This window comes from Paenibacillus faecis, assembly GCF_008084145.1.
GTDB classification, from domain to species: domain Bacteria; phylum Bacillota; class Bacilli; order Paenibacillales; family Paenibacillaceae; genus Fontibacillus; species Fontibacillus faecis.
In genome coordinates this window covers 1,374,635-1,605,320 of record NZ_VSDO01000001.1, presented here as the reverse complement: position 1 = coordinate 1,605,320, position 230,686 = coordinate 1,374,635, and the positions used below count along the sequence as shown (strand labels likewise).

Genomic DNA, 230,686 nt, shown 5'->3' with positions numbered 1-230,686 from the left:
GGAGCCGAAATGGGACGTATTGGGCAGATTCTCGGTTAGAAGAGCGATGTTTCTCGAATTGCTGCTCTTGGTTAAGAGGCTTTCGCTTTCCATGAACGCAAACTGTTTATATTTCAATTCGATCGCTTTTCTGATGACTTTGTTCCGGGTTTCATCCGGAATGCTCCCGCTTCCGTTCAGCGCTTTGGAGGCGGTGTTTCGGGAAATTCCCAGTGCGTCGGCGATATGCTGGATCGTAACTTTCTCCTTCGCCATTCTTTCACCTCGGTATCTTTACTTGATCTATTTATAGAAGTGAGAACACGATGACTTCGACTCTTCCAATGTATAACAGTTTATTGGAAATAGCAATATATTTTTTACAAATGCACACCTAAGTTTGCAAATGTAAATTTGCATAATTTACTTTATACATGTTGTTTATGCTCTAATAACAGCCGATAAGAAGCCTGTTAGCTTGAATTCGCTAAAGTTTTTAGTTTTATCACATTTATTGCACACATTTGTAAATATAAATCCCATAAATATCGAATTGACTTTTACATATGCACAAAAATATTTTAACAAAATGTATTGACCTACGTCTCTCTGTTTGTTAAATTGTAAGTGCATTCGATACATGAAGGCGGCCGAAAATGTTAATATGAAAGCCTTTACTGTTGACATATGCAAAGTTAGGAAGAACGGAGGCCATGAATTTGCAAAATCTGATGAACACCACCCAAGGGAAATCGGCGCTTGTTCACTCCGGCAAGCCAAATTGGATGAAATATTTGCGGAAGCATTCCTTTCTCTATTTGCTGCTAGCGCCGGCTCTGATCCTTACCCTTATTTTTAAGTACGGTCCCATGTACGGAGCGATTATCGCATTCAAAGATTTTAGTCCGATCAAAGGGATTCTCGGAAGCGAATGGGTAGGCTTTAAACATTTCGACAAGTTTCTGTCTTCTCCCAATTTTGAAGTTATCTTTATGAATACGCTTAAATTAAGCTTATTTGGTTTGATTTTGAGTTTTCCGGTACCGATTTTGCTCGCGCTGATGCTCAATCAAGTAAGGCGGGCAGGGGTCAAAAAGAACATTCAACTTTTTCTGTACGCCCCTAACTTTATCTCCGTAGTGGTTATTGTCGGGATGCTCTTCATCTTTCTGTCGCCGACCGGGCCGATCAACCAAATGTTCAGTTGGATGACCGGGGAGCCCATCATGTTTATGTCCAGGCCGGAGTATTTCCGGTGGATCTATATTCTGTCCGACATTTGGACGGGAGCCGGCTGGTCCTCCATTATATATGTGGCCGCTTTGGCGAATGTGGACCCTGAACTGCACGATGCGGCCAACCTTGACGGGGCTAACCTGCTGCAGCGGATTCGAAACATCGATCTGCCGACGATCCGGCCGATTATGGCCATCGTCTTTATCCTGGCGGCGGGCGGGATCATGTCCATCGGTTTTGAAAAAGCCTATCTCATGCAGACGGCGATGAATTTGCCGACCTCGGAAATCATTCCGACCTATGTTTACAAAATCGGTTTGCAATCGGGCGATTACGCCTATTCGGCGGCCGTCGGTTTATTTAACTCCGTGATCAACGTGGTTCTGCTGGTTACGGTAAACTTTATCGTCAAAAAGCTAAATGAGGGCGATGGTCTTTATTGAGAAAGGAGCAAACAACAATGCCCATTAAACATTCTAGCTTCGACCGGTTTCTGCTGAAATTGAACGGTTTTTTCCTGGCCCTGGCCGTGCTGGTCGTAGTGATTCCGCTGCTGTATATCGTGGTCGCTTCCTTCATGGATCCCTCCGTGTTATTGAGCCGGGGCTTATCCTTCCGGGTATCGGACTGGACGCTGGACGGTTATCAGAAAATTCTGTCCAATCCGGCGATGATCCGCGGCTTCGGCAATGCGGTGCTGTATTCCAGCTCATTTGCGCTCATTACGGTAACGGTGTCCATCTTTGCCGGTTACGCGTTATCGGATGACCGCCTGAAGGGCCGGGGGTGGTTCATGACCCTGTTCCTGATCACTTTGTTTTTCGGCGGGGGGCTCGTTCCCACATACCTGCTTGTCAAAAATTTGGGGCTGCTCGACACGATTTGGGCGGTGATTATTCCGGGGGCCGTCAACGTGTGGAACATCATTTTATCCCGGACCTTTTTCAAAGGGATTCCCCGTGAATTGCGCGAGGCCGCCGATGTCGACGGCGCTTCGGAAGCGAGCATTTTTTTCCGGATCGTGCTGCCGCTTTCCAAACCGATTATATTCGTACTTATCCTGTACGCCTTCGTCGGACAATGGAATTCCTATTTTGACGCGATGATCTATCTGGACAACCCGAACCTGCATCCGCTTCAGCTCGTTCTCCGTTCGATTCTGATCCAGAACCAGGTGGACCCGGGGATGATCAGCGACCAGCTGGCCATGGCGGAAATGAAGCGCCTGTCCGAGATTATCAAATATGCGGCGATCGTCATCTCCAGCCTTCCGCTGGTCATTATGTATCCGTTCTTTCAAAAGTATTTTGAGAAAGGTGTCATGGTCGGTTCCCTGAAATAGGGGGCGGCAGCACATATATGTACTTTTAATAAAACTGGGAGGTCATCCACAATGAAAAAAACGAGTACATCGAAAAGCGCCATGAAGTCGATATCCGCAACGCTCTTGGCTTCCGCTATTTTGCTCTCGGCCTGCGGCGGCGGGGGCGGCGGGGCCGCCAGCGAGAAGCAGGACCCGAACGGAAAGGTGACGCTGAACTTTATAACCCAGAGCTCGCCGCTCGCGCCGGCCGATCCCAACGAGAAGCTGATCAACAAACGGCTCGAGGAAAAGACGAACGTCCATATTAATTGGAAGAATTTCACCAAGGATGTGTTCGTCGAAAAAAGAAATCTTGCCATGGCGAGCGGGGATCTTCCCGACGCGATTTTCGACGCGGGGTACAGCGATTACGAGCTGTTGAAGCTGGCGAAGGACGGGGCGATTATCCCCTTGAACGACCTGATTGAGCAGTACATGCCGAACTTCAAAAAAGTGCTGGAGGAAGCTCCGGAATACAAAACGATGATTACCGCTCCGGACGGCAATATCTATGCTTTTCCATGGATCGAAGAGCTGGGCAGCGGCAAGGAACGGATTCAGGCGGTGGACGCCGTTCCGTGGATTAATGTGGAATGGCTGAAGAAGTTGGGGCTCGAAATGCCGAAGACGACGGAGGAGCTTAAGAAGGTGCTGATCGCCTTTAAAACGCAGGATCCGAACGGGAACGGCCAAGCGGACGAAATACCGTTATCCTTCATTAATAAACCGGGGGCCGAGGACCTGGTGTTCCTTTTCGCTTCCTTCGGGCTTGGGGAGAACGCCGACCACGCTGTCGTCACGAATGACGGCAAAGTGGTGTTCGCGCCGGCCGAGGAAGGATATAAGGAAGCGGTCAAGTTTATCCACGAGCTTTATAAAGAAGGGCTTATCGACGTCGAGGCCTATACGCAGGATTGGAGCACTTATCTGGCCAAAGGCAAGGATCACAAATACGGCCTGTATTTCTCCTGGGACAAGAGCAATATTTCCGGGGCCGATGACAGCTATGACGTGATGCCTCCGCTCGCCGGTCCCGACGGCGAAATCAATGTTACCCAAATCAATGCCCTCGGCTTCCATCGCGGCCGGATGGTGATTACGAGCGCCAACAAAAACCTGGAAGCGACGGCGAAATGGGTGGACCAGATGTACGATCCGATTCAATCGGTGCAAAACAACTGGGGAACCTATGGGGATGAAACCCAGCAGAACATTTTCGAATACGACGCGGAGAAAAATACGCTGAAGCACTTGCCTCTGAACGGAACCGCGCCGGTGGAGCTCAGAGAAAAGACGAGTGTCGGCGGGCCGCTGGCCATTTTGGACAGCTACTATGGCAAGTATACGACGCTGCCGGACGACGCCAAGGAACGACTGCGGATCGTCAAGGAAATCATGGCGCCTCATATGAAGGCGGAACATTCGATGCCGAGCGTGTTCAATTCGATTGAAGAGCTGGAGCGTCTGACGACGATTGAGACGGATCTGTTCGCATACGTATTGAGAATGCGCACCGAATGGTACCAGAACGGCAAGATCGACGAGCAGTGGAACGAATATTTGAAGGAATTGGATCGGCTTGGGCTTAAGGAATGGATGGAAATCAAACAGTCCGGTTATGACAGAGCCACGAAAAAGTAAGATCAGATAGAGAACTGCCGGATAAAAGCCGGGGAGAAGGAGAGAAACCATGTCAACTTTTATCAAGCAAAATTACCGAGGTGTCTATCATTTTTCGCCCCGGGCGATGTGGATGAATGATCCCAACGGGATGGTTTACTTTGAAGGGGAATATCACTTGTTCTTTCAGCATCACCCTCATGGTATGACCTGGGGACCGATGCACTGGGGACACGCCGTAAGTAAAGATCTGGTGACCTGGGAGGAGCTCGACATCGCCCTGGCACCGGACGAAATCGGGATGATTTTTTCGGGAAGCATCGTGGTCGACTGGCATAATACGACCGGATTTTTCGGTGAAAATCCCGGACTGGTCGCTATATTTACCCACAGCCGGGAAGCGGAGGGGGCTCAACCGGTTCAAACCCAGAGCTTGGCTTACAGTGTCGACAAAGGCAGAACCTGGACCAAGTTCGAAGGAAATCCGGTGCTTCAGGACGAGAGCCTGATCGATTTTCGCGATCCCAAAGTGTTTTGGCATCAGGGCACCAGACGGTGGATCATGATCTTGGCCTGCGGTCAAACGGTTCGCCTGTATCACTCCCCGGATCTGAAGAACTGGACCTTCGCCAGCGAGTTCGGCGACGGTATCGGGTTCCACGACGGCGTGTGGGAATGCCCGGACCTGTTTCCGCTCTCCATCGGCGGGGATCCTTCCCGACAGAAATGGGTGATGCTGGTCAGCATCGGAGATAACCCGGATTATCCGGAGGGCTCGCGCACGCAGTATTTCACCGGCGATTTCGACGGTTTGACGTTTACGCCCGACGCGGAATCCAGCGAGATCCGCTGGCTGGATCACGGACGGGACAATTATGCCGGAGTCAGTTGGTCCGATGTGCCCGAGGAGGACGGCAGACGTCTGTTCATCGGCTGGATGAGCAATTGGAAATACGCCAATCTGACGCCGACGGAGAACTTCCGCGGAGCGATGACCGTACCGAGAGAATTGTCGCTGGAGGAGAGGGACGGCGCGGTTTATTTGCTGCAAAAGCCGGCCAGAGAGCTGGAGGGCGCCCGTGTACCCGCGCTGCGTCTTCAAAGCGTATCCGCGGCCGAGGCCGAGAAGGCGCTCCGTTCCCTGCGGCTGGAAAGTTTTGAATTAAGAGCCGTAGCTTTCGCGGACCGTTCCTTTGCCTTCAAAGTAAGATCGGGAGACGCCGGCGAAACCGTGGTCGGGATGAACGCCGCGGATCGTGAAGTTTTCGTCGATCGCAACAAATCGGGCAAACATGATTTTCATCCGCACTTCCCGGGCGCTCATCACGCCAAGTTGAACGCGGCCGGCGACAAGGTGGAGCTGCGGATTCTGGTGGACCGCTCCTCGATCGAGTTGTTCGCGGACGGCGGGCAGGCCGTGATTACCGATTTGATTTATCCGGAAGGCGAAGCGGGCGGCATCGCTTTCGTTGCGGAGGATGACTCCGTGGTGCTGGATGTTCTTGAGGTGTATACCCTGGAACCATCCGCCCTAACCCGGAAGTGAAGCAAGGGAAAGGAAGGGTAACTGACGATGCGAATAGGAGCGATTGAGGCCGGCGGCACCAAATTTGTATGCGGGATCGGGAATGACCGGGGGGAGATTGCGGAAAGCATCAGCTTTCCGACCGGGGACCCGCAAACTACGCTCGGCCGTGTTATAGCCTACTTTAAAGAAAAGCAAGCGGATGCGATCGGGATCGGTTCCTTTGGACCGATCGATATCCGCAAAGACAGCCCGACTTACGGTTACGTGACAACCACGCCGAAACCGGGCTGGGGAAACTTCGATTTCCTCGGCACGCTGCGGCGGGAATTTCCGGTACCGTTCGGATGGGACACGGACGTCAACGCCGCCGCGTTCGGGGAGGCGACCTGGGGTGCGGCCCGTGGGTTAGGCAGTTGCCTGTATTACACCGTGGGCACGGGGGTCGGCATCGGCGTCTACTCGGAAGGCAAGCTCGTCCATGGTTTGATTCATCCGGAAGGGGGGCATGTGCTGACCCGGCGGCATCCGGACGATGACTTTGCGGGGGCCTGCCCTTTCCATGGGGATTGCCTGGAGGGAATGGCCTCCGGTCCGGCCCTGGAGAAGCGCTGGCAGGTGAAGGGGCATGAACTGCCGGCCGATCATCCCGCTTGGGAGATCGAGGCGTTCTATCTCGCCCAGTCGATTGCGGGGGCGATCCTCCTGCTGTCCCCCGAGAAAGTGATTCTCGGCGGGGGAGTCATGCAGCAAGCGCAGCTCTATCCCTTGATCCGGGAGGCGGTGAAGCGGAATCTGAACGGATACTTGAACGCCGGCGCTATCCTGGAGCAGATCGACGATTACATTGTGCCCCCCGGGCTTGGGCAGCAAGCGGGTCTTTGCGGCGCGTTGGCTTTGGGCCTATCGGCATTGAGAAATCAGGCTTGATTCGGCGGCAAAGGGTGGGGATAGGAAGGGAGGGCTTCGTTTCTCTTCCTGTTCCGCCGCGGGCCGCGAATAATCCATTTGGGAAGGAAAGAGGGCGACATGTTGAGAAAATTTCACTCCTTTTTGTCTGTATGGATGTCGGCGCTGCTTGTTTTCGGCGCATTACTGGCTCTGATCGGGCAACCGGGCACTGGACGGGCGGAAGGCAGTCGTTCTATGAGCTTTGCAAAAAAGGAGGATACGGCGATTTTTGAAAGCGCAACCAATTTTGTGACTAATTTGTCGGGGTGGCGTGTGGAGGGCCAAGGTAAGATGGAGAACACGGATCAGGGCGCCTTGCTGAGCGCGAAGCCTGATCATGGGGTTATGGCGATCGCCGCGACGAAGGCGGATGATTTTGTGCTGGAGGCCGATGTGATGATCACGGACCGGGAGGCGGAGCCATCCCTGATTTTCCGCTCCGATGCGGAAGGCCGGTCCTTCTATAAGCTCTCCCTGATACCGAAAACGGAGTCGCTCCGTTTGAGCGAAACCCTCGATCAGGGGAACGAGAAGCAGTTGGGAGAGCGGCGGGTTACGTTGACCCGGGGGGAAATCTACCATTTAAAGGTCAAAGCGGAGGGGAGCCGGATTCAGGTGTATTGGGGGGACTCCTATGCGCCGGCCCTTGAGGCGGGAGACGCCGACACGACCTCGGGATATCTGGGACTGCATGTCCGGGGCGGAGCGGTGCTTTTCCAAAATGTAAAAATCAGTGAATTCAAGAGCGATCTGGGCTCTCCCGTGATGGAAACGGGGAACTGGCAGCCGGACCTTAAAGGGATTCGCGGGGCGGGTGGACGTGATCGAACCGGTTCATACCGCGCGCTGCGAATTTACAGGGAACAGGGGGATGACCTTGTCCTCGAAGGGAACCTTGCATTTGGACCGCAGGGTACGGAGCGGAGCGACGGTGGGCTGCTGTTTCGGACGAACGCCAAAGGGACCGAAGGATACGAGGCGGCATTGGTGAAAGAAAAGGGCGAGGTCCGCGTTCAATTGCGGAAAATGGACGGAACCGTGATTCGGACGTCGGACCGGGCCTATCCGTCTCCGCCAACGGCCAGGCATCATCTGGAGATCTCGGCGGTCGGGCCCCGAGTTGAAGTGCATCTCGACGGATATGCCGAACCGGCGATCAAAGTGACCGATCACAGCTTTAGCCGGGGGCACGCCGGCTTGTCCGTATCGGACGGCACGGGGTATTTTCAGGACGTCTATCTAACGGCGGCAGTTGATTATTACTCGGAAAAATACCGACCGGATTATCACTACTCCCCGGCCAGGGGATCGGCGAGCGATCCCAACGGGCTCGTTTATTTCGAAGGGGAATACCACCTGTTTCATCAGGACGGGGGCACTTGGGCTCATGCGGTAAGCGCGGATCTGGTCCATTGGAAACGCCTCCCCGTCGCGCTTCCCTGGAACGAATACGGCCATGTCTGGTCGGGTTCGGCCGTGGCTGACCTGCGCAATGCCTCGGGGCTATTTGACGATGCCGGGGGCAAGGGGCTGATCGCTTATTATACCTCCTATAATCCGGATGCCCCGAACGGAAATCAGCGCATCGGTTTGGCGTACAGCAAAGACGCCGGCCGGACTTGGGAGTATTCCAAGGAGCGTCCCATCGTGATCGAAAACCCGGGCAAACAGGGCGAAGACCCGGGCGGCTGGGATTTCCGGGATCCCAAGGTCGTCAGGGACGAAGCGAATAACCGTTGGGTTATGGTGGTCTCCGGCGGCGATCATATCCGTTTTTTCACTTCGACGAATTTATTGGATTGGACCCTTACGGACCTCTTCGGATACGGGGATTATGTCCGGGGCGGCGTATGGGAGTGTCCCGACCTCTTTCCGCTGAAAGTGGAGGGGACGGACGAGGTGAAATGGGTGCTGATGATCAGCACGGGGGCCAATCCCAAAACACAGGGCTCGGCGGCCGAATACTTTATCGGGGAGCTCACCCCGGACGGAAAATTCGTCAACGACCATCCGGCCGGGAAGGTGCTGACGACGGATTACGGCAAAGAATATTATGCGTCCATGTCCTTTTCCGATCTGCCGGACTCGCGCAGAATTATGCTGGCCTGGATGACCAACTGGGACTACCCTTTCGCCTTCCCGACGCAAGGGTGGAAGGGAACCCTCTCCATTCCGAGGGAGGTTACATTGCGGCAAACGGAGGAAGGGACGCGCTTGTTTCAGGCCCCGATCCGGGAGCTCGCGTCGTTGGAACGGGAATGGTTCTCCGTTAAAGACAGGCTGGTGACACCGAAGGAAGCGAATCTTCTTCAGGGTTTGTCCTCCGGCGCCTATGAAATGGAAGCGCTTATCGAGATTCCCGAGGGCAGCACGGTCAAGGAATTTGGCTTCCGGCTGCGTGAGAGAGGGGAACAAAAAACGGTGGCCGGCTACAAGGTGGCGGAAAAGCAGATGTTTGTGGACCGCTCAAAATCCGGCAACACGGACTTTTCGCCGTTATTTTCCACCTTCCATACCGCACCGCTTATGCCGGAGAACGGAAAGATCAAGCTAAGGATCTTCGTCGACGACGCCTCGGTTGAAGTATTCGGCAATGACGGGCGGGCGGTGATATCCGATGTCGTCTTTCCCGATCCGGCAAGCCGGGAGATGGGTTTTTACACGGACGGCGGCAAGGTTCGGATCGTCTCCCTGAAGGTAAACGCGCTGAATAACGTATGGAATCCGAGTGACGCATCGACGCCTAACGTGGTCATGGATACGGGCGACCGGGAAATCTCCGTAGGTGATGCGTTAACGTTGAATGCGGCGGTGGCGGGCACAAAAAAACGAGGAAACGCGCCGATCCGCTGGACGACCAGCGATGCCGGTGTCGCGGAGGTGGAGTCTTCCGGTAAAGGGCGGGCCATCGTTCGCGGGAAAGGAAAAGGCGAAGCCATCCTCACCGCCTCCACCGCCGACGGCAGAGCGTCCGCCGTGGTGCGGGTCAAGGTGTTCGCCGGGGAATTTCACACGAATTTGACCGGCTGGACGTCGAGCGTTTCCGGCGCGGCGTGGGTTGCCACGGAACAGGGAATTCGCGGCAGATATGACGGAGACGCGGCTTACATGGCCCGGGAAAAAGCGGGGGACTTTACGCTGGAAGCCGAGATGAAGCTGGCCCAAACGGGCGGCGCGGGCTCCATTCTGTTCCGGGCCAGTCCGGACGGACGGAGCGGATACTTTTTTAACATCGATCCCAATATGAAGGCCTTCCGCTTGTTTTACAAATTGGACGGAGCCTTTGCGGAGCGACAGGTGCTCGCCAAAGTGCCCGCTTTTTTGCAGCCGGGAAAAACCTACCGTATTCGCATCGAAACAAGCGGCCCGCAGATCCGCGTGTTCGTCGATGGGCGGAAGATGATGGAGGTAACCGACGGAACGTTCGCCGAGGGACATTTGGGCGTCCATGTGTTCGGCGGGGAAGCCTACTTTCAACATGTGAACGCGAGCCACATGGAACCCGCGAAATTACAAAGAGCGAAGTTTGTTCCCAGCGGGGGAACGCAAACGCTATTTGTCGAGAAATCGCAGAACGGAGAGCCTGTGATCCTGGCCGATCCTGCCCGGGAAGGCGGCAGCCGCGTTTGGGTTCTGGTGCCTACCGGAGACGAGGCGGGGTCTTATTCGATCCGCACCGAGGAAGGAAAGGCGCTGGATCTTGACACCGGTCAGAACAAGCTTCAATTGTACGATTATCTGGGCTACCCCAATCAGCGCTGGCTCATATCCAAGCATGAAGACGGAACGGTCTCCTTGATCTCGGCCCACCAAGATCAGGCCATAGAGGTCACGGAGGACGGGAGCGGACTGAGCGTGAAGACCGCGGACCCGTCCCGGAGTCGGCAGAGGTGGAAGTTTCAGGAACCGTAAATGACAGGGCGGCCATGTCGATCCGGGCGAATGGACACGATTGGACAGAGTATGAACTTTGTCTAATCGTGTTTTTTTTACAGTTTTTCTGTATACGATTTTCAAAAAAAGAAATATGATGAGAATAGTAGCGAATTAAACCAGTAACCTGTGAAGGGTGACACTATGGATGACCGTAGTTAAGGAAATTATACTTCAGTTGTTTTTTGCCCTGATCCCTTTTTTGGCGTTTAACGTATACTACCGGGACAAGCCCCGGAACTTTTCGACCCGCTTCGTTATCGTGACCAGCATGATCTGCCTGTTTTTTTCCATGACCTTCGGGGCAAGCGCGGTGAGCGGGTATTTTTACGACATCCGGTATATCATTTTGTTTTTCGGGCTGCTCTTCGGCGGCTTGAAAGCCGGCCTCCTTCTTCTGCCGGAATTTGTGCTGTATCGGTTATATCTCGGCGGAGACGGAACCTGGATCGCCATGCTAATTCTGCTGGTTACGTTCCCGATTTCGCTGCTGCTGTACAAATGGTATCGGAGCATCGACAAAAAGTGGATGGTTACCTTATCGGCGGGGGCCGTCTTCTCCATCGTCCCGATTGGATTCGTTTATTGGCACAACCCGGAATCGATCGAAAATCATATATGGTTTCATGTTTTGGCCATTCCGGTTCAAAACTTTGTCGGCAGTTGGCTGTTGATCTGGCTATTCCAGAAAGCCGCCGCGGACAAGGACATGTTTATCCGTTACGTGCAGACTGAAAAGGTCGAGGTGATCAGCCAGGTCGCGGCCTCGCTCGTCCACGAAGTCCGAAACCCCTTGACCGCGGTCAAAGGGTTCCTGACCCTGATCCGGGAATCCCGGCTGGATCAGGAGAAAGTGAACCGTTACATCGATATTTGTATCAGCGAAATGGAGCGTACGGAGTACATTCTCTCCGAATATCTCGCGATATCCAAGCCGCTCACGGATCTGCAGGAGGCGACCGATCTGGCGCACCAACTGCGGATTACCGTGGAGGTGATGCGTCCCTACGCCAATATGAACAATGTGGCTCTGGAACTGGAGGCGCCGCCTGAAGCCGTGCCGATTCTGGCCAACCCGGAAAAAATCAAGCAGATTCTCGTCAATTTGATCAAAAATGCGATCGAAGCCTGCTACGCCGTCTCCGACGGAAAGGTGACCCTGGACCTTCGGACCGAGGGAGCCAAAGCCATTTTGACGATTGAGGATAATGGCATCGGAATGACGGAGGATCAGGTGGAACGGTTGGGGTCCGTATTCTTCTCGACCAAGTCCCGGGGGACCGGGTTGGGCTTGAGTTTTTCTTATCAGGCCATCCAGGGAATGGGAGGGACCATTACGCTGAAAAGCGTCCATCGCGCAGGGACCCGCTTTACCATCACGCTCCCTTTGTACGAACCGGAGCCGTTCGGGAACGGGAGCGGCGTTCCGGCAGACGGGCTGTCCTAAAACTTCCGCTTACGGCATATCCATGGGATATAAAGGAGCTGAAGCCTATGGATAGGATCGTTGCGCGCTATTATGAAGTCAAACAACGGATGAAAGAGTTGGAGCAGGAGCTGGCGGAGCTTCGGGACAGTATTCTGAGTCATTGCGAAGAACGGCAAATTACAGTTCTGGAGCTCGAACGCCATAAGGTCAAGGTCATTCACCAGGCCCGCCGGGAGTACGACGAGAATAAACTCTATGAGGCGCTCCCGGATCTGGAACTGTGGCGCCTGCTCTCCAAGCCGGACACCGCCAAAATCACCGGCCTCCTGAAACTGAACGTGATCGCGGAAGACAAAATCAAGCATACCTACCGCCTGAAGGAAATCGCGCTGCTGCAAGTGGATAAAAGGTAGGATTGGCCGAGATAGCCGAGGATGGCGGAGCACAGTGGATCAAGTACCGCTGTGCTGTTCTGTTTGAGTGCCGCCAAGCGAAAAAGATGCAAATATGCAGGCTTTTCGGAGGTATTTGTGGACCCAAAACGAAAAAGATGCAAATGTGCAGGTATTTTCGCGTGTCAGCCATAAAAAATGGATTTGGTGAGGAAAAAGTTGCAGATTTGCAGGAATTCCTTTGAATGTGGAAATTACGCCGGAAATTCCTGCAGATTTGCAGGAATTTAATGGTCCGGAACGCGATGGGGGGAGCGAGTCAGCCCACTGATCCCCATATCGCCGAGGACAACCTATCCGAAGCCCATGATTTGACGGCGCTTTCATTCAAATTTAAGATGAAATTGTACCAAGTCATAAGCGGAGGAGCCAATTGCGATGAACATGGACAAAAGCTGGCTGGGAACGCGCGTCGTGACGCAAATCGGAATCTTAGTCAACGATATTGAGGCCGTATCACAGGCCTATGCCGATTTTTTGGGCGTGGAAAAGCCGGCCTGGTCCTGGACCGACCCCGCGGAGGTCGCGCGGACCGAATACAACGGGCAACCGGCGGCCGGTCGTGCCAAGCTGGCTTTTTTTGATTGCGGCCAGCTGCAGATCGAATTGATCGAGCCGGACGAGCAGCCCAGCACCTGGCGCGACTATTTGAACGAGCATGGCGAAGGGCCGCATCATATCGCGTTTGTCATCGACGGCATGAAGGAGAAGATCACGCTGCTGGAGAAGCGCGGGATGCCGCTCGCGCAAAAGGGCGAGTACACCGGAGGCCGCTACGCCTATATGGACGCCACCCGCGATTTGAAGCTGTGGATCGAGCTGCTGGAGAACGACAAGTAAGCGACTAGGGCAGCAGTAATAAACCGCGAACGGGAGGCTATACAGCGTGCGTGTACGCGACCATCTCAAGCTACTCAAATACCCAAGCATGCATAGGTTCATGCTCACGCCTACGCATGCACGTGCTCATGCTGCAAAGCTTACCCGGCAACGCTTACCCGGCAACGCTTACCCGGCAACGCTTACCCGGCAACGCTTACCCGGCAACGCTTACCCGGCAACGCTTACCCGGCAATGCTTACCCGGTAATGCTCACCTGCACGCTCACGCCGGGCCATTCCAGGGATACCGGACGCCCGCCAAATAGCAGCCCAAAAGGCTGCTATCGGTCAGATTCTGCCTCGGGGGAGAAATAGCGCACTGGCGTTGCATTAAACCCGACATGGTGCTGCCTATCCGCAATCTTCCTTGCCGCCCCGTCATATTAGCGGCATTTTGGGCCGTTATTTCGGCCCGATTCGCTTTCGCGGGTAAATAGCGGTCAAAAACGGCCTTATTTCTCTGGCGTGAGCTCAAAAATCCGGTTTTAGCCCGACTTTCTCTAAAATAAGGCCCCAAATGATCTCTATTTCACACCGAAGAGCCAAATTCGACAAAATAGCGCCTCAAATGGCCCTTATTTACCCGTCCGGCTCAAAGGGAGGCTGTTACAGCCGCTAGTCCCTTATTCAGTTGAAATAACGTCGAAAAGGTCCGCTAATGCAGGCATGAGAGCTTATCGCAAGGAATTATGGCGGATAGGCAACCTTTCTAAGGGTTTGACAGATTTGGCAAACCTAGGTACAGTAGAAAGCAAATGAATAGGAAGTCCACTAGGGGAGCCGTCAGCGGCTGAGACAAGAGGATATCTTGGACCCTTTGAACCTGATCTAGTTCGTACTAGCGTAGGAAAGTGGAGTCGGTCATATGAAAGGCGATCACGCACCGTTATACATGGTTTTGTGTAGGGTGTACGCTTTTTAGAATGAAGCCGCTCCGTTTCCGGGGCGGCTTTTTTGGTGTCCCGGAAACAAGTGGACGGGCGAAGCTCTCCCGGGACTTCCGTCTTCATTTCAACATTATCGGGAGGTGGAAAGGAATGCGGTTTACCGAGGAGCTTCGCCGGGAGGCGGACCATTTGTTCGAAGCGATATTTGCGCATCCCTTTGTCAGAGGAATCGCGGAAGGAAAGCTCGGCAGAGAACAGCTGATTCATTACGTGAAGCAGGATTATGAATATTTGAACGCCTACATGCGGGTGTACGGCATGGCGATTTCCAAGTGTGCCGACAGAGAGGAGATCGCGATGTTTCATGAGCAGATTTCTTTTATTCTGCACAGCGAAGTCCATCCGCATCGTAATTTTTGCGCGGTGGCCGGCGTCAAGTTCGAGGATGTTCAAGGGTTCCCTCTGGCCCCGTCGGCGGACCATTATGTCAAGCACATGCTGGCGGTTGCCCATCAAGGCAGCCTGGGCGAAATCATGGCGGCGCTGCTGCCTTGCCCGTGGACCTATCTGGAAATCGGACGGCGGCTGATGGAGGAAGTGATGCCCGATCCATCCCATCCGTTCGGGGAATGGATTCGTTTCTACGGCGGCATGGCCGGCGAGGCGACGGAGCTGATGCGCTCGCGGGTCGATGCCTGGGGGGAGACGTCCAATCAGGCGGAGCGCGCGCGGATGAAGGAGCATTTTATCTACAGCTGCCAGTTGGAGTATTTGTTCTGGGATATGGCCTTCAAAGTGGAGGAGTGGCCGGTGCCGCCGAAGGCCGCGGTCGTGTAGGCGATAGCCAAACCCGGCGTGCGGTTCGATACGACGAAACATGAGATTCGAGGAACAGAAAGGTGGATGACGATGCGTTTGCTGGAAAAAGAATTGTCGGATGTTCTGACCCGTTTGCAAAAAAGAAAGCCGCTCGTGCACAACATGACCAACGAAGTCGTGACCAACTTTACGGCGAACGGACTATACGCGATCGGCGCGTCGCCCGTGATGTCCAGCGCCGCTGAAGAAGTGGCGGAGATGGCCAAAATCGCCGACGCGCTGGTGCTGAATATCGGCACGCTGAACGCGGGGCTGGTCGACGCCATGATCCTGGCGGGACAGTCCGCGAACGAGCATGGCGTGCCGGTGATGTTCGACCCTGTCGCCGTAGGGGCGACGAAGTTCCGGACGGAAACGGCACGGCGCATTTTGAGCGAGGTGAACGTCTCGCTGGTGCGGGGGAACGCGTCGGAAATCGCCAACCTGATCGGCGAGGCCCGCGAGATCAAGGGAGTGGACGCCGTGGAGAGCGAGAGCCAGGACAATGTGCCCCTGGCGGTGCGGGCGGCCAACGCCCTGGGGACCGTGGTGGCCATCACGGGCCGGGTGGATGTGATCACCGACGGAAGCGCGTGCCGGATCATCAGCGGCGGGGACGCGCTGATGACGCAGGTGACCGGCACGGGCTGCCTGCTGACGTCGGTGCTGGGCGCGTTTGCGGCGGTCGAGAAGGACTTGATGCTGGCCGGTACGGCGGGGCTGGCCTTCTACGGCACGGCGGCCGCCCGGGCCGCCGAACGGACGGCCTCCCTCGGACCGGGCAGCTTCCAGACCGCCTTCCTGGATGAGCTGGCGAAGCTGCATCCGCATTCGCTCAAAGGCTATGCCGCCGTCCGCGAGATCGAGACGGCGTCCGCCGGAGGCCGGCCATGAAAAGGGAGGGCCTCCCCCGCATTCCCAAGGCGCTGACGATCGCCGGCTCGGACAGCGGCGGGGGCGCCGGCATCCAGGCTGACCTGAAAACGTTCCAGGAGTTGGACGTTTACGGGATGTCGGCCATTACGGCGATCACGGTGCAGAACACGCTCGGCGTCAGCGGGGTCTACCCGCTGCCCCCGGCGGCGGCGGCCGAGCAAATCCGGGCGGTCGGCTCGGATCTCGGCGTGGACGCGCTGAAGACGGGGATGCTGTTCGATGCGGAAATCATCCGGGCGGTCGCCGCGGAGATCCGCCGGTTCGGCTGGAAGCGCGTCGTCGTGGATCCCGTGATGATCGCCAAGGGCGGGGAAACGCTGCTGCGGCGGGAAGCGGTCGCCGCCCTGCGCGAAGAACTGCTTCCGCTCGCCCAGGTCGTGACCCCGAATCTTCCGGAAGCGGAGGTGTTGTCCGGGCTGCCGATCCGGACGATGCAGGAGCGGCGGGAAGCGGCCAAGCGGATTCGCGCCATGGGACCGGAGCTCGTCGTGATCAAAGGAGGGCACGACGAGGGGAACACCCGCGTAAGCGAAAGCGAAAACGTAAGCGTAAGCGGCAAGTCATGGCCTTCCTCCCAGGCGGGCGTAGAGGTGGTCGATCTGGTGTATGACGGGAGCCATTTTACCGAATTGGCCGGCCTCCGGGTTCAGACGGTGCATACCCATGGCACGGGATGCACGTTTTCCGCGGCACTGACGGCCGCCCTGGCGAAGGGGGCCGCGCTGCAGGAAGCCGTGCGTACGGCCCGGGCGTTTATTCAGGCGGCGATCGAGGACAGCCTGGAGCTCGGGCGGGGTCACGGCCCGACCAACCACTGGGCATACCGCCGGCGCCAGGAGGTGCCGCTATGACCGGCGCGGCGGCCGGACTGCGGATACAGCCGGAGCGTGTGCGCGAACTGCTGCGCATGTACCTGGTCGTCGGCAGTCCGAACTGCCGCGGGGCGGATCCCCTGCACATCGTGGAGGAAGCGTTGGCCGGAGGGGTCACGCTTGTACAGTTTCGGGAAAAGGGCCCCGGCGCGCTCACCGGCGAGGCCCGGTTCGCCCTGGCCCTCCGGCTGCAGGACGCCTGCCGCCGGAAAGGCGTGCCTTTCATCGTCAATGACGATGTGGACCTGGCTCTGCGGATCGGAGCCGACGGGGTGCACATCGGGCAGGAGGATGAAAGCGCCGGGGAGGTCCGCGCGCGGATCGGCGGCCGCCGGCTGCTGGGCGTATCCGCCCATACGCCGGAGGAAGCGCGGCGCGCGGTGGAGCAGGGCGCGGATTATCTGGGCATCGGCCCGATTTATCCGACCGCGTCCAAGGCCGATGCCCGGCCGGTGCAGGGGACCCGGCTGCTGTCGGAGCTGCGCTCCCTCGGCATCGGCGTCCCCATGGTCGGGATCGGCGGTATCACCGCCGCCCGCGCCGGGGACGTGGTCCGGGCCGGCGCGGACGGCGTCGCCGTCATTTCGGCCGTCACCGGGGTTCCGGCCGGTGAAGTCCGCACGGGGGTGAAGGGATTTTTGACCAAGATCAGGGAGGCGTTATAATTCTTCCTTATATAAAGCGGATTGCAGCGATGAAGCAGCGGCCTTGGACAAAGGCCGCTTTTTTCTCTTTTCCGAGAGGGTGAGACTTGCGTCCGGGGACAAGGACTTTTTCCACATAACGCCTAGGCCAAAAGGAATATTTTGCATGAAACAGTCCGGTTGGCAGTGGAGATTTCAAGGGGTATAAGGTAGTATGTTTGGTAAATCATGCAAGTGATTTATTCCAAAATGAACCTTTTTGCAATGGAGGAATCAGGGTGTATTCATCAAGTGAAATACGCGCGGTCGCGAGAAAAATGTCACAGGGAAACGCGGACCTCAAACGAATGGAGAAGCAATTCGTTTCCACCGTGCACGAGACCTCTTCCTGGTGGAAAGGGAAAGCGGGCCAAGCGTTCAAGGAGGATTACCTCGGCAAAACGCGCAGCGAGATCGAGCTGCTGTACGCGGAAATCCGCGATCTGGAAACCGGTTTGGACCGGCTCGCCCGGGAAGTGCAGGCCGCGGATGACCGCCGCCGCGCGGAGGCGGAGAGAAAAGCCAAAGAAGAGCTGCTGAAACAGCAGAAAAACAAAAAATAGACGATTTTATCTTTATATTGGGGAGAGACAATGGGATGTTGAGCGTAAAAGACTATATATTGCTGTGTGAGTTGGCCCAAACCGGGCTCCTGCCCGCGCAGCAATCCGGAGGCGTCCTGGAATTGGCCGCCGGGCTGGAGGCGAAGCTTGCGGGGATCGGCCAGGGGGATTTGGCGCAGCAGATCGGAAGGTCGGCGAACCTGGTCGACTGGGAATGGGACCGGCGGGAGGGGGATGGAGAGCGCCCGGACCGTTATTTTTTTGTGCACAGGGAACATAACCATGGGGTTGTGGTTATGCAGGAACCCGCGGAAACGCCTTTCTCCCATACATATACCATGGATGAATTTATGGCGGCGCTGCGGCCCATCGCCGAGACCAAAGGAACCTTGAGCTTTACGGGACTCGGGCAAGGGGGCTGGCGCGCCGCGGAACTGGCCGCGCTGCTCGGTGCGGGAGCGGTTGTATTTGGAGCGCCCGGCGAGGAAGAGCTGCCCGGAAGGGCGGTCAATTATGTCGGGGAAGACGACCCGGTCGGAGCTTATACGGAAAAGGTCGTGTTTGTGAAGCAGCAAGGGGAGTTGAAGGAAGAGGACGAGGCGTTTTATTACCGGAAGCTGGAGTTCGACCCCGCGGGAAACCCGGTAATCGCCGAACAGAGCGAATTTTCCAGGTTCGTCAGTTGGTTCTATCAGCGGGCCGACACGGTGGAACCGGAAATTTGGGGTCTCTTTTTTCCCGGGCCTGAGGAAGAAGAGGCTTTGCTGGCCGACCTGGGCGTATATTCCGTTTATTTGCAAATCGGTTCATTGAACCGGGAAGGGATTCTCCGTTCGGTCGACGAGACGATACGGTATGCCGGCAAAGTGTTGACGGCCAACCGCGAAGCGATGGTCCGGGAACTCGCCAAGGTCGGCGACGAAGACTATCATGCCCGAGTGCCGGAAATTGCCGGGGAGCATGCGGCCCGTGCGAGCGCGTTCGTGGAGCGGACGTATGACAGCGTGCAGACGATTTTTATGGGCATCGCCCTCTTTTCGCTGGATCGGGAACCGTTTGATGTGGAGCCTTGGATGGCCGGATTCTATGACCGGATCCATGAACTGCTGGACGGGGAGCAGACCAAACTGGAAGCTTGTCTGGACCAGGCGATCGCAAGCCATTTGGAGCGTCTGCTCCAGATGCCTGATTTTACGCTGGAATGGTAAACGAGAAATCGTTCCGGAATGAACCCGGGGTTCACCGGAATTACATAGGAGGTCTGTCTATTGAATCGCCTGGCGATGCGAACCGTACTGCTTTTGTTGACCATCATATTTTCTTTGGGAGTGAGCGGGTGTATGAAAAGTGAAGCGCAGACCAACCGGAACAGGGATCCGGAAGCGATCAAGGAGCGGATGCTGTCTCATTTGCAGCAAAAATACGGGGAGGAGTTCGTCCCTGTAAACCTTACGCTGAGCGGATTTGCTTACAGTTACGACAATTTGACGGCCTATCCCAAAAAGGGAAGCCAGAGCGACGCATTCGAAGTTTGGGGCACGCAGATGAAAGACGGTTCCTATCAAATTAGCGACGGCTATTTTGGCAAATATATCAAGCCCGAATATGAAGCGGTCATGTCCGGCCTGGTTGGGGAGTCCTACAGCACCTTCAAGCTGTATACCGACTTCGGCGAGGGCGTATTGCCGGATCGGCTGAACAAGGACACGAACATCGAAGAAATCTATGCGCCGGGTGAGACCGTTTCCTCGGACACCGTCGTTTTTGTGAAAGAGGATGCCGTGAAAGAGGCCGATGTCGAGGGGAGCCTGATCAAGCTGGCCCAAAAGATGCGCGAGAAGAAGCTGGTCGGCTTCGTCCAGCTCTTCGTGGTACGAAACGACAAATACGAGAACATCGATTTGCAGGCCCTCAACGCCGCGGATGAGAGCGAGTATTTCGTAGGCGACTACAAGTCCGTCATGGTTACGCCCGAGCTGAAGATCAGACAGAACGGAAAGGAGGTCGAGATCGATGGCTGAATTGTCCGAAAGCCAGCTGATTTTGCTGGATAATCTGATTTACTTAAACGATGTGGCCAACAAGAACAACCGAAGCGTCGGGGATATCGTGGACTCGCTTCTGCACGGCGGTGGTCTGGACAAGAGCAGAACGATCAAGGACGGCAAAGAAGCCTATCCCGGACAGATGAGCCGGGGCGAATGGGAAACGATTCTGAAGGCGATCGAAAAAGACAAGGAATTAACGTCGTTGAAGCTCAAGCACGGCGTCGTCGGCACGACGTACGATACAAAAGGCAACCCCGTCCGCGGCAGTGACGGAAGAATTCTGGAGACGGGCAACCGTTCCGCCACGTTTGTCGATCCCCAAGGCAATGCGACCGTCGTGTTCCGGGGGACGTCCGGCGACTACGAATGGCATGACAACGGAACGGGCGGTTATTTGTCCGACACGGAGATGCAAAAAGCCGCCCTGGACTACATCAACAGCCTGCCTTACAACAACATTACCGTGACGGGCCACTCCAAAGGCGGAAACAAGACGCAGTATGTGGCGATTCTGTCCGATAAGGTGGACCGGGCCGTATCGTTAGACGGGCAGGGATTCTCGAAGGAGTTCCTGGAGAAGTACAAGGATGAGATCGCGGCGAACCGGCACAAAATCACGTCCATTTCCGCGGAGGCGGACTATGTCAATGTCCTGCTCAATCCGATTGCGGAATCCGACAAGATCTTCTACATCGATACGGAAGAGCAGCGCGATTTCCTGAATAATCACAAGCCGAATATCGTGCTGGACGAAAACGGCCAACTGCGCGGCCCGGCGGAACGCGGCGCGATCTCTACCCTGATCAACGACCTGACCATTTACCTGAACGCCAATATGAAGGAGCCCGACCGCAGCTACGCGGTTGACGGGCTGCTTGCCTTGCTCGAGAGCGGGGAGGAAGGGTTCCCCAAGGAGAGCGCCGAACATACCAAGGAAAGCATCAAAAAAGTGCTTCCTTATGTGGGAAATTATCTGATCGAGAATGCCGCGGACGGTGCAAAGGATTTTATGGGACTCGTGGTCACCTCCTTCGCTGCCCAAGTGTTTCCGCAATACTACATGGATGACTTCATGAAATATGCGGCGATCAATGCGCAAAATTTCAGCTATCTGCATGATTTGGCGACCGAGATCGGCGGGATATTGAAAAATATCGTCGTTGATAAACTTACGGAATTCTTGTCCAACATCGCGGTGAAAATTTCGACGACCGCCCGGCAAATCAGCGCGGCCATCTCCGGGTTTGTGGATAAGATCAAAGACGGATGGGACCGCTTGGTTACCGGGATTAAGGAGATGGGCGAAAAGGTCAAGAACACGGTCATCGGGGCCGGCGAAGCCATTATGCAATTCAAGGATAAAGTGGTGCAGAGCGTAACCAGCTTTTGCAACAGCCTGGTGGAAGGCACGAAGCACGCCATCAACGCGGTCCGGGACGCCTGGAACAGCGCGGTGGATAAAGTCTCGACCTTTATCGGGGATACCCGGGATAAGCTGGCCAAGAAGTGGGATGAGTTCAAATCCGGCGTGAAGTCGGCCATCACGGCTACGAAGGAAGGCGTGAGCCGCTTCATCGATGCCTCGGTCCGCAAGGTTCGGGAGACCGGGGAGTTCCTGGTCAACAAAATCAAGGACGGCATCGAGAAAGGCAAGGAAATCGCGGCCCGCATCGCGGCCACCTTTACCGCCTTCGCCGAAAAGGTGAAGGAGGGCTGGGAACGGCTGAAGGCCGGAATCCGCAGCATGGCCGAGACGATCAAAAATACGGCGGTTCAAGCCGGAGAGGCCATATCCCGGTTCGCCCAGCATATTACCCTTGTCGTTAAGCGGTTCGCGGAGAAGCTGGTCGCGGCTTTCAAACAGGCCCTTCAGCAGGTGAAGAAGGCCTGGGACAGCCTGTGCGACAAAGTGAAAACCGCCTTCAATTACGTGAAGGATGCGGTGAAGGTCAAAGTCTCCGAATTCAAGGACGGGGTCAAGCGGCTGGGTAAACTGACGAAGGACGGCATCCGGCAGATCGGCAAGGTGTCGGCCGACTCCTTCAAGAAGTTCGCCGGCAAGGTCGTCAAGGGGCTGGCCAAAGTCTCCCATGGACTTCTGCTGGTCAATCTTGCCCGGTTAAGCGACCTTAAGTCCAAGCTGAAAGCGCTGGATTCCGACATTGAAGCCAAAACGGCGCGGATGGTCGGCGAAGCGGAGCGGGTCAGTTCCAGCGTCGGCCGCGCTTACAGCGAATCCAACGTGCAAAGCCAGGTGCGGCAGGTCCAGAAGGCCTGCGATGATGTCAAGAACCGGAGCCGGCGGGTCTCGGCGGAGCTTGAGCGGAAGTCCAAATCGCTCGCTCATGCCGAAGAACAATACGGGAAAATAGAAAGTATGCTTAAAAAGGGCATTTCCAGCCGAAGTCTATAGAATTGAACGCCCTGATATTGACATCAAAAAAAGGGAAAATTAATATAGAAGTAGATCGTTAGCACTCTGATTCTTAGAGTGCTAATATATTGTTCACTGGAAGGAAGGAGCCCAATCATGGCAAAGAAGCAATTTAAGGCTGAATCGAAACGATTGCTGGAAATGATGATCAACTCCATTTATACGCAGCGGGAAATCTTTTTAAGAGAATTGATTTCCAACAGCAGCGACGCCATCGATAAGATCTACTACAAAGCGCTCACGGACGAGAATTTAACGTTCAATAAAGACGATTATTACATCAAGCTGACGGTGGATAAGGACAACCGCACGTTGACCATCTCCGATACCGGGATCGGGATGACGAAGGAAGAACTGGAGAATAACCTGGGGATCATCGCCAAGAGCGGATCGCTGGCTTTTAAGAACGAGAATGAAGCGAAGGACGGCCACAACATTATCGGGCAATTCGGTGTCGGCTTCTATTCCGCCTTTATGGTGGCGGACAAGGTTACCGTTCTCAGCCGCGCTTTGGGCGGCGAGGAAGCTTATAAGTGGGAATCGACCGGTGCGGACGGTTACACCATTGACGAGGCGGAGAAGGCGTCCGTCGGAACCGAGATTATTTTGCACATCAAACCGAACACCGAGGACGACCAATACGATGAGTTTTTGGAAGAGTATCGCCTGAAATCGATCATTAAGAAATATTCGGACTTCATCCGCTATCCGATCAAAATGGATGTAACCACCCATCGGCCGAAAGAGGGCAGCGAGGGCGAGTTTGAAGAAGTCAAGGAAGAGCAAACCCTCAACAGCATGGTGCCGATCTGGCGAAAAAACAAAAGCGAGCTGACGGACGAGGATTACGAGAACTTCTACATGGAGAAACGGTACGGCTTTGACAAGCCGATTTCGCATATCCATATCAAGGCGGACGGGGCGGTCGTTTACAACGCGATTCTGTTCATCCCGGAGAAGACGCCGTTCGACTATTACACCAAGGAATACGAAAAAGGGCTGGAGCTGTACTCCAACGGCGTCCTGATTATGGAGAAATGCGGCGACCTGCTGCCGGATTACTTCAGCTTCGTGAAAGGGATGGTCGATTCCGAGGACCTTTCCCTGAATATTTCCCGCGAGCTTCTGCAGCATGACCGGCAATTGAAGCTGATCGCCAAGAACATCCAGAGCAAAATCAAAAGCCAACTGCAAAGCGTGCTGAAAGACGACCGGGAAAAGTACGAAAAATTTTATGCTTCGTTCGGCCGTCAGCTCAAGTTCGGCGTCTACAACGATTACGGCATGAACAAGGAAGTGCTCCAGGACCTGCTGCTGTTCACTTCCTCCAAGGAGAAAAAGCTGGTTACCCTGGACGAATACGTCTCCCGGATGCCCGAGGATCAGAAGTACATTTACTACGCCGCCGGCGAATCCGTGGACCGTTTGGAAAAACTGCCGCAAACCGAGCTGGTGCTGGATAAAGGGTACGAAATCCTTTATTTCACGGACGATATCGACGAGTTTGCCATTAAAATGATCCTCAATTATAAGGGCAAAGATTTCAAATCCGTATCGAGCGGCGATCTCGGCATCGAGCCGGAAGAAGGCGACAAGGACAGCAAAGAGGCCGAAACCGCGAACAAAGAGCTCTTCGAAGAAATGAGCCGGCTGCTCGCGGGCAAAGTCAAAGCGGTCAAGGCTTCCAAACGCCTGAAGACCCATCCGGTCTGCCTGTCCGCCGAGGGCGAAGTCTCCATCGAGATGGAGAAAGTGCTGAACGCCATGCCTAGCGGGCAAGACGTCAAGGCGGACAAAGTACTGGAAATCAACGTCGGCCACGAGGTGTTCCACTCTTTGAAGGATGCCTTTGAACAGGATAAAGAGAAGCTGGGACTGTACACCAACCTGCTCTACAATCAGGCTCGCCTGATCGAAGGGCTGCCGGTGGAGGATCCGGTGGAGTTCACGAACAACATTTGCAAAGTGATGGTTTAAAATAGGGCAGAGCCCCTCGCTTGAGTTTATCCAGGCGGGGGGTTTTGTTGTTTTTGCTAAGCGCCAAATAACCCCAAGCGGGCCTAGCTATGCTATGCACGCCTGAGAGAATTCGACGCTTAATTTAATGAGGTCATTAGTACTGTAGTAGAGATTCAGTTATTAATCGGAATTACTTTATCAAAAAAAACGATTGATGCGATTTCTTTATCATTTATAACATTTTCAAAAGTTTTGATCGTAAGCATTTGAACCCCAAATTCCGTTAAAGTCCATCCGGTAAAAATACTTGTCGTTTCTGCGGTGCCATCTTTATAGTTTATCGTGATCGGGTAGTTATCCAAATATTCAAATCCATTTACATTGGACTTCCTTAATCTTCCGGCTACCTCATCAATCTCTTTCAATGATTGACCTTCAATTTTTAAAGAAATCGAAATGGGTGAGACGGAGATCGTTTTTAATACTGCCCTATAACCAAACATGGTAATGTTTTGATCGATCTGATAAAGGGTAGAGTACTCTTTGAAATCCAGCTTAAAGGAAGTTTCCCAAGAACCCGGTATGACCGTTTCAAAAACCCCGGGAAGCGGATCTGCTGCTTGTAAATCTTTTAATTTGAAATGAACGGTTTGGCCTGCTATTGAATTTTTGGTCATAATACTCATAACCAGGCTAATTTTATTGTCAATCGGATTTCCGTCGTCGACCATCTCAAACCCGTAACTTTGAGTGTCCTGATCTGTCGTCATCGTGTCAACCATAAAACGGTATCGCGCTGCATTTAAAACGGTGCCTTTCGGAGCCGTGAAGTCCATTAAGATATAGGTCAGATTGCTGTCACCAATAACTTGCTTAATGGTAAGCGTTCCATTCTCGTTTGCGACTTGTTTGTCAACCACGTAAGCACCATTTGACAAATATTCTACCTGCTCGTGATTGACTGGATTAAGAAATTTTAAAAATGTTTCATCTAATCCCAGGTATGCCACTGCAAAAGCTGTTGTAGTTAAACAAACCATCAGCACAGCAGCCAATACTGCAGATCTTACGTGTTTCATAGGAGGAAGTCCTCTGCGCCTTGTGCTTTCGTTCTGGCTTTGCACCAAAATATTCTGAAACATTTTTTCTTTTTGTTCAGTAGTTGGCGTAAGGGCTTCAACCAGCCGATTGATATTTTTGTTACTCATGGTAGTTCCCTCCCAAGTCAATTTTAAGGCGTTCGCGGCCTCTGGATAGTTGGGTTTGGATCGTACTTTCTTTGTGTCCTAACATCTCCGATATTTCTTTTACCGAGTATTCCTCAATATAGTAGAGATATAAAACGATTTTGTATTTTTCGGGAAGAGAAAGTAGTTTAGCAAGAGCCTTCCCCGATGGCTCTTCGCTATTCCAAGAAGAAATTTCTGGTATTGCGTCTATCCCCACGCGACGGGTTTTCCACCAGTTTTTAAGTATGTCTTTGCAGTAATTTCTAGTGGTTACCATCAGCCACGCTTTTTCATGCTCGGGGTCATTAAAAACCATTTGAGATTTGATCAGTTTTAGAAATACAGATTGAACAGCGTCTTCTGCATCAACGGGATTTTTCAAATAGATATAGCTTAGCCTGTATACATGATCGACATGCCGTTGATAGAGTTCAGCCAATTCTTTATCCGTACGCAATAAAGAATTGTTTTCCATTTATTCGCCTCCTGATTACAACACGATTGATGACTTGAAAATATCTCATAATTTAAGAAACGAATTTTTCAATTCCTCGAGCTGTAGTAGTTGCTCTAACAAATAGTTTAGATACTTGTTCGGAATTAGCTAGTTTTCTTTTGTCGACTTACCTTTATTGTTGGGAATTGTGCCGATGGCCCCTCTTCGCATTCACCTCAACCTCCTCGGGGTGAAATTTTAACGGAAACAGGAGACGCTATTCTGTCCAAAACGCGCTTCTCGCGATCCTAACGGAAATGGTAGCGCCTATTTTCTGCATTCACCACGAAAACAGGCTGATTTCGGCCGAATAGCAGCTATTATTTCCGTTAAAGTTTGAAATGGGCCGCTTTTGCAAAAATAGCCGCTCCTATTTCCGTTATATTAGGTTGAACTATTGGTTTGCATACTAGACAGCGGTGTAAAGTGTTCTTTGGCACACTCTTGACTTTCAACTAATGGTTTGGTTCGAATTAGAGGGAATTCTTCCCGTTAATTTAGTGCTTATGCGGCTGCAGAGGCGAATTAGCTGGAAAACCTCCCGCTAATTGGCTTGAAATCGTGTATATCAGCAGTAGGGCCGCAAAATAGATGGAACTTTTCCAGCTAAATCTGATCGAAGAGCCAAGAGCGGTAAATTAACAGGAATTTTTCCCGTTAATGTGGTGTAGATTCCGACGTGGGACCTGATATCTACAATTGTGGATGTTGGCAACGTGTATCCAAAACCCTATCATATCCTTGCCGAACGCCAATTCTTTAGTTCAACCTATATAGCAGTTTTTTCGCCTTAAGGGGTTAATCGCCATCACCATCACCATCACCATCGCATCGCCATCACCTTCGCTCCCCCCCTGTTCGTTCTTTAGCATTCCAGAGGTCGTCGACCGCCGCTGTTCTGTGATAAACTGGGTACAGAATCCAAGAACAAGAATAAGGAGAAGTGAAGCATGGCTCTTGAAATCGAACGGAAATTTCTGCTTCCGGAGTATCCGAAAACGCTTCTTGAAGAAGGCGTGATAGAGGTCCTGAAAGAACAGGTGATCGATCAAACGTATCTTGCCCTCGACGGTGATCAGGAGCTTAGAGTGAGAAAAATCAAAGATCTCGCTACCGGAGACGTTACGTACACGCATACTTTCAAACGGGGATTCGGTCTGGCCCGCGAGGAAATCGAATATGATATCTCCGCCGGGCTATACGAGCAGATGATCCATATCCGCCGTGCGGTTCCTTTGGTCAAAAAGCGGCTGACGGCCCGCTGGAACGGTATCCAGATCGAGATCGACAGCTACCATCAGATCCAGATGGCGGTCTTGGAGGTCGAGTTCGGTTCCGAGGAAGAAGCGACCGGTTTTGTCCCTCCCGATTGGTTCGGTCCGGACATCAGCACGGACAAACAATACAGCAACAAACGGATCTGGCGTGAATTGCAGGGCAGGAAGCAGATTTAATGTGGTTTAATGCATCACAGGTCCGCGGAAAGAGACGTTCCGACGGACTAATCCAATACATAATCCGAGAGGTGAGGGTATGTCGAACGAACTGCTGCAGGCCCTGAAGTTGATTAAGGAAAAAGAATGGATCGATCTGACCCATACGTTCGGTCCGGATTCACCGCATTTTGCGGCATTTGCGGCCGCGGAATTCAAGACGCTGTTCACGCACGATGACGGCTTTTTCGCCCAAAGTTTTACTTTCCCCGGCCAATACGGCACGCATCTGGACGCCCCGATTCATTTCGTACGGGATGCCCGTTACCTCGACGAGCTCGGGCTCAAGGAACTCGTGCTGCCGCTCATCGTCATCGACAAGTCCGAGGAAGCCGCGGCCGATGCCGATTATTCCTTGTCCGTCGCGGATATCCTGGCGTTTGAAGCCGAGCACGGCGAGATCGAGGCGGGAAGCTTCGTCGCCCTGCGTACGGACTGGAGCAAACGCTGGCCGAGCCAGGAGCGCTTCGAGAACAAAGACGCGGACGGGAACAATCACGCGCCCGGCTGGTCGATGGAGGCTCTGGAATTTCTGTTCCGGCAGCGCGGGGTTAAAGCGATCGGTCATGAGACCTTTGACACCGATTCGGCTGCGGACTACACGAAGAACGGCGCGCTGCTCGGCGAATATTACGTGCTGGAGCGGGATACGTATCAAGTCGAGCTGCTGAAAAACCTCGATCTTGTTCCCCCGAAGGGTGCGGTTATTTTCAATATCGTGCCCAAAGCGGAACGAGCGTCGGGCTTCCCGGTACGCTCTTTCGCGATTCTGCCCTGAGTAGCCTTATAAATCACTTTTTTATTTTTTATTACCGGGAGAACCTCTCGTTCCTCGTTAATCGAAACTACCGGTTTATAGCCCGGTTAGCAGCAAAAGGCCCATCCGTTGAGGATGGGGCTTTTGCTATTGTCCGAACTTCGCCGGATAAAATTGATGCGGCAAAAGGATAAAATCAGTCATGTACATTAAGCCGGTCCGATAGTATATTGATATCGATAATCATTATCAATAGAATTGTTACTACGGGAGGCCATACGATGAAAAGCTTCAAAATGATCATTGCCCTCATATTAACCTTGGCGGTTGCCGGATGCGGAGGGAACTCCAACAGTGCCGGCAACGCCGGCGGCAATGAGACGAAGGGCAAGGGCAATACAGCCCAAACCGCCCAAGCGGCGGAAGAAGCCGGAACCGGAACGAATACCGGGGGCGAAGACGGGCCAAGAACGATAAAGCATGCCATGGGAGAGATCACGCTCGAGAAGAAGCCGGAGCGGGTCGTTGTACTGTTTAACGGCATGGTTGACATTACGGCGGCGCTGGGCGTGAAACCGGTCGGGGCCGTCGAGTCCTGGGAGGAGAAGCCTTGGTATCTCTATCTCCGGGACAAAATGGAGGGGGTCAAGGATCTGGGAGAGGAGAATCAGCCGAATCTGGAGGCCATCGTAGCGCTTAAGCCGGATCTAATTATCGGTACGGAAGCGCGCCATGAAAAAATCTACCCTCAGCTGTCCGAAATCGCCCCTACGCTGATTACCAAGGAAATTTTCGATTGGAAAGACAACCTCCAGCTTAGCGCCCAGGCGCTCTATAAGGATAAGGAGGCGCAGCAGCTCATTGCGGATTGGGATGCCCGTGTAGCGGACTTCAAACAAAAAGCCGGAGATCGGCTGAAAGATACCAAAGTTTCGATTATCCGGTTTGAGGATGACGGCAGCGCCCGTTTTTATGCTACGGGGTTTGCCGGAACCATCTTCAAGGAGCTGGGGATCGGGCGTCCGGAAGCCCAGATGGTGGAAGGCAAAGCGGTCGTAAATCTGACCTCCAAGGAGCAAATGGGGCAACTGGACGGGGATTATATTTTCGATATCACCCGCATCAGTCCCGGAGATAACGACACGCAGACAACCAGGAACGAATGGACGTCCCACCCGCTTTGGAAAACCTTGAAGGGCGTCAAGAACGGCAAATATATCGAGGTGGACGTGATCACCTGGAATCTCAGCGGCGGGGTACTGGCGGCGAATTCCATGCTGGACGATGTTTATGAAATTTTCGGGATCAAGTAAAAATTTCGGCATAGGGAGAAGGCAAAAATGAGCGCAGGGGCGATACGCGGGCGAAGAGCCGCGGGATTCATATTAGGAGGGCTGGCGCTGTTGCTGGGACTGGCCGGAAGCATCCTGCTGGGGGCCATGAATTACAGTCCGGAGACGGCTTGGGACGCCTTGTTTCGTTACGACCCCAATGTGACCGACCAGATCGTGATCCGGACGACGCGCCTGCCGCGGGCCTTGATCGCGGCGGCGGTCGGAGCGAGCTTGGCCATCGCGGGCGCCATCATGCAGACGCTGACGCGAAATCCGCTCGCTTCTCCGAGCGTGCTGGGGATCAACGCAGGGGCGGGGTTCTTCGTCGTCTCGGCCTCGGTGCTCCTGTCCGTATCCCATTTACAGGCGTTGATGTGGATTTCCTTCGTCGGCGCGGCGGCGGCGGCGGGCGTGGTTTATATCCTGGGTTCGGCGGGGAGAGAAGGGTTGACGCCGATCAAAATCGTGCTTGCCGGTTCGGCCATGACCGCGCTGTTCGCTTCTTTTACCCAGGGGGTCCTGGCGTTGGACCGGCAGAGCCTCGGATCGGTACTGTTTTGGCTGACCGGAACCATCGCCGGACGCTCCCCCGAGATGCTCGCCACCGTGTTTCCCTATATGGCTGGCTGTTGGGTCGCCGCCTGGCTGCTGGCCCGGGGGATGAACATCCTTCTGATGGGCGAGGACACGTCCAAAGGCCTGGGTCAGCGAACGGGCGCCTTAAAAATCGGAATCGGCGTGATCGTCGTCATTTTGGCCGGAGGCTCGGTGTCCATCGCGGGGCCGATCGGCTTTATCGGCATCGTCGTACCGCACATGGCCCGTTACCTGGTCGGTACGGATCACCGCTGGGTGATCCCTTTTTGCGGCGTATTCGGGGCCGCGCTGCTGCTCTTGGCCGATATCGCCGCCAGGTTCATCATGATACCGGAGGAGCTTCCGGTCGGCGTGATGACTGCGGCTCTCGGCGCCCCGTTCTTTATGTATATCGCCCGGAGAGGAATTGGCAAATCATGAACCGAGGAAGTAGATGGATTCCATATGGCCTGCTGTTCGGCTGCCTGCTGGCGGCTCTGCTCAGCGCGAGTCTGGGCGAAACGTTTATATCGCCCGTCCGGGTGTTCGGCAGCCTGACGGGCGCCGGCTCGGAGGCCGAGGCCATGATCGTGGAGAAGCTGCGCCTTCCCCGGATCGTCACGTCGCTGCTGGCGGGCGCTTCCCTGGCCGCCGCCGGGGCCATCCTGCAGGGCGTGGCCCGCAACCCGATGGCCTCCCCGGACATTCTGGGCGTCACCGGGGGAGCTTCCGCGGCGGCTGTAGCGTTCATGACGTACGGACTCGGTGTCTTGAGCATTCGCTGGCTGCCGGTAGCGGCCATGGCGGGAGCCGCCGTCGCCGCGCTGCTGTTGTACGCGTTCGCCTGGAAGAAGGGCGTGACCCCGCTTCGCCTCGTCCTGGTGGGCGTCGGGATGTCTTCGCTCATGTCGGCGGCCACGACGATGATGATTGTGTTTAATCCGCGCAACGATGCCGGCCAGGCCTATACCTGGCTGACCGGTTCCGTGTACGGCGCGAATTGGGAGCAGGTGCTGCTTCTGCTGCCCTGGACCGCCGTGCTGCTGCCGGCGGCGATGCTCATGAAGCGGCACGTGAACATTTCGCAGCTGGGCGATGAGGTGGCCACCAGCGGCGGAAGCCGCGTCCAGCGGGTCCGCTTCCTGCAGCTCATGCTCAGCGTGGCCTTGGCCGGATCGGCGGTCGCGGTGGCGGGCGCGATCGGGTTCGTCGGCCTGCTCGCTCCGCATATGGCCCGCAAGCTGGTGGGGGCCGACTTCGGCCGCCTGCTGCCGGTATCCGCGCTGCTTGGCGCCTGGATCGTCCTGCTGGCCGATCTGGCCGGACGCACGCTGTTTCTTCCGCTGGATGTGCCAGCCGGGGTGTTTACGGCGGCGATCGGCGCTCCGTTTTTCATTTATCTGCTGTATGTGAATCGAAATCAATAGGAGGCGAAACGATTGGCTGATACAAAACCCCTGCAAGATGACGAGCAAATGGAGGCGGTGAGGGCGGCCGGCTCAAGCTATCCCTTGGCCGACCTGATCCAGAGCCGCAGAACGATCCGTGCGTTTAAACCGGACCCGGTCAGCAAGGAGCAAATCATCGCTTTGCTGAATACGGCGGTGTGGGCGCCGAATCACGGGAATCGGCAGCCTTGGCGTTTTATTCTCGTGATGGACGAGGCGCGGGAGGCTTTCGCCGAGGCGGTGCTGCGAACGCATTCCGCCGAGGAGCGGGCCAAAATCGGGGCGCAGCGACACGAGTATTTAACGACGCTGCCGGCCCAGCTTATCGTTCTGCAGACGGAGGACTCCCGTCATAAACAGCGGGAGGAAGACTTCGGCGCCGTCTGCTGCCTGATTCAGAATTTTCAGCTGGCCGCCTGGGAACAGGGCATCGGCGTCGTTTGGAAGACGAATCATTATATTTACGAGCCTCGCTTCCGGTCGGCATTCGGCATCCAGCCGGGGGAAAAAGTCGTGGGCGTACTGTACATCGGCTATGCCGAAACGGTTCCCGCCGCCCAGCCCAGAGCGAGGGCGGAAACGAAGCTGACCGTACTGGATCGACTGCCGCTGATCGATTAGTGCTCCTTCCAACTCCAAAAAGCTGCAAATCTGCAGGCATTTTTGGCCGGTCACAGGGGGGATTCGAAAAAGCTGCAAATCTGCAGTCATTTCTGGCGATTTTAGAGAACCGAGCCGATTTCGTCGAAAGTTCCTGCAGATTTGCAGGAATTTTGAAATTGTTGCTCCATACCGAACAAAAACATGCATATTTGCAGGAATTTTATGTTATCAAGGATGTCTGATCGGATGGGACACTAGTCCAAGAGAAAGGGGGATCCGCCGATGGCGTTGAATATGGCGGGGCTGGGGCCTGTAGTGCTGTTCTCCTCCATCCATCACCGTACTTTCCGGGGCCCCGATCATGGCCGTGACATGACGATTCCGGCCTACCTGCTTTGCATGGTGAAAGAGGGGAAAGGGTGGATTGCGTTGGGCGATGTTTCGGAAAAGGCGGAGGCCGTCGGCCCGGGGGATTGCTTTGTGCTGACTCCGGGAACCGCCTTACAGTTCATGCTTGAATCCGGGGCGCTCGAATGCTTTCTGCTGCTGTTTAGGCCGCTGGCGGTGCAGCGGCGGAGAGGGAATTGGCAAGCGGGACCGCTGCATCCCGGAGGCGGCGGATGGCCGGGATTCGCCGGTGGCCTTAAGCCGGTAAAAGCCCCCGAGCTTTTACAGGATGCGGCCGCATTATTTGCGGACACCCGTTTGCCCGGAGCCGATAAGGGGCGGCTGCAGTTGAGATGCCAAAGCCTGCTCTGCATCGTGCTCGATCAGCTTAAAGAGCGAGCTTCGACCGCCAAGCCCAGCGGGCTGGAGCTTAGTATCGGATATATGCACCGGCACTTCCGTTCCAAAATCCAGTTGGAAACGCTGGCCGAGATCGCCGGACTGACGCCGAGCTCCTACTCCAGGCGCTTCAAACGGGAGAAGGGGACGACCCCCGTGGAATACTTGAGCCGTCTTCGCCTCCATCACGCGAAGAAGCTGCTCTCCCGTCCCGACATTACGGTGAAGGAGGCGGCGGCGGAATCCGGATTCGGCAATGAATTTTATTTCAGCCGCGTATTCAAGCGGGAGGTCGGCATGGCGCCGACGGCGTACATCAAGCAGAATCGCCTGCAGTCGCTAGCCGGCGGTCCGTCCGAAATAGGATAAAACGACACGGGCACCGATCGTCATATTCAACGATCGGTGCCCGTCGTGTCCATGCTTATTTCGCCGTCAGTCCGCCATGATCGCGAAGCAGGTGACCATAGTGCTGGCGGATAAACTCCAGCACTTTGTCGGAGATGATCTTGTGGCCGGCCTGGTTCGGGTGAATCCCGTCCGAGCAGAGGAATTGGGTGAAATCGGGATGCTCCAGGAAGGCTCCGCGAACATCGATGAACTTGGTTTTGGTCAATTCCGATACTTTGAGGATGGTGGAATTATACCTTTCCTGCCACCAATAAATTTTGGTCACGCTGCCGAGCCATTGAAGGATGTTCTTCTCGGCGTCGGGGTTGTTCCTGCTGACCCATTTGAAGTAGCTGTCCGCATTCAGCGGGGGCAGGCTCATCAGCACGGGAGTGATCTGCTGGCTTTTCAAAAATTGAACAGCCTCGGTGAGCATCTTCTCAAACAAATTGAAATCCGTTTTCGGACGGTGCTCGCCATTGGGGTTGTCCGCAATCTCGTTCCAGTTAAAATCGCAGTCGTTGCCGCCGTATTCAATGAGCACGATATTCGGTTTGTCCTTCATCACATCCTTGCGCAGGTTGGCCATACCCTTGATCAGCGTATTGCCGAACCGGGCGGTGTTCCGCACAGCGCCCTTCAACTTGTTCTGCAGCAGGGAAACATAATTGTCCTCCAGCAGAACGTATTTGTTTTTGACCTCGTCATAAATGACGCCTTTGGAGATGGAATCTCCAGTGACCAGGTATTTGGCCGCCGCATCCAGGTTTTCCTGATTTTCCATACTCTTCGGATCACCTCATTCCTTTGCTGTTTCTTTCTTCAATTGTAGTTGAGTTTCACGCCGGAAATCAAGCGGATTCCTCATGCCGAGACCGGAATAGACGGTCAGGGACCGGCGGGATTTGGATGCGATGACAGGGTGTCGGAAGGATCGGCCGGAATGTCCTCCATCCGGTTTGCGGGCGGGACATAAGGTCGTACAACCAGTACGGTGGCCGAATCCGTAAAGCCCGCATATTCGGCGATGACACGGGTGAGTCCCGGCGAGAGTCCCGTAAGGTTGCCGCTCGCGTCGATCGAAGCGATGCCCGGATCCTCGATCGTGAAATAAGCGGCCTCCGTAACCGATTTAACACCGCCGTCCGGGGCTTGAAACAGCGCGACGATATCCAACTGCGTATCCACAGAAAGGGAGTAATCGTCGGAATCCAGGTAGAATCGGCTTTCCCCGGGAATCTCGTCGACCGTCTTGTATTTGACCAGCTTTAGCCGTTCCGAACCGAAAGTCGAAGTGATCCATACAAGCCCTCCGTCCTGGGGAATATCGGTGCGGGCGGCGTCGTAGAATCGTGGAGCGAGGTTTTGAAGCAGGGACCAGAGGATCGTTCCTTCTTCATCGATTTTTAATGTGAGATGCCGTTGGTCCGATCTGCCGCTGATCAGATAGCCGCCCGAGCCGTCCGGCGCTGGCTTCATGTAAGAGAGAAGCTCGGGGAACTCCGCGTCTACCAAGCCTTTTCGCCAAACCGCTTCGCCGTCCTCCGTCAGCTTCCACAGTCCGGAGCCGTCGAGCATGAGATACCCGTCCCCGCCGGGAGCGTGCATCAACTGCCGAACGTAGCCCCAACCGGCCTCGTAAGGCAGCGTTTTGCTCCAAGAAATTTCACCTGTCGGACCGTATTTCACCAGCAAGGGAAGCCAGGAGACGCTGTTCTCCTTCACGGCGTACCCCGCGGCTAAGAATCCTTCGTCCTGCGTCTCCACAACGTCAAGGAGCACCTGTTCTTGGTATCCGCGGTAATAATGATCCCACAACGGATTTCCTTCCGCATCGACTCTCAAAATATAAGCGGGCTGGGTACCCGATACGTTGGAAGTCCAGGAAACGGCGATAAAACCGCCATTCCGGGTTTCCTTAACCCGCTGAATGGGGGCGTATCCGCGGTATTCGCCGTAGGACCCGCTCCATTCAGGATCTCCGTCTGCCGACAGCTTGAGCAGGTAGGCCCGGTAAAAAGGCTTTCCATCGCTCCAGTCCAGCATTCCTCCGCCGATCAAAAACCCGCCGTCCCGGGTTTGAATCATCGATTGAACAGTGTACCTCTCGGTCGGTGAGGTTTTATCCAGATATTCGCGTTCCCATTCCGTATTTCCGCTCGAATCGGTTTTGATGGCAACGATTTTGGCTTGGGAAGAAATTTCATCCCGCGGAGTTGCGGTGCCCACGGCGATGTAGCCTTGACCGGGCAGGGACAATACTTGGGATGGCTCGTTGTAATTGTCCGGCGATCCGAACTCCCGGGACCATTCCTCCGCGTAGCCTGCCGGACCTCCGGCGGCAAACCCTTGCGCCGGGGGGACATACCAAAGGCCGACGGCCATCAGGATGGTTACGATCCACAACTCGGTTTGCCTGCGCAACGGTGTTTTCATTTGCATCACTCCTCCTCATTTTGGAAATCATATCAGTTTCAGTGTGACGGAATGTGAAGTCCCGGGAACAGGTACGAAAGAGAGAATTCTTCTGTGAGCTAGGTCTCAATTGTTGACAGCAAGTGGACATAAAGGGGTAGCTAATGAGAGAATACAGATAACGATATTAGAAAAAGGGGGATGCATTCAGTGCTTCGATTCGGAATCATCGGAACGAACTGGATCACGGAACGCTTTATCCAAGCGGCGGAGGAGACGGAGCAATTCGCTCTGACGGCCGTTTACTCGCGCACGGAAGAGAAAGGGAAGGCTTTTGCGGCCAAGTATAACAGCCACCCTGAAGTATTCACGGATTTGGAAAAAATGGTGTCGAGCGACCTGGTTGACGCGGTGTATATCGCCAGTCCCAATTCGTATCACGCCGAGCAGGCCATTTTGTGTATGAGCCATGGGAAGCATGTGCTGTGCGAAAAGCCGTTTGCATCAAATGTGGAAGAGACGCAGCGGATGATCCGGGCGGCGAAGGAGAATGACGTGCTTCTCATGGAAGCGATGAAGTCCACCTTGATGCCGAACTTCCGGGTAATCACAAACAATTTGTATAAAATCGGGCGGGTGCGCCGCTATTTTGCCAGCTACTGCCAATATTCTTCCAGGTATGACGCGTTCAAGCAAGGTACGGTTCTAAACGCCTTTAATCCGGTCTATTCGAACGGGGCGTTGATGGACCTCGGGATCTACTGCCTTTACCCGATGGTGACTTTATTCGGCAAGCCGGAGTCCCTTCAAGCGACCGGGATCATGCTGTCGTCGGGCGTGGACGGAGAGGGGAGCATCCTGATGCGTTATGAAGACATGGATGCCGTAGTGATGTACTCCAAAATCGCCGATTCCTATGCTCCGGCGGAAATCCAGGGCGAGAACGGTACGCTGATCATCGATAAAATCAACCAGCCTTACGATGTCAAAATCATGTACCGGGACGGCACCGTTGAGGACTTGCGGCAGCCGCAGATGCAGGAGTCGATGTTCTACGAGGCGCGGGAGTTTATCGAGCTCGCGCAAAGCGGCCGACGGGAAAGCGGTGTGAACACGCTGGCCAATTCCCTGATCGTCGCCGAAATCATGGAGGAAGCCCGGCGGCAAATCGGGCTGAAATATCCGGCGGACCGGTTTTAACGGACGTCTAAAAAAGCCCGCTTCATAAGAAGCGGGCTTTTCATATGCGCCAAAAACGGTCGTTCTTTTTGAAATCGTGTCCCCTGGCAAACGGTGGTTAATTCAAATCATAAATATCTTTGGATTGTGGGCCGCCGATTATTGGTATTTCACCACGAGCGCATTGCTGATTAGCCGGCCGGGCTTCGTCAAATACTTCCCGTTATAATAAAGGCCGCTCGAAGCGCCGCCGTCCAGATTCATCGCCTGATACGCGCCGGCCTGCTTCATGATTTGAGCCAACTGCGGAATCGTCGCTTTGCTGGTGGTTAAAAGGATAAGCTTGTTGTCGCGCGTAAGCCCCAAGGCGCTGCGGGTGCCGCCGCCCTTTAAAATTTTCGGGTCGCGGAAGCCTTCGCCCTTGAGGTTGAGGGCTATTTTGCCGTCGGTGACAAGGCGAGGTCCGGCCTGCAGGGCGCCTTCCAGTTCGCCCCCCGCAAAGAGCTCGTTGAATTTGGTGCCCGGAATCATCCCGGCAAGCATATTCGGGTTATAGGTAAAAACGGTGCGTCGGTCGCCGGATGCTTCCATTTGCAGCTTGCCACCGCTGACGATATAGCCGTAAGGCGTTTTATAGCTGTTCTTCGTGTAGGCGTCGAAATAGGACCCGTTAATAGCGACAATGGCTTTACTGCGCTTGGCGATGCTGCCGAGGCTCTCAACCCGCCCCTTCCGGTTGCCGGCCATCACGACGTCCAGGTGTATATTCGGATGCGCCAGCGAAACCGTGATCATCTTCACGGGGAAATATTTGTTCCCGACCTTGAAGGTTTTGCGGGCGCTGACGACCGGAGACGTCTTGCCGGAAAGGTTGTTCCGGTTCACTGCAGGGAGCGTATATTTGAAGTCGCCGCGGCTAAGGGTAAGCGCGGTTGGATTCTTTTCCCATTCTAACGTATAACCCAGGTTTTGGCTCAAAAACTGCAAGGGCACATAGGTAGTCCCGTTTTGGCGGAAAGGAGCGTCCGTTAAAGTAACCGCCGCATCATTGACCACTGCGGAGGTTTGTCCGACAAACACTTTCACGCTGTTCCAGGTGTTGGTGATGACGAAGCTTTTTTCGCTCTCGTTCCACAGCAGGGAGGCTTCCGAGTCCCCTTTTAATGCGGTGACCGGCAGGAAGGAACGGCCGGTATTGCCGTCGATCAGCACCGTTGCTTTAGGTGCGGCGGCCGAAGCGGCGGTAAGCCGGGCCGGAACCAGGAAGGTCAGGGCCAGGAAGAGGAGGAGAAGCGGGATGAATCTTGGTCTTTTCATGCGGGTAAAAAACTCCTTTAATCAATGATGTAGGTATAAGTCCCCTTATGTAATATCGGATGTGCGCCGCATTTTCGTTACAAAAATTTAGACCGCCGGTTTCCTCTTTAAGGAGACCGGACGGTCCGAATGTCCAAGGCTGAACGAAGGGGCTATTCGCTTTTTTTGATGTACATGAGCCTATAATAATCATCCAGCATTCGTTTCGTGGCGAAGGCTTCCCGGGTCGTTTCGATGCTTCTTTCCATCATCCGCGCCCATTGGGGCCGGTTCTCGTAGTAGGTCGGAAAAACGCTTCCAAGCAGGGTTTCATACAGGGCTTCGCTGTCGTGACGATCCTGCGCCGCGAAGTCGGACGTCTCGAATCCGCCTCCGATCTGCCAGCCGTTCTCCCCGTGCAGACATGCTTCCGGCCACCAGCCGTCCAGAATGGAGCAGTTGAGCACGCCGTTCATCGCCGCTTTCATGCCGGAGGTTCCACTGGCTTCCAACGGTCTGCGCGGGTTGTTGAGCCAGACGTCCGAACCGCGGGTGAGCCGGGCGCCAATCGTCATGTCGTAGTTCTCCAGAAAGACGACGCTTTCCGGATATTTTCGCATCATGGCGACCAAATGGCTGATGATCCGCTTGCCGTTGTCATCCTGCGGGTGAGCTTTGCCGGAGAAAACGATCTGTACGGTTCCCGCCTCCAGATACGGAGCGATGACCTCCGGCTTGGAGAAGAGCAGATCGCTGCGCTTGTAGGAAGCCGCCCGGCGCGAGAAGCCGATCAGTAGGCGGTCGGGGTTCAGCGCGATGCCGGTGCGCTCCCGGATGAAATCAAGCAGTTCGCCTTTGACTTCCATATGGGCGCCCCACAAATCGCCGCCCTCCTCATAAGCGCGGGTGATCCGCTCGTCGACCCACGTGGGGGGATGAACGGCATTGGTAATCCCTATAATAGGGGAGCGCCCTGTGACGTCCTGCCACATCCTGTTCGCGGTTTCCGCATGCAGCCGGGCAACCCCGTTGGAGATCCGGGACAGGCGTAGGCCGGCCACCGTCATATTGAAGGGATTGCCCCCGATTTGCTCCATTTGCCCCCGGGTCAGTCCGTTATAGGCGGACATATACTCGAGCCGCTCCAGCGGATGCGCCTCATTGCCCTCGCGTATCGGCGTATGGGTCGTAAAAACGACCTCTTCCCGGGTGGCGTTCCAGGCTTCTTCAAACGTGCTGCCGGCGCTCATCTTCTCTCGGATCAGCTCCGTGGCGGCCAAGGCGGCATGGCCTTCATTGAAGTGGTACACCTCCACGGGAATTTGCAGAGCCCGCAGGGCTCTCACCCCGCCGATCCCCAGTACGATTTCCTGGGCGATCCGCTCCTCGCCGAACCATCCGTACAGCTGGCCGGTGATCCAGGTGTCGGCGTTTTCGGGAATATCCGTATCCAGCAAGTACAGCGGGTTATTGCCGAACTTTTCCGTTTTCCATACCTTGCATATGACATCGACATCCCGAATTTTCACGCCGACTTTAATGCCCGTGTCTTCCAGAAAGTCATAATCATAGTTATGGTAGCTGTCATAGGGCTTGCCGTCTTCATCAATTCGCTGATCCGTATAGCCTTGCTTCCATTTGATGCCGATCCCGACGACGGGCGCGCCGATATCCTTGGCCCCTTTAAGGTAGTCCCCGGCCAGGATGCCGAGCCCTCCGGCGTATATTTTAAAATCGGAATGAAGCCCGTACTCCATGCAGAAGTAAGCGACGGTAGGCAATTTCATTTCGTTCATGAGCAGCCTCCTTCGGATTTATAGCACATCATATGCGAAGGGGCGGAGAGGGGGGAATTGCGGAGAAAAAAATTAACTTGACCTTCACGATGAAAGCGGTTATATTGAGGTTGTAAATAATACGTTATATAACGTTATATAAAGGAGAGACTACAGATGAGCGTAGCGAAAGTCATTAGCACGATTCATGAACAGACCGAAAACGGAATCTCGGAGGTTTATCTGGTCGCCTGTGGCGGATCCCTGGTAGATATGTATCCGTCCAAATATTTTCTGGAGAGCGAAGCCCAAAAGGTGGTAACGGGCCTTTATACGGCCAATGAATTCGTCCATGCCTTGCCGAAGCGCTTGAACAAGGACTCCGTGGTTATCGTTTGCTCCCATGGCGGCAATACGCCCGAGTCGGTGGAAGCGGCCAAAGTGGCCAAACAACGCGGAGCTCACACCATCGGTTTGACGCATAATAAGGAAGCGGGGCTGCTGAAATACACCGACCATCCTTTCTTATACGAATGGGGCGCGGACAGCGATGTGAAGAACAACCCGATGGCGATCATTCTGGAATTGGTCGTAGAAATCCTGAACGTTACGGAAGGGTATGCCCATTACGAAGCGTTTAAAAACGGCATTCAGAAAATCAACGGTATTATTGTGGAAGGCAAGAAGTTGGTGGGACCCCGCGCCAAGGCATTCGCGGAAAAATACCGGAGTGAAGAGTTGTTCTACATTCTCTCCAGCGGAGCTTCTTTCGGACATGCTTACGGGTTTGCCATCTGTTCTTTGATGGAAATGCAGTGGCTTAACGCGGCTCCGATCCATTCCGGCGAATACTTCCACGGTCCGTTTGAGGTGACCGATAAAGAAACGCCGTTTATCCTAATGATGAATGAGGGGCGTACCCGCGCACTGGATGAGCGCGCTCTGACTTTCCTAAATAAATACGCGGCAAAAGTGGAAGTCGTGGACGCCAAGGAATTGGGACTGAACACCATCGCCGATGAAGTTGTGGAATTCTTTAACCCCGTCTTGTTCTACAGCATCTTGTGCGTATACCGCGAAGAGCTGGCGGACATTCGCAATCATCCGTTGGAGACCCGCCGTTACATGGGGAAAGTGGCATACTGAACTGAAACAGGGGGGATATAGCATGAAAGTATTGGGCATTGGCGATAACGTTGTGGACAAGTATGTTCACTTGGGCGTGATGTATCCGGGAGGCAACGCGTTGAATTTCAGCGTGTTTGCCAAGAAGCTGGGCGCGGACGCGGCATTTGTCGGCGTGTTCGGAGATGACCGGGAAGCCCGCCATGTCGAGCGGGCTTTAAATGAACTGGAAATCGATATCAGCCGGTGCCGCCATCACCGGGGGGAAAACGGCTGTGCGCGTGTTACGCTGGAAAACGGGGACCGCGTCTTCCTCGGAAGCAATGAAGGCGGCGTCACCCGATTGAATCCGCTTTCACTTAGCGAGGAAGACCGGTCGTACATCCGGGAGTTCGCCGTAATGCATACCGGCCTGTACAGCCATACGGGACATTTGCTGCCTGAACTGCAAAGCCTTGGCGTACCCGTTTCTTTCGATTTCTCCGACGACTTTGAAGAAGCGGAGGTCGAACGGCATATTCCTTACGTTGATTTCGCCTTCTTCTCGTGCAGTCATATGAGCGAGGAGGAAACGATCCGTTATATTCAAACCAAACGAGCCCGGGAAGGCCAGATTATTGTGGCTACCCGGGGCAGCGACCGGGCTGTGGCTTTTGACGGGGCGCGCCTATATTATCAGGCCCCTGAGTTGGTGGAAGCCGTAGATACGATGGGGGCGGGAGATTCATTCATCGCGGCGTTCCTGCTCCGTTACCTCAAGGACCGCAATATCCAGGCGGCGATGGAAGAGGGTTCCCGGTTCGCCGCGGCCAGTTGCCTGGTGGAAGGGTCTTTCGGTTTCGGCGTGTCCTACGAATGACGGTTATGGCGACTAACCATCTTCTTGTATTATCCAGTAACGTTTGATACGCTTTAAGCAAAGAGTTTATAACGTTATAGTACAAGAGAGGGTCCTATGTTAAATTCTGATCATCCCGAACCATTATATATCCAACTTAAGAAAGCGATTCAGGCGGCGATTCATAACGGAACTTTTCAGCAAGGTGAGAAGATTCCCACGGAAACGGAATTGAGCGATCGCTATCAGGTCAGCCGGATTACCGTCCGGAAGGCCGTTGAAGAATTGGCGCAGGAAGGATATTTGACCAAGCGGCAGGGAAAAGGCACTTTTGTAAGCCATCCCAAAATCGGTCGCAAAATCGAGCATGTGATCGGATTCACGGCGGCATGCAAGGCGAACGGTTTGACCTCGCACAGCCGGGTGACCCGGAAGGAAATCATCGTTCCCGATTCCGATTTAGCGGTTGCCCTGCAGTTGGCTGAAGGGGAGAAGGCGATCTATATTCAGCGAACAAGATACGCCGGCGACAGCCCGCTCATGCTGGAGAACAATTACTATCCGGCATCGCGCTTCTCGTTTCTTATGGATGAAACGCTGGAAGGTTCGCTCTATGATCTGTTGCGGGATAAATACGGGATTGATCCGAACCAGCCCGGGGAAACGACGCTGGAAATCGTTCTGGCGGACGAGGACAAGGCGCGTCTATTGGAAACGTCCATCGGAAAACCGCTTTTTTACATGAAAACGATGATCTATGACCAGCACGGATTACCGGTACATGCCGGTAGACAGTTCATGATCGGAGACAGATATCAGTTCACCTTATAGAGGTTCCGTCCTTTTGCCGAAAACCTCATACCCTTCTTTCCTTGAACAAAGGGGAAAGGTAAACATCACGATATAACGTTATAATACGTATGGTAAAAGGACGGAGAAAACTGTCGCGGAAAATTAGGAGGGGTAAATATGCAAGCTTCCCATGCCACAATGAACGCATTTGCCGATCTCGTTCTCGTATCGGATGCGATCTTTACCGGTAAGAAATCTGGAGCCGGCCCCGGTTTTGTTGCGGTAAAAGGCGATGTTATCACCGCCGTCGGGCCAAAATCGGCGTTTCGGGAATGGATTGGGCCGGAAACGAAAATATATGATTTTAAAGATGAATTGATTATGCCGGGAATTCATGACAACCATGTGTTTTTTACCGGTTATATGTCGATGCACCGTGGCCTGGATTTATCCGAAACCGCCTCCGTTCAGGAGGCGCTGCGTTTGCTGGTGAAATACGCGGACAAACTTCCGAAAGGCAAAAATGTATACGCTTTCGGTTGGGACCGGGAAACCTGGGGCGAACTGCCGGACCAGACATTGCTGGACGGTGCCATTCCCGATCGGGCGGTGGTGGCGATCAACCGTTCGAAGAATTATTGCTGGATGAACGGAGCCGCCATAGATAAGTATGGATTTAAACCGGATGAATGCAGCGCGGAAGCAAGGGCCGAACTGCTGAAAGAAATGCTCCGGGACAAGGAACTGGTCACATCGGAGTTTCTTGATTTTGCCCAGATGCTTGCTGGGCGTGGGGTGACGTCGATCAAGGACATCGGCTTTGACGATTACAGCGGTTTACTGCCGGTCTTGACGGAATTGGAAGCGAGCGGGCGTCTGCCGTTACGCGTACATTTCGCCCTGGAACCTGTTCTGGAACCGCTTAACATTCCGTTTGGTCTGGAGTGTCAGGGCAAGTACCGTAGCGATCAGCTTCGTTTTCAGGGGTTCAAGATTATGCTGGATGGCGTGGTGGCCAATCACACGGGAGACATGCTGGAGCCTTATGCCGATCTGCCGGGAGTGACCAATCTGAGGCCGGTGGATTACGAGGCGATTAAGGCTGCGGTGCTGGAGGCGGACCGTAACGGACTGAAATGTACATTGACGGCCGAAGGCGACGCGGCGATCCGAAGGGCGGTATCCATCCTGGAAACGTGCCGAGAACAAAACGGGGAGCGGGATGCAAGACATTCCATCAGCGATCTGGAATACCCTCACCCGGATGATCTGAAGCGGATGGCCGCGGCGGGAATTTTTGCGGAGGTGTACGCCCAGGTCATGCTGCTGAATCCGTCCTACAAAGAGGCCTACATGGCCGAAGTGGTGGGGAAGGATAGAGAAAGCCGGTTTTACGATTATAAGAGCATGTTGGATGCCGGCGTTACGATCACCATCGGGACGGATCTCCCTCTGTTTATCTCGAGCGTTCCGGATTCCATTTACGCCGCCAGCGCCCGGTTATTTCCGGATGCGAGCCCGCCCGGAGGATGGTACCCTGAAAAAGGAATGCCGGTGGAAGAAGTGCTTAAAGCGTGGACAATCAACGGAGCGAAACACTGTTTTATGGAGGACCGGACAGGCACGCTTGAGGCGGGAAAACTGGCGGATATCGCCGTTTTTGACCGGAATCTGCTGCAAACTCCCGCGAATGAGCTGAGGGACGCGCGAGCGGTACTGACCATTGCCGGCGGAAAGATCGTTCATGATCAGCGGAGTTAACACCCCCTGGATAAGACATCTCATAATGTTATATTTTGTGAATAATCCAATTCCGGAATGAGGGATTAAGATGGAAACGGGAAAAAAGAGACTCAAATGGTCGCTGCCTCACAGCTATACTCTGATATTCTTTATCATGATCTTAATGGCGGCGTTGACTTGGATTGTGCCGAGCGGGCAATTTGAACGCCAGGAGGTCACGGTGGACGGTGTGACCAAATCGGCTATCGTCCCCGGCACATATCATGAGGTAAGCAAACATGGCGAGGGAACCGATTTACGCCAAGGGATACCGCAAATTTTAAGCGCTCCCATGGAGGGGATCATCAACGCCGTCGATGTCGTCGCTTTTGTACTCGTTGTAGGCGGCGCCTTCGGTATCATTCTCCAGACCGGAGCGATCGACCGAGGGTTGCTCGCGTTGGCCCGACGGCTTAAAAGCAAAGGAATTCTGGTCATACCGATCGCCATGGTGATCTGTAGTCTCGGCGGGTCGACCTTCGGAATGAGCGAAGAAATCATCCCGCTGTACGCGATCTTTATTTCGTTGATGTTTGCGCTGGGCTTCGATTCGATGACCGCCATCCTGATTCTTTTCCTGGGGACCCAAATCGGTTATGTCGGATCGACGACCAATCCGTTTTCCGTGCTGATTGCGCAAGGGATCGCGGGAGTTCAAGGCAATCCGCAGTTGTGGCTTCGATTTATCGAATGGATCGTATTTACCGGCATCTCCATCGCCTTTACGATGTGGTATGCGCACCGGGTGAAGAAACATCCGGAAAAGTCCGTTGTTTTCAAAAATGACCTGATAAACAGGCCGCTGTTCCTTAAAGAAGATACCGGGGAAGAAATCGACTTTTCCCTGCGGGACAAATTGATTATTTCCGGGTTCGTGGTCACTTTGGGGCTGATTGTTTGGGGAATTCTGACAAAGGGCTGGTATATGACGGAGATCGGGGCGCTCTTCTTTGCGCTTGGGCTCTTTGCGGGTTTGGTATCCAGGATGAATCAACGCGAAATGGCGGAAAACTTTGTGAAAGGCTGCGGAGAGTTCGTCTATGCGGCTGTCATTATCGGCTTGGCCCGGGGCATTCTGGTGCTTGCCGAAAACGGGATGATCATCGATACGATCCTGAATTATCTCTCCGATTTGCTGAAAGGTCTGCCGAATTACGCGTTTACCACCATCATGCTGCTGGTTCATAATATCATTACATTCTTCGTGCCGTCCTCTTCCGGCGAAGCGGCGTTGACCATGCCTGTCCTCGCTCCGCTCGGCGACTTGGTTGGAATCAACCGTGAAGCGATCGTAACGACTTATCAATTCGGCAACGGTCTGACCAATCTGATTTCTCCGACGGGCGGAGTATTGCTCGCGGGGCTCGCTATCGCCCGTATCAATTTCGGCCAATGGCTTAAAGTGATTATGAAGCTCTTCGTCGTGCTTTGGATCATTGCGGCCGTCTTCTCGGCGGTTTCGGCTATCGTAGGCATGTAAAGGTAAAGCGGTACTTTTGTTGTTGCCCTAGCCGTCGTAGAACTCTTCCCGCAGCTGTTCTTCTTCCGCGACGGCCTGAATTTCATCGGGGCCGATCTGAAAATACAGGTATCCGTCCTGTGCCTGTTTTTTCAGGGCCCGTTCTTTCATATATTTAGGGCTGGCCTCCCCGGCTTCTTCATCGTAAACCAGGAGAATGCCGTCCGTTTTTCGCAGCAGCAGCTCGTCGCGGGCCGTAAATTGCCATCTTCCCTGGTACCCTTCTTTGCTGACCGAGCCGTAATAATCCAGTTGACGCACCAAATCGCGGTAATACGCCTGTTTTTCCTCGTTCCACTGTTCTTCGGGGTGGCTGAAGGCGGTTATGATGGAGCATTTCAAATGCGGATACTCCTCCTTCAACTGAAGGGCGGCTTCGCAAGCCCACAGATCGACGCCGTACTGCCCGGGGGTGATTACCCATTCCAATCCTTCATCCAGGAGAGGCAGGAGCCGGTTGATGATGGCTTGTCTGATGAAAGGAATGCCGTGATGTTTATTGTTGTATATGCCAAGCTCGTGGGCTCGGTAACCGGTGACCAGCAAGTTTTTCAACACGCTTCTTCCTTCCGTTGGCGGGATTCTGTCCATTAACATTATAAACCATACATGGCAGTAAATCATGAAAAAACAAGAGGAGGTAGGACAAAAATACCATAAATTTAAAGGGATTATATGTCGAAATGAGCCTTTTTGCCCTGTCATCCCTTCCATACTTTAGGTAATATCGTTAAGAATACATATTCTAGGAGGACAAAGATTTGAAGAAATTAACAGCAGTATTACTGGGGGCAGCACTGGTACTTAGCATTACGGCATGCGGCAAAGAGAAAGCGGCTGAAGGCGGCGCTAACCAAGCGGCGAACGGCGGCGCAAATAAAGCTGCAGAAACAACAACCAATACGCCGGCGGAAACAAAGGTTCCTACTGTAGATGAATTGATGGCGAAATCCACGGAAGCCAGTGAAAAGCTGAAAAGCATGGCTATGGACTCCAAAATCAGCCAAAACATCGTCGTGAAGCAAGGCGAGCAGTCGCAAGAGCAAAAGATCGACATGACGCTGAAAATGGATATCGTTAAAGAACCGATGGAAATTCATCAAGTGATGGATATGTCCATGGGGGCGCAAGGAAGCCAAAACATTGAGCAGTACATTACGCAAAACGGCGTTTACTCCAAAGTAGGCGAAGCTTGGACGAAGATGCCTGAAGCGGAAAGCAAGCAAATCTTGGACAGCATGAAGCAATCGGCGAGCCCGGAGGCTCAACTGCAGCAATTCAAATCGATCGCCAGCGAAGCGAAAGTGGTTGAAGAAGGCGACGAATATGTATTGAGCGCGGATTTGTCCGGCGACGGCGTGAAGGACTTGGCAAAGAACTTGATGAACCAATCGGGCGGCCAAAATGAGCAAACTGCGGCAATGCTGGATCAAATGAACATCAAGAACATCAAGATTTCCTATGCCGTAAACAAAGACACATTCCTGCCGACGAAGTCCAATGTTAAAATGTCCATGGAAATGAGCGTGGAAGGACAAAGCGTAACGCTTGACATGGATATGGACAGCACGATTTCCAAGTATGACGAACTCACGAAAATCGAAATTCCTCAAGAAGTATTGGATAGCGCGAAGTAAGTTCCAATGATGAGGAGAAGCCGGCCCCAAACGGGGCCGGTTTTTTTGGCCTGTTGAGCTGGCGAAGCGTGCGAAACAAAAAAACACCTGCTATGCGGGTGGTGAAGTGATGTGATGCGCCTAGTGTGCTTCCAAACGTTCAACTCCAAAAAGATGCAAATCTGCAGGTATTTCAAGCGATTTTAGAGAAACGAGCCGGTTTCGTCGAAAATTCCTGCAGATTTGCAGGAATTTTAAAATTTTTGACCCCAAACAAGAAAAAACATGCACATATGCAGGAATTCTATATTATCAAGGTTGTCTGACGGGAGGAGGGGGATGATTCATAGGATCAAGCAAAAAAGCCCTGCGGCCGAAGCCTCGGGCTTATCCATCCGATTAGACAAATTGACAACGGTTACAATTATCCGTGGATCGACATTAGCGTGAACGCGATATAGAAGACGGCGTAGAAAACGCCCAAACCGATAATCCAACCGAAGATCCCGCTTTTAGTTTTACTGCTTCCAGGTTCCCACATCGAAAGTCAGCTCCTTTTTCGCAGTGCCGTTTATTTTGTGAACATTCTGTGTCTTATCTATATTATTGAACATTTTGTGACTAAAATCAAACATTTTTTTGAACATTATTTAATTTTTTTATAAAAAAGCAGCCCACGGATGTTTCTCCATAGGCTGCGCTAACGCCGGATTTACTTTTTTTGCGGAGAAAACCCTTCTTCGGTCAGGTATTCCCCGGCTTCCTCCCGTGTCTCAAACACCATTTCCAGGTTTTGCCCGGCAAAGATATACCATAGGTCGTCTTCATATTTCAGGGTCAACACCGCACCGTCCGCGTTCCGCCAAAGGCCTCCCGGCGTCTCTTTGTGGAAAGCGCCATGCATAGGATCCGGCCGTCCGGCCTCCGAATCTTCGCGAACCGACAGGGAGCGAATCGACCGGTCCAAAAGATCCCGCAGCTCTTGTTCGTTATATTCCCGAATATTTACATAGCCTTTATCGTCCGTTTCATAACCCTCCAGCAAGCCGGCATATACGTACCCGTTCCCGTTGGGATGAAGATGATAAGCTACCGTTTTTTTATCGTGGACGCTTTGCTCATACTGGTAATTTACGCGTCCCAGCGATACATTTCTTCGCTCCAGTTCCGGATAGGAATCCAGAATTTGCAGCTTCTGTTCAAAAGTAAGCATGATTCGCCTCCGCCGTCATTCGTCTTTTCGCAAACAGCTTCAGTATAACGGATGGGCCCGGGGAGAATCAAAGGGATTTCTCATGAGGGCGCCATCGTAGTTCATAAACCTGGTAAAAGGGTACATGTTATTAGATGACTGTGAAGGAGGAGGAAGCATGAGAGGGCCTGAGACCAAAAAAGTGAAATGGGGCATCATGGGGACGGGTACCATCGCTGAGCAGTTTGTGGCGGACCTGGCCCATACGACCAATGGGGTCGCCTATGCCGTCGGATCGCGCCAGCCCGGGCACGCCGCGGTCTTTGCCTCGCAATTCGGAATACCGCGGGCATACGGAAGTTACATGGAACTTGTCAATGATCCTGAGGTTGATGTGATCTACGTCGCGACACCGCACCGTTACCATTTGGAAAATACGCTCAATAGTCTGCGGGCGGGCAAAGCCGTCCTGTGCGAAAAGCCGATTACCGTGAACAGCCGCGAACTGGAGCTGCTGATTTCAGCCGCGAGGGAACGCGGGCTGTTTGTCATGGAGGCGATGTGGATGCGGTTTCTGCCTCCCATGCGCAAAGCGATGGAGTGGATCGAATCCGGCCGCATCGGCGAGGTCCGGCTGGTTCAAGCGGAATTCGGCATTATGGCGGACTGGGAGCCGGAGGGGCGGCTGCTGAACCCCGAGCTGGCGGGCGGGGCTCTGCTGGACGTGGGCATTTATCCGGTCGCTTTTGCCTCCATGGTGTTCGGTACGCTCCCCCGGGAAATCTGGAGCACGGCCCGGATCGGCGAAACCGGAGTGGATGAGCAGTTTTCGGCGCTGCTCACCTATCCGTCGGGAGGCGTGGCGTCCCTGCACGGGGCGATCCGGCTGGGGCTCGGAAACGAGGCGGTCATTCACGGGACGAAGGGATGCATCGTGCTCCCCTCGATCAATAAGGCGCCCTCGGTCACGCTGTACATCGGCGGGGAAGCTGTGGAGACTTTTGCGGACGAGCGGAAAGGAAAAGGGTACGAATACGAGGCGGAAGAGGTGGGCCGCTGTCTATTGGAGGGCCGGACCGAAAGCGCGATCATGCCGCTTGCCGCTTCGCTGCAGGTGATGGAACAGCTGAGCACGATCCGGACGCAATGGGGTTTGCGCTATCCTTTTGAATAGTCGGAGAAGAATAAAGTTGGTGTTTCGCTTATCCTGCTGATAGAATTAATATAGTCACTATGAAATTATTGTCGGGAGGGAAACTCTATCATGGGAGAAGCAGGCGGAACAATCAAATGGGGCATCATGGGTACCGGATGGATCGCCGAGAGATTTGCCGAGGATTTGGCGTACGTCGGTAACGGGGAAGGATTGGCGGTCGGATCGCGGACTTTTGAAAGCGCTAAAAAGTTCGCGGATCAATTTGGGTTGCCCCGCGCTTACGGCAGCTATGCGGATTTGGTGGCCGACCCGGACATCGATGCGATTTACGTGGCCACGCCGCATCCTTATCACCGCGAGAACGTGCTGACCGCTCTGAATGCGGGCAAAGCCGTTTTGTGCGAAAAGCCGTTCACCGTAAACAGCGCCGAGTTGGAGCCCTTGGTACATACGGCCAAGCAGAACAAGCTTTTTTTGATGGAAGCGATGTGGACCCGGTTTTTGCCGCCGATCGTTCAGGTCAGAACGTGGCTGGAGGAAGGGCGGATCGGGGAAGTGAAGCTGCTTAAAGCGGAATTCGGTTTCCGCAGCGACTGGAATCCCGAAGGCCGCTTGCTGAATCCGCGGCTTGGAGGCGGCGCGTTGCTGGATGCGGGAATTTATCCGGTTTCCTTCGCTTCCATGATCTTTGGAACGAAGCCGGAGCGTATCTCGAGTACCGTCCACATCGGGGAGACGGGCGTGGATGAACATTTTTCCCTTCTGCTGGATTACGGCCAGGGGAAATCGGCCTCTCTGCACGGGGCCGTCCGACTGGCCTTGACGAATGACGCCTATATACACGGAACGGAAGGTTCGATCTATATTCCGTCGTTCCTCAACGCGAAGGAAGCCTACCTGCGGGTAGCCGGGCAAGAGGAAGTGAAGTTCACGGACGACCGGCCGTCTACGGGATACGCGTTTGAAGCGGAAGAGGTGGGGCGCTGCCTGCTGAATGGCCTGACGGAGAGCCCGTCCATCACGCTGGAAGAGTCGCTCGGCATCATGAAGCTTCTCGACGAAATCCGGGGACAATGGAATTTGAAATATCCGTTCGAGTAAAAGAGAAACGGCAGCCGCGGCTGCCGTTTTGTTTTATTCTTTGGTGTGATGTATCAGCGATTCGACAAAAAGCTTCATCTGCTGGCTGGCCTCGTTCAGTTGATCGATGACCGTCATGAACTCCGTCACCAGAACGGCTTGCTCCTGCGAGGAGTGGACGATTTGCGAGAAATCGGTTTCTAGCCGGCGGATGGAGTCTTGGACGCTGGTCAACGTCGAAGAGATATTGGCGGTGGCTTCTTTCGTGCTGACCGACAATTTGTGGACTTCTTTGGCCACCACTTCGAAGCCGGCTCCGAGTTCACCGACTCGGGCCGCTTCGATCGCCGCGTTCAGTCCCAGCAGATTGGTCTGCTCGGAAATTTCTTTGATAAACCCGATCGTATGGTTCATCTCGGAGGAGTTCTCCACGGTTTGCTTGGTGTTGGCCAGCATATTTTCGCTGGTTGCCGTTAGTTCTTCGGAATGGGCGGCTACGGTCTGTACCATATCGACCAGACGGCCGGCGATAGAATCCATCATCAGCATGTTCTCTTCCAGCTTCAATTGGTTCTCCATGGACTGGGCGGTTGCCAAGGCTCCGATAATGGTGCCTTGCTCATCCCTGACCGGGATGGCGGACGCGAGAATCGGAAATCCATAGATTTCCGCGGGAAGTTGGGTGGAAGAGATTTGACCGGCCAGCGCGGTCCTCAGGTTTCGGTCCTCCGCCGGAATGGGATCGCCGGGCTTGATTTGAAAATCGATAGCCTGAGAGGGTTCGTAGAGCAGAAATTTTTCCAGATCGGTGATTCCAATCATGATGTCGCCTTTGATCATTTTTTGCATGTAAGGGACCGATTCGATTAGGCTATCCAAAATACTCATCCGTTGATCAACCGCCTATTCATTATTTTTACATAGATTATATAGTACATCCCGAAACGGTGACAATATTTGATATTTTCTGCGCGTTCCCGGTTTGGCGGTTTGGGCGGTATGGGCATAGGACGGGTTTGAAGGGAATACAATGATGCGGAAGGCGGTTTGCGGCGGGCCATGAAAAACAGGAAGCAGCCTCAAGGCTAGGAACTTGTGCTCGAATGGCGCCGGGCTGCTTCCTTGCGCACTGTGACGACACGCTATAAGGGACTCAAAACGGGATAAGCTTACAGTCATTTGGCTTTTGCACCGGTCTGACCTGCCGGGCCGGCGCCATCGATGCTTTCTTCGAGATTTCTGACTTGCTCGGATAACTCCTGGATCGTGGAGCTCATCGTATCCAGTTTTTTACCGACGGTTTCCAGTACATACTTGATGAGGATAAAGCACAGCGTAACGGGGAATCCAACATTCGCCACCATCGAGACAATGTCCGTGACCTGCATGTTCAGGGCCTCCTTTCTCTGAAAATTCCCTTTCACTTATATAGAGAAAAAAATTGTCCACGGTAACAACCAATAATTAGAAAAAATGTTATAATTAAAATTAACTCGCATATTAATGGTTGTAGGTTCAACCTTCACATTTCCCTATACATAGAAGATGAAGATGGAAGGGGGAGGTTAATTTGAAGGAACAAACAACCGCGTATGAGCAATATCGCAGAGAAGTTTATCGGATCGCCTGGAGGGTACAGTACAAAGCCAAAGTTGTGAAAAGACGGGAATGTTCATTCAACGGATTCGAACCGGCCGTATCCAGTTTTACCTCATCTTCTGATAACAAAATGTTGATTCGTCAGCTGATCGATGCCTTGCCTTCAACTACGGGGCGTATGATCATTTATAAGATTTATTTGCAAGACAAGACCGAGCGTGAGGTAGCCCTTGAATTGAATATGACTCAGCAAGGGGTGAACAAATGGAAGCGCAAAATGATCCAAGAGTTGTCCCGGATGATGAGTTCCTGACTTTGCTTCATCGGGCGAAACAGAACGACCCGGAGGCCGTACTGCAGTTGATTGAACTTTATAAAGGGGATATCTTGCGGGTCAGCAAGTACATTCATTCGCCGGCCGAGGATGCGGTATCCGACATCATTCTGGAGTTTCTGGAATTGATCAAGGAGCAGGAAGATCAGGACAAGTGAAGGTTTTTTTGCCGCCGCGACAAGTACGGCGGCTTTTTTTGCGCCTTCGGCGCTGTCCGGCGGGGCGCGTGCGTATGGCATATGGCGGCGCCATTGCGTTCTCGCGCAGGCAAGCTAAATTCCTGCAAAAGCGCAGGCTTTCCCGCCGCGATTTCGAATAAATCAAAAATTCCTGCAAAGATGCAGGTATTTTCGGAGAAATGGGCCCGACGGGCCGTTTATCCCGAAAAAGGATGCGGATTTGCAGGAATTTCGCTGCCGAGCCCTGACTCGGCCGGAAAAGCCTGCATTATTGCAGGCTTTTGTGAGTCAGGGGGCAAACAGGGAACAAGCCCGGATAAAAGTCCGGGCTTGTTGTCCAGCGGGGCGGCTTAGCGTGGGGTTAGCTCAAGCCGCCCTGTGTTTCCGGGGCCGCGGGCACAGCCGGAGCCCCCTCGGCGGCCGGCGCGGCCGGCGTATCGGGCTGCCGCTCGCCGCCGCTCGGGGCCGGGGCCGGAGACTCGCTGCTAAGCGGCTCCTCCGCACCGGCGCCCGGTTCAGGGGCGGTCGGCCCCGCCGGAGCCTCCGCCGCAGGGACTTGCGGTCCCTCCGGCCCTTCGTTCACTTCCGGCGCTTCCGGAGCCGGCGGCGCGGTCACCGGCACATAGGGCTTCACGACCAGCACGCTCGCCGTGAAAGTGTGGCCCCGGTAAACGGCCGTTAAGGAAGTGAGCCCCGGCTTGAGGCCGTAGAGGAAGCCGCGCTCATCCACCCGGGCGATTTCGGGGTCGGCGACCGTAAACCGGGTTTCCCCGTTCACGATCGAGGTATGCCCGGACTCGTCGGTAAATAGAGCCTGGGTATCCAGCTCACCGCCGATCATCAGCGAATAATCCTCCGAGTCCAGGGAGAACCGCCCGGGCGTTTCGCCAGGGATGTCCGTCACCGTTACCGGCAGTCTAGCGGAGAATCCGGCATATTCGGCGACGATTTCCGTCGTCCCGAGGGACACGCCCGTAACGAAGCCGTCGCGATCCACGGCGGCGATTTCCGGATTTCGCGAGGTGAATACGGTCTGGTTCGTGATGATCGACGCGGTTCCATCCGCATAAACCGCCTCAACGACGCTAGGCTTGCGTTCGCCGACGCCAAGCTCCAGCGCCGGATCCGTAAACCGGAGTTCCTTCAGATTCGCCGAAGGCTGCCCGCTTTCGCCGGACACCTTGATCAGCTGCATCAGGTACCTCTCGTTTAATTTAACTTGACTCGTCATAAGAAAAGCGCCGTCCGGGCTGTACGTACCTTTCTCGATATATCCCAATCCCGGGCCTCCAAACCGGAGATGTCCGGTCACATTCCCGTCGTGGTCTATCCGCAAAATTTGATACTGCGACGACGAAGTATACACATCCTCGCGGATGGTGTGGCGCCCAAGCAGCGCATAACCATCCGGAGTCGAAACCAGTTGTTGGAAGAAATGCTCACCCTCATCAAGCGGGTAGGTTTTCTCCCACAGGATCTCTCCGTTTTCATCCATTTTGAACACGAACGGCACCTGCTTACCGTCCTGACGCGTCATTCCGGAGACCATATAGCTTCCGTCCGACGTCATCTGTATGGACCAAGCGGAGCGGCCGCTGCCGGGAAAAACCTGCTGTTTTTCCCATTGCACCTTACCATTCGCGTCGACTTTCACGACCAGGGAGGCGTCGGAATCCGAGTGCATCACGCTGTCGATTTTACCGACCGCCAGAACGCCGCCATCCGGAGTCGCCCTGACGTCATTAAAGGTCTGGTTATCGCCAAGAGAGAAAGTTTTGTGCCACAGTTCGTTCCCCTCCCGGTCCACCTTCATCAGATAAGCCGGAGCTTCGCCCCAGGAATTGGCGCCATAGCCCGTAAAGACAAATCCGCCATCCACAGTCTCCGTAGCGGATTCCGCATAAAAATGAGTGTAGTCCGAAAGGTGGTAATAGCGGGACCATTCGACACTTCCTTGGTTGTCCAACTTAGCCAAATAGGGAATGTTTAAAGGTCTGGCGGTCCGGTCCGTCGCGGCTCCGCTCACCAAATAACCGCCTTCCCGTACGGGGATGATCCCTTGGGCCGTGACGCCATCCGTATAGGGGTCTCCGGTAACATTCAAGGTTTGCTCCCATAGGGTGCGGCCGCTCTCATCCGTTTTTACGACGTATCCAAAAGAAGTTGAGCTGTTGCTTACGTCACCGACGGCAAGGTACCCTCCATCGGTAGCGGAGATAACCGAGTTTCCTTTGGAAGATCTAAAAGCTTGTCCAAACTCGAAGCTCCACTCGATTTTCGGCGTGCCCGGTTTTTCCGGAGACGCGGCGGCCTTACCGGTTCCCGGCCAAACGGTCCAGGCCAGCAGGCAGCTAAGGGATATGGCAGTGAGTCTTTTCAATAATTGAGACATCAGCAGTTCTCCTCTCAAAATGGTTATCAAGGAACATTACCCCATTCCATTATCAAGGAAGACAGAAAAACGGGAAATCCAACAAAACTCTTAAATTCCAGGATTCTGGAAAATAGTCGTAAAGGAGGGGAGGGGCCGATTGGCCGGAAAGTGCGAATTAATAAAGTAGCTAATTACTGGTACATTGTATTCGCACTTCCAAGAAATTTATGGTAACCTTTTATATACCTACAACTGGTTTTATGGGTACTATGGGGGAAATCGGTTGGGGAATTATGTAAAAGGGGAATATGTACCAAATGAAGATGAAGAAACAAACGGCAGCGGCAATAGCCCTAGCTGCGACTCTTGTATCGGGTACCGTGCTGGCAAACACTACTTTTGCGGCAGAGGCTACAAAAACATTGAAAGCGGTATATAGTAACATTAAACTTGTTTACAACGGTCAAACTATCAGTTCTACTTCCGGTCAGGAGCCTTTTGTGGTTGACGGATCTACGTATGTGCCTATCAGAATGGCGGGAGAAGCACTTGGGAAATCACTATATTGGGATGGCGCGGCAAAGCAAATTCAGATTTCGGACCTAACGGCTCCGATTGACCAGGCCACGATCGATAGTTTGAATAAACAGATCAAAGACTTGGAAAGTCAAGTAACCAGTTTGAAAAAAGAGCTTAGCGACGCGAATTCCACCCTTGCCACAAAGAATCAGACCATCGCTTCACTGGAAACGCAACTTAATGCGCAAAAAAATTCAACCAGCAAGGGGAGTCTGGATAAATTAGAAGATAAGTTAAACAAAGACTATGAGGATTATTATAGCAGGTTAGATGCTGAAATATCGCTATCCGGAGACAAAAACGATATCACTGTAAAAGTGGAAGTTGACCAAGACGCTTGGGATGACTTGACCAGCAATAGGAAGAAAACATTTATTCAAGCTATTGTGGATGACATCCTTAAAGAGTTTAATAGAGCTGATGTTAGTGGGACTGTGCGAAACGAAAGCTCCAAGAAATTAACATCGTTCTCCGTCAGCAGCTCCGGTAATGTCACCCTGTCTAGCAGCGGTGTGGCTGATAAGGATGACATGCTTGACAAGTTGAAGAGAAATTTTGGCACTTATCGCGGAATACCGCTGTCCATAAGACTAACTGTGGATGAAGATGATGAAGAAGCTGTTGTGAAGGTCTATGTCGAGAAAGATGATTGGGATAGACTATCAAGCACCGATCAAAACGCTTTGCTGAGAAGGATGATTGATGAATTGGCTAGTGAGTACAGAAATTATGATATCGATGGGTATGTATACGACGACGATAACAATGGAGTTCTGGACAAAAGAGTATAATAAATCATGGTAAGCTTTTACGGCGATCGCAATGACTTTGAAGCGATCGCCGTTTTATTTTTGTGAACTTCTAAACCTTTGCAGAGCACAATTTCGTATGAAAATAGTCCGAGGAATCAAGGGTTCTGGGATGGAGGGACTAATAAATAAATACGACTTAAGATACAGGTTATTTTACTTGTGTTTGAATCTTAAGTCATGCGTTTTTTTCGGATTCGTGTAGTCCGTTAAACCGAAAAATTGCGCTGCATGTTCTTTTTCATTCCGAGTTTCTTCCTATTAAAATAGAGACGGATTTGGCGATGACTACTCTGGACTCGACGTTTGACATCAACACGAGTTTTCTCTTAGGCAGTCCGGGTATTTTTTACATCCTCTGCATTTCTCACTAATTCTTGGCGACTGTTTGGAAGAATCCTACTTTTTCCCCAGTTCCGCAAAAGATATGTCAAAGGGCCTTCCTATACTTGGAAATCGTCCTTCTAAGGGATTATTTATCGTTTTTTGGATTGTCTGTGATATAGGTTACTTGTATAATAGCAAAAGCCAGGGAGGTAAAAATTACTAATTCCTGTGAAAAACCATCTACTAGCAGGTGAACATATGAAATGGCTTATCGTATCCGGTGGATTTCATAGAATAGTGACAAGCTGCTTAGGCCGAAAAATGGAGTCGGTCCATCCGAACGGACTGGAATTGCCGGAGCTCGGGGAGTTCCTGTCCCGCGAAAATCCGGCTCTGGACGGCGTGCTCATTACGGATCAAGCTTTCTCCGGGCGTCCCGGACAGGATCGGGAGGATTTGACGGCCCTGCTCCGATGGATCGAGAACGGGAGAAAACCCGGGATTCCGGTCCTGATCGTGACGCGGGATTATTTGAAACCTCAGGAACTGGCGCCGCTGACTAAAGAATATACGAACATAACGCTGATCGTTTCCGACCAGGTGCGGATTCCATCCGAGGTTTTTGCGGAGGCGATGGATCAGCAGAGCCATAAAAAACTTACCGATATACATAGATCTGCTAAATCAGAACCCAAGCGCGTTACCGAGGAACCTGAGGAGAATAAGCTGCCGGAGAAAAAAAGATCGTTCTTCGACCGTTTCCGCTCCAAACCGGAACCGAAAGCCGAACCGGAGGCGACGGACCGCCTGACCCGGGATTTGCTCAACGTCAGCCGGGGAATCAGCCGCGTTGCCGCCATTACGGGCCATCGGGGAAGCGGATTGACCAGCACGGTCGTCAATTTGGCCCATGAAGCCAGCAAGCGGGGGCTCAGTACGATCATCATCGATATGGATGCGGAGTACCGCAGCACGAACATGTATTTCAGCCGCTTCCATGAGCGGACGAACAAAGACGAGCAGATGAGCGCTTCGCTGATCCGCACGCTGGCCAGGCCGCAGGACTATATGACCACCGCTTTTAATATCAAGGACAACTTTTGGCTTACCGGATTGGGCTATTCTTTTCATGACCGCAAGTTAATGGAACAGTTCTATACGACGGAGAAGCTGATCGGCTTAATTTCCGTCCTGCGAACCAAGTTTAATCTCGTTCTGCTCGATATGCCGCTCGATCTGTTCCGGGTGTTCCGCGAATCGATGATTCATATGGATCTGTTCGGTCTTTGTGTGCCGAACAATCTCCACGCCGTGCTGAGCACCATCCGGAACGTGGAGGTCGTCATGGACCAGGAACGCGCGTCTTACCTGAACGCCAAATCCAAGGTCATCGTGACCAAATACAATGACCGTTCCCGCTTCCAGGACAGCTTGTTCGCTCCGGATAAGGTGAGCGAGCTGCTGACCTCCGGGCTTAGCGACTATTTTCGTTACGAGATGAAAACAGCGGGCTCCGTCCCTTACAGCGACGGGTTCGACAGCCAGATCGAAACGGATATCCCCGCGATCCAGGCGGGCGCCGAGTATGAGAAGGCTTTTGGTCAAATGCTTCTAAGATTGATGGAGGGTGCGTAACTCATATGGATTTAAGTACAGTAAAAAGCGTCTCCCCGAACAAAAAGCTGTTCAAAAAAATACTCGCTTTGCTGTTCAGCATCGCGGTCATCGTAATCTCTTTTATCGTGTTGAACAATGCGAACGAGGCGGCCAAGGACACCGTTGAGGTACTCCGGATCAAGCAGAGTGGCGGAGTCGCGGCTTACGTGCCGCTGTCGGAGAAGATGATCGAGAAGTATTCGCTCATCCGCAAGGAATATACCGAGGACATGATCCTGGCGGAGGATCTTGAGGAAGTAAAGGATAAGTTTACGAAGTATTACATGCGGGACAAAAGCATTCTGTACAAGGACCAGCTGATGGCGGAGAAGCCGCAGCAGAACGAATGGCTGTACCAGCTGGATGACAAGCACGAAGTGCTGACCTTGCCCTACAACTTTCTCGAAGCCGGCGGCGATATTCTGATGCCGGGGGACCGGGTCAGAATCCGCGTATCGTATGAGGCCGAAAAAACCGGCACGGGATCGGGAAATCCGAATGCCGGGTTCCTGGCGTCCGGGACGGAGGTGCGCACCGAGGTCTTGTTCGACAGTATTGAGGTCCGGGATATGCTCAATTCGCGCAGCCACTCGATCTATGAGGTTTACAAGGAAGTGCTCAAGCTCAGTGAAGACAAGCGGCAGGAAGTGATGAAGAGCGAAGATTTCCTGCGGAGTATCCAGCCGAAATCCTTGCTGCTGGAAGGATCGCGGGAGCAAATCGACAAATTTGCCAAGTATAACGGCTTTGAAGGGAAGAAGTATCTGATCACGATCCTGAGCCGGAAGAACAGCCAGGTCATTCTGGACCAGCTGCCTACTTTGCAAAATGAGGTGGAATCATGGCTCGAAACCAAGGATTGAACCTGGATGAGGTGCTGAATAAAATATCGGCCAAGGATCGGGTCGGCTCGGAAATGCAGGAGAGCAAGCTCATCTACAGCGTGGTCGGCTTCCTTCCGGCCTGCGATATGGTCGACAACGCGCTGCTCATCAGCAATCTCGGCTATCTGTTGGGACAAAAAGGGCTGAATACCTGCATCGTCGATTTAAAAGTGTTTAACCCGAATCTGCATCACTTTCTGGACGCGCAGCCGAGCAAGAAAGGCAGCGGCCTGATCCGGGTACTGAAGAGCGACAAGGTCGACTTCCGGGAAGAGATACAGGCGACGAAGTATGAGCGGTTGTACCTGCTGTCGCCGAGCCCGCATGATTTGATCGAGGAGTACCTCGACTTTGAGTTCGAGCATCTGGAACGGGTCATCGATACGCTGAAGAGCATGTTCGATATCATTTTGCTGGACATTCCGAATAATCCTCCGCTGGAGTTTTGCCTCGGGGCGATGAAATATTCGCATATCGGCTTCTTTACGGCGACCGAGCGGATCGAGGCTTCGAGCAATATGGTGCGGATGCTGGATTTTGCCGCATCGGTCGGCATCAGCACCGCGAAATTCACCAGCGTGATTCTGATGAACATGCAGGATATCCATTACGATTACAAAGGGCTGAAGGAATTCGGCTTCAATATTGTGGCGGCGCTGCCGCTGGTCAAAGCGGCCTATGCCAGCGCGCTGGAAGGCAAGCTGTACATCAGGGATAACCCGCTGGTCAACCGGTATTTTCTCAAGGATATGCGGCGTCTTGCGGATATCCTGGGCAACCAGTAAGGGAGGGACACGAATTTATGCTCACCCGTGCGAAAATCAGCGACATGCAGCAGAAGGTAAGCCATCAGATCGTCAAAAAAGAAGAAATGGAAGATCTGAAAAACAAATATACGACCATCCAATTTGAAGAAGCGCTGGAGCTCTGTCAGAAATATATCACCAAAGTGGCGACGCACGCTTTCCGCCGGGAACACGATCCCGGGCGAAAGCGGGAAATGACGAAGGCCTACATCAATGAATTCGTCGATTCACAAAAGCCGGTTGTCGAAGGCTACTACGAGCTGGTGGAGTTGAAAAGAGCGCTGATCGACGAGATCACCCACTACGGTCCGATTACGAAGGCGATGGAAGACCCGTCGATCGACGAAATTCGGATCAACGGCACGGATCAGATCTTTGTGGAGACCGGCGGGAAGACGGTTCCTTGGGAGCAGCACTTTATCGACCGGGAGCATCTGGAGCGGATCATCTCCAAGCTGCTCGGCGTCTCCAAAGTGCGGCTGACCCCGAAGATCCCGATGGTCAACGCGCGGACGATCGAAGGATACCGGGTCAACGCGACGCACGCGGACATCTCGCCGTACGATATGCCGGCCGTCGTGATCCGGAAATTCAGCAAGAAGAGTATTACCCCGGAAATGATGATCAAGAACGAATCGTTCTCCGTCAATATGTTCAAGCTGCTGTCTCTGCTGCCGAAGGCGGATCTGTCCTGGATTACGGTCGGGCCTACCGGGAGCGGCAAGACGACGCTGAACGAAATCATGGTCCGGGAGATCAATCCGCTGTCGCGGATCATTACGATCGAGAATCCGTCGGAAATGCGGCTGCAGCGGCGGGAAGGGAACAGCGAGCACGGACGAATCATCAACGACGTGCTGCAGTATGAATCGGTTCCCGACGATGACGACGCCAGTCCGGCGACGATGGAAAATCTGTTGATCAACGCGATGCGGCAGTCGCCGCACTGGATCGGTCCGGGCGAACTGCGGACGCCGGGGGAATTCGCCACGGCGCTTCGGGCCGCGCAAACCGGCCACTTCTTCTTCACGACGCTGCATGCCGAGGGAGACCGCGAAGCGATCTACCGCTTCCTGACCGCGTACCTGATGGCCTCCAACGAGCCGGCCGAGCTGGCTTTGCGGAACATTTGCAGCGCCGTCAAATTTATCGTTTTCCAGGAAAAGCTGGCGGACGGTACCCGCAAAGTCACGTCGATCTCGGAAGTGCTCGGCTCCGAAGGGCTTGAACCGATCGTCAATCCGATCTACAAGTTCATCTCGGAGGACGTGCTGGAGGAAGAAGGCACCCACCGGGTGCTGAAGATCATCGGCAAGCACAAGCGTGTCGGCATGCTGTCCGAGAAGGTCCAGCAGACGATGATCAAAGCGGGGATCAAGCGCAGCCGCTTCGAGTTCCTGACTTCGCCGCCCGGGGAAGATGAGATAGAGGAGTACGGATTCCATGGATACAACTTCAATCATTAGTCTGTTCTTCGGCATCACCGCCTTTATTGTGTTCAACGCGGTGTTCGAAGTGCGGTTCTTTGAAGGGACCGGCCGTTTCTTTTTGGGCTTGCTGGATACGCTGGCGGAGCACCTGGGCAGATACAATACGAAGCGCTATGTGGAGCGGATCAAAAAAGAACGGATCGTGAAGCGGAAGGAAAACGTGTACGCCAAGTACAACCGGCTCGTCGAAGGGTTGATTCTCGATTTCAATCTGCCGCTGACGCTGGAAAGTTTCACTTCCCTGCTCTGTATCTGTTTTGCCATCGTCGTGCTCGTCGTGGTCATTTTTATGCAAAACGTCACCTTGGCGGTTGTCGTTACGGTCGCCATTTTCATCGGGCTGCTTACCTTCTTCGTCATGCAGTCGAAGGCGATCAAGGCGGAGAAGCTGGAGAGCATCATGGACGCCGAGGACATCATATGTCCCTTGGCCCGCGAGGGCGTACTGGTCGCGATCAAAAAAGTGATGGAGAGCGAGGAGTACATCAAGCCCAGCATCCGGCCCTATTTTCAGCAATTCATCGATAACTGCGAAAATAACGGCTACTCGTTCAAACAGGCGATCACGCTGCTAAATCGGCAGCTCGGCCCGAAATTCGATAATTTCACCAAAAAAGCCATCGTGTTCGAGTACAACGAGCGCAAAGGGATGGCGGACATTTTTCTCGATATTGTCGATGAGAATGCGGTGCTTCGGGAAATCAACGCCCGCAAAGACCGGATTTTCCGTAAGATGAACCGGGATTTCCTGATCAAAACGGTCATTATTGTCTTGTTCTTTTTGTACGCTTTAACGGTGGAGGATTTTCGCGATTTCATGCTCTACAGCACCTGGGGCAAGCTCATCAACACCGCGATGATCAGCACCATCTGTCTCAGCTTCGCCCGTACGCAGGCGCTGCAGGGCAACCTGGGTCCGGGAAGTGATGGCAAATGAGTTTATTGGCTAAGTTTTGCGCTCTCGTGGCGGTGCTTTACCTGGTCAAGGCGTTCATTTACCCGTTCTTTCGGCCCGTAAATGCCCGGCAGAAGAAGCGCAACCGTAAATATTTGAAGGAGCGGAAGAACGCGCAGCTGAATGACAGGTTTAAGGTGTTTAAGCGCCGGTTCTCCGAGAAATACATCGGCCGGCTGCTCAGCACCGCGGAGCGCACCCGCTTCCAGAAGATGATCGACCGTCTGGATTTGAACATGAAGCCCGAGGAGCTGCGGGCGGAGCAGTTGTTCTATGCCGTGGGCGGCGGGCTGGTGACGATCGTGATGATGAGCGCCAATCAGCTGCTCGGTTACGTCTCGGCGATCTTTATTTTCCTCGGCTGGATGTACCCGGTCTCGGAAATGGAGAAGAAGATCGAGAAGAAGAACAAAAATATCGCGTATGACTTTCCGGGGTTCTACAGTATGGTGTACTACCAGTACTCCAAATCGGTCAACATCTACCTGGCCGACGTCATCCGCGACTATCTGCCGAACGCCAACAAGGATATGGCCGAGGAGCTCGGGGTGATGCTCGACAATATCGAGTACGGCGAGGAATACGCGCTGAAACAGTTGAAGAAACGCGTGCCGATCCACTATATCATCAAGTTCTGCGATCTGATGGAAACCCGGCTCAAAGGGTACGACAACATCTCGCAGATGGTTTACCTGAAGAATGAGGTGGACAGCTACCGCATCCTCGCCCTGGAGGAAGACCTGGAGCGCAGGCAGCGGACGAACTCGCGGATTCAACTCATCTTGATCGTCGTGCTGGGGATTTATATCGCCATCTACTATTTATTCACCGTTTTGGATTCCATAAAAATGTTCCAATAAATTGTCCGAGGACGAGGAGGATGGAGTTTATGAAAAATAAGGAGCTTGAAAAGATCGAGAAGCGAAATTTCTGGAAGGATGAGACCGGGGATATCGGGGTGAAGCAGATCGCGATTACGGTCGCGGTGATTGTTGTTGTGGCGTTTATTGTGACGACACTGAAGAACGGCTTATTGGAGAAATGGATCGAGGAAGTGTGGAAGTTCCTCTTTGATGATTTGATTAAAGGAAAGATGGGCGGAACCAGCTAATCTCCTACGTCTTAACACACAGGTGAATTGATATGCGTGCATTTGCAAAATCCATCCTGATCTCTATCCTGGTCACAGTGGCGATCATCGTGTTTACGAACTTTATATATTTCTTTCCCTGGTATACGACGCTGATCGTGGAAACCTTTCATGTCTCGCAAAAGGTGGCCAGCGACAACTACCTGAAGAAGGATTATCGTGACGAGGTGCTGGAGGAGCTGCAGAAGCGGCCGATCTTCAACCAGCGGCCGGACGATATTCAAATTTCCGTGCGGAAAGTAAAGGATGACGACGATGAACACTCGGCGGAAGGGGATACCGATGCCAAGGTTTACGAGAATCTGGATGACGATTCCAAGCCCTACCGTCAGCGGGGAAAACCGGTTACGATCACATTAAGCGCCGTTTACCCGTTCAAGATGAAGCTCTGGGGGAAGGAAATCGAACAGGAGTTTCCGGTTTCGTTCACGATGAAGACGATCGGGCTGAAACATTACAAGGATTTGCCGTATGACGAGTACCAGAGAGAATACACGACCGGTGATGAATGATGAAAAATGTGGCGATAGGCATTCTGGTGGTGTTTCTGGCCGTCGTTCTTTTGCAGCCGATCGCGGAGATCGCGAACTTGACCAAGGAGAAAGTCCTGCTCGGCACGGCGCTGACGAATGCGGCCCGTTCGGCCAGGGACCGGAGCTTGGAATATGAGTTAATGCGGAATCTGGACGCGAAGGTCGACCGGGAGAAATTCGTGGGGTATTTTACCGAATCGTTCGAGGATGCGATGAATTTTACCTGCACGAACAAGGGACAGAGTGAAGATACGCTAAGGTTCGTCTCCAATGACGGAAGATACAATGAATTTATTGTGGAACTCGATTTTACGGAAGAGGACGATTTGGAGACGGAACAGCTGGTTTCCAAGGTGGAAATGACGGCGACGACCGAGTACAAGTTCAAGACGAAGTATTTGCAGCTTGCGGAGGAGGCCGGGAAAGATACGGCTACCAAGCTGACCTCCAAACGTAGCCTGATTTTGGATGTGAAAAACTGACTTGTTCGATGTGAAGGAGCCGGATTGGCCGAAATAGCTTAGTTAGCACGACGATTAGCTTAATTAGCGGGAATTCTTCCCGTTAATTGGGTGGCTATCCAGTAGTATAGATGAATTAGCTGGAAAATCTCCCGTTAAATAACCAGAAATAGGGGGATCGGCGGCTGGAGTCATGAAATAGATGGAGTTTTTCCAGCTAATTCCGATCCAAGGGCTCGTAGCGGTAAATTTATACGAAAATGAATTTGTTGCTTCACAGCGCGAAATTAAAATTGACTTTAAAGCATCCCTTAAATGATTTTTGCCTTTTTTTAAAAACTAATATTTAAGCAGTCTCGGTTAGTTCGACGTGGTAACCTAGCTTTTGTAGCTTCTTCACAAGGGACTCTGCTACTTTTTTGTCGGAAACTAAATACTCGCGCCCTAATTCTTCATAAGGCACTTTATCACGAAGCATTACATAAATGATTCGTATCATCAAATGGGCGATCGCCATGTTAGCCTTCTGTGTGCCTGCCCTCTTTGCAATTCGGGAGTACACTGCTGTAAACCGGCTATCCTTCTTTTTTATCGCTGCCCATGCCGCTTGGCATAACACGGACTTTATATGCTTGTTTCCGCGGTTGTTCTTTTTTCTTTTTTTTTACCGGCACTCTCATGGTTGGCTGGACAAACGCCTGCCCAAGAGGCTAAGTGAGCTTCACTTGGGAAATGCGCCATATCGGTACCTATTTCCGCTACGATGCTCGCCGCAGCATCGAAGTCAATTCCCGGAATCGTATCGAGCAACTGTATTTCCCTCATGTGAGGCTCTACTGCCGATTCAATCTCAGCCTCGAGTTCCTGAATCTGCTTTTCTAAATAATGTATATGTTCCAAGTGCCGCTTGATCATGTTTCGGTGATGCAAGCGCAGGCGACCATTCAGTGCTTCAACCAGCAACGGGACCTTCATCTTCAGCCGGGTGTGTACCATTTTGCGTACCTCATGTACGTCAAGGACTTCCCCGTTGACGATGGATCCCAGTAAGGCACGTCCAGAAACACCGAACAGGTCCGAGATGAACGTGGTTAGTTTGATATTTGCATCCTGAAGAATTTTGTGGATTCGGTTTTTTTCCTGAGTAAGGTTTTGAATGAGTTTTCGACGGTAGCGAGTAAGATCCCGCAAATCTCGTATGGATTCATCCGGGACGAAGCTACCATCGATGAGCCCACAACGGTGTAATCCCGCAATCCATTCCGCATCGTTTACATCCGTCTTCTTGCCAGGAACGTTTTTGATATGTTGCGAATTTGCCAAGGTTAAAGTACAGGTGCCCTCAAGTATGTTCCACACCGGCTTCCAATAAACTCCTGTGCTTTCCATGGCAACCTCTGTGCATTCGTGCTTTACGAGCCAGTCTTGTAACCGCAAGAGCTCTCGTGTAGTGGTACCGAATGTTTCAATAACAGACTTGGGCTTCTTATGAAGCGGCCCGCTCAGCAGGCAAGCTACTACAGTTTCCTGGTGGACATCCAGTCCAGCACAACATTCGCGTATGGCGTCCATATTATCCCTCCAGTTGCAGTATGGGTGTGAATCATGCAACCTTTTGAGGAGAAAATTTATACACGTGCTCAAGGCAACACTCGGCGATCCTCATGGCTGCAGTTGGTCCGATTAACGGACGGGGTAGATCCCCAATATTTGGCCGACCTATGACTCACACTTTAAATGTAACAGAAAAGTAGGTGAATGACCGTACCATTTTCATTACTGGCGGTGGCCGCTAGGCCATGTTTGATTAACGGGAGATTTTCCCGTTAATAAGCGCAGTAAAAAGTGGAATATCAAAAGGAAGTGACGGCATGGACTATATCCTGGTAACGTTCCAGGCCGGCCCGCATTTGACGAAGGAATTGAAAGTTCCGGGGTTCGTCACCTCGCAAGAGCTGCTGGCGATGCTGTCCGAAGCGCTGCATCTCCCCGTCGTACCGGAGCATCGCCTCCAGGCTGAACCGCTGGGCCGGATTTTGGACCCCTCCCTGACGCTGGAGGAAGAAGGCGTTGTGGACGGGGCGCTGCTTACTCTCGTATAGAAGGGATGAATACCGTGAACAGCAATATCCATAATGGCGGAGTCGCCTTTGAGAGCGGGAACGGCCTGTTTCTCGCCGATCTCCGGGGCTATTCCGGTACCTTTCGGCGCGACGAAGCGGCCGGCGTGACGGAGCTGCTGGACGGGGTGTTCTGGTTTATGAACGAGGCGGAGGACGCGATCTATTGCAGCGACCAGACGCGGGGAAACCGGCTGTGCCGCCTGGACCGCGGCTCGCAGGCTCCCGAGCCGCTGCTGGACCGCCCGGTTTACGGTCTGACCCGGCAGGGCGAGTGGCTGTACTATATCGGGGAAAACGACCGGAAGCTGTACCGCTGCCTGCTTAACGGCAGAAGCGAAGCCCGGGTGGCGGACGATGCGGTGGAAGCTTTCGTGGTGGAAGCGAACCGGATCTATTATGCGACAGAGCAGGGGATCCGCTCCTGCGGGCTTGACGGCGGCGACCGGGAACTGGTTTCGGAACACGCTGCGGTGCAATTGATTACATTGGGCGAGCGCCTGGTTTTTGCCGATAAGAAGAATCAACACCTGCTCACCGTCCTGCATCCGCCGACCGGACAATCGAGCGTATATGACGACATCGCGCCAAACAGTCTGAACAGCGACGGGCGCTATCTGTACTGTGCCAACCGGCTCAATGAAAGCTCCATCTACCGGATCGATCCCGATACGGGAAGCCGGATCCGGATTTGCGGCGAGCGGGCCGATCACCTGCATGTTCTGCGGGATATGCTGTATTTTTGCAGCCGGCAGGAGTGGTACCGGATGTCGCTGTCCGGCGGGCAGGCGGTCAAAGTCATAACTTTATCGTGAGGTACGTATGATCAACGAAAAATATGAATTTAGCCGGCAGCCCCGGTTTCTTCCGGAAATGCCGGGGGGCGAGCTGGAGATCCCGAATCCTCCTCACGCCTATGAGAAGCCGGAAATCTCCTGGTTCGCCCTGCTGGCGCCGCCGGCGGTGATGCTGGTCATTACGCTGCTGCTGGCGCTGACGTCCCAGTCCATGTACATGATGCTTTCGATCGCCATGACGGTGATGACCCTGATCGTGTCCCTGACCGGCGCAGCTTCGCAAATCCGTAAGTATAAGAAGAAGAAAAAGGAACGCGAGCAGAAGTATTTGCAGTTCATCACGGACAGCCGGAGCGAGCTTCAACTGGCGCGGGAACAGCAAATCAAGGCGATGAACGAGATGAGTCCCGATCCGGCGGCCTGTCTGCAGCGGATTCAAGAGATCGACAACCGGCTGTGGGAAAGAACGCCATCTTCGCCCGATTTCTTGTCGCTTCGCCTGGGCGTAGGGAGTGTTCCGGCCGAGCTGAAAATCAAGTATACCAAGCAGGCGATCATTCTGGAGAGCGACCCGCTGATGATGGAACCGCAGCGGCTGGCGCTGGAATTCGAGCGCGTGCAGGGCGTGCCGGTCTCGGTCAACCTGATTCAGGCGGAAATCGTCGGGATCGCCGGCGAGGATGAGAAGACGTTTGACATGGTGACGCAAATGCTGCTGCAGCTCGTGACCCACCACGGCTACGACGACGTGCGGTTGGTCGTGCTGGCCGCGGAGGACGGGCTGGAGAAGTGGAACTGGCTGCGCCATCTCCCGCATCTGTGGAGCGACGGCTTCGATTTCCGTTTCCTGCTCTGCGGCAAAGCGATCGCCCACGCCGTGCTCGGCGAGCTGAACAACGTGTTCAAGGAACGCGAGCGGCGCAAGATCGGCGGTATTCCGCTGCCGCACTACGTGTTCATCGTCGAGGACGCTTCGCTGCTTGATGAGGAGCCGATCACGAAATACTTGTACAACAAGAGCGCCGCGCTGGGGCTGTCGACGGTGTACTTGGCCAAACACCAGGCTTACCTGCCGATGAACTGCAAGCAGGTGATTCTGGCCCAGGGCAAGACCGGGGAGCTGGCGGACCGGGAAACCGGGGAGAAGAACACGTTCAACCCCGACACCGTAAGCCTTAAGCAGTTGGAGCAGGCGGCCCGGAAAATGGCGCCGCTGCGCATCAAAAACTCGGGCGGCAACTTCACGCTGCCGAACTCGTTGGCCCTGCTCGACATGCTGCAGGCCAAGACGACGAAGGAAGTGGATCTGTTATCCCGATGGACGATCAATAAGCCGTTCAAAGGGATGAGCGTGCCGATCGGCATCAAGGCGGGAGGCAATCTTTTTAACCTCGATATGCACGAGACGGGGCACGGTCCGCACGGTTTGGTCGCTGGGACGACGGGCTCGGGGAAAAGTGAGCTGCTGCAGAGCATCATCATTTCGCTGGCGATGAACTATCATCCGCATGATCTGGTGTTTGTTCTGATCGACTATAAAGGCGGCGGCATGGCCGATGTGTTCCAAGGGATGCCGCATCTGGTGGGGACGATTACGAACCTGGGCGGCAACCAGACAACGCGGGCGCTGTTGTCCATCAAAAGCGAGCTGATGAGCCGGCAGCGGATTTTCTCGGAATTCGGGGTCAACAACATCGATAAATATCAGAAGCTTTACTATAGCAACAACAAGGACGGCCGGATGCCGGCCATTCCTCACCTGATCATGATCGCGGACGAGTTCGCGGAGCTGAAGCAGGATCAGCCGGAATTTATGAAAGAGCTCGTCAGCGCGGCCCGCGTAGGCCGAAGCTTGGGCGTGCATCTCATTCTGGCGACGCAAAAGCCGGCCGGGGTGGTCGACGACCAGATCTGGAGTAACTCCAAGTTCAAGATCTGTCTCAAGGTTCAGGACGAACGGGACAGCAAGGACGTCATCAAACGCCCGGACGCGGCGATGATCAAGGAGCCGGGGCGCGCCTACATTCAGGTCGGGAACGACGAGATTTTCGAGCTGTTCCAATCGACTTACTCGGGAGCGGATTACGATCCCGAAGGAGCGATGCAGAAGAGCGAGAACAAGGCGAAGCGGATTTACGAGGTCTCGCTGAACGGCCGGATGGAGCAAATCTATCCGCTGTCGGAAGAGAAGATCGTCAAGCACGAGCTGCCGACCCAACTGGAAGCCATGGTCGAGCGGATTACGGAGACGGCGGAGGCGTCGGGCATTTCGCCTTTGAAGGGGCCTTGGCTGCCGCCGCTTCCGGAAGTCCTCCACTTCGACAACATTTTGGGGGACGGCTTTGTCCCCGGGCATTGGCCGAAGCGGGAGAAGCTGCTCTCGGTGCCGGTCGGGCGGATGGACGATCCGCGGAATCAAAGCCAGAACGTGCTGGAGGTCGATTTTGCGGGGGAAGGCAATCTGTTCGTCTACGGCGCGCCGGGAACGGGAAAAACCGTGTTTCTCAAAACGTTGTGCATGTCGATCGCCCAAACTTACTCGCCGGATGAGGCGAACCTCTACCTGATGGATTTCGGCGGCAACTCGCTGCGGGTATTCGAGAAACTGCCGCATGTCGGCGGGGTGATGACGCTCGAGGAAAAAGGGAAGATCGATCAGTTCATGCTGTTCCTGTTCCGGGAGATCGAGCAGCGCAAGGCGCGGTTTGAGGAAATGGGCAGCGAAGGCTTCAACGCTTATCGCGCTTCCGGCCATACGCTGCCGGCGATTGTGCTGATCATCGACAACTATTTTGCGCTGTCGGAATCCTATGAGGATCTGGACGCCCAAATGATGCTGCTGGCGCGGGAAGGTTCCAAATACGGCATTTATCTCGTCGCCACGGCCACCAACGCCACCTTTGTACGATACAAATTGTCGGTCAACTTCAAGCTGGCGGTAGCCCTCCAGATGACGGAAAAAGGCGACTACGACAGCGTGGTCGGCCGGACGGAAGGCTTGGAACCGATGAAGGTGGCCGGACGGGGACTCGTCCGGGGCAAGCCGCCGCTGGAATTCCAGACTTCGCTTCCGGAGTATGAAGATGTCGGCACCGAGCAGATGCTGGAACGCTTTGCCGGACTGTCCTGCACGAAGGCCAGACCGATCCCGATGATGCCTTCGAGCATCGATATCCGGGAGATTCAGCCGGGCGGTGGAAAGCTCGCGATCGGCCTCGGGAATACCGATCTCCAGCCGGTGCATATCGACCTGTACGCGACGCCGGTGCTGATGATCGCCGGGGAGTCCATGTCCGGCAAGAGTACGCTGCTCCGCTCCTGGATCAACATGCTCGGCGACGCCGAGGTGTATGCCCTCGACTCCAACGGCATGGGCCTGTTCGATATTATGGGCCGGGAGCATGTCACCGATTTGGCCGAAGCGGAAGACGACTTTATCGAGCGGATACAGGAGCTGCTGGACGAGCGCCGCAGACAGATGGCGGAGTGCCGCCGCAGCAGCGGAGATGTGCAGGAACTGGTGCGTTCGTGGAAACAGATTATTTTTGCCTTCGATAAGCTCAGCGAGTTTACGGACGGCGATAAATATTCCCTGAAAGAGCTGATCGAACGCATCGTGAAGCAGGAGCGCGGCATGAAGGTCGCCGTGATCGCGGCGGACAACATCTCCGATTTCACCGGCAACTGGGACAGCCTCGGCAAGGCGATCAAGGAAGAGCAGACCGGCCTGCTGATCGGCAGCATCAAGGAACAGACGCTCTTCTCCGCGAGACTGCCGTATGGGGCGACGGAAAAGGAACTTGAGGCGATGGACGGATATTTTATCGTCAAGAACAAGTTCACCGGTCTGAGATGTGCCGCCGAGCCGGTAAAAGAAGCTGTGGCCGCGGCCGGTTATTAAGGGCTATTTTCCGAAAGGGGGAGTGACCGATGTCAACCGTCTCTGAGATCAAAGCGAAGGCTAAGCTGGTGTATGACGTCAAGTCGGATTTAAAAAGCGACAGCACGAAGTGCCAGGCCGCGGTAAACCAATCGAAAGACTGGTGGCAAGGGGAGGCCGGGAACGGGTTCCGTACCGGCTACAAGGAGATCCAGAGGGAAGTGACCGGTCTCCTGGGCAAGTTGGATAAACTGTCCAGCGGCCTGAACCGGCTGGCGGACAGGGTGGACCAAGCCGATGAAGCCCGAAAGGCCAAGGCCGCGGCGGAGAAGAGCAAGGGGGCTGCCGTTTCCGGGAGATAGGGAGCGGCGGCGATTAGAGCTTGACTCCTCTGCTGGATGAAGAGGGGAGGAAAATCCTTGAAAGGAGGTGAATTTATAATGGCAAACCAACAAAAGTTTGATTTCGACCAAGCGGAAGGGCTGAAAAACAAATTGCAGTCCGAAATCGCGAAAATCGAATCCGATTTGAAGCGGATGGCCACGATGGTCGAAGGCGTGAAATCCTGGTGGTCCGGCGGTTCGGAAGAAGCGTTCATCGCGAACTTCCAAACGACCAAAGGCCAAGTCGTAACAAGCTTGAACAAATGGATTGAGGACTACAAACAACTTATCGGTCAAATCGCTGAAGTCAAGAGACAAAGCGATGCGGATCTCGCAAGCAAGCTGAAAATCTAATTCTTGTCCGTAGACGTGGTGGCGTAGGTCGCCACGTCTACATTTAGTCACGAAAGCAATGAACTCGAACTTCGGGAATTGAGATACATATGACATCTAACATTTATATAAAAGGAGATGACTAATCATGAAATTGAAAAAGACGGGTTTTATTCTGTTGTCGCTGATCCTGCTGTTGGCTGCGCTTCCCGCTGTCTCTTCCGCGGCGAAGTTGTCTTTGCGCGTGGAATTGAACGGGGAGAAAATGAGTTTTCCGGATGCACAGCCTTTGGTAGATAAAAGCAACCGGGTGCAAGTGCCGGTACGTTTTGTAAGTGAGGCGCTCGGAGCAAAAGTGGACTGGAACAGCAAAACCAAAAAAGTGACCGTAAACTTGAATTCCAATCAGATCGTTCTGACGCTCGGCAAGAAAGCTTATACCGTGAACGGCAAAACCAAGCAAATGGACACAGTGGCCTTGCGGAAATCGGACAGAACTTATGTACCTCTTCGTTTTGTAAGTGAGGCTCTTGGTGCGCAAGTGAACTGGGACTCTCTGAATTATATGGTGTCGATTCATACGGGTGCGGGCGCTAGCGGAGCGAAGGGTAACGATGCGAATACAGAAAAACCGTTTGATTGGGAGGCTTGGGAAGCTTCGAGAAATGTGGAGGGGAAGAGCGAGAAAATAAAGTTAGAGGGATTTAGTTTTAACGGTTTTTATAATTCAGGGTTAAGTGTTTTAGATAGTGGTTATGATCCGAAAACAAAGAAGGGACCGATTCTTCAACTACTGGTGAGCTTTGGCCATGTTGGGGATGACCTGAGCCAACAACAAAAGGATGCTGAGGAAATTCTGAGCCAAAGAATTGATAAAAAGACGGTTGATTCTGTTATGAATTACGTAAAACAAAAGAAGCTAGAGGAAGATGAATTGGCCAAGAAGACCTTTACAGATGAAACCTTCAAAGTGATTGTTCAATCTCAGACATATGGTGACATAAACATCAACGTTTGGTATAAGTAGGTGAGGTTATGATAAGTAAGCGATTGGCTGCATTTTTGTTAATCGTTCTATTTTGCGGATTTATTCCTCAAACTAAAGTGGGGTCTGAGCCATTAGATTATAAGGATGATTTGGTTGGCTATTTAAAGACTCTTACCCCCGAATTAGTGTTAAAGCAAGCGAATGAGGACATGAAAGTATTGTATGGGGAAGATAATTATTATCCTGCCAAAACTAAAAATGGTGCGTTTAACGCTGCTCTCATACAAAAGCAGATAGATGAAGGGATTAGAAATCCTCAGAAATTTACGGGATTTGATATAGTCTACGGGAGCAGCCATGATACAGAGATAGTCCATAAAGGCCAAAAAATGCGTAGGTATTCTGGATATAACAAGTTTGGAGATTCAGTTTCCACTGATGGGTTTCCTTGGGATGCTGGGTGGAGCGGCGTGCCAATTCATAAACTTAGACTGATACCCACCCCGTGGGAAGATAAAGGGAATGCGAATGATTTTGATGATTTCCCGAATAATTACAGAAGAGAGATTCCTGAGAAGCTGTATGAATACTTACCTCATGGTAATTTCGAAAAGCAGATTCTAAAAGCACTTAACACCAAGTATGCCGGAGTTGCTTATGGTGAGGATCTTATGTATAACAATAAAGATTCCGAGTACGCGACGAGAAAAGTGTACTACACGAACGGAGCTCCGGAAGGCGGCTGGATTAAATATGTTCATATCATTCAGCCTCCGACATACCTGTCTCAGGGATTTGGACGCGTCTATATGAGATCCACGTACTTGGATATTCCTATTGCCGCATTTGCTGCTACTCAGGGAAGTGATTTATCTGTCTCGTTTGATGAGTTGCCTTCCCAGGCGGTAGCCGGTGAAACGGTTAAGGTTACAGTGATGGTGGAGTCGACATTTGCCAATGGGGTAACTCCGGCTTTTTCCTGGTCCATAACACGGGCGGGAGGCGGAGCTTTAACGAAAGAAACGGATCAGTTGTCTTTTAGCGATAATGCTCATTATGCGCAACCGTCGGGCACGATTCCTATAGGTGCCAATAAGGAGCGTCGGCTTACGGCATCCTTCACGATGCCGGATAGTGATGTTCGCATTCAGTTTAAAGTCAACGAGAACGGAACCTCCCCGAAGGAGACGGTTCTGAACAACAACATTGTGGAATCTACTATAAAGGTCGTCAAGCCGATTCCGTTGCCTTATGATATGTTGACCAAAAAAGAAAAGATCATTTTACCGGCAAATACCGTGACCTTGAAATTACCGGATCTACCTGACGCAAGATGGACTGGAAATGCAACGGGGATTTTGAATGCTCATAATAGGACCGATGATTTATTAAGAGAGTATAAGGTGTTTAACAATAAAGTCAATGAAGCCAGTGAAAATATAACCCGGGCTCCTATAGTGACTTATACCATCATGCGGAAAGATTTTGGAATTAATGGTAAAAAGGATGATCCGGAAAACAAACAATATGTCAATCTCAGCAATCCGGATAATCCATTGCTCCGCATCGGGGAGATCTACTACGAGGGTTCCGTGAGCCGGCCTTATCAATATACTGAGTACTATCAGGATTGTTCAGGTCCAGGGGAATGCGAAACTAAATCACAAACAAAAAGTGGGTTTGTAACCGCTGAGTTTGACAGCGGCAACATAAAAAAACCATACGCCATGTATGTCTACAACGGCAAGAAGGAACTCGAAAAATATACTTACCGGGACGAGATCGAAAACAATACTGGCAGTGCACTCGAGAAAAAATTGTTTTGGACGAATGAGCCCTATTGTTATTCCGTAATTCGTTGGATGCATCATCAAGACGAAAACGGACAGCCCTACAATTGGACCAGAGTCCCGGGTCAGTATAAACGGGAGTTTATCCAACAGGCAAGCGGGGGCTTGACCTTGAATAAAACCAGTTCTCTCGAAACCGAATATAGCCAATCCAGAAAAGCGGCGGCGGGAAGAACGAATAAAAAATCGCTTTATGACAAGGCCGTTTTCGCGACGGATAAGCAGCTTCAGAAATACGCCTATCCGGTCAAATCGGGCTATTATTTCAATCCGGCCGGCAGCTATACGTTTACTTTGAATACGGTCGTTTTTAAAGACAAAAAACCGCAGAACGGCGAAATGACCCAGGATCACAAGGACTTGGTGAACAGTCTAATCGGGGCTTTCCGCTATGAGTCTGATCTGATTTATATCAACAACAAGAAAGAAGCCGTAAATATTTTGAACGAAGGCTTGGCCCCTAAAGGGGGAGGCTTTGTGCGTAAAAAAGGCGTCTTAACGGTTGAACAAAGCAAAGGCGTGAACGGCGAAAAACTGATCGATGTATTGGATCGAAGCGATGATCCTTCACGGTACACGCAGGACATCTACGAAGTTTTTCATTCCGAGGACACGGCCGAAGATAGTACTCATGAGTTCTGGAAGAGAGTACTGGAAGGGTACAGCGAATCCAAGACAGCGAAAAGCCATTCGAAGTATAAATATAGAGAATACGTGAAAGACGGCCAGCATATGTACAAAATCACGGAAACCTCCAAAATTACGATCGTCGTCAATCCGGAAAACAAATATTTGTATACTCATGCGAATATGCCGAATGGGAACTACAACATCAAGGTTTGGTTCGATGATATTAATCTAAAGGGATTCAAGCATGCCTATAAAGTTTTGGGCACCTTGAAAGGTGTCGAAGAACTGGACAGCATGAAGATCACCGTCATCGGCTCCATGTTCGATGATTTGAACAGCTAAGCGAAATTTCCATGAAGCAACCCCTCCATCCTCCCTGTTAAAGCATACATTTTCGGGGCGGTGGGGGGGCTTTTTTAAATTTAAGGAAAGGAACCGGCCAAAATCGATGAGCTCTCCCTAAAGCTCATGGGCTTGGTGGATGTAAATAGTCGCCACGTCACGTTGTTTCTGTGATGGGGTGCTAATCGAAGCAAAAAAACGAGAGAGGGTTTATTTAATGAAACTTAAGAGAATAGGATTTTTTCTTCTGTCCCTACTTTTCATATTTACCACAATGCCAATGGTCTCTTCCGCGGCGAAGTTGTCTTTGCGCGTGGAATTAAACGGGGAGAAAATGAGTTTTCCGGATGCTCAGCCTTTGGTGGATAAAAGCAATCGGGTCCAGGTACCGGTACGCTTTGTAAGTGAAGCTCTTGGCGCCAAAGTGGCCTGGAACAGCAAAACAAAGAAAGTGACCGTAGACTTGAATTCCAATCAGATCGTCCTGACGCTCGGCAAAAAGGCTTATACGGTGAACGGCAAAACCGAGCCAATGGACACGGCGGCCTTGCGGAAATCGGACAGAACCTATGTACCGCTTCGTTTTGTAAGCGAGGCTCTTGGCGCACAAGTGAACTGGGACTCTTTGAATTATATGGTATCGATTCATACAGGTGCGGGAGCTAGCGGGGGCAGTGGTAACAATGCTAATACAGAAAAACCGTTTGACTGGGATGCCTGGGAAGCTTCAAGAAATGTGGAGGGGAAGAGCAAGAAGAAAGAGAGTGAAGGGTTTAGCTACTACAATTTTTATAAGTCCGGTTTAACTGTAGGTGACCGTTATAAAAAGGAGGACGGGAATACAACTACTATATTAAATTTAATGCTCTCTATCGACGACTCGGATGACAATCCGGAACAAGGGTTTAAAGATGTCGAGGAGTTGTTATCTCAAAATGTGGATGAAGATACGGTGAAATCAGTCATTAACTATGCCAAGCAAAAGAAAAAAGGTGAGGATGAGCTGGTGGAAAAAGTGTTTAAGGATAAAAAGTACAAGATTGTTGTGGCATCGCAGCCTTACACCAGTATAAACATAGAAATTTGGTATAAGTAAGTTGGTCTATCAACAAGCATGGCTTTAAATAGATGTGCAGGTAAATAGACAGGTAAGTTCAATGGGGGATTGAAGTGAGACGAAAACAAGTTATATTGACCTTGGTTTTTTTTCTGGGTGTGCTGATGGCAGTAACCGCATGCGGAACAAGGGCGGGACAGCCTGAAGCAACTCAGGTGCAGCCAGAGCCAACTGCGACGGTCAATACCGAGACCGGCCAATTTGACCCGAAATATGATTTGAAAAATCCGGACTTCTTTAGCAAATTTGTCGCGTATTTTGATCTGGACAAAGCCGCATTGATCCAAAAACTGCAGCAGGATTACATGGAAGCCCCTATAGAAGGAACTGATTCAGCGACAGGGATGCCGTGGGTCAAGTTGGAAAAAGCGGGGCTAACCTTTTACTTGACGGAGGAAGACGAAGTGCCGGTTAGTCATGTGGAGATAGCGGAAACCAACCCGATTCACTATGGCGGGGCGAGAGGACAAATGACATTTTCGGATGTTATGAAAAAAGCGGGCGAGACAATGGTCATGGAGGACCCCGATTTGGAGAAACGCTACAGTATCACCTATCCCATGAAAGAGGTTAGCGTTGTATTTTACACCAAGAACGTATATGAGCCTTCCTCCACAATGGAGGTGAGTTCTTGGGGATATTACGACCAGGAGCCCACTTTACGTAGCGCTACTGAAATTCAAACGAACCGTGGTTCGTTCCAACTCCCGAGGAACTGGGTAGGAAAGATATCGCTTCGCGAAATGGTGAATACATATACCCTTTCATATCTAGGCAAGAAGGAAGCTTATCCTTTGGTTGAAATCGTAGCTATGAATGTAAGAGAGTGGAATGAAATGGATCAAGCCGAATATAAGATCATTCTTGAAAATGAGGATGGGGTTGTAGCAGCAAGGAGACTGGAAACTAACCAGCCAAGCGATCAAGAGGAAGGCCAGGTTTACCACAGTATGGAGTCGCAAGTTGATGAAATGTTAGCGACTTTTCAACCGGCGGTTCAGATGGAAGAGGACTACAGGGACCCCAATATATTTACCATTAAAAAAAATGACACTACGGTCAAATTCTCTCTCCAATTTCCGGAATCGTGGAAAGGGAAATATGTTATCAAGCAATACGAGGATCAAATCGACATTTTTCATAATACAGCACTGGAAAATCCTGCTTGGATTATGAATATTTCCGGCGCTACGCCGGAAGAGTGGGCAGCCTCGCCGCCGGACGAATACCCCTGGAACAAACTGGGGGAGATCAACGGTGTTGTGATCGTTTATACCCAACTTGCTGATCAGGCTTATGAGTCTACGTATGTGGAAGAAGAGGAAGAAGTAACGAAAATGCTCATGGATATCGAAGACGTCCAGCTCATTGAGGCTGATGAGTCGGAGGATTGATGGCCGATGAGTTTCATCCGAACGAATAAGTAGGAATCGTTTAGCTGGCCAAACATTAAATCGTAAAGTAGCATAGCGCCAACCTCCCTGTTAAAGCATTACATTTTGGGGTGGTGAGGAGCTTTAAAATTTTTAGGAAAGGAACAAAGCCATGAGTATCAAGGTAGATCCGACCAAAATAGATGAGCTCTCCCTAAAGCTGAAAGGTTTGGGGGACGGCACCGAAGACGGGGAACGTAGGGTGCATCAGAGTTTATACCGATTTCTCCAGGACCTTCGAGGTCGGTATGATGAAGAGAGGGAAGTGCAGCGCGCCCTGGACGCTGTGGAGGACAGCTTACGCGAGGTGACAGACTCCGCGAGAATATTAACTTCATCGTTGCACCAGAAAGCCAAAGGACTGACGCAAGTCTCCCAGACCTATCTGGACAGTGAAGAATCGGTCAAAAAAACGATACAGCAGCACTTCGCTTTCCCTTCTTCTTATTATGGAAAAACCGGGGCGTTTACCGGAGACGGTGCCGCAAAATATCTGAAGGATCCGTTGTTTGACGATCCGGTTGTACAAAAACTCCATCAGCAAGCCCTTCATGGGACGGAGGAGGAAAAGCAAGAGGCCAAGCAAAAGCTGGACACGATTTTTAAGGCGAGATATGACATTGGCCGGGCCCAAATGGCTTATTCCGTCTACAAAGCGTTCAACAACAAGCTGTTGATGGAGGGGGCCCACAAAGAAGCGGAGAGACTACGAAAAGTCTTAAAGGGTTTGGGGATTGACGAGAAATATTATGGAAAAGAGGTCAAGTTAAGCCACCTGTTTTCCGGAGCGCCGATTCAGGCCTGTTCTTACGATCCTTCTTTTTCCATTACTAAAGACGGTAAATTTATACCGATGGAGATGCCGAAGGACAACCAATACATATATTTGCTGGGATTGATGATGAAAGGCGGGAAGGAAGGGGCGTGGGCCAAATCCCAATTGGGCGAAATTCACAAGCTTTTGACCGAAATTGGCCGTTCCCAAACCGCTTGGCATGAATACAAAGCTAAAAACATGCAAAAAGAAATGGACGGCGCCCACGCCTATGCCGAAAAACTCAGGACGGCTCTGAAAACCAAGTATTCTCTCTCCTCGGAGATGGTCGATGATGTGGACTATCGGGAGCTGTGGATGGGAGCAGGGCCGGCGGGAACTTATCTGAAAACAAAAGAGAAAGAGAATAAGACTCCCTCTCCAAATTCAAAACCATCTAAACCGCTTGATCTTGCCGATTTAAAAAGTACAAACACAAGGATTAAAGGGATAGAGGATAAAAATAAGAAGATTCAAGCTATATATGCACGTAATACATGGCTTTTACCCTACATTACACAAGATCAGACCAACAAAGCTGTGATGAATTCTTTAAAGAAATTTCAACAGCACTATGCCAAGTACAAACACAAGTATGAAGCTGTATCTAAAAAAACGGGGATTCCTCCCGAATTAATTGCCGCAATTCATTGGAGAGAAGGTTCCGGTAACTTTGATACGTACTTGCATAATGGAGATCCACTCGGTAAGAAAACTGTCCATGTTCCGAAAGGAATCTTTTTTACAGATTGGGAAGAAGCGGCGATTCATGCTATTAATATGAAAAAATCTGTTCGTGACAAAGTGGGGATAAATCATTCAACTAAGGATATCGCCAAGATGATGACCTACGCCGAGTGTTACAACGGCCTTGGTTATATTAATCATAAGGTGAACAGCGTTTATGTATTTAGCGGTACGAACATTCCACTGGAAGGAAAATACTATAAAGATAATGTCTTTACTTACGGTCCTGTCAAAGATGACAATCCAGGGGTTGCCGTAATGTTATTGTCATTAACTGAGGCTCCTAACCAAGTAAGCCCTAATAAAGAAAACACTCAACCTAAGCCGCAGCAGAGCGTTCCGTCCAAATCTGCCCAGGGAGTTGATGAAGTCCGGGAAAAGGTACTCGATTTAGCTAAAAAGTTTCAAGGTAAAGTTCCATATTACATGGACAGTAACCGTCCTAAGTATATGGATCCTGATTCACCGCCAAAAGCTATGGATTGTTCGGATTTTACCTCTGCTATTTATAGAACCATACTGCGTGACTTGGATGTAGGGTCAAATATCGATATCGGTGCCAATACCCGGACCCAGATTGGATCAGGTCTGGAAGTGTGGACAAAAGACAAAAAAGGGGCTGGAAACTTTAATATTTCCAAATTAAAAAAGGGTGATCTGATTTTATTTACTTCTCCTAATTCATCCACGGTAGGTCATGTTGGTTTCTATCTGGGCGATGGAAAGTTTATACATGAGAGCGGTTCAAATAAAAAAGGAGGAAACGTAAAAGTCTCTGAGCTTAAGGGGTACTGGTTGACAACGCAAAAACCCATTTCGGTACGCCGTATTATTGGTGATGACGGCAACGTCTACGGTCAAAAAGGTAAAAAGGTGGGAATGATCAAGTGAAGACAAAAGGAGTAATACTGACAATAATTATATTAAGTTTACTAGCATTTACAGCATGTGGGGCAAAAACAGGACCGTCCAAAGGGACGCAGGCGGATACAAAAAATTCAGCAACAGCAACGAATACCGAAACTGGCCGATTTGCCTCGGAGTATGATTTGAAAAACTCGGAGTTCTTTAACAAATTTATCGCGTATTTTGATCTGGACAAAAAAGCTTTAGTTCAGAAATTACAGCAGGATTATAAGGAAGCCCCAATAGAAGGAACTGATTCAGCGACAGGGATGTCGTGGGTCAAATTGGACAAAGCCGGTCTGGTCTTTTATTTGACAGGAGAAGACGAAATCCCGGTTAGCCATGTAGAAGTTGCGGAAACCAATTCGATCCACTTTGGCGAGACGAGAGGAGGGATGACGTTTTCGGACATTATGAAAAACGTTGGCGAAACCATGATCATAGAAGACCCCGAAGCAGAGGATCGCTTCAGTATTATCTATCCCTTAAAAGAGGCTAGTGTTATTTTTTCTACCAAGAACGTGTATGATGCTTCCTCCAAAATGAAGTTGAGTTCCTGGGGATATTACGATCAGGAGCCAACCTTGCGAAGCGCTAGTGAAATTCAAACATCCCGTGGTTCATTCCAGCTCCCGAGGAACTGGGTAGGAAAGATATCGCTTCGTGAAACAGTGGATACGTATACCATTTCATATCTAGGTAAAAAGGAAGCTTATCCCCTGGTAGAAATCGTATCTATGAATGTAAGCGAATGGGAAGATGCGGATCAAGCCAAGTATAAGATCATATCTAAAAATGAGGATGGGGTTGTAGCAGCTAAGACACTGGCGACTAACAAGCCGAGCGATCAAGAGGAAGCCAAGTTTTTTTTGACTATGGAAACGGAGGTTGAAAAGATGTTGGATACTTTCAAGTCGAATGATGAGCTGGGGAACACGAATACTTCCGGATCTTCCTCCGTTTGTACTGATTCTCTCCCCAAAGTCGCAGAACTGAAGGACATTTTCAAAGCATTTGAACAATACTATCAAAATCATTCGGAAGATCCCTCTGAGGCGGGAATGGATGAGGCTTATTCGGAATTTGGAAAATGTTTTACGGAAAAAGTTAACGATATGGTATCCGACAACTCTATCAAAGGGAAAGAAGTGTCTGACTTGCGAGCGAGTATTTCAGACCTCAACAGTAGTTGGTATGACTGGCACTATTATTCCGAAGGTGGAGGGACGATGTGGTCGCATATGTCTATTCGACAAGGCAGCATGATCGATGCTGTGCTCTATGGATATTTGCAACAGCTGGATTCCAATATGGGCTCGAAATCAATCGAAGCGAAGTTTAACGAGCTGATACAGCAACTGATGGATTCGAGGGATTACTACAAACAAGGTAACTTTGAAGCGATGAATGAAGAGGACCAGGCTTCTTTAGATGAGGCTACCAAGAAATTGGTAAGTTCTTACGATGATTTGTTATCGTTCATTAAGAAGATGCCGCTCACTGAGGCTTCAATCCTTGTATTGGAGTTTTTAAGTAGCTACAACCCGGGAGAATAACGGGAAATGGGCGAAACGCATGCCCTATCAAATCCAGCTAAGTGGTGAGCATATGAAAAATAAAGCTTTTAAAATGATATTAGTAGCAATCATTATTACAGTTCTAGGTGGTTGTAAAAATGAAGCTAGTAGTGCAGGGAATATCAAAAATTCTGTAGCAATGGAGAACACCTCAAGCCCTTCAGGTAAAACAGAAGGAAGCATATTGGTCGTGGAAAGGGAAATATGTTATCAAGCAATACGAGGATCAAATCGATATTTTTCATAATCTAAGTATGTGGAAGAAGAGGAAGAAGTAACGAAGATGCTTATGGATATCGAAGACGTCCAGCACATAGAGGCTAATAAGTCGGAGGATTGATGGCCGATGAGCTTCATCCCTACAAATAAGGGGAATGGAAACAGGGAGATGAATGAGAAACCATGAGAAGCGCGCTTCTAGTTTTAATATGTGTCGGGGTGGCTCTGCTGACGGGCTGTTCCAACAGCCCGTCAGGCAATCAACCGTTAGATAGCAGCAACCCTTCCAATGTAAGACAAAACAATCCGAAAAATTCGCCCGTACAGGTGCCAAATCAGGACAAAGCCGGGGATCTGGCCGAAAAAGCTTCCGCATGTTTCCGGGCCCTGGACGCGGAAGTTGGCGAGGAGCCGGTTCCTTATTTTCCTTACATTTCTTTAGCGGCTGACAAAGTACAGATGCAGGAAAACACGGTCGTTGCCCCTTATGAATATACACTTTACAGGTATTGGACCAACGAACGGCTCGACTCCGATTTCAGCCGGTTTGCCGCGTTTAGGACGAACCCGGTCTGGACCTCGGATACCGTCAATTTGGCGGCCATTATCCCGGTGTTTTCGGAAGAGAGCAAGAGACTTTTCTATGCGGACTCGGGGCAAATAAGCGAACCGGTTAAGCTGACCATTTCGGATGAGGATAGCTACTACTCCAGCCGTGGGGAATTTCTCGAGAAATTGGCCCCGGAACCCGAAGGCGGAGGGGGAGGTCCGGCTGCGTCGGAGACGTTTAGCCGTGCGTGTGAGCCTATGCGAACCGCCAACAAGGATGAACTGTACCCCGCTTCCGTTCAATCGGGCGGCGAGGCGGATATGGAGTGGGCGGAAGATATTTACCCGTTTCGGAATCTGATCAGTTTGTTTAGCGGGAATCCGGATGAATACGCCAAGCTCTATGATACGTATGTCCTTGCCTACAATACGAATCATTCCGAGCAAATGAATCTTGCAGTTCATCTCTACAGTAAGGACTTCACGGTGAAACGGGTATGGATGAAAGCGGACGGGAAGGAAGTCGAGTTGAAAAAATCGGAGTACATCAATATCGATGAAATGAATACGGATAATTGGACATTGTACGATGCCGTGGTTCCTATCGACTGGTTCGGTCAAAAAGAAGAGACGGCCCAGGTGTTCATTGAGCTGGATAGCGGGGAAGTTAAGGAACTGCATAATAGGTAAAAGAAGACTGGAGTGCTTAAATTGAAACAAGCTCGATTTTGGTTACAGATTGTAGCGGTAATGATTTTACTCTTGGCCGCCGTGGGCTGCAGCTCCAAAAGTGCCGTTCCAAACGCGGGCCCAAGCAACGGACAAAAAGGTGAAACGCAGGAAAACACCGCCGACCAGAAAGATCCCTCCGAACTTCTGGTAACCCCCGAGGACGAGATGGGCTGGGGGACGGACGATGAGGGAGATGACGTGATTCCCCCGCTCGATGGAGAAGCGGCGCTAAAATTACGGGATGAAGGGGTTACCCGTTTCTTCACGGTTTTCTATGATGGCGGTAAGAAGTGCAAGCCGCTGGAAGAGCGCCAGATTGGGGACGATCCGCTGGGGTACTATTTTTTCTGCGATGACATGAACACCAAGGACAAGATAAAGGAATATCTCGAGCCTTCATATGCCGATGCCCTGATTACGGAATGGGTCGATTCGGATACAGTGGTGGAGAAAGACGGGAAGCTCGCATATATGCCTTATGATGTCAGCGCTCTGACCGATTGAGAGAAAGCGAAGCTGTCCCGGGTGGTCGAGGACAAAGGCAGCACCAAAGTTTTCGAATACGATGTGCCGGAAGCCGAAGGGGAGTCGCGGTTGATTCAGGTGCCGTTTATCTATGAAAATCAAAAGTGGAAGCTTAACGCGCATCCGGTCGATTTTTTGTAATTTCATTTTCTCAAAGTCAGTCCAAGCAGCCGCCAATCGTGTGAAATGGGGATGCAAGGGGCTGGCTTTTTGTTTGGCTGTGCGCAATACCGCCTGCCTTACCCATCCATTCACGCATTCCACCTCATGAGCGTACAATAGCCCAAGGGAATAAATGCAGTGAAATTTGCCGGAGCGAAGAAAGCTCGGTGTCCGGCGATAAACGAGGTGACAGACATGATTCTTCTTCCCCCCGGGGAAATGGAACAGGTGGACGGATTGGAGCTTAGCGGTACGGAGCGTGAAATTCTCCGCCTTAAACAGGCCAGCCCGGTGACGTATCCGTATCGTTCCGTCCAGGTGCTGGAATTTGAACTCAGGACGCGGAGCCGGATCGTGGAGGCGGCCGTAGGTCTCTACCGTAGCGGCGCGCGATTCTCCACGTTCGCGAATTCCCGGTGCAACGAGAGGTATTGGACCCGGTTGGATAACGGCGGTTTCCGCCTGCGTAACGATGTAACCCCTGCGGAGGGGATCCGCGACATTTATCGCAACGGGTGGGCGTATGCGTTCGAATGCGCTACCGCTATGGTCATTGCTCTGTACAAGGGGGTGCTGGAGGCCATCGGGGAACCGGCGTTTAATGCTTATTTTGGCGGATTGCTGTTGTACGATTGGAAATATGACAGCGACCTGCGCATTATTTCCGTTCCCGGCGGAGAGGCGTTTCCGGGCGATGTCGTCTATTTCAAAAACCCCGATTTCGATCCGAACACGCCCGAGTGGCGCGGGGAGAACGGGATTTTGCTGCCGGACGGAAATTATTTCGCCCACGGCATGGGACTCCGCTCCGGGGCGGAGATCATCGCCGAGCTCAATACCAAAAGAAGACCGGGAAGCACGGTTTCCGCCTATCGATTGGACCAGGTGGAGACGCTGGACTATGCCTATACTTTAGGGCTGAGCAACGTGTCGGCCCGCATCGGCAGCAGGCTGTACTCCCTTTAGATCCAGGGCAAACCGCGATGCCAGAAATCATGTAAACGGTCGATCCCCGAACGGATTTCCTCGGGCTCCAGATGGCCATAGCCGAGCAGGAGTTTGTCCATATGTTGGTCGCGGCGGGCAATCGAATATTGGTTGACCGAAGAGAGGCGAATCCCTTCCTTCCGAGCCTTCCTGGAAAAATCCTTGCCGTATCTCCCCTCGGCGAACTGCAGCGCCAGATGCAGGCCGGCGTTGTCGCCCCACACCCGGAGGACGGCCCGGCCAAAACGGCGCTTCACCGCCTCCAACAGGGCCTCGCGCCGCCGTCCGTAGATTTTGCGCAGACGGCTGACGTGGCGGTCCATTTTTCGCGTGCGCAAAAATTCGGCCAAAGCGGCCTGCTCCACGATCGGGCATTGGACATCCGCGTACATGCGCAAGAACCTCCACCGCTGGTGCAGGGGCTCGGGCAGGATGGCGAAACCGAGGCGGAGCGACGGGAACACCGTCTTGCTGAAGGTTCCGACATAGATGACCCGCTCGGCATCCAATGCGTACAGCGGCGTGATCGGGGCTCCCCCATACCGGAACTCGCAATCATAATCGTCCTCGATGACGTAAAAAGAGTTCTCCCGGGCCAGCCGGAGCAGCGCAATCCGCCGGTTGGCCGGCAGGATGCCGCCCAGCGGGAATTGGTGGGAGGGCGTAACGTATACCGCGGAAATGCCGCCGCCATCGCCGTTTCCGCTTTCGTGCCGGAAGAGCGCCTCAGCGCCCTCCACGACCAGGCCGTGCTCATCCACCGGAGCCGGGCGGTACTTGAATCCCCGGTTGCGGAGCAGATTCAAAATCCCGGGATGGCAGGGGTCCTCAATCACGAATTCTTTGCCCTCGCGGTGAAGCAAATCCGCCAGAAGATTCAGGGCCTGGGTAGCCCCCGCCGTCACAAAAATATGCCCGGCCGGCACCCGGATGCCCCGGCTCCGAAACAGCCAGGCCGCGATCTCTTTCCGCAGCGGCTCATAGCCGTCCGGACTGCCGTAGCCGAGCCCCTCCAACGCAAGCTGCGAAAACGCCTCCGATTGCAGCCGGGTCCATACATACTTGGGAAATCGCCGAAGATCGGGCTGTCCCGTCTTGAAATCCGCCGCGTAGCCGCCAACGGCCGTCTCCGCCCCGACGCCTGCCTGCGTATAGGTCCCGTCCTCATCCCGGGCGGGGCCGCCGGCAGCACGCTCCAGACGCAGGCCGTCCACTACGCGGGTCGGCGCCCCTTGGCGGCTGCAGACATAGCCCTCCGCCAGCAGCATGTCGTAGGCCTCGCTAACCGTGTGCCGGGACACGCCGAGCGTTCGGGCTAGCTCGCGGGTCGACGGCAGCGCTTCATAGGGCGGGATAACGCCGTCAAGAATGGAACGGCTGATCTGCTGATAAATTTGCCGCGACAGCGGTATCCCGCTGCCGGATTCGCGCTGAAGCTCAATGCCCCACATGGTAACCCTCCTCTTTTTTTACGGCCAACTGGTCTGGTCAAATTCATACTGAAATGGACCTTGGAACGGTCCAGTAATTGGCTATGATTATATCATGCCGTTTTCGCAAGTGACAAAACAGGAGGGTTCGCATGAAACAAAAACAAGGAGAAATCTACCTGCTTCTCGCCTTTACTCTTGCCGGAACATCCGTGGTCTCGGCCCGTTTCGCCGCGGGGTTGGGGGCTTTTACCATCACGTCGGTCAGTTTGCTGTTGGGGCTGGGCGTGCTGGTTCCGGTGTATGGAAAACGTTTGGGACAGGCCATCCGGCAGATGGGGTGGAGCGAGTGGGGCATGGTTGCGCTGCAGGCCTGCTTCGGGATCTTTCTGTTCCGCGCGCTGCTGTTGACCGGCCTCGACTATACGAGCGCCGGGGAGGCCGGGCTGTTAACCGGAACGGCGCCGGCGATCACCGCCTTGTTGGCCTGGGTGCTGCTTAGAGAATCCCTGAATGCCAAAGTCGCGGTCGGGATCGGCAGTACGGTCGGGGGGATTTTGCTGATTCAGGGAGAACCGGGGGTAGGGAATCCGCTGGCCGCCAGCCATCTGGCCGGAAACCTGCTCGTACTCGGGGCGGCGGCAAGCGAGTCCTTATTCAATATATTTTCTCGCGCCGCCAGCCGCGAGGGGAAGAAGCCGAAAGCAGCCGTGGACCCCGTCGCCCAGACGACGCTCGTTACGGCAGCAGCCTTTATGGTTTCCCTGGTCCCGGCTCTGGGAGAACGGCCGTTTGCCGCCTTGTCGACCCTCGATTTAACCGGCTGGCTCGCGCTGTTGTGGTACGGATGGGTCGTGACGGCGCTGGCTTTTATTTGCTGGTATGCGGGGATCCGGCGCTCTTCCGCCTTTACCGCCGCCGCTTATTCCGGCATGATGCCCTTGACCTCGATGGTATTGGCGCTCGTTTTGCTGGGGGAACGTATCGATCTGTGGCAGGCTGCCGGCGGGGGAATGGTCGTTTGTGGAATGGTGCTGATCGGGCTGCCCAAGCGGTCCCGCAATAAGACCATGCAGGTCCAGTAAGTTGGAACCGGGGCGAGTAGGGAAGGCCTGCGGAGCGTAGAACTTTTTTCCATGATATGCGTCTAAAATGGTATAGACAGGAAAAAAGGGGGATACCCGAAGTGGCAAAACCAAAGCAACCCCCGGCGGGAAAGCGGCCGGGCTTTTCTTTAATCCATGGAATCAAGGGAAGTTTGGCCCTGATTTGTCTGGTCGGCGGGACAGTTCCCGCATTAACGGCTTCAGCTTCGGCCCCGGTTGCGGCAGCCGCGCTGAACGAAGCGGTGAGCGGCCTTCCGGATTTCTTGGCGGGACAGCCGACGAAGAACGGGGAAGGCTTGGCCGTATCCAAGCCGCCAACAAGTGGAGAATCCGCCTCTTCCGAATGGCTGTGGCTTAAAACTCTTCCCAAACCTGGGGATATGATGGAAATACGTTTTCAGAGTCCGCTTTTTTCCAGGGCGGTCCATAGCGGTACCGATCTTCGGCAAATGAACGCCACTTATATAGGCGAGCCGGGAGAAAAGTTTATGATTTCGTCCGTTTCCGGCGAAATGCTGTCGTTCCATACTTATGAACGGGGAACCCTTTGGATCCCGCAATGGTATATTTCCGAAGCCGCCGGGAGCACCGAATCGATCGAACCGATGTATGTAACGCTGCGCAAAGAAGGCGAGCTTTCGCTGACACCGCGCAGCAAGGCCCGATGGAAAACCGGAAGCGGAACCGGAGACGACACCTTTGTGGCTGTCGCGCGGTGGAAGGATTGGTACGGCGTTATCGTTCCCCCCGCGGTTTGGTATGCGGAAGATGCGTATGAGGCCTATCGTCCGGCTATGCTTTGGGTTCGCGATAAGGACGTGGCCCAGACGACAGCCGTTCCGCTGCCTCTCTTGAAGGAGGAAGGCCCGGGTACAGTCCCGGACCTTGACACGCTGCAAAGCTTGATCTTGCAGGTGCTGAAACCGGGAGACGATGCCGCCAAGGTGAAAAAATGGCTGGGAGATCCGAAGCTGACGGAAGTTTCCGGAAATCTGCAAAAAGAAGGCGGAAAGCCGATCACTTTGGGCTCCAGTTGGCGGTATGAACGGGAAGACGCCCATTTACTGGTCACGTTTACTCCGGCCGGCAAACTGGCGGCCGCCCGCTGGGTATTTCCCGGCTCGGATCGGTATACAAGCCGCCCGTTCGCGGGGGATGATTATCTTTTTACCCAGGATTATACCGTAACTTCGCTCCCTCAAACGCGGGAAGTGCAGCCGGAGTGGAGAAATTCAGGCACGTTGGCCTATACCTATCTCCTTGGAGCGGGAAAAGAAGTCCTGCTGCTCAACGGGGACGACGGCGGATTCAGCGGTGATCACTATGACGCTTCCCTGTATGCCGTTGATAAGGAAAACGGGAAGACGCGCTGGCAGATTAACGCCGGATATGGCCGGTTACAAGCGTACCTGGATCCTTCCGGGGAGGAGGCCACTGTATTCACCTCTTACACTCCCGAGGAGAAGCAGTACGACAACCGGATTCGCCGGGTAAGGTTGTCCGACGGCGAAGTGCTGTGGGAACAGCGGTTCGGGGAGGATAACCAGATGGACATGTGGGCGGCACGGGATGCCGTCATCCTGGTTACAACCCGGAACGATTCCAGAGACGTTCAGCGGAAGACGAGCACGAAGCTGAGCGTGCTGGACGCTCGAAACGGACGAACCCGGTGGGAGTCCACGTTTGGCGAAGGGGTGCGAGTGCTGAACTGCGGCGCAGCGGACCCTTACGTGCTGATCGGGGAGGGAGCAAAGCTGCGGGCGCTGGATCCGGAAAGCGGCGCAACGGCCTGGTCGATCGAGTCGGAAGGAGGACAGGCGCACGATTACTCCGCAGATCCTTATTTTGCGGGAGGCCCCAGAATCGATCCGTTCACCGGACCGGACCCGGACAGACGCTGGATTTTGATCGGCGACAGCTGGAAGAGGCTGGACCTTTCGACGGGCAAAGTGCAGGCCGAATATCCGGTGGTGCCCGGAGAACGTTTTGAAGAGCTGGCGGGCGGCCGCTATTTGCTGGTCCAACACCCGTTGGACAGCGCCGATTATTGGGGAGCGACCTCGTTCGAAACGAAGTGGTACGATGCCGACGCGGGGAAGGAGCTATGGCGAATCTCCGGCAAAGGCAGCAAGGGCGAACTGGAGGGAGATATCCTCTACCTGACGATCAATGGATTACCGGCGGCTGTGGAGGCAAAAACCGGTAAAATGCTGTGGATTATGCCGAACAGCGCTTCTGAGGCGGCGGATTTGTCCGCTTTGGCGGCGGGCAGCTTCATGGTGTTGGAGCAGACGCTTCTGTACCCGTTCGGCCAGGATCTGCTGATACTCGACAAGAAGACCGGGAAACTGTTGGGCCGCGTGGCCGACGTAAAAACCGGTTACGCGGAGTTGCGCGATCACGAAACCCGGAACGGAACGCTGAACCGGTCGGGCGACGACATTTACGTCGGCACGGCCAACGGTGGCTTCCTCCGTTTCGATGCCAAGGCGCTGGAGAAGGTCGGGGAGCGATAGCCGTCCCGTGGCGATTGCGCACAATGTGGCCGACTAGGATGATGACTAGGCAAACTTGGCCTTGGCCGTCGAGGGTGCTGATGATCCCTGGTCACCGCGGCTGTGTTGGGGCGACTGGGCACCTTCGACCGCAGTTGTTGAAGGTGCTGATGATATCGGGCACCCTGGCCGTTTTGGGCCGACCTTGGCACTAGCCGTCGGAGTTGCTGATGCGACCGGGCCACCGCGGCCGTTTAAGGCCAATTGGCCAACAGCGGCCGTAGCTGCCGAAGGTGCTGGCGCTGCTAGGGGCAACTTGGTCTCTTGGCCGGTGCCGCCGCGAGTGTGGCCGCCCCGACCACTCAGCAGAGGATTCTAACGGAAACTATAGCCGCTATTTCGTCCAAAACGGCGGATTAGAAATTCTAACGGAAGCCATAGCTGCTATTTCGGCAAAAAGAGGTCATTACGGCGGGAATGAGGCCAAATAGGCGCTATTATTTCCGTTAAAAATCCGAAAGTGTGATTTTGCGCGAAATAGCGGCTATTAGTTCCGTTAGAAACGGTGATGGCCGATTGTGGCCACGGCGGCCGTTAAAAACCGAAAAGCCGAAAAACCGGGTTCGGCCCTCTGCCGGAGTTGCTAATGCGACCGGTCCACCGTGGCCGTTTAAGGCCAATTGGCCAACAGCGGCCGTAGCTGCCGAAGGTGCTGGCGCTGCTAGGGGCAACTTGGTCTCTTGGCCGGTGCCGCCGCGAGTATGGCCGCCCCGACCACTCAGCAGAGAATTCTAACGGAAGCCATAGCTGCTATTTTGGCAAAAAGAGGTCATTACGGAGGGAATGAGGCCAAATAGGCGCTATTATTTCCGTTAGAAATCTAAAAGTGTGATTTTGCGCGAAATAGCAGCTATTAGTTCCGTTAGAAACGGTGATGGCCGATTGTGGCCACGGTGGCCGTTAAAAACCGAAAAGCCAAAAAAATGGGTTCGGCTCCTCTGCCGGAGTTGCTGATGCGACCGGGCCGACGTGGCCGTTTAAGGCCAATTGGCCAGCAGCGGCTGTAGCTGCCGAAGATGCTGGCGCTCATAGGGGGCAACTTGGTCTCTTGGCCGGTGTTGCCGCGAGTGTGGCCGCCCCGTCCTCTCATCAGAGGATTCTAACGGAAACTATAGCCGCTATTTCGTCCAAAACGGCGGATTAGAAATTCTAACGGAAGCCATAGCTGCTATTTCGGCAAAAAGAGGTCATTACGGAGGGAATGAGGCCAAATAGGCGCTATTATTTCCGTTAGAAATCTAAAAGTGTGATTTTGCGCGAAATAGCGGCTATTATTTCCGTTAGAAACGGCGATGGCCGAATCGTGGTGTTTCTGGTTCTCTTCACATCGCATCGCACTATCGCATTGCACTATCGCATCGTACTATCGCATTGCACTATCGCATTGCACTATCGCATTGCACTATCGCATTGCACTATCGCATCGTACTATCGCATTGCACTATCGCATTGCACTATCGCATTGCACTATCGCATTGCACTATCGCATTGCACTATCGCATTGCACTATCGCATCGCACTATCGCATTGCACTATCGCATTGCACTATCGCATTGCACTATCGCATTGCACTATCGCATCACCCTACCGCATTGGCCCGCCGAATCACACCTGTTACCTGTTATATAGCTTTATTAGGTATTAATTTGTAAGCGCTTCAAAAATCTATTGCCATCCGCCTTGCCTGTTTGCTATAATGCCCTTGAAAAGCTTTTCAAAAAAGGAAGAAGACCTGATTATGAAACCAACGATAAGGGATGTAGCAAAACGGGCGGGCGTATCCATCAGCACCGTCTCCCGTGTGATGAACGCGCCGGATACGGTCACCGAGGACAAACGCCTGCGGGTGCTGGAGGCGATCGAGGAGCTGAAGTATCAGCCGAATTCTTTTGCCAGAGGTTTGATTTACCGGAAGTCCTACACGCTGGGGCTGCTGATCCCGGACATCGAGAATTTGTACTACGCCGGGATTATCCGCGGCATGCAGGACGCCTGCATCAAGCTGGGCTACAGTCTGATGATCTGCAATACGGACCGGGACGAAGGGCGCCTGCTGGCTTACATCGACGCGTTTCATGAGAAGCAGGTGGACGGGGTGATTTTTGCCAGCGACAAGCTGATTCCGGAATATTACGAGAAATTGGCGGGATACCGAATTCCGTTTGTCCTGGTGTCCTCCCACTCCTACGAGTACGAGGTGCCCAGCGTCGAGGTGGATGACGAAGCGGGAGCTTACGACGCCGTTAAATTCCTGATTGAGCTCGGACATCGGAAAATCGCGATGATCGGCTTCAACGATCCGAATTCGGTCGCCGGGCCGCCGCGGTGCCGCGGATTTGCCAGGGCTTTGGCTGAAGCGGGGCTGGAGCATAACAGCGGCAACATCGTATTCGCGAGCCATCGCTTCGAGCATGCGTATGACGCGGCCCGGGAGCTGTTCGCCAAATACCCCGACACGACGGCCGTGTTCTGCGTGGCTGACGAATTTGCGATGGGCGTCATTTCCTACCTGAAGGACCGCAGCATTCTGGTGCCCGGCCAGGTGTCCGTGGTCGGCTTCGACAATGTCCGGATGGCCGGCATGTTCATCCCGAAGCTGACGACGATAGCCCAGCCCATGTACGAGATGGGATACCGTTCGGTGGAGAAGCTTCACGAATTGCTGGCGACCGGCCGGGTACAAGTCACCCGGGAGAGATTGCAGCATAGATTGATTGTAAGAGAATCCACCCGGGAAAAATAAGCTTTTTGGCCGTGTTCTCCACGGAATATCGGCGATTCTGAAAAGCTTTTCAAAAAAACCATTACTCTCCTTACGTCTTTTCGCAAACTTTGAAGTCTTTCGCAAGCTTTGCAATCTTTCGCAAATTCAGGCTAGCTTTCACAACTCTAGGCTAAGCTTCAAAGTACAGCACGACACGCAGCCGGGAAGAGAAGTAAGCGAGGGTAAATCAACATTATGAAAGCGTATACAAAACACAAACGGGATTTGAAACTAGATCAGAGCTCCGCTTTCGGAACCGTTTTTTACTTCTTTAAGGAGGTGATTCGCCTTTAGCCTGCCGACACCGCAAGACCCTCAGATCTGACCGTTAAACTCGAAATAATCAAAAGGGGATGTTGAAGGATGAAGAAAACGAAAACGATGGGACGCAAGTTCGCATTACTGCTCGTACTCTGTCTTTCATTCACGATGATGTTAAGCGCCTGCGGCGGCGGTAACAAGGCCGCGAAGAACGACCCGGCTCCCACACCTGCGGAGAATGGGGCGACCGGAAACAATCAAGGCGCGGCGAACGGCGGCGGGGAAGGTACGGGATCACCGCTTGATCTGGCGCTGAAGGGCGAATATAAAGGCACCAAAGTGACCATGTTCGGACCGTTCGTGGATGCCGACCAGGTCAAATTCGAAAACAGCATCAAAGAATTCGAGGAGAAAACCGGCATCGATATCCAATACGAGGGGTCCAAGGAATTCGAGGCGACGATCAACGTCCGCGTGGATGGCGGAAACGCTCCGGATATCGCCGACTTCCCGCAGCCGGGGCTGCTGGCCTCCATCGCAAAGACCGGCAAGGTGATCGATCTGACCAACGTTCTCGACCAGGAAAAGCTAAAGGCGAACTATAACCAAAGCTGGCTCGACATGGCGACCATGGACGGGAAGGACGGAAAAATCATGGCCGGCATCTGGAACCGCAGCAACGTCAAAAGTCTGGTCTGGTATCCGAAAAAGCAGTTTGAGGAAGCCGGATACGAAGTTCCGCAAACTTGGGATGAAATGATGACCCTCACCGAGCAAATCGCCAAGGACGGCGATCCGGCTTGGTCGATCGGCATCGAGAGCGGCGCGGCCACGGGATGGTCGGCCACCGACTGGGTAGAGGACATTATGCTGCGGACGACGTCCCCCGAAAACTACGACAAATGGGTCAAAGGGGAGCTGCCATTTACTTCGCCTGAAGTGAAACGCGCGGTGGAAATCATGTCCGGTATTTGGCTGAATCCGGATTATGTGTACGGCGGCACCAAATCGATCGTGACGACAGCCTTTGGCGATGCGGCGGCACCCCTCTTCGACAGCCCGCCAAAAGCTTGGCTCCACCGTCAAGGGAACTTTATCACCAGCTTCTTCCCGGAAACGGCCAAAGTGGATGAAGATTACGACTGGTTCTACCTGCCGCCGATCGATGAGCAATACGGCAAACCGGTTCTCGTGGCCGGCGACATTTACGCCATGTTCAACGACCGTCCGGAAGTTCGCGCGGTAATGGAGTTCTTCACGACGGGCGAGTCGATCAAATCCTGGGTACAATCCGGCGGCGTGATCGCGCCGATGAACGACGCTCCGCTTGACTGGTACATGTCCGAATCGGACCGCCGCATGGCTAAGCTCGTACAAGAAGCAACGACGCTGCGGTTTGACGGGTCCGACCTGATGCCGGGCAAAGTGGGCGCGGGGACCTTCTGGAAAGGGATGACCGACTATGTGAGCGGAACGGCATCACTGGACGAAGCCCTGAAACAAATGCAATCCGGCTGGAACAACTAAGGGGTCGCCATGAGTACTCAAGCCAAGCAGAGAACAAGTCCAAAGGCCGTCGTCGTTTCGGCGGCGGTCCTTTTGGCCAACCTCGTCGTGCACGGCGCAATCTTCCTGTTCTTCCGCGATGCATCGCTGAATCCGCTCGTCACCGCGGTGCTTGCCGTAATCTGGGGCGTGTTGGGCGTCTACCTGATCTACATGAGCCTGAACTGGGCGGCGGAGCGGTATCCCGAAAAAGTGCGCAGAAAAATACTGCCCTATATTTTCATCGGCCCGGCCGCGATTCTGCTCGGATGGCTGGTGGTGCTGCCCGCGCTGCGCACGCTCTACCTGAGCTTTTTCAACGCCTCGTCGGATAAGTTCGTCGGCCTGGCCAATTACGCCGCCATCTTCAGCGACCGGCTGATGGGAATCGCGCTGCGCAACAATCTGCTGTGGGTGTTTATCGGCACGCTGGCCTGCGTAAGCTTGGGGCTTTTGATCGCGATCCTGGCCGACCGCAGCAGCTTCGAAAAGCTGGCGAAATCCATCATCTTCATGCCGATGGCGATTTCGTTCGTGGCTGCGGGGGTTATCTGGAAGTTCGTATATTATTACCAGCCCGGCGATGAACAGATCGGACTGCTGAATGCCATCGTCTCCTTTTTCGGCGGAGAACCGCAGGCCTGGACGAGTATGGTACAGCCGTGGAACAACCTGTTCCTGATCCTCATCCTGATCTGGATGCAGACCGGCTTCGCGATGGTGATTTTCTCGGCCGCCATCAAAGGCGTTCCGGACGATATTCTGGAGGCGGCCCGCGTGGACGGAGCGGGGGAGATCAAAATCTTTTTCCGCATCATCATTCCGTATATCGGAACGACGCTACTGACCGTAACCACAACGATCATCGTATTTACGCTGAAAATTTTCGACGTGGTCATGGTCATGACGGGAGGACAGTACGATACGGAAGTGGTCGCCACGCAGTTTTACCGGCAATTCTTCATGTACCGGAACTTCGGCTACGGCTCGACCTTGGCCATCGTGCTCCTGATCGCCGTTCTTCCGGTCGTCATCGTGAATCTGCGGCAGTTCCGCAAACAGGGGGGATTCTGATGGCACGCAGCGCCAAACGAAAAGGAAGCAAGACGATCGTGAATATCGTCCTCGGGTTCATCTGTCTCCTCTGGCTGGTGCCGACGCTGGGGCTGTTCATCTCCTCCTTCCGGCCGGCCGCGGATATTCTGCAAACCGGCTGGTGGAACGTATTCCCGCACCAGGCGTGGAAGCAGTCCGGCGAAACCGTTCAATTATCCAAAGATCTGGACCTGCGCCAGCCGATTGAAGTCAACGGCAAGACGTTCACCGACGATCAGCTGAAGCAGGGCGTCATGGTCGACGGGGAGCGTCTGATGTGGGAGAACCGGCGGCAGCGGACGCTCAGCGTGATGGAGCGGGGCTGGGAATTCAAACCGGATTTGACGCTGGATAATTACAAAAACGTATTGTCCGGGAAGGAATACAAGCTCAAGAACCCCGACGGCAGCGAATCCGTGCAGAAAGGGACCGGACTTTCCCAAGCGTTCTGGAACACGCTGACGATCGCGGTTCCAGCCACGGTGATTCCGATCCTGATCGCTTCCTTTGCCGCCTACGCTTTTGCGTGGCTGCGCTTTCCGGGGCGGAAGACGCTGTTCGTCGTCATTATCGCCATGCTGGTCATCCCGCTGCAGGTCGCGCTGATTCCGGTGCTCAAGGATTTCACCTCGCTCGGCCTGAACGGCAGCTACTTAGGCATCTGGCTGGCGCACACGGCGTTCGGCTTGCCGCTGGTGACTTACTTTATGTACAACTTCATCAGCCAACTGCCGAGGGATTTGTTCGAGTCCGCGTTCATTGACGGAGCCAGCCACTTTACGATTTTCTCCCGGCTGATTCTGCCGCTGTCGGTGCCCGCGCTCGCTTCGATCGGGATCTTCCAATTCCTCTGGGTATGGAACGATTACCTGGTATCCCTGATCTTTATCGGTAACCAGCCGGGCGTACAGGTCATGTCGATGAAGATTGCCGACCTGGTCGGTTCCCGGGGCAACGACTGGCACCTGCTGACCTCCGCGGCGTTTATTTCGATGCTGATGCCGCTGGCGATCTTTTTCCTGCTGCAAAAATACTTCGTCCGGGGCCTCATGGGCGGTTCGATTAAGGGCTGAGACCGGCGGGTAATGGTGCATAGCGCAGACGCTACAGACACGAAGCTTTGAATGAGGATGGGAAAAAAATGATGAAACCCGAAGCACACGCACATTCACACGCATATGCCTTGCATCCTTTTACGGAATGGAGCATCAAAGAGGTCGCTTATCTCGAGGAAAATCAACAGCGGAGCGAGAGTATTTTCGCCCTCGGAAACGGCTATATCGGGATGAGGGGGAATTTCGAGGAGGGGTACCGCGGAACGGAGGGCTCCTCCGTCACCGGCAACTACCTCAACGGTTTTTACGATGCCGAGCCGGTTATTTATCCGGAGGTCGCCTACGGCTACCCTACGCACAATCATGCCATGCTCAACGTTCCCAATGCCCGGATCGTAGAGCTGTGCATCGCCGGGCAGCCGTTTCATCTGCATACCGGCTCCGTGCACAAACACGGCCGGGAGCTCGATATGCGGGAAGGCCTCCTTCGCCGGGAAGCGGAGTGGGAATCCCCGGGCGGGCACCGGGTGGAGATCGTGGTCCGCAGCCTGGTTTCGCTGGAGCATAAACATCTGGCCGCCCTCTGCTACGAGGTCAAGGCGCTGAATTTCTCCGGCGAAATTCAGCTGTCCTCGCTCATCGACGCCCAGGTGACGGGGCCGGAAGGCTCGGACGATCCGAGGCTGGGCGCGCGGCGTACCGAGCCCAGCCTGCTGTTCGAGGAAGCCGGGCAGGAGGGAGCCGGCTGCTGGATGCGGCACCGGACGCGCAACACCCGGTTTGCCCTGCTCACGGGCTTGTACCACCGCCTGGAAGCTCCGGGCGAGCGCGACTGCCGGGTGGAAAGATACGCGAACGGGACTCGCGACGGGATTCGGTATACGCTGTATCTGAACCAGGGAGAGACTGTCCGGTTAACCAAATATATCGCGTACCACACGTCACGCGATTATCCGGAGGAAGAGCTGCCGAGTCGCAGCGCGGAAACCTTGGAGTTGGCGGACCGGCTGGGCTTCGAAGCGCTGGCCGCACAGCAGCGGGCTTTTCTGGAGCGTTTTTGGAGCCGTGCGGACGTGGAAATCGAGGGCGATCCGGCCATGCAGCAGGGCGTAAGATTCAACGCCTTCGGTCTGCTGCAGGCCACCGGCCGGGACGGCATCACGAATATCGGGGCCAAGGGTTTGTCGGGGGAAGGGTATGAAGGCCATTATTTCTGGGATACGGAAATGTATATGCTGCCATTCTTCACCTTCACCTGGCCGGAGGTGGCCCGCGCCCTGCTCGATTTCCGTTACGCCACGCTGGGCAAGGCCCGGGAACGGGCGGCCCAGATGGCGCAGAAAGGCGCACTGTATCCGTGGCGGACGATCAACGGGGAGGAGAATTCCACGTTTTTCCCGGCCGGAACGGCACAAGCGCATATCAACGCCGACATCGCTTACGCGATCCGGCAGTATGTGCTGGCGACGGGGGACGAACGGTATTTGGCGGAAAAGGGCGCGGAGATTCTGTTCGAGACGTCCCGTTTCTGGGCCGACCTCGGGCATTTCAATCCCGCGCGGGGCGGCGCGTTCTGTATCGACGCGGTCACCGGGCCGGATGAGTATACGGCTGTAGTCAACAACAACGCCTATACGAATCTGATGGTCCGGGAGCAGCTTCACTACGCCTGCGAAACGGCGGAGAAGCTGCGGCGGGATTATCCGGTGGATTATGAGCGGCTGCAGCGGGAGCTGGCGCTTACGGAGGAAGAAGTGGCCGAATGGAGAAGGGCCGCGGATCTGATGTATATTCCCGGCGATGCCGAGCTCGGCATCGTGGCGCAGGACGATACCTTTTTGAGCAAGGAACGATGGGATTTCGAACACACGCCGTCTTACAAATACCCGCTGCTGCTGCATTACCATCCGCTTGTCATCTATCGGCATCAGGTATTGAAGCAGGCGGATGTCGTGATGGCGCTGTTTTTGCTCGGCGACCGGTTTTCACTGGCGGACAAAATACGCAATTACCGGTACTACGAACCGCTGACGACCCATGATTCCTCCTTGTCGCCCTGCATTCACAGCATCGTCGCCGCCGAGATCGGCCGTCTGGAAGAGGCGTACAAATATTTCAACCGTACGGTGCGGATGGATCTGGACGACGTGAACGGGAATGTAAAAGACGGTCTGCACACCGCCGCGATGGGCGGATCGTGGATGGCGGTGGTGAACGGCTTTGCCGGACTCCGCTTGTTCGGCGACGGCGTGCTGTCGTTTGCGCCCGCCCTGCCGTCCCCGTGGGACAGTCTGCGGTTCAAGATCATGCACCGCGGCTGTCTGCTGGATGTAAGAATCGGGCATGAAGCCGTCGAGTATACGCTGCTGGAAGGCGACCGCCTCACCTTCCGCCATCGCGGCGAACAGCTGGAGCTGTCCGCGGCGGGCTCGTCGATCCGGCGCTCGCTCGCCCGGAAGCTGGAGGCCGTTATCTTCGATCTGGACGGCGTGATCACGGATACGGCGGAGCTGCACTATCTCGCCTGGAAAGAGCTGGCCGACGAACTGGGCATCCCTTTTGACCGTCAGGTGAACGAACGGTTGAAAGGGGTGAGCCGCGCGGAGTCGCTCGAGATTATTCTGGAGCGGAGCGGCCGCGCTTGGTCCGCTGCGGAGAAGGCCGCCCTGACGCTGCGCAAAAACGAGCGCTACCGCGAACTGATCGGCCGGCTCACGCCGGCGGACCTGCTGCCGGGCATCCGTGAGCTCATCGCCGCCTTGCGGGAGCGGGGCATCGCCGTCGGCCTGGCGTCGGCGAGCCTGAACGCCCCGCTGATTCTGGAGCGGCTGGGCGCCGGCTCCTGGTTCCAGGCGGTGGCGGATCCCGCCGCCGTGCGCAAGGGCAAGCCGGACCCGGAGCTGTTCCTCCGGGCGGCGGACATGCTCGGCGTGCCGCCGCAGCACTGCGCCGGCGTCGAAGACGCGGCCGCGGGCGTGGCGGCGATCCGGGCCGCCGGCATGAAGGCGGTCGGCATCGGCAGCGCCGACCGGCTCGGCGAGGCCGACCTGCTGCTGCCGTCGACCGCCGAGCTCAGCCCCGAGCGGCTGCTGGGGCTGTTCGGCTAGGCGCCGCGCGGCGGCCCTTTGCGGGAGAGCCGCGCAGCCGGCCGCAAACGCTAAAAAGCCGCTTCACCTGTAGATCCGAAGTTGGATCGAGGGTGAAGCGGCTTTTTTGGCTCCGGTTGGCGTATCCTCTCGCGTGTCCTATTTCTTGTTCCGCAAATACTGCGGCGGGTGCACATTGTCGATAAGCAGCAGCCCGTCGTACTGGTCGCGCGCGATCAAACTTTCCGGGATCATGCCCCAACTGTACGTTTGCCGCGGTTCGAACATCCAGGAGTTGCCTCTTTCGTTTTGACGGTAGCGCAGATCGATAAACGTATAAGGCGCGCCCTCCGCCGACAGGATGGATTCCACCGATCCCGGCTCCAGAGGCAGAACATCGTGCTCGGCCCCCGTGTTGTCCGCGGTTTTGCCGCTTGCGGCGTAGAGGCCGAGGACATAGCTATACTTTTTAAAGTCGTCCGGAAGCATCTCGCCCATCAGTTTGATGGGATACGGTGTGCCGATGACCTTGCTTTGGGCTTTGCGAATATGGTCGTTATGGCCCCAGACGATGAATTTCTCCTGCGGATACACTTCGTTCGCCAGCCACAGCAGGTTGTTCAGCATCGCTTGATCGCGCCATTCCATCGATTTCAGGAACGCCGTATAATCTCCCGCCGCCAGTTCGACGTTGGACTGGATCGACAGCTCGACATATTCCTCCGCCACGCGAATCCGGTCGTTCAGGCTGCGTTCCATCAAAATCGGAAGCTTCGGATTCGTAGGATATAGCTCCTTCAGCTTCGCCTGCACCTTTTCCGTTTTCAGCGATTTCAGAACTTCCTTATAGACGGAGATCAGCCGGCTTTTTTCCTTTTGATAAGCCTTGATGTCGGCGGTTGCGGAATAATCGGAGAGCTTTTCCTCCGCCTCTTTCAGCTTTTGCGCCAGCGCCGCGTCTTGAAGCCAATCCCCTTCGATCAGCGGGTACTGCAGCTGCATGTCAAAACCGGTGAGCACGAGCGGCTTCTCCGTCCGGGTGGATGATTTGATATAGTCGAATAAAGGTAGAATTTCTTTGGACCACCATACGCCGAAAATCGAACTCTTCATCGTTTCCTCGGCGCCGGCCGATCCGGCTCTCCCGTAGCCGAATGCGGTATTGGAAAGGCCGCTTTCGAAGGCGAGCACGTTATAGCCCATTTCCTCATGGAGAAATTGGATCAAGCGGGTTTTGGCCGAGTTGAATTCCCCTACGCCGTGCGAACTTTCCCCCAGAAAAACGATGCGCTTATCCTGAAGCAGCGGCTTTAGCATCTGCAAATCGTCGTAGTTGGCGGTTTGACCGGCCACGGCGGGCTGAATCGTTTCCAGACGGTAGGCATGGTCCTTGGTCCAGTTTTTCCAATCGGCAATCGCTTCAGTGGAGGTGCGCACTTCCGTGACTTTCCCTGCGATGGGGGCGGAAACGGAGGGTTCGGCGGCGGCCTTCCCGGCCGTCGGCCATCCCCCGGCCAGCACGGCGGTGACCAGCAGTGCGGTGAGGGTTCTTGCTGTTTTTTTCTGCAAATACGTCATCTCAATCTCTCCCTATGGTTAGTGAATATGTATAGAAAAATCGGACGGATCCGCTCCGCTACGATTCTTCCTCCCAAAACAAGTCGTCCAGTGTCCGGGACAAGGCCTTGCAAATCGCGATGCACAAGCTGAGGGACGGATTGTATTTTCCGAGCTCGATGAGCCCGATCGTCTGACGCGATACGCCCACCAGCTTGGCCAGTTCGTCCTGTGACAGATCTTTTTCGACGCGGGCCAGCTTTAATTTCAGATTTTTCATGCGCTATTCCCTACCTTCTCTCTTATTCAGGATCGCGCAGATCGCTTTCCGCAAATTTCTTGCTCGCCTTGTTGGCCCAGTGATGGACGGTCACCTGAAAGGCGATAAAAAACGGCAGGTAAATGATGAGGGAGACCGCAAAGACCAGGAAGAAATACCAGACTTGGGTCTGTAGATCACTTTTTCCGTAAAGCAGCGCGCTGCGGATTCCGAAAAAGAGGGCGATCCCCAGGCCGATCGCGAGCCCGGACCATACAGTTTTCCGGCTGTAGGGGGTCTTGCTCTCCCGGTCATGGACTTCCACTTCCTCGGAGTAGATGCCGAGCATGACGCTGCGGACTCCGTAGTAAATACCGCCGGCCAATAACACTATGACTTCCGTTAGGGTGGAAGGGTCTTCCTGAAGAAAAATCTTCAGGATAATGGACGCGGAGCAGATGATCGTGATGAGGAGATAGGCTTCCCTGTAAATTTGATTTTTTAAGTTGACGATACGTTCGTCCGTCAGTTTGTTTCTGTTGAACCAGTTCATATAGTGAACTCCTTTCGCAAATTCGCATGTTGGGATGGTTAGTGAGTTGCGTGTTACGTGCTAACTTTTACGTACTAACTGTTGTGTGCTATATACTACGTGCTGTGTGCTACCTTTTACCTGCTTTGTGAAGGGAAATCGCGTTTTCTTGTTGGCTTAATAGTAATACTATACTAGACAAAATGCAATATATATATTGCAAAATATAAAATATTTTTGTCATAATGCCATTCTTGTTATTCGATTGATGGTGCGTGCAGGATTCAGGAAAGCGCATGCAGAAATGTATCAAAAGCACGGCAGCCAAGGGATGGCCCCATTTGGACATGGATCCGGGGACCCTAGCCAAGAGAGGAGATCATCAGAATGAATATAGATTTAACGGGGAAAATTGTGTTGATTACCGGTGCGACCGGTCAGCTTGGACGCGTGATGGCCCGAACGCTCTCCCGGTGCGGAGCCAAAGTGGCGATCCATTATATGAGCAATGAAGCGAAGGCGCAGGAGTTAATGGATGAAATTACGAAGGCGGGCGGGGAAGCGATGATCGTGCAGGCGGACATCACCCGTGAGGAGGGCGTTCGGGAAATGCGGGAGCTAATTCGGGCCAAACTCGGAAATCCGGACATCGTTGTGGCCAACGCGGTCGTCCAGTATGAGTGGAAGTCCGTGTTGGAGCAGCCGGTCGAGGATTATGTCAGCCAATTCGATTCCTGCGTCTTGCAGAGCGTTTTTTTGGCCAAGGCGTTTATTCCGGCCATGATCGAAAAAGGGAGGGGGCGGATGATCGGAATCAACACGGAATGCGCCATGCAGAATTTCCCGCACCAATCGGCGTATACGGCGGGCAAACGAGGCATGGACGGAGTTTACCGCGTACTGGCCAAGGAGGTCGGCCCCCATCAAATCACGGTTAACCAGGTGGCGCCGGGATGGACGATCAGCGAAAAAGACCGCGGCGAAGCCGAACTGCACGATGCCGCTTATATTGCCCAGGTGCCGATGAAGCGCCGGGGCGAGGATCAGGACATCGCCAACGCGGTCGCGTTTCTGGCTTCGGACCTGGCTTCGTTTATTACCGGAGCCTATATTCCCGTCAATGGCGGGAATGTGATGCCGGCGATATAAACTTCCGGTGGAGGAAGGGGGTACTCCGATGCCCCCTCTAAACGGAAGGGATGTCAACCGCTTTTCGTTTTGAAAACCACTAGTGTCTCTTCAGACATCAAGTATGCCATCTCACGCCCATGGACATCCAAAACGTATTTAGCCACCTACGGTCAAGGCGATCAAGGTTTCTAGCCTACTTTCCAACCCTTCCAACTCCAAAAAGATGCAAATCTGCAGGTATTTAAGCCGATCTCAGAGGGAATGCGAAAAAAGATGCAAATCTGCAGGAATTTCTAGCGATTTTAGAGAAAAGAGCCGGTTTCGTCGGAAATTCCTGCAGAATTGCAGGAATTTTGAAATTTCTGTTCCCAACAAGAAAAAAACATGCATTTATGCAGGAATTTTATGTTATCCGCATTGTCTCATGAATGGGGCACTAGAATTGCATCAAGCAATTGGAGAACGGTCATACGGGGCGCGATTATGTCGAATTTGGCTTCTTGGCGTGAAATAGCTCCCCAAAAGGCCGTTAAGTCGGCGGATAAGCTCAACATGGTCGTCGCCATGTTCTTCAGCCGTTAAAAAAGGAAAGATAACCCAAAAAAGAGAGCGAGAGCTCTCTTTTTTCATATTTCTTAATCTCCTCGCAAAGTTACGATTATTCCTTAGAATACAGGCATGATCATGCAGGAATATGTTTTTACTTTCCATAAGTTGTGTAATAACAAACTGTTTTTGGTGACACAGTATTAAAAATAGTCTATAATCAAGGGGATTTATGCATTGTAACAGTGTTTGAGAAATATTGATACAACTTTTGGTTGATTCGTAGGGGGCAGTAGACCGATGATATCGCTTCATAAAGTCAGCAAAAGTTACGGATCGGGTACCGGAGGTTTCAAAGCCGTCGACCGGGTGTCCCTGACCGTTCGGGGCGGAACGATTCACGGCATTATCGGCCCGAGCGGGGCGGGGAAATCGACCCTGCTCAGGATGATGAATCTGCTCGAGCCGCCGGATGAAGGCGGGGTTGTCGCGCTAGGCCAGGACCTGACCGCGCTGCCCGAAGCCAAACTGCGCATCGCCCGCCGCTCGATCGGCATGGTATTTCAGCAGTTTCATTTGCTGCATAACCGCACCGTGAGCGGCAACGTGGCGGTACCGCTGGAACTGGCCGGTACGGGAAGAACGCAGCGGCGGGAGCGCGTGCTGGAGTGCCTCCGGTTTGTCGGACTGGAGGACAAAGCGGATCAATACCCGGCCCGGCTCAGCGGCGGGCAAAAGCAGCGGGTGGCGATCGCCCGGGCCCTGGCCCACCGGCCGGCCGTGCTGCTGTGCGATGAGCCGACTTCCTCTCTGGACCCGGACACCACCTCGGAAATTCTCGCGGTGCTCCGGCACATCAACACGACGCTCGGGGTGACGATCGTCATTGTGACCCATGAGATGGAGGTTGTGAAGGAACTCTGTCATGAGGTGTCCGTCATGGAACGTGGCAGGCTGGTCGACGGTTTTGCTTTGCCGCGCCGGACTCCGGCGGAAAGTTCCCGCCCCAAGTTGTCCTATCGGGAACAACTGCTTGGAGAGGGAGGGGAGGCCCATGTTTGACTTCGCCTTGATGGCCGAGAAGGTGATGCAGTTTCGGACCCAGATCGCTGAGGCCGTCGGAGAGACCTTTCTCATGGTGGGGATCTCTGTGGCCGCCGCCGTATTGCTCGGCCTCCCGCTCGGCACGATGCTGTTTCTGACGGCTAAGGGGCAGCTTTACGAGAATCGGACGTGGTCCGCGCTGCTGAACGGATTTGTGAATGTGGTCCGTTCCTTTCCGTTTTTGCTGCTCGTCGTATTCATGATTCCGCTGACCCGGCTGCTCGTAGGAACGGCGATCGGAACCTTGGCGGCTTCCGTCCCCCTGGGCGTGGTCTCCATTGCCATCTATGCGAGACAGGTGGAGCAGTCTCTGGTTGAAGTTCCGCGCGGCGTGGTCGGGGCCGCTCTTTCGATGGGGGCTTCCAAGCTGGAGGTCGTCATGAAATTTCTATACGTGGAAGCCCGTTCCGGACTAGTACTCGGCCTCACTACTTCGACGATCAGCTTTATTTCCTATTCCACGGTGATGGGAGTCGTGGGCGGCGGCGGAGTCGGCGATTTTGCCATCCGCTACGGATATCAGCGCTTCGAAACGGAGTTGATGGCCGCGGTCATCGTTCTGATGATTGTGCTGGTTCAGCTCATACAGTTTGCCGGAAGCCGGATTTCCCGATGGCTGGACAAAAGATAACGCTAGAAGCGGCGCGGCAGCAAGCCGGCTCCTTCCGCTCAAATCGGGGAACGTGCCTTCTAATGGCCCTTTGATCGCCGGAACCGGGATTAGCGGCCATTTGGGCCGTTATTTCGGCCCGATTCGGCTTTCCCGGAAGAATAGCGGTCAAAAAGGGCCTTATTTCCCCGCGGCGGGCCCAAATATGAAGGTCTAGCCGGCTTTTTTCAAAAATAAGATCCCAAAATGCTGCTATTTCGTCCCAACTAGCCAAATTCGACAAAATAGCGCCTCAAAAGACCCTTATTGCGGCGCAAAAGTCCTTTATTCACTTATTCACAAAAACAAAGCGCAAAAAGGAAGGATGTTGGAGATGAACAGAAAATGGATGCTTGGGCTCGTAGCCCTGATCATGATCATTACTGCGGGTTGCGGCAGCAACACCGGCGGTGCCGCGGAGAAAGGAACCGCGGAACAGGGGAGCACTTCCTCCACCGCGAAAGCGTCCGGCAAACAGGCCGTGACCCTGAAAGTGGCAACGCTGATTCCGCCGATGACGGAAATTTTGGAACTGATCAAGCCGCAGCTTCAGAAGGAAGGCGTCAATCTGGAACTGGTTGTGCTGTCCGACAACATCCAGCCGAACGACGCGCTGGCGAACAAGGAAGTCGACGCCAACTTTTTCCAGCACGTTCCTTACATGGAGCAATATAATGAGAGCACAGGCAGCAAGCTCACAGCCGTTCAGCCGGTCTATCACGCCGTTTATGGGGCGTATTCCAAGCGGTACAAGAGCATGGATGAACTGCCTGAGGGGGCGACCATCGCAATCGCCAACGACCCGTCGAATACGGGGCGTTCGCTGGTCATGCTGGAGAAAGCGGGAATCCTCAAGCTGAAGGAAGGCGTAGGAATTCAAGCCACGGTAGCTGACATTACGGAAAACCCGAAAAACTTCAAATTTGAAGAAGTTGATTTGCTTATGCTCGCCCGGATGCTGGACGACGCCGACCTGGTTCTTATGACACCGGCCTATGCAAGCCCGCTCGGTCTGACGCCCAAAAAGGACGCGCTGCTGACGGAAACGACGGATTCCGCGTTTGCCATCACACTGGTTGCCCGCGAGGACAACAAGGATTCCGAGGCGATCCAAAAACTGGCCAAAGCCATTTCGAGTCCGGAAGTAAAACAGTTTCTGGAAAAGAACTACAGTGAAATCGCTATTCCAGCCTTTGAGTAATCCACTATAAAAAAAATAGTAGATTACAAAATTGCTGAAATAGTGTTATAATGATCGCAAATGAGTTTTTCATTTCGGATTTCACGGCCGAACAACTTGCGTTGTGACGTTTGTTACAGAGTTTCATAAGCTGCTGAAGTACTATGAAATCAACCCATTAAATTAAAATTTAAATGAATATGGATCTTCGGGGTAAGGTGAAATTCCTGACCGGCGGTGATGATCATCGGATCGATGATTTAGCCCGCGACTCTCCGTTCCCTAAGGGACGGGGACTGACCTGGTGCGACTCCAGGGCCGACGGTAAAGTCCGGATGGGAGAAGATCAATCACAGGCATGCGGGTGCCGGTGCGGATGTATTATCCCACCCCCGCAAGCTTATTTTGATCGGCCCCCGAATGTTGACTGATGTCAATGCCGGGGGCTTTTTCGCGTAGACCCCATATTCAAGAAGGAGTCGGGAATATGGAAAATGCATCAAGTGCCACAATTCAAGTCCATCCATCGCGACCGGTTTCGGGAAGCCGCGCAAGAAGCGGTTTCTGGCTGGTCGTTTTGGGGGCCGCCCTCTGGGGCGTGGATCCGCTGTTTCGTCTTATTTTGCTGAAGTCGATCACCTCGGCCCAGCTCGTCTTACTGGAGCACATCCTCATCGCGCTGGTCGTGGCGCCGACCTTGTGGAAGAACCGGCAAGAACTTAAGGGAATCGGCTGGAAGCATGTAGGAGCGCTGTTGTTCATCTCCTGGGGCGGTTCCGCCATCGCCACCATTCTGTTTACCATGGGGCTGTCGCACGGCGATGCCAACGCCGTTCTGCTGCTGCAAAAGCTTCAGCCGCTGTTCGCGATCGTGATGGCCCGCTTCTTGCTGAAGGAATCGCTCCCGCGCCGGTTTGCCCTGCTGTTTCTTATCGCGTTGGCCGGCACGTATCTGTTGACCTTCGGCTTTTCGGTGCCGTTCGGACACTGGAACGACTTTATCCAGGTCGGCAGTCTGCTTTCGCTCGGCGCCGCCGCGCTTTGGGGCGGTTCGACGGTGATGGGACGGATGATGGTCGGACAGATGAAATACGAGACGGTCACCTCGCTGCGGTTCATCCTGGCGCTGCCGCTGCTGCTGGCCGTGACCTGGAATGAAGGGGCCGCGTGGCATTTGCCGACGGAGGCTTCAGGCATGGCCGCTTTTTCGCTGAATTTGCTTGGTCAGGCTCTGCTGCCGGGGCTCCTCAGCCTGCTGGTTTACTACAAAGGTTTAACGACAACGAAAGCTTCCGTAGCTACCCTGGCCGAACTAAGCTTCCCGATGGTAGGGGTGCTGGTGAACTGGATCGCGTTCCAACAGATGGTCACCGTCGCGCAGGCGGTAGGCTTTATCCTGATCTGGTTCTCGCTGTTCGTCATTTCCAGACAGAGCCAGCCGGCGCCGGCCTGACTTGATAAACATAAATCGGAGCATTAAAGGAACAGGTTTTCGACGATGATGTCGGAGGCCTGTTTTTTTATCTCGATAAAGCCTAAAATTTCAGTTATTATAATCAAAATATGATCCTTTCTTCGGGGGAAGGCGTGGCTAACGCACATGATGCTGTTAAAAATGGACATGAAAACCGTTTATATTCTGCTTTCCCTGGGCCACTTGTTTACGATGATGTTTATCACGGCCTACCGCTACAAACAACCCAAGGATAACTCCTATCTTATCTTTTATGCGGCAAAAGGGTGCCAAACGGTCACCTGGGCACTGCTGGCGATCCCGGACGGAACCGTCCCCATGGCCGTTCTCGCCGCGGCGAATCTCGTTTTTTTGCTCGGCGTCGGGCTCGAAACCTTGGCGCTGATGCGGATTGTGGAGGATCCGTGGTCTCACGGGACGTTACGCTACTATAGCTGGCTGATCGCGGCTTCCATGGGAGCCTATCTGTTGGCCGTTCTTCTGCAAAACAACGAATCCATCCGCATTTTTATCGTGTCCATGGCGGTGGCGCTTTTTCTGCTTCCTCCGGCGCTCCGCATGATCGGTTCCAGGAAGCGCTCGGCTCTTCGCATTTTAATGGGATATTTATATCTCCTTATGGCCGCCGGTCTGTTGATCCGCATCGGATTAACCCTTTTTCCGGCCTTGCCGGTGACGGTGAACAAGCCGGGGCCTTATCAGACATTGTCGTTCCTGTCGCTTTATTTGATTATGACCTTGGGAAATGCGGGATTTGTGCTGATTTCCAAGGAAAAAGCCGACCGGGACCTGTACAAGCTGGCCAGCCGGGACGATTTGACCGGTGCGTTGAACAGACGCTCGTTCCTCCAGGAGGCCGGGCGGTTGATGGACGATTGCGCGAAGCACCGCAAACCGGTCACGTTTATCCTGTTGGACCTTGATAACTTTAAAGGGATTAACGATGCCTTTGGACATGATGTCGGCGATACCGTGTTGAGAGAGTTGGCCGGGAACGTCAGGCTTCAGTTTGGCGACAGGGAATTGTTCGGCCGGTACGGCGGCGATGAATTCGCCCTCTTTCTGCCGGAAGCGGAAGAGGCGTATGCGGACGCCAAAGCCGAAGGGCTGCTGGAGCTGGTGCGGGAACGTAGAAGCAGGCAGGACATGACGATGGGTGAGCATGCGATCCGCTATACGATCAGTATGGGAATGATCACGGAGGTGCCGGGCCCCGGCATCACGCTTGACCGGTTATACAAGGCGGCGGACGAAGCGCTTTATCAGGCCAAGCGCGAAGGCCGGAACCGTGCGGCCCGAGGCCGGATGGCGCCAAATCAAAAACAGGAGCCTTTCCCAAATCCCTTATAGGGACGGGCACGGCTCCTGTTTTTATGGTTTGCGGGGTATCGCGGTTAATCCGTCCGGGCTTCATCCAGCCAAAGGATCGCAGTAACCCCCCGCGGGTAGTAGCGGCTGCCGCAAATTACGCCGGCCAGCATCTGGTCGCTCCAGCTCCAGTAGGCGTTGTCCTTGCTCGTCAGCCAGGCGGCATGGGCGGCATCGGCGGCAGCGCCGGCTTCGTCCCACGGCAGGCCGAGGATGTGCCGGGCGATGAACTGGCTGAGGTAAATTTTGCTCAGCCAGGAATTGTCGCTGGTGGAGGACAGCTTCCAGCCTCCATCCGCGAACAGGCAGACGCCGGGGACCAGCACCGTCGCGAGATGCTGTTTCAGAGCGCCGATGTAGGCTGCAAACCTGCCGTTCGGATCCAAGGCTTCCGGGCAGCCCGTATAAAGCGGGAACACCAGGCCTTCAATCGCGGGAATGATCCGGGAATCATTGTTCTCCGCGATAACGGCGGGAATGTAGCCCTCCGGCAACAGTTGGCCGGTGATCGTCCGGGCGCAGCGCTCCGCCTGGTCGCCCGCCAGCTTGCCCGCTTCGGGCCGGCCGTTTGCGGCGAACAGCTTCTCCATGGCGACATAAGCGGCCCAGCTTTTTCCGGCGAGGTAGATGTTGTTCCGGGCCTGCCCCAGCGACACGTCCAGACTGTCATAGGTTGTAATTTCGGCGCCGCCCATCGTTCTGGCGCTGTCGAGTCCCATGATGCCGTTGCGCTGCGCCGGGTCGGGATGATCGCGGTTCACCATGCTCTCCAGGCATTCCTCGAAGATGCCGAGATTGCGGCCGAGCCACGCGCTGTCTCCGGTATGCTGCACATAAGCGGCGGCGCACAGCACCCAATTGACCAGCTGTTCATGGGTCATATGGGAGAAGCAGTCCTCGATGGCGTGCAGTTCGTAGGCGGAATACCCGGGGCGGGAGAACGAATTCGCCACGCCCATATCATGCGTGAAGCTGATGCCGCCGGGATACGCCGTGTCATCGCCGGGAAGGCGAACCGTATCTTTATAGCTGTAACGGTTGACGAATAAATCGAGCTCGTTTTTAACCGTCCACGGGTTCATTTTGAGCTCAAAAAACAACTGGTCCACCGTCAAATCAAAGGTATTGATCATCCGGTATTCGCCCTCATTAACGATCCAGAGCGGTTCGCCCCGATGCTCCAGCAGCTCGGTCGAGCCGTAGTAGCTGCGGATGGCGTGGTGAAGCATAAAACGCTGGTCCTCGTTCAAGTGGGAGGCCTTCGCAAATCCCTCGCACCATCCGGCCGCTTCCACCTTCCGGTCATAATGTTTCAGTGCGTACCGGGCTACGTCTTCAATATCGGCAAAGTAACGCGTGTAAAAATAAGCGGCATCCATCCCGGTCGTCACGAAACCGCTTTTATAGAAACACAGTGCGAAGCGATAAGTCGCCTTTTCTCCAGCCGGGGTATCCATCAGCAAGGCGCCGACCGGGCCGAGCCCGAACCTCAGGTTTTCTTCCACTTTGGGCTTCAAAACATCCTCGATCGTGAAAAAGCCCGCGCTTTTGACCCGGCGGTCGTCCGTGGCGATGGCGAGATGCCGGCCTTGTCCGATGCCGGTAATTTCTCCTTCGGTCGTATCTTCCAGCCTCCGGATGGCGGAATAAGGGTCCGTGCCGTGAAAGCCGAAGAAGGCTTTTCTCGCGGAGGTGCCACGGGTATTATCGACGATGATTTCCGCCAGTACGGCGGGGACGAGCGCGAATTTCAATTCTTCGGCATCGGCCGAGGCGGGGTCCGGCACGCTGCCGAACGGGGAATAGAGACGGAAGGTCAGATCGCCGGCCTGCCACTCGTCTATGGCCGCGCCGAACTTGCGGGAGACGGCCTCCCTGGAAAACGGGAGGAGAAGCGCTTCGTCCGCTGCTTTGCCGGACCCGTTTTGCTCGGACGTGTAGCGGTCCCGTTCGTCCTGGCCCTCGCCGAAGAAGGGGAGAGCCCTGTATTTTTCTTCACCGTCTTCCTGCAGGCCGATGTATATATTCTGGTTGGGCGGGCTCCCCAGCTCAAGATCGAAACCGCCGCTTTTTCCCGGATAGCCCAAAGTAAAGCTGGCGAAGGCTCCCACCGGGGAGTGATGCGCGTTGAAAAATATGTTTTTACCCATCTCGATAAACCTCCTATTCAACCTCAAAACATTGTGATAACTTGATTATATCAAGGGGTTGGGCGGAGTCCCATGTCCAAAGCGATTATGGTTTTACCCAAAACGTTCACGAATGGAAACTATGGATTAATGGAGGTTGGGAAGCATGGAGATGCATGAGAATCATCAAATCTCGGAATTTATGCTGCCGGATATGGACTCCACGTTTCAACTGTTTGCGGCGCATCTGCGTACCGTCACCCCGGACTGGTCCTACCCGCGGCACAGCCACCCGATGTTTGAAGTGAATTTGCTGCTCGCTGGCCGGCAGGAAATGACGGTGAACGGCCAAAGGTACGTGCAGGAGCCCGGGGACGTCATGCTGCTGCGTCCGGAGGAAATCCATGAAAGCCGGGCGTCGGGCTTGGAGAGCATGACCTACTACTGTCTTCATTTTAATGTGGACGACCGGGTGCTGAGGGGACTGCTCTGTCAGGGAAAAGCGATTTATCATGACGGCGGCAGCTTGCTGACGCAGGCCATTCGTCCGAGCCTGGACAAGCTGATCGCGCTCACGACTCGGGCCGATGCCGAACAGCTGGGAAATCGCATGAGAACGATGTCCGCCGTGTATGAGCTGTTCGCCGGGTTCAGCGAAACGCTGACCGAAAGCCGCAAGCCGGAAACTCCCGGCAACCGGACAACCCGGGTGGCTTCCGAAATCGCGGCCGGCCTGGAGAAATGCGTGGAAGGCGAAGGGGCGGAGAGCGAACCTACCCGGGAAACCGTGGCCGCCGTAACGGCCGGCCTGGGTTACAGCGCCTCGTCCTGCAACCGGATGTTTCATCAGGTGTACGGCATGTCGCCGCGCCAATACTTGTCCGCTTTGAAGCTGAAGAAAGCCAAGCTCCTGCTGATGGAGCCGTCCCTTTCCGTGGAAGCCGTATCCGCGCGCCTCGGATATAAGGATATCGCGCATTTCAGCCGCCAGTTCAAGCGGTGGACCGGCGAACCGCCGGGGAAATTCCGGGCCAGGTTCCACATTTGACATTGGGGGTTGTCGGTACGGCATGTTCAACCGTACGATCCTGCTGTAATATATAACCAATCGATCATTCGATAAAAATTTATAGCGAAAGAAAGGCGTGTGCGGCATGAACTTTCGATTCGAGGGTACCGAGGACCCGATTCGGATTCCGGACAGGAAGCGAATTGTATTTTTGGGAGACAGCATTACCGAGAACGGCGCTTATATTCGATACCTTGACGCATTTTTTCTCAAGCATTTTCCGAATCACCGCCTGGATTTCATCAATTTGGGAGTGGGCAGCGAAACGGCGGCGGGAACGCATGAATCGAGCCATCCTTTTCCGCGTCCCTGCGTCCATGAACGGTTGGAACGCGCGCTGGCCGAGAGCCGGCCGGATTGGGTGTTTTTCTGCTACGGAATGAATGACGGAATATATCATCCGTTTTCGGAGGAGCGGTTCAGGCTATATCGGGAAGGCATGCTGCGGGCCGTGGAGCAGGCGGAGAGGGCCGGCGCGAGGGTGATTTTGATGACGCCGCCGCCGTTCGATGTGTTGTCCGTGAACGGGGAGCCCTTGCCGGAGGGAATGCCGGACTATGCTTTTGAAACCCCTTACGAAGGCTATAATGACGAGGTTCTGGGAAAATACGCCGACTGGTTGGAACGGATCGGAGCCGAACGGGGCTGTACGGTCGTGGATTTGCGGGAACCGCTGCTGTCCTATATCCGGCAGCGGCGGGAGGCGGATCCCGCCTACAAATACGGGGATGCCGTTCATCCCGAGGAGGACGGCCATTGGGTGATGGCGCGCGCCATCCTGAAGGACGCGTTTCACATTGTCCTGGAGCGGACGCCGGCGTGGGTGGAGCATTTGGACGGCAACTTCATTTCGCTCGTGCGCCGGCGCCGGGATGTGCTGAACGCCGCTTGGCGGGAGCATGTCGGGCACAGCAATCCGTTCAAGTTCGACGCCCTGCCTCTGGAGGAGGCCGAGCGGGTGGCGGAAGCGATGCTGGAGGAGATCCGGGCGGCCGCGGAGCAAGAGGAGTGAGCCTTGTCGGCGGTTCAAAGCCGATGAAGGGCTGTCTGCGCACCGACTTCTATCATGAGGGGCGGGGGGGAGGGCTACCGGCAATGCCGGCAATTGCCGGCATTGCCTGTCGGGCCCCCTTCGCGGCCTTTTCGCACCCCCTGCTGGGCCCCTTGAGGGCTCCCGTTAGCCCCGGCACCCAACGGTAGTCCGCGGCAAGCCCCGTCGACTTCCAGCGCCCGGTGTTCTCTGATAGCCCCCGGGAAGCCCCGTCGGCGCCCAACGCCCGGCGTTCTCTGACAGCCCCCGGGAAGCCCCATCGGCCCCAATCGTCCGGCGTTCTCCAACTTTTAACGGAAATAATAGCCGCTATATCGCGAAATTTCGCCTTTTTGAAATTCTAACGGAACTAGTAGCGCCTATTCTGGTTCATCGCCGTCCCAATGACGCCATTTTGCGGAAATAGCAGCTACTGCGTCCGTTAGAATCAGGAATCGGCCCATTTGGACGGAATAGCGGCTATGGCGTCCGTTAGAATTTCGCCCCGGCCCAGCGGGGGCTGTACGGAGGCCCCAACGGTAGTCCGCGGCAAGCCCCGTCGACTTCCAGCGCCCAGTGCTCTCTGCCAGCCCCCGGGAAGCCCCGTCGGCGCCCAACGCCCGGCGTTCTCCGATAGCCCACAGGAAGCCCCATCGGCGCCCAACGCCCGGCGTTCTCTGACAGCCCCCGACAAGCCCCATCGCTCCCCAGCGTCCGGGGTTCTCCAACTTTTAACGGAAATAATAGCCGCTATATCGCGATATTTTGCTTTTTTGAAATTCTAACGGAAATAGTAGCGCCTATTCTGGTTCATCGCCGTCCCAATGACGCCATTTTGTGGAAATAGCGGCTGCTGCGTCCGTTAGAATCTGAAATCGGTCCATATGGACGAAATAGCGGCTATGGCGTCCGTTAGAATTTCGACCCGGCCCAGCGGGGGCTGTACGGAGGCCCCAACGGTAGCCCCCGGCAAGCCCCGTCGACTTCCAGCGCCCGGCATCCTCCGATAGCCCTCAGGAAGCCCCATCGGCGCCCACGCCCGGCGTTCTCCGATAGCCCACAGGAAGCCCCATCGGCGCCCAACGCCCGGCGTTCTCCGATAGCCCTCAGGAAGCCCCATCGGCGCCCAACGCCCGGCGTTCTCTGACAGCCCCCGGGAAGCCCCATCGGCCCCAATCGTCCGGGCGTTCTCCAACTTTTAACGGAAATAATAGCCGCTATATCGCGAAAATTCGCCTTTTTGAAATTCTAACGGAACTAGTAGCGCCTATTCTGGCCCATCGCCGTCCCAATGACGCCATTTTGCGGAAATAGCGGCTACTGCGTCCGTTAGAATCAGGAATGGGCCCATTTGGACGAAATAGCGGCTATGGCGTCCGTTAGAATTTCGGCCCGGCCCAGCGGGGCTGCACGGAGGCCCCAACGGTAGCCCTCGACAAGCCCCGTCGGCGCCCAACGCCCGGTGCTCTCTGCCAGCCCCCGGGAAGCCCCATCGGCGCCCAACGCCCGGCGTTCTCTGACAGCCCCCGGGAAGCCTCATCGGCCCCAATTGTCCGGGCGTTCTCCAACTTATAACGGAAATAATAGCCGCTATATTGCGAAATTTCGCCCTTTTGAAATTCTAACGGAACTAGTAGCGCCTATTCTGGCCCATCGTCGTCCAAATGACATCATTTTGCGAAAATAGCAGCTACTGCGTCCGTTAGAATCAGGAATCGGCCCATTTGGACGAAATAGCGGCTATGGCGTCCGTTAGAATTTCTCCTATCAGCTCCTGTGCGACGAAACTCCTTCTGTTTCGTGGTGACCTCGGGTCAATCGACAACTTCGGGGTGCGCAACCGCCTGATCGCCCCACGCCATCTACTCCCCGCGGCCTGCAAGCTCCCCGCAGACTCCTTGCGGCCCCTGCGAGCTCCCCCGTAGACTCCCCGCAGCCTGCAAGCTCCCCGCAGACTCCTTGCGGCCCCTGCAAGCTCCCCGTAGACTCCCCGCAGCCTTCAAGCTCCCCGCAGACTCCTCGCGGCCCCTGCGAAATCCCTCGCAGACTCCCCGTGACTACGTTCAGACTTTTACTTTCCACATAACCGGTCAGAGGCTTTTGCACAGTAACTGCTTCTTCGAGCCGTTTTTTATAACGTCGCTTCATTCTAAAACGCCCCCCGATTGGAAAACCCCACGCTAAAGGTATACATATAAAAAGGCTGCCTATTTCTACGCTTTTTACATATTGAAAAAGGAAATGTGGCCCTGCGCTAACAATTCTCGAATAGACTGTGGGGTGAATGATGCTGAAATGGGGGGAATCGGATTGAAATTAAGGACTTTAAGGATGGTCTCGCTGCTGATGGCGGCGGAAATTTTGCTCAGCACGGCGGTTGGTACGGTGGCGGGTGCCGCGGGCCCGGTCGCCGGAGCCACCGGGGGAGCCGGGATGATCGAGTCGGCGGGATCCGTAAATTCTGCAGGAGTCGTCGATCCCGACGAATCGATGGATCCCACCGGAGCCACTGGTGCGGAGGATCGCGGATTCAGTCTGAACGCGGCGGCCGCCGCGATCGGAATATCCGGTGCGCCTTCTCTGCCTGCCGCAACAGCGGGGCAGCCCTATTCAGTGACTCTGGACGTGTACGGGGGACAAGCTCCCTATACTTTTACAGCGGCGGGGCTTCCGGCAGGTTTGACGATCTCGGAGACAGCCGGCCTCATTGAAGGAACGCCTGCCCCAGGTACGAAAGGCGATTATACGGTTACGTTTACCATCAAAGATGCGGCTTCCGCGGAATTCACCGATACCCGGGAGTTGCAGGTGAACGCGGCTGTACCGGCACCCGCCCCCGGACCGGCGGAGGACACGCTGCGAATCCGCAAAATCGCCAGCTATGAAACCGGAACGCCCAATAAGGATGGCGGGGTTGCCGAGATTGTCAGATACAACAGGGATAACGGGAAGTTTTATCTCGTCAACGGTTCGACGAATCCGCCTTCGATCGATATCGTGCCCTTAACGGCGGGCGGTCGCCTGACCAAGGAAAAAAGCATCGATGTTAAGCAACTGGCGGAAACCGACGGGTTCCGATTCGGGGATTTGACCAGTCTCGATATCAATCCGAAAACCCGGACGATTGCGGCGGCGGTTCAAGAGGCGGCAGCGGACAAGCACGGCAAAATTCTGGTGCTGGATTATGACGGAAACCTGCTGACCACGTATGAGGCCGGAGTTCAACCGGACATGGTGAAGTTTACATCGAACGGGGAGTATATTTTGTCCGCCGATGAGGGCGAGCCTCGCGAGCCGGGGATCGATCCCGAAGGCAGCGTCACGATCATCGATCTGGAATCCGATGAAGTGGTTCATGTCAAGTTCGACGACCCTACGGTGATCGACGATGCCGTGCACATTCGCGGAGCTGCGGATGCGGACGGCAACATCACGGGGCCCGGATCCAAGGAAGACGCTATCCGTGATCTGGAGCCGGAATACATCGCTTTGTCCGCGGACGAAAAAACAGCATACGTGACTCTGCAAGAGAATAACGCCGTCGCTGTGGTGAATATCGCCGAGGCCCGAATTACCGCGGTTCACGGCCTGGGGACCAAGGATTTCAACGATCCGAAGAACGCCCTGGACCTGGTTAACGATGGGGAAATCAAGCTGGAGAATGCGCCATTCCGAGGTTTGTATATGCCTGACGGAATCGCCGCCTATGAAAAGAACGGGAAAACCTACCTCCTGACCGCCAACGAAGGCGATGCGACCGAATGGGGGGATCACCGGAAAAACAACAGCAAAATTTCCAAGCTGAAGGCGAAATTGGATTCCGCTTCGCCTGCCGCCGAGTTCCTGAGTCGGCATGGATCGGCCTATGACAAAGTGGAAGCTGCCGGTGATATGGGGACAGATAGCGTGTATATGTATGGCGGGCGTTCTTTTTCCATCTGGGACGCTTCTTCTCCGGCCACGGTCATTTCGCAGGTGTACGATAGCGGCAGTGATTTTGAGCGGATCACCGCGGAGCGGCTGCCGGATTATTTTAACGCAAGCAACAGTAAGGTGGAAAAAGACGACCGCAGTCCCAAAAAAGGACCCGAACCGGAGTACGTCACCGTCGGCCAGGTCGGGAACCGGGCCTTCGCGTTTATCGGTCTTGAACGGGTTGGTGGAGTCATGACCTATGACATCACGAATCCGGAAAATCCGGTGTTCGCGAACTACACGAATACGCGTGATTTTACGGCGGGAATCAACACGGATACCGGGCCGGAGGGGTTGGAGTTCATCCCGGCACCCGACAGTCCGACAGGCCGGCCGCTGCTGCTTGCCGCTAATGAAGTGGGCGGCACTGTGACCGTGCTGGAGCTGGACGTCACCAAGGTTTCGCTGAACAAGAAAAGCCTGCGGCTGCAGATTGGCGGAGCTGGGGAACAATTGACGGCCGCGGTGGAAGGGGCTGTCGGTTCTAGCCGCGTGACTTGGAGCTCGTCGCGTCCGGATATTGCGGGCGTGGATGCGGACGGGAATGTTACGCCGATCGCCAAGGGGCAGGCTGTGATCACGGCGCTTAGCGAGGACGGCTACGGTGTAGCGGAAGCGGTCGTTACGGTGGAAAGCGGCGGCCAGGATACCTGGGAGCTGACAGTGATGCATACGAACGACACGCATGCCCATTTGGCCGATGTGGCGCGCAGAGCTACGCTGGTGAACCAGGTCCGGGCCGAAGGCGGAAACAGCCTGCTGCTGGATGCGGGGGATGTTTTTTCCGGGGATCTGTATTTTACAAAGTGGCAGGGGTTGGCGGACCTCGAGTTTATGAATTATATGGGCTATGATGCCATGACGTTCGGAAACCACGAGTTTGACAAGGGGACGAAGGTTCTGGCCGAGTTCGTGCAAAAAGCCAAGTTCCCGCTCGTAAGCTCCAACGTGGACCTGAGCCGGGACGCCAACATGGCGCCGCTGCTTAAGGCTCCGGTCACGATCGACCACGAGAAACCCCAAACGCTTGATAATGCCGGCGTCTACCCATATGTCGTTCTTGACGTTGACGGTCAAAAAGTAGCCGTATTCGGTATGACAACGGAAGATACCAAGGAAACATCCAGTCCGGGAAAAGACGTTGTTTTCCGGAATGCGGCGGAAGCGGCAAAGGAAACGGTCCAAGCGATCGAGCAGGAAGGCATCGATATCATTATCGGATTATCGCATCTGGGGTATGCCCGGGATCAGAAGCTCGCTGAGGAGGTGGAAGGGATCGACCTGATCGTCGGCGGCCATACCCATACGCGGTTGGACCAGCCTGAAATCGTCGTCGATGACGAGTACCAGACGCCTACGGTGATCGTGCAGGCCAACGAGTGGGGCAAATTCCTCGGCCGCGTCGATTTGGTATTCGACAGGGAAGGGACGGTGCTGACGGGACCGGGACAAACGACGGGCAGGCTGATCACCGTTGACGCCAAAGTGCCTGAGGACCCCAGGGCCGCTGAAATGCTCGCCCCCCTCAACGCGGAGCTTGAGGAATTGAAAAAAGAAGTGATCGGAACGGCAGCGATTCCCCTGGACGGAGAGCGCAAGAATGTCCGCTCCAGGGAGACGAATCTCGGGAATCTGATCGCCGACGGCATGCTGGCTAAAGCCAAGCAGCTGAAAAACGCGGACATCGCCCTGACCAATGGCGGGGGAATCCGCGCCGCGATCGATCAGGGAGACATTACGATGGGCGAACTGCGCACCGTAATGCCGTTCGGCAATACGCTGGTTGTCATGGATGTAACGGGCCGGCAGTTGAAGGACGGGCTGGAAAACGGGATCAGCGGCGCCAAGCTGAGCGATCTGCCCGGTAAATTCCCGCAAATCGCGGGCATGAAATTCAAATGGGACCCGGCTCAAACGGCGGGGAACCGAGTGTTTGACGTTCAGATCCTGAAGGGATCGGCTTATGCTCCTTTGGATTTAAAGGCGACGTACCGTATGGCCAGCAACAGTTTCGTGGCGAACGGCGGAGACGGCTATGCTTCCTTTGCCGAGGCGATTGGCGCAGGGGCTTATTACGAGGATCTCGGTTATCCGGATTATGAGATCTTTATCGAGCATGTGAAGTCGCTCGGAGGTACGGTTGCGCCCAAGGTGGAGGGGCGGATCGTGGAGCAGGCCAAACCCGCAAACGGTGGCGGCCCATCCAACGGAGGCTCCTCCGGAGGCGGTTCCTCCTCGGGCGGCGGCTCGGGCAGCGTAACGACGCCAACGCCGGCGTCTTCAACGCCTCCGGCGGCACAGACATCGGGCGCCAAACTTTCGGGCGACCAACTGCAAACCTCGCAGACTGTGAACGCCGCGGGGCAAACGATAACGGTGGTCAGCGTCAAGTCGGCTGCGGTGCTGGATGGCGCGCTCAAGGCGGTAACAGGAGGCTCCGCCGAGCATGTGACGATTTCCTTGCCGGACGTAAACGATGGCGTGGAGCTGCGGCTTCCGGCCCAGACGTTGATGGCGAATGCGGCCAAGGCGGCATCCGCCTCGGCTGTCGTGATCGAAACCGGAGCAGCGGGTTACCGCCTTCCGCTGAAAGCGATCAGCGATAGCGTGAATGCCGTGCTGGGAACGGGCGGCGGGCTGAATCAGCAGTCCTTGCTGTCGATCTCCGTTGTTCCGGTGCCCGAGGTTCAGCAGGAGAAGCTGGAAGCTGCGGCGGCAAGCCTCGGGGCGCAAGCCGTGAAAAGGACGGCGCTGGATTTCCGGGTCAGCCTGGTTCATAACGGAACGGCGAAGGCCCTGAATGAAATCGGAGCGAAATCCCTGAGCCGGATTATCCCGCTTCCGGCAGGTGGCAGCGGGGCGAACCTCGTTGCCGTCCAGTTTGACGAGGCGACCGGCGAGCTTCGCCCGGTTCCGGCGGTGTCCGTTACCTGGAACGGCCGGCCCGCGCTGGAGCTGAAGCCGCTCTTCGGTGGCAGCGGAGTCGTTACGATCGTGGATCACAAGAAGGAATTTGGCGATGTGACCGGCCATTGGGCGGAGAAAGAAATCGAAGCGATGGCCTCCCGCTTGATCATCAAGGGCACGGATGCATCCCATTACACGCCGGGACGGGAAGTAACGCGGGGTGAATTTACCGCGCTGCTCGTAAGGAGCCTCGGGTTGCCTTCGGCCGGGGAGGCGAACCCGTTCACCGGCGTTTCCGCAGGTGGTTCACTGGCCGGAGATCTCGGGGCCGCGGTGAAATTCGGACTGATCGATGGAAGCGGCAATGCTTTTGCGCCGAATGAACGTTTGTCCCGGGTGGAGATGGCCATGCTGCTCTCCCGCGCATGGGAACTCGCGAAGAGCGGAAAAGAGGATGCGGCGGCAAACGGCGGTTCTGGTGCTGTTCCCGGTTCCGGTTCTGGTTCGCCCGGCGCTGGCAGCCCGGTACGGTTTGCGGATCAGGGCGCTATCCCGTCCTGGGCGGCACCGGCCGTTGCACAGCTGGCCGAACTGAATATCCTGAAAGGGAATGAGAAAGGACAATTTATGCCGAACGGTTCCATGACGCGGGCGGAGGCCGCCATTGTTTTGCTGCGAACGATGCAGGCCTTGGGACTGGCGGAATAAATAAGCCGGCAAAACGACAAAACCCAAAAGCAGGTTTCCGGGGAATATCCCCTTGGGAACCTGCTTTTTTAGCGGATTAATGCGGAAGCTTGGGTTGGAGAACGATTAGGCGGTTTGCCTCAAGTCATAAAACAAAATGCGAGACCACGAACACGGCCGGCGAGTTCCAGTAGATCGTCACTTCGTTCCCCGCGTAGCTAAGCTCGTCGTCGATAAAGCAGCGGGCCGGCGCTTCGCCCTGCAGATGCTCCATCATGCAGTCGTCGTTAAGGCCGCGATTCGGTCCTCCGATTACGAGGCCGGGCACGGGTTCGGCCACCCGGTCGCCCACCGAAGGGCGATGGTGCGGATGCATGACCGGACGGTCGCCGTAACCCGTCACATAACTGTAATCGAGTGCGTTTCGGCCCAAAAGGTAATGGACATGGTCGAGGGCGGCATGTTCATACTCGGTCTTTCCGCCGAAGCGGAAGGCCATGAGCAGGAGCATCGCGCGGTTCATGACAACCATGTTGCTGCCCCAAATGTAATCCGCCGGCGTCAAGGATATGCCGTAGCCGTCACCGGAACAGATCGCCAGCAGTTTGTCGGCCTCCGTCAGGAGTTCCTCTTTTAGCCGGGCATACAAAGTAGGATCGGTATTTTCGGGTCCGTCCAGCAAATAGGCCAGGGAGCCGTAGGCGCCCATATCGGCCCAGCCCAGCTCAAATTTCGGAAATTGCTGGAGGGCGAGCCGTCTGAATGCCTCGTGAAAAGCTTCATCGCCGGTGGTGCGGAAAAGCTCCGCCGCCGCCCAATAGCGCTCGTCGAGATCTTGGGCGTCTCCGTATTCTCCTGTGCCGATATCGGCCGGATTTTTGAAGCCGGGGACCTCGGGGTGATCGAGCAGCCAGCGCCAAGCGCGTTTGGCTGCATCCAGACAGAGGTCCGCAAACGCCCCGTCGAACAGGCGGTAGATACGTGCAGCCATGGCCATGACGGCGGCGAAGCATCCCGTAGCCGCGGCCGATACAGGCAGAAAATACAGCTCGGCCAGGTCGTCTTCCGGCATGACGTCGAGGGCCGGGAATTGCTTGGTCGTCAGTTTGTGGAACGCGCCGCCTGTGCGTTCATCCTGCATTTTGAGGAGCCACTCGAGCTCGTAACGGCATTCATGCAGCACATCCGGCGTACGCCCGTCGCTCTCGGGGAGCGGTACGGTGCGGCGGAAAGCCTGCGGATACAGCTCGTAGGCGAGCAGCAGGTCGGCGACCGCCTTGGCGCCGGGGCCGGTGTATTTGCCGTAGTCGCCGGCGTCGTGCCAGCCTCCGGCACTGTCCCGCCTCCGGTCGGGCTCGCCGTAAACGATGCCTTCCGCCAGATGGCAAGCTTGGTGTGCCCAAGGCCCGGCAAACTCCTCCTTCAGCTCGCAGCCGCAGCGGAAAAAGTAAAAGGCTTTAAGCAGGCCGGTATGCAGGTCGGCGTACGGGTTGTTCGCGATGACGAAGGGGGAGGAAGCTTCGCCGTTTATCCGAATCCGGTAGGTACCGGGTTCGGAAAGCCCGGAGAAATCCCCCAAGCTCACCGGGGTGCCTGCCGCCTCGTCCTGCCGGGCGGGGGCGGTTTCCCCCGCGAAGGCGACCTCCCCGGTGGAGGCGTGAATCACTTCAAATGCTCCGCCGGCCTCGGCATAGCGGAACGATTTGGGTCCGGACGCCGGATAGCCGATCTGGTTGACGGTAAGAATGCGTGGTTTTACTGCGGACATCGTAAATCCCTCACTTTTTCAGAAAATTAGTGGCGATACATAAGACTCCATAATCTGCTTCAAAATTCAGCAATGTACTTCAAGAAGTCCATAACCTGCTTAAAGAGTCAGCAATGTACTTTAAGAGCTCATAACCAGCTTCAGAGTCAGCAACGTACTTCAAGAGCTCATAAGCAGCTCAGACTCCGCAACGTACTTAAAAAGTCCATAACCTACTCCAAGACTGCAAGATAACTCAAGAAGTCCACAACCCACTCGGTGCTAGCGCTTACAAGTTGAGAAGTTTAAGAGTGCCGGAAAACGTTTTCTGTCATTCTGGTTTATTATATCAAACTCCGCCCCAGGCGAAAAGATTTTTACGAATGGACTTGGTGCGTGATACGATAAATCACAGCCGAATTGAATGCAACGCATTTTATTTCGAAAAGGAGCCCCTTATGATATTGTCGTTTTTCGATGCCCGGCAAGCACCGGATTTCCTCATGTTTTCCGCGACCCATCTGTTTTCGCTCCTACTGTTGCCGGCTTTGGTTTTGGCGCTCTATCTGTCTAGACGACTACTCCGTAAAAAGAACACGTTGCGCCTGGCCGTAAGATACGGATTGATCACCCTTCTAATCCTTTGTGAAGCCAGTCTGAATATCTGGTATTTCGCCGAGGACGTTTGGGACATCCGCTACACGCTGCCCCTCGAGCTATGCACGATTACACTTTTGCTCTCGATCCTGATGTTATGGACCCGAAAGAGCTGGCTGTACGAATTTCTGTGGTTTGCCGGAATTGGAGGCGCGCTTCAGGCCTTTTTGACGCCGAATCTGGCGTACGGATTTCCACATTTCCGCTTCTTTCAGTTTTTTATCGCCCATTCGGCAATCATTCTGGCTCCGCTCTACATGACATGGGTCGAAGGGTACCGCCCGACCTGGAAATCGATCGGCAAAACGATGGTTTTCCTTAACGTTCTAGCCTTAGCGGTAGGTTTGTTGAATGCGGCAGTCGGCGCCAACTACATGTTTCTGCTGCACAAGCCGGATACGCCTTCGGTGCTCGATTGGCTGGGTCCCTATCCGCTATACCTATTAGCTGAGGAAGGCATCGCCCTGTTTCTTTTTGTGGTCATGTACGGTTTGTTCTTTGCACTCGGGGATTATATTAAAAAGAGACGCAAGGCGGCGGGAGACACTTACCAGGAGAGAGCTTAGCCGCGCCGAGCCCGGAGCCCCGAGTTCGGAGTCGAAGGCTTGAAGCTCGAGGGGGTGAAGCTCGAAGGCTTGAAGATTGAAGGCTGAAGTTCGGAGGAGCGAAGCTCGAGGGCTTGGAGTTCGAGGGTGCGAAGCTTAAGGGCTAGAAGTCTGAAGAGCGAAGTTTGAAGGAGCGAAGCTCCAAGGCGTGAAGGTTTGTAGTTTGAAACTCGAGGATTGAAGCTTGAAGTTCGAAGAAGCGAAGTGCTCCGAGGCCCAACGGCTTGGATTCGCGAATCCGAAGTACCGGTCTGATCGAGTTGGCTTGTCTAACGGAAGCCATAGCCGCTATTTCGTCCAAATGAGCGGATTCCGGATTCTAACGGACACAGTAGCTGCTATTTTGGCAAAATGAGGTCATTTCGGAAAGGAAAAGCCCAAATAGGCGCTACTAGTTCCGTTAGAAATCCGAAAGTGTGGAAAATCGCGAAATAGCAGCTATTATTTCCGTTAGCGCAGACCGTGGCCCGGATCTCGCAAGGAGTTCGGGCGCGCAACTGGACATCCGTTAGGTGACACGCAGAACGGATCTCCGGTAGGGCGATGCGCAGCTCGGTTCTCGCATAGAGCGATTGCTTCTTGGATTTCGGATAGAGCAGCGCGCAGCTAGACTTCCGCGGGGCCATCGCGCAGCCTAGGCCAGCTGGGTCAAAATTCTAACGGAAGCCATAGCCGCTATTTTGTCCAAATGGGCGGATTCCGGATTCTAACGGACACAGTAGCTGCTATTTTGGCAAAATGAGGTCATTTCGGAAGGGAAAAGCCCAAATAGGCGCTATTATTTCCGTTAGAAATCCGAAAGCGCGGAAAATCGCGAAATAGCAGCTATTATTTCCGTTTGCGCAGACCGTGGCCCGGATCTCGCAAGGAGTTCGGGCGCGCAACTGGACATCCGTTAGGTGACACGCAGAACGGATCTCCAGTAGGGCGATGCCAGCTCGGTTCTCGCATAGAGCGATGTGTTTCTCGGATTTCGGATAGAGCAGCGCGCAGCTAGACTTCCGGCGGGGCCAACGCGCAGCCTAGGCCGGCTGGGCCAAAATTCTAACGGAAGCCATAGCCGCTATTTCGTCCAAATGGGCGGATTCCGGATTCTAACGGACGCAGTAGCTGCTATTTTGGCAAAATAAGGTCATTTCGGTAGGGAAAAGCCCAAATAGGCGCTACTATTTCCGTTAGAAATCTGAAAGTGCTGAAAAATGCGAAATAGCGGCTATTATTTCCGTTAGAGCAGTGTCCGGTAAGGGCCTCTGCTAGCGCAATGCGCAGCCCGCATCGGCCTCTGACAGACCGCCGCAGCTCGGACCTCGCATAGACCCGCGCCCCACGAGGGCAGGCCGCAACGCACACCGCGCAGCCCGCTCCTCCCTTAAAGCGGTGCGGGCTGGGCTTCCGTCGAGCACAAGCACCGGGGGGGTGCGGTTGCTGTGTTTTTATCAGAGCAAAAGGAGGGATGACGGAATGCAGGAAGTTCAGGATCATCTGGATTACGGCTTGTCTATCGTTTTTATCGGATTCAATCCGAGTTTGCGGTCCGGGGAGGTGGGGCATCATTACGCCAATCCCCGCAACAATTTCTGGCGGATTCTTTACCGGTCGGGCTTGACGCCCCGGCTCTACAAAGCGGAGGAAGACGGGGAGCTGCTGAAGCTCGGGTACGGGTTTACGAACATCGTGGCGCGTCCGACAAGGGGAGCCGAAGATATTACGCGCGAGGAATACAAGCGGGGCCGGACCCTGCTGCGCTGCAAGCTTCGGGAGTATAGACCCAAGTTTGCCTGTTTTGTCGGCAAAGGCGTGTACGCTGAGTACAGCGGAAATTCCCGGGCGGGCTGGGGTTTCCAACCGGACATGATCGTGGACGGCGTTCAGGATTTCGTGGCCCCGTCCTCCAGCGGGCTGGTGCGAATGAGCATGGACGAGATCGTGGGGATTTATCGGGAGTTGGCCGAAGCCATCCTGTGACAAAGTCGGCTCTCTTTTTAGGGGAAACTCTCATTTCTCTCGACTCTTTTCTGGTAGTATGTTATCATGAGAATCTGATAACGTATTAACGAACTAAAGCGCGCGTGCCGCGTTTTGTCTACATGATGGGGGAGAGATACAGATGAGAAAAAAGAGCGCAATTCTGCTATCGATTTTGGGCATGATTCTAGTTATAGTGTCCGGATGTTCCGCTTCCGGCGCCGGCAAGGATGATAACAAGCTGGTCATCGGCATCGATGATAAATTCGCCCCGATGGGTTTCCGGGATGAGAATAACGAAATCGTCGGGTTCGATATTGACTTTGCGAAGGCTGTCGCGGATAAAATGGGCATGGAAGTCACCTTCCAGCCGATCGACTGGTCGGCCAAAGAGTCGGAGCTGAACAGCGGCCGGATCGACCTGATCTGGAACGGCTACACGATTACGGAGGAACGGAAAGGAAAGGTTCTGTTCACCAAACCATATCTGAAGAACAGCCAAGTGATCGTGACGCTGGCGGACTCGCCGATTTCCGCGATCAGCGAACTGGCCGGCAAGGTGGTCGGGCTGCAGTCGCTGTCCTCGGCGGCGGACGCTTTGAACGCCAATCCGATTAAAGATGAGATCAAGACCGTCACGGAATTCCCGGACAATGTGCTTGCGCTCAGCGACTTGAAAACCAAGCGGCTGGATGCCGTGGTCATTGACGAAGTGGTGGCCCGCTACTATATGTCCAAGGAAGAGGGCACCTTTAAATTGCTGGACGAGTCCCTGGCACCGGAAGAGTACGGCATCGGCGTGAAAAAGGGCAATGAAGAACTGCTTGAGAAGCTGCAGAAAGCGATCGATGAACTGAATCAGGACGGAACCGCCGCGAAGATTTCGCAGACCTGGTTCGGCGAGGATAAGGTGCTTAAGTAAGCAGCTCGAATATGCAGCGCGTTTTAAAAACCGGATTGAATTCTATATCCGGTTTTTAGTTTTCATTATGAGGAGAGTCATTGATGAGTATGGATTATTTTTGGGAAATTACAGGACCTATGCTGGAGGGTGCGAAGACGACCGTGCTGCTGTTTTTTCTGGCGATCGTCACGTCCATTCCGCTTGGTTTTGCCATAACGCTGGTGGTCCGCAGCCGGTTTAAACCGCTGGCTTGGCTGGCCAATGCCTTTATTTATGTTATGCGCGGCACTCCGCTGCTGCTGCAGATGCTGTTTTTCTGCTTCGGCCTGCCCGTCTTGCCGGTGATCGGCGAGTACTTGGTGCTTGACCGTTTTGTTGCGGCCGCTTTGGCGTTTACGCTGAATTACGCCGCGTATTTCGCCGAAATTTTTCGCGGCGGCCTGCTTGCGATCGACAAGGGGCAGTATGAAGCGGCGCAAGTCCTGGGCTTGGGGCGCTTCCATACCATGACCCGCATCATTCTGCCGCAGATGTTCCGAATCGCGCTCCCGGCGGTATCGAACGAGGCGATCACGCTCGTAAAGGACACCGCGCTATTGTACGCGGTCGCCGTGCCGGAACTGCTGCATTTCGCCAAGACCGCGGTGAACCGCGACTTTACGATCATGCCTTTCGTGATCGCGGGGGTTATTTATTTGGTGATGACGCTGATCTTGACCCTGTTCTTCAAAATACTTGAACGCAAATTCAAATTCGATTAAAGGACCATGGAATGACGATGAACAATACGATGATTGATGTGAGAGATGTGCGGAAATCCTTCGGTTCGCTGGAGGTGCTCAAAAAGGTTTCCCTGCAAATTGCGCCAAATGAGGTTGTCGCGGTGATCGGCCCGTCGGGCTCGGGCAAAAGCACGATGCTGCGCAGCCTGGCGCATCTGGAGCAGGTGGATGCGGGCAGCATCCGCATCGGGAACGATTACCTGGTGCAGGACGGCAAATACGCATCTTCGGCAAAAATCAAAGAAATCACGGCCCGGATGGGCATGGTGTTCCAACATTTCAACCTGTTCCCGCATCTGACCGTGCGGGGCAATCTGGAACTGGCGCCAAAGTTGGTCAAGCGCCTGCCGGCGGCCGAGGCGCGCGACAGGGCTTCCGCCCTGCTGGAGAAGGTGGGCTTGCTCGAGAAGGGCGACGCTTATCCGGCCAACCTGTCCGGCGGTCAGAAACAACGGGTCGCGATCGCCCGGGCGCTGATGATGAACCCGGAGATCCTGCTGTTTGACGAGCCGACCTCCGCCCTTGACCCCGAATTGACCGGCGAGGTGCTCCAGGTCATGCGGCAGCTGGCCGAAGAGCGGATGACAATGGTCGTCGTCACGCACGAAATGGGCTTTGCCCGAGAGGTCGCCGATCGGGTCATCTTCATGGCGGACGGCGAATTTATCGAGTCGGGGACGCCGGAGCAGCTGTTCGGTAATCCGCGGCAGGAACGGACCAAAACATTTTTAAACCGGGTGCTGTAGTCGCAGCCCCGGTTTTTTTGTACAATGGTTCGAGGAGAGACCAATGAAGATGGAGTGGATATGGCATGGAACAGCGAATGGAGAGGGCAGGTCATCAAGAGGGGAGCGGCAACTTGGAGCCGATGCTGCGGGAATATTCTTCCGCCACGGTGCTGTCGACCGCGGCTAACTATATCATAGAGCGCCCTGAGGCGTTTACGCATACATACCGGACCTACGTCCGACTGCGGGAGCAAGGAAAGCTGGAGCTTCGTTTTTGGTTCAGCAACGAGGTCGACTCCACCTGGGATCGCGGCGAGGTGGCTAAAGGGGGGCAGCCCGGCGGAGACTGGCTGATCGAGGCCGCGTTCGCGGCCGATGGAGGCACCCGGCGGGACGGCAGCGTCAACCCGGATTCCCGGGTGCCCGTCACCTTCGGCGGCGGCACGTCCCGGCTTGTCCGGCCGGGGGAGACGTTTTGGAGCGATCCGGTGGAGCTGACGCTTCCGGACGGGCATGACCTTGCTTTTACTTGGACCATCGCCGCGGGCTCGGGGAGATCGGTTCCCTATAACGTCGAGCAGATGCTGGTCACGGCCTTCGACGCGCCCGGGAAGCATGCGGAGGATGCCGGAGCGGAGGCTTTTACCCTTTCGGAGAAAAAGCTTGTGATGCCCGCGTGGATCGGTTATCGAAAGAGCGTGAAGCGCCGGATGGTGTTCTTCGGGGATTCGATCACGCAAGGTGTCCGAACCGCCGTGGACGGTTACGAATATTGGGTGGCCCGGATTGCCGACGGGCTCGGACCGGACTATGGCGTCTGGAATTTGGGTTCGGGTTGGGCGCGGGCATATGATGCCGCAACGGACACGGCCTGGCTGCACAAAGCGAGACAGGGCGATCAGGTGTTGATCGCGCTCGGGGTGAACGATATCGATATCGGCGAGCGCACCGCCGAGCAACTGCTCGGCGATTTGACCCGGATCGTTTCGATTTTGAAATCGAACAACCCGGCTGTCGATATCGTGATGTTTACGGTGCCGCCGTTCAATTTCAGCGGCGAGCGGGAGCGGGTCTGGCGCCGGGTGAACGAGGCGCTGCGGACGGCCCCGCCGGAAGGCGTGGACCGGGTGTTTGACATCGCCGCGGTATTGGCGCAGCCGGCCCCGCAGGAGCACTGCCTCCGGCCGGAGTTTATGAGCCCCGGCAATGATCCGCATCCGAACGGCTTGGCCGGAAAGGCCGTGGCCGAAGCCTTTTTAGCCTGGTACAAAGGGTGAAGATTGAAATGAACGGGATTTCCTCCCGTTCATTCGTGGTCTAGGGAGGGAGCCGACAAGGCCCATGAATGGAACTCCTCCGCTAAATTCGCCCTAAATCGGTCAGATCGGAATCCGGAATTCGGACTGATTGCGAGCATGTGAGTGAGAGGGAATTCTTCGGCCGACTCCGATTCAAGGCTCAATTGTGGCATATAAACGGGCGGTTTTTCCAGCCAAGACCCCATCGGACAACCTGGGTAACATAGAATTCCTGCAAATCTGCATGTTTTTTTCTCGTTGGGGGCCAAAATTTAAAAATTCCTGCGATTCTGCAGGAATTTTTGACCAAACCGGCTCGTTTCTCTAAAATCGCTAAAAATGCCTGCAGATTTGCATCTTTTTGCGCATTTCCTCGTGAATCGGCTTAAAAACCTGCAGATTTGCATCTTTTGGAGCTGCCAGGGGATTGAAAGCTGGAAGCCTTAAAGGGCTTGGAGGTCCTGGAGGTCTTTGAGGTCTTTGAGATTTTTGAGATCTTTGAGGTCTTTGAGGTCTTTGAATTCTTTAAAGTCCTTGAAGTCCTTGAAGGTTCTTGATGTCTGAAGAGACACTAACATAAAAAAGTGCGAACGCCAAGAAAAGTAATCCTTTTCTCTCCTTGGCCGTTCGCACTTTTTTTCATGGTTGGTCCGTCCATTTGCTCCGGTATTCCCGTGGAGATAAGCCCTCCTGTTTCTTGAACACCTTGCTGAAGTATTTGACGTCATTGAACCCGACCATCTCGGCGATGCGCTGGACCTTCAGGTTTGGATTCCGCATCAGTTTCTTGGCCTTGTCGATCCGGTAGGCCGCCAGATAGTCGGAGAAGTTGTCGCCGAACTCCTGCTTGAACTTCCTGGAGATATACTCCCGGCTGACCTGAAAATGGGACGCCAGGTCCTGGAGTGAAAGCTCGGACTGGTAATGCTGCTCAATGTAAGCCAGGATATCGCCGATTTTGCGCGATTCCCGCTGCTGACGTTTGGAGACTTCTCCGGCGAGGCGGGTCAGGAAGCCGATAAGCCAATCCCGCCAGGCAAACGGCGAGAAAGCATAACCGTTCGGCACCGGCGACGCCTCGGCCTGATCTCCTTGTTCCAGCGCGGGGAGGACCTGGTCCGCTTCGCTGCCGAGCACCTCCCGCAGCAGCCCGGATCGGAACGAGATGATGGAGGACTTCCAGGATTCGAGCAGTTCCGGGGAGACGTATCCGCTCCGCGTGAGGGCGTCGATCCATTGCTGCGCCGACGAGGCGATCTGCCCCGGATCTCCGCTCAGGACAGCGGTTTTGAAATCCGCCTGGAAACCGGCGAAAGACAGGGAAACTGGCTCGTCCTCCGACACGCGCACGCCTTCCGACATACGCAGGCCTCCCGACACGCGCACGCCCTCCGGCACACGCGGGCCTTCCGACACATGCTGGCTCTCCGACGCGTGCTGGCCCTGCTTCAGCGCGTGAAGATATTGATCGGGCTGGAGCAGGTTGCGCCGCCGGATGGCCGCTGCCGCTTCGGCATACTGCGCGGGCAGACTGGATGGCAGCGGCCCCGGGGAAGCCAGCCCCACGTGTATTCTCCGCTGCAGCGTATGAAACAGGCCGTCGTTGATTTTGCCGACCAGCTCGGCGGCCCGCTCCGGCTGCTTCCAGACGAGAATCAGGATTTCCATGGCGGCCCCCCAGTGCTTGAAGGCGATGCCCCTCTGGTCGGTGATCAGAAAATCGTTGCAGATGTTGATCAACGAGAATTGCAGCAGCTCGCCGTCATTTCCGAATCGCCTGAGCAGGGAGGTGTCCGAAGCGTCCACCTGAATCAGCAGCAGCCTGGCCTGATCCGCTTCCGTGGGAATCACGCCTTCCATCCGCAGCCGCTTTAAACTGTTGTCCGCCGACCCCGGATCGTCGATCATCGAGGAGAGCAGCTTTTCGCCATAGATCGGCCTAATCTCGTTTAACCGGATACTCTTGCTCTGCTGATCCAGCCGTTCCCGTTCCTCCTGGCGCCACTGGCGGACGGCCTTGGCCACCGCGGCGTTGATCGCCTCGGGCTCGATCGGCTTCAGAATATAATCGATCCCGCCGTGCCGGACGGTCCCCCGGACGAACTCGAAGTCATCGTGTCCGCTGATCACGATAAACTTGAGCGACGGCGCGTGTTCGTTGACCCAGGCCATCAGTTCCATGCCGTGGCCGGCGTTCATCATCATATCCATGATAACGATGGCCGGCTTGAACTCCCGGATGACGCCGATGGCTTCCAGACCTCCCCCCGCTTCCGCGATGTCCTCGATGCCGTGCTCCCGCCAATCGACGAGCAGTCTCACGGCCTTGCGGACTCTGGCTTCATCGTCCACGATCAATGCTCTCATTCCGATGCTTCCTCCTCGTTCTTGTCTTCCATCCGGAACTTCAACTGAATGCGGACTCCGGTGGGGTGTAAATTATTGACGCTTAACTCCGAAGCTTCGCCGTAAACCAGGCGGAGCCGGGTCAACACGTTGATCAGCCCGATGGACGGCGCGAAGCCGTTCGGTTCATCCCCGCCGGGCCGAATCCGTTCGGCCGCGGAGTGGCTCAGCCCGTCTTGGAGCCGGCGCAGCTTGTCTTCGGGAATCCGGCGGCCGTTATTTTCCACGGTGATTGCGATGACTCCGTCCTCTTCGTACGCCGCGGTCAGACCGAGCGTTCCGCCGGTATCTTCCGGACCCAGGCCGTGCTTAAAATAGTTTTCCACGATCGGCTGCAAAATCATCTTGGGCACCTCTACCGATAGCAGAGCTTCGTCTACCTGTACCTGAAAATTGAACCGATTCTCAAAACGCTCCTTTTGCAGCTCGACATAGGCCTTTACATGCTCAAGCTCATCCCGCAGCGTCACGCCGCGGTCATCGTTATGCATGCTGTAACGCATCATTTTGGCCAGCGACGAGATCAGGGTGTAGATCTGCGGAACCTTCAGTTCCAGGGCCAGCGTACCGATGATTTGCAATGTATTGTTCAGGAAATGCGGATTGATCTGCGCCTGGAGCGCCCGAAGCTGGTTGTTCTTGTTGGACAGCTCCAGCTTGTATTCGCGAAGGATCAAGTTGTTGAGGGTATCCATCATGTTCCGGAACCGTTCCGTCAACAAGCCGATCTCATCGTTCCCGGCGGAGGCGATATCCACCTGAAGATTCCCGATCTTCACCTGGTTCATGTACTGCGAGAGCCGCTTGATCGGGGAGGTGATGCGGATCGAGATCAGCACGGTCGCCGTCACGATGACAAGCAGCGCCAACCCGAACAACAATCCGTTGATTTTTGCGGCCTGGTTGGCTTCACTGAGCAGGTGGGACACCGGAATCTGTTTGACCAGCATCCACCGGGCCCCGGCGCTGTTAATGGCCTGATAAATGAAGACGGAATTGTCCTGTTCAAAATACCCCTGTTCCCCTTCAAAGTAAGAACCCCGTCCCGAGTACCAATCGGCGGCGATCGGCTTTCCGATCAGCTCGGGCTGGTTGGCGTAAACCAACTGACCTTCCGCGTCAAGGATATACAGGTTCTCTTGATCCCTGTCATATAATTGATCGGCAATTTCGCTGAGCGCCGACAGCTTGACATCGATCGACAAAAAGCCGATGGCTTGATGTGAAGGGATTTTCTCGATCCGGCGGTGCAGGGTAAACACCTGCTGGGGCGTCACTTGCGGGAAGGGTGCCAGCAGCCCGTAATGATGGCTTATATGGGTGGTCTGGACGCGCAGCGGCTCGTCCTCCGGCAAGGCGGAAACCGGAAACGGGGCGGAATCCTGCCAGCGTTTGGGCGTTTCCTGCGTGATCATCGTCGCTTTCTGATCTTTGACGCCATACAAATAAACCTGAAAAATATCGGGAGCCGCCTTGTAAATATAGTTCAGGGACGCATAGATCCCGATATTGGCCGACATATCGTCGTAGCCGGCATCGAGCAGCCGGTAGAATTCGGAGTCCGAGTATACGTTCAGGGAGATGCGGTTGATGTCCTCAAGCAAACCGTCAATGTTGCGGAACCCCTGATAGAGCAGGTTCCGGTTCTCCTCCACCGCGCGTTCCCGGAGCGATGCCGTGGTATGCGAGTAGCTGACCGCAACCGCGGCCGCCATCGTAAAAATGATGGGCAGCAGCAGAAATACGATCAATTTGGTACGAATACTATTCCATCTCATTCAGCCACATCCGATCAATATTTTACACCTTTAAGTTCACCTGCGTCGGTTTCGGGGGGATCAAAATAATTACATAATAACACTTGTAGACGAAATACGACAAAGAGAGAATGGGAGGGGGCCATACATGCGTAGCCGAAAGTTATCGCAATTCGGGCAGCAGCTGTTTTTCGTCGGCCCGGCCGTGTTGTTTTTTACACTGGTCATGATTATACCGTTTGTGATGGGGATGTACTATTCCTTTACGGACTGGAACGGAGTATCCGGTCAGGTGGCCTGGGTCGGTTTCGATAATTTCAAACACATTTTCTCCGGAGATCCGGATTTCTGGAAATCGTTCGGGTTTACCGTCCGCTTTACGCTCCTCGGCGTAATTCTGACGAATCTTGTGGGCTTTTTCCTGGCCTATTTTTTGACCAAGCCCTTGAAAACGCGCAATGTGATGCGGACGGTGTTTTTTATGCCGAACGTCATCGGGGGCCTGCTGCTCGGGTTTATCTGGCAGTTTATTTTTATCAAAGGCTTCTCCACCATGGGGGAAATGACCGGCTGGTCCTTCTTTGAGCTTCCTTGGCTCGGGGACGCCACCACCGGATTCTGGGCGATCGTCATGGTGTTCGTCTGGCAGTATTCCGGTTATTTGATGGTGATCTATATCGCTTCGCTCAGCAATGTGTCCAAGGAAGTGCTTGAAGCCGCGGAAATTGACGGGGCCAGCCACTTCCAGATCCTGCGCAGCATCATCGCTCCGCTGATCATGCCGGCGGTGACGGTCAGCCTCTTCCTGGCGATTTCCTGGTCCTTCAAAATGTTCGACCTGAACCTGTCCTTGACCAAGGGCGGTCCATTCAAATCGACGGAATCGGTGGCGCTCAACATCTACAATGAAGCGTTCCTCAATAACCGTTATGGGCTCGGTACGGCCAAAGCGCTGCTGTTCTTCGTCATCGTGGCGGTCATTACCTTGATTCAAGTGCGCGTCACGAAGAGCAAGGAGGTTGAAGCTTGATGGAAGCCAAATCTCGCGGCAAGAACGTGTTGATAGAAATCATCATGGCGCTCGTTGCGCTGCTCTTTCTCGCTCCGTTTTATTTTCTGTTCGTCAACTCGGTCAAATCGTTCGGCGAAATTTTGTCCAACGCGGCCAGTTGGCCTACGAAGTTTAATTGGGAAAACTATAGCAAGGCCTGGGAGCTGGCCCGGTTTTCCGAGGCGTTCCGCAACTCCATCGTGATCACGGTCATCAGCGTCCTGCTGATTACGCTGTTCAGCGCGATGGCCGCTTACCGGATGGTCCGGTCCGACACCTGGTTTAACCGGCTTTTGCTGCTCATGTTCGTCGCAGCGATGGTCGTCCCGTTCCAGACGATCATGATTCCGGTATTGAAGGTCGTCAATACGCTCGGCGTCAACAACAGCATTGCCGGCCTGCTTTTGACCAACCTGGGGCTCAGTCTTCCGCTCGCGGTGTTCCTGTTCCACGGTTTCGTCAAGTCCGTGCCTTTGGAGATTGAAGAGGCCGCAACCGTAGACGGCTGCAATCCGGTCACCGTGTTTTTCCGGATCGTTATGCCGCTGCTCCGCCCGATGATGATGACGATTATCGTGCTGAACGCGCTGGCGATCTGGAACGACTATTTGCTGCCATCGCTGATTTTGCAAAATCCTTCGCTGCGGACGATTCCGCTCGCGACCTACTCCTTCTTCGGACAGTACACGAAGCAATGGGACATGGCGCTTCCGGCATTGGCCATCGGAATTCTGCCGATCGTTATCTTCTATCTGCTGCTGCAGCGATATATCGTTGAGGGAATTGCGGCGGGTTCGGTTAAAGGGTAAGCTTACCGAAGTCCGGCGTTCCAAATATAAAGGCAACTCATTTTACACAAATGTACAGGGGGAAACAAAAGACATGAACAAGAAACGTTCCATGGTCATTCTGTCGGTGTTGCTGATGATGAGCATGCTGCTTGCGGCATGCGGCGGCAAAAATGCCGCAAACTCCGGCTCGACCGCAAACGGAAGCGGCGACAAGGGTGAAGTAAAGACCGTTAAGATCTTCCAGTTTAAAACCGAAATCGTGGAAGGCTTGAACGAACTGAAAGTCGAGTTTGAAAAAGAATATCCAAACATCAAGCTCGATATCCAAACCGTCGGCGGCGGCGCGGACTACGCGGCGGCATTGAAGACGAAATTCGCTTCCGGCGACGCACCGGACATTTTCTCCAACGGGGGCTTTGCCGAACTCGATATGTGGCAGGACAAGATCGAAGACCTGTCCGACCAGCCTTGGGTCAAGGACCTGGTGCCTTTGGCGGCCGAGCCGATGACCAAAGACGGCAAAGTATACGGCATGCCGATGAACCTGGAAGGGATCGGGTATGTGTACAACAAGGATCTGTTTGCCAAGGCGGGCATTACCGAAACGCCTAAAACGATCACCGAGCTGGAAGAAGCGGCCAAGAAGCTTCAGGCTGCCGGCATCACGCCGTTCGGCAACGCTTATCAGGAATGGTGGCTGCTGGGCAACCAAGGGATCAGCGTGGCGTTCGCCAGACAGGACAATGTCGATGAGTTTATCAAGGGCTTGAACGACGGAACCCAAACGATCGTAGACAATCCGCAATTCAAAAACTGGAGCAATCTGCTGAAGCTGACCGTTCAGTACGGACAGAAAAATCCGCTGACGACGGATGCGAACACGCATCTGGCCCTGTTTGCCAACGGGGAAGTGGCTATGATGCAAGAGGGGAACTGGGCGCAAACTTTGATCGACAACATTAAGCCTGGAATGAATATCGGCATGTTCCCGATGCCGATCGATGACGACGCCGAGAAGAACGACAAGCTTACCGTTGGTATTCCGGCCAACCTGGTCGTGAACAAGGAATCCGCTTCGAAAGAAGAAGCGAAAATCTTCTTGAACTGGCTTGTCACTTCCGACATGGGTAAAGAGTATATCGTCAAGAAGTGGAAATTCATCCCGGCCTTGACGACGATTTCGGCATCCGCCGAAGATATCGGATTGTTGGGTGCGGATGTGAAGAAGTATGTAGACGAGAACAAGGTTTATGGTTTACAATCTTCGAAGTTCCCGGACGGGGTAACCCAAGAATTCGCCAGCGTCATTCAAGAGCTGATCGCGGGGAAAAGCGATGTGAACGGCTGGATGACCAACATGCAGGCGGCCTGGGACAAACTTAAAAAATAAATAGATCAGATCACATATGGCAGACCGCTTACGCTTTCGCCCGGCTTTCGGGCGAGCGGGCGGTCATGCCATTTTGTGCTTCTAGAACCAGGCGAAACGGAGGAAAAGTAGTGAGAAGAAAGACGTGGGAGAATAACGCCGTGCGGATCGGGGTGGACTATTATCCCGAACAGTGGGATCCCGGGCTATGGGAGGAGGATATCCAGCTTATGAAGGTGACCGGGGTGCGCATCGCGCGCGTGGCCGAATTTGCTTGGAGCCGGCTTGAGCCTTCATCGGGGATCTATCAGTTCGACTGGCTGGATCGGGCATTGGATTTATTCCATAAATACGGCATCTCCGTCGTGATCGGAACGCCGACCAATACTCCGCCGCGCTGGCTGACCGACCTGCGGCCGGATATTTTGCCGGTGTTCGCCGACGGGCGCATCTATCATCCCGGCGTTCGGGGACACCGCTGTTTCAACAGCGAATCGATGCAGGTGTACGGCTCGAGGATCGTCGAGAAGATGGCCGAACACTTCGGCAAGCATCCGGCCGTCATCGGCTGGCAGATCGATAACGAGTTCGGCTTGCTTGACTGCCATTGCCCGCGCTGCAATGCCGCTTTTCGCGAATGGGTCAAGCGGAAATACGGTTCGATTGCAGCGGTAAATCGGGCCTGGGGAACGGTCGTCTGGAGCGGGGAATACAGCGACTGGTGCCAGATCGGCACGCCGCTCGGCGGGTCCCCTCATCAGAATCCGTCCTATCTGCTGGATTATGCCCGCTTCCAGTGGGATGCGGTGGCGTCTTTTCAAGGAAATCAGATCGAGATCATCCGGAAGCAATGCCCGCATCATTTCGTCACGCACAATTTTCACAGCTACCCCCAACGATTGGACCTGCACCGGGTGGGCAAAGACCTCGATTTCGCCGCTTTCGACTACTATCCGAACACATCTCCCGACAAACAATCGACCGGACCGTACAGCGGCGCCTTATCCCTGGATGTCACCCGCGGCATTAAGCGGAGGAATTTCTGGATCATGGAACAACTCAGCGGTCCCCCGGGGTGCTGGTTTCCGATGTGGCGGTCCCCTTATCCTGGATTTATCCGGGCTTACGCCTGGCAGGCCATCGCCCGGGGAGCCGATGCGGTGGTTCATTTCCGCTGGAGAAGCGCCGTCGCCGGAGCCGAGCAGTTCTGGCATGGGTTGATCGACCACAGCAACGTACCGGGCCGCAAGTTCGACGAATTCGCTTCCCTCTGCGCCGAAGTGAACATGTTGTCGAAAAAGATCAAGGGCACGGTGCTGAAGCACGAGGCGGCCATCCTGATGTCCGCGGAACAGTTGGAAGCTCTGCGGATTCAACCGCAGGCGGAAGGGCTCGACTATTACGAAAACATCAAGGATTATCACCGGGCGCTGACCAAGCTCGGCATCGGCTGCGATGTCATCGAATGGAGCGAGCCTCTCGACGGCTACAAACTGGTGGTCGCCCCGAGCCTTTACCTGCTGGACGCGGAGACGGCCTGCCGGCTCGAACGGTTTTCGTCCGAGGGCGGCACGCTGATTCTGACGAGCCGTACCGGGGTCAAAGACATGAACAACCAGTGCGTCATGAGCCCGCTGCCGGGCCTGCTATGCTCTTGTTCGGGCGTCACGGTAACGGAATATGATCCGATCGGCCAAGATATGCACGAACTGGTGGATGGCAACGGCCGGATCTTTAAGTGCGGCCAGTGGTGCGATATTTTGGCTCCTCTGGATGCGGAAGTACTGCTTCGGTACGCGGGAGATTTCTATGCCGGGCAGCCGGCCGTGACCGTCAACCGGTTTGGCCAAGGGGAGGTCTACTATTTGGGGACCCACCCTGAAGAGGCCTGGCTCAAGCGCTTGTTCGGCGACATCGCCGCCCGCCGCGATATCCCGGCGTTTCCGGAGCTTCCCGACGGCGTGCAAGTTACGACCCGCGTCGCTGCGGACCGGGCGCTTCTCTTTGTCCTGAACCTGAGCCGCGAGGTTCGCCGGGTTACGCTTCCGACGGAGTACTATAGCCTACTTGACGCGGAGGTCCGGGGCAAACATGTAGAGCTAGCACCGTATGGGGTCGATATTCTGGAAGTCGCCAATCAGGATCAGTCATAGCGATTTCCGAAATTTTTTAGGATGAATCGGGTGTGGACACGGAATTCCATATTGGCGTACAACTCGTTCCAATCGGATTCCTTCCACACCGAATAGGTCATGCTGTTGCGGACGTGCTGACCGATACCCACAGGGTCCGTCCGGTACCGTTGGAGCTTGGCCAAAATTTGCTCAATCCTTTTGGTGACATACTCCCCGATGAGCCCCTCCAGTTTTTTACGATCCGGTTTGGTCAAGTCGAGGTTGCCGATATACTCCAGCACCCCGCCCTCTATTCGGATATTGATATCCGCGGCGTATTTCCCTTCCCTGATTTTTTTGACTTTAATCTTTCGCTTGCTTTTGATGGCGCTGAACGTGATGGATTTCAAAGACGGGTCATCGGTGTTGATCGTGAACTCCCCTTTATTCTGGTTCTGATAAAGCATCGTGAAATAAGGAAACTCCGCTCTTTCGATTTTTCCTGCGTATTTATCGTTTTGAAACAGAGCGATCCCGCTCAACGCCAGGCTCGCACCTTGTTGGCTCAGCAGCGGGGCCATCGGGTCCTTTCCGTCATCATAATAATCGCGGATAAATTGATGCAGCAGGATGTGGGGCACATGCTGCATTTCAAACTCTTTCCGGAGCAGTTGGTCGATGTATTGGTCCGCACCCGGATGGCCCGAGTAATCCTTGGAAATCATCTCCTGCGCCGAACCGTCGGCAATAACCATTTCCGCGCGTTTGGAAATCGAGGGATCGCGGATCAGCGTGTCGAGATAAGGAGTAAGTCCTTGAGCGGCCAGTTCCCTATTGAATAAAATGGTGCGCAGTTGCCCGCTGACGAGCTTGCGGCTGGACTGGTTCTGCAGCATATTACGCGCTTCCTTGCTGCCCCTGGCTTCGACCGTTAAAACTTCCGTAAGCCGTTTGGTATTTTGACCTTCGTTAATCGTTAGAGGGACGTTTATCGTCAGCCGGATATCCTGCCCTTCCGCCGGGTCGAAGGCCCCGATCCGGATATAGCCGATACGTTCCAGAATGTTCTGATCCTGATTGCATCCGGTGAGGAGTAAAGTCAGGGCAAGCACAAAAAGTCCGGCGGTTCTTTTATGCATGAGACTTCCTCCCTTTTTGGATGAGCAAGGACAACAGTGCCAGCAGAGGCAGCCCGAAAGCGACGCCGCTCTCGAAATACAGCAGTACTCCGAACCATTTCTCCACCTCCGGGAGGGTTTTGGGAATCATCGCAACCAGAATGCTGCCGGCCATTAATATGAAGACGACGCCTTTCCCGGGCAAACGGGGAAAGATTTCGGCGACGACGATTTGACCGGACCAGTAATACATGGACGCCGTGGTCACAATGGAGAGCAAGAAGGCGCTGTACAAAAAATTTTGCACCCGTTCAATAAAGGGAAATTTCAAATAACCGAACATGTCGAGCAGCGGAAAGGCGAGGTCCGTCAGCTCATTGTAATTAAAAAAACCGTAACAGAGAACGGTGACCAGTAAATAAACCGAACCGGTCAAAGCGTTCCCCAGATGCAAATACTTCAGCCACTTCTTATTGTTCTCGGCATAGGGAAACAGGAAGATGAACAATTCGTAGCCCAAAAAGGCCGCGTACATGCGGAAGATTCCCTGGACCACATCCTTGCCTTCCTTAAAAATAAATGGCGTCAGCCGGACAAAGTCGAAGTTGCTGATCAGGGTAAGACTTGCCGGAACCATGGTCAGCAGGATCGCGACGAAGAAAAGGTTGGCTTTCGACATGTTGTATATGCCTTTCGTCACCATCAGGAAGACCACCAGATCCACGAACAATTTCAATACCATTTCCGAAGTTTGCGGGAACATGAGAATCTGATAAATGACCACATATTCTTTGATGACTATGCATCCGATCATCGGCAGGACCATAGCCAGTACAAGGTATAGAGGGACCAGCAAAAACCGGGGGAGGCCGTCTCCCAGAATGCGAAAAATCGAAGCGCCGCGGCCCATACGATACACGAGTGTAATTAGCATAATGTTGAGCGAGACCACCAGGTAGGCGAGCGCGACCCCGAGCCAGCCGTTGGTTCCCAAATGAATCGCGGTGAGCCGGGGGAGAATGAAGATTGCAACCCCGCATTGGGTGTTGAAGAGCAGCATGGCGATTTGAAAGCGATGGAGCTTTTCCTTGGACAAGGCGATCACCTATTTCTTCATCTTATTTGGCGTCTTGTTCGGCGATTTTGCCTGGCTCGGACGCTCGTGAAAAGACCAGAACGGCGCGCGGATAAATATGTCCTTCCAGTCGACCGGTTTAACCGGAGCGGCCGGAATGGTGTATGGGGCCCCCAGGCTGGTCAACTTGGAGAGATGAATGATAATCAGCGCGACCCCGACCATGAACCCGAAGTTACCTTGCATACCGGCAAGAATGATGAGTCCGAACCGTACCAGCCGGATCGAGCCGCTCATGATATAGCTGGGGACTACGAAAGAAGCGATCGCGGACATCGCTACCGAGATAATGAGGATATTGCTCGTAAACCCCGCCTCGACAGCGGCCGTGCCGATTACGATCCCGCCGACGATCCCGATGGTCTGCCCGATTTTGGTGGGCAGGCGCGCCCCGGCTTCCCGAAGCATTTCGATCGTCGTTTCCATGATCAATGCTTCGATGATCGGAGGGAAAGGGACGCGGCTTCTCGATTCGGTCAGCGAGGCCAGCAGATTCTCGGGAATCATTTCATAATGGTAAGTCGTGACGGCGACATACAAAGAAGTCAAAGAAATCGTAATGATAAACGCGATGTATCGCAGCAGCCGGAGGGCGGTCCCGACGGCCCAGCGGTTATAATAATCGTCCGGGGTCGTGAAAAACTCGAAAAAGGATGACGGTGCGACGATAGCGGACGGGCTTTGATCCGCGAGTACGACGATCTTCCCTTCGGCGAGCTTGGAAATGGTGACATCCGGACGCTCGGAGGTCTGGAATTGCGGAAACAGCGAGTTCGGAAAGTCATCGATCATCTGCATGAGCATGGTGCCGTCGTACAAGCTGTTGAATTCGATGGCTTTAATGCGCTCCACCATGTTGTCCACGAATTCCTTTTTGGCGATGCCGTCAACGTACAGTACCGCCACCTTTGTTTTCGTCAGTTCTCCCACGTTTAACTGGATGACCTTCAAGCGGTTGCTTTTTAGCTTTCGACGGATGAGCGACAGGTTCGTTTCTATCATTTCGATAAAAGCATCGTGTGGGCCGGTAATGGCGGACTCGGATTCTGACTGCTGAATGCTGCGTTTTTCAGGGTTATACACATTGACGAGATAAACGCCTTCAGGCAGAAAAAGGGCGACCTTACCGTCCAGAACGCCCTTAACCGCCTTCACTGTATCCGTCGTTTGGACGAAGCGCGATTGGCGAAGCAGTTCTTGAAGCCCTTCTTGCCCGGCATGCTGCAAAGGCAGCAGGATTTCCTGCTCATAGGTGGGGATGTCGACCAAATGATCGAAGTAGACGAGATGAGCCGATGTGGCCGGCATGTGCCACGTAATCAAGTCTCCGCAGTCTTTGAACTCCTGAAGAAAAGCCTCCAGGGTCAAGGGTCCGGGAGCCTGGGGGGTTCCATAGGGGTGAACTTCCGGCGATTTCGATCCGGAACCTTTCCCCGAACCGAACAGCTTGGCGACTTTCCGGAATATGGACACAGCGGCATACCTCCCATAACGCTTTTGACGTAGTTTGTGCCACTCTTGGAAAAATATTCGGGTCACCTAAGCGCAAAAAAGCCCGCCCCGTTCACTCAGGGAACGGAGCAGGCCGGTCGCTGCCGACTGAAGATCAGCCGCGGAGCAATGACTCGGCACCATCGATATAAACCTCGGTGCCGGTGATATGAAAGGATTCATCGGAAGCCAGAAACAGGACGAGGTTGGCCACCTGTTCGGGCTTACCGGGTCCGCGTTCCAGCGGGTGCTTGGTTTCGGGAAACTCAATCGGAATTTTCACTTCCTGAATATCTTCGGTCGGGTAGGTATTATCCCCGATATTCGTTTCGATTGCGCCCGGACAAATCGCATTGACGCGTATTCCGTATCTGGCCAGCTCCAGGGAGGCCATTTTCATAAAAGCCACTTGGGCCGCTTTCGTGGAAGCGTAGGCGGAGAAACCGATGTTGGAGAACACCCGGTTTCCGTTGATGGAGCTGGTGATAATGATGCTGCCCCCTTTTTCCTTCATATGGGGGATGGCGTGCTTCACCGTCGCAAACGTGCCGCGAAGGTTGATGTTGATCGTCTGGTCCCATTCGCCGATATCCATCGTTTCGATCGGGGCCATCGTTCCGTTAATGCCGGCGTTCGCAAACACGACCTGCACGCTGCCCGCCTCGTCCGCAATCCGGCGGAAACCTTCCTCGATCATCTCGGGGCGGGAAATGTCGCACTCGATGACCGCGGCCTGTCCGCCGGCCTCCTCGATGAGCCGCTTGGTTTCATTCGCTTCCTCCGGAGTCCGGTCCAGCATATACACCTTGGCGCCATGCTGCGCCAGACGAATCGCGGAAGCTCTGCCGATCCCGGAGCCCCCTCCGGTGACGACAGCGGTACAATCCTTCAAACGGGGTTGGTTCATGGCGAGTCTCCTCTCTGAACTTCACGTTTTTGGGGGATTCAGTAGATAAATACCCTGGCTCACCGGGCGCAAATCAGAGAAAAGGCGGACGTTTCGACTTGATCACCGCCGGCTTCATCCAACATAATTGATATAAAAAGAGGAAGGTAGGTGCCGAAATGTTCTGCCCGAAATGCCAACATCGTCAGCTTGCCGAGAAGGCGAGGTATTGTGAAAATTGCGGAACGCCATTAACGCGAGGGGCCGCGGGACTGGCGTATTTCCAATACGCAGCCGCCGCCTTGAGGCAACCCGTCGCTTTTGCCCGAAGAGCGGGTCGGCGACAGTTCACAGCCGGATTGATTACGATCTTCCTTTTTTCATTGCTGATCCCGTTCATTGTTTATACCGGGTTTCAGCGGCTGGTGGGGTTTGTGGATCATCCCTTTGCCGGTATGGTGCTTCGGCCGACGTTGGCTTTTGCCATCGTGAACCTGCTTATAACGGCATACTGTTTCGCTGTGGTCAGATACGGAAAAGGAGCCGCAACCTACCGTGAGATCGCGGCTCGCTTCGGGGTGTATCTTGTGCCGTTTACGGCGTTGCTTCTGCTCGCCTTGCTCATGGCACTGCTGGGATTTCATGCGCTGCAGTCTCTGCTGCTTTTGATCGGACTGCTCGGGGCTTGGTTTGCCGTCCCCGCGTTTGTCATTCTGACGGGTTACTCCGCCGAGGGGCCGACTCCCGGGTTTCCGGATCAACTTCAGGGAACTTTGCTCGTATACTTGGCTCTGCTCTTAACCTTGGGCTTGTTAGGAAAAATGCTGTTCGGCCCGCTCGGCCGTTTGCTCAGCGAAGGCTGGTCCTTGTTTTTTTAACCGGTTCAAAAGAACGGCAGTATGGATCAAAGGGAGATCAAAGGGATCGGAGCAGTTCCCGTTCGATTTCCGCGTAATTCGTGACCTGAGACGGCATAGGATGGGCGGATTCCGGTTCGGCGCCGCGATGGTTAAACCAAAGGACCTTCCATCCGGCATCCAGCGCCCCGACGATATCGTTTCGCCAGGAGTCGCCGATGTAAGTGCAGTTTGCAGGGGACAGGCCCAGCTTGTCCGCCACATGGTCGAACAGCCGGCGGTCCGGTTTGGTGATGCCGACGGCGCCTGAAATAAAGACCCGCTCCGGCGGGATGAGATCACGGAGTCCCAGGGCCGTGATCTTTTTCATTTGATGCTCCGGCGGTCCGTTGGTGATAATCCCCACCGTGAGGCCTTGCTCCATCAAGCCGGCGATTAAGCCGCGGGCGCCTTCAAACAGCGTGATGTCGAACTGCCTGCGCAAGTAGGCCGCTTGCACTTGGGCCGCCTGGGTGTCGGACAGTTCCAGGCCAAACTCGCGCAGCGCGAGGACAAACCGCTGCGTGCGCATTTCCTCGAGGGCACGCCCATGCGTCGGGGTGCCTCCGGCTTCCGCCGACAGCTTATCGCTATAAAAGCGCATGCGATGGTAGGCCTCGGGATAGGGAAATTCAGCGGAGGTAGCCAGGACCTCCTCGAGGGCCTGGCGAAAAGGAATCAAATGATCGTACAGCGTATCGTCAACATCGAAGAAGACGGCTCTGGACTGCGGACGGTTTGTGTTTTCGCTTTGTGTCATGGATTTTTGTTTTCTCTCCCCTTCGTCGGTTTCTTACCCAAAGATATTATACCGGAAGAGGAGGGACTCTAAAATCTCCGGCTGGCTCCGCCACCGCCCGAAGTGCCTCCGCCGCCGCCCCGGAAGCCCCCGCCTCCGAAGCCGCCGCCTCCACCGTAACCGCCGCCGCCTCGTCCGCCGCCGCGGCCCAGCATCGAAAGCAGCAGCATCGTCATCATTCCGCGGAAGAAGATAAAATCCACCGCGAGAAAAGCGACGATCAGCAGCAGCCATCCGGCGGAGAAGCGTCCGCCGCCGTTCTCCCCGGCCGAGGATTGCGGGACGGCAACCTCCTGCGGCGCCAGTTCGTCCTCCACGCCATACTCCCGGGCTACTTCGTTGTACAGCGTTTTATAGGTTTCGATAATGGCGGTTCCGGGTTGGTTCTCTCTCAAATAGGGGATCGTTACCTGATCGAGAATCCGCCCGACCTTACCGTCGGGAAGGGCGCCTTCCAGTCCGTAACCGACTTCGATGCGGAGCGGGCGGTTTCCCGGCTCTCCGCCGCCCATGGACAGAAGCAGCAGAACCCCGTTATTCTGTTCCTTGCTGCCGAGCCCATATTTGCGGAAGGCCTGAAGCGCGTATTCCTCCACGGTGTATCCGTTCAGGCTGGGAACCGTCAGCACGGCGATTTGCGCCCCGGTCCGGTCCTCCAGCGCCCGGCCCAGCGCGTTCAATTCCCGCACCTGCTGCTCGGCAAGCAGGCCCTCGAAATCCTGGATGTAAATGTCCCCGCGCGGTTCGGGAATGTCCGGGCCTGCGGCGGACGCCGGAGCGCCCGGTCCCCAAAGCAAACTTGCGCAGAGCGTAACGATACAGGCCAGAATGTTCAGCGCAAACCGCGGTTTAATCCGGGGCCGCCCCGTGGAGCGTCTCATGCTCCCTCACCCGGGATCGCCGCGTATTTACGGAAGGGCAGGGAGGAGGTAGGGGTATCCGTTCCGAAATCGACCTCCGGAGTGGTCCGGGATTCCGGCGTCGTTTCAAAATATTCCCGCATGTCAAAGCCCATCAGTCCGGCCAGAAGGTTGCCCGGAAACCTTCTTCGCATATTGTTGTAGCTGGCGACCGCGGCGTTGTAGTCGTTCCGGGCCACCGCGATGCGGTTTTCCGTTCCGGCCAGCTCATCCATGAGCTGTTGGAACTGCGCATCCGCCTTTAGGGTCGGGTAGTTTTCGACCACGACCAGCAGGCGGCTCAGCGCCCCAGACAGCTGCTGGTTCGCCTGGGCCAGTTCATCCGGCGTTCGGGCGCCTCCAAGAGCGGCCCGGGCGTCGGCGACCGCCTGGATGACTTCCTTTTCATGGGCGGCATAGCCTTTGACCGTATTGACCAGGTTGGGGATAAGATCGTATCTCCGCTGCAACTGGACGTCGATCTTGCTCCATTCCCGGTTCACATTCTCGTCGGCCGCGACGAATTTATTATAATTGCCGGCGAATAAAGCGATTAGGATCACAACGATCGCGACGACGGCGATCAACGGGATCAAGCAGCCTTTACCTTTAAGAAAATTCATGGGTGACCTCCTTGATGGGTGCAGCATGGTATATTCCTCTGCTGTTATTACTTAACTTTTTACCCTGCACCCTATGCAAGGAAACTAAACCCATGGTATTTGCTGTTTCTTTAGGCGGAGCCCGCTGCCCTTTGAAAGAGGGGCCCCTCGACAGACCCCGGGAGGCAAGTAAAGGCCTCTTGCGGCATGATTTTGTCGAATTTGGCGGCGGTGTGAAATAGCGGCTTTTTGAGGTCTTATTTCAGGAAAAAGCGGGCCGAAACTTGAATTTGGCCCGCAACAAGAAAATAGGGTCTTTGCTGCACTAGCGTTGCATTAACCCGAGGGGGGGAACGGTTGGAAGCAGCCTCCCTTTGAAGCCGGACGGGTGGATAAGGGCCTTTTGCGCCGCAATTTTGTCGAATTTGGCTTGGCAGTGTGAAATAGCGGCTTTTTAAGGTCTTATTTTGGGAAAAAGCGGGCCCAAAGCTGATTTTTGGACTCGAATCCGAGAAATAAGGCCCTTATTGACCGCTATTTTCCCCAAAAAGCTGAAACGGGCCGGAATAACGGCCCAAAAGGCCGCTATTATAATGGGCGGCAAGGGAGATTGCGGATTGGTGACACCAGGGCAGGATTAATGCAATGCCAGGGCCTTTGTTGGCCGCTATTCTCTTCAAGGAGCCGAATCAGGCCAATATAACGGCCCAAAAGGCCGCTATGGCCGCGGGCGGGCAGGGAATTTGCGGGGTGTCAGATGCATAAATGCATATCGCTACGCCCGAGACTTTTCCTCCATCACCGGCTGAAGGGGACCAGTACCCCATCAAATAACCTTGATAACAGAATTCCTGCATATGTGCATGTTTTTTTTCTGTTTGGAGCAAAGATTTCAAAATTCCTGCAAATCTGCAGGAATTTGCGACGGAATCGGCTCGTTTCCCTAAAATCGCCGGAAATGCCTGCAGATTTGCATCTTTTTTCAAATCCCCTCAGGGACCGGCCTAAAATACCTGCAGATTTGCATCTATTTGGAGTTGGAGGGGGCAGAAAATGCGTAGTCCCCTTGATCTCCGTGGGTTAAATACGATTTTTCGCCTCCTACAACGGCTGAAGGGTACTAGTCCCGGGAGGCGGGCTGCCCCCCAAGCCGTTTTTCTTTGTACTCCGTAGGACTGCACCCCGTATATTCCTTAAACACTTTGGAAAAATAATGCTGGTCGCTGAAGGACAGCGCGTCCGACAGCTCTTTGACCTTCATATCCGGCCTGTTTTCCATGAGATGGCAGGCTTCTTTGATTTTCAGCCCGGTATAGTATTGCACGAAAGTGCTCCGCGTGAATCTCTTAATGATCCGGCTGATATACGAGGGACTGACGTGAAATTTTAACGCCACGTCGTTGATCGAGAGCTGGGAATACATATTCATCCGCACGAATTCGTCCACCTGCCGAAACAAATCCTGTCCGCTTTTTCGGTGATGGGCCAACAGCTTGTCAAAGCAGCGTCCGCTCCATTCGATCAGCCCTTCCGCAAATCCGCGATAACTTTCCGCTTCAAACAGCTGCTTCGCGGCCGCCTCGAGATCCAGCCGGGCCTCGGGATCCTGTTCCGCCGACAAGAGGGAGAACGTGTCGACGAGGAGCCCGACAAATCGCTCCAGTTCCACCAGATGAACGCCGTCGCGTTCCCACTTGGCAAGCTGCTCGACGAGCCTGAGTCGGAACTGCTCCTTCCGGCGGCCGCGGATCAGCTCCGTAAATCCGACCGAGAGCGCGGGGGGCAGCCGTTCGTCTCCTGCCCGCAACCGGGACAGGGGGGCTCCGGTGTCGATCGCGACGCCTCGCCCGGTGCGCTGCTGTTCTTTCAGGAGGTCCGCGATCCGGTAATATAACTCGGCCAGCCGTCCCGGCTCGGTCGGCTCCCGCTGCCCTCCAATCGAAGACGAGATCCCCCGGTCAACCAATTGACGGCGTGCGGATTCAAGTAACTCATAGAGCGAAGAATACCTTTCCTGGGCCGTTGCCTGCACCAAGGCTAAAAACTGCTCCGGTCCGCGGGTGGGAAAAACCTGGCAGGCATACGGCTGGAACAGGTCTTGTAAACGGGCCTGAAGCTCGTCCCGCCGCCACTTTTCCGTCCAGGCGGTAAAAGGCTGCCTGCTTATGACCAGCACGAGCCTGCCGTAATGGCGTAGCGGTTCTACCAGTTGAGCTTCCGCTTGATCGCCGGGGCCGGCGATTTCTTTTAACATTTGGACATCTCGATCGTTTTGGGTGCCGAGCTGTTCAAGCACGCGTTCGATTACTTCTTTCAGCTGCCGGCGTTCGACCGGTTTGAGCAAATAGTCGAATACCTGCAGGTTTAGCGCTTTTCGGGTATATTCGAAATCGCTGTATCCGCTGATCAGGACCACTTTCAGAAGCGGGTTGATGCGCTTGGCTTCTTCAATCAGCGTCAACCCGTCCATTTTCGGCATCCGGATATCGGTCAGCAGAATCTGTATCGGCTGCAGCCTTAGGTATTCCAGCGCTTCTTCCCCGTTCGCCGCGGTGGCGGCGACCCTGACGGGCAGCTCCAGGGAGCCGAGCAGGTTCTGGATGTTCCGCAGAATCGGTTTGCTGTCTTCCACGATCAGCGCATCATACATACGATTCGTCCTCCTTGGGTGTTTAATAAAAGTCTTTCGCCAGCGAACCGATGATTTGGACCGTCGCCCCTTGCTCTCCGCCGGAATGGTTGAAGATGTTAAAGAACAGGCGGTTCTTATACATCAGCTTCAACCGGTTTACACTGTTCACGATCCCCATATTTCCGATGGCGGCCGTTTGGTTGCGGCTCTCCGGTTCGTCCGCGTCGGAGGTTCGCAGGTTGTGCAGAATCTCCCGGATTTTATCCGGGGGAAATCCGCTTCCGTTATCCTTGATTTCTACGGCCCACAGCCCGTTGAACTGCTTCACCGTAATTTTAATCCGCCAAGGCGGATCCGTATTGGCAAACGCGTGCTCGACGCAGTTTTCCACAAAAGGTTGGATAACCAGCCGCGGAAGCTGGATTTGCCGGGAAAATTCGTCGGTTTCGATCTCCCACTCCAGGTCTTCCTCGTAATTTTGCTGAACGAGTGAGAGGTAGTGCTTCGTGTGTTCCAGTTCGTCGGCCAAGGTGACGTGGGCATAAGGCGATGAAACGATGTAACGCAAGCAGTCGGAGAGATGTTTGCACATCTCGGATACGACGCCGTTCTTTCCCTCCTGGGCCGCGATGCTGATCAAATAGAGCACATTGTGAATAAAGTGCGGGGCGATCTGCGCCTGCAGCGCCGAGTTTCGCGCTTTAACCTCCTCATGGAGCGCCACTTTCTCCCGTTCGATCGACTGTTGCAGCCGTTCCATCATATCCTGGAACGCCTCGTTCAGCAGAACCAGCTCATTATTTTGCGGACGGTTGTCCATCTTCACGTTCATGTTGCTGTAATTGATCCGCCAGATTTGACTGCGAAGCTTACGGATCGGCAAAAGTATATTTCTTGTGGACAAGTAGATATAGACAAAGGAAAACAGCATCAATGAAGTGATCAGCAGAATGGAAATATATTTCACCGAGTCGACGGGACCGAGCACGGACTGTTTTGGGGTAACCAGATAAGTGGTCCATCCGGTGCTGTCGGAACGGGAATAAGCGACGTAGTTTTGATGCTTGTCGGCGTATACGCCGTTTCCGGCTGACGGCTTGTGGAATACGGATTTATCGGCCGCCGGAATAGACCCCGAGATGGAATCGCCCTGTTCGTCAAGGACATAGATTTCTCCTGTCGCAACCCCTTCCGTGAGGGATCGGAAATAAGCCTGATCCAATTGAACGGAAAGATACCCGAAGATTTTGCCGTTTTGATTGTTGATGGACCGGATGAACGAAATCGCATTCCCCTGGCGCGCTAAAATAAAGCCGTTGCCTGTCCACCGGCCGGAAGAACGGCTTTTGTCCAGAAATGACCGCAAAGAAGGAGGATAGTTTCCGGCGTCGAGATAGGAAACGAAGAGGCTGCCGTCCCTGTCGTAAATCGCCATATCCTTGATGTTCATACTCGGTCCGATCGCTTGAAACATAATGTCTTTCAGCCTTCGTCTTTGATGGAACCTGTCGTAAATCAAATCCGACCGGTACCCTTGTTCCAGGATGGAGAACGTGTCCTTGCTGGATAGAATGCGCTGGGATAACTGGTTCTGGCTCTCGATATAGAAGTCGATCTGATCGCTGACTTTGGCCGCGGCCTCCAGCTTTTCGTGGACGGTTCTATCCTTGAGCGGCTTGACCACAACCCAATTGACGAAGACGGTAAAGGCGCCCAGGACGATAAGCAAAAGGATCACAAAGATCAAAAACACTTTGGCTTGCAGGCTGATTTGATATTTTCCCGATCCGGTTGGTTGAGTCACGGCTGCGATGTTCCTCCTTCGGCAAGCTGGATTCGTTTTTTGATTACTAACTTTACATCCTTCCGGACAAAATGACAACGGTTTCAAGTTCAGAATTTTACACAACAACTGTCATTCCCAGACATGTACCTGGGATTCGACAAAATTTATAATCAAACGTGTAAGCGGATTCAAATTTACGGACGGGGGGATTCACCTTGAACAAACAGATGAAAAAAATGAGCACGGTCGTGCTGGTGGGACTGTTGTCGGTCTCATTGGCGGCTTGCGGATCGGGAGGCTCCAAGGCGGGGAACACGGCGGAAGGCGGCGGAAGCAACGGGGGAGGCGCCGGAGAAAAGGTGACGATCGAACTGGCTATCTCCAAAAGCTCGCAGGACTCCGCGTTCATTCAGCAAGACCTGCTTGATGAATTCGAACAAAAGAGCAACATCAAGGTCAACCTGCAGTTGATCCCTGCCGAGCAGACAACGACGGTGCTCCAAACCAAATTGGCGGTCGAGGAAACGCCGGACATTATCCAATACAATCTGGCCAGCGCCACCACGGACCTTAACCTGGAGCGTAACTTCGAAATTCTCGACAATGAGCCGTGGGCAAGCAGAATCGTGAACAAGGACGTGCTTTCGGCGTATGGTCACATCTACAGCTTCCATGTCAGCCAGGACACCGGGATGCAGGGTGTCGTGTACAATAAGCAAATTTTCGAAGACCTCGGCCTGTCCATTCCGAATAACTTTGAAGAGTTTCTGCAAGTGTGCGAAAAAATCAAAGCCAGCGGGGTCACGCCTGTATTTATGCCATATAAAGACGCCTGGGCCGCCAACGTTTGGCCGGCCGCCGCATTTGCCGATTTTGTGGCCAAGAGCGACCCGACCTTCTTCGACGAACTGAACAGCAATAAAAGAAAGTGGTCGGATATTCCGGAATTCAAAACATTCCTGCAGCAGCAGTACGATGTGTACAAAAAGGGTTATACCAACGCCGACGTCCTTAGCGACAGCTATGATATGGCGGTCGGTAAATTCCTGAACAAGGAAGTGGCCATGATGTTCATGGGCGACTGGCTCATTGAAGGAGTGGCCCAGCAGGATCCGAACATGAAGCTCGGCGTGTTCCCTATTCCGTCGGTGGAAGGCGCGAAACTGGGAGCGAGCCCGCTCGGCGGCCAGCTGTTTATTCCGAAGAAAGCCAAGCATCTGAAAGAGGCCAAAGAGTTCCTCAACTTCCTCGCCACCAAGGAAGTAGCGCAAAAAATCGTGGATGCCAAAGGCTATGTATCGAATTTCAGCGATGTCACCACACCGGAGCTGCCGGAATACAAGCAGGAGATCGTAGACAAATACATTACGCCGAAGAATACGGTGTTGACGACGGACGCTTACATGCTGGTGGACCGCAGCGAACTGTACCGCCTGCTTCAGGATCAGTTCGCCGGCGGACTGACGCCCGAAGACGTGCTGAAGGCCTGGGACGAGAAGTTTAGCCAATTGATGAAAGATAAAGAAATCGCCGGTTTCTGAGCGGCAGAATACAGGCGGCATAAAGTCCCCGGATTTTATGCCGCCCCAGGCTATAATGGGGTGTGAGACATGAAAACATTAAAGAACCAGTACTCGTATTATCTGGTTTTGCCGGCTCTGCTGATTTACTCGATCTTTTTCGTCATCCCCGCGTTTGCGGGCTTTTATTACTCTTTTACCGACTGGCGCCTGGACCGCCTGACACTCAATTTTATCGGATGGGACAATTTCACCAAGATTTTCAGCGACAAGACGCTCACGCTGGCGCTTAAAAATACGCTGATCTTCGCCGTCGTGACGGTGGTCGGCAAAAATTTGATCGGCATCGCGCTGGCCGTTGCCCTGAACATGAAATTGAAAACGAGAAACCTGCTTCGGGCGATCTTTTATTCGCCGTCGATCTTAAGCATTCTGGTGATCGGCATCGTGTTTACGCCGATGCTGCGTACCGAGGGCACGATCAATCGGATGTTTGAAGCGATGGGGCTGGACTCTTTAAGCCAGGCCTGGCTCACCAATCCATCCCTCGTCATCTGGACGATCGCGATCATTTCGATCTGGCAGCACGCCGGGTTTCAAATGGCGATTTACCTGGCAGGCCTTCAATCGATTTCCCAGGAATACTACGAAGCGGCGACGATCGACGGGGCGGGGTCCTGGAAAAAATTCACGAACATCACACTGCCGCTTCTGCTGCCGGCGATCAATATTAACCTGATGCTGACCCTTATCGGGGGACTCAAGGTCTTTTCGGAAGTCTTTGTCTTAACGGGCGGGGGCCCGGGCAACGCCTCCCAGGTCGTCGGAACGATCATCCTGCGCTCCTTCGGGGAAGGAAGCTGGGGGCTCGGTACGGCGATTAACACCCTGCTGTTCGTGGCCGTTACGATCATCGCCATCCCGCTGTTGATTTTCATGCGGCGTAAGGAGGTGACCGAATAATGGGATTTGGACGCAAACTGGCCTTGCGCAACTACTTGGTTGAAGGGATTCTGATTCTGGCTTCGCTGCTGGTCATCATCCCGGTGCTGATCATGATCTTCGGCTCCTTCAAGACGAGCGCTGAGGTGCTCGACTTCTCTTTAAAGCTGCCGGACAAGTGGATGTTTTCCAACTATGCGCGCGTTTTTGAAGAAGGCGGACTCTCCCGGGCTTTTCTGAACAGCTTATGGATTACGGGAATCTCCTCCGTCATCAACATCGTCGCTTCTTCGGCCGCCTCTTTCATTCTGGTGCGCCGGGACAGCAAATTCGCCAATTCGCTTTATATGTATTTTTTCATGGGGCTGATCGCGCCGATGTCGACCATTACGACCATTCGGATCGTCCAATGGCTGGGCTTCTACGGCAGCATGACGAGCGTTATTCTGATCTACGCCTCCCTGAATACCGCCTTCAGTGTTTTTCTGTACAGCGGTTTTATCAAAACGATCCCCAAGGCGCTGGACGAGGTGGCCTTTCTGGAGGGAGCGAGCGTGTTCGGCGTTTTCTTCCGCATCGTGACTCCGTTGATTCTGCCCGTGAACGCTACGGTCGCTATCATGGTGTTTATGTCGGTGTGGAACGACATTACGATTCCCATGTACTTCCTGACCGACAGCTCCACCTGGACGATGCCGTTATCCATCTATAACTTTTACGGAAAATACAGCCGGGATTGGAACCTGATTTTCGCCAATCTGGTCCTGACCTCTCTCCCGGTCTTTATCTTATATTTGTTCGGTCAAAAGTATATCGTCAGCGGACTTACCGCCGGGGCCGTAAAGGGCTGATCGAGAACGTACGCCCGTCTCCGAGATGAGGAAAGGCGACCATCCGGCAGGATCCTGGAGGATATATACGAATAGGTCCGGGGAGCGTACATGAATACAAAGGCATTCTTTCTAATCGGATTTTAGCGGGGCTGAGCCGGTTTTCCCTTCGCGGCGGTAATCTCTATACTATTAGTTGTGTTCAAAAAAACCGTTGCGAGCGGATAGGAGATGACTTGACTTGGCTTATGATGAAATGTTGGTACGCCGGAGCGAGATGCTGAAGAAACGGATTGGCGCGATGATCGCCAAGGAAAACCAATATGGATTAGGAAAACAAGAGGGTCAATTTCTGCGGAGAATGATTAGAGAACTGCATCAAACCGCTTATGAAATGAATGCGAAAGCCGAAGTGTAAAAACGGATGGGCCGGTCATCGTGCGAGTGCGCGATACCGGCCCTTGTTCTTTTAGGCGACATACCGGGATAAGGAAATCAATGCGGTAATGGTGATAATATTCAGCAATGTCGAGATCAATACGGTTTGGGAGGCGAAATCGGGCTCATTGTTGTATTCTTCGGCCAGAATCGTGCTGTTGACACCGGTCGGCATGCCGGAAGCGATCAGCAAAGCCTGGGCGGGAATGCCTTTAAGCCCGAGCAGCCATATCAGCAGGAACCCGATAGCGGGGCCGATCAGGAGGCGCAAGGCCACGCTGAGATAAACCTCGAACCGGTCCAGCCGCAGCGGATATTTAACGATCTGCGCTCCCAGCGTCAGCAGGGCGACGCTGACCATGGAGTCCGACACATAGGCCAGCGGCTTGCCGATAAATTCCGGCAGCGGAAGATGCAGGACGTGAAAAGCCAGTCCCAGTACGAGAGCGTAGGGTACCGGCATTTTGAGAAATCCGATCAATGCGGCCTTTAAGGTTCCGCCGGACTTCGCCCGTTGGACCGACATCACACCGTAGGTAAAGGTCACCAGGCTTTGAAAAGTCATGATCAACGCTTGGAGCGAGGTGGCCAAGGCGTCCCCCTTAAAGGCCAATTGATTGATCGGCAGACCGTAGTTGCCGGAGTTATCGAGGATCAGACTGTTTGTAAAGGCGGCCTTCAACCCGCGGCTGAATTTCAGCCTACGGCTGACCAGGCTGCTTACGGCATAAAGCAGGAGCACGTACAGTACGTAAAATAAAGTGACATTCCCGAGCAGCTCGGGAGACATCTCCGATTGATACATACTGAGAAACACGACGGCGGGGGTGATATAATAGAAGTTGATTTTGGCCAAGGTGTACAGATCAAGCCGGAATGCCCGCTGCATCAGGGCACCCAGCCCGATCAGCACGAAAATGGGCAGAACGACGTCCAATAAAATCGCGGCGATCATCGTGCGGTTCATCTTCTTTCTGTAATTAGTGTAGGTCATAATTCGATTGCCGCCTGTTATTATAACATGATCCGGTCCGGGATAAAGTGAAGTGATGTAAAGGAGGAGAAGAAAGTATGGAATTGGAACCGCTCCGGAATCGCAATAACGCCGTTTTGGCTGAACTGGAACGAATCGTTGCCCTGGAAATGGAACTGACCTTGTTTAACGCCCGCCGCACGCTGTTTTCCGCGGATAAACAGGTAGAGGTGCGGAACATGGACGGCACAATGCTGCTGGTGGACCGGGAATCCCCGCGATCCGAATACTATAACCGGGTCATCGGATTCGGCCCGGACAGCTTATCCAAGCTGTCCGAAATCCTGCGATTTTACGGGGAATGCGGAATCACCCCCTGTTTCGATCTGACGCCGGACAAACAGACGGCGGAGGTGGCTGCCGCGCTGGCCGGCCAAGGTTATGTTCCCCGGCTGCAGCTTGCTTTCTTATCCGCATCGGTGGATGGAGCGCGGGAGCCTGGGGAAGAGAACCGGGATTTTCGGATTGAAGCGGTCAACGAGGATAACGTGGAAGCTTTCTTGGATTTGATCGTTCTCTCCAACGGGGGGCAGCGGCCGGCTCGCGAGTTGCTGGACAAGAAAAAGGAATATTATTACCGGCCGGAATTTAAAAACTGGGTCGCCTGGGCCGGGGAGGAACCGGCCGGCATGGCGTCGCTGTTTCTACGGGGAGAGGAAGGGTACGCGGCGAACGACTTTACGTTTCCCGCCTTCCGGGGCCGGGGCTGCCAAACGGCTCTAATCCGCCATCGATTAAGGGCCGCGAGGGAACTCGGCATCCGCAAGCTTTATGCCGACGTGGAATTCGGCGGTACCAGCCACCTAAACATGCTGAAGGCGGGGTTCTCCACGGCATTTATCAACGCGTTCTGGATGAAAACCCGTTAATCGGCGGCCGGATTCCCGGACGGAGGTTAGCGGCCGGACAGCTTTCGCCACGTTTGGTTCAATACCTCGGAGAGAACCAGCCCGATGGCGATCGAACCGGAGATCAAGAAAGCCTGGGCCGCCAATTGAACCGCCGTATTGTAGTCGTTCTCGACGAAGTTCCGCATGGCGTCATAGGCCAACCCGCCGGGCACCAGCGGGATAATTCCCGAAACGCTGAACAATATGACCGGTTTTTTGTGCGTCCGGGCGAAAATTTGGCTGACGACGCCGACGATAAAGGTCGCGGCAACGGTAGCCAACACGGTATCCAGACGCTCGTTCAACAGCACGTAGACCGCCCAGCCCAACATACCGGACGCGCCGCATTGCAGAAGCGTGCGTTTGGGAGCATTAAATATAATGCCGAAAGCGGCCGAGGCGATAAAACTTGTAACCAGATGCAGCGCCAGATTCATAACGCATCGAATCCTCTTTTCTCCATTATAAAATCGTAAAGACCACCGCGATGCCCGCTCCGATCGCAAAGGCGGTCAGGAAGGCTTCGGCGCCCCGGGACAATCCGGAGACCAGATGACCGGCCATCAGATCGCGCACGGCGTTGGTAATAAGCAGTCCGGGCACGAGCGGCATGACCGAGCCGATGATGATCTTGCCCGGGTCCGCGCCAAGCCCCGCCCGGAGCAGCAGATAGGCGAAAATGCCGATCAGGAAGGAGGCCGTAAACTCCGCGAAAAATTTGACTTTCACCAGCCGATGCAGAAGAATCAAGGCCGAAAATCCGAGACCGCCGCAAACGATGCCCGGAAGGAAGTCGGAAAAGCCGCCTTGAAACATCAGGGTAAAGCAGCCGCTGGCGATGGCGGCGGCTCCGATCCGCAGGGGAACGGCATAGGCATGCCCGGACGATTCGATGGCCGCCAGCCGGTTCCGGGCCTCCGCCGCCGTAAGATCGCGATTCGCCAGCTTACGGGAAATGTCGTTTACTTCCGCGACCTTTTGCAGGTCTGTCGTTCTTTCCATAATGCGAACCAGTTTGGCCCACCGCATATTGTCGGACTGAAACATGATCCCGGTCGGGGTGACGTAGCTGTGCGAGCCGCTCAATCCCAGGGCTTCGGCAATCCGCGTCATCGTATCTTCCACCCGGTAGGTTTCCGCGCCGCTTTGCAGCATGATTTTGCCGGCCATCAGGCAGACTTCGATCGGTTCCTGCTCCTCGGGCCCCAATGCACTTTCCTCCATTTTCATCCTCCTTATACCCTGTTGAAGCCATTATAGCATGGGAAACCGGCAACATGAGAACATGTAAAAAACGTGTCGAATTATACAGGGAATTTGTCGAATATTATCGAATTATGTTAAATTTTATTGTATTTTTTACGGGTTTTTTCCAGATTTATATGTTATGCTTACTTTGTCCGTATGAAATACGCTGCAGCGGGTTCAACAAGGTGGGGGTATGGCATATGCTTCAAAGTTTGATCAACAACTTCACTGCTTTGACCACTTTTCTGTTTCTCGGTTATATTGTCTGGTCGAAATGGCGTTCCTCCGGAGAGAATGGAAGGTTCAGAGCCTTCAAAAGACAATTTCTGCTTGGGAGCGCGCTCGGTCTGTTCGGCGTCTCCTTGATGTACATATCGTTTCCTCTTAATTCCTCGACTTTAACCGATCTTCGACAGCTCCCGATCCTTATTTCCGTTTCCATAGGGGGATGGGCCGCAGGCGGGATTACGACTCTGATTATCGGGACGTATCGTTTATTCTTTTTGAACGGGTTTACTATTTCTTCGATGCTGGGCTCGCTCGATGCGTTGTTGACCTATGTCATCGCCATTTGCATCCTGAGGGAATACCGGTTATCCCTGCGGAGATGGAATTGGGCCGTGGGTTTATCGGCCATCGTTACCGCGGCGGTTTTTTACTACCTTCTAGAGGATGCCGATAAATGGGTTGCCATTCTCGTCTTTATTCTCATTTTCTTCACCGGCGGGCTCTTTACCTTCTCCATGCTGACTTATTTGAAGCGTTCCAATGAATCGCTGCGAATGATGCGGGAAGCGGCCCATCGCGATTTCTTAACCGGCTTGTTTAACGCGAGAGCCTTCGAATTTATGATGGAGCAAAAAACAGAAACCTCCAACCGTTCCAGTGTCCCTTTTACCCTATTGATGCTGGATATCGATTATTTCAAACGGGTCAACGATACTTATGGGCACCCGGCCGGCGATGCCGTACTGTCCCAGATCGCGGACGTGCTGCGCGGCACCTTTCGGCCGGGGGATCATATCGCCCGTAAAGGCGGCGAGGAGTTCGCCGTGATCGTCGACGCTTGCGATTCCGAGCAAATCCGGATTATTGCCGAGCGCCTGAGAAGAAACGTGGAGAACCACGTGTTCCGGTTACCCGAAGGGACGGAAATCCATATCACCGTGTCCGCGGGAAGCGCGACGTACCCCGACATCGATAGCCATCTGTTGGTAGACAGAGCGGACCGGGCGTTATATGAAGCCAAAGCCACGGGAAGAAACCGGGTATGTCGGGCCACGCTCCCTTCGCCCTACCGATTCGGAAAGCCCATGGATACTTGATAAAGCTTACGCATTGATGCGAAAGCTTTTTTTTATTTCCTCCGAAGGAAAAGAAACCCTCGCCTTTTTGCATGAAAATCGGCAGATGCTGGCAAAATAGGCTTACCTTGAAACCTAATCGCAGCCGAAAAGGAGGAATCCGGGCTTGAGTTCAAAAACGAAAAAACCGGCGGATGAGTGGCTGGCGGAAAAAATGTCGGGACAGGTCGATTTTGAAGAGCGGCGTCTGGGGCCGGGCGACGAGTTTCACGTGCAGTATATGCGCACTCTGACGAATTCCGATATCATTTTTCGGTTTATAGTTACCCCGAGTTACGAGATGGGGGATGTTCAGGCCTTTAAAAATTATATCGCTTCTTTTCCCGGTACCGTCCAGCCGAAAGATATGGAACAGTTGATGGAATATGTGCTAAAAGGGTATGTCGTGATTACGATCGAGTCCGAATGTTATCTGTTCGAAGCGGTTAAAACGGAGACGAGCGGGATCGGCGAAGCGATCAACGAGGCGATCGTTCAGGGACCGCGGGATGCGCTCAGCGAAAATATCGAGTTGAACATCAATCTTATTCGCCGGAGATATCAGTCCTCCGCCTTAAAAATCGAGATGCTTACCGTCGGTAATGTATCCAAGACCACGGTGGCGATTCTGTATGATGCCGACCGGGTGGATCGGCAGGTGCTCGATGAAATGCGGGAGAAGATCGGAGGCGTCAAGGTGGATATTTTGCAGTCGGCCGGTGAACTGGAGAAATACATCACCACGCAGAAATTCCGGGTGTTCCCGACCATGGTCGTTACCGAACGCCCCGATCGGGTCGTGTTTAATATCGCCGAAGGTAAAGTCGCCGTACTGATGAATACGACCGGGTTTGCGATTTTGGCTCCGACGATCTTTACCGACTTCTTTACGGCCATGGACGATAAAATCCAGGTGCCTTTGGTGGGGTGGTTTTTGAAGGTGATCCGTTACATCGGGTTGTTTATGACGCTGACGCTGCCCGGGTTTTATGTGACCTTCGCCTCTTACAATCCGGAAATTCTGAAAGTTCAAATTTCGCTCTTGATAGCGGGAAGCCGGGCCGCGGTCCCTTATCCGTCTTTTATGGAGGTCTTCCTGATGCTTCTGATGATGGAGTTTCTGACGGAGGCGAGCTTGCGCCTGCCCAAGGCGATCGGTCCTACGGCCACGACGGTGGGAGGGCTGATTCTCGGTCAAGCGGCCACGCAGGCCGGTCTGGTCAGCAATATCATGATTATTCTCGTCTCGGCCGTCGCGATCTCGAATTTCATTATCCCGTTAAGCATGATGGGATACACCGTTCGCGTGATCAAGTACATTATCGTCCTGTTTGCGATCACGTTTGGGCTGGTCGGGATGGTCGTCTCGGTCGTCGGACTGATCTTGTATCTTTCGGGGATGCGCAGCTTCGGCAGGCCCTATCTGAAAATGACCTTATTGGAAATCAAGTCAAAGGGTGAGCGAAGAAATGGTTAGCGGCAAATACATTTACTATTTGTTCCTGATGAACGCGTTGATTAACATCATCAACTTCGTGCCCCGGATTCTTGTATTGATGCGGTTTCACGGTGCCTTGATGGCCATACTCATCGGGACGGTCGTGGGAACGGCCATTTTGTTTGCTTTTACGCGGTTGATGTCCCGTTTTCAGGGGAAGGGGCTGCCGGAAATCTTCAACCGGTATCTCCCGCGTGTTTTCTCCGTCCCGCTCTTGCTCCTTTATTCGATATTCTGGTTCGGCGCGGCGATCGTCACGATGCTTTCCTTCGTGGATATCACGCTCCGCTTTATCAGCCCGGATATCTCCCCGTATGCCGTCATGATCGGGTTTCTGCTCCTTTCCTCCATCTGTGCGCGGCTTTCGTCGGAGTCGATTCTGTACGCGTTGGAGACGATCCTGCTGCTGATCACGCCGCTGATCGTCTATATTCTGGTCAAATCGTTAACCAGCGAGGGATTCAGTTGGGATGCCGTATTGCAGACGATTACCTATTTATGGACCAAGCCGAATTATTCTGCGGTGGCCGGAGCTACCTTTATCTTCTCGGGCTATATGAATCTGGTGGTGTTTAACCGGAATTTTCGCAATTTAAAGACCCGATTATTATGGGTCATTCCGGTTACGGCCTTTGTCATTCTGCTGGTCACCTTTCTTGTCCCCATCGGTTATCACGGGACGGTGGGAGTGGAAGATCATGTTTACAGCTGGTTCTCCACGGCGGATTCGATCCGAATGGAGCTTTTTATTATCGAGCGGGTGCTGTTCCTGTTCTATACCACTTACTTGTCGCTTTCCCTATTTAGCATGACGATTCATTGGCATGTCGGACTGGAGTTGTTTAAAGGGGTATTTAGGTCCAGGCATGAGAAAAAGGAAAGTAAGAAAGGCGACTGGTGGATCCTGATTCCCGTTTGCATCGTGACGCTGCTGCTGATGTCGTTTATGAATCAGGTCCGACTGGCTCAAATGGGACAATGGTTTTTAAATATTCGGTTTGCCAATGAATTTGTGCTGCTGATCGCCCTTTATATAGCCAATAAAAGGAGTGCGAGGCGAACATGAGAAAGGGTATTTGCTGCTTGATCGCGATCGTGCTGCTCGTGACGCTGACGGGATGCCAGTTCAAAGATATCGATAAGCGATCGTTCGTGCTGGCCATTGGCGTCGACCGTCCCGAGGATCCGAACCAAAGGGATCAGTATGAAGTGACGCTGAAAATGGCGATCCCGGAGGGGGACCCGACCAAGCGAAGCCAAGAAGCCGTAATCATTACGGAAATCGCGAAAAGCGTACCGGAAGCGATCCGTTTAATCAAGTCCAAGATCGATAAAGAACCTGATTTCAGTCACTGCAAGGTGATGGTGTTCGGCGAATCTTTTGCGCGGGATAATATCGTTTCGATGACCGATTGGACCGCCAGACGCCGGGATATTCAGTTGATTATGTACGTCGCGGTCGGCAAGCCTTCGGCCAAAGAAGTTGTGAATATGCAGACCAAGAGCGAACGCCTCCCCGGAAACGCCCTTATCTTAAGCTTGGGGACGGAAGGGACGGAATCGCCGTTCATTACGACGATCTATTCCTTCGACCTGCATCGACGGGTTAACGAGCGCGGCATGGATCCCCTGATGCCTGTCGTTGAGGCGAAAAAGCCGGATATGCTGGTGATCGACAAAGTCGCGCTTTTTGACAAGAAGAAGATGGTCAGCATCTTGTCTCCGGATGAGACGAGAATGCTGAATTTACTGCGGACCCGGAATTTGCGTACAAGCTTTCATATCGAGGCGGAGGGGCAAAAGATCGACTACAATCTGGAGAGTTCAAGGCCCAAATACCGCATCAAGACGGGGAAAAACGGGAAAGCCGTCATTGCGTACAAGCTCAGCGGCAAAGCGATGATAGAAACCAACGAAGAAGGCGCCAAGATGGACGGCCTCCGAATGAAAGAGGCTTCAAAGACGGCCAACAAGCGGTGGGAAGAAGATAGCATGAAGCTGCTGAAGAAAGTCCAGTCTCTCGGCGTCGACCCTTTCGGCTGGGGCTTGCGTTATACTTCCAGGAACTGGAACAATAACACCGAGCTGAAGCAATGGCAGCAGCTTTATCCGGAAGCCGAATTCCAGGTCAAGGCAAATGTGAAAATTCAATATTCCGGAATGATCCGTTAAGTCCGGACGTTGACGAGCAAAAAGCCTGCCGAAGTGCAGGCTTTTTTACTGTGCCCGTTTATCTTCTAGTCGATCACTGCTCTTCTTCAGCAACCATACGAGGAAGCAGCGGATCAGAACCGCCAATGCGATATAGATCGGGTAGGAGTAATAATGTTCCCAATTCAACATACGGTAGATGCCTAGCGCCACAAATATCGGTTCACCCACAAAACTGAAGACGGCCGCACCCACGATCTGGGCGATCCAAAACGCTTTCCAGCTTCTGAAGTATTGATACATCAGCATATAAAGCACCGGCAGGAGCGAAAGATCAATAGGAGACAAAATGGGAACCAAGGGGGAAAGTTTGTATTTGTAGGACCATAACCTCAATTGAAGACCGGTATGATCCATGATGTTAATCAGGACTATAATGATCAGCCCGTACAACAAGATCACTTTAAAATTTCGCTTGTCTACGAGCCTCCACCAAACGACCCAGGGAATGAGGAGGGTTGCAAGCAAAATCCACCACTGGATCGAAAACAACACGTGATCGAGCCAGAACTGCTGCTCCAACTCCGCAAGTTGTCCTCTTAACTGTTCGATTTCTTTATAGGATATCAAAGCCGATTCCGTCTTCTCATTTTGTTTTGGCCAGCCCCAGCGCCATATGGTCCCAAAGCAGATCCTCCACCAGTTCGGATTGGCTATCCTCACAGGTTACAATCAGGATGATTTCGCTCCCTCTCTTGTCCGTTCTCCTGCTTCGAGGCTTGCGTTCTTTTAACAAGTACATCAACACACTGATCAGGAGTCCGAAGATTATACCTGCCGCTGCGCCGATCAAGCCCCAAACGACGGGTCCCCAGGTCCATACGAATCCTTTGCTCGCTCCAATGGTGGAGAACAGGAACCCAAAGACAAAAGGTTTGTCCAGGAAGGACACCCCGTCACTGCGGTGGAGGGAATCCATCAGTCGTGGAGTTTGCTTCCGTGCATCGAGCGGAACCGCGTAAATATCGGTAATCCCCTTCGCTTCAAGCTCGGACACCAAAATTTCGGTGAATACGGAATACTCGAACGTCGCAAAAAACTGCATCAATCCACTCTACTCCTTATGGTGAAAAATCGCCCCTTCGGCTGGTAGTTGCGCAGCAGAAAGTTTTTTAAATCCTTGTTGAACAACTTGTTGTTCTCAACAGCGTTTGTGTAGGACTCGTAGATGTTGAACAAATACATGGATGGCAAGTAAAGCAGCCATTGCGCATCCAGCACGGCGGACGATCGCCGAAGATCTCCAAGGATCAAGTAATGCAGGGACAAAATAAAATTGGATCCGTCAATGATCAGGATCGTGAAGATCAATACCGAAACGGCCAGTACAATACGGTGCAGATACAGTTGACCCATACTCGGAACGGCCGCCGACCATAAGGCGGCGAGCCACGGTTTTCGCTTGTCAAGATAGTTAATCTCCAACGCTCCTATACTGAACGTATTAAAAGGAGCATTCTCCCGTTCGGCGAGTACATAAACCTTGTTCAGGTCTACCGACGTACGATAGCTGTCCCATATGGCGAACAGGTATACCGGAATGTACAGCATGACGAATTCGGGGTTAAGAACTTCTTTGGCCGCCTGAAATTGGCCGTTAAAGGAATGGACCATCGCCAAATTCAAGTGAATTTTTTGATTAATATACATTTCCCAGGTCACCAGAGCGTATCCGCGAAGATATTTGTTCAGCAGCAGATGCCCGAAGCCCGGAAAGGCCATTGACCAGCAGGCAACGATATAGGGATTTCTAAAATGAATTTGCGTCGTGCCCAAAAGGCTCACATAAGCCTGATACCGCCTGTTGCGGTGTGGAGTTCGAAAATTATCCATCTGAGGACCGCCTCTCATCAACCGATACTACTAAGGATTTCCTGTTCCGGCGGGGGTTATGTAGATGCCTTGAAAAAGTCCTTCTCCATAAAGAATCCCCATCCCGCACAAACCGGGATGGGGGAATGTCGAAGTCACTCGCTGTCGTCTCCGTCATAGCCGTTAAGCAGATCCGTGCCGTGCATGGCGTCCGGATCGGGCGCCGAAGGGTCCACGGGACTGTCCTTCTGGATCGCGTCGGCGTCCGGAACGTCCGGCAGCGGTTCCGTGGTGTCTTCGGCACCAGTGGCACGGCGGGCTTCCGACTCGTCGCCGGGTTCGCTTAAGCTTTGGGTAATCCGCGTGTCGTGGGGGAGCAGATCATCTCCGGGAATATCATTCTCGGGTCGGTACTCTTTGAGCAAATTATATCTTTCATAGGCTTGTTCCCCCGCATTGGGGCTCGGTTCATTCGGCATTCTGCTTCGCCTCCTTATTTCAGAACGTTTACTTGGAGTTTACCCCAATCGGACAATTTCAAACGAGCGGCTGTTTTCGGCGACGGTAAACCCCAAAAAGCAAAGAGGCTGTCACCGTCACCTCTAAGGATGATCGGGTCAGCCTCTTTTTTTCGATAGGGCCCGGAAGCCGTTTAGAACTTGGGAAACACGTATTTGACCAGAAAGTACAGGAAACCGAAAAAGATAATTAAATAGGCCGCATATTTGATAAAGGTTGCCGCAACCATGCTGGGCTCCGATCTTTCCTGGACGTCCCTGCGCTCCACATCGACACTGTTGACTTCCTTCCGATCCCGAGGCTCGTACACGGAATTTCCCTCCTTCATCGCTAGTGGTCTGTTTGCCTATTCTTAAACGCTTGGCGCCTTGATGAAACAAGGGGAAAACGGGCGCAAACGGGGGGCAGCGATGGCTGTTGACTTTTTCGCGGCAGGACGGCTACAATTTCTCAAGAACCCTCGGAGCGGTTTTCCGAGCTAAAGCAGGAGATGAACGTTCAAGTGGTAACCATATACGATATTGCCAAAATCGCCGGTTGTTCCCCGACCACGGTGTCGAAAGTGTTTAACGATTATTCGGATGTCAGCCCCAAGACGCGTGCCAAAATATTGGAGACGGCCGAGCAGCTCGGGTATCTCCCGAATGCCCATGCCCGCTCGCTGACGATGAAACGCTCTTGGACGATCGGAGTGCTTTTTAACGAGCCTTCGGGTGCGGGGATTTTGCATCCTTATTTTGCCGGGGTCATCGAAGGATTTAAGAAGGTATCCACTTCGAAGGGCTATGATTTAATGTTCGTCACCAAGGATATCGGCGGAAAAAAAAGCGGGTATGTGGAGCACTGCAAAATTCGCGGTGTGGACGGGGTTGTCGTCATTCTGCCCGATTATGGGGATCCGTATTTTCAGGAGCTGCTGGATTCCGACATTCCGTGCGTGCTTCTGGATCAGGAGTCGGAGCAAAAGAGCACGATCTGTTCCGACAATATCGCGGGCGCCATGCAGGCAGTGGAGTACCTGCATCGGCTCGGCCACCGGCGGATCGGCCATATCGGCGGCGGGCATAGTTTCGCGGGGGAGAAGCGGCTTCAGGGTTACCTTCGCGCGATGGAAAACTTAAATCTGCCTGTCGAACCCCAGTATGTGATTCAAGGCAGCTATGATTATACTATGGAGAGCGGCCAGGCTGCGATGGAGGAGCTGCTTCTGACGGATGAGCTCCCTACGGCGGTGTTTGCCGCCGGGGACAACCTTGCGGTCGGAGCCATGATGACCCTGAAAAAACGGGGGCTCCGCGTACCGGACGACATCTCGTTGATCGGGTTCGACGACATTGAAATGGTCAAATTTTTGACACCGGCCTTAACCACCGTCCGGCAGGATACTTATGCACTTGGCAGCAAAGCAGCCGACATGTTAATCTATACGATAGAAGGCGGGAGCGGAGTGCAAACCGCTATGTTGCCGGTAGAAATTGTCATCAGGGAGTCTTGTCGTTCGCTTTAACGCGGTCCCTGGTTTTTTTTTCGAAACAAATCGAAACCGGTTTCGACCCTTTCGCCAAGCTATTTTTCAAGAGGATTTGAATAAGGTTGGAGAGCAGTTTTATAACCAAAGATGGAGGAGGAATACGAATGTCAAATTACAGGTTTGAGCAGGATGCTTTTGTCATTCAACAGTTCGATAAGGCTAAGCCGTTTTCCAGCTTCCTGCCTGGTCTGGCCGGGCTTAAAGGGATTCCGATGTGGACGTTTTACGTCAATCGGGGGCAGGCGGTCTGCAGTTTTGGGATTCGGGACAAGAACAGCCCGATCATGGAATTTTCCCCGGCCAGCGTTACTTATCAATCCGTTTCGATGAAAGGGTTCAGAACCTTTATCAAGGAGAGCGGAAGCTCGGAGATATACGAGCCGTTCCAAAGTATGCATCCGGATCCCCAGGCTCACCGCAGCATGCGGATTCTGGCTAATGAAGTCGGCATTGAAGAAAAGCATGAAGGCAAGGGATTAAGCACGAAAGTCACTTATTTTCATATCCCGAACGACGATTATGCGGCATTGGTCCGCCAAGTGGACTTCACGAACGATTCGGATCGGACGCTTCGCTTCGAGGTACTCGACGGGTTGCCGGAAATTCTGCCTTACGGGGTGGAGAATGCGGGATACAAAGAAATCGGCAATCTGCTGCGGAGCTGGATGGAGGTCGAAAATCTGGAGAACGGAATTCCCTACTACCGGAACCGCTCCAGTACGCACGACGAAGCGGAGGTGAGCGAAATCCGCAGCGGCCACTTCTACCTGTCCTTCGATGAACAGGGCAGCCTGATCCGGCCGTTCGCCGATTTTGAGCTGATTTTCGGCAGCAATACGTCATTGGCTTATCCCGAGCGCTTTGCCGGGACGCCGCTGTCCGAGCTGGCGGAACAGACGCAGTACTGCACCAACAAGGTGCCGTGCGGATTTTCCGGGGCAGCCGTGGAATTGGCGCCGGGGGAGTCCAAGCGTATTTTTACGCTGATCGGTCACTTCGACAGTGTGGAACGGCTGAATGAGAAAGCCCCTTCGATCGCGGTACCGGCCTATATTGAGCGGAAGCGGAAGGAAGCCCGGGAATTGACGGAAGCCTTGACGGCCGACGTGACCACGAAAACAGCGATGCCGCTGTTTGACGCGTACGCCAAGCAGAGCTATCTGGACAATTTTCTGCGCGGCGGTTACCCGTTTATTTTCGAGAATGGCAGAGAGGGCTTCGTGATACACCTGTATTCCCGCAAACATGGGGATTTGGAACGGGACTATAACTTTTTCTCGATCGCGCCCGAGTATTATTCCCAAGGCAACGGCAACTTCCGGGACGCCAATCAAAACCGTCGCAGCGACATTTACTTCAACCCACGCGTAGGCACCTTCAACATCAAAACGTTCTTCAGCCTGATGCAGGCTGACGGCTACAATCCGCTCGGCGTAGAGGGAACGAGCTTCCGCGTGCCGGAAAGCCGTTCTTCGGAGCTGGAACAATGGCTGGCCAAAGCCGCCGGCAATTCCCGGAAGGAGCTGCGGGAGCTCTGTCTCCGGAAATTTACGCCGGGCAAGCTGATTTCCTATGTGGCGCAGCACCAGGTATCTCTACAAGTGGAGGAAGAGGCGTTTTTGACCGGCATTTTGTCCCTGGCCGAACAGGAAATCGAAGCGACCTTCGGGGAAGGTTACTGGTCCGATCACTGGACTTACAATATGGATCTGATCGACAGTTATCTCGATATATTCCCGGATCGGAAGGCCGCTTTGCTGTACGAGGAGCAGGACTATACGTACTTTGACAGCCCGGCCCGAGTTTTGCCGCGGAGCGAGAAGTACGTAATTAGCGGGGGGCAAGTTCGGCAGTACGGGGCCATGGTGCTGGATGAGGAAAAAATGCAGCGGCAGGGTTTGACGGCAAAAAGTACGAACTGGCTGAAAACGAACAACGGCGGCGGAGAGATCTACCGTACCAACTTGTTCGTGAAGCTGCTGTCCCTTTCCCTGGTCAAATTTGCGACCCTCGATCCTTTCGGCATGGGGATCGAGATGGAGGGGAACAAGCCGGGCTGGAACGATGCCATGAACGGGCTGCCGGGCCTCTTCGGTTCCGGAATGAGCGAAACCTTCGAGCTGAAGCGGATGCTGAAGTTCGTGTCGGAATCCGCCGAAGAAGCCGCCTCGCGGGAGATCGCTGTCCCCGAGGAGATCGCGGACCTGTTGCGGACCGTGACCGCCCTGCTCTCTCGTCATCTAAGCGGCGAACTGGATTCCTTCTCCTATTGGGACCAGGTAACCTCGGCCCGCGAGCGTTACCGGGAGAGCATCCGTTACGGCATCACCGGGGAGGAGCGCACGCTTCGGCTTTCGGATCTGCTTCCGGCTTTCCGTCAGATGCTGGACAAAATCGACGCCGGGATCGCGGAAGCCGTGTCGCTGGGGAACGGGCTCGCGCCGACCTACTTCGCCTTTGAAGCCGTAGCGTACGAACCTGTGCTGGACGGCCAGGGGAAACCCGTGATTAGCGGCTACGGGCTGCCTAAAGCGGCGGTGAAGAAATTTGCCGTCCGCCCGCTGCCTCATTTCCTGGAGGGTCCGGCCCGCTGGATGAAGACGCTGGAGGACCCGGCGGAAGCGGAGCGCGCTTACGAATTGATTCGCGCCAGCGACCTGTTTGACGACAAGCTGCGCATGTACAAAACCTCGGTCAGCCTGGGCGGGGAATCACATGAAATCGGCCGGATTCGCGCGTTTACGCCGGGATGGCTGGAACGGGAATCGATCTTCCTGCACATGAGCTACAAATATTTGTTGGCCTTGCTGAAGGCGGGGCTGAAGGAACAGTTCTTCGAGGAAATCCAGACCTCGCTCATCCCGTTCCTCGATCCGGAGGTTTACGGGCGCAGTACGCTGGAGAATTCCTCGTTCATCGCCTCCAGCGTCAATCCCGATCCCCAGGTGCACGGCCGGGGCTTCGTCGCCCGATTAAGCGGCTCCACCGCGGAGTTTATCAGCATGTGGATCACGATGATGGCGGGCAAGCGGGTGTTCCGCGTTTCCGGCGGCGAACTGCAGCTCTGCTTCAACCCCGCTTTGCCGGGCTGGCTGTTTGACGAACGCGGCGAGGTGAGCTTCACCTTCTTGGGCAAGACGCAGGTCACCTATCGCAACCCGAGGAAGAAGGACACCTACGGCAGCGACGCGGCAACGATTCGCGGCATAGCCGTGCATAAAGCCGACGGATCGACGGTGAACCTGGAGGGTTCCGTGATTGCCGGCGGTCTTGCGGAGGACATCCGCGGCGGAGGGGCGATCCGGATCGACATCGACATGGCCTAAATCCCGCGCCGCAGACATTTCTGAAATCATAGTAAAATCTTTCTTTAGGCTCTGGATTCTCCTGATCTACGGATATCCAGGGCCTATTTTTCGCTGGAACGGCTTCCCTGGAAAACTAGTAAATTGGAAGTTAATTGCATATCGACAAAAGTATTCATAGATTAAACGCATCATTAACGGTACAATATTTCTGATGCAGGTCACATTAAAAAAGTTCTTTATTTTCCATATAATTGAAGGTTAACGGTTTTGCCGCAGCGAATTGATATATTTGGAGTAGCTCTTTATTTCATTGGCAGGGGTGCTGGAATGAAAGCCTTTTTTAAAGCGGTAGCCATCATTTTTGTACTGGTTGTGGTGGCTTTTTGCGCATTTTTACTGGAAGTTCCGGATTCCAAGCATGGAAGCGACCGGGCGATCAAGGAGTGGGAAGTCACCTGGACGGATCGATTCGATCCGAATATGAGCGTGGAAGATTTGGAGCGGTTGCCGGGATGGACGAGGGTGGAAGCTGATGGCCCCAAGCCAGAAGTTCCAACTTGGGCTAAGGCCCAGTGGGTCAAGATTGGAATTCCTGAATTCGATAAAGGTAAGCCTACCGTCCTTTTTGAAAAAATTTACGGATACAATGTGGTCATTCTTTCCGGAGATCGAGTAATCTTTGAATCGGAACGAAAATACAAGTACGAAACCAATACGATTTTGCTGCCGTTGGACCAGTCGGCAGAAGGTAACTCCATATATGTTGGTATCAAATCAGGTTCAAGAATTGGATTGCAGAGCGGCGTGCTTTTAGGCGATTATGCGGAGATGCAGAATACGTATATTAAGGACAATCTGACGGATTTCATAATCGGTTGTGCCTTAATATTTATAGCAGTAGTCATGCTGATCTGTTCGCTCTTTTTAAAAAACAAGAATCTGTCCAGCTGGTTCTCCTTATGTTTAATTATTTTAGCCAGCGGCATCATTGTTATTACTTATTCATCATTTCTCTATTCTCTGTATGGGAAATATGGTGGTATTTATGTAGTGTTGTTTGATCTGTCACTTCTTGTTTTGTTGCCGTCGTTTACAACTTTTTTTGAAAGTATTTTTGGTAAAGGCTACAAGTCAATTATCAGCAAGTACAAGAAATTTCAACTAGGGTATTCTCTTTTTTGCGTACTCTTCATGATCGTGAACTTACTCAGCGGCAACCAGTTTTACGATTACTATAAAATAGCTACAGTAACGGTACTAGGTATTATTATGATCGTCCAGTTTATTCTTCTGATTACCGTTTCAACGATTTATACAATTCGTGGGAATCAGGAGGCCATTATTTTTTCTGTCGGATTTGCTATATTTGCACTTCTGGGTATTGTTGAATTGAGCTGGTTCTTCTTTAAATCTGCCTACTATGATCTTTATCTTTGGAAGTGGGGCGTTGTTTGCTTTGTAATTTCTCTGATTATCATCCTTGGTAAAAGATTTGCAAGGAATCATGAGCAGGTGGTCGAATACTCGAAGCAGCTCGAAATGTTTAACAATGAACTTCAACGTTCCGAGAAAATGGAGATCATCAGTGAACTGGCGGCTTCCGTCGCACACGAAGTGCGGAATCCATTGCAAGTAACCCGAGGTTTTCTGCAGTTACTCGTAGCCAAGCAGAATTCTGCCGATAAGGTTTATTTAAGCATGGCTCTGGAAGAACTGGACCGCGCCTCCAGTATCATCACCGATTTTTTGACATTCGCAAAGCCGGAAGTCGGAAAGGTAACCGAGTTAAATGTGCTAAATGAGTTTATTCATATCGAAGGTATTTTGGTACCGATGGCCAATCTCCAGGGAGGCAAAATTTCCGTCCATATTCCGCAGGATCTATACATTAAAGGCAATTCTTCGAAATTCAAGCAAGCCTTCATAAATATTATTAAAAATAGTATCGAATCTCTTCACGGAGAAGGAGAGATTCAAATTTGGGCATATGAGAAGGATGGGGAGGTCAGTATCCACATTAAGGACACCGGAGAGGGAATGGATGAAGAAGTGCTGTCCCGATTGGGCGAACCTTACTTCTCCAACAAAACCAAAGGGACTGGATTGGGGCTTATGGTAACCTTCCGTATCATCGAAATCATGAACGGGAAAATCAACTTTACTAGTAAAAAAGGAGTAGGGACCGAGGCGGTGATCCGATTCCCCGCATTGAAGCATGCTTGAGAACTGGACCAAGGTTCACTCGTATCCCTACTCAGTACTAAACAATAGGCAAGAATTAACTCCAGACTGCATTAGGCTTGACTTCGGACTTAATTACATTAGAAGGATTTGGAGGCAGTACAAGATAAAATTCATCGGAATTCTCTTCTATAGTTTTTACTTTGATGTGATCCGGGAGAATTACACCGAGTGCCTCCTGGATTGCGGCTTTGGGATCGGTGAGAAGTTTTTCTTTAAAACTCGGATCTTGCCATGCTTTTTCAATAACCTTGTTTTGAAGGAGAGCTCCTGATGTCATAAGATCACCCTTTCCTATGAAAATGGTTATATTTTCCTAGTCAGTATATCATGAATCTTTTATGAAATCTACTTTCAACTCATATGTTTGGTCAGCCAGTATCCCAATCCTCCCGCTTGGAGCAATGCGTTTCGCTCCCGCTCCATCTCTGCGGCTCCGTCATTAAGATTGGTTCGGAGAGTGGCATGAAAAGCAACCAGATCGGGCACAAATTCCTGAATGTTCAGCAAGGAATCGTGATTCCGGTTTCCAAGCTCCGCTAGCCGGGATAACGCTCCGAAAACCGTAATGCCCCTCCGCACTTCATCGGCTGTAGGGCGTCGTTCTTTGGGAATGTCCAGCTCGGTCTGGATGACCGATACCAAGGCGTTGTAACTGTTCTCCTTGAGGTCTTTCTCCCAATCGTCCCAGTCGTCCAGCAATTGCAGGGTTATCAAAACGGTGTCCACGGCTTGTTCGATTTGCGGGATCCGTTCGCCCCGTTTGGCCAGCAGCATCGCACCCGCAACGGAAAGCTTGACGGGCGCAGCTTTGTGCGCCATTTTTACCGGGTCATCATAAAAATAATCGGACACGGCCTCCTTGGATACGGCTTCCGCCCATTCGGCAACGTATTTTTGATGATAAGCCCAGAACGGAGAATTTCCCGGAAAATAGCGTTGGTACATCTGGATAAACTCCAGGTGAATCAACTGGGCCATCGGCAACCGACCGGTTTTGGCGGAATCGGGTTCATCCATGGCCGCATCGACAAGCTGGTAATACAACATGCCGAGAATATTGGCCGCCGCTATCCGGCGACAGTCCGCCAAATCGATATCGGCCGGCTCCTTTAACCAGAAGGGCAGAAGGTAGCAGATATAATTTTTAGAGGACTTTTCTCGAAGAACATGAAATTTGTGAAGAAATTCCACAGCCGGTTCCCGTAATGATGCGGGCAGAACGGTGAGCCTCTTCTCGGCATCGTCAAATGCCAGCTTTAATTCCTCTTCATAGGCATGCAACCAATTCAAGTTTATCCTCCTTTTATCAGCCATCAGCGATTTTCTAATTTATTCCTAATTATAAGTGAAGCTTCGCCAAGAAGGAAATTTTTAACTTGAAGGCTGTATGCCGGTAAATTTACGAATGATCCTGAGTCGGCCGGTGCTCGGGCTGTTCATGAACGGCGCTGCCATCCTCAAGCCGCAGCCAGGTATCAAAGCCGCGGGCGCCTGCGGTCAATTGGATGACTCTGGCTCCGCGGGGGAAGCCCTCCCTGCCATAGGTATGGAAGCCGCTCGCCCGGCCGTAGCACAGCCGGATACCGTGCAAAACGCCCCAGTAGTCGTTCACGTGGTCATGACCGCAAAACGTGCCCATGACATCGCCCATCTCCACCAGCGCCGCGAAAAGCCCCGAGTTGATCTGCGGACTGCATACCGGTTCATATTTATGACCATAGCACACCTGCTTGTCCCAAAGTTCCTGATACTCCGGAATCGGAATATGAAAAAAAGCCAAGGCCGGCGTCTTGACCGCCGCTTCGGGAGGGTTTAATCTAGCCGACTCCGCAGTCAGCCATTGAATTTGCTCCCGCGTAACCCAGCCATAGCCGGGAATGTGCTCGTGACTCGAATAGCTCCCCGAATCGAGAAAATACAGATTGGCCGCAGGCTGTCCGCTCTGATCCGCCAACTCAAGGACATAGTTTCCCACGCCGGGGAGATCCGCCGGCCCGGGTACCGCCAAAGTGTGCCGGTGCTCCGTGACGACCTGCATCAGCTCCTCCCGGGTTATCCCTTGCTCGGTATCGTGATTACCGAACACGAGGGCCCAGGGAATTTCGCGTTCCTCCACCGCCGCTACCGCCTCCCGCAGCGCCTGGGACGGATTTTCGCACTTGGCGATTCCGTCCGGGGACGGACCAGTATAAATCACGTCCCCCGTAAACACCACAAGATCCGGCCGCTCCTCTTCTATAACGAGCTCCATAAGCGCCCGGGTGCGCTGATCTATTTCCTTGCCGTCCTTCCAATGCAAATCCGTGAACTGAACGATGGTAAATGTGCCGTCTTCCCGAAAAGTTAAACGTTGGCTCATCCGCTGTTCCTCCCGATTTTATATCTCACTACTTGCAGATATGTTGTATTGTTGTACTGTTGTATTGTGTTGTTTCTTGTTGTTTTAAGAGATTTTATCCCCGGAAGCGGAACCTGTCAATGAAATTGTTAGCATCCGGCGCGGTTGGACTTTGTTTGACAAGCGGCTTGACGGCGAATAAACTGATTTAAAACAACAAAAAACCACAACAATACAAACGAGAAGCGCCTGGGCGCAAAGCAAAAGGAGCAGAGGGAGAGCGATGTCATTAACATTTGAGGATAGAAAGACCACCATTTTGGACCAATTGGACAAGGAAGGCAAGGTTCATGTACATAGGCTGGCCAAACAGCTCAATGTGTCCACGGAAACCGTGCGCCGTGATTTGGAAAGGCTTGAGAAGGAGGGGCGCTTGAGAAAAGTTTACGGCGGAGCCGTCCGGGTACGTGTCGAGCAAACGGAACCGCCCTTCTTCAAGCGATCGCTGATGCAGCAGCAGGAGAAGTCGGAAATCGGGGCTCTCGCCGCGTCCCTGATCAAGGACGGAGAGACGGTTTTGCTCGACAACGGAACAACGACGCTTGAGATTATGCGGGCGATTAAGGATCGGACACAAGTAACCGTCATTACTAATTCGGTGCCGATCTTGAATTACGCTTTAAATGAGTTTCGGGGCAGGGTCGTGTTCGCCGGTGGGGAGATAGATCCCAAGGTTCAAGCGGCCGTGGGTCCTGTTGTTCATCGAACATTGGACGAATTCAAGGCCGACAAGGCGTTTATTTCGGTGGGCGGCGTTTCGCTGACCGACGGCGTGACCGACTATGATCTTGAAGAGGCGGCGGTTTCCCGCAAGATGATGCAGCGGGCGGAAGAATCCCTCATCGTGGCCGATCATACCAAACTCGGCGTGACGACATTCGCCAAAATCTGCCCGCTGGAAAACGTCTCTGTACTGCTAACCGACGCCTCCTGCCCGCAGGAGTGGGTGAAAGGGCTGAGGGAGCGCGAAGTGGAGGTCATGATAGGGGCAAGGATTTGACTGGGGCTTTTCGGGAGATCGTAAGTTATTTTTGAGCTGCTGCTGTTCCCCGCGATTCCGATTTGGGGCCGAATCAGACAACCCTCGATTAAAAATTCCTGCATATCTGCAAGTTTTTTTCGTGTTCGGAACCCAAATTTCAAAATGCCTGCAAATCTGCAGGAATTTTCGACGAAACCGGCTCGTTTCTCTAATATTGCTAAAAATACCTGCAGATTTGCATCTTTTTTCGCATCCCCTCGGGGATCAGCCTAAAATACCTGCAGATTTGGTTACTACTTAGGACTTCCTGCTTAAGTGCGGGAAGTTTTTTTTTTTCTATAAAAAAGGGTTTATAACTCTTTTGTCAAAAAGGTAAGTTAATCCAATTCATGAGAGGAGCGTCACCCATGCATCTATCCCCTGAACAAGTCCATGCCATATGCAAGGGCGACCCCGAAATTATCACTGCCTTTAACGCCTTGCTGCAGGTGATCGATCAGCAGGCCAAACGTATTGTAGAGTTGGAGCAACGCGTTCAGGAACTTGAACGTCAACTCGGTCAAAATAGCAACAACAGCAGTAAGCCGCCTTCTAGCGATGGGTTCCGTAAAACCAACAATCTCCGGCAATCCGGTGGAAAAAAAGGGGCACCCAAAGGTCATCCCGGGCAGACGCTGCGTATGGTGGCACAACCGGATGAAATCCAGATTCATCCGCATGCGATCTGCACTTTCTGCCATACGTCTCTGGCAGACATCCCTGCTCAAAGGTATGAAGCCCGGCAAGTCTTCGATCTACCTCCTGTCAAATGGAGCGTCACCGAACATCGGGCCGAAACGAAGTGCTGTCCGTCCTGCAGGGCCACAAGTACAGCTGCTTTTCCTGAGCGAGTAAAGGCCCCTGTGCAGTACGGTGATACGCTACGGGCTTGGACCAGCTATTTGAGTGTCTACCAATTGCTGCCTTTGGAACGCATTGCTCAGCTTTTCGAAGATTTGACAGATCACGGTCCGAGTGAGGCTACGCTGCTCTCGCACCTCCAGCAGATGTATACCTCCTTAACTACGCCTGAGCAACAAATCCAACAGCACCTGCTCCGGAGCCCGCTCATCCATGCGGATGAGACCGGGTTTCGCGTTAACGGAAGCGGGGTCTGGATGCATACGGCGAGCAATGGCAGCTTCACACACCTCACCGTTCACAGTAGCCGCGGTACCCAAGGAATGGCGGCCGGAGGGATCCTGCCCGCCTATAAAGGTACGGTTGTCCATGATTGCTATGGTCCGTACTTCAACCCAAAGTCGTTTTCGTTCCGCCACGTTCTGTGCAATGCGCATCTCCTTCGGGAATGTCAGGGCATTACCGAGAACGATAATCACCAATGGTCGGGGGAAATGAAAACATTGCTGCAAGAAAGTTGGAGCCTGGTGTGCGCCTCCCGCGAATCCGGCAAGCCTCTCCCGGAACTGGTGGTCCAGGAAATCGAGCAGCACTATGACGATATTCTTTTTCGTGGCAGAGAAGAATGGAGTAAGAACGTCGTTGCCAGGAAAAAGGGCGTACGCGGCAGACAAGCCAAAGGGAAGGCCGGGAATTTAGCAGAGCGGTTTGAGAAATGGAAATCTGCTATCCTCGCCTTTCTTCGAGATGCCCACGTACCGTTTGACAATAACCAAGCCGAGCGAGATATTCGTATGGTCAAGGTGAAGACTAAAATTTCTGGAGCATTCCGCACCGAAGCCGGCGCAGAACATTTCGCCCGTATTCGCGGAGTCATCTCTACCCTCCTCAAACAAAAACGCCCTATCCTGGAATCGCTCTCTTCCGCTCTTCAGGGCCGTCTCCAATTCTAAACTGCTACCTAAGTAGTAACCAGATTTGCATCTTTTTTCGCATTCAAGCGTGAATCGGTCTAAATACCTGCAGATTTGCATCCTTTTTGAGTTGGGAGTGGCGGAAGCCTGCTGGGAGACCTTGACCGTCGCGGGCTCCACCTGCGGTTGGGAGGTCTGCGGTCTGAATCAGAGGATGGGGAACGTGAGGCACCGGACGCGCGGCCGGTATCCCCGCCTCACAAGATGACCAAGTCGCGGGTCAGTTGATTGAACCGCGCATTGCCGTTTTCGGTGATGAGGAGCATGTCCTCGATCATCACCGCGCCGACGCCATACCCGTAGTATGGCGTTTCGATGCATACGACCATCCCTGGCTCGAGCACGGTGGTTTCGGCGGCGCTGAAGAACGGCGCCTCCTCCGTGGCGAGAGCCAGGCCGATGCTGTGGCCGAGGTGGCCCCGGTTGTAGTCCGGCAGCCCGGAGCGCCGGATGACGTCCATCCCTTCCCGGAACACCTCGGCCATGGGGACGCCGGGACCCGCCAGCGCAAGCATGCGGTCGTGCCCCGGGCGCAGCGCCGCATAGGCGCGCTTGGCGGCATCGGCCGGCTCGCCCAGGGCGAACGTACGGGCGATGTCCGCCCCGTAGCCCCGAACGTCGGCCCCGACATCAAATTTGATGATGTCGCCGGGAGCCGCACGGTGCGGCCCGTATACCGTCGCCGGCGCGAAGTGCGGCCCGACGGAGATCGTGGTGAAGCGCTCGCTGAAGCCGAAGCGGCGGCGCGTCACCGCGATCCGGAACGAGGCCGCCAGCTCCGCGGCGGTCACGCCGGGAGCGATCAACCCCGCGGCCTCGCGGAGGGCCGCTTCCGAAATCGCGCAGCTCTCGCGGAGCTGCGCGATTTCGAACCCGGTTTTACGCGCGCGCAGCCGCGTAAAGATCGGAGCGGCTTCCGCCCACCGCACCTGCGGAAGCCGCTCCGCCAGCGCGGCCCGCGACGGCGCGCGCATGCCGCTGAGCTCGGCGGCGACGGTCCGTCCGCCGCCCGCGAGCCCGCCGGCCTGGAGCGCCGCGGCCAGCGCCGCCAACGCGGCGTCCGGGCGGGGCGCGTCCGGACGCTCGCCGCGGAACCGATCCCTGTTGAGACTATAGGGATCGTCCAGATCAATCCACTGCGGATAGGTGACGATCGAAAAGCCCGGGATGTCGTTCGGCAATCCCGAGGCTTCGAATTCACTCATCAGCAAAAGGGAAGGGCGGTTGGGGTCCCGGAAGACGACGGCGAACGCCGCCTCGCTCATCCGGAACGTATACATAAACATGCTGGGTTGACCGGATAAATAATAGACGTTCTCGGGACTGGAAGCGATCAGGGCGTCGTACCCGCTGCGCTCCAGCATGTCCCTGGCCCGACCGGCCACGTCCGGCAAATGTTCCTGTAAAGTAGTCATGCTTGTCTTCAGCTCCTTGAATGGGTTCGCCACATTTAACAGGGGGTCAATACGCTTTCGACAAACGTTTTTCGACCCGGTTCAGAATGATCGACAGCCCGGTGCTCATAATCCAGTACATGATCCCGATCGCGATCAGGAACGGCATGGCCACATAATAGCGGGCGATGAGAATTTGGGCCGCCCGGAACAGTTCCACGACCGTCACGACCGAGATGAGCGACGTTTCCTTCAGCATGCCGATAAACGTGTTGCCGAGCGGCGGAATCGCGATCCGGGCGGCCTGTGGCAGAATCACATACCGCATCGTCTGCCACGGCGTCATCCCGAGCGATTGGGCCGCTTCGGTCTGCCCGTGCTCCACCGATAAAATCGTGGCCCGGAAAGTTTCGGACAAGTAAGCGCCGACGTTCAGGCTCATGGAGATGTAGGCCGACATCATCGGGCTCAATTGGATGCCGAGATCCGGCAGGCCGAAGTAAACGATAAAAATCTGCACCATCAGCGGCGTACCCCGGATAATCGAGACATACCCTTTTGCCATGCCACGCAGGACCCGGTTCCCCTTTAATCGGGCGATCGCGGTGATCAGTCCGATGAGAATGCCGAAAAACATGGATATCAAGGTGATCTGCAGTGTCAAAAATGCCCCGGTCAGCAAATATTCAAGATTGTCGAGCACCAGCTTCATCCGTTTTGCCTCCCCTCGGCCTTAAGCCCCGCTTAAAAGTTAGGATCTACGCCAAACCATTTGTTGTACAACGTTTTGAGTGTACCATCTTCCTTGATTTCCTTGAGGGCTTGGTCAACCGCGTCTTTCAGCTCGGGGCTGTTCTTCGGCATCGCCACGCCGGCATAGTCGGATTTCAAAGGCTTCCCAACCGTTTTCAGCTTCAGATTATTTTTCTCAATCAGCGGTTTTAGAGCGAATACGTTGTTGATCGTTGCGTCGATCCGCTTGTTGTTCAAATCCATCAGCGCATTCAAATTGTCGTTGTAGGTGACGATTTCAAACGTTCCGACTTTAGGCAGAACTTCGTCGCGAAGGTAAGCCTCATCGTTCGTGCCCAAGGCGACGCCCACCTTTTTGCCTTTAAAATCCTCAACGGACTGGATATTGTTATTACTTTCTTTGACGATAATGCTGACATCATTCTTCACATAGGGTTCGGAAAAATCAATCGATTGCTTACGTTCATCGGTAATCGTCACCTGGCTCACCAGGGCGTCGAATTTGCCCTGCTTCAACCCTTCGATCAGACCGGAAAATTCGCCGGTTACAAATTCGGCTTCCACACCGAGCCGCTTGGCGATTTCCTTGGACAAATCGGCGTCGTAGCCATCGACTTCGTTATTTTCATTTACGAAATTATAAGGCGCGTACGTCCCCATCAGGCCGATCGTCATCTTGCCCTTACTCTTGATCCGCTCCAGGGAATTGCCTCCGGCGGCTTGATTTGGATTGCCTGACTGCGCCGGAGGATTCGGTTTAGCGGCATTGTTGCCGCAAGCGGCCAAGATGAGGGTCAAAGCCATGATCAGGATCGAGGATAGAATGGATGTTTTCTTTTTCATAGTAGGGTATCTCCTTCAGTTAATATGTCGTCTACAGCCCGGTTTCCCGCTAATTGCGGCGGCCTGCGGCAATCGTTTCCACTAATTTGTCCCTACCGGCACGGATCAATTCAGCGTCATTTGTTTCCTTGATCTCAAAATGCCCGTAAAACGTACCTTGCGATATGAAAGCTGCCTTGACCATTGAGGTCGGAGAATTTTGATGTTGAGGTAGGTAGCTTTAGAGTGAATTCAAATGGGCTTGTCCATGCTTGGGTCTCATTTTAGATTTATTTGACCGCAAGCGGCTTTCATTGGCGGACCTCCAGTCCGGGCTAACCGTTGCTTTAATATCACGACTCTAGCGGAAATAATAGCGCCTATTCCACGCGAAATCGTATTTTGGAAAATCTAACGGAATCCAGAGCGGCTATTTGAGCACATCCCCATTCGATTGGCTGTGTTTGGCCCAAATAGCGGCTGCTGTTTCCGTTACATTTCCAAATGGCCTTCAATTAACGGAATTAGCCGCTATGGCTTCCGTTAACGGGCCATGGTTCCGGCTTGCCGCCGTGGCTGCACCGTCTCATTCGACCGCCCTGCCGCTAAAGGCGACGCGGAGCAGGCAGGCGGGTGCCCAATCCGGGAATTTAGTGTCCCGTCAGGCAACCTGGATTACTTAAAATTCCTGCATATGTGCATGTTTTTTTCTGGTTTGGAGCCAAAATTTGAGAATCCCTGCAAATCTGCAGGAATTTTCGACGAAACCGGTTCGTATCTCCAAAATCGCTAGAAATGCCTGCAGATTTGCATCCTTTTTCGCATTACGCTCGTGAACTGGCCTAAAAGCCTGCAGATTTGCATCTTTTTTGGAGTTGGAGGAAGGATTGGAGGTGTGCCAAGCACCTTGACCGCTATATTCTTCGGCTATTATGTCCGCTGAGTTAATGTTTGGAGGAACTAGAAGATTTGACGAATTCCAATAAAAATCAGGAGCAGCCCCGAGATGATCGTGGCTCGGTTACCGAGCTTCTCGGCGGCGTATTTCTCTCCGAATCCGGCACATAGGGCCAGCAGGATAAAGCTGAAAAGGCCGACCGACAGCGAGGTGTAGAACACGTTCAGATGGGTGATGCCCGCGTTAAAGCCCCCGGCCAGCGCGTTCATGGCGAGCGCCACACCGAGCAGCAAGGATTCTCCGATGCTGAGCGATTTCGAGCTGTCGCGGTCCGCCTCTTCGGGATTGCGAAGCAGCCGGGTCAGAATCGGGGGCTCCTCGTCCCGGGGGACGGTTTTCTTTTCCACAAAAGGTTGAAGCAGGACCCAGACTCCGACGGTGACGATTACGATCGTACCGACCCATTGGCCGATCGCGGGGTGAACCCACAGGGTCATCCAGTTTCCGAACAATCCTGATAAGAGGGTGGCGAGAAAAGAAATGACCGCGATGGTGAGATTGGAATACCAGGGAATATGGATTTTTCGGACGCCGTAGGCGATTCCTACGCCCGCATTGTCCAGATTGGAGGCCAATCCGATGGCGATGACAGCCCACAGACTGTACATGTTCATGGTGCTCGCTCCTTTGCATACATTGATGTCTCAGCATATGCCCGTCAGCGGATTTTGGTTTCTTTCGGAACTTTTCTAGGAAAGGCGGGAAATTTAATCGGCGTTTTCGCAGAAATAGTTTTCCTTTATCCTGTATAAAGTAGTATAATTTTAAAAAAGATAGCCTAAAGAGGTGATATTTGTGCTTGAAAATTTGTTGCGGCCGACCCATTTGCTGTTGCTGGTTATCGCTGCGTTAATATTATTCGGACCGAGCAAACTGCCGGAATTGGGCCGCAGCTTCGGAACGATGCTCAAGGAGTTCAAGAAGGGCGCCCGTGGGGACTTTGAAGAAGAGAAACCGAAGGAAGTCGGAGCCGCCGCCGGAGAAACGAACAAAACACCATAACCTCTTGATATACAGGCACTGATTCGGTGCCTTTTTTCTTTGCCTTTTTTCCTGCTTCCTATTGTCTTGAGAAATCGGGCATGGCAATGAATTGTTTTTATGGTGATTTTGAATAGAGAGGGATTGAAAAATTCGGGTTTCTCGCGAGTTTCCAAGCACATTGCTTCGGATGCCTGGAAGGCGATCCTGCAGCCGGCTGTAGATGCTTGAGCTTCCGATAGCGTGCGCACCGGGTACGCCGAAACGAACGGAACCGGGAAGGACAGTTTATGGTGGAGCAATCATATAAGAAATCTTCCCGAAAGTGAACAAACGGACCTCATCATCGGATGAGGTCCGTTTGGTTACCCCTGCAGCAGCAGGAGGATGATGGAAGACAAGCCCAGACAGGTGCTGATCAGATAAAGGAACATCACGGCTTGCTTATGATTCATTCCGGCCCGGAGCAGGCGGTAGTGAACCTGGCTCGCATCGGCCTGATAGATCGATTTCCCTTGGAGGAATCGTTTGATGACGACAAACAGGTTGTCGAAAATCGGGACGCCCAAAGCCAGCACGGGGATGAACAGCGAGAGTACGGTCGCTTGCTTGAAAGCCCCGTCCAGCGCGATGACGGCGAGAATAAAGCCCAGGAACGTTGCGCCCGCATCGCCCATGAATACTCTGGCCGGCGGTTTGTTGTACCGCAGATAGGCCAGGGTCACACCGATCAGCGTCATCGACAGCATGGCCGAAGAGGTCTGCCCTTTGGAAAGGGCGACAACGAACAGCGTTCCGGCGGAAATGGCGGCCAAACCGCCCGCCAGACCGTCAAGCCCGTCCGAAAAATTAATGACCGTGGTTACTCCAAAAATCCACAGGATGGTCAGAATAAATTGCAGCCAAGTAGGCAGCAGGACGTATTCGCCGTTAAACGGGTTGACGAATCCGCTGAAAGCGATACCGGAGAAGAACACCAGTATAGCTGCGGATACCTGGACGATCAGCTTGGGAAGCGCCGGAAAATCCTTGCCCTTTGTTTTGAACCAATCGTCGACCGTGCCGATGGCCAGCAGCAGGATACCGCCCAGAAAAAGAGCGCCGGTTTCCCAAGTGAACTCCCTGGTAAACAGAAGATAAGACGTAAAGAAACCGATGAAGATCGCGTAGCTGGCGGTCAGCGGAATCGGGTTCCGGTGTATTTTGCGCTCGACATCCTCCCGTGGCTTATCCACGAAGTCCAGCCGGAAGGCGAGTTTGCCGAGGGGTGGAATCAGAACGTATACGATCAAAAACGAGAGCACCAAAGTATAGATATATAAAATCTTACTCACCACCAAACCATTTTTTGCAAGGCTAAATCCTATTATAAAAAGAAACGTGATTTCTGTCGAATGTAAAAATTACGCGGGCATGCTATCTTTTCTTGGTTTAGTCCGCCGACGTTGGACCGAAACGAGCAGAGCCAGCAGACAGATGGCCATGGCCGTCCAAAATACGGTATGCAGCGCGCTCAAAGCGGCTTCCCGCTCACCCGGAGCATAGGGGCGCACCGCGCCAAGACGCGAAGAATACAAGGAGATGGACAAAGAGGTGCCGAGCACCATCCCGATATTCCGGACCAGCGCGTTCAACCCTCCCGCGGTGCCGAGCCGGTCCCGGGGGACGGAGCCCATGACGCTGGAATTGTTCGGGGATTGGAACAAGCCCCCGCCCAGGCCGAACAACCCGAGATGCAGGCCGACCATCCAGGCCGCTTCATCCGTCGACAAGGTGTTCAGCAGCCCGAACGCCAGCGCGTTGATGAGCAGACCGGCCGTCGTCAGGGTGAAGGACCCGATCCGGTCGGACAGCCATCCGGAGACGGGAGCGACGACAGCCATGACGAGCGGATAGACCATCATGGTATATCCAGTCTTCGCCGGGGTGAAACCGAGCACGTCCTGCATGTAAAAAGGCATCAGCACATTGGTAAAGAACAGGGCCACGAACGACAGGAGCGCCGTCAGATTGCCGATGGCAAAGGCCGGAATCCGGTAAAGGCTGAAATCGAGCATCGGATGGCGGGAGCGTTGTTCCCATACGTAGAACAATACGAGCACGACCAGAGAAAGGCCGCCGCCCAGCAGCACGGCCGGGGACATCCAGCCCCAGTCCTGACCGCCCGAAATGACGAACAGAAACGCCACCATCCCCAACATGAATAGAACGGATCCCGTATAATCAAAGGGCTGGGCGGCTTTGCGATCCCGGTCTTTCGGCAGGATGAACCAGCCGGCGATAAAGCCGAGCACCCCGATCGGGACGTTGATCCAGAAAATCGAAGTCCAGCCCAGGTGCTCGACGAGAATCCCTCCGATCCCGGGGCCGGTGAGTGAACCGAGCGAGACCATGGTGCCCGTGATGCCCATGGCTCGTCCCCGCCCCTTGCTGGAGAACACCTCGGCGATGATCGCCTGGCTGTTGGACATGAGGCACGCAGCTCCCAGCGCTTGCAAAATCCGGGAACCGATCAGCAGGCCCAAAGTATCGGAGAGACCGCAGAGGGCGGAGCCGACGGCAAAAATCAAAAAGCCGATATTGTAAATCCGGCTGCGTCCGAACATGTCGGAGATTTTGCCCATTACGGGCAGGGTGGCGCAAATGGTCAGCAGATAGGCGGTAAGTACCCACTGGACGACATGGAGCTCGGCATGCAATGAGCCGGCGATCGTGGGCAGCGCCACATTGGCGATACTGCCGTCCAGCGTCGACATGAACGTTCCGACAGAAACATTGCCGAGGATCAACCAGGGATTGTTCCATCGGCGGGCGGCTTGGTTCATCGGGTTGGATTGTTTAGACAAGGTTGAACCTCTTTTCGCTTATGTAATGGGAATGTTGAATAATTGGAATATCCTTGCTTTCTGTATTATATCATGAGGTGGGGAGGATTACTCGGCGGGCACCGCGTCGAAAAATGACAGCAATTATGGTACATTATATAGTATGAATTTCGAAAATTTTGCAAGTTAAGGTACGGAGGGATACCGAATGCAGGATGATTACTCACGCAAGCTGGAGGATCAGAAGGGCCTGTTCAAGCAGCTTGGCATTAAGCTGAATGCGCTCGCCATTCATGAGAAGGATTTTGATGTGAAAATGCGCGGTTATGAAAAAGAGGAGGTCGACCGCTTTCTCGACGACATTATCGTGGATTACGAACGTTTTTACGATATTATTACGGACTTGCTGGATAAATATAAAGAGATCCAGCGCCGTCAAGCGTACTGGGAAGAGGAGAAGAAAACCTTTGCCGCGCTGCGGAAGCAGCCGCAGATCGATACCGCCAACTCGGTGGACCGGCGGGTGGTTGAGGACGGCATTCGCCAGTTGGAGCGAACCCTGGAACAGCTTAAACTGCATATTCGGGAATAGACAAGGAGCCGCAGACCCGGAGGGGGCGGCTTTTTTTTTGCATAACCGGCGGGTGAACAACAAAGACTGTAGAGTGAGCCGTTTTTCACGGGAAATTCATGTATAAAAAGCTTGCGGAAATTGGAGGACAGTGGTAAGATAAATACAGGATTTAGATTTAGAATTAGTCTAAATTTAAGATACTTAAGTTAGCTGCTTCTTTTACTTTATCACTATATTTGAATGGAGGAAATGATCATGACTCAACAAAGTATGACGCAAAACGAACTGGCCCTGGAGAAACAATTGAACCTGCAAATCGCCAACTGGACGCTGCTGTACACCAAGCTGCATAATTTTCACTGGTATGTGAAAGGGCCGAACTTCTTCACCCTTCATGAAAAATTCGAAGAATTGTACAACGAAGCGGCCGGGTATATCGACGAATTGGCCGAACGCCTGTTGGCCATTGGCGGCAAACCGGTGGCGACCTTGCGTGAATCGCTGGAACTGGCCACTTTGTCTGAAGCCAAGGGCGGCGAAACGCCGGAAGCCATGGTGTCGGCGATCGTGAGCGACTTTGCCGTAGTTTCGGACGAGCTGAAACAAGGCATGCAAGCGGCCGAGGAAGCCGGGGACGAAGCGACTTCGGATTTGCTGCTCGGCATTCTGTCGGCGCTGGAGAAACATTCCTGGATGCTGAACGCCTATCTGGGGAAATAAGCGAGAGCCTTAAGAGGCCGCCCTTTAACGGGCGGCCTTTTTTAGTTTGTTGTGACATCTCGACCCTGACTCGGAGGAAACTCCGAGGTCAGGGTGTTTTTTTGGAGAAATGGGATGATTTGTATGAAAGTGGGTTAATTTATCCGATTTTGTATCCTAAATATAGGGATAGATGGGTTAATTTCACAGTTAAGATGAAAACCAAGGCGGAAGGAGGCTTACTATGTCTTTTATGGACGAGAAAATTGCACGAATGATCAATGAGGCGGAGCAGTCCCTAACCCCCCGCTCCATTCTTTCGGGCCCCGTCAGGATTGGTCAACGCATTTTCGAATTTACACAGCAATCGTTCTTCGATGACAAGTTATCCATGTATTTGCCAAAAGAGTTTGAGGATATGCCGCTAAAGTTCAGTTCAATTAAATATCCTTACGAGCAGCGGCCGGAAATCATTCGAAGCGATGAAGCGGGCAGCGTCGACTTTACATTTAAGCTAATCGATCACGAGCTCGAAGACGCGTTGGTAGAGGAACTGACCACCGGTATGAAAGCCATGATCCAGAGGGTTAACCCAACCCACGTATTTTATGAGAGCGGCATTGAAGAGATTGGCGGGAAGACCGTAGGCTTTTTTGAATTTAAAAGTACCGTCATTGAAGGCTACTTATTTAACATCATGTACTTCTTGGAATTCGAAGGACAGGTACTGATGGGAACGTTCTGCTGTGACTATAAGGCGTATTCGGACTGGAGGGATGTAGCGTATCAGGCCATACGGACGATCACTGTCGCAAAGGAAGAAGAGGAGGATGAAACATGAGTCATACGATCTTTTCGTCGGCGGATATTTCGGTTTCCCAGTATCCTTTCGATCGGATTACCGATCTTCGGATGGTCAAACAAGTGAATGATCATGCCAAGCTTACGGTTACCGGCATTATGTCCGAAGATGTGCTGGACAAGTATGTGGAACAAGTTGAAGCTGACGAGGTCCTCCAGGTTACGGTGAAGGAGAAGGACAGAACGATCCCTCTCTTCCAAGGCGTCATTACGAATATGTCGGTCCAAGCGATCCGGGATGTCCGGAGCATCACGATTGAAGCCCATAGTGCTTCAGTCAAGATGGACATTCGCAAAGAGAGCCGATCCTATCAAGACGAACACATGACTTACAATCAACTGTTCAGAAATATGCTCAAGGCCTACCCGGCATCCGACCTGATCGATGAAGCAACGGGCGGAAAGGCGATCGGCAGCCTGCTCGTTCAGTACCAGGAAACGGATTGGGTATTTATGAGGCGTCTGGCCTCTCATTTTCACGCTCCGTTAATCCCCGTAAGCTCCAGCGAAGGGACCAAAGTTTATATTGGGGTGCCTGATTCGGGCGATCCTAAGGAGCTGCAAGAGTTCAATTATGCCATTCAAAAAGATCTGAGAGAATACAAGATCAAATCCGAAAACGGGATAGACGGGATCAACGAGCAAAGCAGTATCAGCTATTCCGTTGTCAGCCATAAATGGCTTGAACTCGGCACCAGCGTTCAATTTCACCGAAACAAGCTGTTTGTGAGCAAAGTGGAGACTAGGCTGGAACACGATGTGCTGACGCATACTTACGAACTCAAAAGCGAGACCGGATTGCGCTATCCCATGGAATACAATCCCGCCCTGGCCGGGACTTCACTGTTTGGGAAGATCACGGATGTAGCCAAGGACAAAGTGAAATTAAGCCTTCATATCGACCGAGGCCAATCGGGGGCAGCGATGTGGTTCCCCTATTCAACGGTTTACTCTTCGCCGGACGGAAGCGGATGGTACTGTATGCCCGAGGTTGGCGACGAAGTGCGGCTTTATTTTCCGGATAAGGAAGAGAAAAATGCGTTTGCCGCAAGCTCCGTGGATGTGGAGTCCTCCGACCCGCAAAAAAGAAGCGATCCGGCGGTCAAAAGCATCTCTACGAAATACGGAAAGCAAATTGTCTTCAAGCCAGGAGCGGTAGAAATCATAGGAAGCGGCCAATTGCTGATGCGTTTGACGGATGACGGCGGCATTGAAATTAACAGCGACAAGAAGATTTCCCTGAATGCCCAGGAGGATATCGAAATTATCGGCGGGGCCAAGATCCTTCTTCAGGGCGAGGCGGGAATTGAACTTAACCAGGCCAATGCTTCCATGAAAATAGAAGACCAGATCACCATGAGCGGGGGCCGGGTGAATATCGAATGAAACCTTATATGGAACGCGAGGCGGCTATCGACGACTTTTTGGAAAAATACGTGTTCGGTCGTTGGGAAGAAGATATTCCTCTCATCGGTCAGGCTTACGAGAAAAATCAGGCTGAAATTGAGGCCGGCCTTTTAAACGCCGTGGATGGAGTATGCAGAAAAGCGGCCTTGCTGCAGGAACAACATCTTAAAGGGGACAGTCAGTATCTCTACTTTACTTTTTTAAGAACGAGTTTACTGGAACGAAAGGCATGTTACCGGATCGATGTCTATGACCATCGCTGGTATTTGGATCGGGTGGAGTGCTCGGCACGGTGGGAGGCGGATTTTATATTTGATCCGTTATTTCGTCGCATGGATGAACTGGAATCGGCACGGCTCGGATATGCCCGCAAAATCTCGGCCATGGACTTGGATCGAATTCTCCAAATTGTCGCGGTGTACTACCATTCCTTTGCGGTGGAATTCATACGTACCCTGGTGCCGGATCTTTTGCAGAGCGAAGGTTGGGGCGTCATGCGGAAAAGACCTGATTTTCTTGTGTTGGCAGGGGAATATCAGGATCAAAGTGAGGTTTTGTTCGGTCTACTAGAGCCGGATCACGATTCGGACCGGAGTGAAGCGGGGGGAATGTGATGGAGTATTTTACGCTGCAGCAGGACGAACGTTATACCAGCTTTCCTATCCTAAAGGAATTGCATAAGAAAATCGATTTTCGGCATATCAACCGGATTCAGCCGCATCATCTTCCGGACACAACCTTGTTTCATGTGCAGGCGGAAGCGGAGGCGGATGATCTGGACGTTCTGAGTACGCAGCTCTTTTTGGTGTCGGAACGACTTAAGCCCTTGATTGAAATGTATGAGCCGGATTGTTTGTTCAAGCTGATTCCTTTAATCGATATGATTCACAACAAGCAAGCGATCTACTATCTGCCGATTTTTCAAGAGATTGAAGCATTAAGCCCGCGGAGTGAATTCACTGTAGATCGGAGCGTCATTAAGAGGCTGGTTCTTCAGGAGGACAAGCTGCAGGGGAAACGCATTTTCAGAGTCGCCGAAAGTGTAAAGCCGCTAATCGTCGTGCGGTTGGAAGTGGCCGAAAGCATCTTGCGCCGGGATCTGGTCGGGATTTCCCTCAAGCGGGTCGAGGTGGATTCGTGATGATAACCTAACTATGGAGGGAGGGGTTGTTGTGGACAAATATTATTACGTCGTCCGGGGGGCCGAAATCTTCTGTGATTGCGGATCTCACGTGAGGAAGCTGAATTTACCTGTAAGTCATGGAAGTTTTGTTGGCGACAAGCCTATGATGCACGAACGGGACTGCAAGGTAGAAGAGAATATCTCGAGTTTTGGCATTTGCTACAGCGAGAAAAATCAAAGCGGCGAAACCATCTATTTGATTTCTATGGACAATCAGCAGATTCAAGGCAAGCCTTGTTGTCCGGAACTGCTGGGGGACACCTGGACGAAAACCAAATCCAAAGTGAAAGTGGACGGCGAAAGCGCGTTGACCACGGATTCCGAGCTGTATTGCAAGTTGGGCGGAATCATTAAGTTTGCCAGCAATGGGCAGCAAAGCGAATAAATAAAAAATATAAGCATAGGCGGAGGTAATGGACAGCATGACAGTTATGCGAATGGAGGCTTGACAAATGTGGTCGGTTACGAACAAGTAAGGATCGTGTCGCCTTATCCGATCAAAGTCCTTGAAGACATCTCGCTCGAATGGAAGCCCAATGAACATGGGAAGCTGACGGTTCGAGGGTTCGTGGACGAAACGGCTCAAATCACCGCGGTCCTTAAGGCTTCCATGGAAGAGACGATTCAGGTCTTAATCAACGATGAGGCCGGGGAACACAAAATATTTCATGGGGTGATTTCCAAGGCGCAAACGGTGCATCGCAACGGGACATTTCTGCTTGAACTCGAGGCGATGTCGGCGACAGCCTTCATGGATATTCGAAAGAAACGCCGCTCTTTTCAGAATAAAGAGATGACTTATGAGACGCTGATCAAAACGGTGATGGCGGACTATCCCGGACATGATGTGATTCAGGTTGAGGGGAACGAAAAGCGAATCGGGGAGCCGATCGTCCAGTATGATGAAACGGATTGGGAGTTCCTTAAGCGAATAGCCAGTCATTTTCAAAGCGTTATTATCAGTGATATATTGGAAGCAAAGCCAAGAATATATGTAGGTGTCCCCAAACGGAATCCCCTGACGATTCCCTCCGACATTCCCTATCGGGCGAGCAAGGATCTGCTGGCCTATACCCAGGCGAGCGGAAGCGGTGCGGGGCTTCACCATACGGATTTTTTTCGTTACGACATTGAAAGCGACCAGCGCTTGAGCTTGGGGGATGCGGCAGATTTTCGCGGTAAATCGTTAGTGGTCGGCGAAGTAAATGCTTCGATTACCAAAGGGGTTTTTCGGTATACTTATCGCTTGGCGCGAAGAGAAGGCCTACGCCAAACTATCATACATAATCAGCAAATGACAGGCGTTTCTATTCAGGGAAAAGTGCTTGAGGTCCAAGGCGAGCGGGTCAAGCTGCATCTGGAGATCGACGGGAAGCAGCCAAAAGGGGCCGCATATTGGTTCCCCTTTGCTCCGCCTACGGGAAACGCGATGTACAGCATGCCCGTGGTGGGGACGGAGGCCAGTCTTTATTTCCCGGATGATCAGGGTGGCAACGCGCGGGTCATCGGGTGTGTGCGGACCAACGGTGAGGGCTGTGCCAAAACCGGCAATCCGAACAACCGCTATTTCGGTACCGAGCATGGAAGCGAGCTGGAGATCACGCCGACGGCGATCAACGTGATGAGCGGGTCGAAGGAACCGCTGAAAATCAGCTTTGACGACGCCATAGGGGTCACTTTGACAAGCCACCGGAAGCTGACCTTCCAGGCGGCGGAGGATATTTCGCTGTACACGCCGAAACGCATCGTGATCCGGACGACGAACTTGATCCTGGCAAAAAAGTTAAGCAAGCAGAGCGGATTTACGATCGAAAACGAGTATCAAATTTTGGGGGATCAGGTTCTGCAGTACGGAAGCGATCGGACCACCTATCCGAAATTTGATGACGAGCCGGCAACCTGGACACCGCCGAAAGAAGAGAAGAAGAAATTCAGTTGGGGAAAATTGTTTGGGAATGTCATGGCAGGGTTGGCGGTCGTGGCCTTGGTGACGGTGGCAGCGGCATTTACGGTAGCGACCATGGGCGCGGGGGCAGTCGTGGTCGGGGCGGTGGTCGCGGGAGCTGCAATGGCGGGGACGGCAGCCGTGGCGACGATGGCCATCTCGGATATTGCCCGGGGAGAAGTCTCGGACACGGGCGATTATATGTGGGCCGCCTTTAAGGACTCGTCGATCGGGGCTGTGACCGGAGCGGTATTCGGCCCGTTTGGAGGAGCGGCGGGTTTTGTCGGCAAAACGGCATTTAATGCGGCGGAGAGCGCGGCAGAGAGCGTCATGAGCCAATTAATGGAAGGCAGCTTCAGCTTTAAAACGCTGCTGGTCGATACGGGCGTCGGGACACTGACGGCCGGAGCCCTGGATTCAAAAATCGCGAAGAAAGCCGGGAATCTGATCGGGCAGGGGCTGAACAAAGGAATGGGTTCCGCCTCGCAATTCGTTAAGGACGGGGCCGCAGCGGTAGGGAAGAAATTCGATCAATACGTCGATCATCTGGCCGAAGTCGGCGCGGCGCTTGGAAAGAAAACCAAGGATTACGCCAAGCAACTCACCGAAACGTACGACGCGTTCGGAAAGAAAACCAAACAATTCCTGAAGGATGGAATGGCGGCAGCCGATACCAAATTCAAGGCATTTGCTGATCAGCTTAAAGAAGCGGGCAGTGCCCTAGGGGCCAAGTTTACGAACGGCTTAAAACCAGCCACCAATGTAGGGAACTTCAACCTGGATGTGCCGAACGTCCATCGAATCGACTACGACAACCTGGAACCGACCGACGTCCAGCTCAATTACCGAAGGACGATGGAGGAAATTGAGGCGGAGCGGGCGGCGGCAGCTGCAGGGAAGACTGGGGGGACGGGCAAAATCGATGATTTTGCTAAAGAGCCGTTTTTACCAGATGAGTACTATCAAAAAATTGATGATTATCTTGCTAAAGCTACAGCGGCTAGAGATGCTGAGGTAGCAAGAATACAAGCATTAAGTAAAACCCAGCAAAGTAAGTATACAACAGTAGTTGCAGGTGTAGATATAAGAACAGGCGAAGTAATAGTAGGTTCTAAAAATAGTATAATATATAAAGGGCAGGCTATCTGTGCAGAGGATTTAGTAATTAGTAAGTTTATTCCGCCTAGTAACGCGAATATTATAATGACTTCTGCAATTAGACCAAGGACAGGACAAGTTATTGCAGTATGTACTAGATGCCAGACAAAGTTTCCAGTAAATCAGTTTATAAAAGGGACGGTGTTTGATTAATGCAAGAAGAAGTGAATTATGGTTCAAAGGCGTGTATGAAGTTTTCTAATGAAGAACTTTGGAAGTATCTTATAACTAGATTTGAAAATAACCCAGCTGTAGCTATAAGAGCATTGTCTGATGATGATAGAGAGATTGAAATAACCTCAAGTACACCCATTCAATTTATATGTTTTGATGGAGAGAAACAAGATTTATTTATTAGTTTCAATGGAAATCAAACATCAATTTTTGTTTATGATGAAGAGATAATGTTTATCGATGAAAATACAAAAGGTATTTATACAACAAGTGATACTTTTGGAAATGTTGTATATGAGGGGGATCTACGCAAACTCTCACATGCCGAGATACTGTCTTTATTTGCAGATTTTATTTCATGCTTTATTGGTGCAGAAAAAGTTGAAATAATTGAGGAAGAAGCTACTTATGATGAAGAGAATATGCAATATAAGTACTATAAACCGCATATATATAAAATAAATGTAAAAAACAGAAATTCGGACCGAAAGATTAAAATTTTTGAAAATATCACTATAAGTTATTAATTGAGCAGTCTACATGGGTCTGTCAATATTTTTGTGTACGCTCACTTACAACATCAACAACAAGTTCGTACAATACATCCAACAAACCAAACACTAAATAAGTTAAACACTTGATAAACTTTCAATGCTCTTTCCAACTTGTTTTTATGAGTAGGATTGAGCTTTTTTATGTAGAAAATAAAAGAAAGAGCTGAATGCATGAGAAAACTTGAATAGATGGTTAGGTAGGCAGATTAAATGCCAGACACAAGAGGCTTATGAGCAACTTGCCTGATGCCACTCGTGTCGAGCCGCTAAAGATCAGCATCGATGATGGAAAAGGCATAATCCTGACCAGCCATCGGAAGCTAACGCTCAACGCGGTCGATAATATTTCCCTCTACACCGGGCATGTGAGAGGGGACATTCGTAAAGAGCTAGAACAAACAATTGAAGTGCTTCGCCAAAAAGAACATGAAATGGAGAAAAATCATGGAGCATAAATCCTTTCTCTTCGATACAAAAGGTTTTGAACTAGAACTTTGCGAAATCGTAATCGCTTCTGGTGATAAAGATGAACCTAGGTTATTAATACAATACATTGTGAATAATATCGGAAAAATCCGATCCCCGTACACTGGGGAATTTCTAGATGAGGATTGGGAAGATGAATTGGAACTGGGAAGTGTCCAAGAACTCGCAGATTTTGCTTTGACTAAGTTTTACTCTCCAGAAGAAGAATTTGGACTTTCTTATTCATGGGATTCTTTGTTGGAAGCACTGAAACAATTACCAACAACAATTAATCCAGAGTATTGGGTTCTTGGTCATCCAGTAGAATCGGAAAAATTCAGACTTGATCCAGGGGGAATGGGTACCGGAATCGTCCGGGTAGAAGATGTTCCAATTATTTTTAGAAACCTTATTGAGTTGAGGAGTCAATTTATAGAAAGTGAATTTTCAGAAATGGATAATTCTTTATATGAGTATACTTTTCCAGAGTTAATTGAAGCATATGATGAACTGACTCAACTTTACAAAGAGGCCAATGATTACAAAAAGGGACTGCTTATGACTTTTTAATGGACGTATTTTATTAATTTCTTCGAATGAACGGAGAGATCTACTTGGCGGAATATTACAGAGACGGCACCTTTTATTCTCTTCACCATTTTGAAAATGCCCAAAATATAGGATGGATTTATGGAACAAAGAATTATGATAAGGGGAATGTAACAAACGAAAAATTGAACAATGCAGTATTTGAATCGGGAAATCAATTCGTTAAATTGTTGTTATCAAAAAATATTATGATTGATGTGAGCAGTCCAAAACGAAATCCCCTTTTTACTGCTATTCGTAAAGGGAATTATGAAGCTTCTTATCTATTGTTGGAAAATGGAATAGACGTAAATGTGAAATATACAAATGAATTTATGAAGAATATGGATGCAATTACTCTGGCGAAACACTATAACCAAGAAAGTATTGCTCGATTGATTGCCGGATATATATAAATCCAAAAGCAGCAACATATTTCGTATGACGATGATAAAAGCCTTATCGGTGAGCTTCCAAGATATTAAGGGATTCAAGAAGTAGGGTTGTGTCCGCGCGTGGGAATCCCCCTATGAGGTATACCAGACTGAAGGAGTGCATGAATTATGCAAATGCCCATAAAAAGTAACCACATCCCACCCGAAGGGGATTGTACAAACCTTTTTGATCGATTATCAAAGTATATCTCAAGGTTTGATGAAAAATGGGTAAATGTAATAGAACCAGCAAAAAAAGAGGACATAGAAAAGCTGAAAAATCTAACTCAAATTAATCAATATAACTATCATTTTCCTATTGAATATGAGATTTATTTGAATTATATGGGGCAGGATGATAAGGGATTACTAAAAACTCAACTCCCCGGATATGCTTCAATTTCTGAGATAATTGACTCTTATGAAGGGATTCATGAGGAACAACCGGATACTTTAAGTGATAAATATGTACATTTTTTTCAAAAAGAATTATTTGACGGTCAACTATCATTTGATTTTACCCAAACCGATCATCCTCAGATTGTTGTGACTAATGAGGACAGCCAGTTTGTAAGTTATTTTGCAGATAACTTTGAAAAATTGTTATTTCAATGTGCATTTAGTAAATATGAACGTTTAAATTATGATAAGTGTATCATGTTGACTGGATTACCTAACATGCTAAAAGAAGCAATAAAGAAGCATAATGCAGAGGATGTTTTCGGCATTATTGATAAATTTTCAAATACATATGATTTTCAAAAAGCATGGTTTAGTGACCGGACCCATTACATAGGTTTTAAAGACGGCAGTAGCTTTTACATTAAAGTTAGGAACAATGCTTTGTGTGGGTTTATAGCAGGTGATTTAGATAATCAAATCGACAATATTAGTGAAACCTTACTGGCTGAATTACACGTTAGTAAAAACAATTAAAGCGTTCACCCTGCGTATATGACAGGTTGATTATGGGGAAATACCACCGTAATTGACCTGTTTTTAGTTACTTTTTATCATGATTCCTCTAATTTTAGACGTTGTATGCCAAAAGACGGCAATATAAATTTACAAAATATGTTACTTTATTACCATTTACATATGAATCTACCAGAGTTATCCTTTGTACAGGAAATGATTTACATTCCGAAACATACAAAACGATTTCGAAGTGTTATAAGGGAGGGGTGAGAGAAACAATAAACCCTACAAGTGTGCGTCTTTCTGTCGGTTCAGGCTCAGGGATGAAAATTAAAATTAGAGGAGGAACAACTGTGAAAGCAATAAAAAAATTATTTGCTGGATTGATGGTGTTTACTCTGGTTTTGGGTGTGTCTTTTGCTGGATCGGCGTTTGCGAGCGGAGATGAGGTCAAGCTGATTGACTCGGAAGTCAGCGTTATTTATAAACCTGGATATGTCGGATTCAGCGGCGATATTGAAGTTGCCAATCTGGGACCCGAGAAGAATGTGACGGTCCATTACACCACGGATGACACGACTTGGTATGATACGAGTGCGAATTATGTAGGCCCGACGGACGGAAGCCATGAGAAATGGCATTTTAGTATTTCCACGAATGGTTCTACAACAGATCATGCCGAGTTGAAGGATCTGAGATCCATAAAGTTTGCGATCAAATACGAAGTCAATAACCAAACTTATTGGGATAACAACGGGTCGGCGAATTATTACAATGAAGTGAATAGAAATTATCCGCTTAGATCTGTGATTTTGGGAGCGCCTAATGTGCTTAACGCTAACAGTACACTTAGCAACGGTGAATTTAGCGGAAATATCTACGTGAAAAACCTGAATCCAGAGAAAAAAGTGAAAATTCTGTACACCACGGATGATTGGGCGACGACGCGTGAGGCTTACGCCATTTATACTGGTCCCTTGAATAATTTCAACAGTGTTGAAAACTGGAACTATAGCATCAATGTTCCGGGAGCTACTAATGTTAAATATGCGATTTCGTACACAACCGCCGGCCAAACGTACTGGGATAATAACTATGGTCATAATTACGAGGTAGTTTCTAATTCACTTTAATAAAAAAATCAAAGCAGGATCACAGGCGGGTCACCATTCCGCTCTGTGGTCCTTTTTTCTATTAACACCGTGATATTGATTCGGGTTGGAATCACGGTTCCTGTTTTATTTTGCCGAGAGGGGGTAATACAATAACGTACCGGACAGCGGTACCTTCCAAACAACGATAAGGAGTGATTTCAAATGGCAAATAACAATCGTGATGGTAAAATGAGCCGTGAGGAAGCCGGTCGTATGGGAGGAGAAGCAACAGCTAAAAATCATGATAAAGAGTTTTACCAAGAAATTGGTAAAAAGGGCGGAGAAGCGACTTCCCGCAATCATGATAAAGAGTTCTATCAAGAAATCGGACAAAAAGGCGGGGAAGCCACATCTCGCTCGCATGGCAAAGAGTTCTATCAGGAAATCGGACAAAAGGGCGGCGAAGCTCGCAATGATTCCGATGGCAATGACGGCAAGATGAGCCGTGAGGAAGCCGGCCGTAAAGGCGGCGAAGCCCGCGCTCGTCAACGGGACTAATTTAAAACCTCTCGTTTTTAAAGATTCACCGAACCAATAGCGTTATGATTTTATAAAAAGAGCGCCCTCATCTTATCCGGATGAGGGCGCTTTGCCTTGTCGCGCGTCGGCGGCTATAGTTTAAACCGGTCGATCAGCGAATGCAGCTTCTCCGACAGGTTGGAGAGGAACGTGGCCGAAGCATCGACCTCTTCCATGGCGGCCAGCTGTTGTTCGGAAGCGGCCGACATCGTCTGACTTCCCTCCACCGTCTCGTCGGCGATCGCCACAAGCTGCTCCATCGCCTTGACAAGTTCACCGGACTTGTCCGACAGCTGGCGAACGGTATCGCGGACGTGGTCGACCGCCTCCGCCGCGGAAGCGGTCGACCTTTGGATATCGCGGAAGGATTCGCCCGCGTGACCGACAAGCTCCGCGCCGAGCTTCACTTCGCGGGAGGCTGCTTCCATCGTGCTTGCCGTGTCTTCCATTTGCTTGATGATAAAAGCGATCAACTCGGCGATTTGCTGAGCGGAATCGGCGCTGCGTTCGGCCAGCTTGCGCACGGAAGAGGCGACTACGGCGAAGCCGCTGCCTTGATCTCCCGCCCGGGCGGCCTCGATGGCCGCGTTGATCGCCAGCAGGTTGGTTTCGGCGGCGATCCCCGTAATGATATCCAGAATGTTCCGAATTTCCTTGGATTGCCCGCTGAGCAGGTCGATACGGGCGGAAAGGGTATCGATATTCTCCTCGATCGTATTCATCTGCCGTACGCCTTGTTGAATGGAAGCAGTTCCTTCTTTGGCGGCGGAGGCCGAAAGCCGGGTTTCCCGGGAAACCCCGTCGGCGTTATCCGCAACCAGGATGAGGGACTCGGACATGTTCAGCAGCGCGGCCGAGCTCTGCTCCAGGCTCCGCAATTGTCTTTCCGCTCCGTCCGCGAGAGCTTGCGTAATCTCGACGGTCTGTTCGCTGGCTTTGCCGGTTTCCTCGCTGCTGGCGGAAAGCTCTTGCGCTGCTGAGGCGACTTGCATGGAAGTCTGGTTCACTTCGGCAATCAGCTGCCGCAGGTTGGAGGTCATATTTCCGATATCGCGGGACAGCGTTCCGACCTCGTCTTTACTTGACAAGGCGACCGGAGCGACGGATAGATCCCCCTGGGCGACGCGGTTAACCTGGCGGGAGAGCTGTTCCAGCGGACGCACCATGCGATGGATAAACCAATAAACGAGCAGGATGGCGAACAGGAATACCCCGCCGCCGATCGCAAAAGGGAGTCCGAGGATGTCCCAGACTCGTTCATTTATAATGGAAGCGTCGAAATTGATGGCCATGAGCCCCACGATTTCCTTGGTGGGATCATGATCTTTGAAGATCGGGCCATATCCGGTAAGAAGGTCGACACCGTCATAGGTATATATTTTGGTATAGACGGAGTGCTTGTGCTTCATCAGCATGTCTTTACTGGAGGCGTCAAAATAAAACGGATCACCGGCCTCATAACCGCGCTTCTTGATATTTTGGTCGGCGGCCAGGATTTTACCGTCCAAGGAAAGGATGAAAACCTCCTTAAAAAGCGGCTTGTGGTCCACCGTCCAGTTTAGGCGCTGTTCCAGCGCGTCGAGCCCCGTGGAATCCCCCTGATTCAACCGCTCGATAACCCCCGGATCAACCAGCCCCGTCGTGATATTGGCGCAGCCCACGGTCTCGACGCCCACGGCCTCTTCGACCTGACGGTACGCCGTTTGATAGCTGGTCATCCCGATAAGCGCCCCGACCAACAGCAGAAGGGCGATGATCCCGGCGGTTATTTTTTTAGCAAATCCCATAAATTTTCCTACCCCACTTACATTGGTTTGCAGTTATTCTGGGTGCAAGGTCTACATCAAATTATAATGAGAAATAAATTGGCGTATATTAATTAAAGTTGTCGTTATGTGTCAAAAAAACGAATTATGTACTATAATTCACAAGAGGTGACAAGCCGTGGCAGAAAAAGACGAGATGTGGAGAATATTCGTGGCGATTCCGCTTCCGGTCCCGATTAAGGAAGCCTTGTCCGCTTGGTGTGGGGAGCACAAGAACCGGCTGGCCTTTGCAAAATGGGTTGATCCCGAGGACTATCATATTACCGTGCAGTTTCTTGGCGACACGCGCCCGGATCGAGTCGGGGAGATCGGCGCAGGGCTCTCGGAAGCGGCGGCGGGAATCCGTCCGTTCTCTCTCGAGGCCCGGACCTGCGGGCATTTCGGCCGTCCCGCGGCCCCCAGGGTACTGTGGGCGGGAGTCGAGGGGGCTATGGCACCGCTGCGGGAGCTGCAGCAGCGCGTCGTCGCCGCCAACGAGAAGCTTGGTTATATTCCCGAGGACCGACCCTACCATCCGCATATTACGTTAGCGAGAAAGTACAAGGAAGGTAGTCGGTTCGACCCGGCGATCCTCAAGGACCAAGCTCCGGAATTTGGAGCCTGGACCGTTGAGGCTATGGTGATTTACCGGACACGCATGCGTATGACTCCGATGTATGAGGAAGTGGCAAGGATTTCTTTTCAAGGTTAAGCGAGGCAAAGCAGCAGATTGGCCTTCCGGTCGGACGGAGGGCTTTTTTTGTTGGAAAAAAATCGATTATGTATTCAAACCTCCTTTTTTCGGTTACATAGATGAAAGAATGTGTCATTACAGGCGGATGTTATCTTCCGGAAGAAGCGCATTCCTTCATTCGGGAGAACTGTCGGGCAGGAGGTCTTTCTATGTATATTTTTCGGCAAAGCCGTTACGTCGCGCTTCTGATCGGAGCGATTCTTGTAAGTTTGGGAGTTATTTTTTTGCTAGCGCCCCATATGGGCGAGAGGGTAAGTCACCGGGAGCTGAGGGAGCTGACCGGCGCAGCGGAACCTTCGCGGACAGGCCGCGCGGTTATGGTACCTGTCGGAAAAAAACTTACGGCTAACGCGATTTCGGGAAAGAGGCCATTTCAGCCGATACTCCCGCATCTAACAACACTAGAGATCAAGCGTTCCATAAAAGAAAACGGAGTAAGCCATGCGCCGCTGCTCAAGGAATTGGCGGCGGAACGGGCTTGGCTGCGCGCCCAGGCGGCGGCAGTCCAAAGCAAGAAGCAGGCTCCGGACCCATTACATCCCCCCGACCAATTATTCTTCACTCGAACAAAGCTGTTAAGCCAGGAGGACAAAGAGCAGGCGACCTGGAGCTACGCTTTGAGCGGGGAAGAACTGCTTCTTCTTCAAAAAATCGTCATGGCAGAAGCAGAGGGCGAACCGTACGAAGGCAAGGTGGCTGTCACCAACGTTGTCTTAAACCGGCTGCGGTCCGCCAATTATCCCGATACGATCAAGGAAGTTATTTATCAAAAGTCACAGTTCAGCCCGGTGCAAAACGGCCGGCTAAACCGGGTCAAACCCAATAAGGAGACCATTAGAGCCGTGAATGAAGCCCTGAATGGCCGCAAGGAAGTGTCGGACGACACCTATTACTTTTTGTCGTTAAAGCTGGCCACCGATCTGACCATCGCCCGGACCAAGGATAAAGCGAAGGTGATCGGGAACCATACCTTTTATAAATAAACTCCGGTGGTACGTCTGAGCATCCGGCTTGGTTCACTATGCCCGGCGGCCCTGAAGGTTCACGGCGCCATAAGGGGAGCACAGCAGCTCGGCGATCGTTCTTGCGCAGCGATCCGGTTGATACGCACTCCGGGAATCCTTTTGTTTCAGCGGGGTAAGCGTGCGTGTTTTTTCGGTAAATTCCAGGGTAATCTTATGCAGCCAAAAATCGAGCATGTCTTCGGAGGTCAGTTCCGTTCCGCATCCGATTTTCATGAAATATTCGCGGTTCTTCTCCTCCTGACCCGGCAAGGACTCGTAAAACAGCATCGGGATGCCTTTTGCCAGCCCTTCGGTACAGGTCATACCGCCCGGTTTCGTGATCAGCAGGTCCGAAGCGTCCATCCATTGGCTGATATTCCGGGTATAGCCCAGAATTTTGATATTCGGATGCTGCAGGTCCGGATGGTTTCGCAGTTTGGCCGCTTGCTTCTCGTTACTGCCCATGCAGCAGACGATCTGAACGCGATCTTTCCAATCGGCCATTTTGGCGACCAATTCGTCCTTCATCATGCCCCAGCCGCCGCCCATGACGAGGACGGTAGGAAGGTGGCGGAGGCCCAGTTCCCGCCGTGCCGAGATTTTATCCTGCCGAATCCAGAATTCGGGATGGACCGGGATGCCGGATACCTGAATGGCGGACGAACTGACTCCCCGGCGGATCAACAGATTTCTGACCTCGGGGGTGGAGACGAAATACCGGTCGACCTCCGGACTGATCCAGGAGCCGTGGGCGTCATAGTCGGTGATCAGCGTATAGAGCGGAACCTTCAGGCCGGACGCTTTGAGCCTGGAGATAACCGCGCTCGGAATCGGATGCGTGCAGATGATCAGCTCGGGCTTCATCTGTTCAATAAAACGCGAGGCATGATTATAAAATAATTTATGGAGCGCGAGTCGGGCTAAGCGCCCTACGGGCTTCTCGTATTGTTTGCGGTAAACCATCCCGACAAGCGCGGGGCTCGTGTTGATGGTCAGACGATAGGCCCCTTGAATCCAGGGAGCCAGGACAGGATGAAGGATCGAGCCCAATTCCAGCACTTTGGCGCGGATGGTGGGATCTATTTTCTTTAACCCCGCGGCGACGGCGTAGGCCGCTTGAGTATGACCGCTGCCGAAGCCTTCGGATAGGATCAGCACTCTTTTAAACGGCATAAGTTTCACCTCTTCAATAAACTGGTTTGCGCGGCAGAACGGCGCTCGCAATTTCAGTTTATTTTTTTTCGGCCATTTTAAAAAGAGGCCGGGGACTGGTCTCCGGCTGGACTTAGGTCGGGGAGCGAACAGGACCGCGGAATATTGTGGAAATGCTCTGTGAAAATTACTGAAAAAATGTTGCATTGCCCCAGGGGAAGTGATAAAGTAGTCAATGACTAAATGACCTAAATTGATTTTTGGTCATTTTTAATGTTTAAACTATCTCAATCCCAAAGGAGGTGGACACAAATGGCTGTGGTGGATCGAAGGAAACAGGTGGTCGAAGCGGCGGAGAAGTCCTTTGCGCTGTTTGGGTATAAAGCGACGACGATGGATCATGTGGCGAAGATCGCGAATGTGGCGAAAGGGACGATCTACACGTTTTTTACCAATAAAGAGGAGCTGTTTGACGAAATCCTCCGTTCCGTCATTTCCGACATGAAACGGATTGCGGAGCGCGAAGTCCGTGAAGACCGGCCGTTCTTCGAAAACCTGTATCAAAGCATGGACGCGCTTTTGGAGTACCGGGGGAGCATGAGCTTTTGATCAAGCTGTTTCAGGAGGTTCGCGACTTCGGCACGCCCCAGGTCCGGGAAGGCTTGGAGAAGATCGAACGGGCGATTCTGGATTACCTGGAAAAACAGGTGGACCGGGCGGCGCAACGGGGTGAAATCGGGGGACTGGATGCCAAGGTGGTTTCTTTCGTTCTCTTGAAGCTTTACATCGCGCTGACTTCGGATTGGAACAAAATGTACGATCCTTTGAGCAAAGAACAGATCAAGGAATTTATCCGCCGTTTTTTATCGGGCGGACTATCACCGGTATAGGTCCGGGTTAACCCGGGACCGACTATAAAGAGAAAATAAGATTGGATGCAAGGAGAGGGGACTATCATGAAATCAATATCGGTGTTTTTCCAAGACCTGGTTACTTCTTTTAAGAAGCCGAAAGTCATTATCCCGATTATCGTCGTCTTGTTCATACCGGTGTTGTACAGCGGGATGTTTTTGGCGGCGTTTTGGGATCCCTACGGGAAAATGAACGAGATTCCGGTTGCGGTCGTCAATGAAGACACCGGGGCGGAATATGAAGGGAACTCGCTCCAGGTCGGCAAGGACCTGATCGAAGAACTGAAGAAGGGCAATGATTTCTCATGGAAATTCGTCTCGCGTGAAGAGGCGGACAAAGGGATGAAGGCGAACGAGTATTATATGACGATCGTTATCCCGGAAAACTTCTCGTCCCAGGCCACGACGGTTATGGACGAAAACCCGCAGCCGGCCGAGCTCGTGTTCGAGCCGAACGAGGGCTATAACTTCCTGGCGGCGCAAATCGGCGGTACGGCCGTGAAGGAGATTAAATCCAAAGTCTCCGCCAAAGTAACGGAAGCTTATACCGAAACGCTGCTGGAACAGGTGGAGAAAGTGTCCGGCGGATTAAACGACGCGGGGTCCGGCGCAAGCACCCTGAATGAGGGGGCCGTGAAGCTGGATGAGGGCGCGGAAAAATTGAAAGAAAACCTGTCGAAGCTGGTCGCCGGGACGAATAAGCTGAACGACGGCATTACTCCGCTTAAGAAAGGCGTCGGCGACCTGAGCAAAGGGGCCGCGGATTTGCAAACCGGCGCGGCGAAGCTGTCCGGCGGGCTTAATCAGTTGAAAGCGGCCGAACAGAAGTTGGAGAGCGGGGCGACCCAGGCTTATGATGGCGGCGTGAAGCTGCTAAGCGGGCTGGAGTCCTCCGTCGAAGGCTCGAACAAGCTGAAAGCCGGTCTGGCTTCGGCGCAAGAAGGCAGCGGCAAGCTCGTGGCCGGGCTGGAATCTTCCTCTGAAGGCAGCGCCAAAGTGGCCGAGGGAGCGAAGAGCGTAGCCCAAGGCTTGGAGCAACTGGCCAAGAGCAATCCGGAACTGGCCCAAAGCCCGGCCGTTCAACAGCTGCTGGGCGCCAGCAAGGCGGTGGCCCAAGGCAGCGAGCAAGTACAGCAGGCCCAAGCCCAACTGCTGCAGGGTAGCCGGGAACTGCATAGCGCCCACGGGCAGCTCCTGCAAGGCGGTGAACAGTTGGCACAAGGCCAGCAGCAGCTCGCACAAGGTGCCGGCCAACTTACGTCCGGTCAGAAGCAGTTGACCGACGGGCTGAAACTGTTCGGCGGCAAATTGTCCGAGGCCGCGGCGGGCGGCCATGAACTTGCCCAAGGGGCGGGCAAGCTGAGTGCCGGAGCCCGGAAGCTCGGCGACGGCATGGGCCAACTGTCCGGCGGGGTCGAAACGCTGGCCAGCGGTTCCAAGCAGCTTGGCGCCGGTGCGGGCGAGCTGAAGAACGGCATGGATAAGCTGACCGAAGGCTCCGGCGAGCTGGCTTCGAAACTGAATGAAGCGGCCGAAAAAACGTCCGGCGTGAAGAAAAACGACAAGCTGGTCAGCATGTACGCCGAACCCGTACAAGTCAAGGAACAAAAGATTAGCGAAGTGCCGAACTACGGAACCGGCTTCTCTCCTTACTTCCTGTCGCTCGGCCTGTTCGTGGGGGCTCTGATCTCCACACTGGTCGTGCCGCTCCGCGGATCGTCCGTGGCGGACGCCAGCGCGTGGAACCGGTTTGTGAGCCGTGCGCTCGCCTTTACCGGTATGGGTCTTGCCCAATCCCTCATGGCGTCGCTGCTGGTCCTGTACGGACTGGGGCTGGAAGTGAAGAGCGTTCCGCTGTTCTTCCTCTTTAGCTTCGTCACAAGCTTATGTTTCATGTTTATCATTCAGGCGCTCGTGACCTGGCTGGAAAATCCGGGCCGCTTCCTGGCGATCCTGATGCTCATTTTCCAATTGACCACGAGTGCCGGTACCTTCCCGCTGGAATTGATTCCGAACTGGATGAAGGCATTCAACCCGCTTCTTCCGATGACTTACAGCGTCAGCGGCTACAAAGCGGTCGTCTCCACGGGCGATTTCAGCCACGCTTGGAATCAACTGGCCGTGCTGGCCGGCTTCGGCGTCGTTTTCCTGGCGTTGACGCTGCTCTACTTCGTCACGCATAAACACAGTGAAGATGTGAGCGTGGAAGCGAGCCTGAAGGCTTAATTATCTTCATCATATCGGCAAGCCCGAAAAGAGAGAACCCGAACTTTTTGTTCGGGTTCTCTTTTTGGGCTTTAGCCGGTTGAATTAGCGAAGCGTGCGAAACAAAAACCACCTGCTATGCGGGTAGTGTAGTGATGCTTATAGGAAAAAACCATCTGATGGGGGCGTTAGCTAGGAGTGTTCAAGCTACGATGTATAACGAAAGGAAAAGGTGGCTTAATGGCTAATCGAAGGGATATATACTTCACCTACAAAGAGGCGCGCCTAATGTGCTTCTAAACTTCCAACTCCAAAAAGGATGCAAATCTGCAGGTATTTAAGCCGATTCCCGAGGGAATGCGAGAAAAGATGCAAATCTGCAGGCATTTCCAGCGATTTTAGAGAAACGAGCCGATTTCGCCGAAAATTCCTGCAGATTCGCAGGAATTTTGAAATTCTTGGCCCCAAACAAGAAAAAACATGCAAATCTGCAGGAATTCTATGTTATTAAGGTTGTCTGACGGGTGGTTTGATTTTGGTACACGGCAAGGGCAGCTAATGTGGCGAACGGACAGGCCCGACCATGCCTTTTTTTAGTAAATGAAGCGGAAGCGACCAAAAACTTGGCGGATGGATGATTTTCCTTCTAAAATTTATTAGCTTTAGTGCAAAAGAAAGAGAAGATAGTGCAAAAACAGTAGCGGCGTTTTCCGTTAGAATAAAAATACTAAATAAAACATGTCGTTAACAGTAAGGTTTAGTTTATTTATAGAAAGGTTGACGCTGAACATGAAACATACGGTTATACCACCAAAGCAGGGACTGTACGATCCGACGTTCGAAAAAGACGCCTGCGGCATGGGGTTTGTGGCCCATATCAAAGGCAAGGCCTCCCATGACATCGTTAGTCAGGCTTTGACGATGCTGACGAATATGGAGCACCGCGGAGGCCAGGGGAGCGAGCCGAATTCGGGGGACGGCGCAGGTATTTTACTGCAAATCCCGCACCGCTTTTTTGCGGCGGAGGCCGAGAAGCTGGGCTACCGCCTTCCCGAGGCCGGTCAATACGGGGTAGGCATGCTGTTCCTGCCGCATGACGAGAAGGTCCGCGGCCGTCAGGAGGCGGAGTTGACCCGGATCATCGAGGAAGAAGGCCAACAGGTGATCGGGTTCCGGACCGTGCCTACCCGTGACGACATGCTGGGCAAATCGGCAAAAGAGGCGAAGCCGTTCGTGCGTCAAATTTTCATTTCCCGCGGCGCGGGATTGACGACCGACCTGGATTTTGAACGCAAGTTGTACGTGATCCGCCGCCGGGCCGAGCTGGCCATTCGCTATAGCGGCGAGGCGGAGGGGGACGCTTTTTACGTATCGAGCATGTCCTGCCGGAAGGTGGTCTACAAAGGGATGCTCACCACGGAGCAGGTTGGACAGTTCTACCTCGATCTGCAGGATGAGCGTCTCGAGTCGGCGATCGCGCTCGTGCACTCCCGCTTCAGTACGAACACCTTCCCGAGCTGGGAAAGAGCGCATCCGTACCGCTTCATGATCCACAACGGGGAGATCAACACCCTGCGCGGAAACGTGAACTGGATGCGGGCCCGTCAATCGTTGTTCGAAACGGAAGCCTTCGGCGCCGATCTGGAAAAGGTCAAGCCTGTGATCAATCCGGACGGATCCGATACGGCGATGTTTGACAATACGTTTGAATTTCTGTACCTGAGCGGCCGCTCCCTCCCGCATGTCGCCATGATGATGGTTCCGGAGCCTTGGAGCAACCATGCCGATATGGACGAGGACAAGAAGGCGTTCTACGAATACCACAGCGCATTAATGGAGCCTTGGGACGGCCCGGCCGCCATGGGCTTTACGGACGGCGTGCAAATCGGCGCGATCCTGGACCGCAACGGCCTCCGTCCTTCCCGTTATTACGTGACAAAAAACGATCTGATCGTGCTTTCGTCCGAGGTGGGAGTACTCGACATCCCGGCGGAAGAAGTGCTCTATAAAGACCGTTTGCGTCCGGGCCGGATGCTGCTCGTGGATACGAAAGAAGGACGCATTATTTCCGACGAGGAAGTGAAGGCGTCCATCGCCAAGGAAAATCCTTACCGCGTCTGGCTGGATGAGCACATGGTGCTGCTGGAGGATCTGCCCGAAGCGCCGGAAACGCCGGCGGACCGCCACGAGAACATTACGCTGCGCCAGATGGCGTTCGGCTACAGCTTTGAGGATTTGCGCAAGGTGTTTGAACCGATGGCGCTTACCGGGGCCGAGGGCATCGTTTCGATGGGGTACGACGCTCCGCTTGCCGTGCTTTCGGATCGTCCGCAGCGTCTGTACAACTACTTCAAGCAGATGTTCGCCCAGGTGACGAATCCGCCGATCGACGCCATCCGCGAGGAGCTCGTGACTTCGACGGCGACGATGATCGGTCAGGAGCGGAATCTGCTCAAGCCGGAACCGGAGAGCTGCCGCCAAATCCGCCTGGAGACGCCGATATTGTCCAACGAGGAGTTTGCCAAGCTGCGCCACATTCGCCGTCCGGGCTTCAAAGCGATGACGATTCCGATCCTGTTCCCGGCGGATCAAGGCGCGGAGGGGCTGCGCCAGGCGCTCGACACACTCTGCGAAGCGGCGGACCGCGTGATCGCGAAGGGTCATAACATCCTGATTCTGTCCGACCGCGGCGTGGACGCCGAGAACGCCGCCATCCCGGCGCTGCTTGCCGTTTCATCGCTGCATCATCATCTCATTCGTCAGGAAACGCGGACCAAGGTCAGCATCCTGCTGGAATCCGGGGAGCCGCGCGAAGTCCATCATTTTGCCCTGCTGCTCGGGTATGGAGTCAACGCGGTGAATCCTTACCTCGCTTTCGAAACGCTGGATGACATGATCACCCAGGGACTGCTGCAAGGCATTTCCCATTACAAAGCGGTGGGCAACTTCATCAAGGCCGCGACCAAAGGCGTCATAAAGACACTGTCCAAAATGGGGATCTCCACCATTCAGTCCTACCGGGGGGCGCAGATTTTTGAAGCGGTGGGCTTGAAAGAAGACTTCGTGGACCGTTACTTTACCTGGACGCCGTCCCGGATCGGCGGCATCGGGCTGGAAGAGGTGGCGCAGGAGACGCTGTCCCATCACTTCCGCGCTTTCGCCAGCCAGGACGGCAAAGATCCGGTGCTGGATTCCGTAGGGGAATACCAATGGCGGAATGACGGAGAGGAGCATCTGTTCAACCCGCAGACCGTGCATCTGCTTCAGCAATCCGTTCGTACCGGCGATTACGGACTCTATAAAAAATTCGCGTCCCTCGTTCAAGGGGAAAACGAGAAGCATCTTACGCTTCGTTCATTGCTGGATCTGAAACCGGTCGGACCTAAGGTTCCGCTGGACGAAGTGGAGTCGGCCGCGTCGATTATGCGCCGCTTCAAAACAGGAGCGATGTCGTTCGGTTCGATCAGCAAAGAGGCGCACGAGTCGATCGCGATCGCCATGAACCGTATCGGCGGCAAGAGCAATACCGGCGAGGGCGGCGAGGACCCGGCCCGTTATGTGCCGGACGCCAACGGCGATCTGCGCCGCAGCGCCATCAAGCAGGTCGCCTCGGGCCGCTTCGGGGTCACCTCGCATTACCTGGTCAACGCCGATGAAATTCAGATCAAGATGGCGCAGGGCGCCAAGCCGGGCGAAGGCGGACAGCTTCCGGGCCGCAAGGTGTATCCTTGGGTCGCCGAAGTCCGGGGTTCCACGCCGGGCGTGGGTCTGATTTCGCCGCCGCCGCACCACGATATTTATTCGATTGAGGATTTGGCGGAGCTGATCTACGACTTGAAGAACGCGAATCCGCAGGCGCGGATCAACGTCAAGCTGGTATCCGAAGCCGGCGTCGGCACGATCGCCGCGGGCGTGGCCAAAGGCCGTGCCGACGTCATTCTCGTCAGCGGCTATGACGGCGGGACCGGAGCTTCGCCGCAAAGCTCGATCCGCCATGCGGGCCTCCCTTGGGAGCTCGGGCTCGCCGAAACGCAGCAGACGCTGATGCTGAACAATTTGCGCGACCGCGTCGTTCTGGAGACGGACGGCAAAATGCTCACCGGACGCGACCTCGCCGTCGCCGCGCTGCTCGGCGCCGAGGAGTACGGTTTCTCGACGGCTCCGCTCGTGGCGGTCGGCTGCATCATGATGCGCGTCTGCCAGCTGGATACTTGCCCGGTCGGCGTCGCCACCCAAAATCCGGAGCTGCGCAAAAACTTTACGGGCGATCCGCAGCATGTGGTCAATTTCATGACCTTCGTGGCCGAAGATCTCCGCGAGTGGATGTCCGAGCTCGGCTTCCGCAACCTGGATGAAATGATCGGACGGACCGACTGCCTGGATACGCTCAAAGCGATCGATCATTGGAAGAAGAAGGGCGTCGATCTGTCCTCCCTGCTCCACATGCCGGAGGTGCCTGAGGGCGGCAGCCGTTACTGCACCCGCCGGCAAAACCACGGCCTGGAGGAGACGCTGGATATGACGCGTCTCCTGGAGCTGGCGGCGCCGGCGCTGGAGCGCGGCGAAGCCGTCAGCGCGGTGCTGCCGATCTGCAACGTGAACCGGGCGACGGGGACGATCCTCGGGAGCGAAGTGACGCGCATTTACGGCGCGGCTGGACTGCCGGAGGATACGATTACGTTCCGGTTTGAAGGATCGGCGGGCCAAAGCTTCGGCGCCTTCGTGCCGAAGGGCATGACGCTGACGGTGGAAGGCGACGCGAACGACTACACCGGCAAGGGGTTGTCGGGCGGCAAGGTCGTCGTGAAGCCGTCGCCGCAGGCTACGTTTGCCGCCGAGGAGAACATCATCGTCGGAAACACGTCGTTCTACGGGGCGACCGGCGGGGAAGCCTACGTGCGCGGCATCGCGGGCGAGCGCTTCGCGGTCCGCAACTCCGGCGCGAACATCGTGGTCGAAGGCGTAGGCGACCATGGCTGCGAATATATGACCGGCGGACGCGTCGTCGTCCTCGGCGAAACCGGCCGCAATTTCGCGGCGGGCATGTCGGGCGGGATCGCTTACGTCCTCGATGTGACGGGCGATTTCATCAAGCGCTGCAACCTGGAGATGGTTCTGCTGGAGCAGGTGGCCGAACCGGAAGAAGCCGACCAGCTCCGCACGCTGATCAGCCGCCATGTCCTGTATACGGACAGCATCGTCGGCCGCCGCGTGCTGGACAATTGGAACGACCTGCTGCCGAAATTCGTCCGCGTCATTCCGAAAGATTACAAACGGATGCTGGAGCAAATCCGTAAGGTGGAGAACGAAGGCTTGAAGGGCGAGGCCGCCCTGCTCGCCGCCTTCGAAGCCAACACGCGGGAGCTTGCCCGCTCCGGCAACTAAACCGCAAACGAAAAGGCGCCGCCTTCGTCAGGAAAATGACGGGGCGGCGTTTTTTCATATACATTCGCATGGAATTAACAGGAAAACCTCCCGTTAATTCCTCCTGAAACTGCCGCAGAGAAATAATAACGGGAAGAAGTCCCGCTAATAACGAGGATATTAGCCGTAAGGCGCCGAATCGCCCGAATTAGCGGGAAAAATTCCAGGTAAATGGACTCTTTAGGCAAAATCTAACACAATTAGCGGGAGAAATTCCCGTTAGTTGTGTAAGGCGCCACAGGAGCTATTGGCGAAGCGGCGAGGGAAACTGAATTTTAGCATAAATCGGCGCGATTCGTACATGTTAAAATCAAGTGTAGGCAAAAACTTCATAGGGGGAGATCCTTGTGGCAAACATTGTTTTTATTTCACCGGGCAAATACATTCAAGGCCAAGGCGCCTTGCAGGAACTGGGTAAACACATCAAAGAACTGGGACGCAAACCGCTCATAATGGCCGATGAAGTAGTTTGGAACATTACGGAGGATCGGATCAAACAAAGTTTGTCCTCGGAGCGGCTGGACTTTCATTTTGTTTTGTTCAACGGGGAGGCCTCTTCAAATGAAGTCAACCGCATTGCCCGGGAAGGCAAGGCGCAATCGGTGGACTTCGTCATTGGGGTCGGTGGAGGCAAAACGTTGGATACGGCCAAGGCGGTTTCGGATGAGTTGAAGTCCAAAGTGGTAATCGTCCCGACTACCGCGTCGACCGACGCGCCCACAAGCGCTTTGTCCGTGATTTACAGTGATGAGGGGGTCTTTGAGGCCTATCGTTTCTACCATAAAAATCCCGACCTGGTACTGGTGGATACCGCTATTGTGGCCAAAGCGCCGGCCCGCCTGTTCGCTTCGGGAATCGCCGATGCGATGGCGACATGGATCGAAGTGCGTGCAACGGTCAAAAGCAACGGTGCCGCGATGTCCGGCGGCAAACCGAGCATTGCCGCCCAAGCCATTGCGAAGGCTTGTGAAGAAACGCTGTTCAAGTACGGGATCCCCGCCTATCAAGCCGTGCAAAAAGGGCTGGTCACCCGACATGTGGAGGCGGTGGTCGAAGCCAACACCCTTCTGTCGGGTCTTGGCTTCGAAAGCGGCGGCCTGGCGGCGGCGCACGCCATTCATAACGGATTTACGGTGTTGTCGGGCGACATCCACCACTTAACCCATGGAGAAAAAGTAGCCTATGGGACGCTGGTGCAGTTGGTGCTTGAACTCCATCCGGAAGAAGAGATCCTCAAGTATATTAGCTTCTACCGAAAGCTGGGTCTTCCGACAACCTTGAAAGAGCTGCACCTGGAGCAGGTTACTTTTGATGAGTTGCTTAAGGTAGGCCAAGCCGCAACACAGCCTAATGAAACCATGGTGAATCTGTCGGATGAAGTCACAGCCGAGCAGGTAGCGTCCGCCATCCTGGCCGTGGATGTGTTAAGCGGACAGATTGCGGAGGCTTAAATCAACCGCTTATCTGAAAATATACCGGAAGAAGACAAGAAGCGAGAGTGCATGCCGGATGTGCGCTCTCGCTTTTTTTTTCATTATCGGATGTAACGTTTCAGAAATCATCCCTAATACTTCTAGCCGATAAAAGATTTAAACACATAAAATCATGATAGGATCACATAGATTTTTACAATATTTGGATGTATAATTGTGTTGGAAAAGAACGAAATTTGTTGAACAACTTGTTCTTTTGGTATCGTTGGCATAAAAGGAGGTGTCGCCCATGCAAATATCCAGACAAGAGATACTTAAACGGCTAAATGCCCAAATCAAAGTCAACGGGCATATTATAGGTGTCGCTGCGGGCAGCGGGATGACGACCAAATACAGTGTTTTGGGCGGGGCGGATCTTATTCTGGCCCTCAGTGCCGGACGCTTTCGACAGATGGGCCGGGCGTCTCTGGGATGTTATCTTTGTTATTCCAACAGCAATGAAGCCGTAATGGATTTTGCCTCGCGCGAGTTGATGCCGCTCCTGCAGGATACTCCGATTTTATTCGGGCTGAACGCTACGGACCCCGGTATTTCCCTCCCGGAATACATAAGGCATATTAAAAAATCCGGCTTTGACGGAATAAACAACTGGCCCACGATCGGACTGATCGACGGGAAGTTTCGCGAGGCGCTGGAGGAGGAAGGGATCTCCTATCGTCAGGAAATCGAGGCGATCCGCCTTGCCCATGAGCAAGGGCTGTTTACCTTGGCCTTCGTCTTTGATGCCTGGCAGGCGGAGCAGATGCTGAAGGCCGGGGCGGATATTATCTGCGCCCATTTGGGGCTGACGACCGGCGGCGTCTTGGGCGCGAAGAAAGTGCAGTCGTTGGAAAGAGGGCGAGGGGACGCCCAGCGGATTTTCGATACATGCGAACGGATTCGTCCCGAGGCGATAAAGATGGTCTACGGCGGCCCGATCAAATCCTCCATCGATGCCCGCTACTTTTACGACAATTCCGCCTGCCAAGGCTTTGTGGGCGGATCGTCCTTCGAACGGATTCCGGCGGAAAAGGCGATTTTGAACACCACCAAATCCTTTAAAATTTCGCAAAGCGACGAGGAAGAGAACAGCCTGATCAAGGTGTTGAACGGACAGGCCCAGGACTATGATTATGTGGAGTTTATCAAAGAGCATATCACCCATCACTATAATGAGCCTATCCTCCTCAGCGAGCTGGCCTTGGCGGCCCATGTCACGCCTTCCTATTTGAGCGCCAAGTTCAAACGGATTGTCGGTTGTAGCTTTACGGAATATTTGATCCGTTTCCGGATGAACAAGGCGGGGGACTTCCTGAGGGAGACCGACATGCCCGTGGGAAAGGTGGCGGAGCTGGTGGGCTATGGCGATTATTTTCAATTCACCAAAATATTCAAGAAATATAAAGGCATGACGCCTACAGGTTATCGAAAAAGCAACACCCCGAAATAAACGGACGGCGAAGCAAAATCCAATATAAGCACAAAAACGGCTTATTTCAAGCAATATCAATATTTCCGCCGAGCCGTACAATTAAATTATCAGTTTTGAAAGCCGTTACAATCTCAACGGCGGTGAGAAACGGATCATTTCAGGAGGTGTTGTTCATCCATGAAAACTGTAGCGATCGTGGGGACGTTCGACAGCAAGGGGAAGGAGTTCCTTTACTTGAAGGAGCTGTTTACTGAAATCGGCCTTAACACCTTGACCCTGCATACGGGAACATTTGAACCCGCCTTTGTTCCCGATGTGTCCAACGAAGAAATTGCCGCCGAGGCGGGCGAAAATCTTCGGGAACTGGTAGCCCGCAAAGACCGGGCGTGTGCCACAGCGGCTATGGCCAAGGGAACCGAAAAAATCGTTCTCCGCCTTTATCAGGAGGGCAAGTTCCAAGGGATCATCTCTTTGGGCGGCTCGGGAGGCACCTCAATTATTACGCCGGCCATGCGGGCTCTTCCCATCGGCGTGCCGAAAATTGTGGTATCCACCATGGCTTCAGGGAACACCGAACAGTATGTGGGCACCAGCGACGTGATTTTGATGCCTTCGATTGTCGATGTGGCCGGACTTAATTCCATTTCCACCAGAATTTTCAGCAATGCGGTCTTTGCCATGGCGGGCATGCTGGAGCATCAAGTTACGAAGGTGGAGAAAAAACCATTGGTTGCCGCCACCATGTTTGGGGTAACGACCCCTTGCATAGAAACGGCGAAGGCCTATTTGGAGGAGCAGGGCTATGAAGTGCTGGTTTTCCATGCAACCGGAACCGGTGGCCGCACGATGGAGGATCTGGTACGCAGCGGGTATTTCCAAGGCGTGCTGGATTTGACCACGACCGAATGGTGCGATGAGCTGTTCGGCGGCGTGCTGAATGCCGGGCCGAATCGCTGCGAAGCCGCCGGACTTTACGGCGTCCCGCAGGTGGTTTCCGTGGGGGCTTGCGATATGGTTAACTTCGGCCCTATCGATACCGTGCCTGAGCGCTACAAGCACCGCAACCTTTATCGCCATAACCCGACGGTTACCCTGATGCGCACCACGGTGGAGGAGAACAAAGCCGTTGGCGAGAAGTTGGCGGAGAAGCTGAACCTGGCTAAGGGTGAAAGCGTTTTAATGTTGCCGTTAAAGGGCGTCTCCATGATTGACGCCGAGGGTCAACCTTTCTATGGCCCTGAGGAGAACGAAGCTTTGTTCGATGCTTTAAGAACCAACTTAAATCGCAGCAAGGTGGAGCTTTGCGAATTGGATGAGCACATTAACGACGATTCCTTTGCGCTTGCCGCCGCCAAAAAGCTCATCGCTATGATGGAGAGCAAATAATCATTCACAGGAAAAAGGAGAAATCAAATATGAATACGATGACCCGAAACGAAATTCTGGCCAAATTCAAAGCGGAAGTTGAAGGCGGAAAAATCCTTCTGGGCGTAGGCGCCGGCACCGGCATTACCGCCAAGAGCAGCGAAGCGGGCGGCGCCGATATGCTGATTATTTACAACTCCGGCCGTTACCGTATGGCCGGCAGAGGTTCTTTGGCCGGGCTTCTCGCCTATGGCGATGCCAATGCGATCGTGGTCGAAATGGCTTCCGAGGTGCTGCCCGTCGTAAACGACATTCCGGTGCTGGCCGGCGTTTGCGGTACCGACCCGTTCCGCGTCATGGACATTTACTTAAAACAATTAAAGGATATGGGGTTCAACGGCGTGCAAAACTTCCCGACGGTGGGGCTCATCGACGGTGTGTTCCGGCAAAATCTGGAGGAAACCGGTATGGGTTACGACCTGGAGGTGGAAATGATCCGCAAAGCGCATCGGTTGGACCTGCTGACCTGCCCATATGTCTTTGATCCGGAACAAGCCAAGGCGATGGCGGAAGCCGGTGCGGATATTTTGGTGGCTCATATGGGGCTTACCACGAAAGGTACGATCGGCGCGAAGACAGCGCTCACCCTGGATGATTGTGTCGTGAAAATCAAGGACATCATTGCCGCGGGTCGTGCCGTCCGTCCGGACATCATGGTCATTTGCCACGGCGGCCCGATCGCCGAACCGGCGGATGCCGCTTATATCATGCAGCATATCCCCGACATCGACGGCTTCTTCGGAGCCTCCAGCATCGAGCGTTTTGCGGCGGAGAAGGGCATCCGGGAGCAATCGGCCGCGTTCAAGGCTATTTCGAAATAAGAAAAGGCGAAGAAATCCGGATTTTATTATACCCACTCATGATAAAGTGATGGATAATAGCGGGATAAGGAGCGGTCATATGGACTTCGGTACAATAGATCAGCTTAAAAGCGAATTGGATGCCCTCCGGCCCTTGCCGGCAGCAGCAGTCAAAAATCTGGAAGAAATCGATCGTGTCGAATGGACCTACCACTCGAATGCGATGGAAGGAAACACGCTGACCCTTCTGGAAACGAAACTTGTTCTCGAAGATGGTTTGACCATCGGGGGCAAAAAGCTGAGTGAGCATTTTGAAGTCGTCAACCATTCCGAAGCTATTGATTATGTTCAAGATATCGTAGACCGCAAGATTGAATTAACCGAATTCGTGATCAAGTCGCTTCATCATCTTGTTCTGAAAAATATCGACGACGAACTTTCCGAGAAAATGGAGCAATTACTCCAGTGGTATGACGTGCAAAAAGATAAGCTTCATCCCGTCCGATTAGCTGCGGAATTCCACTTCCGCTTCGTCTATATTCATTCTTTCAACGAAGGGAACGGGCGAACGGCAAGGCTCCTGATGAACTTGATCCTTATGAAATACGGATATCCTCCGGCCATCGTCAAGGCTGAGACCATGGATCGGTTAAGGTATTACGAGACGCTGGAAGCTGCAAGCGTGCAAAGTGAGCTGGAGCCGTTTGTAGAATTGATCGCCGGATGCGTAGAGGAGAGCTTGCGGAGATATATCGGTACGGTAAAGTAAATGAAGACGACGATAAAAGAAGACGGCCCTGGTACCCGGCCGTCTTCTTTGCATCCTATTTTTCCATTAGCCGCCAAGCTGCGATTTTACCTGCTGAATTTCCTGGTTATCGGCCATCATCGCCGGCTGGTAATAACCTTTCGACTGGGCCAGCCTGAACAGTTCGTACTGCGAGGTTTCGCAGTTGTTTCTGATCTGCTGAATGGTCGATCTGAGTTGGGGGTTGGCGCATTCCGAGATCACGCTGGCATAGGTAGTCAGGCTGCTTTTGACCATGGAAAGCGCATCATTGACCATGTCTTTATCCTGCATCATGTCGCCGTGCCTCCTCCCTAGTTCAAGAATGACATAAGCTGTTCTTTGGTGTTTAACGCGTCCTGGGCCGATTTTTCGAAATAAGCCTTCACCTGCGGATCGGTACACTGCTGCGCGTAGGTCAGCATCTTTTGGTTTGCCGTTTCATGCGCGCCGATCAGATGACGCAGGCTTTGTAACTCCTGCTGATTGATCTGGGCCATTTCTTCCTACTCCTTTCAGGGGACTCGCAGGTTATTGTCCTCTTCTTTGCATGTAAATATGCAGGAACCCATTCTATCGGTATTTATGGTAAAATAGGGTAAAATGCCGGCGCATGAATCAAGAATCCGATGGGTTGGTCAGGAGAGGGAGTGAACGTATGGCGCAAGAACCAGTCGTGCGAATTCAGAACGTCACCAAAAGAATCGGATCGAAAGTGTTGATCGACCGTTTGACGCTGGATATACCACCGGGCCAGGTGTTCGGTTTTTTGGGGCCGAACGGAGCCGGCAAGACGACGACCATCCGGATGATGGTCGGACTGATGTCGATCACCAAAGGGGATATACTCATCCAGGGAGCGAGCGTGAAAAGCGACTTTGAGCGGGCGATTTCGGCGGTCGGGGCGATTGTGGAAAATCCGGAAATGTACAAATTTCTGACCGGGTACCAGAATCTGCTGCATTATGCGCGGATGTCTCCGGGGATTACCAAGGAGCGAATTATGGAAGCGGTGGAGCGCGTGGGGATGCAGCACCGGATTCATGATAAAGTGAAAACCTACTCGCTCGGGATGAGGCAGCGGCTTGGAGTGGCTCAAGCGATTCTGCACCGCCCGAAGCTGTTGATTCTGGACGAGCCGACGAACGGCCTCGATCCCCAAGGGATACGCGAATTGCGGGATTACTTGCGGGTTTTGGCGAAGGAGGAAGGGGCGACGGTGTTCGTCTCCAGCCATCTTTTGTCCGAGATGGAACTGATGTGTGATACGGTCGCGGTTATTCAGCATGGACGGCTGATCGATGTCAAAACCCTTGGAAAGGAAAACGACGCCGCGGACCGGCCTCAAGAAACCGCATTTGAAGTGGACGCTCCGGAGCGGGCGCTCCGGCTTGTTAAGGAAGGACGGCTTGAAGGCAATCATTTGATCGTCACCGCCGACCGGTCCGCAACCGCCGAAATCAATACGAAGCTCGTTTTGGCCGGGATTTCCGTATACGGCATCCGGGTTCTGACCCGTTCGCTGGAGGATCAATTTTTGGAAATGACGGGGGGCGGGCAAATTGATTGATTTTTTCAGACTCGTTCAAAATGAAAATATGAAAATATACCGTCGGATACGGACCTGGGTCATGGCGGCCATTCTGGTCTTTCTAACGATGCTATTCAGCGCTTTGTTCTATTTCGGGAGCCCGCTAAATATGGTCGGAGCCTGGGAAGCGGTGGATCAATTATCTTTTCTCTACTATTTGGTCACGATTTACTCGGTGGTCGTCGCCTCGGACATCGTCGCGGGAGAGTTTACGTGGGGGACGGTCAAGCTGCTGCTCATTCGGCCCTGGACGCGAACAAAAATCCTGGTGTCCAAGCTGTTGGCGGTATTGTTGTTTACCGTCTTGATGACGGCCGTGTTTCTGCTGGCCTGTATTGCGGTTTCGTTTCTTCTGTTCCCGAATATTTCGTCCGGGATCTTCCCGGAAGGGCCTGGAGCGTTCGGAATGATTATGGAGGACTTGCTTTACCGGTATATCGATCTTCTGGTGATCACCATCTTTTCGTTTATGATTTCCACCGTATTCCGGTCGGGGGGAATCGCCATCGGTCTGTCGATGTTCATTTTGTTTGCCGGCGGCCTTTTTACGATGCTGTTCCATCCGTTACGCTACCCTTGGGCAAAGTACATGCTGTTCGTCAATATGGATTTAGGCAAATACCGGGGAGGCCAAATCGGGCCTGCGGGAATGACGCTGGGCTTCTCGGCCGCCGTTCTGGGCGTCTATGTGATTGCTTTCCTGGTCATCGCCTGGCTCGTGTTCAAAAAGCGGGATGTCGCCGCGTAATCTTAAGCGTGTAATCATAAGCGCGTAATCCTTAAAAGGAGACCCAACAAAAAAGTTCCCGTTTGCGTCTATGCACCCGGGAACTTATTTTTTTCGATCCACCGCGATTACCCCGCTTCAGGCTGAGCCGCTTTTTTCGAGGACTTCTCTTTGACGGAAAGCACGGAAGGGGAGGTCTTCTCCATTTGCGCCGATCCGTTCAGGAGCCCTCCTTCGACGATGACCAGCTTCGCGACATTGACGGTTCCCTCAACCTGCCCGCTGCCGGTAATGGTGAGCCGCCCCTGGCTGGTGATGTCGCCGATCACTTTACCGGCCACGACAATGTCGCTCCCTTTAATATTGGACAAGGCTTCCCCGGTTTCCCCGATCACGACCTGCCCGCCGCACTCGATGTCACCGTAAAACTTCCCCTCGATGCGCAAGTTGGTTTGACATTCCAGCTTTCCTTCCGCCGAACTTCCTTTTCCGATCAGCGTGTCCGTACCGCCTGTAATCGTATTGTTCTTTTTGAGCATCGTTTTTTTTAGCCTCCTTTAGGAATATAAAAATCAGACTGGACGACGGTAACTTACTTCAGATAAGGCAGCGGGTCGACAGGTTCTCCTTGCTTGACGATCTCGAAATGAAGGTGGGGGCCGGTACTGCGGCCGGTACTGCCGAGGCTGCCGATTTCCTGCCCTTTTTTGACGCTGTCGCCTGTGGAAACGCCGATCTGGCTGAGATGCAGGTACCAGGTTTGCAGTCCTCCCGGATGCTCGACCACGATGTATTTGCCGTGAGATCCGTCCTTGGCGGTCGTAATGACTTTTCCCGCACCCGCCGCGTAGACCGGGTCGCCGGTTCGTCCGGCAATGTCGATCCCCGCGTGAAAAGAGGCCCGTCCCGAGAAAGGATCCCTCCTGTAACCGAAATTGGAAGTGAGGCGCTTGGACAACGTGGGCCATTCGCTGGGAGTCCCCGAAATCGAGTGCTGCGTCTGGCGGGCTTTTTTTAGCGTATTGGGGATGTTGCGTTCCATCTCGTCCAGGAGCGAGCTCATCTCCGCAAATTGTTCACGGGTTACGGCAGCCAACCGTTCGATTTCGTTCTCATGGACCGCTATGAACTCGCCTCCCACCCCGAGGGTTTCGGGTTCTTCGTAGGACAGGGAAGAGAGGTTCCGCAAGCCTTCCTGTCCGCCGTACTTCTTGATGAATTGCTGCAACTCCGTTTCAAGCTCGGACACGCGCTCCATCCGGTCCATCACTTCGCGGGACTGCCCGGATAACGCGATCACTTCATTCTGGAGCCTTTCGATGGCCGCGTTCTTGTCGGTCACGACCGCTTCGAATCGCAGTTCCTGGTTCCGGATCTGCTGCTCCAATCGGGAAATCGTCTGGCTGGATTGAACTTGGAGGCTGATGATCAGCCCGGAAATGGACAGTATGGCAAGGAGCGGCACGGCGATGACCAGCGGCTTGGAAACCTGAAGCTGTTTTACAGGCTGGTTGGCATCCCTTAGGACGAGCAAGGTCATCCGCTGGGGGTGGGCGAGGCCTAAACTGGCGGTTTTCATGGCATCTCCCTTCCTCTCAAAATGAGCTTCTATAACTTATCTATTCCTATGACTCTTAAAACATGTCAAAAATCCGGCTTTGTCTGATATATCGGGGGACGAGGCGAACTGGAACCTGAATAAAGCGAACGCAGAATGGTTAATGCTGATTGAAGGGAAGGGTGAAGACCATGGTGTGGCTGGTGGCCGTTTTACTCGCATTCATTTTTCAAATCGCTACGATTCTTGTATTGGAGTTTCGGAAGCCCAGCAAGGCGATCGCCTGGATGTTCATTCTGTTCGTCGTTCCGCTGATCGGCTTTATTCTCTATTATTTCGTGGCCCAGGATTATAAAAAGCGCAGAAAGCTGCGCAGTCAAGGGACCCGGCTGTTCCAGGAGATGAAGGCCAAGCTGTGGCAGCAGTCGGTCATTGTGGAGACTTCCGGCCAGATGAACAACAAAGGCTTCGAAGGGCAGGAGCGCCTTTTCGGCCTGTTGACCCATCTCTCGGAGAGCCCGATTACCGGATGCAACGAGACCAGGGTGCTCAGCAGCGGGGAAGAAGCTTTTGAGGCCATGCTCGAAGAAATGAGAAAAGCCAGGCATCATATACATATCGAATTTTATATTTTTCGGGATGACGGTCTGGGCGGGCGATTTAAAGAGGTTATGAGCCAAAAAGCCCGGGAGGGCTTAAAGGTGCGTCTGATTTGCGACGGGTTGGGCAGCTACCATTTGTCGCGATCTTTTGTGCGGGAACTGCGGGAGGCCGGGGTGGAGGTTTATTTTTTTCTGCCTCCGCTGATCGCCACGCTGGACCGTCGCATCAACTACCGCAATCATCGTAAAATCATCGTCGTGGACGGAACGGTCGGATTTGTGGGCGGACTGAATGTCGGCGACGATTATCTCGGGCTCTACGATAAAGTAGGATATTGGCGGGACACCCATTTGCAGATCAAGGGAGACGCCGTTTATTTTTTGCAAAATACGTTTCTCGGCGATTGGAAACTGGCCGCAGGTCAGCCCGTTCACGACCCGGATCTGTTCCCCGAACATCATTGTCTAGGCAGGGAACAGGTGCAAATTCTGGCCAGCGGCCCGGACCAGCACTGGAACGCCATCCAGGAGATGTGTTTCGGTGCCATCGCCGTGGCCAAGCGGCGGATTTGGATCGCGACCCCGTATTTCATCCCGGACGCGAGCGTCTACGAGGGCCTCAAAACTGCGGCGGTCAGCGGCATCGATGTCAAGATCATCATCCCTTACAATTCCGACAGCCGCCTTGTAAAGCTGGCCTCACTGTCTTATGTGGAGGAACTGCTTCAAGCGGGAGTCGAGTTTTACGAATACACCAAAGGCTTCATGCACGCCAAAGTGCTGATCGTCGACGACGTGCTGGCCTCCGTGGGAACCGCGAACATGGATATGCGCAGTTTCTTTTACAATTTCGAAATGACGGCCCTGCTGTTCGACGAAAAAACGATCGCCCGCCTGTCCCGGGACTTCCAGCAGGACATGGCCGACTCCCGCCGCATCAACCCGCGGGAATTCGCCCGTCGCTCCCGCAGGCAGCGCGCGGCCGAACTGGTCGCGCGGCTCCTCTCGCCGCTGCTGTAGGACGGGATCGCGGGAAGAGCCGCTTCGCGCAACGGAGCGAGCGGCGCCTGTGCGCGAAGCGGACGTGGGGCAAGTGGCGCCTGTGCGGCGCGGGCGTGGGGCGACCCGGGCGGGAGCGGGGGCCGATCCGGCGACCGCGCGGTCGGAGCAAGTAGCGCTTGTGCGGCGCGGACGCGGGGGGTGACCCGGCGCCCAAGGGCGATCGCGCGGTCGCGAGCAAGCAGCGCCTGTGCGGCGCGGACGCGGGGGGTGACCCGGCGCCCAAGGGCGATCGCGCGGTCGCGAGCAAGCAGCGCTTGTGCGGCACGGGCGTGGGGCGACCCGGGACCGGTGGGAGCGGGGGCCGATCCGGCGCTCAGGTGCTCCGTGCGGCGAAAAAGGAACCGGTCCAAAAATTTTAACGGACGTAATAGCCGCTAAATCGTAAAAAACGGGTCCATCGGAAATCTAACGGAAATAATAGCTGCTATTCCTGAGAAATCGGAGGTTTCCAACCCGAAATCACCGAAATAGCCGCTACTACGTCCGTTAGAATTCTGAATGAGCCGTTTTGGTCGAAATAGCGGCTATGATTTCCGTTAGAGTCCCGGTCCCGTCGGGCCCCGCTCCGCGCACAGAGCTAGAGGACTAGGCGGTGCGAACCGGACCTGGGGCAAGTGGCGGTGCGGCGCGGACGCGGTGAAGCCCCGGGACCGGTGGGAGCCGGGTGGGAACGGGGGCCATCCGGCGACCAGGGCTTCACGCGGTCGGAGCAACCGGATCCGGCGACCCTGGGGCGACCGCCCGGCCGAAAAAGGACCGGTCCAAAATTCTAACGGACGTAATAGCCGCTAAATCGTGAAAAACGGGTCCATCGGAAATCTAACGGAAATAATAGCAGCTATTCCTGAGAAATCGGAGGTTTCCAACCCGAAAACACCGAAATAGCCGCTACTACGTCCGTTAGAATTCTGAATGAGCTGTTTTGGCCGAAATAGCGGCTATGATTTCCGTTAGAATCCCGGTCCCGTCGGGCCCCGCTCCGCGCACAGAGCTAGAGGACTAGGCGGGTGCGAACCGGACCTGGGGCAAGTGGCGGTGCTGCGCGGACGCTCGGAAGCCCCGGGACCGGTGGGAGCCGGGTGGGAACGGGGGTGATTCGCCGCCAATGGGCGACCACGCGGTCGGAGCAGCCGGATCCGGCGCCCCTGGGGCGACGGCCCGATCGGAAAAGGACCGGTCCAAAATTCTAACGGACGTAATAGCCGCTAAATCGTGAAAAACGGGTCTACAGGAAATCTAACGGAAATAATAGCTGCTATTCCTGAGAAATCGGAGGTTTCCAACCCGAAAACACCGAAATAGCCGCTACTACGTCCGTTAGAATTCCGAATGAGCCGTTTTGGCCGAAATAGCGGCTATGATTTCCGTTAGAGTCCCGGTCCCGGTGGGCCCCCTTCGCGCGCACCGAAGGTAGATCCCGCTGTGTAGTGCGCACAAGGAGCAAGTGGCGCTGGGCGACACGGCCATGGAGCGGCCCCGGAGCTGCCACTGCTCCGGTGTGCGCCGCATGGGATCGGAGCCGCCCCTGCTCCGGTGGGCACCGTATGGGATCGAGCCTGCCCCGGCGTCCGGAGGCGACCGTGCGCTACAAAATCCTGGGAGTCCGGCTGCCCCCTTAGGGACTCAGCTTTGAGCAAGCTTGTATGTGCGATAGCGCAGGTCTCCGCTCGCAACATTCAGCAGGTTCCTCTCCAAAAGACTGCGCAGCACGTCTCTAGTCCGTCGTTCGGAAAGCCGCAAATGGAGAGAAAGCTCCAAGGGTGTAAACGGCCGCAGCAAACGGCGGGCATAGCGCACGGTTTCAGCCTCGGCCCAGTTTAAATCGGACGGAACCGCACCGGACAGGAACTTTCCGACAAAAGCGAGGACCAACTGCTTGCAGACGGCCGGGTCCTCTTTGACGGAGAGGTAGGCAATCGGGAGAAAGTGCCAGTCGTCCATAACCAGCAGGGCTTGCTTCATGCATAAATCCTTAAACCGGCTGGCCTCGATATCTCGAGCGTGGGAGCGAAAACCATGCAGCTCGATGCAGCCTTTTGCGCCACCCGGCATGTAGGCAAGATCAAGATAGCGGCATCCGTTGTTTAAATCCCGTACCTCGTACTCTGCATATAAATGATCCAGGTTTCCAATGGTCGGAAACCAGATTGCGCGCAGAAACTCCACGGTCCCATGACCCAACCCGTTTGCCAAAAGCTCTCGCCTCCTCGCATTCGTCTCTTCCTTTAACTGCCGCTGCAGCCAATTCGCATACACCTCTTCGAATAGGTTCATTTTCATCCTCCACCTTTTTCATTAGTATAAAAAAACCGCCCCAATACGCGGCTCCTAGAGGGGGCTGCGCATCAAGGCGGCATGTGCTTCATACCGGCAGATTGGTTATTGTTTCCACGTTACTGTTTCCAAGTTGCTATTTACACATTGACCCATTCGCTGTCTACACATTCGCTGTCTACACATTCGCTGTCTACACATTCGCTGTCTACACATTCGCTGTCTATACATTCGCTGTCTACACATTCGCTGTCTACACATTCGCTGTCTATACATTCCCTGTCTACCCATTGCAAACGGTCACATTGTTAATTACACACCCAATGTACCGCATCGTACGCGTTAAATCAAGCGCCACTCCTCTTTCTCCCTAACGGATTCCCGGCTTCCGCAAGTGCTGCAGGATCAGCTCCACCGATTGAGGCGGCACATGCTCCAGCAGATCCCCCCGTTCCCGAAGCCGCTGCCCGATATTGAGCAAGTTAAAGTCGGCTGGGGACGGGGTCCGGGCCACTTCCTCCCACGCTAGAGGCGTCGAGACGCTGGCCGCCTGCCGGGCACGAGGGGTGTAGGGGGCGGCCAGCGTTTTGCCTCCGTAATGCTGGAGATAGTCGAAGTAGATTTTATCGCCGCGGTCTTTTTTTAACCGTTCGATCGTAAACAAGCGCGGATGTTTCTCCGTCACATAACGGGCGACGAAATGCCCGATGAGCCGCAGTTCATCGAAGGTGACGCCGTACTCGATCGGCACGATAATCTGCAGGCCGGTCGCTCCCGAAGTTTTGGGCACCGAGGACAGGCCAAGCGAGGTGAGGATCTCGCCGACATAAAAAGCGGCTTCCATAATCCGCGGTTCTTCCTCCAGGGTCGGGTCAAGGTCGATCATCCATTCGCAGGGCAATTGCTCGCCGACATAATGCAGGGAGGGGTGAAACTCGATGGCCGCCAGATTGCCGAGCCACAAAAGAACGGGAAGGCTGTTCATGACGACATACCGGATTTCCTCGTGCTCCGCGGTTTGGACAAAGGGAGGGAGCGGATCGGGGGCGTTTTTTTGGTAGAAAAACTTGCCGTGTATTCCTCCGGGGTACCTTATCGTTGTCAGCAGGCGATTTTGACAATAACGGAGCAGGTAGGGCGAAAGCTCGGCCAGCTTTTGCAAGTAGATCAGCTTCGTGATTCCGGCTTCCGGCCATAACAGTTTATCGGGGTTGCTTACGGGCACCTCGACCCCTTCTATCGTAATACTGCCTTTAATCGTACGCGCCATAACACTTACACTCTCCCTTCCAGCTTCTCTCTATAGCGTTGCCTGTTTCATGCAAACTATAAGCCGCCTTACTGAGGCTGGACCATTTAACGCCGGGCAAGAGTGCCGGTAGTTCAGCGAATGCAGAGAATGCAGAGAATGCCGCTAGTTCAGCGAATACCGATGGGTCCGCCAATGTAGGCGGTTCGCAATGCTATTTTGTTCTGCGGATATCGGTAGTTCAAGCTAATTCCGTCTGGTTCTGCTAATACAGTAGTTCAGCCCATGCCGCTAGTTCAGCCCATGCCCGGGAATGCGGAGAGGGGCAGGTGGGCACACTTGGAAAAAAGCTCGCGATAACGGAAGCAAAAAAAGCAATGGAACGGAAAGAGGAGGACGAAGACATGGAGTTAAAGCCGGTTGTCCCGTTTGAGCCGGTCAGAGTGCATGAAGCGCCCCAAGGGGAAGATTGGATCGCCCAGGTGAAGTGGGACGGCGTGCGGATGCTGACTTATTTTGACGGTAAAGAAGTAAAGCTGATTAACCGAAAAGGGAACGACCGCACCCGTCAATACCCGGAATTCACCGATGTGCCGGGGTTCTGCCGCGCGGATTCGGTGATTCTGGACGGGGAGATGATCGCGATTTCCGGCGGGAAGCCCTCCTTCCACGAGGTCATGAAACGCGACAGCCTGCGGCGGGACCAGGAGATCCGCTCAGCCGTATCGCGGGTTCCGGCGATCTATATGATTTTTGACATATTGTACTGCAACGGCGACTGGGTGACGGACAGGCCACTGGCGGAACGGCAGGAACTGCTTCGGGATATCCTCATCCCGCATGAACGGCTGCAGCCGGTTCCCAATGTGGCGGACGCGGACCGTCTTTTTACGGTGATGAAGCAGCAGGGCTGGGAGGGGATCGTCTCCAAACGGCTGAACAGCACTTATGCGATCGGCGGAAAAGATGCCCGCTGGACCAAGCTGAAGCTGGCTCATGATCTTTACGCGGCCATCGGCGGGGTCACCTACCGCGACGGCAGGGTGAACGCTCTACTGCTCGGTGTGTATGACGATGAAGGAAGGTTTCTGTATATCGGCCATGCCGGTACGGGCAAATGGAAAGTCGAGGATTGGAAAAAAATCACGGAGCTGGCGCCTCGGCTCAGAACGGGAACAAGGCCGTTCGCCAATACGCCCGAACGAATCAAGGGAGCGGACTGGCTGAAGCCCCAACTGGCCGTGAAAGTACAGTTTCTGGAGTGGACGCCCGGGGGAACGATGCGTCACCCGGTCATCCAGGGCTGGGCCGGCGTGCCTGCCGAAGCCTGCGTCCTCTCCCAGCAGGTTTAGAGCCTAAAGCCATAAGGTCGTGGAGCAGCCGATAGATGGCATAGCATAGGCGGCAGTCCAGGCATGGCGGACAGGGTCGGGCAGGCATCGCGGAGAGGCGGACAGGTCGGGCAGGCATGGCGGACAGCGGACAGACGAACAGTCGAACAGGCGGACAGACGAACAGACGAACCGACGACCAGACGAACAGACGAACAGACGAACGAACGAACAGACGGACAGACGAACGAACGAACAGACGGACAGACGACCAGACGACAGACGAACGGCGGAAAGGCAACAAGGCGGACCAGCAACTCAATAGACTGGCGGGCTGGCAGGCTTATATCAGGATATCGTCTTCTTGGCGGTTTTTCCCGCGCTCTTACGCTTCGGCTTGGTCACGACTTCCGGCTCGCCGGAACCTGCACCCTCCGCTGCCGCTTTGGTCCTTTTGCCGCCGCCCGCGGCCGCTCCTTCCGCCGCGGGCGCCTTCGTCCGGCCCCGCT

The 230,686-nt window shown here is 53.5% G+C and carries 190 protein-coding genes, 2 pseudogenes and 2 riboswitches (2 of these 194 cut by a window edge); of the genes and pseudogenes, 133 read left to right on the top strand and 59 right to left on the bottom strand.

All coding sequences use genetic code 11. The annotated features are described in order from the left end of the window. A protein-coding gene (locus FRY98_RS07245) for a LacI family DNA-binding transcriptional regulator (protein ID WP_148451001.1) crosses the window boundary here: on the bottom strand, positions 1-255 show its 5' end (the start). It extends 792 nt beyond the left edge of the window; 255 of the gene's 1,047 nt are visible here — the first part of the coding sequence; the start codon lies at positions 253-255; the stop codon falls past the left edge of the window. 509 nt (positions 256-764) lie between these two features. On the opposite strand from FRY98_RS07245, the gene FRY98_RS07240 reads away from it, so the two are divergent. The 18 genes from FRY98_RS07240 (at position 765) to htpG (ending at position 24,627) form a co-directional block, all read left to right on the top strand. After that, positions 765-1,658: an ABC transporter permease gene (locus tag FRY98_RS07240; RefSeq protein ID WP_373317715.1), complete on the top strand. Its 894-nt coding sequence runs from the start codon at positions 765-767 to the stop codon at positions 1,656-1,658. Positions 1,659-1,675: 17 nt separating this feature from the next. Beyond that, entirely contained in the window at positions 1,676-2,557 is an 882-nt protein-coding gene (locus tag FRY98_RS07235; RefSeq protein ID WP_148451000.1) for a carbohydrate ABC transporter permease, read from the top strand. 51 nt (positions 2,558-2,608) lie between these two features. Continuing rightward, the gene (locus tag FRY98_RS07230) at positions 2,609-4,219 is read left to right on the top strand and encodes an ABC transporter substrate-binding protein (protein WP_148450999.1); all 1,611 of its coding nucleotides are present in this window, start codon (positions 2,609-2,611) and stop codon (positions 4,217-4,219) included. A 49-nt stretch (positions 4,220-4,268) separates the two neighbouring features. Continuing rightward, positions 4,269-5,744, top strand: coding sequence for a glycoside hydrolase family 32 protein (locus FRY98_RS07225; protein ID WP_148450998.1), 1,476 nt, complete (start codon positions 4,269-4,271; stop codon positions 5,742-5,744). Positions 5,745-5,771: 27 nt separating this feature from the next. Next, complete coding sequence (locus tag FRY98_RS07220) at positions 5,772-6,653, top strand: ROK family protein (RefSeq protein ID WP_148450997.1); 882 nt, start codon at positions 5,772-5,774, stop codon at positions 6,651-6,653. 99 nt (positions 6,654-6,752) lie between these two features. Then, a complete protein-coding gene (locus FRY98_RS07215) occupies positions 6,753-10,586 on the top strand; it encodes a GH32 C-terminal domain-containing protein (RefSeq protein WP_211373265.1) in 3,834 nt (1,277 codons plus the stop codon). 169 nt (positions 10,587-10,755) lie between these two features. Continuing rightward, positions 10,756-12,054 (top strand): sensor histidine kinase, encoded by a 1,299-nt coding sequence (locus FRY98_RS07210; RefSeq protein ID WP_148450996.1) that lies wholly within the window; start codon positions 10,756-10,758, stop codon positions 12,052-12,054. A gap of 47 nt (positions 12,055-12,101) precedes the next feature. Further along, on the top strand, positions 12,102-12,449 hold the full coding sequence (locus FRY98_RS07205; protein ID WP_148450995.1) for a hypothetical protein: 348 nt from the start codon (positions 12,102-12,104) through the stop codon (positions 12,447-12,449). A gap of 423 nt (positions 12,450-12,872) precedes the next feature. Beyond that, entirely contained in the window at positions 12,873-13,328 is a 456-nt protein-coding gene (locus FRY98_RS07200) for a VOC family protein (RefSeq protein WP_148451234.1), read from the top strand. Positions 13,329-14,132: 804 nt separating this feature from the next. After that, positions 14,133-14,236, top strand: a riboswitch (TPP riboswitch). A 170-nt stretch (positions 14,237-14,406) separates the two neighbouring features. Next, complete coding sequence (tenA, locus tag FRY98_RS07195) at positions 14,407-15,093, top strand: thiaminase II (protein WP_148450994.1); 687 nt, start codon at positions 14,407-14,409, stop codon at positions 15,091-15,093. A 72-nt stretch (positions 15,094-15,165) separates the two neighbouring features. Continuing rightward, positions 15,166-16,008 carry a hydroxyethylthiazole kinase gene (thiM, locus tag FRY98_RS07190; RefSeq protein ID WP_148451233.1) on the top strand — a complete coding sequence of 281 codons (843 nt, stop codon included), beginning with the start codon at positions 15,166-15,168 and terminating at the stop codon, positions 16,006-16,008. Then, positions 16,005-16,901: a bifunctional hydroxymethylpyrimidine kinase/phosphomethylpyrimidine kinase gene (thiD, locus tag FRY98_RS07185; RefSeq protein ID WP_148450993.1), complete on the top strand. Its 897-nt coding sequence runs from the start codon at positions 16,005-16,007 to the stop codon at positions 16,899-16,901. Before thiM ends, thiD begins: the two co-directional genes overlap by 4 nt. Further along, positions 16,898-17,587: a thiamine phosphate synthase gene (gene thiE, locus FRY98_RS07180; protein ID WP_148450992.1), complete on the top strand. Its 690-nt coding sequence runs from the start codon at positions 16,898-16,900 to the stop codon at positions 17,585-17,587. Before thiD ends, thiE begins: the two co-directional genes overlap by 4 nt. Positions 17,588-17,844: 257 nt before the next feature. After that, entirely contained in the window at positions 17,845-18,168 is a 324-nt protein-coding gene (locus FRY98_RS07175; RefSeq protein ID WP_148450991.1) for a WXG100 family type VII secretion target, read from the top strand. Positions 18,169-18,203: 35 nt separating this feature from the next. Then, positions 18,204-19,376, top strand: coding sequence for a hypothetical protein (locus FRY98_RS07170; protein WP_148450990.1), 1,173 nt, complete (start codon positions 18,204-18,206; stop codon positions 19,374-19,376). Positions 19,377-19,508: 132 nt separating this feature from the next. Continuing rightward, positions 19,509-20,189 carry a hypothetical protein gene (locus FRY98_RS07165; RefSeq protein ID WP_148450989.1) on the top strand — a complete coding sequence of 227 codons (681 nt, stop codon included), beginning with the start codon at positions 19,509-19,511 and terminating at the stop codon, positions 20,187-20,189. Further along, positions 20,182-22,629 (top strand): Mbeg1-like protein, encoded by a 2,448-nt coding sequence (locus FRY98_RS07160; RefSeq protein ID WP_148450988.1) that lies wholly within the window; start codon positions 20,182-20,184, stop codon positions 22,627-22,629. Before FRY98_RS07165 ends, FRY98_RS07160 begins: the two co-directional genes overlap by 8 nt. A 117-nt stretch (positions 22,630-22,746) precedes the next feature. Beyond that, positions 22,747-24,627 carry a molecular chaperone HtpG gene (htpG, locus tag FRY98_RS07155; RefSeq protein WP_148450987.1) on the top strand — a complete coding sequence of 627 codons (1,881 nt, stop codon included), beginning with the start codon at positions 22,747-22,749 and terminating at the stop codon, positions 24,625-24,627. 155 nt (positions 24,628-24,782) lie between these two features. Here the strand turns inward: htpG and FRY98_RS07150 are convergent, their stop codons facing one another. Together FRY98_RS07150 and FRY98_RS07145 are read right to left on the bottom strand one after the other, a co-directional pair. Then, complete coding sequence (locus tag FRY98_RS07150) at positions 24,783-25,817, bottom strand: DUF4179 domain-containing protein (RefSeq protein ID WP_148450986.1); 1,035 nt, start codon at positions 25,815-25,817, stop codon at positions 24,783-24,785. Next, a complete protein-coding gene (locus FRY98_RS07145) occupies positions 25,810-26,313 on the bottom strand; it encodes an RNA polymerase sigma factor (protein WP_148450985.1) in 504 nt (167 codons plus the stop codon). Before FRY98_RS07145 ends, FRY98_RS07150 begins: the two co-directional genes overlap by 8 nt. 971 nt (positions 26,314-27,284) lie before the next feature. Here FRY98_RS07145 and FRY98_RS07140 point away from each other — a divergent pair. The 7 genes from FRY98_RS07140 (at position 27,285) to FRY98_RS07110 (ending at position 33,700) form a co-directional block, all read left to right on the top strand. Next, positions 27,285-27,788: a CYTH domain-containing protein gene (locus FRY98_RS07140; RefSeq protein ID WP_148450984.1), complete on the top strand. Its 504-nt coding sequence runs from the start codon at positions 27,285-27,287 to the stop codon at positions 27,786-27,788. 79 nt (positions 27,789-27,867) lie between these two features. Further along, a complete protein-coding gene (locus FRY98_RS07135) occupies positions 27,868-28,605 on the top strand; it encodes a cyclase family protein (protein WP_148450983.1) in 738 nt (245 codons plus the stop codon). Between the two features lie 260 nt (positions 28,606-28,865). Further along, complete coding sequence (locus FRY98_RS07130) at positions 28,866-29,897, top strand: ABC transporter substrate-binding protein (RefSeq protein WP_148450982.1); 1,032 nt, start codon at positions 28,866-28,868, stop codon at positions 29,895-29,897. A gap of 27 nt (positions 29,898-29,924) precedes the next feature. Next, complete coding sequence (locus FRY98_RS07125; protein WP_148450981.1) at positions 29,925-30,935, top strand: FecCD family ABC transporter permease; 1,011 nt, start codon at positions 29,925-29,927, stop codon at positions 30,933-30,935. Continuing rightward, positions 30,932-31,921 (top strand): FecCD family ABC transporter permease, encoded by a 990-nt coding sequence (locus tag FRY98_RS07120; RefSeq protein ID WP_148450980.1) that lies wholly within the window; start codon positions 30,932-30,934, stop codon positions 31,919-31,921. The genes FRY98_RS07125 and FRY98_RS07120 overlap by 4 nt, the downstream gene beginning before the upstream one ends. Before the next feature lie 12 nt (positions 31,922-31,933). Then, positions 31,934-32,563: a nitroreductase family protein gene (locus FRY98_RS07115; RefSeq protein WP_225039226.1), complete on the top strand. Its 630-nt coding sequence runs from the start codon at positions 31,934-31,936 to the stop codon at positions 32,561-32,563. Between the two features lie 264 nt (positions 32,564-32,827). Next, entirely contained in the window at positions 32,828-33,700 is an 873-nt protein-coding gene (locus FRY98_RS07110; RefSeq protein WP_148450979.1) for a helix-turn-helix transcriptional regulator, read from the top strand. A 55-nt stretch (positions 33,701-33,755) separates the two neighbouring features. On the opposite strand, the gene FRY98_RS07105 is transcribed toward FRY98_RS07110, so the two are convergent. Both FRY98_RS07105 and FRY98_RS07100 read right to left on the bottom strand, forming a co-directional pair. Further along, positions 33,756-34,505: an SGNH/GDSL hydrolase family protein gene (locus FRY98_RS07105; RefSeq protein WP_148450978.1), complete on the bottom strand. Its 750-nt coding sequence runs from the start codon at positions 34,503-34,505 to the stop codon at positions 33,756-33,758. A gap of 104 nt (positions 34,506-34,609) precedes the next feature. After that, a complete protein-coding gene (locus FRY98_RS07100; protein WP_148450977.1) occupies positions 34,610-36,157 on the bottom strand; it encodes an Ig-like domain-containing protein in 1,548 nt (515 codons plus the stop codon). A gap of 189 nt (positions 36,158-36,346) precedes the next feature. On the opposite strand from FRY98_RS07100, the gene FRY98_RS07095 reads away from it, so the two are divergent. Beyond that, the gene (locus tag FRY98_RS07095) at positions 36,347-37,336 is read left to right on the top strand and encodes a Gfo/Idh/MocA family protein (protein ID WP_211373264.1); all 990 of its coding nucleotides are present in this window, start codon (positions 36,347-36,349) and stop codon (positions 37,334-37,336) included. 138 nt (positions 37,337-37,474) lie between these two features. Here FRY98_RS07095 and FRY98_RS07090 read toward each other — a convergent pair whose 3' ends face one another. Together FRY98_RS07090 and glgP are read right to left on the bottom strand one after the other, a co-directional pair. After that, on the bottom strand, positions 37,475-38,632 hold the full coding sequence (locus FRY98_RS07090) for a phosphodiester glycosidase family protein (RefSeq protein WP_148450975.1): 1,158 nt from the start codon (positions 38,630-38,632) through the stop codon (positions 37,475-37,477). Between the two features lie 152 nt (positions 38,633-38,784). Then, positions 38,785-40,407, bottom strand: a complete 1,623-nt coding sequence (gene glgP / locus FRY98_RS07085; protein WP_148450974.1) for an alpha-glucan family phosphorylase — start codon at positions 40,405-40,407, stop codon at positions 38,785-38,787. Positions 40,408-40,563: 156 nt separating this feature from the next. On the opposite strand from glgP, the gene FRY98_RS07080 reads away from it, so the two are divergent. From FRY98_RS07080 to FRY98_RS07060, 5 genes are all read left to right on the top strand, one after another. Continuing rightward, on the top strand, positions 40,564-41,532 hold the full coding sequence (locus FRY98_RS07080; RefSeq protein WP_148450973.1) for an SIS domain-containing protein: 969 nt from the start codon (positions 40,564-40,566) through the stop codon (positions 41,530-41,532). A 22-nt stretch (positions 41,533-41,554) separates the two neighbouring features. Next, positions 41,555-42,370, top strand: coding sequence for a fructoselysine 6-kinase (locus tag FRY98_RS07075; protein ID WP_148450972.1), 816 nt, complete (start codon positions 41,555-41,557; stop codon positions 42,368-42,370). 96 nt (positions 42,371-42,466) lie between these two features. Then, the gene (locus tag FRY98_RS07070) at positions 42,467-43,180 is read left to right on the top strand and encodes a GntR family transcriptional regulator (RefSeq protein ID WP_148450971.1); all 714 of its coding nucleotides are present in this window, start codon (positions 42,467-42,469) and stop codon (positions 43,178-43,180) included. Between the two features lie 138 nt (positions 43,181-43,318). Next, positions 43,319-44,902, top strand: coding sequence for an amidohydrolase (locus FRY98_RS07065; protein WP_148450970.1), 1,584 nt, complete (start codon positions 43,319-43,321; stop codon positions 44,900-44,902). A 70-nt stretch (positions 44,903-44,972) separates the two neighbouring features. Further along, positions 44,973-46,403 (top strand): YfcC family protein, encoded by a 1,431-nt coding sequence (locus FRY98_RS07060; protein ID WP_148450969.1) that lies wholly within the window; start codon positions 44,973-44,975, stop codon positions 46,401-46,403. A gap of 27 nt (positions 46,404-46,430) precedes the next feature. Here the strand turns inward: FRY98_RS07060 and FRY98_RS07055 are convergent, their stop codons facing one another. Then, positions 46,431-46,997 carry an SLOG family protein gene (locus FRY98_RS07055; RefSeq protein ID WP_148450968.1) on the bottom strand — a complete coding sequence of 189 codons (567 nt, stop codon included), beginning with the start codon at positions 46,995-46,997 and terminating at the stop codon, positions 46,431-46,433. A gap of 206 nt (positions 46,998-47,203) precedes the next feature. Between FRY98_RS07055 and FRY98_RS07050 the strand changes: the two genes are divergently transcribed. After that, positions 47,204-48,079, top strand: a complete 876-nt coding sequence (locus FRY98_RS07050; RefSeq protein WP_148450967.1) for a DUF6612 family protein — start codon at positions 47,204-47,206, stop codon at positions 48,077-48,079. A gap of 691 nt (positions 48,080-48,770) precedes the next feature. Here the strand turns inward: FRY98_RS07050 and FRY98_RS07045 are convergent. Further along, positions 48,771-49,271 (bottom strand): hypothetical protein, encoded by a 501-nt coding sequence (locus tag FRY98_RS07045; RefSeq protein ID WP_148450966.1) that lies wholly within the window; start codon positions 49,269-49,271, stop codon positions 48,771-48,773. Positions 49,272-49,428: 157 nt separating this feature from the next. Here FRY98_RS07045 and FRY98_RS07040 point away from each other — a divergent pair, with 157 nt between their 5' ends. After that, entirely contained in the window at positions 49,429-50,424 is a 996-nt protein-coding gene (locus FRY98_RS07040) for a Gfo/Idh/MocA family protein (RefSeq protein ID WP_148450965.1), read from the top strand. A gap of 90 nt (positions 50,425-50,514) precedes the next feature. After that, the gene (locus FRY98_RS07035; protein WP_148450964.1) at positions 50,515-51,507 is read left to right on the top strand and encodes a Gfo/Idh/MocA family protein; all 993 of its coding nucleotides are present in this window, start codon (positions 50,515-50,517) and stop codon (positions 51,505-51,507) included. Positions 51,508-51,540: 33 nt separating this feature from the next. Here the strand turns inward: FRY98_RS07035 and FRY98_RS29185 are convergent, their stop codons facing one another. Further along, positions 51,541-52,374, bottom strand: a complete 834-nt coding sequence (locus FRY98_RS29185; RefSeq protein ID WP_148450963.1) for a methyl-accepting chemotaxis protein — start codon at positions 52,372-52,374, stop codon at positions 51,541-51,543. Positions 52,375-52,661: 287 nt separating this feature from the next. Continuing rightward, on the bottom strand, positions 52,662-52,874 hold the full coding sequence (locus FRY98_RS07025) for a hypothetical protein (protein WP_148450962.1): 213 nt from the start codon (positions 52,872-52,874) through the stop codon (positions 52,662-52,664). Positions 52,875-53,056: 182 nt separating this feature from the next. Between FRY98_RS07025 and FRY98_RS07020 the strand changes: the two genes are divergently transcribed. Then, the gene (locus tag FRY98_RS07020; protein WP_148450961.1) at positions 53,057-53,398 is read left to right on the top strand and encodes a sigma-70 RNA polymerase sigma factor region 4 domain-containing protein; all 342 of its coding nucleotides are present in this window, start codon (positions 53,057-53,059) and stop codon (positions 53,396-53,398) included. Positions 53,399-53,400: 2 nt separating this feature from the next. Beyond that, positions 53,401-53,577: a helix-turn-helix domain-containing protein gene (locus FRY98_RS07015; protein WP_225039225.1), complete on the top strand. Its 177-nt coding sequence runs from the start codon at positions 53,401-53,403 to the stop codon at positions 53,575-53,577. 382 nt (positions 53,578-53,959) lie between these two features. Here the strand turns inward: FRY98_RS07015 and FRY98_RS07010 are convergent, their stop codons facing one another. After that, entirely contained in the window at positions 53,960-55,990 is a 2,031-nt protein-coding gene (locus tag FRY98_RS07010) for an Ig-like domain-containing protein (RefSeq protein WP_148450959.1), read from the bottom strand. A 299-nt stretch (positions 55,991-56,289) separates the two neighbouring features. Here FRY98_RS07010 and FRY98_RS07005 point away from each other — a divergent pair, with 299 nt between their 5' ends. The 10 genes from FRY98_RS07005 (at position 56,290) to FRY98_RS06960 (ending at position 65,643) form a co-directional block, all read left to right on the top strand. Then, on the top strand, positions 56,290-57,342 hold the full coding sequence (locus FRY98_RS07005) for a stalk domain-containing protein (protein WP_170287045.1): 1,053 nt from the start codon (positions 56,290-56,292) through the stop codon (positions 57,340-57,342). Between the two features lie 603 nt (positions 57,343-57,945). Further along, positions 57,946-59,322 (top strand): helicase HerA domain-containing protein, encoded by a 1,377-nt coding sequence (locus FRY98_RS07000; RefSeq protein ID WP_148450957.1) that lies wholly within the window; start codon positions 57,946-57,948, stop codon positions 59,320-59,322. Between the two features lie 5 nt (positions 59,323-59,327). Continuing rightward, on the top strand, positions 59,328-60,206 hold the full coding sequence (locus FRY98_RS06995; RefSeq protein WP_148450956.1) for a CpaB family protein: 879 nt from the start codon (positions 59,328-59,330) through the stop codon (positions 60,204-60,206). Continuing rightward, positions 60,185-61,012, top strand: coding sequence for a CpaE/TadZ family protein (locus FRY98_RS06990; protein WP_148450955.1), 828 nt, complete (start codon positions 60,185-60,187; stop codon positions 61,010-61,012). The genes FRY98_RS06995 and FRY98_RS06990 overlap by 22 nt, the downstream gene beginning before the upstream one ends. A 17-nt stretch (positions 61,013-61,029) precedes the next feature. Continuing rightward, positions 61,030-62,499 (top strand): TadA family conjugal transfer-associated ATPase, encoded by a 1,470-nt coding sequence (locus FRY98_RS06985; RefSeq protein ID WP_148450954.1) that lies wholly within the window; start codon positions 61,030-61,032, stop codon positions 62,497-62,499. Then, complete coding sequence (locus FRY98_RS06980; RefSeq protein ID WP_148450953.1) at positions 62,477-63,460, top strand: hypothetical protein; 984 nt, start codon at positions 62,477-62,479, stop codon at positions 63,458-63,460. The genes FRY98_RS06985 and FRY98_RS06980 overlap by 23 nt, the downstream gene beginning before the upstream one ends. After that, the gene (locus FRY98_RS06975) at positions 63,457-64,338 is read left to right on the top strand and encodes a hypothetical protein (protein WP_148450952.1); all 882 of its coding nucleotides are present in this window, start codon (positions 63,457-63,459) and stop codon (positions 64,336-64,338) included. The genes FRY98_RS06980 and FRY98_RS06975 overlap by 4 nt, the downstream gene beginning before the upstream one ends. 29 nt (positions 64,339-64,367) lie before the next feature. Then, on the top strand, positions 64,368-64,589 hold the full coding sequence (locus FRY98_RS06970; protein ID WP_148450951.1) for a hypothetical protein: 222 nt from the start codon (positions 64,368-64,370) through the stop codon (positions 64,587-64,589). Between the two features lie 32 nt (positions 64,590-64,621). Then, a complete protein-coding gene (locus tag FRY98_RS06965) occupies positions 64,622-65,140 on the top strand; it encodes a hypothetical protein (protein WP_148450950.1) in 519 nt (172 codons plus the stop codon). Beyond that, complete coding sequence (locus FRY98_RS06960; RefSeq protein WP_148450949.1) at positions 65,137-65,643, top strand: hypothetical protein; 507 nt, start codon at positions 65,137-65,139, stop codon at positions 65,641-65,643. Before FRY98_RS06965 ends, FRY98_RS06960 begins: the two co-directional genes overlap by 4 nt. A 325-nt stretch (positions 65,644-65,968) precedes the next feature. Here the strand turns inward: FRY98_RS06960 and FRY98_RS28880 are convergent, their stop codons facing one another. Further along, the gene (locus FRY98_RS28880; RefSeq protein ID WP_249043370.1) at positions 65,969-66,139 is read right to left on the bottom strand and encodes a hypothetical protein; all 171 of its coding nucleotides are present in this window, start codon (positions 66,137-66,139) and stop codon (positions 65,969-65,971) included. Positions 66,140-66,238: 99 nt separating this feature from the next. Beyond that, positions 66,239-67,194 (bottom strand): annotated as a pseudogene (locus tag FRY98_RS06955) (IS110 family RNA-guided transposase); the annotation flags it as partial. A gap of 299 nt (positions 67,195-67,493) precedes the next feature. Here FRY98_RS06955 and FRY98_RS06950 point away from each other — a divergent pair. From FRY98_RS06950 to FRY98_RS06880, 16 genes are all read left to right on the top strand, one after another. After that, positions 67,494-67,724, top strand: coding sequence for an EsaB/YukD family protein (locus tag FRY98_RS06950; protein ID WP_148450948.1), 231 nt, complete (start codon positions 67,494-67,496; stop codon positions 67,722-67,724). Positions 67,725-67,738: 14 nt separating this feature from the next. Next, on the top strand, positions 67,739-68,557 hold the full coding sequence (locus tag FRY98_RS06945; protein ID WP_170287044.1) for a DUF5050 domain-containing protein: 819 nt from the start codon (positions 67,739-67,741) through the stop codon (positions 68,555-68,557). A gap of 7 nt (positions 68,558-68,564) precedes the next feature. Further along, the gene (essC, locus tag FRY98_RS06940; protein ID WP_148450946.1) at positions 68,565-72,440 is read left to right on the top strand and encodes a type VII secretion protein EssC; all 3,876 of its coding nucleotides are present in this window, start codon (positions 68,565-68,567) and stop codon (positions 72,438-72,440) included. A gap of 29 nt (positions 72,441-72,469) precedes the next feature. Further along, positions 72,470-72,781, top strand: coding sequence for a WXG100 family type VII secretion target (locus FRY98_RS06935; RefSeq protein ID WP_148450945.1), 312 nt, complete (start codon positions 72,470-72,472; stop codon positions 72,779-72,781). A 78-nt stretch (positions 72,782-72,859) separates the two neighbouring features. Further along, on the top strand, positions 72,860-73,156 hold the full coding sequence (locus FRY98_RS06930) for a WXG100 family type VII secretion target (protein ID WP_148450944.1): 297 nt from the start codon (positions 72,860-72,862) through the stop codon (positions 73,154-73,156). A gap of 127 nt (positions 73,157-73,283) precedes the next feature. Then, positions 73,284-74,162 (top strand): copper amine oxidase N-terminal domain-containing protein, encoded by an 879-nt coding sequence (locus tag FRY98_RS06925; protein WP_148450943.1) that lies wholly within the window; start codon positions 73,284-73,286, stop codon positions 74,160-74,162. An 8-nt stretch (positions 74,163-74,170) separates the two neighbouring features. After that, a complete protein-coding gene (locus FRY98_RS06920) occupies positions 74,171-76,945 on the top strand; it encodes a hypothetical protein (RefSeq protein ID WP_148450942.1) in 2,775 nt (924 codons plus the stop codon). 217 nt (positions 76,946-77,162) lie between these two features. Next, positions 77,163-78,041 carry a copper amine oxidase N-terminal domain-containing protein gene (locus tag FRY98_RS06915; protein WP_148450941.1) on the top strand — a complete coding sequence of 293 codons (879 nt, stop codon included), beginning with the start codon at positions 77,163-77,165 and terminating at the stop codon, positions 78,039-78,041. 74 nt (positions 78,042-78,115) lie between these two features. Next, positions 78,116-79,456 (top strand): hypothetical protein, encoded by a 1,341-nt coding sequence (locus tag FRY98_RS06910; RefSeq protein WP_148450940.1) that lies wholly within the window; start codon positions 78,116-78,118, stop codon positions 79,454-79,456. A 151-nt stretch (positions 79,457-79,607) separates the two neighbouring features. Further along, positions 79,608-81,947, top strand: coding sequence for an NlpC/P60 family protein (locus FRY98_RS06905; RefSeq protein WP_148450939.1), 2,340 nt, complete (start codon positions 79,608-79,610; stop codon positions 81,945-81,947). Further along, positions 81,944-83,518: a hypothetical protein gene (locus FRY98_RS06900; RefSeq protein ID WP_148450938.1), complete on the top strand. Its 1,575-nt coding sequence runs from the start codon at positions 81,944-81,946 to the stop codon at positions 83,516-83,518. The genes FRY98_RS06905 and FRY98_RS06900 overlap by 4 nt, the downstream gene beginning before the upstream one ends. Before the next feature lie 52 nt (positions 83,519-83,570). Then, positions 83,571-83,786: a hypothetical protein gene (locus FRY98_RS06895; RefSeq protein ID WP_148450937.1), complete on the top strand. Its 216-nt coding sequence runs from the start codon at positions 83,571-83,573 to the stop codon at positions 83,784-83,786. A gap of 155 nt (positions 83,787-83,941) precedes the next feature. Beyond that, on the top strand, positions 83,942-84,997 hold the full coding sequence (locus FRY98_RS06890; protein ID WP_148450936.1) for a hypothetical protein: 1,056 nt from the start codon (positions 83,942-83,944) through the stop codon (positions 84,995-84,997). Positions 84,998-85,018: 21 nt separating this feature from the next. Beyond that, on the top strand, positions 85,019-85,543 hold the full coding sequence (locus FRY98_RS06885; RefSeq protein WP_148450935.1) for a DL-endopeptidase inhibitor IseA family protein: 525 nt from the start codon (positions 85,019-85,021) through the stop codon (positions 85,541-85,543). Positions 85,544-85,564: 21 nt separating this feature from the next. Then, the gene (locus FRY98_RS28390) at positions 85,565-85,705 is read left to right on the top strand and encodes a hypothetical protein (protein ID WP_170287043.1); all 141 of its coding nucleotides are present in this window, start codon (positions 85,565-85,567) and stop codon (positions 85,703-85,705) included. A gap of 216 nt (positions 85,706-85,921) precedes the next feature. Continuing rightward, entirely contained in the window at positions 85,922-86,692 is a 771-nt protein-coding gene (locus FRY98_RS06880; protein WP_148450934.1) for a protein-glutamine gamma-glutamyltransferase, read from the top strand. Here FRY98_RS06880 and pdxR read toward each other — a convergent pair. Further along, positions 86,689-88,164: a MocR-like pyridoxine biosynthesis transcription factor PdxR gene (gene pdxR, locus FRY98_RS06875; RefSeq protein ID WP_148450933.1), complete on the bottom strand. Its 1,476-nt coding sequence runs from the start codon at positions 88,162-88,164 to the stop codon at positions 86,689-86,691. The two genes, FRY98_RS06880 and pdxR, sit on opposite strands and share 4 nt — an antisense overlap. A 131-nt stretch (positions 88,165-88,295) precedes the next feature. On the opposite strand from pdxR, the gene FRY98_RS06870 reads away from it, so the two are divergent. The 7 genes from FRY98_RS06870 to pgmB all read left to right on the top strand — a co-directional run bounded on the left by FRY98_RS06870 (position 88,296) and on the right by pgmB (position 101,631). After that, positions 88,296-89,228: a DMT family transporter gene (locus FRY98_RS06870; protein ID WP_148450932.1), complete on the top strand. Its 933-nt coding sequence runs from the start codon at positions 88,296-88,298 to the stop codon at positions 89,226-89,228. Between the two features lie 101 nt (positions 89,229-89,329). Then, on the top strand, positions 89,330-91,765 hold the full coding sequence (locus FRY98_RS06865) for an outer membrane protein assembly factor BamB family protein (protein WP_170287042.1): 2,436 nt from the start codon (positions 89,330-89,332) through the stop codon (positions 91,763-91,765). 1,777 nt (positions 91,766-93,542) lie between these two features. Beyond that, positions 93,543-94,547: a LacI family DNA-binding transcriptional regulator gene (locus FRY98_RS06860; RefSeq protein WP_148450930.1), complete on the top strand. Its 1,005-nt coding sequence runs from the start codon at positions 93,543-93,545 to the stop codon at positions 94,545-94,547. 384 nt (positions 94,548-94,931) lie between these two features. Then, entirely contained in the window at positions 94,932-96,356 is a 1,425-nt protein-coding gene (locus tag FRY98_RS06855; RefSeq protein ID WP_225039222.1) for an ABC transporter substrate-binding protein, read from the top strand. Between the two features lie 9 nt (positions 96,357-96,365). Then, entirely contained in the window at positions 96,366-97,448 is a 1,083-nt protein-coding gene (locus FRY98_RS06850; RefSeq protein ID WP_148450929.1) for a carbohydrate ABC transporter permease, read from the top strand. Continuing rightward, positions 97,448-98,542 (top strand): carbohydrate ABC transporter permease, encoded by a 1,095-nt coding sequence (locus tag FRY98_RS06845; protein ID WP_148450928.1) that lies wholly within the window; start codon positions 97,448-97,450, stop codon positions 98,540-98,542. Before FRY98_RS06850 ends, FRY98_RS06845 begins: the two co-directional genes overlap by 1 nt. A 68-nt stretch (positions 98,543-98,610) precedes the next feature. After that, positions 98,611-101,631: a beta-phosphoglucomutase gene (gene pgmB / locus FRY98_RS06840; protein ID WP_148450927.1), complete on the top strand. Its 3,021-nt coding sequence runs from the start codon at positions 98,611-98,613 to the stop codon at positions 101,629-101,631. Between the two features lie 138 nt (positions 101,632-101,769). Here the strand turns inward: pgmB and FRY98_RS06835 are convergent, their stop codons facing one another. From FRY98_RS06835 to FRY98_RS06825, 3 genes are read right to left on the bottom strand one after another with little or no spacing between them, the layout of a single operon-like run. Beyond that, a complete protein-coding gene (locus FRY98_RS06835; protein WP_148450926.1) occupies positions 101,770-103,188 on the bottom strand; it encodes an erythromycin esterase family protein in 1,419 nt (472 codons plus the stop codon). A gap of 58 nt (positions 103,189-103,246) precedes the next feature. Further along, on the bottom strand, positions 103,247-103,447 hold the full coding sequence (locus FRY98_RS06830) for a helix-turn-helix transcriptional regulator (protein ID WP_148450925.1): 201 nt from the start codon (positions 103,445-103,447) through the stop codon (positions 103,247-103,249). Between the two features lie 22 nt (positions 103,448-103,469). Continuing rightward, complete coding sequence (locus tag FRY98_RS06825; RefSeq protein ID WP_148450924.1) at positions 103,470-103,979, bottom strand: DUF6773 family protein; 510 nt, start codon at positions 103,977-103,979, stop codon at positions 103,470-103,472. 366 nt (positions 103,980-104,345) lie between these two features. Between FRY98_RS06825 and FRY98_RS06820 the strand changes: the two genes are divergently transcribed. After that, positions 104,346-105,107: an SDR family NAD(P)-dependent oxidoreductase gene (locus tag FRY98_RS06820; protein ID WP_148450923.1), complete on the top strand. Its 762-nt coding sequence runs from the start codon at positions 104,346-104,348 to the stop codon at positions 105,105-105,107. A gap of 429 nt (positions 105,108-105,536) precedes the next feature. Here FRY98_RS06820 and FRY98_RS06815 read toward each other — a convergent pair whose 3' ends face one another. Beyond that, positions 105,537-105,719 (bottom strand): hypothetical protein, encoded by a 183-nt coding sequence (locus FRY98_RS06815; protein ID WP_148450922.1) that lies wholly within the window; start codon positions 105,717-105,719, stop codon positions 105,537-105,539. Between the two features lie 216 nt (positions 105,720-105,935). Here FRY98_RS06815 and FRY98_RS06810 point away from each other — a divergent pair, with 216 nt between their 5' ends. The 5 genes from FRY98_RS06810 (at position 105,936) to FRY98_RS06790 (ending at position 111,392) form a co-directional block, all read left to right on the top strand. Beyond that, positions 105,936-106,697, top strand: a complete 762-nt coding sequence (locus tag FRY98_RS06810; protein ID WP_148450921.1) for a methionine ABC transporter ATP-binding protein — start codon at positions 105,936-105,938, stop codon at positions 106,695-106,697. Next, positions 106,690-107,370, top strand: coding sequence for a methionine ABC transporter permease (locus FRY98_RS06805; protein WP_148450920.1), 681 nt, complete (start codon positions 106,690-106,692; stop codon positions 107,368-107,370). The genes FRY98_RS06810 and FRY98_RS06805 overlap by 8 nt, the downstream gene beginning before the upstream one ends. 352 nt (positions 107,371-107,722) lie before the next feature. Next, a complete protein-coding gene (locus tag FRY98_RS06800; RefSeq protein WP_148450919.1) occupies positions 107,723-108,589 on the top strand; it encodes a MetQ/NlpA family ABC transporter substrate-binding protein in 867 nt (288 codons plus the stop codon). Between the two features lie 179 nt (positions 108,590-108,768). Further along, a riboswitch (FMN riboswitch) is annotated at positions 108,769-108,919 on the top strand. A 136-nt stretch (positions 108,920-109,055) separates the two neighbouring features. After that, a complete protein-coding gene (locus FRY98_RS06795; RefSeq protein ID WP_148450918.1) occupies positions 109,056-110,021 on the top strand; it encodes a DMT family transporter in 966 nt (321 codons plus the stop codon). Between the two features lie 147 nt (positions 110,022-110,168). Further along, positions 110,169-111,392 carry a GGDEF domain-containing protein gene (locus FRY98_RS06790; RefSeq protein WP_148450917.1) on the top strand — a complete coding sequence of 408 codons (1,224 nt, stop codon included), beginning with the start codon at positions 110,169-110,171 and terminating at the stop codon, positions 111,390-111,392. Between the two features lie 44 nt (positions 111,393-111,436). Here the strand turns inward: FRY98_RS06790 and FRY98_RS06785 are convergent, their stop codons facing one another. Beyond that, entirely contained in the window at positions 111,437-113,560 is a 2,124-nt protein-coding gene (locus tag FRY98_RS06785) for a glycoside hydrolase family 52 protein (RefSeq protein ID WP_148450916.1), read from the bottom strand. A 145-nt stretch (positions 113,561-113,705) separates the two neighbouring features. Between FRY98_RS06785 and FRY98_RS06780 the strand changes: the two genes are divergently transcribed. Both FRY98_RS06780 and FRY98_RS06775 read left to right on the top strand, forming a co-directional pair. Further along, positions 113,706-114,587, top strand: coding sequence for an AraC family transcriptional regulator (locus tag FRY98_RS06780; RefSeq protein ID WP_249043343.1), 882 nt, complete (start codon positions 113,706-113,708; stop codon positions 114,585-114,587). A 106-nt stretch (positions 114,588-114,693) separates the two neighbouring features. Next, positions 114,694-115,620, top strand: a complete 927-nt coding sequence (locus FRY98_RS06775) for an SGNH/GDSL hydrolase family protein (RefSeq protein ID WP_148450915.1) — start codon at positions 114,694-114,696, stop codon at positions 115,618-115,620. Between the two features lie 466 nt (positions 115,621-116,086). Here the strand turns inward: FRY98_RS06775 and FRY98_RS06770 are convergent, their stop codons facing one another. Next, positions 116,087-116,332, bottom strand: coding sequence for a hypothetical protein (locus FRY98_RS06770; protein ID WP_148450914.1), 246 nt, complete (start codon positions 116,330-116,332; stop codon positions 116,087-116,089). A gap of 1,616 nt (positions 116,333-117,948) precedes the next feature. Between FRY98_RS06770 and FRY98_RS06765 the strand changes: the two genes are divergently transcribed. Then, positions 117,949-123,228, top strand: coding sequence for a choice-of-anchor I family protein (locus FRY98_RS06765; RefSeq protein ID WP_249043342.1), 5,280 nt, complete (start codon positions 117,949-117,951; stop codon positions 123,226-123,228). A 124-nt stretch (positions 123,229-123,352) separates the two neighbouring features. Here the strand turns inward: FRY98_RS06765 and FRY98_RS06760 are convergent, their stop codons facing one another. Beyond that, entirely contained in the window at positions 123,353-124,975 is a 1,623-nt protein-coding gene (locus FRY98_RS06760) for a glycoside hydrolase family 9 protein (RefSeq protein ID WP_148450913.1), read from the bottom strand. A 437-nt stretch (positions 124,976-125,412) separates the two neighbouring features. On the opposite strand from FRY98_RS06760, the gene FRY98_RS06755 reads away from it, so the two are divergent. From FRY98_RS06755 to FRY98_RS06730, 6 genes are all read left to right on the top strand, one after another. Then, entirely contained in the window at positions 125,413-126,177 is a 765-nt protein-coding gene (locus tag FRY98_RS06755) for a YwaF family protein (protein WP_148450912.1), read from the top strand. 1,500 nt (positions 126,178-127,677) lie between these two features. Continuing rightward, entirely contained in the window at positions 127,678-128,181 is a 504-nt protein-coding gene (locus FRY98_RS06750) for a mismatch-specific DNA-glycosylase (protein WP_148450911.1), read from the top strand. 142 nt (positions 128,182-128,323) lie between these two features. Then, complete coding sequence (locus tag FRY98_RS06745; protein ID WP_148450910.1) at positions 128,324-129,103, top strand: amino acid ABC transporter substrate-binding protein; 780 nt, start codon at positions 128,324-128,326, stop codon at positions 129,101-129,103. An 83-nt stretch (positions 129,104-129,186) separates the two neighbouring features. Continuing rightward, complete coding sequence (locus tag FRY98_RS06740; RefSeq protein WP_148450909.1) at positions 129,187-129,846, top strand: amino acid ABC transporter permease; 660 nt, start codon at positions 129,187-129,189, stop codon at positions 129,844-129,846. A 17-nt stretch (positions 129,847-129,863) separates the two neighbouring features. Then, positions 129,864-130,613 (top strand): amino acid ABC transporter ATP-binding protein, encoded by a 750-nt coding sequence (locus tag FRY98_RS06735; protein ID WP_148451228.1) that lies wholly within the window; start codon positions 129,864-129,866, stop codon positions 130,611-130,613. Positions 130,614-130,678: 65 nt separating this feature from the next. Then, complete coding sequence (locus FRY98_RS06730; RefSeq protein WP_249043341.1) at positions 130,679-131,872, top strand: SGNH/GDSL hydrolase family protein; 1,194 nt, start codon at positions 130,679-130,681, stop codon at positions 131,870-131,872. A 660-nt stretch (positions 131,873-132,532) separates the two neighbouring features. Here FRY98_RS06730 and FRY98_RS06725 read toward each other — a convergent pair. Together FRY98_RS06725 and FRY98_RS06720 are read right to left on the bottom strand one after the other, a co-directional pair. After that, a complete protein-coding gene (locus FRY98_RS06725; protein WP_148450908.1) occupies positions 132,533-134,260 on the bottom strand; it encodes a response regulator transcription factor in 1,728 nt (575 codons plus the stop codon). Then, the gene (locus FRY98_RS06720; RefSeq protein ID WP_148450907.1) at positions 134,257-136,077 is read right to left on the bottom strand and encodes a sensor histidine kinase; all 1,821 of its coding nucleotides are present in this window, start codon (positions 136,075-136,077) and stop codon (positions 134,257-134,259) included. The genes FRY98_RS06725 and FRY98_RS06720 overlap by 4 nt, the downstream gene beginning before the upstream one ends. A 127-nt stretch (positions 136,078-136,204) precedes the next feature. On the opposite strand from FRY98_RS06720, the gene FRY98_RS06715 reads away from it, so the two are divergent. From FRY98_RS06715 to FRY98_RS06700, 4 genes are all read left to right on the top strand, one after another. Continuing rightward, positions 136,205-137,086 carry a carbohydrate ABC transporter permease gene (locus FRY98_RS06715; RefSeq protein WP_148450906.1) on the top strand — a complete coding sequence of 294 codons (882 nt, stop codon included), beginning with the start codon at positions 136,205-136,207 and terminating at the stop codon, positions 137,084-137,086. Next, on the top strand, positions 137,086-137,916 hold the full coding sequence (locus tag FRY98_RS06710) for a carbohydrate ABC transporter permease (RefSeq protein ID WP_148450905.1): 831 nt from the start codon (positions 137,086-137,088) through the stop codon (positions 137,914-137,916). The genes FRY98_RS06715 and FRY98_RS06710 overlap by 1 nt, the downstream gene beginning before the upstream one ends. A 73-nt stretch (positions 137,917-137,989) precedes the next feature. Next, positions 137,990-139,288: an ABC transporter substrate-binding protein gene (locus FRY98_RS06705; protein WP_148450904.1), complete on the top strand. Its 1,299-nt coding sequence runs from the start codon at positions 137,990-137,992 to the stop codon at positions 139,286-139,288. Between the two features lie 110 nt (positions 139,289-139,398). Beyond that, a complete protein-coding gene (locus FRY98_RS06700; protein ID WP_249043340.1) occupies positions 139,399-141,420 on the top strand; it encodes a beta-galactosidase in 2,022 nt (673 codons plus the stop codon). On the opposite strand, the gene FRY98_RS06695 is transcribed toward FRY98_RS06700, so the two are convergent. From FRY98_RS06695 to FRY98_RS06680, 4 genes are all read right to left on the bottom strand, one after another. Then, positions 141,411-142,520 carry a Ger(x)C family spore germination protein gene (locus FRY98_RS06695; RefSeq protein ID WP_148450902.1) on the bottom strand — a complete coding sequence of 370 codons (1,110 nt, stop codon included), beginning with the start codon at positions 142,518-142,520 and terminating at the stop codon, positions 141,411-141,413. The genes FRY98_RS06700 and FRY98_RS06695 overlap by 10 nt on opposite strands. Next, positions 142,513-143,595, bottom strand: a complete 1,083-nt coding sequence (locus FRY98_RS06690; RefSeq protein ID WP_148450901.1) for a GerAB/ArcD/ProY family transporter — start codon at positions 143,593-143,595, stop codon at positions 142,513-142,515. The genes FRY98_RS06695 and FRY98_RS06690 overlap by 8 nt, the downstream gene beginning before the upstream one ends. 9 nt (positions 143,596-143,604) lie before the next feature. After that, positions 143,605-145,107 carry a spore germination protein gene (locus tag FRY98_RS06685; RefSeq protein WP_225040832.1) on the bottom strand — a complete coding sequence of 501 codons (1,503 nt, stop codon included), beginning with the start codon at positions 145,105-145,107 and terminating at the stop codon, positions 143,605-143,607. 133 nt (positions 145,108-145,240) lie between these two features. Further along, a complete protein-coding gene (locus FRY98_RS06680; RefSeq protein WP_148450900.1) occupies positions 145,241-146,032 on the bottom strand; it encodes an SDR family oxidoreductase in 792 nt (263 codons plus the stop codon). 158 nt (positions 146,033-146,190) lie between these two features. Here FRY98_RS06680 and FRY98_RS06675 point away from each other — a divergent pair, with 158 nt between their 5' ends. Then, the gene (locus FRY98_RS06675; RefSeq protein ID WP_148450899.1) at positions 146,191-146,889 is read left to right on the top strand and encodes a zinc ribbon domain-containing protein; all 699 of its coding nucleotides are present in this window, start codon (positions 146,191-146,193) and stop codon (positions 146,887-146,889) included. A gap of 37 nt (positions 146,890-146,926) precedes the next feature. Here the strand turns inward: FRY98_RS06675 and FRY98_RS06670 are convergent, their stop codons facing one another. The 5 genes from FRY98_RS06670 to FRY98_RS06650 all read right to left on the bottom strand — a co-directional run bounded on the left by FRY98_RS06670 (position 146,927) and on the right by FRY98_RS06650 (position 153,643). After that, complete coding sequence (locus tag FRY98_RS06670) at positions 146,927-147,667, bottom strand: HAD family hydrolase (protein ID WP_148450898.1); 741 nt, start codon at positions 147,665-147,667, stop codon at positions 146,927-146,929. 68 nt (positions 147,668-147,735) lie between these two features. Beyond that, a complete protein-coding gene (locus FRY98_RS06665) occupies positions 147,736-148,587 on the bottom strand; it encodes a TPM domain-containing protein (RefSeq protein ID WP_148450897.1) in 852 nt (283 codons plus the stop codon). Then, entirely contained in the window at positions 148,584-149,228 is a 645-nt protein-coding gene (locus FRY98_RS06660) for a LemA family protein (RefSeq protein ID WP_148450896.1), read from the bottom strand. The genes FRY98_RS06665 and FRY98_RS06660 overlap by 4 nt, the downstream gene beginning before the upstream one ends. Before the next feature lie 1,099 nt (positions 149,229-150,327). Further along, positions 150,328-151,857 carry a response regulator gene (locus tag FRY98_RS06655; protein ID WP_148450895.1) on the bottom strand — a complete coding sequence of 510 codons (1,530 nt, stop codon included), beginning with the start codon at positions 151,855-151,857 and terminating at the stop codon, positions 150,328-150,330. 22 nt (positions 151,858-151,879) lie between these two features. Further along, a complete protein-coding gene (locus FRY98_RS06650; RefSeq protein ID WP_148450894.1) occupies positions 151,880-153,643 on the bottom strand; it encodes a sensor histidine kinase in 1,764 nt (587 codons plus the stop codon). A gap of 209 nt (positions 153,644-153,852) precedes the next feature. On the opposite strand from FRY98_RS06650, the gene FRY98_RS06645 reads away from it, so the two are divergent. The 4 genes from FRY98_RS06645 (at position 153,853) to FRY98_RS28385 (ending at position 157,335) form a co-directional block, all read left to right on the top strand. Continuing rightward, entirely contained in the window at positions 153,853-155,166 is a 1,314-nt protein-coding gene (locus FRY98_RS06645; protein ID WP_412067033.1) for an ABC transporter substrate-binding protein, read from the top strand. Between the two features lie 69 nt (positions 155,167-155,235). Further along, entirely contained in the window at positions 155,236-156,108 is an 873-nt protein-coding gene (locus FRY98_RS06640) for a carbohydrate ABC transporter permease (protein WP_148450892.1), read from the top strand. Further along, positions 156,108-156,938: a carbohydrate ABC transporter permease gene (locus FRY98_RS06635; protein ID WP_148450891.1), complete on the top strand. Its 831-nt coding sequence runs from the start codon at positions 156,108-156,110 to the stop codon at positions 156,936-156,938. Before FRY98_RS06640 ends, FRY98_RS06635 begins: the two co-directional genes overlap by 1 nt. 220 nt (positions 156,939-157,158) lie before the next feature. After that, positions 157,159-157,335, top strand: coding sequence for a hypothetical protein (locus tag FRY98_RS28385; RefSeq protein ID WP_170287041.1), 177 nt, complete (start codon positions 157,159-157,161; stop codon positions 157,333-157,335). 51 nt (positions 157,336-157,386) lie between these two features. Here the strand turns inward: FRY98_RS28385 and FRY98_RS06630 are convergent, their stop codons facing one another. Further along, positions 157,387-158,310, bottom strand: coding sequence for an AEC family transporter (locus FRY98_RS06630; protein ID WP_148451225.1), 924 nt, complete (start codon positions 158,308-158,310; stop codon positions 157,387-157,389). Between the two features lie 116 nt (positions 158,311-158,426). Between FRY98_RS06630 and FRY98_RS06625 the strand changes: the two genes are divergently transcribed. Then, positions 158,427-159,257: a GNAT family N-acetyltransferase gene (locus FRY98_RS06625; protein WP_148450890.1), complete on the top strand. Its 831-nt coding sequence runs from the start codon at positions 158,427-158,429 to the stop codon at positions 159,255-159,257. A 26-nt stretch (positions 159,258-159,283) separates the two neighbouring features. On the opposite strand, the gene FRY98_RS06620 is transcribed toward FRY98_RS06625, so the two are convergent. Beyond that, a complete protein-coding gene (locus FRY98_RS06620) occupies positions 159,284-159,715 on the bottom strand; it encodes a threonine/serine exporter family protein (protein ID WP_148450889.1) in 432 nt (143 codons plus the stop codon). Between the two features lie 25 nt (positions 159,716-159,740). After that, entirely contained in the window at positions 159,741-160,502 is a 762-nt protein-coding gene (locus FRY98_RS06615) for a threonine/serine exporter family protein (RefSeq protein WP_148450888.1), read from the bottom strand. A 224-nt stretch (positions 160,503-160,726) separates the two neighbouring features. Here FRY98_RS06615 and FRY98_RS06610 point away from each other — a divergent pair, with 224 nt between their 5' ends. The 4 genes from FRY98_RS06610 (at position 160,727) to FRY98_RS06595 (ending at position 165,539) form a co-directional block, all read left to right on the top strand. Further along, the gene (locus FRY98_RS06610; RefSeq protein WP_170287040.1) at positions 160,727-161,851 is read left to right on the top strand and encodes a GGDEF domain-containing protein; all 1,125 of its coding nucleotides are present in this window, start codon (positions 160,727-160,729) and stop codon (positions 161,849-161,851) included. Between the two features lie 145 nt (positions 161,852-161,996). Then, positions 161,997-163,346: a spore germination protein gene (locus FRY98_RS06605; RefSeq protein ID WP_249043339.1), complete on the top strand. Its 1,350-nt coding sequence runs from the start codon at positions 161,997-161,999 to the stop codon at positions 163,344-163,346. Next, positions 163,339-164,433 carry a GerAB/ArcD/ProY family transporter gene (locus FRY98_RS06600; RefSeq protein ID WP_148450886.1) on the top strand — a complete coding sequence of 365 codons (1,095 nt, stop codon included), beginning with the start codon at positions 163,339-163,341 and terminating at the stop codon, positions 164,431-164,433. Before FRY98_RS06605 ends, FRY98_RS06600 begins: the two co-directional genes overlap by 8 nt. Next, complete coding sequence (locus FRY98_RS06595) at positions 164,430-165,539, top strand: Ger(x)C family spore germination protein (protein ID WP_148450885.1); 1,110 nt, start codon at positions 164,430-164,432, stop codon at positions 165,537-165,539. The genes FRY98_RS06600 and FRY98_RS06595 overlap by 4 nt, the downstream gene beginning before the upstream one ends. A gap of 45 nt (positions 165,540-165,584) precedes the next feature. Here the strand turns inward: FRY98_RS06595 and FRY98_RS06590 are convergent, their stop codons facing one another. The 5 genes from FRY98_RS06590 to FRY98_RS06570 form a co-directional block, all read right to left on the bottom strand. Continuing rightward, the gene (locus tag FRY98_RS06590; protein WP_148450884.1) at positions 165,585-166,148 is read right to left on the bottom strand and encodes a CBO0543 family protein; all 564 of its coding nucleotides are present in this window, start codon (positions 166,146-166,148) and stop codon (positions 165,585-165,587) included. Between the two features lie 16 nt (positions 166,149-166,164). Then, entirely contained in the window at positions 166,165-166,626 is a 462-nt protein-coding gene (locus FRY98_RS06585) for a hypothetical protein (protein WP_412067032.1), read from the bottom strand. After that, positions 166,623-167,411, bottom strand: coding sequence for a hypothetical protein (locus FRY98_RS06580; RefSeq protein ID WP_148450883.1), 789 nt, complete (start codon positions 167,409-167,411; stop codon positions 166,623-166,625). Before FRY98_RS06580 ends, FRY98_RS06585 begins: the two co-directional genes overlap by 4 nt. Positions 167,412-167,545: 134 nt before the next feature. Then, positions 167,546-167,869 carry a hypothetical protein gene (locus FRY98_RS06575; protein WP_148450882.1) on the bottom strand — a complete coding sequence of 108 codons (324 nt, stop codon included), beginning with the start codon at positions 167,867-167,869 and terminating at the stop codon, positions 167,546-167,548. A gap of 173 nt (positions 167,870-168,042) precedes the next feature. Continuing rightward, positions 168,043-168,219, bottom strand: a complete 177-nt coding sequence (locus FRY98_RS06570) for a hypothetical protein (RefSeq protein ID WP_225040840.1) — start codon at positions 168,217-168,219, stop codon at positions 168,043-168,045. 192 nt (positions 168,220-168,411) lie between these two features. Between FRY98_RS06570 and FRY98_RS06565 the strand changes: the two genes are divergently transcribed. From FRY98_RS06565 to FRY98_RS06555, 3 genes are all read left to right on the top strand, one after another. After that, positions 168,412-169,416, top strand: a complete 1,005-nt coding sequence (locus tag FRY98_RS06565) for a LacI family DNA-binding transcriptional regulator (protein WP_148450880.1) — start codon at positions 168,412-168,414, stop codon at positions 169,414-169,416. Positions 169,417-169,544: 128 nt separating this feature from the next. After that, complete coding sequence (locus tag FRY98_RS06560; RefSeq protein WP_148450879.1) at positions 169,545-172,766, top strand: cellobiose phosphorylase; 3,222 nt, start codon at positions 169,545-169,547, stop codon at positions 172,764-172,766. A gap of 309 nt (positions 172,767-173,075) precedes the next feature. Continuing rightward, positions 173,076-174,971: a sensor histidine kinase gene (locus FRY98_RS06555; RefSeq protein ID WP_148451222.1), complete on the top strand. Its 1,896-nt coding sequence runs from the start codon at positions 173,076-173,078 to the stop codon at positions 174,969-174,971. 55 nt (positions 174,972-175,026) lie between these two features. Here the strand turns inward: FRY98_RS06555 and FRY98_RS06550 are convergent, their stop codons facing one another. The 3 genes from FRY98_RS06550 to FRY98_RS06540 all read right to left on the bottom strand — a co-directional run bounded on the left by FRY98_RS06550 (position 175,027) and on the right by FRY98_RS06540 (position 177,351). Further along, positions 175,027-175,269, bottom strand: coding sequence for an NHLP leader peptide family RiPP precursor (locus tag FRY98_RS06550; RefSeq protein ID WP_148450878.1), 243 nt, complete (start codon positions 175,267-175,269; stop codon positions 175,027-175,029). A 74-nt stretch (positions 175,270-175,343) separates the two neighbouring features. Next, the gene (locus tag FRY98_RS06545) at positions 175,344-176,282 is read right to left on the bottom strand and encodes a hypothetical protein (protein ID WP_249043337.1); all 939 of its coding nucleotides are present in this window, start codon (positions 176,280-176,282) and stop codon (positions 175,344-175,346) included. A 109-nt stretch (positions 176,283-176,391) separates the two neighbouring features. Continuing rightward, positions 176,392-177,351: a metallophosphoesterase family protein gene (locus FRY98_RS06540; protein WP_148450876.1), complete on the bottom strand. Its 960-nt coding sequence runs from the start codon at positions 177,349-177,351 to the stop codon at positions 176,392-176,394. Positions 177,352-177,613: 262 nt separating this feature from the next. On the opposite strand from FRY98_RS06540, the gene FRY98_RS06535 reads away from it, so the two are divergent. After that, positions 177,614-178,390, top strand: a complete 777-nt coding sequence (locus FRY98_RS06535) for a DeoR/GlpR family DNA-binding transcription regulator (protein WP_148450875.1) — start codon at positions 177,614-177,616, stop codon at positions 178,388-178,390. A gap of 389 nt (positions 178,391-178,779) precedes the next feature. Next, on the top strand, positions 178,780-180,225 hold the full coding sequence (gene tnpC, locus FRY98_RS06530; RefSeq protein WP_170287039.1) for an IS66 family transposase: 1,446 nt from the start codon (positions 178,780-178,782) through the stop codon (positions 180,223-180,225). 218 nt (positions 180,226-180,443) lie between these two features. Here tnpC and FRY98_RS06525 read toward each other — a convergent pair whose 3' ends face one another. The 4 genes from FRY98_RS06525 to ytaF form a co-directional block, all read right to left on the bottom strand. After that, complete coding sequence (locus tag FRY98_RS06525) at positions 180,444-181,661, bottom strand: M24 family metallopeptidase (RefSeq protein WP_148450873.1); 1,218 nt, start codon at positions 181,659-181,661, stop codon at positions 180,444-180,446. A 46-nt stretch (positions 181,662-181,707) separates the two neighbouring features. Next, positions 181,708-182,352, bottom strand: coding sequence for an amino acid ABC transporter permease (locus FRY98_RS06520; protein WP_148450872.1), 645 nt, complete (start codon positions 182,350-182,352; stop codon positions 181,708-181,710). Positions 182,353-182,384: 32 nt separating this feature from the next. Then, positions 182,385-183,236, bottom strand: coding sequence for a substrate-binding periplasmic protein (locus FRY98_RS06515; protein WP_148450871.1), 852 nt, complete (start codon positions 183,234-183,236; stop codon positions 182,385-182,387). Positions 183,237-184,175: 939 nt separating this feature from the next. Further along, positions 184,176-184,787: a sporulation membrane protein YtaF gene (gene ytaF / locus FRY98_RS06510; RefSeq protein ID WP_148450870.1), complete on the bottom strand. Its 612-nt coding sequence runs from the start codon at positions 184,785-184,787 to the stop codon at positions 184,176-184,178. A 181-nt stretch (positions 184,788-184,968) separates the two neighbouring features. Between ytaF and tatA the strand changes: the two genes are divergently transcribed. Then, positions 184,969-185,175: a twin-arginine translocase TatA/TatE family subunit gene (gene tatA, locus FRY98_RS06505; RefSeq protein ID WP_148450869.1), complete on the top strand. Its 207-nt coding sequence runs from the start codon at positions 184,969-184,971 to the stop codon at positions 185,173-185,175. Between the two features lie 344 nt (positions 185,176-185,519). On the opposite strand, the gene FRY98_RS06500 is transcribed toward tatA, so the two are convergent. Together FRY98_RS06500 and FRY98_RS06495 are read right to left on the bottom strand one after the other, a co-directional pair. Continuing rightward, complete coding sequence (locus tag FRY98_RS06500; RefSeq protein ID WP_263639263.1) at positions 185,520-186,494, bottom strand: MraY family glycosyltransferase; 975 nt, start codon at positions 186,492-186,494, stop codon at positions 185,520-185,522. Between the two features lie 63 nt (positions 186,495-186,557). Continuing rightward, positions 186,558-188,000, bottom strand: a complete 1,443-nt coding sequence (locus tag FRY98_RS06495) for an MFS transporter (RefSeq protein WP_249043336.1) — start codon at positions 187,998-188,000, stop codon at positions 186,558-186,560. 187 nt (positions 188,001-188,187) lie between these two features. Between FRY98_RS06495 and FRY98_RS06490 the strand changes: the two genes are divergently transcribed. The 15 genes from FRY98_RS06490 to FRY98_RS06420 all read left to right on the top strand — a co-directional run bounded on the left by FRY98_RS06490 (position 188,188) and on the right by FRY98_RS06420 (position 200,591). Next, entirely contained in the window at positions 188,188-188,571 is a 384-nt protein-coding gene (locus tag FRY98_RS06490; protein ID WP_148450868.1) for a DivIVA domain-containing protein, read from the top strand. 237 nt (positions 188,572-188,808) lie between these two features. Further along, the gene (locus tag FRY98_RS06485) at positions 188,809-189,273 is read left to right on the top strand and encodes a Dps family protein (protein ID WP_225040406.1); all 465 of its coding nucleotides are present in this window, start codon (positions 188,809-188,811) and stop codon (positions 189,271-189,273) included. A gap of 223 nt (positions 189,274-189,496) precedes the next feature. Then, positions 189,497-190,093: a hypothetical protein gene (locus FRY98_RS06480; RefSeq protein WP_148450867.1), complete on the top strand. Its 597-nt coding sequence runs from the start codon at positions 189,497-189,499 to the stop codon at positions 190,091-190,093. Further along, positions 190,090-191,499 (top strand): phage tail protein, encoded by a 1,410-nt coding sequence (locus tag FRY98_RS06475; RefSeq protein ID WP_148450866.1) that lies wholly within the window; start codon positions 190,090-190,092, stop codon positions 191,497-191,499. Before FRY98_RS06480 ends, FRY98_RS06475 begins: the two co-directional genes overlap by 4 nt. After that, the gene (locus tag FRY98_RS06470) at positions 191,496-192,134 is read left to right on the top strand and encodes a hypothetical protein (RefSeq protein ID WP_170287038.1); all 639 of its coding nucleotides are present in this window, start codon (positions 191,496-191,498) and stop codon (positions 192,132-192,134) included. Before FRY98_RS06475 ends, FRY98_RS06470 begins: the two co-directional genes overlap by 4 nt. Next, on the top strand, positions 192,134-192,661 hold the full coding sequence (locus FRY98_RS06465; RefSeq protein WP_211373263.1) for an imm11 family protein: 528 nt from the start codon (positions 192,134-192,136) through the stop codon (positions 192,659-192,661). Before FRY98_RS06470 ends, FRY98_RS06465 begins: the two co-directional genes overlap by 1 nt. Positions 192,662-192,692: 31 nt before the next feature. Further along, positions 192,693-193,088 (top strand): DUF4280 domain-containing protein, encoded by a 396-nt coding sequence (locus FRY98_RS06460; RefSeq protein ID WP_225040404.1) that lies wholly within the window; start codon positions 192,693-192,695, stop codon positions 193,086-193,088. A gap of 69 nt (positions 193,089-193,157) precedes the next feature. Further along, positions 193,158-195,959 carry a contractile injection system protein, VgrG/Pvc8 family gene (locus FRY98_RS06455; RefSeq protein WP_148450863.1) on the top strand — a complete coding sequence of 934 codons (2,802 nt, stop codon included), beginning with the start codon at positions 193,158-193,160 and terminating at the stop codon, positions 195,957-195,959. Continuing rightward, positions 195,959-196,507, top strand: coding sequence for a hypothetical protein (locus tag FRY98_RS06450; RefSeq protein ID WP_148450862.1), 549 nt, complete (start codon positions 195,959-195,961; stop codon positions 196,505-196,507). The genes FRY98_RS06455 and FRY98_RS06450 overlap by 1 nt, the downstream gene beginning before the upstream one ends. Before the next feature lie 266 nt (positions 196,508-196,773). Beyond that, positions 196,774-196,989, top strand: a complete 216-nt coding sequence (locus FRY98_RS06445) for a hypothetical protein (protein WP_148450861.1) — start codon at positions 196,774-196,776, stop codon at positions 196,987-196,989. Continuing rightward, positions 196,979-197,569: a hypothetical protein gene (locus tag FRY98_RS06440; RefSeq protein WP_148450860.1), complete on the top strand. Its 591-nt coding sequence runs from the start codon at positions 196,979-196,981 to the stop codon at positions 197,567-197,569. Before FRY98_RS06445 ends, FRY98_RS06440 begins: the two co-directional genes overlap by 11 nt. 44 nt (positions 197,570-197,613) lie before the next feature. Then, positions 197,614-198,003 carry an ankyrin repeat domain-containing protein gene (locus FRY98_RS06435; RefSeq protein WP_170287036.1) on the top strand — a complete coding sequence of 130 codons (390 nt, stop codon included), beginning with the start codon at positions 197,614-197,616 and terminating at the stop codon, positions 198,001-198,003. Positions 198,004-198,150: 147 nt separating this feature from the next. Further along, positions 198,151-198,957 (top strand): SMI1/KNR4 family protein, encoded by an 807-nt coding sequence (locus tag FRY98_RS06430; RefSeq protein ID WP_148450858.1) that lies wholly within the window; start codon positions 198,151-198,153, stop codon positions 198,955-198,957. 335 nt (positions 198,958-199,292) lie between these two features. Continuing rightward, positions 199,293-200,072, top strand: coding sequence for a carbohydrate-binding protein (locus tag FRY98_RS06425; RefSeq protein WP_170287035.1), 780 nt, complete (start codon positions 199,293-199,295; stop codon positions 200,070-200,072). Positions 200,073-200,255: 183 nt separating this feature from the next. Next, complete coding sequence (locus FRY98_RS06420) at positions 200,256-200,591, top strand: KGG domain-containing protein (protein WP_148450856.1); 336 nt, start codon at positions 200,256-200,258, stop codon at positions 200,589-200,591. Between the two features lie 113 nt (positions 200,592-200,704). On the opposite strand, the gene FRY98_RS06415 is transcribed toward FRY98_RS06420, so the two are convergent. Then, a complete protein-coding gene (locus tag FRY98_RS06415; RefSeq protein ID WP_148450855.1) occupies positions 200,705-202,399 on the bottom strand; it encodes a methyl-accepting chemotaxis protein in 1,695 nt (564 codons plus the stop codon). A gap of 157 nt (positions 202,400-202,556) precedes the next feature. Between FRY98_RS06415 and thpR the strand changes: the two genes are divergently transcribed. Then, complete coding sequence (gene thpR / locus FRY98_RS06410) at positions 202,557-203,129, top strand: RNA 2',3'-cyclic phosphodiesterase (protein ID WP_148450854.1); 573 nt, start codon at positions 202,557-202,559, stop codon at positions 203,127-203,129. A 191-nt stretch (positions 203,130-203,320) separates the two neighbouring features. Continuing rightward, positions 203,321-204,154, top strand: a complete 834-nt coding sequence (locus FRY98_RS06405) for a cell wall hydrolase (protein ID WP_249043335.1) — start codon at positions 203,321-203,323, stop codon at positions 204,152-204,154. Between the two features lie 36 nt (positions 204,155-204,190). On the opposite strand, the gene FRY98_RS06400 is transcribed toward FRY98_RS06405, so the two are convergent. After that, positions 204,191-205,348, bottom strand: a complete 1,158-nt coding sequence (locus tag FRY98_RS06400) for an MGDG synthase family glycosyltransferase (RefSeq protein ID WP_148450853.1) — start codon at positions 205,346-205,348, stop codon at positions 204,191-204,193. Positions 205,349-205,639: 291 nt separating this feature from the next. Here FRY98_RS06400 and FRY98_RS06395 point away from each other — a divergent pair. The 8 genes and pseudogenes from FRY98_RS06395 (at position 205,640) to FRY98_RS06360 (ending at position 219,765) form a co-directional block, all read left to right on the top strand. Further along, positions 205,640-206,217, top strand: a pseudogene (locus FRY98_RS06395) (TetR/AcrR family transcriptional regulator). Positions 206,218-206,283: 66 nt separating this feature from the next. Then, entirely contained in the window at positions 206,284-208,464 is a 2,181-nt protein-coding gene (locus FRY98_RS06390; RefSeq protein WP_148450852.1) for a YhgE/Pip domain-containing protein, read from the top strand. A gap of 768 nt (positions 208,465-209,232) precedes the next feature. Further along, entirely contained in the window at positions 209,233-213,828 is a 4,596-nt protein-coding gene (gene gltB, locus FRY98_RS06385) for a glutamate synthase large subunit (protein ID WP_148450851.1), read from the top strand. Between the two features lie 386 nt (positions 213,829-214,214). Further along, positions 214,215-215,318: a glycerol dehydrogenase gene (locus FRY98_RS06380; protein ID WP_148450850.1), complete on the top strand. Its 1,104-nt coding sequence runs from the start codon at positions 214,215-214,217 to the stop codon at positions 215,316-215,318. 271 nt (positions 215,319-215,589) lie between these two features. Next, positions 215,590-216,789: a phosphoenolpyruvate hydrolase family protein gene (locus tag FRY98_RS06375; RefSeq protein ID WP_148450849.1), complete on the top strand. Its 1,200-nt coding sequence runs from the start codon at positions 215,590-215,592 to the stop codon at positions 216,787-216,789. 159 nt (positions 216,790-216,948) lie between these two features. Then, positions 216,949-218,157 carry a Tm-1-like ATP-binding domain-containing protein gene (locus FRY98_RS06370; protein ID WP_148450848.1) on the top strand — a complete coding sequence of 403 codons (1,209 nt, stop codon included), beginning with the start codon at positions 216,949-216,951 and terminating at the stop codon, positions 218,155-218,157. A 29-nt stretch (positions 218,158-218,186) separates the two neighbouring features. Beyond that, complete coding sequence (locus FRY98_RS06365; protein ID WP_148450847.1) at positions 218,187-219,017, top strand: phosphoenolpyruvate hydrolase family protein; 831 nt, start codon at positions 218,187-218,189, stop codon at positions 219,015-219,017. A gap of 79 nt (positions 219,018-219,096) precedes the next feature. Further along, the gene (locus tag FRY98_RS06360; RefSeq protein WP_148450846.1) at positions 219,097-219,765 is read left to right on the top strand and encodes a Fic family protein; all 669 of its coding nucleotides are present in this window, start codon (positions 219,097-219,099) and stop codon (positions 219,763-219,765) included. A gap of 66 nt (positions 219,766-219,831) precedes the next feature. Here FRY98_RS06360 and FRY98_RS06355 read toward each other — a convergent pair whose 3' ends face one another. Both FRY98_RS06355 and FRY98_RS06350 read right to left on the bottom strand, forming a co-directional pair. Continuing rightward, complete coding sequence (locus FRY98_RS06355) at positions 219,832-220,080, bottom strand: spore coat protein (protein ID WP_148450845.1); 249 nt, start codon at positions 220,078-220,080, stop codon at positions 219,832-219,834. A gap of 17 nt (positions 220,081-220,097) precedes the next feature. Beyond that, entirely contained in the window at positions 220,098-220,283 is a 186-nt protein-coding gene (locus FRY98_RS06350; protein ID WP_148450844.1) for a hypothetical protein, read from the bottom strand. Positions 220,284-220,441: 158 nt separating this feature from the next. Between FRY98_RS06350 and FRY98_RS06345 the strand changes: the two genes are divergently transcribed. Then, complete coding sequence (locus FRY98_RS06345) at positions 220,442-221,353, top strand: ABC transporter ATP-binding protein (RefSeq protein WP_148450843.1); 912 nt, start codon at positions 220,442-220,444, stop codon at positions 221,351-221,353. Then, entirely contained in the window at positions 221,346-222,122 is a 777-nt protein-coding gene (locus FRY98_RS06340; RefSeq protein WP_148450842.1) for an ABC transporter permease, read from the top strand. The genes FRY98_RS06345 and FRY98_RS06340 overlap by 8 nt, the downstream gene beginning before the upstream one ends. 107 nt (positions 222,123-222,229) lie before the next feature. Here FRY98_RS06340 and FRY98_RS06335 read toward each other — a convergent pair whose 3' ends face one another. After that, positions 222,230-222,640: a bactofilin family protein gene (locus tag FRY98_RS06335; protein WP_148450841.1), complete on the bottom strand. Its 411-nt coding sequence runs from the start codon at positions 222,638-222,640 to the stop codon at positions 222,230-222,232. 53 nt (positions 222,641-222,693) lie between these two features. Further along, positions 222,694-223,680 (bottom strand): M23 family metallopeptidase, encoded by a 987-nt coding sequence (locus tag FRY98_RS06330; RefSeq protein ID WP_249043334.1) that lies wholly within the window; start codon positions 223,678-223,680, stop codon positions 222,694-222,696. A gap of 170 nt (positions 223,681-223,850) precedes the next feature. On the opposite strand from FRY98_RS06330, the gene cls reads away from it, so the two are divergent. Continuing rightward, positions 223,851-225,281, top strand: coding sequence for a cardiolipin synthase (cls, locus tag FRY98_RS06325; protein ID WP_148451215.1), 1,431 nt, complete (start codon positions 223,851-223,853; stop codon positions 225,279-225,281). A 1,665-nt stretch (positions 225,282-226,946) separates the two neighbouring features. Here cls and FRY98_RS06320 read toward each other — a convergent pair. Both FRY98_RS06320 and ligD read right to left on the bottom strand, forming a co-directional pair. Continuing rightward, positions 226,947-227,597, bottom strand: a complete 651-nt coding sequence (locus tag FRY98_RS06320; RefSeq protein ID WP_148450840.1) for a transcriptional regulator — start codon at positions 227,595-227,597, stop codon at positions 226,947-226,949. Between the two features lie 370 nt (positions 227,598-227,967). Then, positions 227,968-228,867: a non-homologous end-joining DNA ligase gene (gene ligD / locus FRY98_RS06315; protein ID WP_148450839.1), complete on the bottom strand. Its 900-nt coding sequence runs from the start codon at positions 228,865-228,867 to the stop codon at positions 227,968-227,970. 383 nt (positions 228,868-229,250) lie between these two features. Between ligD and FRY98_RS06310 the strand changes: the two genes are divergently transcribed. Further along, entirely contained in the window at positions 229,251-230,198 is a 948-nt protein-coding gene (locus FRY98_RS06310; RefSeq protein ID WP_148450838.1) for an ATP-dependent DNA ligase, read from the top strand. 327 nt (positions 230,199-230,525) lie between these two features. On the opposite strand, the gene ku is transcribed toward FRY98_RS06310, so the two are convergent. Next, positions 230,526-230,686, bottom strand: the 3' portion of a protein-coding gene (gene ku / locus FRY98_RS06305; RefSeq protein WP_148450837.1) for a non-homologous end joining protein Ku. Its footprint extends 799 nt past the window's final position; only the last 161 of its 960 coding nucleotides appear in the window; the start codon falls outside the window, past its right edge — the gene reads right to left on this strand; it ends in the stop codon at positions 230,526-230,528.

Excerpts from the sequence above, each read along its gene's own strand:
- FRY98_RS07210 (WP_148450996.1), top strand. The coding sequence starts at position 10,756 with ATGACCGTAGTTAAGGAAATTATACTTCAGTTGTTTTTTGCCCTGATC.
- FRY98_RS06390 (WP_148450852.1), top strand. The coding sequence starts at position 206,284 with ATGAAATCAATATCGGTGTTTTTCCAAGACCTGGTTACTTCTTTTAAG.
- FRY98_RS06330 (WP_249043334.1), bottom strand. The coding sequence starts at position 223,680 with ATGAAAACCGCCAGTTTAGGCCTCGCCCACCCCCAGCGGATGACCTTG.
- cls (WP_148451215.1), top strand. The coding sequence starts at position 223,851 with ATGGTGTGGCTGGTGGCCGTTTTACTCGCATTCATTTTTCAAATCGCT.
- FRY98_RS06965 (WP_148450950.1), top strand. The coding sequence starts at position 64,622 with ATGCGTGCATTTGCAAAATCCATCCTGATCTCTATCCTGGTCACAGTG.
- FRY98_RS06550 (WP_148450878.1), bottom strand. The coding sequence starts at position 175,269 with ATGACATCAGGAGCTCTCCTTCAAAACAAGGTTATTGAAAAAGCATGG.
- FRY98_RS07025 (WP_148450962.1), bottom strand. The coding sequence starts at position 52,874 with ATGCAGGTCACGGACATTGTCTCGATGGTGGCGAATGTTGGATTCCCC.
- FRY98_RS06830 (WP_148450925.1), bottom strand. The coding sequence starts at position 103,447 with ATGAAAAATCTGAAATTAAAGCTGGCCCGCGTCGAAAAAGATCTGTCA.
- FRY98_RS06805 (WP_148450920.1), top strand. The coding sequence starts at position 106,690 with ATGTTTGACTTCGCCTTGATGGCCGAGAAGGTGATGCAGTTTCGGACC.
- FRY98_RS07070 (WP_148450971.1), top strand. The coding sequence starts at position 42,467 with ATGTTAAATTCTGATCATCCCGAACCATTATATATCCAACTTAAGAAA.
- FRY98_RS06345 (WP_148450843.1), top strand. The coding sequence starts at position 220,442 with ATGGCGCAAGAACCAGTCGTGCGAATTCAGAACGTCACCAAAAGAATC.
- FRY98_RS07225 (WP_148450998.1), top strand. The coding sequence starts at position 4,269 with ATGTCAACTTTTATCAAGCAAAATTACCGAGGTGTCTATCATTTTTCG.
- FRY98_RS07105 (WP_148450978.1), bottom strand. The coding sequence starts at position 34,505 with ATGGAAAATCAGGAAAACCTGGATGCGGCGGCCAAATACCTGGTCACT.
- FRY98_RS06540 (WP_148450876.1), bottom strand. The coding sequence starts at position 177,351 with ATGAGCCAACGTTTAACTTTTCGGGAAGACGGCACATTTACCATCGTT.
- FRY98_RS06800 (WP_148450919.1), top strand. The coding sequence starts at position 107,723 with ATGAACAGAAAATGGATGCTTGGGCTCGTAGCCCTGATCATGATCATT.
- FRY98_RS06525 (WP_148450873.1), bottom strand. The coding sequence starts at position 181,661 with ATGACTACTTTACAGGAACATTTGCCGGACGTGGCCGGTCGGGCCAGG.
- FRY98_RS29185 (WP_148450963.1), bottom strand. The coding sequence starts at position 52,374 with ATGAGTATTTTGGATAGCCTAATCGAATCGGTCCCTTACATGCAAAAA.
- FRY98_RS07040 (WP_148450965.1), top strand. The coding sequence starts at position 49,429 with ATGAGAGGGCCTGAGACCAAAAAAGTGAAATGGGGCATCATGGGGACG.
- FRY98_RS06985 (WP_148450954.1), top strand. The coding sequence starts at position 61,030 with ATGCTCACCCGTGCGAAAATCAGCGACATGCAGCAGAAGGTAAGCCAT.
- FRY98_RS06810 (WP_148450921.1), top strand. The coding sequence starts at position 105,936 with ATGATATCGCTTCATAAAGTCAGCAAAAGTTACGGATCGGGTACCGGA.
- FRY98_RS06415 (WP_148450855.1), bottom strand. The coding sequence starts at position 202,399 with ATGGGATTTGCTAAAAAAATAACCGCCGGGATCATCGCCCTTCTGCTG.
- FRY98_RS06430 (WP_148450858.1), top strand. The coding sequence starts at position 198,151 with ATGCAAATGCCCATAAAAAGTAACCACATCCCACCCGAAGGGGATTGT.
- pgmB (WP_148450927.1), top strand. The coding sequence starts at position 98,611 with ATGATGAAACCCGAAGCACACGCACATTCACACGCATATGCCTTGCAT.
- FRY98_RS06725 (WP_148450908.1), bottom strand. The coding sequence starts at position 134,260 with ATGAGAGCATTGATCGTGGACGATGAAGCCAGAGTCCGCAAGGCCGTG.
- FRY98_RS07160 (WP_148450988.1), top strand. The coding sequence starts at position 20,182 with ATGGCTGAATTGTCCGAAAGCCAGCTGATTTTGCTGGATAATCTGATT.
- FRY98_RS06515 (WP_148450871.1), bottom strand. The coding sequence starts at position 183,236 with ATGAAAAAGAAAACATCCATTCTATCCTCGATCCTGATCATGGCTTTG.
- FRY98_RS06610 (WP_170287040.1), top strand. The coding sequence starts at position 160,727 with ATGCTTCAAAGTTTGATCAACAACTTCACTGCTTTGACCACTTTTCTG.
- htpG (WP_148450987.1), top strand. The coding sequence starts at position 22,747 with ATGGCAAAGAAGCAATTTAAGGCTGAATCGAAACGATTGCTGGAAATG.
- FRY98_RS07005 (WP_170287045.1), top strand. The coding sequence starts at position 56,290 with ATGAAGATGAAGAAACAAACGGCAGCGGCAATAGCCCTAGCTGCGACT.
- FRY98_RS06670 (WP_148450898.1), bottom strand. The coding sequence starts at position 147,667 with ATGACACAAAGCGAAAACACAAACCGTCCGCAGTCCAGAGCCGTCTTC.
- FRY98_RS06450 (WP_148450862.1), top strand. The coding sequence starts at position 195,959 with ATGCAAGAAGAAGTGAATTATGGTTCAAAGGCGTGTATGAAGTTTTCT.
- FRY98_RS06735 (WP_148451228.1), top strand. The coding sequence starts at position 129,864 with ATGAACAATACGATGATTGATGTGAGAGATGTGCGGAAATCCTTCGGT.
- FRY98_RS06635 (WP_148450891.1), top strand. The coding sequence starts at position 156,108 with ATGGGATTTGGACGCAAACTGGCCTTGCGCAACTACTTGGTTGAAGGG.
- FRY98_RS07170 (WP_148450990.1), top strand. The coding sequence starts at position 18,204 with ATGTTGAGCGTAAAAGACTATATATTGCTGTGTGAGTTGGCCCAAACC.
- FRY98_RS07240 (WP_373317715.1), top strand. The coding sequence starts at position 765 with ATGAAATATTTGCGGAAGCATTCCTTTCTCTATTTGCTGCTAGCGCCG.
- FRY98_RS07090 (WP_148450975.1), bottom strand. The coding sequence starts at position 38,632 with ATGAAAAGACCAAGATTCATCCCGCTTCTCCTCCTCTTCCTGGCCCTG.
- FRY98_RS06745 (WP_148450910.1), top strand. The coding sequence starts at position 128,324 with ATGAGAAAAAAGAGCGCAATTCTGCTATCGATTTTGGGCATGATTCTA.
- FRY98_RS07150 (WP_148450986.1), bottom strand. The coding sequence starts at position 25,817 with ATGAGTAACAAAAATATCAATCGGCTGGTTGAAGCCCTTACGCCAACT.
- FRY98_RS06465 (WP_211373263.1), top strand. The coding sequence starts at position 192,134 with ATGGAGTATTTTACGCTGCAGCAGGACGAACGTTATACCAGCTTTCCT.
- FRY98_RS06420 (WP_148450856.1), top strand. The coding sequence starts at position 200,256 with ATGGCAAATAACAATCGTGATGGTAAAATGAGCCGTGAGGAAGCCGGT.
- FRY98_RS07140 (WP_148450984.1), top strand. The coding sequence starts at position 27,285 with ATGGCTCTTGAAATCGAACGGAAATTTCTGCTTCCGGAGTATCCGAAA.
- FRY98_RS28880 (WP_249043370.1), bottom strand. The coding sequence starts at position 66,139 with ATGGCGATCGCCCATTTGATGATACGAATCATTTATGTAATGCTTCGT.
- FRY98_RS06665 (WP_148450897.1), bottom strand. The coding sequence starts at position 148,587 with ATGAGACGCTCCACGGGGCGGCCCCGGATTAAACCGCGGTTTGCGCTG.
- FRY98_RS07145 (WP_148450985.1), bottom strand. The coding sequence starts at position 26,313 with ATGGAAAACAATTCTTTATTGCGTACGGATAAAGAATTGGCTGAACTC.
- FRY98_RS06560 (WP_148450879.1), top strand. The coding sequence starts at position 169,545 with ATGTCAAATTACAGGTTTGAGCAGGATGCTTTTGTCATTCAACAGTTC.
- FRY98_RS06405 (WP_249043335.1), top strand. The coding sequence starts at position 203,321 with ATGTATATTTTTCGGCAAAGCCGTTACGTCGCGCTTCTGATCGGAGCG.
- FRY98_RS06490 (WP_148450868.1), top strand. The coding sequence starts at position 188,188 with ATGCAGGATGATTACTCACGCAAGCTGGAGGATCAGAAGGGCCTGTTC.
- FRY98_RS06320 (WP_148450840.1), bottom strand. The coding sequence starts at position 227,597 with ATGAACCTATTCGAAGAGGTGTATGCGAATTGGCTGCAGCGGCAGTTA.
- FRY98_RS06660 (WP_148450896.1), bottom strand. The coding sequence starts at position 149,228 with ATGAATTTTCTTAAAGGTAAAGGCTGCTTGATCCCGTTGATCGCCGTC.
- FRY98_RS06310 (WP_148450838.1), top strand. The coding sequence starts at position 229,251 with ATGGAGTTAAAGCCGGTTGTCCCGTTTGAGCCGGTCAGAGTGCATGAA.
- FRY98_RS06815 (WP_148450922.1), bottom strand. The coding sequence starts at position 105,719 with ATGAAAAAAGAGAGCTCTCGCTCTCTTTTTTGGGTTATCTTTCCTTTT.
- FRY98_RS06600 (WP_148450886.1), top strand. The coding sequence starts at position 163,339 with ATGGTTAGCGGCAAATACATTTACTATTTGTTCCTGATGAACGCGTTG.
- FRY98_RS06520 (WP_148450872.1), bottom strand. The coding sequence starts at position 182,352 with ATGAAGCTGGTGCTCGACAATCTTGAATATTTGCTGACCGGGGCATTT.
- FRY98_RS06855 (WP_225039222.1), top strand. The coding sequence starts at position 94,932 with ATGAAGAAAACGAAAACGATGGGACGCAAGTTCGCATTACTGCTCGTA.
- FRY98_RS06715 (WP_148450906.1), top strand. The coding sequence starts at position 136,205 with ATGCGTAGCCGAAAGTTATCGCAATTCGGGCAGCAGCTGTTTTTCGTC.
- FRY98_RS06775 (WP_148450915.1), top strand. The coding sequence starts at position 114,694 with ATGAACTTTCGATTCGAGGGTACCGAGGACCCGATTCGGATTCCGGAC.
- FRY98_RS07200 (WP_148451234.1), top strand. The coding sequence starts at position 12,873 with ATGGACAAAAGCTGGCTGGGAACGCGCGTCGTGACGCAAATCGGAATC.
- FRY98_RS06485 (WP_225040406.1), top strand. The coding sequence starts at position 188,809 with ATGACTCAACAAAGTATGACGCAAAACGAACTGGCCCTGGAGAAACAA.
- FRY98_RS06335 (WP_148450841.1), bottom strand. The coding sequence starts at position 222,640 with ATGCTCAAAAAGAACAATACGATTACAGGCGGTACGGACACGCTGATC.
- FRY98_RS06795 (WP_148450918.1), top strand. The coding sequence starts at position 109,056 with ATGGAAAATGCATCAAGTGCCACAATTCAAGTCCATCCATCGCGACCG.
- FRY98_RS06640 (WP_148450892.1), top strand. The coding sequence starts at position 155,236 with ATGAAAACATTAAAGAACCAGTACTCGTATTATCTGGTTTTGCCGGCT.
- FRY98_RS06625 (WP_148450890.1), top strand. The coding sequence starts at position 158,427 with ATGGAATTGGAACCGCTCCGGAATCGCAATAACGCCGTTTTGGCTGAA.
- FRY98_RS06960 (WP_148450949.1), top strand. The coding sequence starts at position 65,137 with ATGATGAAAAATGTGGCGATAGGCATTCTGGTGGTGTTTCTGGCCGTC.
- FRY98_RS06440 (WP_148450860.1), top strand. The coding sequence starts at position 196,979 with ATGGAGCATAAATCCTTTCTCTTCGATACAAAAGGTTTTGAACTAGAA.
- FRY98_RS06890 (WP_148450936.1), top strand. The coding sequence starts at position 83,942 with ATGAGAAGCGCGCTTCTAGTTTTAATATGTGTCGGGGTGGCTCTGCTG.
- FRY98_RS06360 (WP_148450846.1), top strand. The coding sequence starts at position 219,097 with ATGGACTTCGGTACAATAGATCAGCTTAAAAGCGAATTGGATGCCCTC.
- essC (WP_148450946.1), top strand. The coding sequence starts at position 68,565 with ATGATCAACGAAAAATATGAATTTAGCCGGCAGCCCCGGTTTCTTCCG.
- thiE (WP_148450992.1), top strand. The coding sequence starts at position 16,898 with ATGACCGGCGCGGCGGCCGGACTGCGGATACAGCCGGAGCGTGTGCGC.
- FRY98_RS06675 (WP_148450899.1), top strand. The coding sequence starts at position 146,191 with ATGTTCTGCCCGAAATGCCAACATCGTCAGCTTGCCGAGAAGGCGAGG.
- FRY98_RS06615 (WP_148450888.1), bottom strand. The coding sequence starts at position 160,502 with ATGGAGGAAAGTGCATTGGGGCCCGAGGAGCAGGAACCGATCGAAGTC.
- FRY98_RS06350 (WP_148450844.1), bottom strand. The coding sequence starts at position 220,283 with ATGGCCCAGATCAATCAGCAGGAGTTACAAAGCCTGCGTCATCTGATC.
- FRY98_RS06880 (WP_148450934.1), top strand. The coding sequence starts at position 85,922 with ATGATTCTTCTTCCCCCCGGGGAAATGGAACAGGTGGACGGATTGGAG.
- FRY98_RS07220 (WP_148450997.1), top strand. The coding sequence starts at position 5,772 with ATGCGAATAGGAGCGATTGAGGCCGGCGGCACCAAATTTGTATGCGGG.
- FRY98_RS06730 (WP_249043341.1), top strand. The coding sequence starts at position 130,679 with ATGGAACAGCGAATGGAGAGGGCAGGTCATCAAGAGGGGAGCGGCAAC.
- FRY98_RS06785 (WP_148450916.1), bottom strand. The coding sequence starts at position 113,560 with ATGGGTAAAAACATATTTTTCAACGCGCATCACTCCCCGGTGGGAGCC.
- FRY98_RS06470 (WP_170287038.1), top strand. The coding sequence starts at position 191,496 with ATGAAACCTTATATGGAACGCGAGGCGGCTATCGACGACTTTTTGGAA.
- FRY98_RS06740 (WP_148450909.1), top strand. The coding sequence starts at position 129,187 with ATGAGTATGGATTATTTTTGGGAAATTACAGGACCTATGCTGGAGGGT.
- FRY98_RS06870 (WP_148450932.1), top strand. The coding sequence starts at position 88,296 with ATGAAACAAAAACAAGGAGAAATCTACCTGCTTCTCGCCTTTACTCTT.
- thiM (WP_148451233.1), top strand. The coding sequence starts at position 15,166 with ATGCGTTTGCTGGAAAAAGAATTGTCGGATGTTCTGACCCGTTTGCAA.
- FRY98_RS06990 (WP_148450955.1), top strand. The coding sequence starts at position 60,185 with ATGGCTCGAAACCAAGGATTGAACCTGGATGAGGTGCTGAATAAAATA.
- FRY98_RS07010 (WP_148450959.1), bottom strand. The coding sequence starts at position 55,990 with ATGTCTCAATTATTGAAAAGACTCACTGCCATATCCCTTAGCTGCCTG.
- FRY98_RS06845 (WP_148450928.1), top strand. The coding sequence starts at position 97,448 with ATGGCACGCAGCGCCAAACGAAAAGGAAGCAAGACGATCGTGAATATC.
- FRY98_RS06860 (WP_148450930.1), top strand. The coding sequence starts at position 93,543 with ATGAAACCAACGATAAGGGATGTAGCAAAACGGGCGGGCGTATCCATC.
- FRY98_RS06950 (WP_148450948.1), top strand. The coding sequence starts at position 67,494 with ATGGACTATATCCTGGTAACGTTCCAGGCCGGCCCGCATTTGACGAAG.
- FRY98_RS06645 (WP_412067033.1), top strand. The coding sequence starts at position 153,853 with ATGAAAAAAATGAGCACGGTCGTGCTGGTGGGACTGTTGTCGGTCTCA.
- FRY98_RS07060 (WP_148450969.1), top strand. The coding sequence starts at position 44,973 with ATGGAAACGGGAAAAAAGAGACTCAAATGGTCGCTGCCTCACAGCTAT.
- FRY98_RS07000 (WP_148450957.1), top strand. The coding sequence starts at position 57,946 with ATGAAATGGCTTATCGTATCCGGTGGATTTCATAGAATAGTGACAAGC.
- FRY98_RS06850 (WP_148450929.1), top strand. The coding sequence starts at position 96,366 with ATGAGTACTCAAGCCAAGCAGAGAACAAGTCCAAAGGCCGTCGTCGTT.
- FRY98_RS06535 (WP_148450875.1), top strand. The coding sequence starts at position 177,614 with ATGTCATTAACATTTGAGGATAGAAAGACCACCATTTTGGACCAATTG.
- FRY98_RS06705 (WP_148450904.1), top strand. The coding sequence starts at position 137,990 with ATGAACAAGAAACGTTCCATGGTCATTCTGTCGGTGTTGCTGATGATG.
- FRY98_RS07215 (WP_211373265.1), top strand. The coding sequence starts at position 6,753 with ATGTTGAGAAAATTTCACTCCTTTTTGTCTGTATGGATGTCGGCGCTG.
- ligD (WP_148450839.1), bottom strand. The coding sequence starts at position 228,867 with ATGGCGCGTACGATTAAAGGCAGTATTACGATAGAAGGGGTCGAGGTG.
- FRY98_RS06680 (WP_148450900.1), bottom strand. The coding sequence starts at position 146,032 with ATGAACCAACCCCGTTTGAAGGATTGTACCGCTGTCGTCACCGGAGGG.
- FRY98_RS06475 (WP_148450866.1), top strand. The coding sequence starts at position 190,090 with ATGAGTCATACGATCTTTTCGTCGGCGGATATTTCGGTTTCCCAGTAT.
- FRY98_RS06920 (WP_148450942.1), top strand. The coding sequence starts at position 74,171 with ATGATAAGTAAGCGATTGGCTGCATTTTTGTTAATCGTTCTATTTTGC.
- FRY98_RS07125 (WP_148450981.1), top strand. The coding sequence starts at position 29,925 with ATGAGCGCAGGGGCGATACGCGGGCGAAGAGCCGCGGGATTCATATTA.
- FRY98_RS07035 (WP_148450964.1), top strand. The coding sequence starts at position 50,515 with ATGGGAGAAGCAGGCGGAACAATCAAATGGGGCATCATGGGTACCGGA.
- FRY98_RS06480 (WP_148450867.1), top strand. The coding sequence starts at position 189,497 with ATGTCTTTTATGGACGAGAAAATTGCACGAATGATCAATGAGGCGGAG.
- FRY98_RS07045 (WP_148450966.1), bottom strand. The coding sequence starts at position 49,271 with ATGCTTACTTTTGAACAGAAGCTGCAAATTCTGGATTCCTATCCGGAA.
- FRY98_RS06975 (WP_148450952.1), top strand. The coding sequence starts at position 63,457 with ATGAGTTTATTGGCTAAGTTTTGCGCTCTCGTGGCGGTGCTTTACCTG.
- FRY98_RS06580 (WP_148450883.1), bottom strand. The coding sequence starts at position 167,411 with ATGGATAATTTTCGAACTCCACACCGCAACAGGCGGTATCAGGCTTAT.
- FRY98_RS06355 (WP_148450845.1), bottom strand. The coding sequence starts at position 220,080 with ATGATGCAGGATAAAGACATGGTCAATGATGCGCTTTCCATGGTCAAA.
- FRY98_RS06895 (WP_148450937.1), top strand. The coding sequence starts at position 83,571 with ATGAAAAATAAAGCTTTTAAAATGATATTAGTAGCAATCATTATTACA.
- FRY98_RS07100 (WP_148450977.1), bottom strand. The coding sequence starts at position 36,157 with ATGAAAACACCGTTGCGCAGGCAAACCGAGTTGTGGATCGTAACCATC.
- FRY98_RS06695 (WP_148450902.1), bottom strand. The coding sequence starts at position 142,520 with ATGCATAAAAGAACCGCCGGACTTTTTGTGCTTGCCCTGACTTTACTC.
- thiD (WP_148450993.1), top strand. The coding sequence starts at position 16,005 with ATGAAAAGGGAGGGCCTCCCCCGCATTCCCAAGGCGCTGACGATCGCC.
- FRY98_RS07075 (WP_148450972.1), top strand. The coding sequence starts at position 41,555 with ATGAAAGTATTGGGCATTGGCGATAACGTTGTGGACAAGTATGTTCAC.
- FRY98_RS06935 (WP_148450945.1), top strand. The coding sequence starts at position 72,470 with ATGTCAACCGTCTCTGAGATCAAAGCGAAGGCTAAGCTGGTGTATGAC.
- FRY98_RS07120 (WP_148450980.1), top strand. The coding sequence starts at position 30,932 with ATGAACCGAGGAAGTAGATGGATTCCATATGGCCTGCTGTTCGGCTGC.
- FRY98_RS06980 (WP_148450953.1), top strand. The coding sequence starts at position 62,477 with ATGGATACAACTTCAATCATTAGTCTGTTCTTCGGCATCACCGCCTTT.
- FRY98_RS06905 (WP_148450939.1), top strand. The coding sequence starts at position 79,608 with ATGAGTATCAAGGTAGATCCGACCAAAATAGATGAGCTCTCCCTAAAG.
- FRY98_RS06750 (WP_148450911.1), top strand. The coding sequence starts at position 127,678 with ATGCAGGAAGTTCAGGATCATCTGGATTACGGCTTGTCTATCGTTTTT.
- FRY98_RS06630 (WP_148451225.1), bottom strand. The coding sequence starts at position 158,310 with ATGATCGCCGCGATTTTATTGGACGTCGTTCTGCCCATTTTCGTGCTG.
- FRY98_RS06755 (WP_148450912.1), top strand. The coding sequence starts at position 125,413 with ATGATATTGTCGTTTTTCGATGCCCGGCAAGCACCGGATTTCCTCATG.
- FRY98_RS06370 (WP_148450848.1), top strand. The coding sequence starts at position 216,949 with ATGAAAACTGTAGCGATCGTGGGGACGTTCGACAGCAAGGGGAAGGAG.
- tenA (WP_148450994.1), top strand. The coding sequence starts at position 14,407 with ATGCGGTTTACCGAGGAGCTTCGCCGGGAGGCGGACCATTTGTTCGAA.
- FRY98_RS07130 (WP_148450982.1), top strand. The coding sequence starts at position 28,866 with ATGAAAAGCTTCAAAATGATCATTGCCCTCATATTAACCTTGGCGGTT.
- FRY98_RS06825 (WP_148450924.1), bottom strand. The coding sequence starts at position 103,979 with ATGAACTGGTTCAACAGAAACAAACTGACGGACGAACGTATCGTCAAC.
- pdxR (WP_148450933.1), bottom strand. The coding sequence starts at position 88,164 with ATGTGGGGCATTGAGCTTCAGCGCGAATCCGGCAGCGGGATACCGCTG.
- FRY98_RS06710 (WP_148450905.1), top strand. The coding sequence starts at position 137,086 with ATGGAAGCCAAATCTCGCGGCAAGAACGTGTTGATAGAAATCATCATG.
- gltB (WP_148450851.1), top strand. The coding sequence starts at position 209,233 with ATGAAACATACGGTTATACCACCAAAGCAGGGACTGTACGATCCGACG.
- FRY98_RS06820 (WP_148450923.1), top strand. The coding sequence starts at position 104,346 with ATGAATATAGATTTAACGGGGAAAATTGTGTTGATTACCGGTGCGACC.
- FRY98_RS06970 (WP_148450951.1), top strand. The coding sequence starts at position 64,368 with ATGAAAAATAAGGAGCTTGAAAAGATCGAGAAGCGAAATTTCTGGAAG.
- FRY98_RS07080 (WP_148450973.1), top strand. The coding sequence starts at position 40,564 with ATGAGCGTAGCGAAAGTCATTAGCACGATTCATGAACAGACCGAAAAC.
- FRY98_RS07235 (WP_148451000.1), top strand. The coding sequence starts at position 1,676 with ATGCCCATTAAACATTCTAGCTTCGACCGGTTTCTGCTGAAATTGAAC.
- tnpC (WP_170287039.1), top strand. The coding sequence starts at position 178,780 with ATGCATCTATCCCCTGAACAAGTCCATGCCATATGCAAGGGCGACCCC.
- FRY98_RS06915 (WP_148450941.1), top strand. The coding sequence starts at position 77,163 with ATGAAACTTAAGAGAATAGGATTTTTTCTTCTGTCCCTACTTTTCATA.
- FRY98_RS07065 (WP_148450970.1), top strand. The coding sequence starts at position 43,319 with ATGCAAGCTTCCCATGCCACAATGAACGCATTTGCCGATCTCGTTCTC.
- FRY98_RS06995 (WP_148450956.1), top strand. The coding sequence starts at position 59,328 with ATGGATTTAAGTACAGTAAAAAGCGTCTCCCCGAACAAAAAGCTGTTC.
- FRY98_RS06720 (WP_148450907.1), bottom strand. The coding sequence starts at position 136,077 with ATGAGATGGAATAGTATTCGTACCAAATTGATCGTATTTCTGCTGCTG.
- FRY98_RS06760 (WP_148450913.1), bottom strand. The coding sequence starts at position 124,975 with ATGTCCGCAGTAAAACCACGCATTCTTACCGTCAACCAGATCGGCTAT.
- FRY98_RS07165 (WP_148450989.1), top strand. The coding sequence starts at position 19,509 with ATGAAAAGTGAAGCGCAGACCAACCGGAACAGGGATCCGGAAGCGATC.
- FRY98_RS07135 (WP_148450983.1), top strand. The coding sequence starts at position 27,868 with ATGTCGAACGAACTGCTGCAGGCCCTGAAGTTGATTAAGGAAAAAGAA.
- FRY98_RS06925 (WP_148450943.1), top strand. The coding sequence starts at position 73,284 with ATGAAATTGAAAAAGACGGGTTTTATTCTGTTGTCGCTGATCCTGCTG.
- FRY98_RS06555 (WP_148451222.1), top strand. The coding sequence starts at position 173,076 with ATGAAAGCCTTTTTTAAAGCGGTAGCCATCATTTTTGTACTGGTTGTG.
- FRY98_RS06780 (WP_249043343.1), top strand. The coding sequence starts at position 113,706 with ATGGAGATGCATGAGAATCATCAAATCTCGGAATTTATGCTGCCGGAT.
- FRY98_RS06655 (WP_148450895.1), bottom strand. The coding sequence starts at position 151,857 with ATGTATGATGCGCTGATCGTGGAAGACAGCAAACCGATTCTGCGGAAC.
- FRY98_RS06835 (WP_148450926.1), bottom strand. The coding sequence starts at position 103,188 with ATGACGTATTTGCAGAAAAAAACAGCAAGAACCCTCACCGCACTGCTG.
- FRY98_RS06790 (WP_148450917.1), top strand. The coding sequence starts at position 110,169 with ATGATGCTGTTAAAAATGGACATGAAAACCGTTTATATTCTGCTTTCC.
- glgP (WP_148450974.1), bottom strand. The coding sequence starts at position 40,407 with ATGAACGAAATGAAATTGCCTACCGTCGCTTACTTCTGCATGGAGTAC.
- FRY98_RS06375 (WP_148450849.1), top strand. The coding sequence starts at position 215,590 with ATGCAAATATCCAGACAAGAGATACTTAAACGGCTAAATGCCCAAATC.
- FRY98_RS06575 (WP_148450882.1), bottom strand. The coding sequence starts at position 167,869 with ATGCCGAATGAACCGAGCCCCAATGCGGGGGAACAAGCCTATGAAAGA.
- FRY98_RS06400 (WP_148450853.1), bottom strand. The coding sequence starts at position 205,348 with ATGCCGTTTAAAAGAGTGCTGATCCTATCCGAAGGCTTCGGCAGCGGT.
- ytaF (WP_148450870.1), bottom strand. The coding sequence starts at position 184,787 with ATGAACATGTACAGTCTGTGGGCTGTCATCGCCATCGGATTGGCCTCC.
- FRY98_RS07110 (WP_148450979.1), top strand. The coding sequence starts at position 32,828 with ATGGCGTTGAATATGGCGGGGCTGGGGCCTGTAGTGCTGTTCTCCTCC.
- FRY98_RS06365 (WP_148450847.1), top strand. The coding sequence starts at position 218,187 with ATGAATACGATGACCCGAAACGAAATTCTGGCCAAATTCAAAGCGGAA.
- FRY98_RS06620 (WP_148450889.1), bottom strand. The coding sequence starts at position 159,715 with ATGAATCTGGCGCTGCATCTGGTTACAAGTTTTATCGCCTCGGCCGCT.
- FRY98_RS06930 (WP_148450944.1), top strand. The coding sequence starts at position 72,860 with ATGGCAAACCAACAAAAGTTTGATTTCGACCAAGCGGAAGGGCTGAAA.
- FRY98_RS07230 (WP_148450999.1), top strand. The coding sequence starts at position 2,609 with ATGAAAAAAACGAGTACATCGAAAAGCGCCATGAAGTCGATATCCGCA.
- FRY98_RS07205 (WP_148450995.1), top strand. The coding sequence starts at position 12,102 with ATGGATAGGATCGTTGCGCGCTATTATGAAGTCAAACAACGGATGAAA.
- FRY98_RS06595 (WP_148450885.1), top strand. The coding sequence starts at position 164,430 with ATGAGAAAGGGTATTTGCTGCTTGATCGCGATCGTGCTGCTCGTGACG.